At 53.1% G+C, this 230686-nt stretch carries 221 protein-coding genes, 3 tRNA genes, 1 other RNA gene, 1 pseudogene and 1 riboswitch (2 of these 227 running past the window's edge); of the genes and pseudogenes, 129 read left to right on the top strand and 97 right to left on the bottom strand.

Annotation, left to right across the window (positions count from 1 at the left end):
• The 4 genes from G9Q38_RS08300 to radC all read right to left on the bottom strand — a co-directional run.
• A protein-coding gene (locus G9Q38_RS08300) for an MATE family efflux transporter (protein WP_166129789.1) crosses the window boundary here: on the bottom strand, nt 1-1018 show its 5' portion. 389 nt of this gene lie to the left of the window's left edge; 1018 of the gene's 1407 nt are visible here — the first part of the coding sequence; the start codon lies at nt 1016-1018; its stop codon lies beyond the left edge, outside the window.
• Entirely contained in the window at nt 1015-2772 is a 1758-nt protein-coding gene (locus tag G9Q38_RS08305; protein WP_166129792.1) for an ArnT family glycosyltransferase, read from the bottom strand. The genes G9Q38_RS08300 and G9Q38_RS08305 overlap by 4 nt, the downstream gene beginning before the upstream one ends.
• Before the next feature lie 125 nt (nt 2773-2897).
• On the bottom strand, nt 2898-3164 hold the full coding sequence (locus tag G9Q38_RS08310; RefSeq protein WP_114419726.1) for a type B 50S ribosomal protein L31: 267 nt from the start codon (nt 3162-3164) through the stop codon (nt 2898-2900).
• A gap of 160 nt (nt 3165-3324) precedes the next feature.
• Nucleotides 3325-4026: a RadC family protein gene (gene radC, locus G9Q38_RS08315; RefSeq protein WP_119440880.1), complete on the bottom strand. Its 702-nt coding sequence runs from the start codon at nt 4024-4026 to the stop codon at nt 3325-3327.
• Between the two features lie 51 nt (nt 4027-4077).
• Here radC and G9Q38_RS08320 point away from each other — a divergent pair, with 51 nt between their 5' ends.
• The 14 genes from G9Q38_RS08320 to G9Q38_RS08385 all read left to right on the top strand — a co-directional run bounded on the left by G9Q38_RS08320 (nt 4078) and on the right by G9Q38_RS08385 (nt 23320).
• Entirely contained in the window at nt 4078-4554 is a 477-nt protein-coding gene (locus tag G9Q38_RS08320; protein WP_205962270.1) for an FKBP-type peptidyl-prolyl cis-trans isomerase, read from the top strand.
• Nucleotides 4554-5522 carry a 4-hydroxy-3-methylbut-2-enyl diphosphate reductase gene (ispH, locus tag G9Q38_RS08325; protein WP_166129795.1) on the top strand — a complete coding sequence of 323 codons (969 nt, stop codon included), beginning with the start codon at nt 4554-4556 and terminating at the stop codon, nt 5520-5522. Before G9Q38_RS08320 ends, ispH begins: the two co-directional genes overlap by 1 nt.
• Nucleotides 5522-6958, top strand: coding sequence for a YdgA family protein (locus G9Q38_RS08330; protein ID WP_166129797.1), 1437 nt, complete (start codon nt 5522-5524; stop codon nt 6956-6958). The genes ispH and G9Q38_RS08330 overlap by 1 nt, the downstream gene beginning before the upstream one ends.
• Nucleotides 6959-7039: 81 nt before the next feature.
• Nucleotides 7040-7207, top strand: a complete 168-nt coding sequence (locus G9Q38_RS08335; protein ID WP_166129799.1) for a hypothetical protein — start codon at nt 7040-7042, stop codon at nt 7205-7207.
• A gap of 9 nt (nt 7208-7216) precedes the next feature.
• Entirely contained in the window at nt 7217-7960 is a 744-nt protein-coding gene (gene phbB, locus G9Q38_RS08340) for an acetoacetyl-CoA reductase (protein WP_166129802.1), read from the top strand.
• 34 nt (nt 7961-7994) lie between these two features.
• Nucleotides 7995-8936, top strand: coding sequence for a phosphate acetyltransferase (locus tag G9Q38_RS08345; RefSeq protein WP_166129805.1), 942 nt, complete (start codon nt 7995-7997; stop codon nt 8934-8936).
• Nucleotides 8937-8951: 15 nt separating this feature from the next.
• Nucleotides 8952-10133 carry an acetate/propionate family kinase gene (locus tag G9Q38_RS08350; protein ID WP_166129807.1) on the top strand — a complete coding sequence of 394 codons (1182 nt, stop codon included), beginning with the start codon at nt 8952-8954 and terminating at the stop codon, nt 10131-10133.
• Nucleotides 10134-10172: 39 nt separating this feature from the next.
• Nucleotides 10173-12872: a cation-transporting P-type ATPase gene (locus G9Q38_RS08355; protein ID WP_228276084.1), complete on the top strand. Its 2700-nt coding sequence runs from the start codon at nt 10173-10175 to the stop codon at nt 12870-12872.
• 22 nt (nt 12873-12894) lie between these two features.
• Complete coding sequence (locus G9Q38_RS08360) at nt 12895-15909, top strand: hybrid sensor histidine kinase/response regulator (protein WP_166129813.1); 3015 nt, start codon at nt 12895-12897, stop codon at nt 15907-15909.
• Nucleotide 15910: 1 nt separating this feature from the next.
• Nucleotides 15911-17107 carry an EAL domain-containing response regulator gene (locus G9Q38_RS08365; protein WP_166129816.1) on the top strand — a complete coding sequence of 399 codons (1197 nt, stop codon included), beginning with the start codon at nt 15911-15913 and terminating at the stop codon, nt 17105-17107.
• 94 nt (nt 17108-17201) lie between these two features.
• Nucleotides 17202-19238 carry a BCCT family transporter gene (locus G9Q38_RS08370; RefSeq protein ID WP_166129818.1) on the top strand — a complete coding sequence of 679 codons (2037 nt, stop codon included), beginning with the start codon at nt 17202-17204 and terminating at the stop codon, nt 19236-19238.
• Nucleotides 19239-19444: 206 nt separating this feature from the next.
• Entirely contained in the window at nt 19445-21187 is a 1743-nt protein-coding gene (locus G9Q38_RS08375; protein WP_166129821.1) for a sensor domain-containing diguanylate cyclase, read from the top strand.
• Nucleotides 21188-21190: 3 nt separating this feature from the next.
• On the top strand, nt 21191-22030 hold the full coding sequence (locus tag G9Q38_RS08380) for a trypsin-like serine peptidase (RefSeq protein WP_166129824.1): 840 nt from the start codon (nt 21191-21193) through the stop codon (nt 22028-22030).
• A gap of 69 nt (nt 22031-22099) precedes the next feature.
• Nucleotides 22100-23320: an alpha/beta hydrolase family protein gene (locus tag G9Q38_RS08385; RefSeq protein WP_166129826.1), complete on the top strand. Its 1221-nt coding sequence runs from the start codon at nt 22100-22102 to the stop codon at nt 23318-23320.
• A 4-nt stretch (nt 23321-23324) separates the two neighbouring features.
• On the opposite strand, the gene G9Q38_RS08390 is transcribed toward G9Q38_RS08385, so the two are convergent.
• The gene (locus tag G9Q38_RS08390; protein WP_166129829.1) at nt 23325-23972 is read right to left on the bottom strand and encodes a YoaK family protein; all 648 of its coding nucleotides are present in this window, start codon (nt 23970-23972) and stop codon (nt 23325-23327) included.
• 46 nt (nt 23973-24018) lie between these two features.
• Between G9Q38_RS08390 and G9Q38_RS08395 the strand changes: the two genes are divergently transcribed.
• On the top strand, nt 24019-24162 hold the full coding sequence (locus G9Q38_RS08395; RefSeq protein WP_166129832.1) for a hypothetical protein: 144 nt from the start codon (nt 24019-24021) through the stop codon (nt 24160-24162).
• A gap of 4 nt (nt 24163-24166) precedes the next feature.
• Here G9Q38_RS08395 and G9Q38_RS08400 read toward each other — a convergent pair.
• A tRNA-Asn gene (locus G9Q38_RS08400) sits at nt 24167-24242 on the bottom strand.
• Between the two features lie 57 nt (nt 24243-24299).
• Entirely contained in the window at nt 24300-25865 is a 1566-nt protein-coding gene (locus G9Q38_RS08405; RefSeq protein WP_166129834.1) for a glycosyltransferase family 39 protein, read from the bottom strand.
• Nucleotides 25866-25980: 115 nt separating this feature from the next.
• On the opposite strand from G9Q38_RS08405, the gene G9Q38_RS08410 reads away from it, so the two are divergent.
• The 3 genes from G9Q38_RS08410 to G9Q38_RS08420 all read left to right on the top strand — a co-directional run bounded on the left by G9Q38_RS08410 (nt 25981) and on the right by G9Q38_RS08420 (nt 28025).
• Nucleotides 25981-27042, top strand: a complete 1062-nt coding sequence (locus G9Q38_RS08410) for an AI-2E family transporter (RefSeq protein WP_166129837.1) — start codon at nt 25981-25983, stop codon at nt 27040-27042.
• Between the two features lie 70 nt (nt 27043-27112).
• Nucleotides 27113-27886 carry a flagellar brake protein gene (locus G9Q38_RS08415; RefSeq protein WP_166129840.1) on the top strand — a complete coding sequence of 258 codons (774 nt, stop codon included), beginning with the start codon at nt 27113-27115 and terminating at the stop codon, nt 27884-27886.
• Nucleotides 27887-27949: 63 nt separating this feature from the next.
• A tRNA-Thr gene (locus tag G9Q38_RS08420) sits at nt 27950-28025 on the top strand.
• Between the two features lies 1 nt (nt 28026).
• Here the strand turns inward: G9Q38_RS08420 and G9Q38_RS08425 are convergent.
• A complete protein-coding gene (locus tag G9Q38_RS08425; protein ID WP_166129843.1) occupies nt 28027-29277 on the bottom strand; it encodes an ArsB/NhaD family transporter in 1251 nt (416 codons plus the stop codon).
• A 149-nt stretch (nt 29278-29426) separates the two neighbouring features.
• On the opposite strand from G9Q38_RS08425, the gene G9Q38_RS08430 reads away from it, so the two are divergent.
• Entirely contained in the window at nt 29427-29843 is a 417-nt protein-coding gene (locus G9Q38_RS08430) for an HIT family protein (protein ID WP_166129846.1), read from the top strand.
• Between the two features lie 16 nt (nt 29844-29859).
• Here the strand turns inward: G9Q38_RS08430 and G9Q38_RS08435 are convergent, their stop codons facing one another.
• Genes G9Q38_RS08435 through G9Q38_RS08445 form a run of 3 tightly spaced genes read right to left on the bottom strand, consistent with a single transcriptional unit; the run spans nt 29860 to nt 32926 of the window.
• The gene (locus G9Q38_RS08435; RefSeq protein ID WP_166129849.1) at nt 29860-31128 is read right to left on the bottom strand and encodes a cytosine deaminase; all 1269 of its coding nucleotides are present in this window, start codon (nt 31126-31128) and stop codon (nt 29860-29862) included.
• Nucleotides 31129-31137: 9 nt separating this feature from the next.
• Entirely contained in the window at nt 31138-31506 is a 369-nt protein-coding gene (locus G9Q38_RS08440) for an MAPEG family protein (RefSeq protein ID WP_166129851.1), read from the bottom strand.
• Nucleotides 31507-31537: 31 nt separating this feature from the next.
• Nucleotides 31538-32926 (bottom strand): sugar porter family MFS transporter, encoded by a 1389-nt coding sequence (locus G9Q38_RS08445; protein ID WP_205962271.1) that lies wholly within the window; start codon nt 32924-32926, stop codon nt 31538-31540.
• A gap of 106 nt (nt 32927-33032) precedes the next feature.
• Between G9Q38_RS08445 and G9Q38_RS08450 the strand changes: the two genes are divergently transcribed.
• The 6 genes from G9Q38_RS08450 (at nt 33033) to G9Q38_RS08475 (ending at nt 41345) form a co-directional block, all read left to right on the top strand.
• Entirely contained in the window at nt 33033-34352 is a 1320-nt protein-coding gene (locus G9Q38_RS08450) for a DegT/DnrJ/EryC1/StrS family aminotransferase (RefSeq protein ID WP_166129854.1), read from the top strand.
• 23 nt (nt 34353-34375) lie between these two features.
• Entirely contained in the window at nt 34376-36091 is a 1716-nt protein-coding gene (locus tag G9Q38_RS08455) for a sugar porter family MFS transporter (RefSeq protein ID WP_166132352.1), read from the top strand.
• Nucleotides 36081-37724 (top strand): GMC oxidoreductase, encoded by a 1644-nt coding sequence (locus G9Q38_RS08460; protein WP_205962273.1) that lies wholly within the window; start codon nt 36081-36083, stop codon nt 37722-37724. The genes G9Q38_RS08455 and G9Q38_RS08460 overlap by 11 nt, the downstream gene beginning before the upstream one ends.
• A 10-nt stretch (nt 37725-37734) precedes the next feature.
• Nucleotides 37735-39276 carry a polyphosphate:AMP phosphotransferase gene (pap, locus tag G9Q38_RS08465; RefSeq protein ID WP_228276087.1) on the top strand — a complete coding sequence of 514 codons (1542 nt, stop codon included), beginning with the start codon at nt 37735-37737 and terminating at the stop codon, nt 39274-39276.
• A 90-nt stretch (nt 39277-39366) separates the two neighbouring features.
• Nucleotides 39367-40431 carry a ligand-gated ion channel gene (locus G9Q38_RS08470; RefSeq protein ID WP_166129857.1) on the top strand — a complete coding sequence of 355 codons (1065 nt, stop codon included), beginning with the start codon at nt 39367-39369 and terminating at the stop codon, nt 40429-40431.
• The gene (locus tag G9Q38_RS08475; RefSeq protein ID WP_114419701.1) at nt 40428-41345 is read left to right on the top strand and encodes a DMT family transporter; all 918 of its coding nucleotides are present in this window, start codon (nt 40428-40430) and stop codon (nt 41343-41345) included. Before G9Q38_RS08470 ends, G9Q38_RS08475 begins: the two co-directional genes overlap by 4 nt.
• Before the next feature lie 12 nt (nt 41346-41357).
• On the opposite strand, the gene G9Q38_RS08480 is transcribed toward G9Q38_RS08475, so the two are convergent.
• On the bottom strand, nt 41358-41735 hold the full coding sequence (locus G9Q38_RS08480) for a SirB2 family protein (RefSeq protein WP_166129860.1): 378 nt from the start codon (nt 41733-41735) through the stop codon (nt 41358-41360).
• Nucleotides 41736-41742: 7 nt separating this feature from the next.
• Complete coding sequence (locus G9Q38_RS08485) at nt 41743-43659, bottom strand: ABC transporter ATP-binding protein/permease (RefSeq protein WP_166129862.1); 1917 nt, start codon at nt 43657-43659, stop codon at nt 41743-41745.
• A gap of 110 nt (nt 43660-43769) precedes the next feature.
• On the opposite strand from G9Q38_RS08485, the gene G9Q38_RS08490 reads away from it, so the two are divergent.
• On the top strand, nt 43770-44144 hold the full coding sequence (locus tag G9Q38_RS08490; protein ID WP_114419698.1) for a tautomerase family protein: 375 nt from the start codon (nt 43770-43772) through the stop codon (nt 44142-44144).
• Between the two features lie 93 nt (nt 44145-44237).
• Here the strand turns inward: G9Q38_RS08490 and G9Q38_RS08495 are convergent, their stop codons facing one another.
• From G9Q38_RS08495 to panD, 3 genes are all read right to left on the bottom strand, one after another.
• Complete coding sequence (locus tag G9Q38_RS08495) at nt 44238-44801, bottom strand: hypothetical protein (RefSeq protein ID WP_166129865.1); 564 nt, start codon at nt 44799-44801, stop codon at nt 44238-44240.
• Between the two features lie 88 nt (nt 44802-44889).
• Nucleotides 44890-46176 (bottom strand): purine-cytosine permease family protein, encoded by a 1287-nt coding sequence (locus tag G9Q38_RS08500; protein WP_166129868.1) that lies wholly within the window; start codon nt 46174-46176, stop codon nt 44890-44892.
• 63 nt (nt 46177-46239) lie between these two features.
• A riboswitch (TPP riboswitch) is annotated at nt 46240-46344 on the bottom strand.
• A gap of 52 nt (nt 46345-46396) precedes the next feature.
• On the bottom strand, nt 46397-46816 hold the full coding sequence (panD, locus tag G9Q38_RS08505) for an aspartate 1-decarboxylase (RefSeq protein WP_228276089.1): 420 nt from the start codon (nt 46814-46816) through the stop codon (nt 46397-46399).
• A 179-nt stretch (nt 46817-46995) separates the two neighbouring features.
• Here panD and G9Q38_RS08510 point away from each other — a divergent pair.
• Nucleotides 46996-48234, top strand: a pseudogene (locus G9Q38_RS08510) (SulP family inorganic anion transporter); the annotation flags it as partial.
• A 23-nt stretch (nt 48235-48257) separates the two neighbouring features.
• Here the strand turns inward: G9Q38_RS08510 and G9Q38_RS08515 are convergent.
• The 6 genes from G9Q38_RS08515 to glpK are packed head-to-tail and all read right to left on the bottom strand — an operon-like array spanning nt 48258 to nt 52388.
• Nucleotides 48258-48455, bottom strand: a complete 198-nt coding sequence (locus G9Q38_RS08515) for a ribbon-helix-helix protein (RefSeq protein WP_114419694.1) — start codon at nt 48453-48455, stop codon at nt 48258-48260.
• Nucleotides 48456-48469: 14 nt separating this feature from the next.
• Nucleotides 48470-49033, bottom strand: a complete 564-nt coding sequence (locus G9Q38_RS08520; RefSeq protein ID WP_166129873.1) for a disulfide bond formation protein B — start codon at nt 49031-49033, stop codon at nt 48470-48472.
• A 7-nt stretch (nt 49034-49040) separates the two neighbouring features.
• Nucleotides 49041-49250: a DUF5993 family protein gene (locus G9Q38_RS15295; RefSeq protein WP_370523839.1), complete on the bottom strand. Its 210-nt coding sequence runs from the start codon at nt 49248-49250 to the stop codon at nt 49041-49043.
• A 24-nt stretch (nt 49251-49274) separates the two neighbouring features.
• Nucleotides 49275-49742, bottom strand: a complete 468-nt coding sequence (locus G9Q38_RS08525) for a TM2 domain-containing protein (protein ID WP_166129876.1) — start codon at nt 49740-49742, stop codon at nt 49275-49277.
• A gap of 33 nt (nt 49743-49775) precedes the next feature.
• Nucleotides 49776-50873 (bottom strand): methyltransferase, encoded by a 1098-nt coding sequence (locus G9Q38_RS08530; protein ID WP_166129879.1) that lies wholly within the window; start codon nt 50871-50873, stop codon nt 49776-49778.
• A gap of 9 nt (nt 50874-50882) precedes the next feature.
• Entirely contained in the window at nt 50883-52388 is a 1506-nt protein-coding gene (gene glpK / locus G9Q38_RS08535; protein ID WP_166129881.1) for a glycerol kinase GlpK, read from the bottom strand.
• A 392-nt stretch (nt 52389-52780) separates the two neighbouring features.
• Here glpK and flhD point away from each other — a divergent pair, with 392 nt between their 5' ends.
• The 13 genes from flhD to flhF all read left to right on the top strand — a co-directional run bounded on the left by flhD (nt 52781) and on the right by flhF (nt 67224).
• Nucleotides 52781-53104: a flagellar transcriptional regulator FlhD gene (gene flhD / locus G9Q38_RS08540; protein WP_114419689.1), complete on the top strand. Its 324-nt coding sequence runs from the start codon at nt 52781-52783 to the stop codon at nt 53102-53104.
• 33 nt (nt 53105-53137) lie between these two features.
• Entirely contained in the window at nt 53138-53710 is a 573-nt protein-coding gene (flhC, locus tag G9Q38_RS08545; protein ID WP_166129884.1) for a flagellar transcriptional regulator FlhC, read from the top strand.
• A gap of 121 nt (nt 53711-53831) precedes the next feature.
• A complete protein-coding gene (motA, locus tag G9Q38_RS08550; protein ID WP_166129887.1) occupies nt 53832-54701 on the top strand; it encodes a flagellar motor stator protein MotA in 870 nt (289 codons plus the stop codon).
• A 14-nt stretch (nt 54702-54715) separates the two neighbouring features.
• On the top strand, nt 54716-55663 hold the full coding sequence (gene motB, locus G9Q38_RS08555) for a flagellar motor protein MotB (protein WP_114419687.1): 948 nt from the start codon (nt 54716-54718) through the stop codon (nt 55661-55663).
• Between the two features lie 12 nt (nt 55664-55675).
• Nucleotides 55676-57775, top strand: a complete 2100-nt coding sequence (gene cheA / locus G9Q38_RS08560; protein WP_166129889.1) for a chemotaxis protein CheA — start codon at nt 55676-55678, stop codon at nt 57773-57775.
• On the top strand, nt 57768-58268 hold the full coding sequence (locus tag G9Q38_RS08565; protein ID WP_114419685.1) for a chemotaxis protein CheW: 501 nt from the start codon (nt 57768-57770) through the stop codon (nt 58266-58268). The genes cheA and G9Q38_RS08565 overlap by 8 nt, the downstream gene beginning before the upstream one ends.
• 13 nt (nt 58269-58281) lie before the next feature.
• A complete protein-coding gene (locus G9Q38_RS08570; protein ID WP_228276091.1) occupies nt 58282-59124 on the top strand; it encodes a CheR family methyltransferase in 843 nt (280 codons plus the stop codon).
• Between the two features lie 38 nt (nt 59125-59162).
• On the top strand, nt 59163-60218 hold the full coding sequence (locus G9Q38_RS08575) for a protein-glutamate methylesterase/protein-glutamine glutaminase (RefSeq protein WP_166129892.1): 1056 nt from the start codon (nt 59163-59165) through the stop codon (nt 60216-60218).
• Nucleotides 60219-60266: 48 nt separating this feature from the next.
• A complete protein-coding gene (gene cheY, locus G9Q38_RS08580; protein WP_114419683.1) occupies nt 60267-60656 on the top strand; it encodes a chemotaxis response regulator CheY in 390 nt (129 codons plus the stop codon).
• 8 nt (nt 60657-60664) lie between these two features.
• Nucleotides 60665-61321, top strand: coding sequence for a protein phosphatase CheZ (gene cheZ / locus G9Q38_RS08585; protein ID WP_166129895.1), 657 nt, complete (start codon nt 60665-60667; stop codon nt 61319-61321).
• A 159-nt stretch (nt 61322-61480) separates the two neighbouring features.
• Entirely contained in the window at nt 61481-62626 is a 1146-nt protein-coding gene (gene flhB / locus G9Q38_RS08590; protein WP_166129898.1) for a flagellar biosynthesis protein FlhB, read from the top strand.
• Nucleotides 62627-62644: 18 nt separating this feature from the next.
• The gene (flhA, locus tag G9Q38_RS08595) at nt 62645-64759 is read left to right on the top strand and encodes a flagellar biosynthesis protein FlhA (RefSeq protein WP_166129901.1); all 2115 of its coding nucleotides are present in this window, start codon (nt 62645-62647) and stop codon (nt 64757-64759) included.
• Nucleotides 64756-67224: a flagellar biosynthesis GTPase FlhF gene (gene flhF / locus G9Q38_RS08600; protein ID WP_166129947.1), complete on the top strand. Its 2469-nt coding sequence runs from the start codon at nt 64756-64758 to the stop codon at nt 67222-67224. The genes flhA and flhF overlap by 4 nt, the downstream gene beginning before the upstream one ends.
• A 31-nt stretch (nt 67225-67255) precedes the next feature.
• Here flhF and G9Q38_RS08605 read toward each other — a convergent pair whose 3' ends face one another.
• The 3 genes from G9Q38_RS08605 to flgA all read right to left on the bottom strand — a co-directional run bounded on the left by G9Q38_RS08605 (nt 67256) and on the right by flgA (nt 68864).
• Nucleotides 67256-67750, bottom strand: coding sequence for a flagella synthesis protein FlgN (locus tag G9Q38_RS08605; protein ID WP_166129950.1), 495 nt, complete (start codon nt 67748-67750; stop codon nt 67256-67258).
• A 48-nt stretch (nt 67751-67798) separates the two neighbouring features.
• On the bottom strand, nt 67799-68077 hold the full coding sequence (flgM, locus tag G9Q38_RS08610; RefSeq protein WP_114419677.1) for a flagellar biosynthesis anti-sigma factor FlgM: 279 nt from the start codon (nt 68075-68077) through the stop codon (nt 67799-67801).
• A gap of 112 nt (nt 68078-68189) precedes the next feature.
• Nucleotides 68190-68864, bottom strand: a complete 675-nt coding sequence (gene flgA / locus G9Q38_RS08615) for a flagellar basal body P-ring formation chaperone FlgA (RefSeq protein WP_166129953.1) — start codon at nt 68862-68864, stop codon at nt 68190-68192.
• Between the two features lie 174 nt (nt 68865-69038).
• Here flgA and flgB point away from each other — a divergent pair, with 174 nt between their 5' ends.
• The 12 genes from flgB (at nt 69039) to G9Q38_RS08675 (ending at nt 80561) form a co-directional block, all read left to right on the top strand.
• Nucleotides 69039-69449 carry a flagellar basal body rod protein FlgB gene (gene flgB / locus G9Q38_RS08620; protein WP_119440815.1) on the top strand — a complete coding sequence of 137 codons (411 nt, stop codon included), beginning with the start codon at nt 69039-69041 and terminating at the stop codon, nt 69447-69449.
• 41 nt (nt 69450-69490) lie between these two features.
• Nucleotides 69491-69907 carry a flagellar basal body rod protein FlgC gene (gene flgC / locus G9Q38_RS08625; protein WP_114419674.1) on the top strand — a complete coding sequence of 139 codons (417 nt, stop codon included), beginning with the start codon at nt 69491-69493 and terminating at the stop codon, nt 69905-69907.
• 41 nt (nt 69908-69948) lie between these two features.
• A complete protein-coding gene (locus G9Q38_RS08630) occupies nt 69949-70650 on the top strand; it encodes a flagellar hook capping FlgD N-terminal domain-containing protein (RefSeq protein WP_166129956.1) in 702 nt (233 codons plus the stop codon).
• A gap of 89 nt (nt 70651-70739) precedes the next feature.
• On the top strand, nt 70740-72233 hold the full coding sequence (locus G9Q38_RS08635; protein WP_166129959.1) for a flagellar hook protein FlgE: 1494 nt from the start codon (nt 70740-70742) through the stop codon (nt 72231-72233).
• Nucleotides 72234-72248: 15 nt separating this feature from the next.
• Nucleotides 72249-73010: a flagellar basal-body rod protein FlgF gene (flgF, locus tag G9Q38_RS08640; protein ID WP_166129962.1), complete on the top strand. Its 762-nt coding sequence runs from the start codon at nt 72249-72251 to the stop codon at nt 73008-73010.
• A gap of 61 nt (nt 73011-73071) precedes the next feature.
• Nucleotides 73072-73857, top strand: coding sequence for a flagellar basal-body rod protein FlgG (gene flgG / locus G9Q38_RS08645; RefSeq protein WP_166129965.1), 786 nt, complete (start codon nt 73072-73074; stop codon nt 73855-73857).
• A 27-nt stretch (nt 73858-73884) separates the two neighbouring features.
• Nucleotides 73885-74571: a flagellar basal body L-ring protein FlgH gene (locus G9Q38_RS08650; protein WP_166129968.1), complete on the top strand. Its 687-nt coding sequence runs from the start codon at nt 73885-73887 to the stop codon at nt 74569-74571.
• A 5-nt stretch (nt 74572-74576) separates the two neighbouring features.
• Entirely contained in the window at nt 74577-75734 is a 1158-nt protein-coding gene (locus tag G9Q38_RS08655) for a flagellar basal body P-ring protein FlgI (protein ID WP_166129971.1), read from the top strand.
• A gap of 12 nt (nt 75735-75746) precedes the next feature.
• A complete protein-coding gene (gene flgJ, locus G9Q38_RS08660) occupies nt 75747-76769 on the top strand; it encodes a flagellar assembly peptidoglycan hydrolase FlgJ (protein ID WP_166129974.1) in 1023 nt (340 codons plus the stop codon).
• A 72-nt stretch (nt 76770-76841) separates the two neighbouring features.
• Nucleotides 76842-78485 (top strand): flagellar hook-associated protein FlgK, encoded by a 1644-nt coding sequence (gene flgK, locus G9Q38_RS08665; protein WP_119516688.1) that lies wholly within the window; start codon nt 76842-76844, stop codon nt 78483-78485.
• A gap of 36 nt (nt 78486-78521) precedes the next feature.
• Complete coding sequence (flgL, locus tag G9Q38_RS08670) at nt 78522-80072, top strand: flagellar hook-associated protein FlgL (RefSeq protein ID WP_166129977.1); 1551 nt, start codon at nt 78522-78524, stop codon at nt 80070-80072.
• Nucleotides 80073-80078: 6 nt separating this feature from the next.
• Nucleotides 80079-80561 carry a protein kinase family protein gene (locus G9Q38_RS08675; protein ID WP_166129979.1) on the top strand — a complete coding sequence of 161 codons (483 nt, stop codon included), beginning with the start codon at nt 80079-80081 and terminating at the stop codon, nt 80559-80561.
• Between the two features lie 2 nt (nt 80562-80563).
• On the opposite strand, the gene fliR is transcribed toward G9Q38_RS08675, so the two are convergent.
• Genes fliR through fliF form a run of 13 tightly spaced genes read right to left on the bottom strand, consistent with a single transcriptional unit; the run spans nt 80564 to nt 91703 of the window.
• Nucleotides 80564-81343, bottom strand: a complete 780-nt coding sequence (gene fliR / locus G9Q38_RS08680) for a flagellar biosynthetic protein FliR (protein WP_166129982.1) — start codon at nt 81341-81343, stop codon at nt 80564-80566.
• A gap of 6 nt (nt 81344-81349) precedes the next feature.
• Nucleotides 81350-81619, bottom strand: a complete 270-nt coding sequence (fliQ, locus tag G9Q38_RS08685; RefSeq protein ID WP_114419662.1) for a flagellar biosynthesis protein FliQ — start codon at nt 81617-81619, stop codon at nt 81350-81352.
• An 18-nt stretch (nt 81620-81637) separates the two neighbouring features.
• The gene (gene fliP, locus G9Q38_RS08690; RefSeq protein WP_370523845.1) at nt 81638-82411 is read right to left on the bottom strand and encodes a flagellar type III secretion system pore protein FliP; all 774 of its coding nucleotides are present in this window, start codon (nt 82409-82411) and stop codon (nt 81638-81640) included.
• A gap of 12 nt (nt 82412-82423) precedes the next feature.
• Nucleotides 82424-82708 carry a flagellar biosynthetic protein FliO gene (gene fliO / locus G9Q38_RS08695; protein ID WP_166129985.1) on the bottom strand — a complete coding sequence of 95 codons (285 nt, stop codon included), beginning with the start codon at nt 82706-82708 and terminating at the stop codon, nt 82424-82426.
• Nucleotides 82709-82710: 2 nt separating this feature from the next.
• Complete coding sequence (fliN, locus tag G9Q38_RS08700) at nt 82711-83337, bottom strand: flagellar motor switch protein FliN (RefSeq protein WP_166129988.1); 627 nt, start codon at nt 83335-83337, stop codon at nt 82711-82713.
• Nucleotides 83330-84343 carry a flagellar motor switch protein FliM gene (gene fliM, locus G9Q38_RS08705; RefSeq protein ID WP_114419658.1) on the bottom strand — a complete coding sequence of 338 codons (1014 nt, stop codon included), beginning with the start codon at nt 84341-84343 and terminating at the stop codon, nt 83330-83332. The genes fliN and fliM overlap by 8 nt, the downstream gene beginning before the upstream one ends.
• A complete protein-coding gene (locus G9Q38_RS08710) occupies nt 84344-84805 on the bottom strand; it encodes a flagellar basal body-associated FliL family protein (protein ID WP_166129990.1) in 462 nt (153 codons plus the stop codon).
• A 23-nt stretch (nt 84806-84828) separates the two neighbouring features.
• On the bottom strand, nt 84829-86274 hold the full coding sequence (locus tag G9Q38_RS08715; protein WP_166129993.1) for a flagellar hook-length control protein FliK: 1446 nt from the start codon (nt 86272-86274) through the stop codon (nt 84829-84831).
• A 15-nt stretch (nt 86275-86289) separates the two neighbouring features.
• The gene (fliJ, locus tag G9Q38_RS08720) at nt 86290-86739 is read right to left on the bottom strand and encodes a flagellar export protein FliJ (protein WP_166129996.1); all 450 of its coding nucleotides are present in this window, start codon (nt 86737-86739) and stop codon (nt 86290-86292) included.
• The gene (gene fliI / locus G9Q38_RS08725) at nt 86732-88210 is read right to left on the bottom strand and encodes a flagellar protein export ATPase FliI (RefSeq protein ID WP_114419654.1); all 1479 of its coding nucleotides are present in this window, start codon (nt 88208-88210) and stop codon (nt 86732-86734) included. The genes fliJ and fliI overlap by 8 nt, the downstream gene beginning before the upstream one ends.
• Nucleotides 88192-89040: a flagellar assembly protein FliH gene (fliH, locus tag G9Q38_RS08730; RefSeq protein WP_166129998.1), complete on the bottom strand. Its 849-nt coding sequence runs from the start codon at nt 89038-89040 to the stop codon at nt 88192-88194. Before fliH ends, fliI begins: the two co-directional genes overlap by 19 nt.
• Entirely contained in the window at nt 89033-90034 is a 1002-nt protein-coding gene (gene fliG / locus G9Q38_RS08735; protein WP_166130001.1) for a flagellar motor switch protein FliG, read from the bottom strand. Before fliG ends, fliH begins: the two co-directional genes overlap by 8 nt.
• The gene (gene fliF, locus G9Q38_RS08740; protein WP_166130004.1) at nt 90021-91703 is read right to left on the bottom strand and encodes a flagellar basal-body MS-ring/collar protein FliF; all 1683 of its coding nucleotides are present in this window, start codon (nt 91701-91703) and stop codon (nt 90021-90023) included. Before fliF ends, fliG begins: the two co-directional genes overlap by 14 nt.
• Before the next feature lie 336 nt (nt 91704-92039).
• On the opposite strand from fliF, the gene fliE reads away from it, so the two are divergent.
• Nucleotides 92040-92372 (top strand): flagellar hook-basal body complex protein FliE, encoded by a 333-nt coding sequence (gene fliE / locus G9Q38_RS08745; RefSeq protein WP_114419650.1) that lies wholly within the window; start codon nt 92040-92042, stop codon nt 92370-92372.
• Nucleotides 92373-92391: 19 nt separating this feature from the next.
• Here fliE and G9Q38_RS08750 read toward each other — a convergent pair whose 3' ends face one another.
• The 6 genes from G9Q38_RS08750 to G9Q38_RS08775 all read right to left on the bottom strand — a co-directional run bounded on the left by G9Q38_RS08750 (nt 92392) and on the right by G9Q38_RS08775 (nt 96807).
• Nucleotides 92392-92694 (bottom strand): EscU/YscU/HrcU family type III secretion system export apparatus switch protein, encoded by a 303-nt coding sequence (locus tag G9Q38_RS08750; RefSeq protein ID WP_205962274.1) that lies wholly within the window; start codon nt 92692-92694, stop codon nt 92392-92394.
• Nucleotides 92663-94039: a flagellar hook-length control protein FliK gene (gene fliK, locus G9Q38_RS08755; RefSeq protein ID WP_166130006.1), complete on the bottom strand. Its 1377-nt coding sequence runs from the start codon at nt 94037-94039 to the stop codon at nt 92663-92665. Before fliK ends, G9Q38_RS08750 begins: the two co-directional genes overlap by 32 nt.
• On the bottom strand, nt 94036-94371 hold the full coding sequence (locus G9Q38_RS08760) for a flagellar protein FliT (RefSeq protein WP_166130009.1): 336 nt from the start codon (nt 94369-94371) through the stop codon (nt 94036-94038). Before G9Q38_RS08760 ends, fliK begins: the two co-directional genes overlap by 4 nt.
• A gap of 91 nt (nt 94372-94462) precedes the next feature.
• Nucleotides 94463-94897 (bottom strand): flagellar export chaperone FliS, encoded by a 435-nt coding sequence (fliS, locus tag G9Q38_RS08765; RefSeq protein ID WP_166130012.1) that lies wholly within the window; start codon nt 94895-94897, stop codon nt 94463-94465.
• Nucleotides 94894-96291 carry a flagellar filament capping protein FliD gene (gene fliD, locus G9Q38_RS08770; protein ID WP_166130015.1) on the bottom strand — a complete coding sequence of 466 codons (1398 nt, stop codon included), beginning with the start codon at nt 96289-96291 and terminating at the stop codon, nt 94894-94896. The genes fliS and fliD overlap by 4 nt, the downstream gene beginning before the upstream one ends.
• 129 nt (nt 96292-96420) lie before the next feature.
• The gene (locus G9Q38_RS08775; protein ID WP_166130017.1) at nt 96421-96807 is read right to left on the bottom strand and encodes a flagellar protein FlaG; all 387 of its coding nucleotides are present in this window, start codon (nt 96805-96807) and stop codon (nt 96421-96423) included.
• 211 nt (nt 96808-97018) lie between these two features.
• Between G9Q38_RS08775 and G9Q38_RS08780 the strand changes: the two genes are divergently transcribed.
• Together G9Q38_RS08780 and ribA are read left to right on the top strand one after the other, a co-directional pair.
• Nucleotides 97019-97780: an RNA polymerase sigma factor FliA gene (locus G9Q38_RS08780; protein WP_166130020.1), complete on the top strand. Its 762-nt coding sequence runs from the start codon at nt 97019-97021 to the stop codon at nt 97778-97780.
• A 75-nt stretch (nt 97781-97855) separates the two neighbouring features.
• Nucleotides 97856-98461 (top strand): GTP cyclohydrolase II, encoded by a 606-nt coding sequence (ribA, locus tag G9Q38_RS08785; protein ID WP_119441340.1) that lies wholly within the window; start codon nt 97856-97858, stop codon nt 98459-98461.
• Here the strand turns inward: ribA and G9Q38_RS08790 are convergent.
• Nucleotides 98430-99311 carry a pirin family protein gene (locus tag G9Q38_RS08790; RefSeq protein WP_166130023.1) on the bottom strand — a complete coding sequence of 294 codons (882 nt, stop codon included), beginning with the start codon at nt 99309-99311 and terminating at the stop codon, nt 98430-98432. The genes ribA and G9Q38_RS08790 overlap by 32 nt on opposite strands.
• Nucleotides 99312-99338: 27 nt before the next feature.
• Nucleotides 99339-99908, bottom strand: coding sequence for an NADPH-dependent FMN reductase (locus tag G9Q38_RS08795; protein WP_166130025.1), 570 nt, complete (start codon nt 99906-99908; stop codon nt 99339-99341).
• A gap of 116 nt (nt 99909-100024) precedes the next feature.
• Between G9Q38_RS08795 and nadE the strand changes: the two genes are divergently transcribed.
• From nadE to G9Q38_RS08810, 3 genes are read left to right on the top strand one after another with little or no spacing between them, the layout of a single operon-like run.
• Nucleotides 100025-100858, top strand: a complete 834-nt coding sequence (nadE, locus tag G9Q38_RS08800) for an NAD(+) synthase (protein WP_166130029.1) — start codon at nt 100025-100027, stop codon at nt 100856-100858.
• 15 nt (nt 100859-100873) lie between these two features.
• Nucleotides 100874-102160 (top strand): DUF2254 domain-containing protein, encoded by a 1287-nt coding sequence (locus G9Q38_RS08805; protein WP_166130032.1) that lies wholly within the window; start codon nt 100874-100876, stop codon nt 102158-102160.
• 21 nt (nt 102161-102181) lie between these two features.
• Nucleotides 102182-103570 carry a chloride channel protein gene (locus tag G9Q38_RS08810; protein WP_166130035.1) on the top strand — a complete coding sequence of 463 codons (1389 nt, stop codon included), beginning with the start codon at nt 102182-102184 and terminating at the stop codon, nt 103568-103570.
• Here the strand turns inward: G9Q38_RS08810 and G9Q38_RS08815 are convergent.
• The 7 genes from G9Q38_RS08815 to G9Q38_RS08845 form a co-directional block, all read right to left on the bottom strand.
• Nucleotides 103567-104349, bottom strand: coding sequence for an ABC transporter permease (locus G9Q38_RS08815; RefSeq protein WP_166130038.1), 783 nt, complete (start codon nt 104347-104349; stop codon nt 103567-103569). The genes G9Q38_RS08810 and G9Q38_RS08815 overlap by 4 nt on opposite strands.
• Nucleotides 104350-104361: 12 nt before the next feature.
• Nucleotides 104362-105576 (bottom strand): ABC transporter substrate-binding protein, encoded by a 1215-nt coding sequence (locus G9Q38_RS08820; RefSeq protein WP_166130041.1) that lies wholly within the window; start codon nt 105574-105576, stop codon nt 104362-104364.
• A 12-nt stretch (nt 105577-105588) separates the two neighbouring features.
• On the bottom strand, nt 105589-106404 hold the full coding sequence (locus G9Q38_RS08825; RefSeq protein ID WP_166130044.1) for an ABC transporter ATP-binding protein: 816 nt from the start codon (nt 106402-106404) through the stop codon (nt 105589-105591).
• Nucleotides 106405-106430: 26 nt separating this feature from the next.
• Entirely contained in the window at nt 106431-107546 is a 1116-nt protein-coding gene (locus tag G9Q38_RS08830) for an acyl-CoA dehydrogenase family protein (RefSeq protein ID WP_166130048.1), read from the bottom strand.
• 38 nt (nt 107547-107584) lie between these two features.
• Nucleotides 107585-108127: a carboxymuconolactone decarboxylase family protein gene (locus tag G9Q38_RS08835; RefSeq protein ID WP_166130051.1), complete on the bottom strand. Its 543-nt coding sequence runs from the start codon at nt 108125-108127 to the stop codon at nt 107585-107587.
• 182 nt (nt 108128-108309) lie between these two features.
• Nucleotides 108310-109464 carry an aminotransferase class V-fold PLP-dependent enzyme gene (locus tag G9Q38_RS08840; RefSeq protein WP_166130054.1) on the bottom strand — a complete coding sequence of 385 codons (1155 nt, stop codon included), beginning with the start codon at nt 109462-109464 and terminating at the stop codon, nt 108310-108312.
• 72 nt (nt 109465-109536) lie between these two features.
• Nucleotides 109537-110142 (bottom strand): histidine phosphatase family protein, encoded by a 606-nt coding sequence (locus tag G9Q38_RS08845; protein ID WP_205962276.1) that lies wholly within the window; start codon nt 110140-110142, stop codon nt 109537-109539.
• A gap of 116 nt (nt 110143-110258) precedes the next feature.
• On the opposite strand from G9Q38_RS08845, the gene G9Q38_RS08850 reads away from it, so the two are divergent.
• On the top strand, nt 110259-110858 hold the full coding sequence (locus G9Q38_RS08850; protein ID WP_166130056.1) for a DNA-3-methyladenine glycosylase: 600 nt from the start codon (nt 110259-110261) through the stop codon (nt 110856-110858).
• A gap of 6 nt (nt 110859-110864) precedes the next feature.
• On the opposite strand, the gene G9Q38_RS08855 is transcribed toward G9Q38_RS08850, so the two are convergent.
• From G9Q38_RS08855 to G9Q38_RS08865, 3 genes are all read right to left on the bottom strand, one after another.
• Nucleotides 110865-112916, bottom strand: a complete 2052-nt coding sequence (locus tag G9Q38_RS08855; protein ID WP_205962277.1) for a hypothetical protein — start codon at nt 112914-112916, stop codon at nt 110865-110867.
• A gap of 17 nt (nt 112917-112933) precedes the next feature.
• The gene (locus tag G9Q38_RS08860) at nt 112934-114157 is read right to left on the bottom strand and encodes an ATP-grasp domain-containing protein (protein WP_166130059.1); all 1224 of its coding nucleotides are present in this window, start codon (nt 114155-114157) and stop codon (nt 112934-112936) included.
• A 109-nt stretch (nt 114158-114266) separates the two neighbouring features.
• The gene (locus G9Q38_RS08865) at nt 114267-114905 is read right to left on the bottom strand and encodes a DJ-1/PfpI family protein (RefSeq protein ID WP_166130062.1); all 639 of its coding nucleotides are present in this window, start codon (nt 114903-114905) and stop codon (nt 114267-114269) included.
• Between the two features lie 81 nt (nt 114906-114986).
• Between G9Q38_RS08865 and G9Q38_RS08870 the strand changes: the two genes are divergently transcribed.
• Nucleotides 114987-115316 (top strand): 4Fe-4S dicluster domain-containing protein, encoded by a 330-nt coding sequence (locus G9Q38_RS08870; RefSeq protein ID WP_166130065.1) that lies wholly within the window; start codon nt 114987-114989, stop codon nt 115314-115316.
• Nucleotides 115317-115334: 18 nt separating this feature from the next.
• Here the strand turns inward: G9Q38_RS08870 and G9Q38_RS08875 are convergent, their stop codons facing one another.
• Both G9Q38_RS08875 and G9Q38_RS08880 read right to left on the bottom strand, forming a co-directional pair.
• Nucleotides 115335-116051 carry a helix-turn-helix domain-containing protein gene (locus G9Q38_RS08875; RefSeq protein ID WP_166130067.1) on the bottom strand — a complete coding sequence of 239 codons (717 nt, stop codon included), beginning with the start codon at nt 116049-116051 and terminating at the stop codon, nt 115335-115337.
• A gap of 138 nt (nt 116052-116189) precedes the next feature.
• Complete coding sequence (locus tag G9Q38_RS08880; RefSeq protein ID WP_166130070.1) at nt 116190-116594, bottom strand: cupin domain-containing protein; 405 nt, start codon at nt 116592-116594, stop codon at nt 116190-116192.
• Nucleotides 116595-116832: 238 nt separating this feature from the next.
• On the opposite strand from G9Q38_RS08880, the gene G9Q38_RS08885 reads away from it, so the two are divergent.
• The 4 genes from G9Q38_RS08885 to clcA all read left to right on the top strand — a co-directional run bounded on the left by G9Q38_RS08885 (nt 116833) and on the right by clcA (nt 121358).
• Nucleotides 116833-117900, top strand: coding sequence for a TRAP transporter substrate-binding protein (locus tag G9Q38_RS08885; protein ID WP_228276096.1), 1068 nt, complete (start codon nt 116833-116835; stop codon nt 117898-117900).
• 102 nt (nt 117901-118002) lie between these two features.
• Nucleotides 118003-118581, top strand: coding sequence for a TRAP transporter small permease subunit (locus tag G9Q38_RS08890; RefSeq protein WP_228276097.1), 579 nt, complete (start codon nt 118003-118005; stop codon nt 118579-118581).
• Between the two features lie 3 nt (nt 118582-118584).
• A complete protein-coding gene (locus G9Q38_RS08895) occupies nt 118585-119949 on the top strand; it encodes a TRAP transporter large permease (protein WP_166130076.1) in 1365 nt (454 codons plus the stop codon).
• Nucleotides 119950-120035: 86 nt separating this feature from the next.
• Nucleotides 120036-121358 (top strand): H(+)/Cl(-) exchange transporter ClcA, encoded by a 1323-nt coding sequence (clcA, locus tag G9Q38_RS08900; protein ID WP_166130078.1) that lies wholly within the window; start codon nt 120036-120038, stop codon nt 121356-121358.
• Between the two features lie 7 nt (nt 121359-121365).
• On the opposite strand, the gene G9Q38_RS08905 is transcribed toward clcA, so the two are convergent.
• From G9Q38_RS08905 to G9Q38_RS08915, 3 genes are read right to left on the bottom strand one after another with little or no spacing between them, the layout of a single operon-like run.
• A complete protein-coding gene (locus G9Q38_RS08905) occupies nt 121366-121803 on the bottom strand; it encodes a DUF1850 domain-containing protein (RefSeq protein ID WP_166130081.1) in 438 nt (145 codons plus the stop codon).
• Nucleotides 121803-123827, bottom strand: coding sequence for a TRAP transporter permease (locus G9Q38_RS08910; RefSeq protein ID WP_166130084.1), 2025 nt, complete (start codon nt 123825-123827; stop codon nt 121803-121805). The genes G9Q38_RS08905 and G9Q38_RS08910 overlap by 1 nt, the downstream gene beginning before the upstream one ends.
• 20 nt (nt 123828-123847) lie before the next feature.
• Nucleotides 123848-124807: a TAXI family TRAP transporter solute-binding subunit gene (locus G9Q38_RS08915; RefSeq protein WP_166130086.1), complete on the bottom strand. Its 960-nt coding sequence runs from the start codon at nt 124805-124807 to the stop codon at nt 123848-123850.
• A 104-nt stretch (nt 124808-124911) separates the two neighbouring features.
• Between G9Q38_RS08915 and G9Q38_RS08920 the strand changes: the two genes are divergently transcribed.
• From G9Q38_RS08920 to G9Q38_RS08940, 5 genes are all read left to right on the top strand, one after another.
• Nucleotides 124912-125178, top strand: coding sequence for a hypothetical protein (locus G9Q38_RS08920; RefSeq protein ID WP_166130089.1), 267 nt, complete (start codon nt 124912-124914; stop codon nt 125176-125178).
• A 398-nt stretch (nt 125179-125576) separates the two neighbouring features.
• Complete coding sequence (locus G9Q38_RS08925; protein ID WP_205962278.1) at nt 125577-125837, top strand: RidA family protein; 261 nt, start codon at nt 125577-125579, stop codon at nt 125835-125837.
• A 154-nt stretch (nt 125838-125991) separates the two neighbouring features.
• Nucleotides 125992-126978 carry a TRAP transporter substrate-binding protein gene (locus G9Q38_RS08930; RefSeq protein WP_166130092.1) on the top strand — a complete coding sequence of 329 codons (987 nt, stop codon included), beginning with the start codon at nt 125992-125994 and terminating at the stop codon, nt 126976-126978.
• A gap of 27 nt (nt 126979-127005) precedes the next feature.
• Nucleotides 127006-127530, top strand: coding sequence for a TRAP transporter small permease (locus G9Q38_RS08935; protein ID WP_166130094.1), 525 nt, complete (start codon nt 127006-127008; stop codon nt 127528-127530).
• Between the two features lie 19 nt (nt 127531-127549).
• Nucleotides 127550-128806, top strand: a complete 1257-nt coding sequence (locus G9Q38_RS08940; RefSeq protein WP_166130097.1) for a TRAP transporter large permease — start codon at nt 127550-127552, stop codon at nt 128804-128806.
• 628 nt (nt 128807-129434) lie between these two features.
• On the opposite strand, the gene G9Q38_RS08945 is transcribed toward G9Q38_RS08940, so the two are convergent.
• On the bottom strand, nt 129435-130490 hold the full coding sequence (locus G9Q38_RS08945) for a hypothetical protein (protein WP_166130099.1): 1056 nt from the start codon (nt 130488-130490) through the stop codon (nt 129435-129437).
• A 261-nt stretch (nt 130491-130751) separates the two neighbouring features.
• On the bottom strand, nt 130752-131135 hold the full coding sequence (locus tag G9Q38_RS08950) for a type 2 periplasmic-binding domain-containing protein (RefSeq protein WP_166130102.1): 384 nt from the start codon (nt 131133-131135) through the stop codon (nt 130752-130754).
• 310 nt (nt 131136-131445) lie between these two features.
• Here G9Q38_RS08950 and G9Q38_RS08955 point away from each other — a divergent pair, with 310 nt between their 5' ends.
• Nucleotides 131446-131745: a hypothetical protein gene (locus G9Q38_RS08955; RefSeq protein WP_166130105.1), complete on the top strand. Its 300-nt coding sequence runs from the start codon at nt 131446-131448 to the stop codon at nt 131743-131745.
• Here the strand turns inward: G9Q38_RS08955 and G9Q38_RS15385 are convergent.
• The 5 genes from G9Q38_RS15385 to ompA form a co-directional block, all read right to left on the bottom strand.
• Nucleotides 131704-131877 (bottom strand): antitoxin Xre/MbcA/ParS toxin-binding domain-containing protein, encoded by a 174-nt coding sequence (locus tag G9Q38_RS15385; protein WP_166132360.1) that lies wholly within the window; start codon nt 131875-131877, stop codon nt 131704-131706. The genes G9Q38_RS08955 and G9Q38_RS15385 overlap by 42 nt on opposite strands.
• Nucleotides 131878-132187: 310 nt before the next feature.
• Nucleotides 132188-132552, bottom strand: a transfer-messenger RNA (tmRNA) gene (gene ssrA / locus G9Q38_RS08965).
• A 77-nt stretch (nt 132553-132629) separates the two neighbouring features.
• On the bottom strand, nt 132630-133298 hold the full coding sequence (gene gph, locus G9Q38_RS08970) for a phosphoglycolate phosphatase (protein ID WP_166130108.1): 669 nt from the start codon (nt 133296-133298) through the stop codon (nt 132630-132632).
• The gene (gene ubiG, locus G9Q38_RS08975; RefSeq protein WP_119516919.1) at nt 133298-134047 is read right to left on the bottom strand and encodes a bifunctional 2-polyprenyl-6-hydroxyphenol methylase/3-demethylubiquinol 3-O-methyltransferase UbiG; all 750 of its coding nucleotides are present in this window, start codon (nt 134045-134047) and stop codon (nt 133298-133300) included. The genes gph and ubiG overlap by 1 nt, the downstream gene beginning before the upstream one ends.
• 67 nt (nt 134048-134114) lie before the next feature.
• Entirely contained in the window at nt 134115-134696 is a 582-nt protein-coding gene (gene ompA, locus G9Q38_RS08980) for an outer membrane protein OmpA (RefSeq protein WP_119440768.1), read from the bottom strand.
• A gap of 328 nt (nt 134697-135024) precedes the next feature.
• On the opposite strand from ompA, the gene gyrA reads away from it, so the two are divergent.
• The 14 genes from gyrA to cysM all read left to right on the top strand — a co-directional run bounded on the left by gyrA (nt 135025) and on the right by cysM (nt 150194).
• A complete protein-coding gene (gyrA, locus tag G9Q38_RS08985; RefSeq protein ID WP_166130111.1) occupies nt 135025-137745 on the top strand; it encodes a DNA gyrase subunit A in 2721 nt (906 codons plus the stop codon).
• Nucleotides 137745-138872, top strand: a complete 1128-nt coding sequence (gene serC, locus G9Q38_RS08990; protein WP_166130113.1) for a 3-phosphoserine/phosphohydroxythreonine transaminase — start codon at nt 137745-137747, stop codon at nt 138870-138872. Before gyrA ends, serC begins: the two co-directional genes overlap by 1 nt.
• Before the next feature lie 12 nt (nt 138873-138884).
• Complete coding sequence (pheA, locus tag G9Q38_RS08995; RefSeq protein ID WP_166130116.1) at nt 138885-139970, top strand: prephenate dehydratase; 1086 nt, start codon at nt 138885-138887, stop codon at nt 139968-139970.
• Nucleotides 139971-139983: 13 nt separating this feature from the next.
• Entirely contained in the window at nt 139984-140877 is an 894-nt protein-coding gene (locus G9Q38_RS09000) for a prephenate dehydrogenase (RefSeq protein WP_166130119.1), read from the top strand.
• The gene (gene aroA, locus G9Q38_RS09005; RefSeq protein WP_166130122.1) at nt 140874-142214 is read left to right on the top strand and encodes a 3-phosphoshikimate 1-carboxyvinyltransferase; all 1341 of its coding nucleotides are present in this window, start codon (nt 140874-140876) and stop codon (nt 142212-142214) included. Before G9Q38_RS09000 ends, aroA begins: the two co-directional genes overlap by 4 nt.
• Nucleotides 142211-142885: a (d)CMP kinase gene (cmk, locus tag G9Q38_RS09010; RefSeq protein ID WP_166130125.1), complete on the top strand. Its 675-nt coding sequence runs from the start codon at nt 142211-142213 to the stop codon at nt 142883-142885. Before aroA ends, cmk begins: the two co-directional genes overlap by 4 nt.
• Before the next feature lie 121 nt (nt 142886-143006).
• Nucleotides 143007-144725 carry a 30S ribosomal protein S1 gene (gene rpsA / locus G9Q38_RS09015; protein ID WP_114421908.1) on the top strand — a complete coding sequence of 573 codons (1719 nt, stop codon included), beginning with the start codon at nt 143007-143009 and terminating at the stop codon, nt 144723-144725.
• Between the two features lie 5 nt (nt 144726-144730).
• A complete protein-coding gene (locus tag G9Q38_RS09020; RefSeq protein WP_114421909.1) occupies nt 144731-145093 on the top strand; it encodes an integration host factor subunit beta in 363 nt (120 codons plus the stop codon).
• Nucleotides 145094-145241: 148 nt separating this feature from the next.
• On the top strand, nt 145242-145562 hold the full coding sequence (locus tag G9Q38_RS09025; protein WP_166130127.1) for a LapA family protein: 321 nt from the start codon (nt 145242-145244) through the stop codon (nt 145560-145562).
• Between the two features lie 41 nt (nt 145563-145603).
• Nucleotides 145604-146833, top strand: coding sequence for a lipopolysaccharide assembly protein LapB (gene lapB, locus G9Q38_RS09030; RefSeq protein ID WP_166130130.1), 1230 nt, complete (start codon nt 145604-145606; stop codon nt 146831-146833).
• On the top strand, nt 146830-147759 hold the full coding sequence (rfaE1, locus tag G9Q38_RS09035) for a D-glycero-beta-D-manno-heptose-7-phosphate kinase (RefSeq protein ID WP_166130133.1): 930 nt from the start codon (nt 146830-146832) through the stop codon (nt 147757-147759). The genes lapB and rfaE1 overlap by 4 nt, the downstream gene beginning before the upstream one ends.
• Nucleotides 147756-148751, top strand: a complete 996-nt coding sequence (rfaD, locus tag G9Q38_RS09040; RefSeq protein ID WP_166130136.1) for an ADP-glyceromanno-heptose 6-epimerase — start codon at nt 147756-147758, stop codon at nt 148749-148751. Before rfaE1 ends, rfaD begins: the two co-directional genes overlap by 4 nt.
• 140 nt (nt 148752-148891) lie before the next feature.
• Nucleotides 148892-149302, top strand: coding sequence for a ComEA family DNA-binding protein (locus G9Q38_RS09045; RefSeq protein WP_228276107.1), 411 nt, complete (start codon nt 148892-148894; stop codon nt 149300-149302).
• Nucleotides 149280-150194 carry a cysteine synthase CysM gene (cysM, locus tag G9Q38_RS09050; protein ID WP_166130141.1) on the top strand — a complete coding sequence of 305 codons (915 nt, stop codon included), beginning with the start codon at nt 149280-149282 and terminating at the stop codon, nt 150192-150194. The genes G9Q38_RS09045 and cysM overlap by 23 nt, the downstream gene beginning before the upstream one ends.
• A 1-nt stretch (nt 150195) precedes the next feature.
• On the opposite strand, the gene mltB is transcribed toward cysM, so the two are convergent.
• Nucleotides 150196-151404, bottom strand: a complete 1209-nt coding sequence (gene mltB / locus G9Q38_RS09055; RefSeq protein WP_166130143.1) for a lytic murein transglycosylase B — start codon at nt 151402-151404, stop codon at nt 150196-150198.
• Between the two features lie 10 nt (nt 151405-151414).
• Here mltB and G9Q38_RS09060 point away from each other — a divergent pair, with 10 nt between their 5' ends.
• From G9Q38_RS09060 to G9Q38_RS09085, 6 genes are all read left to right on the top strand, one after another.
• Nucleotides 151415-152338: a histone deacetylase family protein gene (locus G9Q38_RS09060; protein ID WP_166130146.1), complete on the top strand. Its 924-nt coding sequence runs from the start codon at nt 151415-151417 to the stop codon at nt 152336-152338.
• Between the two features lie 36 nt (nt 152339-152374).
• Nucleotides 152375-153124, top strand: coding sequence for an electron transfer flavoprotein subunit beta/FixA family protein (locus G9Q38_RS09065; RefSeq protein WP_114421918.1), 750 nt, complete (start codon nt 152375-152377; stop codon nt 153122-153124).
• Nucleotides 153125-153126: 2 nt separating this feature from the next.
• Complete coding sequence (locus G9Q38_RS09070; protein WP_166130149.1) at nt 153127-154056, top strand: electron transfer flavoprotein subunit alpha/FixB family protein; 930 nt, start codon at nt 153127-153129, stop codon at nt 154054-154056.
• Between the two features lie 182 nt (nt 154057-154238).
• Nucleotides 154239-154532 carry a hypothetical protein gene (locus G9Q38_RS09075; protein WP_166130151.1) on the top strand — a complete coding sequence of 98 codons (294 nt, stop codon included), beginning with the start codon at nt 154239-154241 and terminating at the stop codon, nt 154530-154532.
• Nucleotides 154533-154708: 176 nt separating this feature from the next.
• Nucleotides 154709-155095: a 50S ribosomal protein L19 gene (rplS, locus tag G9Q38_RS09080; RefSeq protein ID WP_114421945.1), complete on the top strand. Its 387-nt coding sequence runs from the start codon at nt 154709-154711 to the stop codon at nt 155093-155095.
• A gap of 63 nt (nt 155096-155158) precedes the next feature.
• Nucleotides 155159-155920 carry a CoA pyrophosphatase gene (locus G9Q38_RS09085; RefSeq protein WP_166130154.1) on the top strand — a complete coding sequence of 254 codons (762 nt, stop codon included), beginning with the start codon at nt 155159-155161 and terminating at the stop codon, nt 155918-155920.
• A gap of 19 nt (nt 155921-155939) precedes the next feature.
• Here the strand turns inward: G9Q38_RS09085 and rsgA are convergent, their stop codons facing one another.
• Both rsgA and G9Q38_RS09095 read right to left on the bottom strand, forming a co-directional pair.
• Entirely contained in the window at nt 155940-156842 is a 903-nt protein-coding gene (gene rsgA, locus G9Q38_RS09090; protein WP_166132361.1) for a ribosome small subunit-dependent GTPase A, read from the bottom strand.
• Between the two features lie 18 nt (nt 156843-156860).
• Nucleotides 156861-158108: a M48 family metallopeptidase gene (locus G9Q38_RS09095; RefSeq protein ID WP_166130157.1), complete on the bottom strand. Its 1248-nt coding sequence runs from the start codon at nt 158106-158108 to the stop codon at nt 156861-156863.
• Nucleotides 158109-158155: 47 nt separating this feature from the next.
• Here G9Q38_RS09095 and orn point away from each other — a divergent pair, with 47 nt between their 5' ends.
• From orn to G9Q38_RS09130, 7 genes are read left to right on the top strand one after another with little or no spacing between them, the layout of a single operon-like run.
• Nucleotides 158156-158722 carry an oligoribonuclease gene (gene orn / locus G9Q38_RS09100; protein ID WP_166130160.1) on the top strand — a complete coding sequence of 189 codons (567 nt, stop codon included), beginning with the start codon at nt 158156-158158 and terminating at the stop codon, nt 158720-158722.
• Nucleotides 158719-159528 (top strand): 2-(1,2-epoxy-1,2-dihydrophenyl)acetyl-CoA isomerase PaaG, encoded by an 810-nt coding sequence (paaG, locus tag G9Q38_RS09105; protein ID WP_166130163.1) that lies wholly within the window; start codon nt 158719-158721, stop codon nt 159526-159528. Before orn ends, paaG begins: the two co-directional genes overlap by 4 nt.
• Before the next feature lies 1 nt (nt 159529).
• Entirely contained in the window at nt 159530-159949 is a 420-nt protein-coding gene (gene acpS, locus G9Q38_RS09110) for a holo-ACP synthase (RefSeq protein WP_119440746.1), read from the top strand.
• Between the two features lie 17 nt (nt 159950-159966).
• A complete protein-coding gene (gene nagZ / locus G9Q38_RS09115; protein WP_166130165.1) occupies nt 159967-161013 on the top strand; it encodes a beta-N-acetylhexosaminidase in 1047 nt (348 codons plus the stop codon).
• The gene (uvrC, locus tag G9Q38_RS09120; protein WP_166130168.1) at nt 160976-162799 is read left to right on the top strand and encodes an excinuclease ABC subunit UvrC; all 1824 of its coding nucleotides are present in this window, start codon (nt 160976-160978) and stop codon (nt 162797-162799) included. Before nagZ ends, uvrC begins: the two co-directional genes overlap by 38 nt.
• A gap of 15 nt (nt 162800-162814) precedes the next feature.
• On the top strand, nt 162815-163390 hold the full coding sequence (pgsA, locus tag G9Q38_RS09125) for a CDP-diacylglycerol--glycerol-3-phosphate 3-phosphatidyltransferase (protein ID WP_119440743.1): 576 nt from the start codon (nt 162815-162817) through the stop codon (nt 163388-163390).
• Nucleotides 163391-163438: 48 nt separating this feature from the next.
• Nucleotides 163439-164731 (top strand): MFS transporter, encoded by a 1293-nt coding sequence (locus tag G9Q38_RS09130; protein WP_166130171.1) that lies wholly within the window; start codon nt 163439-163441, stop codon nt 164729-164731.
• A 25-nt stretch (nt 164732-164756) separates the two neighbouring features.
• Here G9Q38_RS09130 and queF read toward each other — a convergent pair whose 3' ends face one another.
• A complete protein-coding gene (gene queF, locus G9Q38_RS09135; protein WP_166130174.1) occupies nt 164757-165581 on the bottom strand; it encodes an NADPH-dependent 7-cyano-7-deazaguanine reductase QueF in 825 nt (274 codons plus the stop codon).
• Nucleotides 165582-165685: 104 nt separating this feature from the next.
• On the opposite strand from queF, the gene G9Q38_RS09140 reads away from it, so the two are divergent.
• The 9 genes from G9Q38_RS09140 to G9Q38_RS09180 all read left to right on the top strand — a co-directional run bounded on the left by G9Q38_RS09140 (nt 165686) and on the right by G9Q38_RS09180 (nt 172263).
• Nucleotides 165686-166651 carry a P-type ATPase actuator domain-containing protein gene (locus G9Q38_RS09140; protein ID WP_166130177.1) on the top strand — a complete coding sequence of 322 codons (966 nt, stop codon included), beginning with the start codon at nt 165686-165688 and terminating at the stop codon, nt 166649-166651.
• A 4-nt stretch (nt 166652-166655) separates the two neighbouring features.
• Entirely contained in the window at nt 166656-166859 is a 204-nt protein-coding gene (gene ccoS / locus G9Q38_RS09145) for a cbb3-type cytochrome oxidase assembly protein CcoS (protein WP_166130180.1), read from the top strand.
• Nucleotides 166860-166920: 61 nt separating this feature from the next.
• Nucleotides 166921-168426, top strand: a complete 1506-nt coding sequence (ccoN, locus tag G9Q38_RS09150; RefSeq protein WP_166130183.1) for a cytochrome-c oxidase, cbb3-type subunit I — start codon at nt 166921-166923, stop codon at nt 168424-168426.
• 11 nt (nt 168427-168437) lie between these two features.
• Nucleotides 168438-169097: a cytochrome-c oxidase, cbb3-type subunit II gene (gene ccoO / locus G9Q38_RS09155; protein WP_166130186.1), complete on the top strand. Its 660-nt coding sequence runs from the start codon at nt 168438-168440 to the stop codon at nt 169095-169097.
• A 2-nt stretch (nt 169098-169099) separates the two neighbouring features.
• Nucleotides 169100-169300, top strand: a complete 201-nt coding sequence (locus tag G9Q38_RS09160) for a cbb3-type cytochrome oxidase subunit 3 (RefSeq protein ID WP_166130188.1) — start codon at nt 169100-169102, stop codon at nt 169298-169300.
• Complete coding sequence (gene ccoP / locus G9Q38_RS09165; RefSeq protein WP_166130191.1) at nt 169293-170201, top strand: cytochrome-c oxidase, cbb3-type subunit III; 909 nt, start codon at nt 169293-169295, stop codon at nt 170199-170201. The genes G9Q38_RS09160 and ccoP overlap by 8 nt, the downstream gene beginning before the upstream one ends.
• Before the next feature lie 39 nt (nt 170202-170240).
• Nucleotides 170241-171758, top strand: coding sequence for a cytochrome c oxidase accessory protein CcoG (ccoG, locus tag G9Q38_RS09170; RefSeq protein ID WP_166130194.1), 1518 nt, complete (start codon nt 170241-170243; stop codon nt 171756-171758).
• Complete coding sequence (locus G9Q38_RS09175; RefSeq protein ID WP_166130196.1) at nt 171755-172024, top strand: hypothetical protein; 270 nt, start codon at nt 171755-171757, stop codon at nt 172022-172024. Before ccoG ends, G9Q38_RS09175 begins: the two co-directional genes overlap by 4 nt.
• Nucleotides 172021-172263: a hypothetical protein gene (locus tag G9Q38_RS09180; protein ID WP_114421940.1), complete on the top strand. Its 243-nt coding sequence runs from the start codon at nt 172021-172023 to the stop codon at nt 172261-172263. The genes G9Q38_RS09175 and G9Q38_RS09180 overlap by 4 nt, the downstream gene beginning before the upstream one ends.
• A 13-nt stretch (nt 172264-172276) precedes the next feature.
• On the opposite strand, the gene G9Q38_RS09185 is transcribed toward G9Q38_RS09180, so the two are convergent.
• Together G9Q38_RS09185 and G9Q38_RS09190 are read right to left on the bottom strand one after the other, a co-directional pair.
• Nucleotides 172277-173005: a helix-turn-helix domain-containing protein gene (locus G9Q38_RS09185; protein ID WP_166132362.1), complete on the bottom strand. Its 729-nt coding sequence runs from the start codon at nt 173003-173005 to the stop codon at nt 172277-172279.
• A gap of 157 nt (nt 173006-173162) precedes the next feature.
• Complete coding sequence (locus G9Q38_RS09190) at nt 173163-174071, bottom strand: LysR family transcriptional regulator (protein WP_166130199.1); 909 nt, start codon at nt 174069-174071, stop codon at nt 173163-173165.
• 83 nt (nt 174072-174154) lie between these two features.
• Between G9Q38_RS09190 and clpB the strand changes: the two genes are divergently transcribed.
• Nucleotides 174155-176752 (top strand): ATP-dependent chaperone ClpB, encoded by a 2598-nt coding sequence (clpB, locus tag G9Q38_RS09195; RefSeq protein ID WP_166130202.1) that lies wholly within the window; start codon nt 174155-174157, stop codon nt 176750-176752.
• A gap of 36 nt (nt 176753-176788) precedes the next feature.
• Here the strand turns inward: clpB and G9Q38_RS09200 are convergent, their stop codons facing one another.
• Both G9Q38_RS09200 and glnE read right to left on the bottom strand, forming a co-directional pair.
• Nucleotides 176789-177448 (bottom strand): epoxyqueuosine reductase QueH, encoded by a 660-nt coding sequence (locus G9Q38_RS09200; RefSeq protein WP_114420524.1) that lies wholly within the window; start codon nt 177446-177448, stop codon nt 176789-176791.
• 10 nt (nt 177449-177458) lie between these two features.
• Entirely contained in the window at nt 177459-180236 is a 2778-nt protein-coding gene (gene glnE, locus G9Q38_RS09205; RefSeq protein WP_166130204.1) for a bifunctional [glutamate--ammonia ligase]-adenylyl-L-tyrosine phosphorylase/[glutamate--ammonia-ligase] adenylyltransferase, read from the bottom strand.
• A gap of 97 nt (nt 180237-180333) precedes the next feature.
• On the opposite strand from glnE, the gene G9Q38_RS09210 reads away from it, so the two are divergent.
• The gene (locus G9Q38_RS09210) at nt 180334-183885 is read left to right on the top strand and encodes a YhdP family protein (RefSeq protein ID WP_166130207.1); all 3552 of its coding nucleotides are present in this window, start codon (nt 180334-180336) and stop codon (nt 183883-183885) included.
• Nucleotides 183886-183960: 75 nt separating this feature from the next.
• Here the strand turns inward: G9Q38_RS09210 and gdhA are convergent, their stop codons facing one another.
• The 3 genes from gdhA to trxA all read right to left on the bottom strand — a co-directional run bounded on the left by gdhA (nt 183961) and on the right by trxA (nt 187105).
• Nucleotides 183961-185301, bottom strand: coding sequence for an NADP-specific glutamate dehydrogenase (gene gdhA, locus G9Q38_RS09215; RefSeq protein WP_166130210.1), 1341 nt, complete (start codon nt 185299-185301; stop codon nt 183961-183963).
• Nucleotides 185302-185442: 141 nt separating this feature from the next.
• On the bottom strand, nt 185443-186699 hold the full coding sequence (rho, locus tag G9Q38_RS09220) for a transcription termination factor Rho (protein ID WP_166130213.1): 1257 nt from the start codon (nt 186697-186699) through the stop codon (nt 185443-185445).
• Nucleotides 186700-186778: 79 nt separating this feature from the next.
• Nucleotides 186779-187105 carry a thioredoxin TrxA gene (gene trxA / locus G9Q38_RS09225; RefSeq protein ID WP_114420529.1) on the bottom strand — a complete coding sequence of 109 codons (327 nt, stop codon included), beginning with the start codon at nt 187103-187105 and terminating at the stop codon, nt 186779-186781.
• A gap of 131 nt (nt 187106-187236) precedes the next feature.
• On the opposite strand from trxA, the gene G9Q38_RS09230 reads away from it, so the two are divergent.
• The 9 genes from G9Q38_RS09230 to G9Q38_RS09270 all read left to right on the top strand — a co-directional run bounded on the left by G9Q38_RS09230 (nt 187237) and on the right by G9Q38_RS09270 (nt 197396).
• Nucleotides 187237-189201 (top strand): DNA topoisomerase IV subunit B, encoded by a 1965-nt coding sequence (locus G9Q38_RS09230; RefSeq protein WP_166130216.1) that lies wholly within the window; start codon nt 187237-187239, stop codon nt 189199-189201.
• Between the two features lie 40 nt (nt 189202-189241).
• Nucleotides 189242-191548 (top strand): DNA topoisomerase IV subunit A, encoded by a 2307-nt coding sequence (parC, locus tag G9Q38_RS09235; protein ID WP_166132363.1) that lies wholly within the window; start codon nt 189242-189244, stop codon nt 191546-191548.
• A gap of 27 nt (nt 191549-191575) precedes the next feature.
• Nucleotides 191576-192613 (top strand): CDP-6-deoxy-delta-3,4-glucoseen reductase, encoded by a 1038-nt coding sequence (locus G9Q38_RS09240; RefSeq protein ID WP_166130219.1) that lies wholly within the window; start codon nt 191576-191578, stop codon nt 192611-192613.
• A 67-nt stretch (nt 192614-192680) separates the two neighbouring features.
• Nucleotides 192681-193934, top strand: coding sequence for a D-amino acid dehydrogenase (locus G9Q38_RS09245; RefSeq protein ID WP_166130221.1), 1254 nt, complete (start codon nt 192681-192683; stop codon nt 193932-193934).
• 8 nt (nt 193935-193942) lie between these two features.
• On the top strand, nt 193943-195268 hold the full coding sequence (locus G9Q38_RS09250; protein WP_166130224.1) for an extracellular solute-binding protein: 1326 nt from the start codon (nt 193943-193945) through the stop codon (nt 195266-195268).
• 64 nt (nt 195269-195332) lie between these two features.
• Nucleotides 195333-195641, top strand: coding sequence for a PepSY domain-containing protein (locus tag G9Q38_RS09255; RefSeq protein ID WP_147407159.1), 309 nt, complete (start codon nt 195333-195335; stop codon nt 195639-195641).
• Complete coding sequence (locus tag G9Q38_RS09260) at nt 195641-196255, top strand: trimeric intracellular cation channel family protein (RefSeq protein ID WP_119517093.1); 615 nt, start codon at nt 195641-195643, stop codon at nt 196253-196255. Before G9Q38_RS09255 ends, G9Q38_RS09260 begins: the two co-directional genes overlap by 1 nt.
• A gap of 93 nt (nt 196256-196348) precedes the next feature.
• On the top strand, nt 196349-196549 hold the full coding sequence (locus tag G9Q38_RS09265; protein WP_114420537.1) for a YjfB family protein: 201 nt from the start codon (nt 196349-196351) through the stop codon (nt 196547-196549).
• 142 nt (nt 196550-196691) lie between these two features.
• Entirely contained in the window at nt 196692-197396 is a 705-nt protein-coding gene (locus G9Q38_RS09270) for an ion channel (protein ID WP_205962279.1), read from the top strand.
• A gap of 25 nt (nt 197397-197421) precedes the next feature.
• Here G9Q38_RS09270 and G9Q38_RS09275 read toward each other — a convergent pair.
• Together G9Q38_RS09275 and G9Q38_RS09280 are read right to left on the bottom strand one after the other, a co-directional pair.
• Nucleotides 197422-197498, bottom strand: a tRNA-Met gene (locus G9Q38_RS09275).
• Between the two features lie 291 nt (nt 197499-197789).
• Complete coding sequence (locus G9Q38_RS09280) at nt 197790-199439, bottom strand: FMN-binding glutamate synthase family protein (RefSeq protein WP_166130227.1); 1650 nt, start codon at nt 199437-199439, stop codon at nt 197790-197792.
• Between the two features lie 144 nt (nt 199440-199583).
• On the opposite strand from G9Q38_RS09280, the gene G9Q38_RS09285 reads away from it, so the two are divergent.
• The 3 genes from G9Q38_RS09285 (at nt 199584) to G9Q38_RS09295 (ending at nt 202767) form a co-directional block, all read left to right on the top strand.
• Nucleotides 199584-199781: a hypothetical protein gene (locus G9Q38_RS09285; protein WP_166130230.1), complete on the top strand. Its 198-nt coding sequence runs from the start codon at nt 199584-199586 to the stop codon at nt 199779-199781.
• A 120-nt stretch (nt 199782-199901) separates the two neighbouring features.
• Nucleotides 199902-202346, top strand: a complete 2445-nt coding sequence (locus G9Q38_RS09290; protein ID WP_119516874.1) for a mechanosensitive ion channel family protein — start codon at nt 199902-199904, stop codon at nt 202344-202346.
• On the top strand, nt 202324-202767 hold the full coding sequence (locus G9Q38_RS09295) for a GNAT family N-acetyltransferase (RefSeq protein ID WP_119516873.1): 444 nt from the start codon (nt 202324-202326) through the stop codon (nt 202765-202767). Before G9Q38_RS09290 ends, G9Q38_RS09295 begins: the two co-directional genes overlap by 23 nt.
• Nucleotides 202768-202793: 26 nt before the next feature.
• On the opposite strand, the gene modC is transcribed toward G9Q38_RS09295, so the two are convergent.
• Genes modC through modA form a run of 3 tightly spaced genes read right to left on the bottom strand, consistent with a single transcriptional unit; the run spans nt 202794 to nt 205359 of the window.
• A complete protein-coding gene (modC, locus tag G9Q38_RS09300; protein ID WP_166130233.1) occupies nt 202794-203876 on the bottom strand; it encodes a molybdenum ABC transporter ATP-binding protein in 1083 nt (360 codons plus the stop codon).
• The gene (gene modB / locus G9Q38_RS09305; protein WP_166130237.1) at nt 203873-204556 is read right to left on the bottom strand and encodes a molybdate ABC transporter permease subunit; all 684 of its coding nucleotides are present in this window, start codon (nt 204554-204556) and stop codon (nt 203873-203875) included. Before modB ends, modC begins: the two co-directional genes overlap by 4 nt.
• A 32-nt stretch (nt 204557-204588) precedes the next feature.
• Nucleotides 204589-205359: a molybdate ABC transporter substrate-binding protein gene (gene modA / locus G9Q38_RS09310; RefSeq protein WP_166130240.1), complete on the bottom strand. Its 771-nt coding sequence runs from the start codon at nt 205357-205359 to the stop codon at nt 204589-204591.
• Nucleotides 205360-205436: 77 nt separating this feature from the next.
• Here modA and G9Q38_RS09315 point away from each other — a divergent pair, with 77 nt between their 5' ends.
• The 5 genes from G9Q38_RS09315 to G9Q38_RS09335 all read left to right on the top strand — a co-directional run bounded on the left by G9Q38_RS09315 (nt 205437) and on the right by G9Q38_RS09335 (nt 211395).
• A complete protein-coding gene (locus tag G9Q38_RS09315; RefSeq protein ID WP_166130243.1) occupies nt 205437-206183 on the top strand; it encodes a TOBE domain-containing protein in 747 nt (248 codons plus the stop codon).
• Nucleotides 206184-206317: 134 nt separating this feature from the next.
• The gene (locus G9Q38_RS09320; RefSeq protein WP_166130245.1) at nt 206318-207139 is read left to right on the top strand and encodes an HpcH/HpaI aldolase/citrate lyase family protein; all 822 of its coding nucleotides are present in this window, start codon (nt 206318-206320) and stop codon (nt 207137-207139) included.
• Between the two features lie 20 nt (nt 207140-207159).
• Nucleotides 207160-208221 carry a MaoC/PaaZ C-terminal domain-containing protein gene (locus G9Q38_RS09325; RefSeq protein ID WP_119516868.1) on the top strand — a complete coding sequence of 354 codons (1062 nt, stop codon included), beginning with the start codon at nt 207160-207162 and terminating at the stop codon, nt 208219-208221.
• A 2-nt stretch (nt 208222-208223) separates the two neighbouring features.
• Nucleotides 208224-209540 (top strand): acetyl-CoA hydrolase/transferase family protein, encoded by a 1317-nt coding sequence (locus G9Q38_RS09330; protein WP_119516867.1) that lies wholly within the window; start codon nt 208224-208226, stop codon nt 209538-209540.
• Between the two features lie 373 nt (nt 209541-209913).
• Nucleotides 209914-211395 carry a SulP family inorganic anion transporter gene (locus G9Q38_RS09335; RefSeq protein ID WP_166130248.1) on the top strand — a complete coding sequence of 494 codons (1482 nt, stop codon included), beginning with the start codon at nt 209914-209916 and terminating at the stop codon, nt 211393-211395.
• 66 nt (nt 211396-211461) lie between these two features.
• On the opposite strand, the gene G9Q38_RS09340 is transcribed toward G9Q38_RS09335, so the two are convergent.
• From G9Q38_RS09340 to G9Q38_RS09380, 9 genes are all read right to left on the bottom strand, one after another.
• Nucleotides 211462-212121 (bottom strand): NADPH-dependent FMN reductase, encoded by a 660-nt coding sequence (locus G9Q38_RS09340; protein ID WP_166130250.1) that lies wholly within the window; start codon nt 212119-212121, stop codon nt 211462-211464.
• 43 nt (nt 212122-212164) lie between these two features.
• Nucleotides 212165-213454 (bottom strand): sensor histidine kinase, encoded by a 1290-nt coding sequence (locus tag G9Q38_RS09345; RefSeq protein WP_166130253.1) that lies wholly within the window; start codon nt 213452-213454, stop codon nt 212165-212167.
• A complete protein-coding gene (locus G9Q38_RS09350) occupies nt 213454-214158 on the bottom strand; it encodes a response regulator transcription factor (RefSeq protein WP_119516863.1) in 705 nt (234 codons plus the stop codon). Before G9Q38_RS09350 ends, G9Q38_RS09345 begins: the two co-directional genes overlap by 1 nt.
• Nucleotides 214155-215669, bottom strand: coding sequence for an ArnT family glycosyltransferase (locus G9Q38_RS09355; RefSeq protein ID WP_166130256.1), 1515 nt, complete (start codon nt 215667-215669; stop codon nt 214155-214157). Before G9Q38_RS09355 ends, G9Q38_RS09350 begins: the two co-directional genes overlap by 4 nt.
• Nucleotides 215659-216687 carry a glycosyltransferase family 2 protein gene (locus G9Q38_RS09360; protein WP_119516861.1) on the bottom strand — a complete coding sequence of 343 codons (1029 nt, stop codon included), beginning with the start codon at nt 216685-216687 and terminating at the stop codon, nt 215659-215661. Before G9Q38_RS09360 ends, G9Q38_RS09355 begins: the two co-directional genes overlap by 11 nt.
• 106 nt (nt 216688-216793) lie before the next feature.
• On the bottom strand, nt 216794-218119 hold the full coding sequence (locus G9Q38_RS09365) for a ferredoxin reductase family protein (RefSeq protein ID WP_119516860.1): 1326 nt from the start codon (nt 218117-218119) through the stop codon (nt 216794-216796).
• A gap of 225 nt (nt 218120-218344) precedes the next feature.
• Complete coding sequence (istB, locus tag G9Q38_RS09370) at nt 218345-219115, bottom strand: IS21-like element helper ATPase IstB (protein ID WP_166127908.1); 771 nt, start codon at nt 219113-219115, stop codon at nt 218345-218347.
• A complete protein-coding gene (gene istA / locus G9Q38_RS09375) occupies nt 219112-220125 on the bottom strand; it encodes an IS21 family transposase (RefSeq protein WP_166127911.1) in 1014 nt (337 codons plus the stop codon). Before istA ends, istB begins: the two co-directional genes overlap by 4 nt.
• Before the next feature lie 69 nt (nt 220126-220194).
• Nucleotides 220195-220479, bottom strand: a complete 285-nt coding sequence (locus G9Q38_RS09380; protein ID WP_166130259.1) for a PepSY domain-containing protein — start codon at nt 220477-220479, stop codon at nt 220195-220197.
• A 152-nt stretch (nt 220480-220631) separates the two neighbouring features.
• On the opposite strand from G9Q38_RS09380, the gene G9Q38_RS09385 reads away from it, so the two are divergent.
• The 3 genes from G9Q38_RS09385 to G9Q38_RS09395 are packed head-to-tail and all read left to right on the top strand — an operon-like array spanning nt 220632 to nt 223047.
• Nucleotides 220632-220973, top strand: coding sequence for a PepSY domain-containing protein (locus tag G9Q38_RS09385; RefSeq protein ID WP_119516858.1), 342 nt, complete (start codon nt 220632-220634; stop codon nt 220971-220973).
• A gap of 2 nt (nt 220974-220975) precedes the next feature.
• On the top strand, nt 220976-221641 hold the full coding sequence (locus tag G9Q38_RS09390) for a response regulator transcription factor (RefSeq protein ID WP_119516857.1): 666 nt from the start codon (nt 220976-220978) through the stop codon (nt 221639-221641).
• Nucleotides 221638-223047 carry a sensor histidine kinase gene (locus tag G9Q38_RS09395; protein WP_119516856.1) on the top strand — a complete coding sequence of 470 codons (1410 nt, stop codon included), beginning with the start codon at nt 221638-221640 and terminating at the stop codon, nt 223045-223047. The genes G9Q38_RS09390 and G9Q38_RS09395 overlap by 4 nt, the downstream gene beginning before the upstream one ends.
• On the opposite strand, the gene selD is transcribed toward G9Q38_RS09395, so the two are convergent.
• Nucleotides 223036-225312, bottom strand: a complete 2277-nt coding sequence (gene selD, locus G9Q38_RS09400; RefSeq protein WP_166130262.1) for a selenide, water dikinase SelD — start codon at nt 225310-225312, stop codon at nt 223036-223038. The two genes, G9Q38_RS09395 and selD, sit on opposite strands and share 12 nt — an antisense overlap.
• Nucleotides 225313-226317 (bottom strand): selenoneine biosynthesis selenosugar synthase SenB, encoded by a 1005-nt coding sequence (gene senB, locus G9Q38_RS09405; RefSeq protein ID WP_166130265.1) that lies wholly within the window; start codon nt 226315-226317, stop codon nt 225313-225315.
• On the opposite strand from senB, the gene senA reads away from it, so the two are divergent.
• A complete protein-coding gene (gene senA, locus G9Q38_RS09410) occupies nt 226316-227530 on the top strand; it encodes a selenoneine synthase SenA (RefSeq protein ID WP_166130269.1) in 1215 nt (404 codons plus the stop codon). The two genes, senB and senA, sit on opposite strands and share 2 nt — an antisense overlap.
• Nucleotides 227531-227565: 35 nt before the next feature.
• On the opposite strand, the gene egtD is transcribed toward senA, so the two are convergent.
• Both egtD and G9Q38_RS09420 read right to left on the bottom strand, forming a co-directional pair.
• Nucleotides 227566-228492 carry an L-histidine N(alpha)-methyltransferase gene (gene egtD / locus G9Q38_RS09415; protein WP_166130272.1) on the bottom strand — a complete coding sequence of 309 codons (927 nt, stop codon included), beginning with the start codon at nt 228490-228492 and terminating at the stop codon, nt 227566-227568.
• 84 nt (nt 228493-228576) lie between these two features.
• A protein-coding gene (locus tag G9Q38_RS09420) for a TonB-dependent receptor (RefSeq protein WP_166130275.1) crosses the window boundary here: on the bottom strand, nt 228577-230686 show its 3' portion. It continues 137 nt past the right edge of the window; the window shows 2110 of its 2247 coding nt (coding positions 138-2247); its start codon lies beyond the right edge, outside the window; it ends in the stop codon at nt 228577-228579.

Below are 230686 nucleotides of genomic sequence, written 5' to 3' on the forward strand. Positions count from 1 at the left end.
GGAAAACCAGAATGAGTACAACAGTCAGGCTGGCGCCCATGACGACGACGGCCAACCCGGCCCGCCCGGTTAACAGGGCCCGATGCGGTGCTTGTGCTCCGATCGCTTGAGCGGTCAGTGACGCTGATGCAATACCGATCGCCATGGGCAGCATGTAACATAGCGCGGCCAGGTTCGCCATAATCTGATGCCCCCCCGTTACGAACATGCCTTCCCGGGCAACCAGCAAAGCCATGAATGTGAAGGCACAGACTTCAACCAGGTATGAGCCACCCATCGGCAAGCCCAGGCGCAACAGCGATTTAAGTTCCGCCCAGTCGGGGCGTCCCAGCCTTAATTGAAAGGGCTTGAAGAATGGGTCATGTGTGATGACCCATAATCCAATGACTAAAGTCATCCAGGCGACAATGGCTGAAGACAGACCTGCGCCGACGGCACCCAACGCAGGCATTCCGAATTTGCCGAAAATGAAAATCCAGTTGAACAATGCTTTGAAACCGACACTGACCAGGTTGATTGTCATGACAATTTTGGGTCGTGATACGGCGGTGCCCAGGCAATAGATAGTACGAAAAAGCAGGCTCGCGGGAAGCGCAATAATTAACATGCGCAAGTACCATGTTACGCCGTTTCGCACTTCAGGTTCGATCGTGCCCGAGAACATCAGCCACAGGTTGGGGGAAAACAGCGCGATGCTGCCGACACCGGCCAGACCGAAGGAAAGCCAAACGCCTTGCCCCCATGCATGCCCTACCCGGGCAGGCTGGCGGGCACCGAAATATTGGCCGATGATAGGGATAAGTGCATGAACCACGCCCATCAACCCAATGAAAACTGTTAAATAAATGGAGACGGATAATGCCATCGCCTGAAGGTCGGCGGCGCTTGCGTGTCCGACCATGGTGGTGTCCAGTACACCGAATGCAATGCCCGCCCAGGCACTGATGAGAACCGGCCAGGCTTGTTTAAGTGTTTCCTTGATATAGAAAAACAAAGAATGCGTGCCGGGGTTGTTCATTGTGCATGAATACGAACTAGCTGAAAAAGTTCACGGCGTTCGGGCCGGCGTTTGCCTTCCCATAGCAATGTGACGTTCATGTTGCCTAGCGGATGCATCCCGGCGTCCAGCGCTTGAGGGCTTGTTTGAATAATTGCAAGAGCACAGTTGCGGTTGCTGGTTGGGTCCAGGCCATTAAAAACATAAAATGCAGCGCGTTGTCCCACGCCCAGATCTATGGCTTGTACACATTCGTTATCACGCTGGTGCGTTTCGATTGCCTGGCTCAGTGAGTTTGATACATCGCGGTAGCTACGGACGTAGTCAAGTGCCGGCATCCAGAGGGTAACGAGTAACAGCCAGGTGGTGACGATACCTCCGGCGGACAGCACCGTACCGCGCCACAGTGCCGCAGGGCGGTGCAATACGCGCCAGCGAACAAGAACCAGCCAGGCGACGGTACCGGCCAACGCAATGGTTACGGCGGGCCAGGAGACATACGCATCATAACCCTCGGTTTGCCGGGCAATGTTGTCGGAAATTTGCTCGGGCCATCCTGCCTGCAAGGCAACCCAGCCTAACCACACGGTTGCGATGGTGAGGGAGAAACACATGACTGCAAACCAATCGAGTGAATTCACCATGCCGCGTCGCAAGGTCGGCAGCGCGAAGGCCGCCATCACGGCGAAAGGTACCGCCATTAAGCTGTATTCCGGTTCAAAGGAATCGGCCAGGAACAGCATTGTGATGAAGGGCCAGAGCGCAAACATCAGGGGCAACCATACATGGGGTGCGCGCAGCCATGATCGCCATTGCCACAATGCCATCAGTGCGAAAGGCCAGGTGGGCCAAAGAAACCAGGGCAGATCGCGGAAAATACTGAATACTTCGCGCCAACTGGGGAATGTGAACGATTCAATATTCCATAACCACCAATATTGAGCCCAATATGGGTTCAGGCTTTGCGCGGGAATCCACCACGCGAGGCAAAGCAGGGTGCCGATCAACACCGACAAGCCGACCCATTTCAATCTGGCTCGTAAAGCGGCAGTCGGTAAAAATGCAGTGGCAATGGCAAGGTAAATTGGCAGGGCGCCAATCCAGCCGCGCGCTAAAAGCGCGGCTCCGATAGCCAGACCGAGTGTGATTGCGCCCGACAATGGACGGTCGAGCATACGAACAATCGAGTAAAAGGCTACGGCTTGTACGGCAATAATGACCGGCACTTCCGAGGTTTCGTGCATGCGCCACATAATGCCGGCAGTTGCCAGAATCAGCAGCAGTGAGGCGTCGGCTATCATGCGGCCATAGTCGCGCTCGGTGGGCTCGCCACCGAACGGTAAACGCAGAGGTTGTGGTTCGGGTCGTCGCCCTAAAAGGTAGGTGGCGTACCACACGGCGCCTACCATTAGGCCGAACCAAAGTAAATTGGGTAAGCGTGAGGCAATAATCTGCGCGTCGAGTGTTTGGGTGAATAGCGTAAAAATGGGGGTAAAGACGCTAATAAACGCAGCGCCAACCCACATTGCCAGGGGGCCGTCCTGAGCATGCGCAAAACTGCCTATTTGGGGAAGCCAGGCAGCTTGGTCGGGGCCGTTCAGTGCGGTAAGCATTGTGGCCAGGCCAACGATATCGTCGGTTTTCCACGGTTCGCGAAAGAACAGGCCGGCAAAAATGTAAATAATGCCCAACAATAGCAAATAGAGCCTCGGCAGTTTTGCGGTTGCCGGGGCGGTGAGTCGTGCCGGAGTGGATCGAGGATGATGAGGCGCCACGTTCTGACAATAAGACGATGCTTAAAAGGGGAATCTTAAATTAAAAAGGCAGCCGTTTGGCTGCCTTTTCCAACTGCCGCGCTATTGGGCGCGGCAGAGAGGGTAGCTTTGCGTTGCCGCTGATATCAGGCGCCTTTTTTCAGGGTGCCGGTAGTGCGGGCAAAGCGGGCGCGGAATTTCTCGACACGGCCGGTTTCCACAATACGTGTTTGTGCGCCAGTGTAGAAAGGGTGGGATTCCGAAGTGACTTCGCACTTGAACAGCGGATAGGTTTTGCCGTCGATCTCGGTTGTTTCACGAGAGTTCAAAGTTGAGCGCGAAATAAATTTGTTGCCCGTTTGTTGGTCTAGAAACACAACTTCGCGGTATTCGGGATGAATGCCTTCTTTCATGATGAAATTCCTGATAATTAAAATTTCGGGTCGCCAGATGGATCTTGCTCCTATTTTCAGGGGCAGCCAACTACGTATCCAGGGTAACCATTAATTTTAGCATGGCCGTTATTTTAGGTCGAGCGCTTTTATGATGTGTCTATCATGTAAGGGGTACGGTTTATACCTGTCCTTGTTCAGCCAGCGAAATTGCTTGTGTCGGCGTCACAATCAAGTGATCAAGCAAGCGGATGTCGACCAACGCAAGTGCGTTTTTCAAATGTCGTGTCAGGGCGAGGTCGGCTTGACTTGCTTCGGTTACACCTGATGGGTGGTTGTGTGCGAGGATCAAGGCGGCGGCGTGATGATGCAGTGCCGATTTAACTATCTCGCGCGGGTAAACCGAGGCTTGCGTTAACGTCCCTCGGGAGACTTCTTCGCTTTCAATCAGGCGGAATTGGCTGTCAAGGTACAGTGCCATGCAATGTTCTATTTTGCGATGGCCGATGGAAGCCGTGCAATAGAGTTTTACGCGTTCCGGCTGATCCAGTGCCCGCCCATGCTGCAACTCTTCCTGGAGTGCGCGTCGGTTGAGTTCGTTGATTGCAAGTAGCTCACAGGTTTTGGCCTGACCCAGTCCGGTCATTTCAAGCAGGGATTTTGAGTCGGCGCTTAATAAGCAGCGTAATCCGCGAAAGTGTTCGATCAGTTGTTGACCCAGCGTAACGGCATCACAGCCGCGAATACCTGTACGCAAAATAATGGCGAGCAGTTCGGCGTTGGTCAGGCTATGGGCGCCGTGGGTAAGCAAACGTTCACGTGGTCGCTCCCGGCTTGGGGCGCTGTTTGGCACCGGCCGGGGCCGGGTTAGGCGATGTGTCATGGGAGGCTCTAAAATAGTCAAATTAATGAAGACCTTTAACGGTGACAGATTTTGACCTCCTCCTCTGACTCAGTGAATGTTTTTGTCCAACCGGACTCTTACCTGACCTTGCATTATCGAATCACAATTATTTCCGGCCCGGGCAAGGGGTCGGTGTTTGCCGATACGTTCAGCGGCAATCCCGCCACCTTGCAATTAGGCATGGGGCAATGGTCGCCCAGCCTGGAGCAGGTTTTGGTTGGGCGAGCCGAAGGTGCTGAGTTCTCTGCAGAGATACCAGCGGCACAAGCCTATGGCGATCGTAACCCCGAGTTGATTCAATGGGTGGGGCGCAAATTGCTCGACCAGCACTCCGAGCCGGGCATGCAGTACGAGCCGGGAGATATTGTTACTTTTACCTCTCCTGAGGGGTTGAAGTATTCAGGCGTTTGTAAAGAGAGTCGGGATGACGCTGCTTTATTTGATTTCAACCATCCGCTGGCGGGTGCCGACCTGCGGCTGGATGTTTCGCTGTTGGGGGTAATGTGATGATTGAACAACCGGATTTGTCGACAACTGAAATTGTTTTGGCGCAACCACGTGGCTTTTGCGCTGGTGTTGATCGTGCAATTGAAATTGTCGAGCGTGCGCTCAAGCTTCACGGTGCGCCTATCTATGTCCGCCATGAAATAGTGCATAACCGGTTCGTTGTGAATGACTTGCGTGAAAAAGGCGCTATTTTTATCGATGAGCTGGATCAGGCGCCCCAGGGCGCTATTGTGGTGTTTTCCGCACACGGGGTGTCGCGGCAGGTTCGCCAACAAGCTCAGGATCTGGGTTTGCAAATTTTTGATGCAACATGCCCATTAGTCACCAAGGTTCACGTGGAAGTGGCCCGTATGCGCCAGGCTGGGCGTGAAATTATCATGATCGGCCACCGGGGCCATCCTGAGGTTGAAGGGACATTGGGTCAGGCCGAGGGTGGTATGTATCTGGTGGAAACGCCCGAGGACGTCTGGGCGCTGGAAGTTTTGAATCCTGAAAATCTGGCTTTTGTCACGCAAACGACTTTGTCGGTTGATGATGCTGCAAAAGTGGCGCAAGCTTTGCGCTCGCGTTTTCCCGGTATTGTAGAACCCAAGAAGAGTGATATTTGTTATGCCACTCAAAACCGTCAGGACGCCGTCAAAATCATGGCGCCGGAGTGCGATCTTGTGCTGGTGGTGGGGAGTGTGAATAGCTCAAACTCGAACCGATTGCGCGAAGTGGCCGAAAGAGGCGGCGCGCAGGCTTACCTTATTGATGACCCCGATATGATCCAGTCTGAATGGCTCAAGAATGCCAGGCGGGTGGGTCTGACAGCCGGGGCATCTGCGCCGGAAGTCTTGGTGGAAAGTGTGGTGGCCAGATTAAAAACGCTGGGGGCGGTTTCCGTCCGCACGCTGCCCGGCGTAGAGGAAAACGTGGCATTTCCTCTACCCAAGGGGCTGTCGTTGAAAACCACACAAGGATCCTGATGAAAGTCTTCAAATTTCTCCTGGCTTTTTTGGTTGTTGTCGTTGCGCTGTATGGTGCGTCGTCCTGGTATACGGGGCGCGAGGCACAATCGTTAATTGAACACGAATTGGCGCAGGCAAATGAGCAGGTGTTAAAGGCAATGGGGCCGGAGACCGGTGCACAAGATGTTCAGATCCGTATCCGAAGCTATGACCGCGGCGTTTTCACGTCGCAGGCCGAATATGAGATGCAATGGCGTGAAGAAGATGGGCGCGTTGTCAGTTATGTATTCACTGATAATTTGCAACATGGCCCTTTCCCTTTAGCAGCCTTGCAGCAAGGGCACTGGGCGCCCGGTTTGGCGTTTAGCGAAGCGCGTTTGCAAAAAACCGAATCGACCGAGAGTTGGGTAAACAGCCTTGACGGCGCCTCCCCCGTGGTCGTTCGCACTTTTGTCGGTTTTGGTGGAACAGGCGTTTCAAACTGGATTTTTCGTGAAGCGAATTTTAGCGAGGCGGATGGCAGTAAAGTCGTTTTCAGCGGCGGGCAAGTCGATATCCGTTTTAGCGATCATTTTCAGTCGCATGTCGCCTCCGGCGGTTTCGACAAGCTTGAAATGACCGATGTGTATGGCAGTGTCATGGCGCTGGATGCGATCTCGCTTGAAAGTGAAAATGCTCTTTCGCAAAGTGGTGAGCGCACTTTAGATAGTGTGGTGAAGGTGGAACGCATTGGTCTGATTGAGCCTGAAATGCAGGACATTGTGCTGAGTGGGACTCAGGTGGCCTTGCAGGCAACCCAAGCCGACGAATTGCTAACCGGTCAAATTAGCTACGGCGTCGACGCGGTCGAGTTTGGCGGCGCTCCGTTGGGGTCTATCGTTGCTCAGGTTTCGGCCGACCAGTTGAACATGACTGCACTCACAAAGCTGGTACAGGAATATGATGCCATGCGGTTGGAAGACGCCGGCACAGAGGAGGGGTTACCGCAGCTGGATGACGACCAGGCACGTCGTCTTAGGGCCGGTTTGTTTGAGTTCCTGGGCAATCAGCCGGCATTGACTCTGGGGCCTGTTGTATGGACCAATTCTCAAGGGCAGGCACGGATTCAACTGGATGCCGATTTCGTTGAACCCGATCAGGCCTTGCTTGATGCACCTGCCGATCAATTGCTGTTGGCTGTATTAGGGCGGTTGCATCTGGACGCCGAGATTGAAAAGCCGTTCTTTGAGGAGCTTTTCATACAGCTAAGCGACGAAGAGCGGCAACGCGCGTCGGCGATGGCAAGAATGGTGTTCGATCTTTATGCCGGGCGCCTGAGCCGTGCAGGCTTGGCGGTGTATGAAAACAACACATTGAAAATGAATGCCTCCTACGAGGAGGACACCATTCGGTTGAACGGCGAAATGGTTGGGCTGACGGAATTTTTGCAGCGTCTCTTCCAGGGCGTGCTCTGATTTGTTTTGCTTGCTTGCCACAATGTCACAATTTGACGTTACCATCATGCCTGATCAATGGCGGGCGACGGGAGGGGCGTGATGTTTTTTCATAACAATACCGTACTGATTGTTTTTGTTATCGGTGTGATTTTGCTGATTATCGGTTTTGGTCTGCGTGACCGGAATCCCGGTATGGTGCTGCTGGGCATCGGCCTTTTGGCAACACTGTATGCGGTGGTACAGAAAGCAATTGAACTCTTTTCTTGAGGATCAGGTATGACGAAAAGAACGGCTCTGGTAACGGGGGGGATGGGGTGTTTGGGCGAAGCAATTGCCAAAACGCTTCATGATGCCGGGCATACGGTGTGGGTCACGTATTTTCCCGAGCATGAGGATCCCGAGCCATGGCTTGGCCGCTTACGCGAGCAGGGCTACGAATTTCGGGCGGTGGGTGTTGATGTGTCTGATTATGAGTCTTGCCGGCAAGGCGCTGACCAGCTTGCCGCCGACGGTGCGAAAATTGATATTCTGATCAATAATGCGGGGATAACGCGCGATTCTTCGTTGGGCAAAATGAGCAAGAGCAATTGGGATGCCGTGTTGCGGACCAACCTTGATTCGGTTTTCAACATGACCGGCTTGTTCTATGGCGCCATGGTTGAGCGGGGTTGGGGTCGTATTGTAAGTATTTCGTCGGTTAACGGCAGCAAAGGCGCGTATGGCCAAACCAATTACTCGGCCGCCAAAGCAGGTATTGTTGGGTTCACCAAAGCTCTGGCCCTCGAAGTGGCGCGTAAAGGTGTCACGGTAAATGCCGTGTCGCCGGGATACCTCGACACGCCTATGGTGGCTCAAGTGCCCGAAGATGTGCTTGAGTCGCAGGTGTTGCCTCAAATTCCAATGGGCCGTCTGGGCAAGCCGTCGGAAATTGCTGCATTGGTTGCGTTTATATGCAGCGAGCCCGCAGCCTTCATGACTGGGGCGAACGTTGCCATGAATGGTGGTCAACACATGTATTGATCATTACGTCACATTATTTTGTGAAAGGTCGCAGATGCACCGAGGCAATTCCCGTTACCAGGTTTTTATAGATCGCGCCGTCTCGGAAGGGAGCAAGCTGGTTTGTGCCGTGGCGCATCCTTGCGATGATGTGTCTTTAGCGTCAGCAGCCGCAGCAAAAGAGCAGGGCATTTTTGAACCCATTTTGGTGGGGCCTCGCATCCGTCTGGCCAAAGCAGCGAAGGGGCTTGGTCTCGATCTGGACCAGTTTCAGGTGCGCGACACCCCCCATAGCCATGCGTCGGCTGATTTAGCGGTCGATTTGGTCAAGTCAGGCCAAGCGGCGCTGCTCATGAAAGGCAGTTTGCATACCGACGAGTTGATGCATGCGGTGTTGGGCGCGCAAAGCGGGTTGCGTACAAACCGAAAGCTTAGCCATGTGTTCATGATGGATGTACCTGGCCACGCGGAATTACTGTTCATTACCGATGCTGCCATCAACATTTTTCCCGATCTTGAGACCAAAGCTGATATTGTGCGCAATGCCATTGAGCTGCATCATGCGCTGGGGTTGGGCAAGCCCAAGGTTGCGATCCTGGCGGCGGTTGAGCAAATTAATCCCAGGATGCCCAGCACAATTGATGCCGCCGCGCTGTGCAAGATGGCTGATCGGGGGCAAATTGAAGGGGGGGTAATCGATGGGCCTTTGGCGCTCGATAATGCCATTAGCCCTGATGCTGCGCGTATCAAAGGCATTCACTCCAAAGTTGCAGGGTATGCCCAGATTTTGGTTGTACCCGATCTTGAGGCCGGTAACATGCTGGCCAAAAATCTGACTTTCTTATCCGGCGCATTGGCCGCGGGTGTGGTGGTGGGCGCACGGGTGCCCATTATTCTTACAAGCCGGGCGGATTCCGAACAAACACGGTTGGCCTCGTGCGCGGTTGCGGTGTGTTATGCACGCTGGTTGTCGGGCAGGAAATTGCCTGCCACTTAACAGGTTTATGACGCCATGAATCCGCTATTACTTGTTGTTAATGCCGGTAGCTCCAGTTTGAAATTTGGCGTGTATGAGAGCGACGGCGACAAGGTGTTGGATTTGACATACTCGGGGCGGGTTACCGGTATTGGTTCGACCTCGCCCCGTTTTCGCGTTGGCAGTTCAGATCGTCCCGGACTGGTAGACCGGGAGCTTGCGGCGCACGAGGTGTCTTCGCTCGACCAGGCGCAGGCTTTGGTATCCGACTGGTTGGCACAGAACCTGAAGCGCGACCCCGATGCAGTTGGCCATCGCATTGTGCACGGCGGCCCGAACTATCACGACAGCGTTCTGGTTACCCCTGCGGTGCTTCAGGAGTTGGAGGGGCTCGCGTCGTTGGCACCTTTGCATCAACGCAACAATTTGCATCCGGTGCATGTTATTGGCCAACGCCACCCGTTATTGCCGCAAGTGGCTTGTTTCGATACTGCGTTTCATCGCGGGCATCGCGACGTAGTCGAGCGTTTCGCCATTCCCGAGCGTTTTTTCCAGCAAGGCGTGCGTCGGTATGGGTTTCATGGTCTTTCCTATGAATACATTGCCGGCCATTTGAAGCGGCATTATCAGCAAAAGGCTGACGGGCGGGTGATTGTGGCGCATTTGGGGTCGGGCGCCTCGGCTTGCGCAATGAAGGCGGGCCTGAGCGTTGAGACAACCATGGGTTTTACCGCGCTCGACGGCTTGCCCATGTGTACACGGCCCGGGCGTCTGGATGCCGGGGTTGTGCTTTGGATGATGGAACAGGGGATGTCCCATGAGGACATACAGCATGTTCTTTATTATGAGTCGGGCCTGAAGGGCTTATCGGGGTTAACTGATATGCGGGAGTTGTTGGCGAGCGATCAGCCGCAGGCGGAGTTGGCTCTGGCTTACTTTGCTTATCGGACAGCAGAAAGCATTGCCGGGTTGTGCGTTGCGCTGGGTGGATTGGATACGCTTGTATTCACCGCCGGTATTGGTGAAAACTGCCCGGAAATAAGAGCGCGGGTTTGCCGGCATCTTGAGTGGTTGGGGCTGACGCTCGATGGGCAGGCAAATCAACGCAACGCTTCAAGCATTGCGACCGGCGAGTCCGCCGTTTCTGTTTTGGTTGTGCCGACGAACGAGGAGTGGGTCATCGCCAACAAGACACTGCGGGTTCTGACGGGGGCCTAAATCATGACGGACGGTACTGAACCAAATCGGAATCGTTCTATGAGCAGTTGGCATACCTTGACGGTTGATGCGACTCGTTCAGCGTTGGCCACGTCAGATCAAGGCATTACGCAAGAGGTGGCGGCACAGCGACTCCAAGAGGTGGGTCCCAACCGTTTGGCGCCGCCACGCAAACGGGGTCCGGTGCGGCGATTCTTTGCGCAGTTTCAGAATATTTTGCTTTACATCATGCTGGTTGCAGCAGTTGTCACTGCCATATTTGGGTATTGGGTTGATACGGCTGTTCTATCGGCGGCGATTGTCGTCAACGCGATCATCGGTTTTATTCAAGAAGGCAAGGCTGAGTCGGCGCTTGATGCCATCCGCAACATGCTCGCCCCCCGTGCCACGGTGGTTCGCGGTGGGCGCCGTATTGAGGTCGACGCAGCGGTTCTGGTTCCCGGCGACTTGGTTATCTTGAACCCCGGCGATAGAGTGCCTGCCGATATGCGTTTGGTGGGTGTGAAAACCTTGAAGGTTGAGGAAGCCGCGCTGACGGGCGAATCGGTTCCGGTTGAAAAAGGCACTGAAGCGGCACAAGCAAACGCCCCGCTTGGCGATCGATACTGCATGGCTTATGCAGGTACTGTGGTTGTAAACGGCCAGGCGACAGGGTGGGTTGTTGCTACGGCAACCCATACCGAACTCGGGCATATCAACCAAATGCTTGCCTCAATAGGCGACGTGGGCACGCCCATGATGCGCCAAATCAACCATTTTTCTTACCTGTTGGCGTTGGTGATTGTTGTGGTCGCAGCGCTGGTTTTCGTATTCGGCACGGTGGTTCGGGGTGAACCGCTCATTACTATGTTTATGCTTGTGGTGGCATTGGTTGCTGCCGCCATACCCGAAGGCCTGCCGGCGATCATGACAGTTACGCTTGCGCTGGGAGTTCAGCGCATGGCGCGTCAGCACGCCATTATTCGACGTTTGCCCGCCGTTGAAACCTTAGGATCGGTCACGGTCATTTGCAGTGACAAAACAGGTACGTTAACGCGCAACGAAATGACGGCTCAACGCATTGCGCTTGCTGAGTATGTCGTTGATGTTGAAGGGGTAGGCTACGAACCCAAAGGCAGATTTTTACGGGATGGCCGGGTTGTCGAGGCGGCGCAACATGCACTTCTTAACCGACTCCTGACGGTTGGCGCCTTATGCAACGATGCAGCACTGCATAACAAGGATCATCAGTGGTGGGTGGAGGGCGATCCCACTGAAGGTGCGCTGTTGGTGCTTGGCCGCAAAGCGGGCATGAGCGAAGTGGATCGTTTCACACAATGGCCCCGGGTTGATTCGATTCCCTTTGAGTCGGAAAACCGCTATATGGCGACCCATCATCGTGATGTGAACGAGCGGTCTTGGATTTTCGTGAAGGGGGCGCCGGAACGGGTGTTGGAAATGTGCGGTTATCAGGCTCACGACGACACATTGCAACCGATTAATCCGGATTACTGGCGTCGTATGGCCAATGATATTGCCGCACGGGGTTTGCGTTTGCTTGCGCTGGCCCACAAGCAAGCCGACCCGCAAGGTCCTTGTCTTTCATTTGATGACATGCATAAAGGCTTTGTTTTATTAGGGTTGGTCGGCATGATCGATTCACCGCGAGAAGAGGCTATTGCGGCGGTTGCTGATTGTCATCATGTCGGTATCCGCGTGAAGATGATTACAGGGGATCATGCTGATACCGCTAAAGCAGTGGGGGCGTTACTTAATATCGGTCGTGGCAAACCGGTGTTAACGGGCGCCGAAATAGCGCTTATGGATGATGCAAGCCTGGAGCAGGCTGTGTCCGAGGTCGACGTCTTTGCTCGAGCGAGTCCTGAACACAAATTACGGTTGGTGGGGGCATTGCAACATCATGGGCACGTCGTGGCCATGACGGGAGACGGCGTGAATGATGCCCCTGCGCTAAAACGTGCCGATGTGGGTGTGGCGATGGGGCAAAAAGGGACCGAGGCGGCGAAAGAGGCCGCTGATATGGTGCTGGCAAACGATAACTTTGCCACCATTGCCGTCGCCGTGCGTGAAGGAAGGGCGGTTTACGACAATGTGAAAAAGTTTATTTTGTTCATGTTGCCGACCAATGGTGGCGAGGTATTAATTGTTATCGCTGCTCTGGTTTTGGGTTTGGCACTGCCGCTTACGCCTGCCCAGGTGCTTTGGATCAATATGGTGACGGTTAGTACCCTGGGCTTGGCGCTCGCGTTCGAGCCGCCTGAGCGGGGCATTATGCGCCGACCGCCGCGTTTGCCCTCTGAAAAGCTATTATCCGGCTTTTTCGCATGGCGCGTGCTGTTTGTTTCAATACTCATGGCTACCGGTGCTTTGACTTTATTCTTTTGGGAGTTGTCGTTGGGGCGCGACACTGCAACGGCCCGCACGCTGGCGGTGAATGCCGTGGTATTTAGCGAAATGTTCTATCTCATTAATAGCCGCCGCATCGACTCTTCAGTATTGAGTCGCGATGGACTACTGGGAAGTCCTCATTGCTTGGTCGCTATTTTGTTTTGTATTTTGTTGCAAATGGTGTTTACCTATGTACCATTGATGCATACTTTATTTTCTTCGGTGGCCTTAACCTGGGTAGACTGGGTCAAGGTGTTATGCGTAGGAGCGATGGTGTTTTTTATTGCGGAACTCGAAAAATGGATTTCCCGTCGGTTTTTCAGACGGACACACGTGGAAAAATCGCACTAGGCCTGTTTGAAAAAGAATATCGATGATAATAAAAAATACTTCAGCGGTTGTGATTGCCGTGCTGATGGCAGCCATTTTATGGCTGGATTCCGTAACGCATTTGGGCCTGACAGTGGGCGTTTTGTATGCGCCGGTCGTGTTATTCACGATACAGGTCAGGCGGGTGGGCTTTACCCTCGCAGTCACGTTGGTGGCTGTCTTACTGGTTCTGCTGGGGGCGTGGCTTTCGCCTCCTGTGATTGCGGGTTACCCGCAAGAGTTCGCCTGGCTGAATCGAATCATGTCGATTGCCGCCATTTTGGTTACCGGCTGGCTGGTTGTTGTGCGTGTTCGGGCCACACAAGCGTTAATAGACTCACACAGGGCATTGGTCGATGCCCGGCAAACCCTTTCCGACCAACGTCATTTGCTTGAAGTGGCGGCGTCAGCCGGCGGGTTGGGGGGGTGGTCTGTCGATTTGCAAACGGGGGTGGTGAGTTGGTCTGACCACGTGGCGCGTATACACGGTAAGGCCGCCGGTTATAACCCCGCCTCACTGGACGAAGCGTTTTCGTATTATGCGGAAAATGAGCAGGCGTATTTACGCAGCACAGTTCAAAGAACCCTCAGCACAAAAGAGCCTTTCAACGTTGAATCGCGCATTGTTTTGCCAGACGGCCAAATCGTATGGGTTCATGCTTCAGGCCGGGCGGTTGTGAACGCAGACGGCGACGTTATCAAAATCGAAGGCGCGCTACAGGACATCACGGCGAGAAAAATCGCAGAGCAGGCCTCAAGAGTCAGTTTGCAACGCTTCCAGCAATTGGCGGAATCCATGCCTATTACTGTCTGGACGGCCGCTGAAAATGGCGATATCGAGTATGTCACTCCCCTGTTCTTTGAATATGCGAACGTGGCCCATCGACGTCTCGAGAAAGATCAATGGCAGCACTATGTGCACCCCGACGATATGCCGTTTGTGCTCGAAGTGTGGCAACGTGCCTTGCAAACTGGGCAGCCGTATGAGGTTGAAATGCGTTTGCGTCGCGCCGATGGCGAATACCGCTGGCATTTGGCGCGCGCCGTCCGGGTTCGCGATCAAGTCGACGGCACACTCAAATGGTTCGGTTCCCTAACCGACGTTCACGAGCAGCGCAGGGTCGCCCAGGAAGCCCGCGATTTGGCTACCCGGCTGTTCAACACATTGGAAAGTATTACGGATGCGTTTTTTACGTTGGATACCGAATGGAATTTTACTTATCTGAACGGGCAAGCCGAGAAACTGCTCAAGCGTGACCGTAAGGAATTGATTGGCCGTAATGTCTGGGTTGAGTTTGCTCCGGCCCGGGGAACTACGTTCGAAGTGGAATATCGTCGCGCGATGAAAACCGGGCAGCCGGTTGTATTCGAACAGTTTTATCCGCCGCTTGAAACCTGGTTCCAGGTTCATGCGTACCCTTCAAAAGAGGGGTTGGCTGTTTATTTTCAGGACATGACCCGTAGTCATAATGCGCTGGCCCATTTACGTTTGCTTGAAACGGCCGTGTCGCGCCTGAATGACGTGGTTATTATTACCGAAGCCGAGCCGATTAATGACCCTGGGCCGCGCATTGTCTATGTTAACGACGCATTTGTTCGTCGCACGGGGTACAGCCGGGAGGAAGTCATTGGCAAGTCGCCCCGCATATTGCAGGGCTCGGGTACATCGAGGGCCGAGCTTGATCGCATTCGCCAGGCGATACAAAATTGGCGCCCTGTGCGAGCCGAACTGCTGAACTACACCAAGGCAGGCGACGAGTATTGGATTGAAATCGACATCGTGCCCATGGCCGACGATACCGGTTGGTATACCCATTGGGTCGCGGTTGAGCGAGATATCAGTGAAAGAAAGTTGCTGGAGGATCGTGTGCGTCATTTGCAACGCATGGATGCGATCGGACAGTTAACCGGCGGGGTTGCCCACGACTTTAATAATTTGCTGACAGTCATGGTCGGTAATGCCGAATTGCTGGTGGAAAGTCTGGATGACCGGCCGGAACTGTCAACATCGGCCAAAATGATTGCACAGGCGGGGTCGAAAGGCGCTGAGCTCACCAAGCGTTTGCTGGCATTTGCACGTCGCCAGCCGCTTGAGCCCCGGGCACTGAATGTAAGCCGCGTGGTCACAGATATGCAAAGTCTGTTGATACGCACCCTGGGCGAACATATTGAGTTGGAGTTTGTTATGGGGGCCGGTTTGTGGTCTGCTATGGCCGACCCCTCCCAGTTGGAGGACGCACTGTTGAATCTGGCCATTAACGCGCGCGATGCCATGATGAGTGGGGGGCGCCTTACCATTGAGACCGGGAACGTTTGGTTTAGCAGCGATTATGCCCGTGAACACCCCGACCTCAGCCCCGGCCAGTATGTAATGATTGCGGTCTCCGATACCGGTTGCGGGATTCCCCCTGAAAACATGAAACGCCTTTTCGAGCCTTTTTTCACGACTAAGCCTCGCGGCCAAGGCACGGGTCTGGGTTTGCCCATGGTATTTGGCTTTCTCAAACAGTCGGGTGGCCACATGACGGTTTATTCCGAACCTGGTCAGGGAACCACCGTGAAAATGTATCTTCCCAGAACCACCGAGCAATGGGTTGAACCAGCCACTGCCGAGGTTGAAAGCACTCGAGGCGGCGGGCAAACCATTTTGCTGGTCGAGGATGATCATTTGGTGCGTGAATATGCCCGCTCGCAATTACTTGGCTTGGGTTATAACGTGGTGTGCGCCGAAGATGGCAAACGGGCGTTGGATATTCTTCGTTCCGATGTCCGCTGCGATTTGCTGTTCACCGATGTGGTCATGCCGGGGGGGCTAAGCGGCCGGCAATTGGCGGATCAGGCCAGGCTGTTGCGGCCTGGTTTAAAAGTACTCTATACCTCCGGCTACACTGAGAACGCGATTGTGCATCATGGCCGGTTGGATCCTGGGGTGCTACTACTGAATAAACCTTATCGTCGGGTGGAGCTTGCTGAGAAAGTTTGGCAGGCCTTAAGTGAACCAACGGGTCAGGAGCCCTGATATGTCCAATAATACGCGTCGCTTATTGATTCTCGATGATGATCCGGGGGTGGGTCAAACCATCGAGCTGATCGCCCGCGCCAGCGGGTTTGAAACCCGGTTCACCTTAAGCCCGGAAGCTTTTTTTCAAGGCGTCGACGAGTGGCGGCCTGATCACATAGCCATTGATTTGATCATGCCCGAAATGGACGGCGTGGAAGTGCTTGCCAGGTTGGCTCAGCGTCAGTGCGAGGCGCGGATTATCGTGACCAGCGGCGTGGATCACCGGGTACTGGATGCCGCCGGAAGATCGGCCACGGAGCGTGGCTTGAATATTGTGGGGGTGTTGCCCAAGCCGTTCATGCCCTCTGCATTGCGTAAGCTGTTCGACTTAAGTGAACCGTTAGTGATAACTGCTACGGGCGGACGCAAGGGTGGAGCGGGTACACAGGTTTATTCGCCCGACGCCGCTGATTTGCAGTCGGCTTTGGATCAAGACCACTTTTTTGCCATGTATCAACCGAAAATTTCCTGTTTTAGCGGCGACTTGGTTGGGTTCGAGGCACTGATGCGGTGGAATCATCCTCAGCATGGTTTTATTCCTCCCGACCGGTTTATAGCGTCAGCTGAAAATACCGGCATGATCGATGCGCTGACCGAGCGCATGCTGGATATTAGCCTCAGTTGGTTTGCACCTCGCTATGCCCGTTCGTCGGTGCGTTTGTCTATTAATTTATCGGCGCGTTCACGGCTCGATGATGCATTCGTTGACAAATTACTGGCACGCTGCACTGAAGCGGGGGTGCCGGCCGACCAGCTCATTTTTGAGTTAACCGAAACCAGTGCCATGGAGGATCCAGTTGCATCGCTTGACCTCTTAACCCGGATGCGCATGAAAGGCTTTCATCTTTCGATTGATGATTTGGGAACGGGCTTCTCCTCTTTGCTGCAACTGGTTCGTTTACCATTTTCGGAGCTTAAGGTGGATAAATCGTTCGTGATTACAGCGGCCTCGTCGTCTGAGTCGCGTCAGGTGATTCAGGCCATTGTGAGCCTGGGGCAAAGCCTGGGGATCCAGTCGACGGCGGAAGGGGTTGAAGACGCGCAAACTTTGCAGTTCCTGCGTGAAATCGGCTGTAATTTCGCCCAGGGCTTTCATATCGCGCGGCCCATGGAGCAAGATGCCGCAGCCAATTGGACGCACTTCACGTTACAGTGAACGCGTAAGGGTTGCAACCGGGGGCAATACCGGGTTGCACTACCTGCGTAGCATGATGTTACCCTAATTGCTCCATAGCCAAAGGTAACCATTTATGCAGAACAACAATCAAATTCTGCGCGGATCAACGGTGTTGATCCCCGTGTTTATACCCGCAGTTATTGTGATTGGTTTGATGGTCATCGGTACCATCAGCAACCCAACTTTAGCCGGCGAGTTATTTTCCGTCACGCTAACGTATATTACGCAGAATTTTGGCTGGTTTTACATGCTGGCCGTTGCCATTTTTTTGGTATTTATTGTTTCCATTTGCTTTACGCAATGGGGCCAAATCAAGCTCGGGCCGGATCACGCCGAACCGGAATATAGTTTTCCATCGTGGTTTGCCATGTTGTTTTCGGCGGGGTACGGTATTGCGCTTCTGTTTTTTGGTGTGGCCGAGCCGGTGTTGCATTATGCTTTGCCGCCGGAAGGCCCGGCACTTACGGTGGATGCGGCCAAGCAGGCCATGCAAATTGCTTTTTTCCACTGGGGTTTTCATATTTGGGCCATTTACGGTCTGGTCGGGCTTGTACTGGCGTATTTTGCGTTTCGCCACGGCCTGCCGCTCTCCATGCGTTCAACGCTTTACCCTCTTATCGGCGACAAAATTTACGGCCCCGCAGGGCATGCTGTTGATACCTTTGCCATTTTAGGTACTACGTTCGGCCTGGCCACTACACTGGGTTTGTCAGTGGCGCAAATTAATGCAGGTTTGAATTACCTTTGGCCGACTATTCCTGTTGCAACCTGGGTGCAGGTAACGTGCATTATTGTTATTACGGCGTTGGCTACCATTTCGGTGGTGGCGGGGATGGACAAAGGCATTAAACGTTTGTCGCTGCTGAACATGATTCTGGCGGTGTCATTAATGCTGTTCGTTTTTGTCACCGGCCCCACGGTTTTCATCTTGAATACGTTCATGCAGAACACAGGCAGTTACCTCAGCAATATTGTCGAGCGTACTTTTAACCTGCAAGCGTATACGTCCAGCGGCTGGATTGGCAACTGGACTCTGTTTATTTTTGCCTGGACAATCGCCTGGGCGCCGTTTGTTGGGTTGTTTATTGCGAAAATCAGCCGCGGCCGCACGATTCGCCAGTTCGTCGTGGGCGTCATGTTCGTGCCAACCATCTTTACCTTCTTGTGGTTTTCGATTTTCGGCGACACCGCTCTGCATATGATCATGGTGGAAGGCTACACAAGTCTTATCGACCAGGTACAAGCCGATCATGCCGTGGCGCTGTTCCAACTACTTGAAAGGCTGCCCTTGTCGGGTATTATTTCTTTTTTGGCGGTGGTGTTGATTTCCACCTTCTTTGTGACTTCGGCTGATTCGGGCGCACTGGTGGTTGACTCGCTGGCGTCGGGTGGTGCAGCGAAAAGCCCGGTGTGGCAGCGGGTATTTTGGGCTTCACTGTCGGGTCTTGTTGCGATTACGCTACTCGTTGCAGGTGGGCTTAGTGCCTTGCAAACCGCTTCAATTGTTAGTGCTTTGCCGTTTGCCATTATTATGCTGATTGCTGCGGTGGGTATGTGGCGCGCCCTCGTTATTGAAAGTCATCATGAAGTAAGCCTGCAACAGTCCATGCAAGGCCGCCATCATAAGGAAGGCCCGGGTTTCTGGAAAAAGCGTTTGGCCAACCTGGTGGATTTTCCGGCAAAGGCCGACGTGTCACGGTTTATTGCAAATACGGTTTACCCCAGCATGCAACGGGTAGAGCAAGAGCTGGAGCAACAAGGCTGGGAGGCAACGGTTGCTTTCGATCAGGAACAATATCGCGCCCGCTTCGAGGTATTCAAGAAAGGTCAACTTGAGTTCGTTTACGAAGTGCGTTTGCGTGCTTATGCGATGCCTGATTTTGCCTACCCGGAAATGTCGCGCGATGTCGACGGTGATAAACATTACTACCGTGCGGAAGTGTTTTTGCGCAGGGGTGGGCAGGCTTACGATGTATACGGATGCGACAGTCAGGACATCATCAGCGATATTCTCGATCAGTTCGAAAAGTATATGCATTTCCTGCATGTATCGCCGGGTATTCTGCCGTGGAAGATGGAAGAGCCTGAAGAAGAAAAACCACAATCCTGATTGAGCATGCGCTAAAATAAGTCGGCCTGCCTAAATGGCGGGCCGACTTTTCTTCCTGCGTAGCATTGCACTCAAAGACCGGATCAGGTCTGTTTCAGGTATTTATATTTATTGTGGTAAAGACGGTTCCGACCTCTGTGCAAGAGCTCGAGGCGCGGCTTGCGCACTCGACGGCCCTTGTTCGTCGATTGTATTTGCAATACGACGTGTCCGCGATTCTTGCCGAATCCGAGTCCGAGGAAGAAGCTCTACCCCAGGTGCTACAGGCCATTGCACGCAACAAAAGTTGGGATCTCGCGCTTGCGTGGGTTTTCGATGATGAGCAGATTAACTTGTATGAATGGTCGGAAATTGATGAGGACGTGTCTGATTACATTGATGCTTCGCGTGAACTGGCGCTGGAGCAGGTAGACGATTTGCCGGCTCAGGTGTTGGGCGCGAAAGATATTGTCTGGGTGCCAGACCTCAGCACTGAAGCGAGCCATAGCCGCCATGCAATTTCAACGCAGACCGGATGGTGCAACGCAGTGGCGTTTCCTTTGCAACATGGTCAGAAGTTGCTGGGCGTGATTGAGCTGGTTCGTCGTGATTGCGAACCCCTTGAGGAAGATCTGAAAGGGCTGTTGCGTATTCTGGGGCGCGACATTGCCCGGTTCATCGAGTCGGTGCGATACGAGGAAGAACTTGAGAAAAAGAATGCGCGGCTGGCGCAAGCACAGCTGATTGCCCGGATGGGGGTGTGGGAATGGCGGCCTTCCGACGATCGTCTCAGGACAAATGATGGAACGCTTATGGCGCTTGGTTTGCCCACCTCACAAACGCCCAGGAACTGCCAGGCCTATCTTGCTTTCGTACCTGAGCCTGATCGTACGCGTTTGCAAGAAGCGTTGTCGTCAGTTCAGAATCTGGACGTGGATGAAATCGAACTTGAGCACACTTTTGCAAGCCAGGATGGTGTTCGTTTATTGGTTTTAAGAGCGAAAGCGCGTACCGACCGCCATGGTCGCTTGAAGAAAATTATTGGCATGGTGCAGGATATTACCGAACGTGCCGCCTTAGAGCAGGAGTTAAGGCTTACCGCAGCGGCGGTTGAGCAGGCGGCCGAGGCAATGGTCATTTTGGACCAGCAAGGCAATATTGTGTCGGTGAATCCTGCCTTCACCCGAATTACCGGTTATAACAAAGAAGAAGTGAGGGGCAAAAGCATGTCGGCCTTGCTGCACTGGCCCACCGGTAAGCACGATGGTTCTTTCTTTCGTGCATTAACCGGCCGTCTATTAATGAGTGGCCACTGGGAAGGCGAAGTTTGGGCCCAGCGCAAGAATGGTGAGCAATTCCCCGAATTGTTGAGTATTAGCGTCATTCGCAACGCCGCCAACCAAATCACGCATTATGTCGGCGTGTTCAACGACATTTCAGATCAGAAAGATCAAGAAGAAAGGTTGCGACGGCGTGCGTTGTACGACCCGCTAACGGCGTTGCCGAATCGTTTTTTATTGCTTGATCATTTGGAAAAAGCAATCGAGCGCGCCAGCCGGCGTCAGTTGAAGTTGGCCGTGTGTTTTATGGATCTGGACCACTTCAAGCCGGTAAATGATACGTATGGGCACGAAACAGGCGATCAGTTATTGAAGCAGATTGCGGTTCGCCTGGTGCGAACGCTGCGTAAGAGCGATTTTGTGGCCCGTTTGGGGGGGGATGAATTTGTGTTGGTGCTGGAAGATATCGACGGCCTCGCCCAGGTTGAGGGTGTCGCCCAAAAAGTGGTCGATGCCCTGCGCGAACCTTTTGCCTTAAATGACGCCACCGTTGAAATAGGCTGCAGCATTGGAATTGCACTTTATCCGGATCATGCTGAACGGGCTAAAACGTTGTTGCGTTACGCAGATGAGGCTTTGTATGAAACCAAAGAGGCCGGCCGCGACGGGTATCGTATAACACGGCGTTGAACTATGCTCTATCAAGCTTTGAAACCCATAGTAGCGCTTGTATTTTTGTTGGTTTTTTCAATCGTCTTGGCGCGTCCGCCTATCGCAGACGCTCGTACCGATAATCGGCGAGCGCTGACTTCAGGAGCGGTCAAAGATTATGAAAAAGCCGTCGGGCAAATCCGGGCAACGGGGGTCGACCGCACCCGGCATTGCACCGGAACGGCAGTGGCACCTCAATTTGTGCTAACCGTGGTGCATTGCCTGTTCAACGATTTGGGTGAGCCCTATGGGAAAATTGATTTTTTCCCCGGCGCGCGAGCTAATAACGGTGAGCCTTTTGGCTCTTTTCCTGTCTTACGCTACTATCGCCCGGTTCAATACCAGCTTGACCGCAAAACAGCCGGTAATTTGCGCTATGACCTTGCCTTGGTTGAAGTGGGTTTGAATCGAAAGGGTCAGCGTATAAGCGAGGCGGCCGGCGTTGTTCCGTTTCGCGCCGCCGATGGAACCACACCCGGTGTGATGACGACTCTGGGTTATCCGAACGATAAAGAGCTATACGGCGCCTATATTCAGTCTGACTGCCGCATTCGGCTTTTTGCCCGTATTTTGTACCGTACGGAATGTTTTGCCACCAAAGGCCAAAGTGGGTCGCCGGTACTGGTTTACGATGATAATCAGCAGCGCTACTATGTTCAGGGCGTGCTTAGCGGTGTGACTAAATCGGCCAGTTTTGCAACACGTATCACGCCTGAAAGAGAAGCTATTTTGCAGGCGATTGTTCAGGGGGATTACCCTCAGGAAGTGCCGAACAACACGCGTGAAAAGTGGCAACAATATTATGTGGGTTCAGTGCCATAAGGTTGGGCGGGTTTAACCTGTGTTGCGGGGCCTTTTGATGCTGCAAGGGTCTTTCTTAAGAGGAAAAGCATGGCTGGAGTAGAGCGAACGGCAACACGCATTGCCGGTTTCAAATCAGCGGAAATGGACTTCCAACTGATGCGCTTGCTGGGCGCGGCCGGCGCCGGCGGCAGTACGGCAGGAGAAGTGTTTGCCGCCAGGGCACACATGGTTAACAACGATCCGCGTGAATGGCCCGGTGCATTTTCCCCCTTGGCCGATCGCTTGGTCAAAACGGCCGATCAGAACGTTAAACAAGGGCATCTGCCGGCGGCGGCATCCGCTTTGCTGCGGGCCGCCAATTATTATCGTTCGTCGGAATACTATTCCGATCCCTACGGCGATGGGGCGTTGCGTTTCGGGCAGGAATCCCGTAATGCCTTTATTCGGGCTGCGGGCATGTTGGCGCACCATATTGCGGCTGTCGATATTCCATTCGAAGGGCATGACTTGCCGGGTTACTTTATGCAGCCGGTATCAGGTTCCGCCGACGGCAGAACTGTCATCATCATGACGGGGTTCGACGGAACCGGGGAAGAGCTGTATTTTCAATCGGCCGCCGATGCGTTGAGTCGTGGCTATAACGTATTGATTGCAGAAGGGCCCGGGCAAGTGGGTTGTCTGCGCCGCTATCCTCATCTTTTGTTTCGGCCCGACTACGAAAAACCCATCTCGGCCGTTATTGATTACGCCGTTCGACATCAAAAGGTGGCGCCCGAGCGTTTGGCGCTGTACGGAATCAGCTATGGCGGATACTTCGCCTCACGGGCGGCGGCGCATGATCAACGGATTCGGGCATTAATTGTTAACTCTCCCATTATTGACCTGGGCGCCTATATGCGTGGGTTCGCGCATCTTGAAAGTGATGAAGTGCCGCCGGACGAGGACGTTTCTTTGGCCGAGGTGGACGAGGTCCCCGAGCAATACATGACTCAGGAGATAAAGCTGGCCTTCAAGTCGGCTTGTCGTCGTTTCGGCGTTGAGCGTTTTTCCGAATGGATTGATGTATTGAGAGATTATCGGGTTGAGAATTTGGCGGCAATCCAGTGTCCCTCGTTGGCGCTGGTGGGTGCCGGCGAAGGCGACGAGGCGTTTCGCCAACACGAACGGTTTCGGCAAGCGGTATCCGGGCCGGTAACCAGCCGCATTTTTGAGCCGGAAGAGGGCGCCGACATGCACTGCCAATTGGGTAATTTGCCGCTTTCCAACGCAGTCATTTACAACTGGCTCGACAACGTTTTCGGAAAATAGAAGATTAGTGCTTAGGGGCCGGAGCCTCGTCGTGTCGACGGCCAAAAAGAAGGGGATACAAAGCCAGGGTAAAAATGGTGGTCGCCAGAATCAGGGGCACCGCCACGCCGAAGTGCAGCAGCAAGGCTCCAATAACCGCACTGGTAAAAAACAGCAGTACGGAGCCTACCCGTCTTTGCCAGCGCGGGTTATTTCCTTTAACGAAATGGGAGTCGGCAAAGATTGCCGTATAGGTCATGGTCATGACATTCGTGGCCAAATCCTGAATGCCGTAAGAGCGGACAATTGCATTCTGGATACCCATGGAAAAGGCGAGCATGCTAACCAACGCAATTCCGCTCCAGCTATCGGGCCGCGGGGCTGTTGTTAGTGCCAGCACGCATGCACAAACAAGCACGAACCACTCTACAACGTACCCAACGCGCTGGTATCGCCCGCTTTGCCTGGCCGCATTAACGATGTAACCGCCAAGTAGTGCGCCGAAGGTAAACGCGACAATGGCGGTGATGTAATGATCCATATTGGAAAAGTGGGTTCCTGTTCCCACAGTTAGGGCCAGCAAAAGCAGGTTGCCCGTCATCATTTCCGCAAAGGCACCGCCCAGCGCCAGAAAACACACCGCGTCAATAAGGCCGCATATCGACGTGATCATGTAGAGCCCGGTGTGATATTCCCCAACATGTCGGCGTGCCCATCGCGTGGCGCTGTATGTTGGGTTGGAAATGCGCATCCTTGGCCTTTGTAAGGTTATTGATCTTGAATTGAACGGCAATGTTTTTGCTGAAAGGATTATGTCTTTAAAAAACAAAAACGCCAACCCCGAAGGATTGGCGTTTTTTTGAATTTTGGCTCCCCGAACTGGGTTCGAACCAGTGACCTGCGGATTAACAGTCCGTCGCTCTACCGACTGAGCTATCGGGGAATTGAAAGAACAATACTATAGCACACAAAAACTTTTATAGGCAAACTGGCCTGCCGTTTAGTTCTTCACCCGACCGCATTGCGGCCCGGGCGGGATAATACCCCATTTAACCATGAACGACGGGCTACGCTTGGAGCGCGACCAGTGTTGTTCGAACTCCCCCTTTATGCCGGCCGACTCATACAGCGCAATCAGTTGGGGGGACCAATATCCTTTTGCTTGGGGTGCGTAAACTACGAGGGCGCCGCAATTCAATGCCGTTGCCGGATCAAGCCAAGGTGACTGGAAGTAGTTGGCACCAATGAAAACCTGGGTGTTGCGATTCAGGTTCAGGGCGATATTACCGCCAAACCATCGGTCCGACGCCACCAGGGGCACGGGTGTATTGGGAACGTGTTGTTCCCATATGGCATTAAGTTTGCTTGCCAGCTCCGGCCCGGCAAAAACCGACCGGGCGTCGCGCCCCGCATATTCCGCAATGGGGCCGCGCGCCAGCCCGTAAGCGAGTGCCATGATCAGTTGCATTGCAACCGCCAGAACCAGGGTGCGTTGCAGCCAGATACGGTCGTTGCCTTTCAGTTTCCAGAAGGCGTAGAAGCCGAACAGAACAAAAAAAGTCGTGCCCCACGATGCGGTCAGGCTGGTTCCCAAGGCTGCCGAAATGGCAACCGTTAAAATAAAGGGGCTCAGCCCCACCCATAGCAGGAACTGTCGCGCGCCCGCATTCAGCATGCCCGCATAGGTTTGGTCGGTGACCAGGTGAAGCGTTTCAATGGGCTTGCGTCGTTGCCAGTACCACAGCGCACCCCAAAGCAGAACCATGGGGCTCAGGCGTGCCAGTTGGTCGAGCACGAACGCGATAATACTTTGCCATGCTTGCGAATAGCTGTTGCTTTGCATGGAGGCGTCGGCGTACTGCAGGGGAGCGAAATGGTGGCTGATTAGCCACAGCAAGTGCGGTAGCAACGTAACAAGGAATATGCAGGCGCCTACCAGCAAGCCTTTTTGAACTGACTTGCGACGCAAATCCCCATGCACAAGCATGAAAAGAAAAAATGCAGCGAACTGAACCAGAGCACTGTATTTGGTGAGCATGGCCAAGGCGGCGACGAAACCCAGCGCGGCCCAATTAACCAGGGAGTCGAATTTCAATGCGCGATAAAACAGCCAAACGCAGGCGGCAATTGACCAAAGCTGCGCCGTATTATGGTTGTAGATGGTTGACCGAAGCGAAAAGTACATGGTGACCGACACCATGACAGTGGCCAGGAGGGCGCGTCGCGCGGAAGTAATCTCACAGCCAAAAAGGTATACAAAAACCAATGCCGCCGCCGACATAAGCTGCCCGGCAAAAAAAGAAACCCATACTTCCCGGCCGAATAGTTCAACAAGCACATACAGAATCCAGGTGGGGAGAGGGGGGTGTTTGGCGTATCCCCATTCCAGGCTGGACGCCCAAATAAGCCCTTCCATGCCATCCAGGTAGGGGGCCCGATGGCTCGCAGCGGTGGATATCGTCCAGAGCGCGATCATCCCTAAAAGATAAATGATCAGCACCAGTAGTGGGGCGACCGATGAACTGTTTGATGATGAAGCGGAAATGCGGGAAGGGATGAGGCTCATTTTTCGGGTGCGTTCGGGGTTAAGTAAACGGTTTGCAGAAGTTTAGCGGTATGATGGCTGCTTGTCCGCTTTTGGAAGCGGATCGGCTCAAATTATTGGAACATACGGAGCATACATGGGCGAAAATGGTACGTATTACCGCAGCTTTGTGACCCTGTTAATTGTAGTGTCACTGGCATTCGGTTGGCTGTTGCTGCCTTATTACAGCGCGATATTTTGGGGAGCTGTTCTGGCGGTAAGTTTTTCGCCCTTGCACCGGCGCATTACCGAGCGCTTTCCCCGTTATCCGAATTTGTCTGCACTCGCGACATTATTCATTTGTCTTGTCATTGTGATTTTGCCGCTGCTCGTGCTCATTAGTGCTTTACTGCGGGAAGGGGCATTGATTTACCAGCGCCTTGAGAGTGGTGAGTTGAATCTCGGCTTGTACTACGAGCGCATTGTCGATGCGTTGCCGGCTTCCGTGCACCAATTATTGCAAGAGCTTGGGCTGGGGGATATGTTCAGTCTTCAGGAAAAGCTATCGGCGGGCGCCCTTGAGGGGAGCAAGTTTATTGCGGGTCAGGCCGTGAGTATTGGCCAGAACACGGCGGGTGTCGTGATTAGCCTGGGCATTATGTTGTATTTGCTTTTTTTCCTGTTGCGTGATGGTGCCCACCTGGCTCGTACGGTTAAGTTGCTTATGCCTTTGGACGATGAACATAAACTTATGCTCATTCAAAAGTTCATCACGGTGGTGCGTGCCACGATCAAGGGCAATATTGTGGTTGCCGCCACTCAGGGCGCGCTAGGCGGCTTCATTTTCTGGGTGCTGGGAATCGAAGGGGCCTTGTTGTGGGGCGTCATTATGGCGTTCCTGTCGTTATTACCGGCTGTGGGCGCCGCAATTATCTGGTTCCCGGTTGCCGTGTATTTTCTGGTTACGGGGGCCTACGTTGATGCAACTATTCTTATTGCGTTCGGCGTGTTTGTTATCGGCCTTGTCGATAATATTTTGCGCCCGCTGTTGGTCGGTAAGGATACGAAAATGCCCGATTACGTTGTGCTGGTATCCACCTTGGGCGGCTTGGCGACGTTTGGGTTGAACGGTTTTGTTATTGGCCCGTTGCTGGCGGCGTTGTTCATGTCGGTATGGTCATTGTTTCCTGCGGCAATCAAAGCGCACCATGGGCGCTAGCTAAAGATTTCAACTGAGTGGTCGTTAAACGTTTCAGTGCAAATAAAATTATTGCGAATGAGTCATAGCCATGAGTGAAAACCAGAGCCCGATGGAGCCTGTTGATGATATTGATCCGGATGATCCGTATACGTTAACGGCACCGCTGGAAATTCAGTCGGTGTTGCGTAATATTAAACTCAGTAAATCACTGGTTCACGTATACGTGCTTGGTCAGGAAGCGTCTGCCATTACCACGGTGCTCGATATCGATTCAAAAGAAAACCGCTTGGTCGTCGATTCCTTCAACGACCCCGCAGTGACGCAGCAGGTGCTGCGTGCCCGCAAGCTCATTGGCCAAGCCACGCTGGATCGCATTCATGTCAAGTTTGTGTGCCCGCCTCTGACGTCCTGTGAATTCGAAGGTAAACCTGCGCTTGAGGCGGCAATGCCAACGGCTTTATCGTATTTGCAGCGTCGGGATGCTTATCGAATCGAAACTCCGGTCGTGAACCCGGTTATGTGTACCATTACGCTCAGTGAAGAGAGCAAAACCCGCAAAGTTCGTTTGCCGCTTGCCGATATCAGCATTGGTGGAATAGGGCTTTACGATGAGCAGCAATTGCCCGAGCACTCCATTGGTACGATTTATGAAGATTGCCAGATCGCGCTGCCCGACGTGGGGAATCTAACAGCTGCGTTGCGTATTCAACACGTAACCGACCAAACCCTTACCAACGGCAAAACACGCCTGCGTTTGGGCTGTGCGTTCGTGAACCCGTCGAATTCAGCCATTAATATGGTGCAGCGCTATGTTGGACGCCTTGAGCGCGAACTGTTGGCGAAAAAGCGCGGCTTTGTCTGAAAACGCATGCAGTTTTAGAAGGCGCTTTCAAAAAACGCTATAATCGCAACCCTGAATCTTTCAGCCGATGTAGCTCAGTTGGTAGAGCAGCGCATTCGTAATGCGAAGGTCGGGGGTTCGACTCCTCTCATCGGCACCATTTAAGCACCCAAATATAAAATCCAGCCAATTGCCAGTAACGTGCTTGCCAGCGTTACCGGCACGCCGCCGCGTAAAAATTCTCCGAAACTAATGATTACGCCCTGAGCGCGTGCCTGTTCTACAACAATAATTCCCGCCAGGCTACCGAACACAATGGCGTTTGATGAAAAGCCGGTGCCCAGGGCAATGGCAGCGCCCAGTGTTTCACTTTGACCCGCGCCCGACAAAAATGGTGCAAGCAGCATGACTGCAGGGCTGTTGCCTACGATATTGCTTAACACGCCGGAGATCAGCAGCATCGGAATAGGCGAATACAGGCCTATGCCTGCATTTTTAATATCACCTAATAGTGTTTGTGGAAGGCCTGTGGCCGCCATGGCCGCATTCACCACGAACAGCCCCATAAGCAATAACAGCAGGTTACCGTCAACGTGCATCAGCATGTCGCCCGAGGCTATTTTGCGATTCAGCAGCAGTATGCTGGCGCCCGCCAGGGCAATCAGCATATGGGGCCAATCGGTAAATATGAACGCTGCGATCAGGGCCAGCGTGACAATGCCGGCTTTCAATGTTTCCACCGGGTTCAGCGCAATGGTGGGCGTTACGGGCTGTGGCGTTTGTGCAGTGGCGGTTGTGACTGATGCGTCAAGCACCCAGCGCTCGCGATAGCACAACATGAGTACGAGCCAGATGAGCAGGAGACCAATGACCGATGGTACAAGCGTAATACTTGAAAAGCTGGTGAACGAGATGTTCAATGTTTGCGCAATAATCATGTTTTGCGGGCTGCCGATTAATGTGGCGGTTGACCCCACGTTGGTGGCAAAACAAAACCCTAATAGAAAAGGTACCGGGTTCAGCTTGCGTGCCAGCGTAATCGCGCATAGAACCGGTGTCATGGCAACGACAACGACATCGTTGGTCAGTAAGGCCGATAACACGCCGCCCACCACAATCAACAGGCCCAGCAGCGTGCTTGGGCCGACTTTTAGTTCGCCCACTTTCCGGGCCGTCCAGTCGTAAAACCCACCCACGACAAACGCCGCCGACACCACCATCAGGCCGAACAGCAAACCAATGGTATTGACGTCGATCGACGTCCAGGCTTGCGTTGGTGTGATGCGTCCAAAAACAATCAACAGCATGGCGCCCAATAGCGCGGCACCGGTACGATCGACCGTGAAGCCGGGTAAATGCCCCACTCCCATGGCAATATAAACAAGAATGAACAGGGCGAGGGTCAGGTCCATGGGTAGTCCGGTGGGTGTTGAGTACGTAGCAACCTGGTAAAAAGCGTTGCTGACGAATATTACTGCTTTGTTCCGGCGTAAGCATATTGTGCCGATACAATACCCCCATACAATTTCTATTTGGTCAATAACAACATCGGAGAGCTTGGATGGCTTACGACAGCAATAATATTTTTGCCAAAATTCTGCGTGGCGAGGCGCCTTGTGTAAGGGTGTATGAAGATGAGCGCACGTTGGTGTTCATGGACTTAATGCCACAGGCTGATGGGCATTTGCTTGTTATTCCCAAAGAGCCGGCTGAAACCTTGCTGGATGTGTCGGAAGAGGGGGCCCAGGCGTGTATTCGCGTGACGCGCCGCATGGCGATTGCCGTGAAAAAGGCGTTAGGCGTTGAGGGCATTCATATTGCCCAGTTGAATGGGGTGGCCGCGGGGCAAACGGTACCACATTGCCATTTTCATGTGATTCCGCATGAAAAAGGGGTGGTGTTGCGTATGCATGCAGCCGAACCCGTGGCGCGCGAGGAACTGGAAGCGATGGCAGAGCGTATTCGGGCCTATTTGTAGCGTGTGACCTTTTGTTCTACCGAAACGATACAGTTTCGTCCTGGTTTAAATAAATGGTTGTGGTGCTGGGTGGCGTGTGTGCAATAACACGCCCTGCACGCACAGAGTAATGCGCACGAACCTGACGTCGCAGGGCGTCGAAGCCGCTGGTTGCGGGCAGGATAACCAGGTTGGCGGCTTTGCCTTCCTGAATACCATAATTGGCCAGGCCCAGGGTGGTGGCGCTACGTGTGGTGATCAGGTCGAGCCCCTCGTCCAGTTCCTGATAGCCCATCATTTGGGTAATATGCATGCCCATGTGCAGTACTTGCAGCATATTGGCTGTGCCGAGCGGGTACCAGGGGTCGAACACGTCGTCGTGGCCGAAGCACACATTCAGGCCTTCGGCCAGCAACTCTTTAACCCGGGTAATGCCTCGGCGTTTGGGGTAGGTGTCGAAACGCCCTTGCAGGTGAATGTTCACCAAAGGGTTGGCGACGAAGTTAATGCCCGACATTCTCAGCAAACGCATCAGGCGCGAGGTATAGGCGCCGTTGTAGCTGTGCATGGCAGTGGTATGGCTGGCGGTTACCTTTGCGCCCAGGCCCTCCCGGTAAGCCAACATCGCCAGTGTTTCCAGAAATCGGGATTGTTCGTCGTCAATTTCGTCGCAATGCACATCTATGGGGCGGTCGTACTTCATGGCTAATGCAACGGCTTTGTGCAGCGATTCAACGCCCAGTTCGCGTGTGAACTCAAAATGGGGAATCGCGCCCACGACGTCGGCGCCCATGCGCAGGGCCTCATCAAGCAATTCTTCGCCATTGGGATACGACAAAATACCTTCTTGAGGGAAGGCCACGATTTGCAGATCAACCCAGGGCGACACTTCACTGCGCACTTCCAGCATGGCTTTCAAGGCCATTAAGGAGGCATCGGAAACGTCAACATGAGTGCGTACGTGTTGTACTCCGTTGGCAATATGCCATTTCAGAGTGGTCCACGCACGGCTTTTAACATCTTCCATGTTCAGCATGGATTTGCGTTCGGCCCAGCGTTCAATGCCCTCAAACAGCGTTCCCGATTGGTTCCAGTTGGGTTGCCCGGCCGTTTGGGTGGTGTCTAGATGAATGTGCGGCTCCACAAATGGGGCGATCACCAACCCTTCTTGTGCATCAAGGCTGCCTGATTGCTCGTTTGCGGGCAGGTTCTCGCCGGCGGGGGCGATACGCTCAATACGGTCGTTTGAGAGTTGAAGTTGCCACAAACCTTCCTGTTGGGGCAAACGTGCGTTGGTAATGTGCATACTGATTCTTCAGGCAAACAGAATGGCAATATTTAGCGCCAGGGCCAGTGTCCAGACCAGGCTGCGAAGCGTGCCGTATCCCCCGATATAGCAGGCCAGGTAGCCCAGGCGCACGATAATCCAGGCGCCCATCAGGCCGGCCAGCCAGCCTGGGTTGGCGTTCTGGTGCAGGGCGTACAGGCAGGCGGCAAAGAAAAACGGCAAGGCTTCAAAGGTATTGGTTTGTGCTGCATTCGCCCGCGCACGCCAACCTTGCAAAGCAGCCAGCCAAGGGCGGGGTTGTTCATTATCGAAGCCTTTGGCGCCGGCTTTTGCGCACCCGGCCGCAATAATCGGGAGTAGGGCGGCAATAAGAAACAACCAGGTGATGGTATGCATGATGACTCCTTGGAAGCAAAAAACAAGCAGGCTAAGTATTCGGCCCGGTACCGCGTGGCAACCCAAGATTGCGCAGCTTTTCGCCCTGCATGACCTTGGTTTCAATGTCCTCTAGGCGAACGCGCCGGGTTTCCGGCAAATAAATGATGCTGATGATCAGTGACATTAGGCAAACCACCATGAAAATGCCAATTGTGGCGCTTAACCCGATGGCATTGATGACCGACAGGAAAGTAAATGCAATGGTGGCGTTGAAAAGCCAACTGATTGAAGAGGCGACGGCAATGCCGTTTTCACGGATTGCACTGGGGAAAAGCTCAGACATCATGACATAGGGTAAGGGCCCCAGGCTGATGGCAAACGCAATGATAAAGAGGCACAAGCCAATTAGCCCAATATAGGGCATGGCATAGAGTGACGCCAAAATGACCAGCGCCAGGCCGACCGTCATGAGAGCGGAGCCGAAAATCAGCAATGGACGTCGCCCGGCGTTGTCGACCAGTTTCAGCGCAACAATGGTAGCCAGAAAATTGGCCAGCCCGAGCCCGAACGTGGCGGCCAGTGAGGCAGTGCCGGGCGCAAACCCCAGTGTCTGGAAGAGGTGGGGGGCATAATAGAGGATGGCGTCGATGCCGCTGAAATTTTGCAGAATGAAAAGCGTACTGCACAGCACCAGCACGGCAACAATGCTGGTGCGGGATTTTTTTGTGGGGGTGGCCGGGTGTGCTGCGGGGGGCACATGTGTGTTTGCATCGAGGTTTTCTTCCTGGCGTGCGGCTTCATGCCACTCTTGCTGCAGGGATAACGCCTGCGCAGCCTTCCCGGCCTCTTCCAACCGTGACTTTGCGCTTAGCCAGCGTGGGCTTTCCGGAAGATTAAATAAAACCAAAACACCCAAAACGCCGGGAATGATGCCAACGCCCATAATGTGGAACCACGACCAAGACGACACGAACAGCAGTGCCACGGTGTACGACAGTAAGATGCCCGCCGTGATGGCCAGCTGAAAAAGAGCCACGACGGCGCCGCGTTTTCGGGCCGGGGTAGTTTCAGCGGCGTACATAGGTACGACCATGGACGACAGCCCGATCGATAAGCCTAAAGCCAGGCGCGCACCGATCAGAACGCCGTACGCAGGTTCGGAAAGAATCACGGCATACCCGGCCAAGGTTAAAGCGAATGCCAGATACATAACAGGGCGTCTTCCCCAGCGTGAAGACAAGGGGGCGGCCAGCATGGCACCCGCAAAGCAGGCAATGACCAACGTTGAAACCAGTGTTTCCTGAGCGCTGGTATTGAGCTGGAATATCACGGCTAAGCGTTCCAGTACGCCGGCAATAGAGGTGATGCCAAAACCAAACAAAATGCCGAAACAGCAAACCAGGGCGGCAACGCGATAACTGGGGTCCAAACCTCTCAAAGCACTGTCCTTTTTTATTGGTTATTCCGCATAGACTTCAACGGTTCCTGACTTTACACTGTGCGACGCTGTCCGACCACCCCTTGTCATTCTGGAGTTACCCGTTATGTCGTCGAATTCTGCTTCTACGTCCGCCGAGCAACTGGCCATTGATGGCGGCCAACCTGTTAGAACCGAACCATTGCCCTGGGAATTTCCAGGCGCAGGATGGATGAATGAAGAAGAACGCGAATTGGTTATGCGGGTGGTCGATGCACACAGCCCGTTCCGCTTCTACGGGCCGCAGGCCCAGCATATGGTCGACGTTTTCGAGAAAGAATGGTGCGAGAAATATGGGCACAAGCATGCTTTAGGCGTGTCCTCCGGCACGGCAGGCTTAAGCATTGCCATGTCGGCGTTGGGGCTGGGGCCCGGCGACGAGGTACTGGTGCCCGGATATTTATGGGTCAGTTGCGTATCTGCCGTTGTGCGCTCGGGTGCCATCCCCCGCCTGGTGGATGTCGACAACACATTTTGCCTGGACCCGAACGATTTGCGAGACAAGATCGGGCCGCAAACGCGGGCGGTGTTATGCGTTCACATGAGCGGAGCCCCGGGGCGGATCGACGAAATTGCGGCCATCTGCCGGGAAAATCGTCTGGCCCTTATTGAAGATTGTGCACAGGCTTCGGGAGCCAGCTTTAAAGGGCAGGCCGTTGGCACGTTCGGTGATATCGGTGTGTTCAGTTTTCAGTTGAACAAAAACATGACATCCGGCGAGGGAGGCATGGTTGTTACGCAGAGCGATGCGTTGTTCAAACGGATCGTTGCGTTGCACGACTTGGGATATCCGCGTACCCCGGCAGGGCGGCTTGACACCTCCGACCCGAATACCCAGCTTTGGGGCGTTGGCGCACGCATGCCGGAATTAACCGGGGCCATGGCGCTGGCACAAATGCGCAAGCTGGAGAAAATTACTGGCGCGATGCGAGGGGCGAAATGGCGTATCCGCGAAGCGCTCGAGGGCACACCAGGCCTTGAGTTTCGTCATGTGCCCGATCCTGCCGGAGACTCCGGGCCTTTCATGCTGATGCTATTACCCACGGAAGATCATGCGCAACGCTTTGTCGATGCCCTGAAAGCCGAGGGGATTCGGGGGCCGGACGGCAGCCTGGCTTGCCTGACCATGCGTGATTGGGGCCTGCACTGGTATTCCAATATTCCAAGCCTGGTGAATAAACGTTCGAACAGCGCCGATGGCTTTCCATGGTCGCATCCGCTGAATTCATTTGCAGAGCAGTACAGCTATGAGCATGGCGCGTTGCCGGAATGCGACGCGATGCATGCACGCGGCGCATTGCTCACCATTGCCTCTGTTTTGAAAGATAACGATATCGACGACATTATTACAGCCATTAAGAAAGTATCTCGCGCGGTCTTACGCTGAATCGATCGCCTGTAAAACAACCAATCAAAAAACTCAGGGAGAGTCAGGTGATTTATTTTGTTGCGTTGGTGGCGGGTCTTGCCGGCATTCTGTTTGGTTTCGATGAAGGGGTGATTGCCGGCGCGCTGTCGTCTTTGCGCGCCGAGTTTCAGATAACCTCGCTGGAAGAGGGCATGATGACAGCCGCCGTGCCGTTTGGCGCGCTGTTCGGTGCTTTATTGGCCGGGTCGTTGGCCGAGCGTTTCGGTCGTCGTCAAACCCTATTGTTTGCGTCTGTTTTGTTCGTGATCGGTGCGTTGTGCGCCGGCTTGGCGCCGGGGGTGTGGGTGCTGACAGGATGCCGGTTAGTGCTGGGCCTGGCGGTGGGGGTGGCCGCGATGGTGGCGCCTTTATATATCTCTGAAAGCGCGCCCAGTAAGCAGCGCGGTATGCTGGTTTCGGTTTATCAGCTTGCCATTACCATTGGTATTCTTTCGGCCTATCTGGTGAATTTCGCCTTCGACGATAAGTGGCGCACTATGTTTATGCTGGGCGCTTTGCCGGGTATTGCCCTGTTCCTTGGCATGGCGGTTTTGAAAGATACGCCGCGCTGGTACATTTTGAAAGGGCGTACCGAAGACGCTCGACGTGCCCTGCAACGGGTCCGTGGTACGTCTGTAAGTCAGCATGAAATTGAATCAGAGCTTGGGCATATTAAAGCGGCGATGGACACGAACGGTTCCGGTCGTTGGGCCGATTTGCTGGCACCTGTCGTCCGGCCGGCGTTCATTGTGGGTATCGGGCTCTTTTTCCTGCAACAGCTAAGTGGCATTAACGCCGTTATTTACTATGCGCCTACGGTTTTTCAAGAGGCCGGTTTTGATTCCGGCTCCACCCAGCTCATGGCCACGATTGGCGTCGGGGTGGTTAATGTACTCATGACGTTGGTTGGTATGTATCTTATCGACCGCATCGGGCGTCGTCGCCTCTTGTTCTTGGGGTTCGTGGGCACCGCGTTGGGTTTGGGCATGATTGCCGTGGGTGCGGCAACCGGTATACAGTCGCTCGATATTCTTGCCGTCATCGGTATGGCGCTTTATATCGCGGCCTTTGCCGCCAGTATCGGTCCTTTGCCCTGGGTCATGATGGCTGAAATTTTTCCATCTCATGTGCGTGGCATGGCGATGGGCGTTACCTCGCTTACTAATTGGGGTTTTAATTTTCTGGTCGTGTTTTCGTTTCCGGTTCTGGTGTCGTCGCTTGGGCTGGGCGGGGTGTTCGGCATTTACGCGCTGGTCTGTGTTGCAGGCGTGATCTTTACCTATTTGCGTATTCCTGAAACCAGCGGTGTTTCGCTCGAAGACATCGAAAAACATTTGTTGTCGGGCCGTCCGTTTCATATGTTGGGTCAGTTTGCACCACCGTCTATGCACACCGACGCACCGGACATTACCCAGGATCAGGCGCATGAAATGCTGACTCAACTTGTCGAGTTCAGTCCGTATCGTACCTATTTGCGCCCTTTAATTAACCGAATTAGCGAAGTGGGTTACGACAATCGTCAGGTTCGCACGGCGCTGCGCATTGTTTATGCGCGGGTCGGCGGCCGGCCGGGGCAAACGCTAACGCAGCACGATATGGGGCCCGAACGCGAGACTTTCGTGGCGTTTTTTGAACATATCCGGTTTGCCTCGCCGTCGTTTTTGCAATGGGTTGGAGAGCCGCAAGTGGACAACAAAGGAGATTCGCGTGGAGCGTGACTATGATTGCGATGTGTGTATTGTAGGAACAGGCGCAGGGGGCGGTATTCTTGCTCATCAGTTGGCCAAGGCCGGTGTGAGTGTCTGGTCACTTGAACAAGGTCCGCGTCTTCAAGACGATTTCTTTAAAACGGTTATGCCACCGGGTCCGGGCTCCACTTTCGGTATAGGTCGGAACACTGTTTGGCCCAGCGATCCGCACGACAGCCTGTTTGTTCACCCCTTGTTTGCCGACGGTCAACACGGCTCAACAGCGCGTCCCCAAGGGGGCTTTCAGCATTTTCAGGTTTTGGCGGTTAATGGGCTGCAAAATTTATGGAATGGGGTTAGCGTGCGATTCGCCCGCGAAGATTTCAAGTATTGGCCAATTGAAGGCCAATCGCTGGATTCACATTACAGTGCGGTCGAAAAACTCATTACAGTCTGTGGAACACGTGAAGGTCTTGATGCGCTTCCGGATGGTGAGTTCATTGAGCCCAAACCTTTGCGTCCGGCCGATCACATGATTGTTGATGCCGTGCAAAAGCTGAAAGATGGCTATTCTTATGCGATTCCCAATCGTAAAGCCATTAATACGCGTCAGGGGATGGCCACGTCCTGCGTGTCCACCGGCATTTGTACCTCTGGCTGCCCGGTAGGTTCGGTTTACAAGTTTACGGCACGCTTGTTGCCTGAAATTGCTACGCTGGCAAACTACCGTTTGGTCTCTAATGCAAAGGTGTTGCGTGTGTTGCGCAGTGCGCAACACAATAATCAAGTTGATGAAGTAGAGTACCTCGACACGCAAACGCAGGAAAAGCGCCGGGTTCGGGCACGCGTGGTGGTGTTGGCAACGGGGGCCGTCGAAACGCCCCGTATTTTGTTCAATTCCGCAGATGCAACCGATCCCCAGGGTTTGGGTAACGCAGGCGATATGCTGGGTCGCGGCTTGCAGGATAATCCTAAGGTGGTGTTGTCCACTTCATTGCGTCGGCTGTGGGGCAAGCAGCGCGATTACGACATTGGTTACGGCGATTTGCTGATCTTAATGTCGCGCGGCAAGTTGGCCGATGGCGCCGAATTTCCGTTTATTGGTCACGCCATTCACGGTATTCCCGATGTCCCTCACTACCTGGGTCAAATGAAATGGATGCCGCCACGCATCAAGGAACGGATGGCAAAGTACCTGTTTTACAGTTACGTCACGCTTGGGCTCTTTTGTGCCGGCGAGCGCAAACTCGATAATAAAGTCCGGCTCGCCGACACCACGGATCGTTACGGGGTGAGGCAGGTGGCGGTTGATTTCACCATGCCGGAATCGGTTCATGAGCAAATGGACGTCATGATGGCATGGGGCCGGAAAATTTTGAAGTCGGCCTCTTCCACAATGATTTATGAAACCCGCGACAACAGTGGCACCGGTATTCATTATGCGGGTACCACCGCCATGTCGGCCGATGCGTCCGAAGGCGTGGTCGACGGCCATCTGCGCGTGCACGGTTTCGATAACCTGTACGTGTGTGATGGCGGCGTCGTTCCGCACCTGCCGGATAAGCACCTGACGCTGACCATTATGGCACTTTCACACCGTCTGGCTCAGCGCTTGTCGGTTCAGTTTCAGCCGCTTGAAGTGCAAACGGGGCAAACTGCCTGAGGGGCGTTTAATGAAAAACAGCCCTGATTCGTTTCCGATTTCGCCGCATATTGCGGCTTTGCTTGAGCGTGCCGAAGCAGACCCGATTATTGATGAAGCGACAGGTCTGCAACAGGCACAACTCCTTCGACTTCAGTTGCTGAAAGCACAGTATGCGCATTTGCGGCGAGCGAATCAGGCGTTGTTAATTGTGATTGCCGGTATTGACGGTGTCGGTAAAGGCCGCTGCATTAATCTGTTGAATGAGTGGATGGATGCGCGTTATGTTCACACACTTGCTTTTGGTGAACCTGAAGTGCCCGCATCATTTATGCCACCGTTATGGCGCTATTGGCAACATATGCCTCCAAAAGGCACTACCGGAATTGTGTTCGGCTCGTGGTATCGGCCGTTATTTGAATTATTGAAGAAAAAGCGACCTGATTGGAAACAGGTGGAGGCGGTGACGCACGCCATTCGTGATTTCGAAACGACCTTAAGTCGTAACGGGGTACAGGTTGTTAAGCTTTGGTTTCACATGTCGAAGCAGGCCCAGCAGGCGCGCATAGATGGGTTGCTGGCTAACCCGGAGACTGCCTGGCAGGTAGAGTCGCTTGATTTCAAAGTACGTAAAAAATTCGATCGTGCGCGCCGTGCCGGGGCCGTGGCAATGAGCTTAACGCACGAACCGCGCATACCATGGCAAATTGTTCCTTCAGCGCATGATTTGTATCGGGTCATCAGCACAGCGCAAGCGGTACTCAAAGGCTTACGTAAACGGCCGTCGCCGAGTTGGCGTCCGGTTTATCCGTTCTGTTCAGAGCCGCCCGAGTCATTGTCTTGTATATCGCCCGTCTCGCTCGACGGAATTGATTTCTCAGCCAAGCTCAAGAAAGCCGACTATCAAAATCAATTGCCTGCTTTGCAAGGTCGGTTGGCACGTATGTTGCGCGACACGAAATTCAAAAATCGCTCACTGGTGCTGGTGTTTGAAGGCCAGGATGCTGCCGGTAAAGGGGGCGCGATTCGTCGTATTACGGCGGCATTGGATGCGCGCCAGTACCGGGCCATTCCCATTTCAGCGCCCACCGACGAAGAGCGGGCGCGCCCTTATTTATGGCGTTTTTGGCGGCGGTTGCCCAAGCCTGGGCGAATCGCTATTTTCGATCGTTCGTGGTACGGGCGTGTCTTGGTTGAACGGGTGGAGTCGTTTATAGAGCCGTTGCAGTGGGAGCATGCATACGACGAAATCAATCAGTTCGAACAGCAAATGATTGACAACGGTGCCATTGTGATCAAGTTCTGGCTGGCCATTACCAAAGAGGAACAACTGGAACGATTTCATGCGCGCCGGAAATCACCTTTTAAGTCTTTCAAAATAACGCCTGAGGATTGGCGTAATCGGCGCAAATGGGATGCATACTGGGTAGCAACGAATGACATGCTGGGCCGTACCCATACATCTCTTAGCCCTTGGCATCTCGTGTCGGCCAACGATAAACACCACGCGCGGATTACGGTGCTTGAAACCGTGGCGGCCCGCCTGGAGTCCGAATTGCAGGGTGCAGGTTAATATGTCGTCCTTTGGTTATATGAAGCTTGGGCAAAGTATGATTGCCAAGACTTGGCCTGATGGGGTTTTAAGCTGGGTAAAGGTTTTAGAATGAGTGTTGCAAAATTCGGTCGGCATATTTTTTTTGCGTTGTTGTTCTGTATTGTGCTGCAGCCGGCGTGGGCTGATATTCCTCCGCCCAGTCCCGACAAGCCAACGTTGGTGAATGTTGACCTGAAGCTTGAGGATATCAACGATATTAAGTTGGGCTCCGGCACCTTCGACTTAACTGCGCAGTTCGGTATGCGCTGGCATGATCCCCGTTTGGAGTTTGAACCGGAGCCCGGCAGACCGGGGCCGCGCATCTGGATGGGCGCGCGCGCGGAACAGCAGTTACAACAAATCTGGCATCCGATTATCGACGTTAATGGCGAAAAGGGGTTGTCAGTTGCACGGGTGTACTCGCTTAGTATCTGGCCCGATGGTCATGTGGAGTTGCGTGAGAAGTTCTCGGCAACGCCGCGTTTCGATGGTGAGCTAACATGGTTTCCATTTGGTCATTTAACGTTAAGCCTTACCTTAACCAGCGCGGCAATGGACCGCGGGCAAATCGAGTTTGAATTGGGTGAGCTGACACCGAAAGAGGATCTTGCAGCGGTTGATCGGGTTATTCACGGTAACTGGGTTCCCGAGGATGTGGGTTGGAGCGTTAGCGAACGTACTCGCATGGTGCATTCCAGCAACTTGTATCCACAAATCGACATTGATATTCGGGTGGAACATGATTTTCTTGACGGCGTTCACAAGGTTTTACTCCCTTTAATTGTTATCGCGTTGGCATCGTGGGGCCTGTTATGGCTCAACCCCACCGTGCAGCCTGCTTTTTCTTCACCAAGAATCGGGGGGACAACAACGCTGATACTCACTACCATTGCCTTGAAGTTTGTCTTGGGGCGCGAGTTGCCGGTGGTGCATTACTTAACGCTGGCCGACGTGTTGTTTAACGTCACCATCATTATGCTAACGATCAGTCTGTTAACTTCATGCCTGGTTGCCGCCGTGTTTACCGAAAGGGGGGCCGATGCGGCCCGCTCCCTGAATCGCATAATAGGGCGGTTGTATCCCTTTATTTATGTCGTGTTGCTTGTTGTGTCGATCCCTTTATTTATTGAATGATGCCGGTTAATTCTGCAAAGCGGTTTTGGGCAGGTTATTGTCTGGCGATTCTTGGCGCGATCTTCTTTTCGGCCAAGGGTGTTGTTGTCAAAATGACCTATCTTTACGAAGGGGTCGATGCCGTTACGATTATCGGCTTCAGAATGCTTCTTTCTGGGCCTATCTTTCTTGCGGTTGCTGCATACCAGGCGAACAAGGCGCGTAAAGGATTAATCCCGCGTCTGACCGTGCGTCAGCGCTGGCAAATTGTGCTGCTTGGCTTCATCGGTTATTACTTATCCAGTTTTCTCGCATTCCTGGGCCTGCAGACGATTTCGGCCGGTTTGGAGCGCGTGGTGTTGTACCTTTCGCCAACTTTCGTCCTGCTTATCACTGCATTGTATTTCAAGCGCCCGATTGCGCCGCGCCAGTGGTTGGCGCTGGCCTTATCATACGCAGGCGTTGTTTTTGTGTTCTTGCACGACTTATCGTTTGCCGGTCCGGCCGTGATTGTCGGCGCCGGGTTTGTGCTGGCGTCGGCCTTGTGTTACTCGGTATATTTGATTGGCTCGGCCGAAATTATCAAAGTGGTTGGGGCGACACGCCTGGTTGCCTATGCAATGTCAGTATCGGCTGCCTTTACAATTGCGCAGTTTTTCTGGGTCCATTCGTGGGCGGGCCTGCAACAGCCCTGGCCGGTTTATCAGTTATCTTTGATTCATGCCACGTTGAACACGGTTGCGCCCACATTCATGATTATGTGGGCCGTGGCTCGAATCGGAGCACCTTTAACGTCACAGCTTGGCCTTATCGGCCCCGTTTCGGTATTGTTTTTGGCGGCCTGGTTGCTGGGTGAGCCCATTACTGTGCTGCAACTTATTGGTACTGCCTTTGTGTTAACCGGTGTGATCGTACTGGGCCGGGGAAGGCGCTAGTTTGGCGCCTTGCTACGACCACCACGACAATGGGTTATGCGTTAAAGCGACACCAACAATATAGAAAAAGATCAGTACGGCAACGACTGCGGCAAGCGCGCGGGTTGTTGCGGTTTTGCCTTTCTTGATGGCGACCATGCCAACCGCAATGTAGAAAATAACACCAATGATCTTGGCCAGGATCCAGGTTTGGTGAAAGCCGATCATGAAGGCCAGGGCAAGGCCGCACACTAAAAGAATCGTGTCAACTACATGCGGTGCAATGCGCACAAACCGGCCCTGCAGTCTGGGCGAGCGCATGACCGACCAGTATGCGCGCACAATAAAGAACACCAGGCTGATAACGGCTGCGGTAACGTGCAGATGCTTCAGGATCGTATAAGAGAGCATGGCGGTGTCAGGCCGGCAGGTCGTTCGATATCGACCACTGACCGTTTCCTTTTAAGTTAAGTTGTTTGGCATGATGTCGAACCAGTGTACTGCGATGTCCGACGCTAATTAAGACGGTATCCGGTAAATGCCGGCGAATCAAGCGGTACATGGCGTCTTCCAGGCCTTCGTCCATTGCGGAAGTGGCTTCATCCAGGAAAGCAACTTTTGGGCGCGCCACCATCAGCCGACCGAACCCCAGCCGTTGTTGTTCACCCAACGACAAAATCCGGCTCCAGTCATTCACCTCATCGAGCCGGTCAGTTAAATGGCCCAGTTGAATTTGTTCCAGTATTTCGCGTGCCTGGGGGTCTTGATGCGTCGCCAAAGGGGTGACTGTGGAGGGAGTTTCGACCTGCTCATCCAGATTCTGGGGTGCTGAGCCGGAACTTGCCACTGCCGCCTCTTTCTGTTCTTCGCGGTCGATAAACAGGCCTTCCCGCGTGCTGACTATGTGCGGATAATACAAAGCCTGGCGCAGTGAGCCCAGTGGCAAGTACGGTTTTTGTGCCAGGAATAGCAGGTGGTCTTGAGGCCGTTCGATATCACCCTCACAGAAAGGCCACAGGCCGGCAATGGCACGTAATAGCGTTGTTTTGCCCGAGCCGGATGGCCCGCGAGTAAGCAGGGCATCGCCCGGCTTAAGGGAGAGGTCGAGTTTGTCTATCAGCAACCGGTTGTTGGGAGTGTGTACCGTTAAATTTCGGATGGTAAGGTGGTCTGCATGGTCATTAAGGTTGGGGCGGGGTAATTGCTGCGCCTCATCAATCGCCCGGTTGAATCCGGTTAGACGGTCGAGTGTTGCACGGTACGATGCGAACTCATCGTAGGCATTGCGGAAAAATGAAAGATTGTCTTGCAGGCGCCCGAATGCCTGTGCTGTCTGCATCAGATCGCCCAGCGTGATTTGCTCGGAGAAGAAGCGTTTGGCCTGAATAATGAATGGAAAAACAACGGCCGCCTGCGTAACCGAAAAGTTAAAACCCAAAAACTTCAATGATCGATACACAATCGCCCAGGCATTGCTGATCACTTGCGCAAATCGGCCGCGTAGGAGCGTGCTTTCCACTTTTTCCCCGGCGTAGAAAGCAATACTTTCTGAATATTCGCGTAACCTGACCAGTGCGTAACGATAGTCGGCATTGAAACGTTCATTCAAAAAGTTCAGCATGATCAACGGTCGGCCGATTCGAATTGCCAATAGGGTGGCCACCAAAACATAAATAAAAACCAGAAATACCATGGCACGGGGAATTTCAACGCCAAACAAGCCCAGCGGCCCCGACAAGCCCCATAAAATAAGGGTAAAGGCAACCGTTGATACCAGTGCGTCGACCACGCCCATGGACAGCGTCAGTGACGACTGCACGAATACCGTGACGTCGTATTGAATACGTTGGTCGGGGTTATCGACGCCTTTTTCCAGGTGCTGGGTGCGATAGTAGGATTGGCGGTCGAGCCAACGGCCAAGCAATTGGTTGTTCAGCCAGGTTCGCCAATGAATTGAAAATGCCTGCTGGACATAGTAGTCGAGTAGCGATCGCAAAACATGGACGGTGGCCAGGGCTGCAAACAACCACATTGCCAGCCAGAATGCCGCTTCATTCAAATCCTGAAGGGCGCTGTACATGGTGTTATACCAGTTTGAAAACAACACCTGTAAACGCACGCCGGCCAGGGTCAGGAGCAGAATAAAAGCAATGGTAAGAATGGGTTTCCAACTGCGTCGGGGGGAAAAATAGCCACCCGAAAGTTGCCAGAATTGACGCCCCCACACTGTGCGACGTGCCAGAAACCAAACCGTTAAACCGAAGCATATCAGCGTAACGACATATACTTGTGAAAGCCATATTGCACTGTCGATCAGTTCCTGCGTCCAGTTCATTCAGTTCACTCCGGCTTGCTACCGTGTTAGCGTTCGATTTTTGACTTGTAAAAAAAGCGGCCATAAAGCGATAATGGCCATCCAGTTTCAATAACTTTTAAAGGGTAGTCATGCCATACGTCACCATTACCACCACTTCAGGTTTGAACAATGTTCAGAAAAAGCAGCTGATTGAAAAATCCAGCGATGCCATTGTTCAGGTTTTGGGTTCCGCTTTGCCTTCAGTCCGCGTGATGTTACATGAATTGCCGGAAGGCCACTACCTGGATGGTGGGCAATGGGATGCGCCGGGCATTATTTTCCACGTCGACATGATTGAAGGGCGTACGGAAGAACAGAAAGCCGAGTTACTGGCGGCGTTTGGCAAGCTGGCCAACGAAGTAACAGGTTATTCTCAAGACCAGATTCACGGCATTTTGCATGACATTCTGAAAACGAATATTCGTGTAAAAGGCGGGCTTACCGCCAAGCAAGCCGGCCGCTAAGTGGCATTTTTGCGCTGTAACAGCTTACGGTGCTTAATGTTGCGAATAGGGTACACCCCGAACCAATTTGGTGCCGGGGTGTTTTTGAATGATTTAATAGCGGCCCAGGTTTTCAATGGCATCAACTACCAGGTTGGTGCCCACTGCCAACAGCAAGATGTCAGACGCAACACGCACGTAACGGTGTCCGTCGGGGGGCGGGCCCAAACGAATACGCAAGTGTCGATCCAGATCGTAATACGTAATGTCGGGGCCAAGCGGGTACCCCCTTCGCCATTTTTTTGCTTGCCCAGGGGGCATGCAGCCATTGCGTTTCATTGCCAGCCCGGGCGGGCAATGGCCGTAATAGTGTTCTTGGTAATAATCGCGCGCAAGCCTGCGATGTCGGTCACCGAAGAAAGATACATAAATATCGATTCCTGAGTAGCGGCGGTCATGGTAGTTTCGTCCACGGTCATAATGGCGATCGTGATGCCGCTTGTATCGTTCTGCTTGTCGATGTGCGCGTTTCTGGTGCTTGCCGCCATCCCAATGTTTGGCGGAATGGCCTTTGCCGTGATGCGGCCCTCGATGGTCTGGCCCTTTAGCCAGCGCCATCGAGGAAGCGATTGCCAGCGTTAACGCACTGATTACGGAGGTGGTTTTTGCAAATCGCATTGTTGAACCTCTTGTTATTAAGATGGTTCAAGTGTAGGAATTTTACGTATTACCTTGCGTTCCGATAATTATAAAAATGTTACTGCTGTTACGAGGTAATGCGTGTTGCAGCGCTGCGCGTGCCAAAGGCGAGTAAAAAGGTAAACGCCAAGGTTGGCAGTGCTGAGCCCAGGCCCGGCACCCAATGTCCTACACTGTGGTAGCACACAATGCCCAATATCCAGATTGTTGCAGCCGACCAGTCGGCCCGTTTATTGTTGTCTGCAATCGCACCCGTTCCAATACCGTGGCGCCCCAGAATCACGCCGTAAAGGGGTACGAAAATGGAACTTAACATCAGTAGAAACGGTTCAAGCGTGTGAATGGGTAAAACCGTGGCGAACACCATGCTGATAACCGCCAGCGTCATGCCCCAGCGCCTGATACTCCATTTTGGCAACAAACTATGGGTGGAGACCGACCCCGAATACAGGTCGCCGTAGGCGTTGTCCAGCTCATCGATCATGATCAGACCCAGTGCAACCAAGCCGCCTTGCGCCAGCAAAAGCGCGTTAACCAGACCTGCATCGGGCTCTGCAACACTGACGATGATGACCCCCAGGCTGTAGCACCAGATATTGGCAATGGCGTACCCCAACCAGGTGCCGCCCAGGGCACCTTTCGTGCTGCGGCCGTGGCGTGCGTAGTCGGCTACTAGCGGCAGCCAGGAAATAGGCATTGCAATGACCAGATCCATGGCCGAGAACAGCCCCATTTGGCCGTTACCCGGCCGATCCCAAACAGCGCTCAAGCCTTGTTCATTTAGCAACACCAGGAATTGCCAGCTAAGCCACAGTAAGGACAAAATGACCAGAGGCAGGGCAAATCGCGCAATGAGTTTGCGTACCAGCTTAATCATGGATCCTGCCAGCAATGCCAGCAGAATAGCCCCCCAAAACAGGGTGATTACAATGACGCCCAAGGTGCCGCTCAACTCCAGCCCGAAAGCCTGATTTGCAATGGCGGTGGTACCTTCTCGCATAATCACCATTTCGAAGGTGGTCCAGCCCAGAAGCTGCACAATATTCAGAATGACAGGTAGACGAGCGAAATGACTGCCGTACGTGCGGTGTATCAACCCCGCACTCGACAATCCACTGCGGCAACCGGTTCGGGCAACCCAGGCGAGCAGGCCGGCGCCAATAATCGAGCCGCAGATAATTGCGATAGCGGCGTCGCGCGTGCCCACTGATGGGACAAGGTAGGCCCCCACTTGCATGACCAACAGTCCAACGCCCAGGCTGAACCATAGTGAAGCATGTTCGTGCCAGCCGAAAACGCGGTCGGATTCGGGAACAGGGGTAAGGGCCTGGTTGGTTGAAGAAGAGGTGTTCATAGCGGGCAACTTTCCAAAAATGCAGGGGCGACAGCCCCGCCAGGAAAGTTGCACGAATGCCATTCAAGACGAAGGTCGCTTTCCTGCGCGAGGATGATCTCAACAGGTTCCAAGGGACTCTCTCAGACGCCTACGGTAAATGACCGGGCGACACCCCTAGCGATAACGTGGCAAATTGTACCGATTTCAGAGAAAAAAGAAAGTGTTTCTGAAAAAGGAGTTAGACGTGTTTGATGATATTGAAGCTGAGGCGGTTCTGGCTATCGCGCGAAACGTCGTAGCTAAGCCTTTCATCAATGGAGTTGTCGGGGTGGAAGGTCAGGATGACAGGGTTGATTTGTTCGATTTCCGATTCGGTAACGTAAACCGAATTGCAAATGATAATTTCGTCGCCTTTCTGGCAGGTGCGAGCCGCTGCACCATTCAGAATGCAACACTGCGAACCGCGCTCGCCATATATCACATAGGTACTGATACGCGCACCGGAATTTTTATTCCAGATGTCGACAAACTCCATTGGCAGAATCCCTGCTGCCTCACAGTGATCCGGGTCCAGAGTGATGGATCCGTGGTAATCGAGATCGGCTCCGGTGACGCGAATGCCGTGCAACTTACCGGCGACAACTTTTCTCACTTTCATTCTCGGAAAAGGTTAATTGGGGGGATATTGTAGTGCTTTTGTGCGTGTTTGCAGCAGGAAAGCAACATCCGTGAACGTTGACGCGTTGAAAATGGATTTCTCCTACTTTAATATTATTTGATTATTTTTTAATGTTAATTTAATTAACATAACTCTTCTTTTTGCTTGAAGGTACTTGAATGTTTGCTTTGGTCGAAGCCTGGCATGCCGGTTTATTCAGGCGTCGTTACTGGCTTCCCAATATCGTGGCAGGCCTGATCGTCGGCGTGGTGGCACTTCCGTTAGGTATGGCGTTTGCCATTGCTTCCGGGGTAAAGCCGGAGCAAGGCTTGTATACGGCAATTGTCGCGGGCTTGTGCGTGTCAGTGTTCGGCGGCAGCCGGGTGCAAATTGCGGGGCCCACCGGTGCATTTATTGTTATCTTGGCCGATATTGTTGCGCGCCATGGTATCGATGGTTTGCAAATCGCGACGCTCATGGCGGGCGCTATTCTGGTATTGCTTGCACTTTTTCGTTTGGGCGGCGTGATCCCGTATATTCCCCCTCCTGTGATCATTGGCTTTACCGCCGGTATTGGTGTAATTATCTGGGTTGGACAATGGAAAGACTTTTTCGGTTTGCCGGTTGCACCTGAAGGGCATTTTCACCAAAAGTTATGGGCGTTAGTTCAGGCGTTTCCTGATCTAAGCTGGGCTGTCACCGCCGTAGCGTTGGTGTCATTGGTGTTGGTGGTTGTGCCAAGATGGTTGCCTTACCGGTTGGGTCGTATTCCCGGGCCATTGTTAGCCTTGGTTGTCCTGACGCTCATGCAGGCGTTGTTTGGATTTGAATGGTTGCCGACGATCGGTTCCGTGTATGGCGATATTCCCAGGGCGTTGCCAACGTTTCAAAGCCTCGATTGGGACTATGCGCGCTGGCTTCAATTGTTGGGCCCGGCATTGGCCATTGCCATGTTGGGCGCAATTGAGTCACTTCTTTCCGCTTCAGTCGCTGATCGCATGGCGGGAACACGCCACCATTCGAATCGAGAGCTGTTTGGGCAAGGGTTGGCTAATATTTTTTCCCCTTTGTTCGGCGGGTTCGCGGCAACCGGCGCCATCGCACGCACGGCAACCAATATCCGCAGCGGCGGGTCAAGCCCCATCGCCGGTATCGTCCATGCCGTGACGTTAATCCTGATTATTCTTGTTTTGGCGCCTTACGCCGGCCATGTTCCACTTGCAACATTGGCTGCAATATTGTTCGTCGTGGCATGGAATATGAGTGAAATACCGCATGCATTGACACTTTTTCGTCGTGCGTCGTGGCTCGATACGTTGACGTTGCTGGTTACCTTCGCTCTAACCGTATTTTTCGATTTGGTCGTGGCGGTGTGTGTAGGGGTGGTGTTGTCGTGGCTGCAGTTTATTCCCCGGCTGAAACCACACAAAAATACAACGGGTTAATTATTGGTTTTTACCGTGTTAGGCGGTTCAGTTGGTTCCGAGGTGTAATTGACGCCGTGATCAGCCAGATAACCACGAATCAGTTGCCTGACAACCTGCGACGGGGTGATGTCTTGGGCGGCGCACAGTTGTTCGAACGCTTCTTTTTTGCGCGGGTCGATCAGCACTGTGAGCCGGGCCGTTTTGTTTTCCATAATAGTACGCCTGGCTATTTAAGCATGAGATATTCGGTGGGATTGTCGGGGCACGCACCCAAGCCGCATTCTAAAAAAGTGGAAGCGAGATTGCCCACGATCATGAGCACGAACAACCACATTATTAAGCGAACCATCCCGTTGGGTGGTGTGGTAACAACGGTGCCGTTCAGGGTGCGGTCAAGCATTAGCATAACTGCGCAGTAAGCAATAATGATTACGAACAGAATGAGAGCCCAGGTATAGAAGTGCATGCCAAGAAAAGGGCTGCCGAATCCTGGATCGCCCGGTGCGATGTGCAGCAAAGTTTGGCGACCGGAGGCGATTGCACCACCAATGGCCGATAAAATTGTAATGCCGTAATGCATGGGCGACGAACCGAAACGGGCGTTCAGCAAAAAGCCGATCCCCACCAGCATGAAAGCCACGCGCTGAAGCAGGCAAAGGGGGCAGGGTAGTTCGTTATACGCAAACTGCCAGACAAAAGCGAAGGCCAGTACGAAAGTAATTCCGATCAGCCCCAACGTATTCAGAAAACGGGGAAAAGTGAATGCAGCACTAACGTGATAATTGCTCATGGTAGCCTTAGAGTGAAATCGGCAAAGAGTCAGTCATGTGGTATTGGCACCATGCAATAAATATAACGAATGTTATAAACCACGCCCACAGGCAGGCGCGCCGTTTGCCCATAACGCCGAGCCAGGCGGCGATGGCGCCGGTGAGAAATGGCAAAACCATGATCATTTTGTGTCCCCTATTTTCAATGCCACATAATGTAACGGCATTTTCCCGCATAAATGTATCAGGGTTTGCCGCAGGTTACGATTGCACTGCAGGAAATTCATCGTCGCTCATGAAAGCATACCGAATTGCATCAATCAAGCTGATTATGACGACCAGAGGCGCGAACACCCACAAAATAATCAAATAAATAATTCCCCAGCCGATCTGGCCCAGATAAAAACGGTGGGCGCCCAGCCAGCCCAGGAAAATTGCCAGGATAATCGCCATTTTGCGGGTGCTGACGCCACGGGCCAGTTTTTCACCCTGATGCCGAATGAGCCAAACGCTGATTGGAACGGTTAAAACCAATGCAATGATAATTTTGGTGAAATGCGTGCGAACAAATATTTCAACCGCGTACCAGACATCCGCGAAATTATGGATAACCAGGCCGGTTAAGTGGTTGAGCCAACGCAGCATTTGGGTACCCACTGTTTCGCCAAAGGTGAGTGCGACCAAAACAATGATGAAGACTGCAATAGGGATCAGGGCTTTACGCAGCATAAATATCTCGATGTTTCCGTGTTCGAAGAGTGCTCATAGTTTAGCGGTTGCGCCGGCGGAAGGAGTGAGTTTCCATAGGCTGGTTACTTCGCGGGCGCGCGCTTCATATAAAGGGTCGTTTGTATTTTTGGATTTCGCGTGTCCGGGCTTGGTGTCAAGGCGCTCAATGACGCGTAAGCCAAGCTTTTCAGCCAAATAGGGTATGAAGTCTGGTGGGCGAAGTTGAATAAGTTCGGCCAGGTTCGACATCACCAGCCATACTTGGCCGTTTGGATTCAGGTGTTGTGTTACTTGCGATAAAAACCTTTCCAGCATTTCGTTGCCGGGATCATATACCGCGGCTTCTATTGGCGATGTTGGGCGTGCGGGTATCCAAGGTGGATTGCAGACGATCAAATCGGCGAGTGCGGGTTGCGGCGGGAATAAGTCGGCCTGAACCAGCCGAATGGCATGTTGAAGCTTTAGACGCGCGAAATTCTCAGCGGCACAAATAATGGCATCTTCACTGGTATCGGTAGCGATAACTTCCGGGACGCCGCGTTGCGCGAGAATGGCCGCGATGACTCCGCTACCCGTTCCGATGTCGAATGCGCACTGAGTGTTCGCCGGCAGTTTCGCGGTCTGGATCAGGTTCAGATATTCTCCCCGCACCGGTGAAAAAACGCCGTAGCGAACATGAATAGGCTCGGGCAGTGCGGGAATATGGACCCCTTTGTTTTGCCAGGCGTAGGCGCTGAGCGCACCTTGAACCATACGAAGCGGGATCAGGGTTTCGTTTGAGAGTTCGCCGAAGGCCGCCTCACATGCGCCTCGAAGATCGGGCGCTCGTTTCAAGTCGAGTGCGTATTCAGGGCCCACTTTAATAAGTAGTCGGTTTAAAAGGCTGGCCTTTTGAGACTGAAACATGCGATAGCGGTGAAACGCCTCTGCGTTAATGGGCCCTGACTGCTGTTTGCGTTTTTTATCGGTGCGCCGCTTTAAGGCTGACAGCAATTGAATGCCATTGTGGTAATCGCCCGACCAAAGCAGATGCGCGCCTTGGTTGATCCATTGATAGGCGTTGTCGGCAGTGCAATCGTCGGCGATTGGGTATAAATGCTTTGGGGTGATGGTTGGCAGGGGCGTGGGCATAACACTAAATTATTGAGGAACACAGGCTTGGCGAACAGCAAACTCCCATTGGGCCATTTTCCCGGCAGCCTCGTCGCGTGTCATTGAAGGCGTGAAACAAGTGTCAGTCTGCCACAATTCGGCCAGTTCGTCGGTGTGGCTGTATATTCCCGCGTTCAAGCCCGCCAACCATGCGGCGCCCAAGGCGGTTGTTTCGGTTACCGCCGGACGAATAACCGGGATACCCAATAAGTCGGCCTGAAATTGCATTAATAAATTATTGCTGCTGGCGCCACCGTCTACCCGCAGTTCTGAAAGCTCCGCCCGCGCGGTTGCTTGGGCATCGCGATTCATTGCTTGTAATAGCGCGGTACTTTGGAACGCAATACTCTCAAGTGCTGCGCGGGCAATATGTGCGAGTGTCGTGCCGCGTGTTAGCCCGGTAATGGTGCCTCGGGCATCGGGTTGCCAATAGGGAGCGCCCAATCCCGAGAAAGCCGGAACGACGGTAACCCCGCCGTTATCGGGCACACTGCGGGCTAGCTTTTCGATATCGGCGCTACGTTCGAAAGCGTGCAAGCCGTCGCGCAGCCACTGAACGACGGCACCGCCTACAAAAACACTGCCCTCGGCGGCATAACTGGGTGAGCTCAACGTTGATTGTGCATTAAGTGTGGTGATCAACCCATTAGCTGATAGCTGAAATGTGCCGCCTGAGTTCATCAGGGCAAAGCAGCCGGTGCCGTAGGTATTTTTAGCCATGCCCGGTTTAAAACATGCCTGGCCGAAAAGGGCGCTTTGTTGATCGCCTGCCATTCCATTTATGGGAATTGGGTGGCCAAGCCATTGCGGGTCGGCAAAACCAAATTGATGCGCGGACGGGTGAACTTCCGGAAAATATGAGGATTTCAGTTCGAACAAATCAAGCAGCAATGTGTCCCAATGGTTTTCGCGAATATTGAAAAGCAAAGTGCGCGATGCATTGGTTAAATCGGTAGCGAAATTGGCGCCTTTGGTTAGGTTCCAGAGTAGCCAGGAATCAACGGTTCCCAGTGCCAGGTGGCCGGCGTCGGCGCAGGCCTTTGCGGCAGGTATGTGGTCGAGTATCCACTTGGCTTTGCCCGCCGAGAAATAGGCGTCGATACGCAAACCGCTGCGCGATTGGACCAGAGCCTCGTGCCCGGATTCTATAAGTTGTTCACACAAGGCTTGTGTGCGCCGGTCTTGCCAGACCAGTGCCGGGCACAATGGCTCGCCGGTTAGCCGGTTCCAGGCAACCAGTGTTTCTCGTTGGTTTGTTATTCCAATGGTCAGAATATCCCGGGCGGAAATGCCGGCGCGTGCAATGACATTTTGCGCCGTTTCGAGCTGGGTACGCCAAAGTGCATGGGGGTCGTGTTCCACCAAGCCGGGAGCGGGAAAACCAGGCAACACTTCTTTTTGATCAATGGCAATTAATTGCCCGTGCGTGTCGAACAACACGCTGCGCGAGCTTGAAGTGCCTTGATCAAGTGCCAGTAAATATTTTCTACTCATACATTAAAATTAAATTTAAGTAAATGGGCTTTAAGGCCTAGTCCATTAGTCATCGGTTGTGTTGTACATTTTGTTCGTCATAAAACAAAACTTAACAATTTAAGTTGGCTTAAAAAGAGCGAAAAAGCCTAAGTATTTGTTTTTATTTAATAATTTTTGGTTTGCCTTCGTCTCTTCTAGTTGCAACTTACTTTGGGCTAAGTGTTTTTCGATATTTTGAGCAATTGGGTGAATCTAGGCCTTTTGGTCTAAGTTTCTGATTTATATGAAAAATGGCCTATTTGTTTTAAATGATTTTTCATTTGTTACCAGCTGTTTGTCATAATCTTGTCGAGATGTTTCACTAGAATTTGAGCCAATCCAATTGTCTCTATCTTTAAAGGAATACTACCGTGTCAGTTCAAACAAATAACATTACGCAGGATATTCAGGAAGTCAACCTGTCGTATCTTATGCTGGCCCAACGTTTGTTACGCGATAACCTGGCAAGCGGTATGTTCCGCCTGGGTATTGGTAAAGATGCCGCCGATATTCTTTTGCAACTTTCTCCGGCACAGTTGGTTCGCCTGGCAAGTTCAAGTTCATTGGTTTGCGGTTTCCGCCTTGATGATGCGGCATTGCTTACTTCTTTAACACGCGGTGTGCTCGACGGCGTTTTGCAGCAAGCTCACTCCACTATATTGCTGTCGCGTCGCGAAGAAGTTGCGGCTTCGTGATAAAGCCGTCTGATTCGTTCTAAGGATATCGTCATGGCCATTAAAAGCGTCGCTAAAGAAGCCGAAGAAATAATGCTGGCTTCACAAATGGTTTCGTTGGGGGCCCGTCTCCAAGTGCTTCAGGCGGAAACTTCGCTTAGTTACGACCGGCTCGCGAAACTTTATCGCGAAGTTAAAGGTTGCTCGCCTCCCAAGGGAATGTTGCCATTCTCGGTTGATTGGTTCATGACGTGGCTTCCTAATATTCATTCAAGCCTTTTTTACAATATTTATTCGTATATTCACGAGCATACGCCTTCAAAGAACGCTTACGCGCTTATTGAGGCCTACAAGGTTTACCTGGAGCAGGCCGGGGCCGGTCGCGGTGGCGTTGATACTTCGGAGCCCTTGCTGAGTTTTACCCGTGCCTGGATGTTGGTTAGGTTTTTTGAAAGTGGTCTGTTGCAATTATCTCAGTGTGAGCGTTGTACAGGGCATTTTGTTGCGCATGCCCACGACCCTCAGAAAGGCTTTGTTTGCGCGATATGCCGGCCCCCACCGAGAGCGGGTAAAACACGCGCCAATCGCGCGCGTCGCAAGGCCGAGGAGCCGGTTGTAACCGTTTGAATGCCCTGTTTGGTTTTTTAGCCGCCGGATTTAGGTGTAAAAATGCCCGTTGACGGGCATTTTTATTTTGGGTGAATCAGGCGATGATAGTGCGCTCATAGGATTAATCAGAGGTTTACCCGTGCTGATATTGTTAGGTTTTGTCATCGTCTTTGTGTCGGTTTTCGGCAGCTATGTGGGGTTGGGAGGCTATCTTGGCGCCTTGTATCAGCCGTTCGAATTCGTTTTAATTGGGGGCGCGGCGCTGGGTGCCTACCTGGCGGCGAACAACATGCGCTCCATCAAGCTGTTGCTCAAGGCCATCCCGGGAATATTTCGCCGCACGCCTTACGACAAAGCCCTGTATATGGAACTTATGGCGCTGCTTTTTGTATTGTTGAACAAAGCGCGTCGCGACGGCCTGATGACGATTGAGGCCGACATCGAAGAGCCGGATAAAAGTCCGGTTTTTGCGGAGTATCCCCGAATTTTGAAAGATCATCATTTGGTCGAGTTCATAACCGACTATATGCGTTTGATGATTAGCGGCAATATGAGTCCCTTTGAAATCGAAACCTTAATGGACCAGGAGCTGGATGCCCACCATCAGGAAGTCAGCGTTCCATCGCGTGCTTTATCGGTTGTTGCCGATGCGCTTCCCGCCTTCGGGATCGTAGCAGCGGTGCTGGGCGTCATTAAAGCGCTGGCCTCGGTTGATCAGCCTCCTGCCGTTTTGGCCGATCTTATTTCCAAAGCCATGGTCGGGACGTTTTTGGGTATTTTGCTGGCCTACGGGTTTGTGGCACCGGCCGCTTCAGCCATGGAGCGGCGCAACGAAGCTTCGTTGAAGGTGCTTGAGTGCATTAAAGTTACATTACTTGCCTATATGAACGGTTACCCGCCGCAGTTGGCGGTTGAGTTCGGGCGCAAGGTGTTGTTCTCTGATGAGCGTCCGTCGTTCCAGGAACTGGAAGAGCATGTGCGTCAGGCGCGCTCGGCAGGTCGTAAGTAAACAGGGGGAACCTCATGAGTGATGCGCCCCGGATCGTTATACGCCGCAAGCGCCGTGAACACGCCGCCCATCATGGGGGCGCGTGGAAGATTGCCTATGCCGATTACGTGACGGCGATGATGGCTTTTTTTCTTGTGATGTGGCTGGTTGCGCTTATCCCGCGGGAGAGTCTAGGGGAAATGGCCGAGTATTTCCGCATGCCGTTAATGGATGCCATTCGTGGCGGTGAGCGAACCAATGACAGTAAATCGATTATTCCTGGGCAGTCGCCCAGCGTGATTCCGAATAAGAACCCCTTGCCGGTGCGCCCCGCGAATCAGGAGAACGACCAGCGCGATACGCAACGACTGCAGGATTTGAAAACCCAGCTCGAAGCGCTCATCGATACTGATCCGGTCTTGCGCCAGTTTCGCCCACAATTGCTGCTCGATATGACACCGGAAGGCTTACGCATTCAAATCGTCGATCAACAAAATCGGCCCATGTTTCAAATCGGTAGTGCGGTGGTGCAACCTTATATGCGTACCATCTTGCGTGAGCTTGGCCCTTTGTTTAACCAAATTTCAAATTCGGTGACCATTTCAGGGCATACCGATGCACAACAGTATGCGCGCGGCGAACGTGCCTACAGTAATTGGGAGTTGTCAGCCGACCGGGCCAACGCGGCACGTCAGGAATTAGTGGCCGGCGGCATGCAAGAAGGTAAGGTCAAACGCATCCTTGGTTTGGCCTCAACCGTTAATCTAATTAAAGATGATCCCAATGCCGCCGTTAACCGTCGTATTAGCTTGGTAGTACTCAATCAGCGCACCGAGCGTCGAATCGATCAAGAAAATGCCACAGGTAATTTGTCGGTCGATGCGCAAGGCAATGTCGCTGAAGCTGTTGAAAATTCCATGGGGGCGTCGGGCTCCGAAGCGGTAACAGGGGCCCGATCGCCGGAAAGCAACCAAACGCGGTAAAGAAGGATACTTATGAGCGAAGGTGTCGACCTTAGCCAGTTCTACGACATGTTTTTCGATGAAGCGGATGAACTGCTCGCCGAAATGGAGCAAACACTGCTTCAATTGAATATAGAACAGCCCGACATAGATCAATTAAATGCCATTTTCCGGGCTGCGCATTCAATTAAAGGTGGGGCGGGTACTTTTGGCTGTTTTGGTGAACTGGCCAATACCACTCATTTGCTCGAGAACCTGCTCGACGCCTTGCGCATGGGCGAGATGGCTCTGCGTAAAGACATGATTGACCTTTTCCTGGAAACGAAAGACGTGTTATCTGATCAAGTGTCTGCATATCGCAACGGTGAGCGACCCGATGAACAGGCTTATGAGCGCATTTGCCGGCAATTGCAGCAGTTGGCTGTTGAGGAAAAAGGGGGGCAGGTTATGGATTTGCCTGATCCGAACGCAGGGCAGACGCAGTCTGAACCTGCGGTTGAGACAAGTTCCGCGCAAGTGTCCTTGGAACCTGATGCCGCCTCGCCGGCGCAAACGGGACCACTACATATTACGTTGTTGCGATTAAACGACAAAGATGCCGCATCGCTAGAGGCCGAAATGGCTCTGATGGGTTCCATTTTGCATCGTGAACGTCATGGCGACACCCTGCAGCTATGGCTTGAAACGACCGAGACCGCCGCTGACATTGAGGCGGTCTGTTGTTTTGTCATCGATGCCGGCCAAGTAACAGTCGTTCATGCTGCGTTGCCGTCAGACTCGGCAAGTGAAGATGAAAAGCCGATAGCCGATGCCGCTGTTGAACCGGCACACGTCGATACTAACGTGGCCGACAACGTAACCGATGTGCTGGTGGCCGACTCCCCGGGTGCTCAGCGTGATGCGGCCCGTGCAGTCTCTAAAGAGTCAACATTACGGGTGGGGGTTGAAAAGGTTGATCAAATCATCAACTTGGTTGGTGAGTTGGTTATCACCCAGGCGATGCTGGTTCAAACGGCGTCTTCGCTTGATCCCGTTATACATGATCGTTTGCTGAATGGTATCGAGCATCTCGAGCGCAACGCAAGGGACTTGCAGGAAGCGGTGATGTCGATTCGCATGATGCCAATGGATTACGTGTTCAGCCGCTTTCCCCGTGTCGTGCGGGAATCGGCAGCCAAGCTGGGCAAGCAAATTCGCCTGACGACCAAAGGTCAGGCCACGGAGCTGGATAAAAGCCTGATTGAACGCATTATCGATCCCTTAACGCATTTAGTGCGCAATAGTATCGACCACGGCATTGAGGCGCCCGAAGTGCGTGCTGCAAACGATAAACCAGTCGAAGGTAATTTAACGTTGTCCGCTCAGCACTTGGGTGGGCAGATTGTAATTGAGGTTGCCGATGACGGCGGTGGCCTGAGCCGCGAGCGCATCTTGCGAAAGGCTGCCGAGCGCGGCATGCCGGTTAGTGACAGCACGCCGGATGAAGAAGTCTGGCAATTGATCTTTGCACCTGGGTTCTCCACCGCCGAAAAAGTAACCGAGATATCGGGTCGGGGTGTGGGTATGGATGTGGTACGCCGCAATATTCAAGACATGGGTGGGCATATCCAGCTTAGCTCACGGCCTGGGCAGGGCACGACAACACGAATCTTTCTGCCGCTAACGCTCGCCATTCTTGACGGTATGTCAGTTCAGGTGGGACAGGAGATTTTTGTGTTGCCGCTTAGCCACGTTACCGAATCATTGCAGCCAAGCGCTGAGCAAATACACCATATTTCGCAAACCGAACAAGTACTGCATGTTCGGGGAGAATACCTCCCGCTCGTAGCGCTGCATGACATTTTCAATGTTGAGGGAGCCCAAACAGATATCAACCAGTCGATTGCGGTTATTTTACAGGCCGAGGAAAGCCGGTTTGCCCTGCTGGTCGACCATTTGGTGGGTCAGCAACAAGTGGTGGTCAAGAACCTGGAAGCCAATTACCGGAAAATCCCCGGCATATCAGCTGCCACCATTCTGGGTGACGGTAGTGTTGCGCTGATTGTTGATGTGTTTGCCTTAATGCGCATGACGCGTAACAAGGGCGTTACCCCCAGCCCCAATATGACTGTTATCGGAGAACATTATGCTTAATGACGCGCAGAACAAAGCCGGCTCCACTGAGGGTGATGGCAAGGAATATCTTATTTTTACCCTTGCCAACCAGGAGTATGGTATCGATATCCTGAAAGTTCAGGAAATTCGTGGATACGACGATCAAAGCGTCACCCGTATTGCCAACGTCCCTTCTTTTATCAAGGGCGTAACCAATTTGCGTGGCGTTATCGTGCCCATTGTCGACATGCGTATCAAATTCAACCTGGATAACGTGGAATATAACCAGCAAACTGTTGTGGTTATTCTGAATATTGCCTCGCGGGTTGTGGGCGTGGTTGTTGACGGCGTATCCGACGTTTTAATGTTGAATCCATCGCAAACCAGTGCCGCGCCGCAGTTCGGCACGGCTTTTTCCACGGAGTATTTAACGGGCATCGGCACCGTCGGCGAACGTATGATTATTCTGGTCGATATTGAAAAACTCATGACCAGCAATGAAATGGCGCTGGTAGAGCAGGCTGTTACCTGATAAGCGGCATAAATTGACTACGACATCATTGTTTGCTCAACTGGCGCCTAGCGTGCTGGCCGTTGAGCCGGAAGAGTTTGAGCGTGCCGCGCGTATGTTGAAGGCACGCACCGGTATTTTGCTGGGTGAACATAAACGTGAAATGGCGATTCGCACGCTGGGTATGCGGGCGCGTCGAATGGGCGCTGAAAGCGTAGGTGCTTATTTGTCTGTTTTGGCGCAAAGCCCCGATTCGGCTGAATGGCATGATTTCGTGAACGCTTTCACCATCAACCATACCGCTTTTTTTCGCGAACAGCATCATTTTGAAATATTGAAAAAGTTCGTTCGAACCCGAAGCAAGCCCATATCAATTTGGTGTGCAGCGGCCTCGACCGGTGAGGAGCCATATTCGCTAGCGATGACTTTGCGTGAGGCGCTACCGGCCGCGCAGGGGCAGTGCCGCGTTTGGGCTACCGATATCGATACTCAGGCCATCGCCCGGGCACGTAAAGGTGTTTATACCCTGGAGCGCGTCAAGGATATTCCCGAGGAATTACTCAAAAAGTATTTTCTTAGAGGTACGGCGGCTAAAGCGGGGTTGGTCAGGGTCAAGCCAATACTGCGCGACATGATCGATTTTGAACCGTTGAATCTGCTCGACTCCCGTTGGCCCGTTGACGGTAAGTTCGATGCGATATTTTGTCGTAACACCATGATCTACTTCGATCGCGACACGCAAAGCGTGCTGCTCGACCGCTTTGCCCCCTTATTGAAAAAAGATGGCTTATTGTTTGCCGGACATTCGGAAAACTTCACCTATCTGACAAAACGCTTCAAGCTGCAAGGGCAAACAGTGTATACGGCGGTGGGTTAAGGTACGGTTTTGGGTGTTTGAATGAAAAAGGTAGTTGAATGAGCAAGATTCGGGTTTTGTGTGTCGATGATTCTGCGTTGGTGCGTGGTTTGATGAAGGAAATCATCAACGGGCAGCCCGATATGGAAGTCGTGGCGGTTGCGCCGGACCCTTTGGTTGCGCGGGAGTTGATCAAACAGCGTAATCCTGACGTCCTGACGCTTGATGTTGAAATGCCGCGGATGGACGGGCTTGATTTTCTCGAGCGTTTAATGCGGTTGCGGCCTATGCCTGTAGTGATGGTGTCGTCGCTGACTGAACGTAACTCAGAGGTGACGATTCGTGCACTCGAGTTGGGTGCAGTCGATTTTGTTACAAAGCCCAAGCTGGGCTTGCGCGATGGTTTGGTTGAATATAGTGACCTGATCGCCGAGAAGATTCGGGTGGCCGCCAAGTCGCGTCCGAAACCACGTCCGGCTACAGATAAAGGCGACACCCCGCGCCGTTTAAGTCCAGTTTTTTCGACTACGGAAAAGTTGATCGCGATTGGCGCTTCAACAGGGGGAACTGAGGCGATTCGCCAAGTGCTCATGCCGATGCCGGCGAATAGCCCTGCAGTTCTCATCACGCAGCATATGCCGGCTGGGTTTACGCGCTCTTTCGTACAGCGCCTTGATAATATTTGCGCAGTGAGCGTTCATGAGGCGCAAGACGGAGAGCGAATACTGCCGGGGCATGTGTATCTTGCGCCAGGCGGCGTAGCGCACATGAAGTTGGCGCGTTCGGGCGCCAATTATGTTATCCATTTGGAAGAAACCGAGCCGGTGAATCGGCATCGACCATCGGTCGATGTACTGTTTCACTCGGTGGCGGAAGTGGCGGGAAAAAATGCCGTGGGCGCACTTTTAACCGGGATGGGTAAAGATGGTGCCCAAGGCATGCTGGCCATGAAGCAGGCGGGCGCGACCACCTTCGCGCAAGATGAAGCCAGTTGTGTTGTATTCGGGATGCCTCGCGAAGCGCTGCTAATAGGTGCGACGGATCAGGCCGTGCCCTTGTCGCAAATGAGCGAGACCTTGCTTGGTAGTGCCGGCGCGTACGGACATCGGGTTTAATTTTTATTGCGTTTGCATTTAGCGTATTCAATTTTTTGGGAGTGCAAAGTGGTACAGAAAAACATCAAGATTCTGGTGGTGGATGATTTTCCAACCATGCGCCGAATTATTCGTAACTTATTGAAAGACCTGGGTTTTGAGAATGTCGACGAGGCCGAGGACGGGCAGATGGGGTTGGATAAGGTTCGCGATAACAATTTTGACCTTGTCGTATCCGATTGGAACATGCCCAATATGGACGGCCTATCGATGTTGCAGGCAATTCGCGCGGATGAAAAGCTCGGTAAGACGCCTGTGCTCATGGTGACCGCCGAAGCCAAGAAGGAAAATATTGTTGCAGCAGCCAAGGCAGGTGCAAACGGTTACGTGGTTAAACCCTTCACTGCGGCAGTGCTAGAGGAGAAAATCAACAAGATCTTTGACAAGCAGGGTGGGTAGGGGGCCGTATGTCGACAGAGAGCAATCACATAAAACCAGGCGCAGACGCCAATGCGCCTGAACTTATTCAACAGGTCGCCAATGTTACGCGTATGTTGCGCGAAAGTATGCGTGAACTGGGACTCGATCGCGCGATTACCGAGGCCGCCGACGCCATTCCCGATGCGCGTGAGCGTCTGGACTATGTGGCGCATAAAACCGAACAGGCGGCCACGCGGGTGTTGAATGTCGCCGAAGAAATGCAGCCCGCTCAGGAAGAGATGCAAAAAAGGGCTGAAGCGTTGGATCAGCGCTGGCAGGCATGGTTCGATCAACCCGCCGAGCTGGCGCAAGCGCGTGAGCTGGTAGACGACACGCGTTCATTACTGCAGGATATTCCCGACAGAACGAAAGTGGCGCAGCAGCAAATTCTGGAAATCATCATGGCGCAAGATTTTCAGGATCTGACGGGCCAGGTCATTTCCCGTATGCTGGGCGTCATTAATTCCATAGAAACTGAACTCATCCAGGTGCTGATCAGCCACTTACCGGAAGAAGAGCGAGAAGCCAAACGCAAGGAAATTGGCCAACTGTTGAACGGCCCGCAGATTAAACCTGCTGAGAAGCCGGATGTGGTCTCAAACCAGGATCAGGTCGACGATTTGTTGTCCAGCCTGGGGTTCTAGTTCCCCCTTTGATTCCGGGCGGGTTGCCGTGGAATCATCCGAGGTCGGTGGAATTAAGCGGTTTTATAGGCGTTACTTCGCCGATAGGTAAAACAAGGCCGCCCATACAATGGGCCGTCATTTGTTCTATCTGTTGTTTGCCGCAAGCAGTTTTCACCCATGGCCGAGGAAAGCGATCTCGAAAAAACCGAAGCCGCAACGCCCAGGCGCCTTGAAAAGGCGCGAGAAGAAGGGCAGGTTGCGCGCTCTCGTGAGCTTAATACCCTGATGCTTCTGGCGGGCGGGGTGGCGGCGCTATGGTTTCTGGGCGCTGAGTTTTATCGCGTTTTACGGGGTGTGATCCGGTCTGGCATGGCTTTCGATGTGCGTGTGGGAACCGATGTGGGTGTCATGACAAGCCAGGCGGTGAATGCGGCCTGGGAAGCCCTGGTGCTTTTATTTCCTGTTTTCGGTGCGCTGGTGGTTCTGGCCGTTATTTCCTCTGTGTCATTGGGCGGGTTACTGTTCTCTGGTAAGGCCCTGCAACCGAAGTTTGAACGGTTGAACCCTTTGAAAGGCGTGATGCGTCTGTTTTCCGCGCAAACGCTCGTCGAGTTACTGAAAACCATTGCAAAAGCCATTGTGATCGGAGGTATCGCGGCGGTGGTGATTTGGTCGTATCAGGATCAAATGATCGCACTAATGTATGCGCCTACAACGCAGGCGCTCGCAGCCGGGATGCGCCTGGTCGCGCTTTGTTGTGCACTGATCGTGGCGGCGCTGTTACTTATTGTGCTAATTGACGTGCCATGGCAGTTGTACAGCCACCATAAAAAACTGCGTATGAGCCGGCAGGACGTCAAGCAGGAACACAAAGAGAGCGACGGGGATCCTCACGTAAAGGCCAGGATACGTCAGCAGCAGCGAGCCATGGCGCGCCGTCGCATGATGGCGGAAGTACCGAAGGCCGATGTGGTCGTCACTAATCCGACGCATTACGCCGTTGCATTGAAATATGAAGCCGGCGGGTTTGGTGCGCCGTGTGTGGTTGCCAAAGGGTCAGGTCTGATTGCCGCACGCATTCGAATGTTGGCTCAAGAGCACGATGTTCCGCAGCTGAGCGCGCCGCCGCTTGCGCGCGCGCTGCATGAGCACGTTGAGTTAGGCCAGGAAATTCCTGCCGAGCTGTATAAAGCGGTGGCTGAAGTATTGGCCTGGGTATTCCAGTTGCGCAGCTGGAAGGAAGGGTTGGCCGCAGAGCCGCAGCACCCCGCCGATTTACCTGTTCCCGACGCGCTGGACCCGCAGGCTAATGGTGCCACCTGAAGCAATTAACAAATATCTATGAATAACTTCATCGCCTTATTCAAGCTTAACGGTTCACAGCACGCCCGATTCCTGGCGGGGCCGGTGTTGATTCTCATGGTTTTGTCCATGATGGTTTTGCCGTTGCCGCCGGTTATTCTGGATTTGCTTTTCACCTTCAATATCTCAATGGCCATTATGGTGTTGCTGGTGGCTATGTTTACCAAAAAACCGTTGGATTTCGCTGCGTTTCCGGCCGTCCTTTTGTTTACGACCTTGCTTCGGCTGGCGCTGAATGTGGCTTCCACCCGGGTGGTCTTGTTGAATGGTCACCAGGGGCCCGACGCGGCCGGGCAGGTAATCGAGGCGTTTGGGCACTTCCTGATTGGCGGCAACTTTGCCGTTGGCATTATCGTTTTCATTATTTTGGTCATCATTAATTTCATGGTGATCACAAAAGGGGCGGGCCGTATCGCCGAGGTGGGCGCACGTTTCACGTTGGATGCGATGCCGGGTAAACAAATGGCAATCGACGCCGATTTGAACGCCGGGCTAATTGGCGAGGAAGACGCGCGCTCCCGCCGAGCTGAAGTTGCTCAGGAGGCCGAGTTCTACGGTTCCATGGACGGGGCGAGCAAGTTTGTACGTGGTGATGCCGTAGCCGGCTTGCTGATTATGGTGATCAATATTGTAGGGGGGTTGATCGTGGGTGTGGCGCAGCATGGTCTTTCGTTTGGCGAGGCCGGCGAAGTCTATACCATTCTTGCGATTGGTGATGGTTTGGTGGCACAAATTCCCGCACTCGTGATTTCCACTGCTGCCGGCGTTGTGGTGTCACGGGTGGCAACAGATGAAGACATTGGCCAGCAGATGATTGGCCAGTTACTGAATAATCCAACGGTGATGTTCATTACAGCGGGCATTCTGGGTGCGATGGGCTTGATTCCCAATATGCCGCATTTTGCGTTTTTGCTGTTGTCTGCTGTCCTGGCCGGCAGTGGCTGGCTCCTTTATAAGCGTCAACAGAAAACGAAGGAGGCCGAGGCACCCGACCCGCAGGTTCAACAGGCGGCCGCGGAGGCCGCAGCAGCCGAAGCCAGTTGGGACGATGTGGCGCTGGTCGACCCCTTGGGTCTAGAGGTAGGTTATCGGCTTATTTCCCTTGTGGATCACTCGCAAGGGGGTGAGCTGCTGCATCGGATACGCAGTTTACGCAAGAAGTATGCGCAGGACGTCGGCTTCCTGCCCCCGGTTGTGCATATTCGCGACAATCTTGAACTGAAGCCGAACGAATATCGTATTTTGCTGTCGGGTGTGGAAGTGGGGCGTGGTGTTGCCATGACGGACCAATGGATGGCGATTGACCCGGGCGAGGTTGCCATGAAGCTTGAAGGGACGCCCACCACTGATCCGGCATTTGGCTTGCCTGCGGTCTGGATTGACGTTGCAATGCGCGAGCAAGCACAAATTGCGGGGTACACGGTGGTTGATGCCAGTACCGTGATCGCCACGCATTTAAATCATTTAATGCATCGTCACGGTTCGCAATTGTTGGGCAGGCAAGAAGTTCAGCAGTTGTTGGATCACATCGGTCGGGACGCGCCCAAATTGGTTGAAGATCTTGTTCCCAAAACCATTAGTCTGACCTTGTTGCAAAAGATACTGCGCGGGTTGCTTGAGGAAGAGGTGCCGATACGGGACGCTCGCACGATTGTTGAAAGTATTGCCGAAAATGCGCCCCGGTTGGCGGCTGCCAACACCGCCGGAACGGGGCCTGATCCGTCAGAGTTGTTACAACAGATTCGAATCGCCTTGGGACGCGCTATTACACAGCAGTGGTTCCCAAGTGGTGATGAGGTTCGTGTCATTGGGTTGGACCCCAAGCTGGAACGCGTCTTAAACCAAGCGGTGACAAGCAGTGGCGCATTGGAGCCAGGGCTGGCGGATACCTTGTTGCAGGAGGCCCAGCGTACGGTACAGCAGCAAGAAGCGAACGGTGATCCGGCGGTATTGGTCGTGTCGCCTGTGTTACGTTCTGCTTTGTCGCGCTTCTTGCGCCATCATTTTCCCCATATGGGTGTATTGTCGAACTTTGAAATTCCCGAAGAGCGTATCCTGCGCGTAACTGCAGTGATCGGTGGAGGTAATGCATGAATGTCAGCCGATTCTTCGGAATAACCAATCGTGAAGCGATGCGTCAGGTACGTCTGGCTTTGGGGCCGGACGCCTTAATCATTTCCAACCGTCGGGTCAATGGGGGGGTGGAGATTCTTGCCACCGATGAAACTTCACTGTCGCCGGAGATTGTGCGTCGGATCGCTGATGAGGAAGTAGCCAAAAGCAGTACGGCCGGTCCGGTTACCATGCGTAGCGCAATATCACGCCCGCCTGTTCAACCTGCGCCGCAACAGTCAAAGCCGGCTCAACCTAAGCCGCACGTGCCTGCGCAGGCGGGTTCCGCTGCCGCGGTGATGCCCGCCGCGACACCCGCATTGCCGCCTGGCGCCGACGTAATGGGAGCCATTGGTGCTTTGCAAGGGGCACTTGAGTCTCGTATTGATGAATTGATGTGGGGAAATCAGTTGCGGCGTGTCCCTCAGGCAGTCAGTTTGTTTCAGACGTTGCTGGGGTTCGGTTTCAGCACGGCGCTTCTGCGGGCCATGTTGAAGGGGCTGCCGGAAGGGTTGGGTTCGCGTGCGGCTTTACAATGGGCGCGCACTGAATTGGTTAAAAGTCTTCCGGTGCTCGAACGCGAAGAGGCATTGTGGCGTCCGGGAGCGGCCATTGCCCTGGTTGGGCCTACGGGGGTGGGAAAAACCACGACGGTAGCCAAGCTTGCCGCACGGTGTGTCAAAAAATACGGGGCCGAGAATGTGGTGCTGCTTACCACTGATACCTATCGTATTGGTGCGCATGAGCAATTGAAGATTTACGGCAAAATGATGCATGTGCCGGTGCATGTCGTTCAGGATACAGAAGAATTACGGCGTATTATTGCCTCGGTCGCCGCACATCAAATAATCATTATCGACAATGTCGGTATCAGTCAGCGTGATCGCTTTGTTTCAGAGCAAGCGGCCATGTTATCGGCGGCGGGGCGCGAAGTAAGCCGATTATTGGTTCTGAATGCGTCAAGTCATGGCGACACGCTTGATGAAGTGGCGCGTCGTTATACGCATGACGGCGGTAGCCCGTTGCGCGGAAGCATTATTACCAAGATCGACGAAGCAACACGCCTGGGAGCGGTTCTGGACACTGTTATACGGTATCAACTGCCGGTTTGTTATGTTTCCGATGGTCAGAAAGTTCCGCAGAACTTGGCACATATGACGGCTAACGAACTGGTCGACAAAGCACTGGTAAAACATCAGCAGGCGTCGGCTTTGTACGCACCGTCCGAGGCCGACTTTGCAGCTTTAATGTCAATGTCCGAACAGTCACGCCCGCGCGACGACAAGGCGGGTCAAACCACTCAGCGTCGGGCTTTATTGCCGAATTTGTTAACGGTTGCACGGTCAAGCAAGGCGCCGCTTGAAGTGGACGAAATTGAGCAGGCCGGCCGCTATATCGACGAAAACGTCCTGGCCAGTGAGACCTACGCACTTTGGCGCGCTTACTTCAAGGGCGAGGCCGCCGACAGCATGGGGTCGCTCACGCAACATTTTCTGGGTGTGGCGCGAAACGAATTTGCCGAAGACGCCAACCAATACGTGTTGGCTCTGCACGATCATGTGGGTTTGCGTGATGAGTCGGCCGGGGGAGCGGGGCGGTTGCGTGCCACCGTGCTGCTTAATCATGCGGGGGAGCCCTGGTGCTCACCGTATCAGCAGTTAACGTTGCCCGATGGATGGCGTGCCTCCGATGGAGAAACGGCGCTGCGGGCGCCAACGGGCTATGAGTCCCTGCAAAAGCAAATGCAATGGGCCGCGGGGAATATCCGCGACTTGCCCTTGCTACATCTTTTTGACGGCGCGACGATATCTGTCTGGCAGTCGGCAACCGCCCAGGGGTTAGCCTGGCTGTCTGCCTGTACGCGTACAACCCGAATTGTCGATGACGGTAGTGCCACGACCGTTGGCGCAGTTGTAAAAACACTGGATTTTCATCCCGTCGGCGCCCTGGGTGCGCGTTACGAGCGCGCAATGGTTCAAGGCGTAGAACGCGGGCAATTGGTTGTTTGGGTGGCGAGCCGGGAGGTGAGTCTTTTTTCGCGCCAGAATGGTTATACACCGGTTCAGTTGGTTGCTGTGCGTGTGGTCGACCGTCGTGATGGTACGGTTTTGCGTGAGGCCACAGGCCTTGCCGATGCGACATCCGTGGCTGCTCAGGTTGACGCCTTGGCGTTGGCTTTGCTGGTACATGCCGAGCACAAGACGGCACTGAAGTTTGCTGCTCGCTGGTGGCCCATGCTGGCACAGCGCCAGTGGGCCGATGCAGTGTCGCGACGCGCATTAACAGCAATGCAAGTTGGTTTGACAACCTGGGATGCTTTCCAGTCGCCCGACGGCCATACGTTGCTCAGCGCTATTCAGGGCTTAAGCGGTAAGGTACAACCAAATCAGGCGGAAGCCGTTTCCGCCATGATGAAGTTATTTACCTTGAAGGAAATGACCGCCTGATACGCTGAACGTATGTCGGGCTGGAGGCGGGCTAGCCTGCTTTAAGGGGTTTCAAGCGGGGTATGTCGGCCGCAACCGTGGCAGCTTTCTTTTTGCCCGACGCATCATAAACCGTGTTGTTACCGGTAAGTGTTTGTAATGCCGCCATCATTCGTTGCGTGTTGGTTAGCAACGCATTAATAATATTGCCGTTTTGTTCGTTCAGGCGTTGTGCCCGGTCTGACAGGGTGCCTAATTCCTCGACAAGTGCAGAAAGTTCGGGCTGTTGGGCGGCAGCGGCACGCAGGCCCTGAAGGTTATTGGGTAAATTTAATGCTTCGAGCAGTGATCCGCGACGCTGCGTTGCAGCATGCAGATCTTCTGCGATTTTCTCTTTCAACGAAGTTGTCCGGTTGAGGTCGTCGGGTTGGCCGGTTTCCAATACCTGGGATTCTTCGTTGAGTAGATTGAAAAACTGCTGCGTAAGATGCAGTTCCTGTTGCAATTGAGCTTGCAGGGGCTGAAGCCGGGCCTGGGAGTCTGTCATGGTCAAGCCTTGTTAATAAAACCGGTACCTAGCATGCGCACCGCTTGTTTATTTCAGTAGTTCCCTTGCGCTTGCCAGCAAACCGTCGGCAATGCGTTCGGGGTTGATTTTTAATTGGCCCGATGCCAGGGCATCTTTGATTTGTTGTACGCGCGCCATGTCGATGTCGTTTTCGCCATTTTGCAAATTGGCCAATTGGCGCGCGGCTGGGCTGAGGTCGACCGCCGTTTTGCCACCCGTATTGTTTTGGGCGGCTTGTGCAGGCCCTTGGCGCGATGGTGTCGCGGGGGTGACTGCGGTATTCTTGATGGATGGTGTGATTTTCACGACAGACTCCGGTAATTCTGGGTGCCCGGCACATTGCCAAGCTTAGTATAGGGAATAACGGCTGCGCCGTGCAAAACTTTAGGGTTACCCATACTATGTTTGATACGGAACGTTACATGGGAACAAGTACGGTGTGGGCATCCAGTATCGTGGCTGTAACAATTTGCCCGGACGCGGTGCGCACCTGGATATGATCCCCAGGTTCACCGTCTTCCATGGCTTTGCCTTCGCTGCGTGCCACAAAGCCCACTCCGCGTACTTCCATGTAAACCATTTGGCCGCGTTCAATTGATAGTGGGCTGCGTATGGCCGAGGCCTTAATAGGCTTTCTTGCATTGAGCCGATAGCGTGTGATGTAACCCACCAGTTGTTCGGGGTCGATCAGTGTTCCCCTGGGCAGGCGAAGAAGATCCCCCTTGCGTCGCTCCAGGTCTTGCATGCTCAGGGTGGTGCCTGCCCTGATGGGGCGGGCCGTAATGTAGTAGTTGCCGTCGATGCGAATGTTCGCTTGTGTGTAACTAACCCAGGGTTTGGGCCCCAAACAGCGAATGCCTAATGTGACGGTTGGCCGCAACGTGGCCCCGCGCCCCGGTATGAAAATCTCGACATTTTCGCACTTGGGTTGATTTTTAATATTGGGTGGCTCAATTTGGGCCTGTAGCGTGCCGTCCCAGCTCGCCGCCTTGCTCTCCAGGAAAGCAAGCATTTTCTTTTGGAGATTCAGCTCTTCTGGAGTTTGAGTGGCGGCTTGGGCGACACTGTGAGCTACTGGTTGTAGCACCAACATAATGAGCCCGAGCGAAACGATTATTTTACGCATAACCGTATTGTAGTAAGGGCCGTTTACATTCAATCCCGGAATTGGAGCATAAATGGCGCGTTATTTCCGGGTTTGTCTTGCCTTGTCGGCCACTACCATACAACCTGATGAATGTTGTGAACATGTCTGCAGGTAATCAAGATGGTAGATCGTATCAGTAATGACTTAAGCTTTTTTCAGGAAGCCGTTCGCTTGCGTGAACAGCGCCAGGAAGTGCTCAGTGCGAATATTGCCAATGCCGATACGCCTAATTATAAGGCGCGCGATTTTGATTTCACCCAAGCCCTGAAAGAGGCGATGGGGGGCGGTTCACTGAGTTTGCCGGATACCTCGTTGGCGCTGACTTCGGAACGACATATTCCAGGAAAGGCGCAGTCGCCCGCCCGTGCGGAATTGTTGTATCGGCAGCCGGTTCAACCCAGTTTGGACGGCAATACCGTTGATATGGATCTTGAGCGCGTTGCGTTCGCCGACAACACCATGCGTTATCAAACTGATCTCACCATTATTTCACAAAGAATCAAGGGCTTGATCGCCGCGTTGCAGCAATAAATTGCACGTGGCCGCCTCGGTCGTATTTAAGGAGTGACTCCATGTCCACTTTCAGTATTTTCCAGATAGCCGGTTCCGCCATGACAGCGCAGTCGCAGCGCATGAATGTGGCTGCCAGCAATTTGGCCAATGCAGATAGCGTAGCGGGGCCTAACGGTCAGGCATACAAGGCACGACAGGTTGTTTTCGAAATGGCGCCCGTACCAGGGCAGGCGTACGCAGGTGCGGTGGGGGGTGTTCAGGTATCGAGTGTGGTCGAAAGCAATGCGCCCGCCCGCATGGAGTATCAACCCGATCACCCTTTGGCCAACGCTGAAGGGTATGTCGAAATGCCGAACGTCGATGTCGTGGCGGAAACCGTCAATATGATTTCCGCTTCCCGTTCATATCAGGCCAATGTAGAAGTGGTAAATACGGCCAAGGCGCTGATGAGCCGCACGCTTTCCATCGGGCAATAAGCCGTTATTGAAATATTTTTAAATTTTCTGGAGGTGCGACTGTGACCACTGTCGATCCGAACACAATAGCACAGGCAACATCCGCAGGCTCACTGGCGGCGTCCACTGCCGAGGCGGCCAAGCGCGCAGAGGACATGAAAAACCAGTTCATGACTCTGCTTATTACTCAGATACGTAATCAGGATCCGTTGAATCCGATGGAGAATGCCGAGTTTACATCGCAGTTGGCGCAGATGGAAACTGTGAACGGTATTACGCAACTGAATAAAACGTTGCAGGCGCTGTCGGGCCAAATGGATATGACGCAATCCATGCAGGCGGCAACACTGATTGGTAAAGAAGTTCTAGTGACCGGTAACAAAATTTCCACCGGTAGCTCCCCGGATGATCCCAATACCAAGGTTGCAACGCCCTTTGGTATTGACCTTATCTCACCGGCGGAAAAAGTGAAAGTAGCCATTTTGGACGGTAGTGGGAAGGCTGTGCGCAACGTCGAGTTAGGCCCGGTGAATGCAGGTGTGGTGTCGCTTGAGTGGGACGGTTTGAATGATTCCGGCGAGCCAGTACCCGACGGTGCCTACACGCTCGATGTGTCGGGTGTGGGGGCGGATGGCTCTGCGGTTGGCATCGAGGCGCTCACGTATGGACACGTATCCAGCATTGCGTACTCCTCTTCAGGGGTGCAACTGGATTTAGGGCTTATGGGTGCGCGTTCTTTGTTCGACGTACGCAAGATTATGTAACGGCGTGGGTTTTATTCGTTGAATTTGGCCGACCCGGCTCGAAAGTTTGGGCCGGCAACGTTGAAAGTTAAATTTGAAAGGAAAACATTATGGGTTTCGGTCAGGGTTTAAGTGGTCTGAATGCCGCAGCGCAAGAGCTGGATGTTATTGGCAATAACATTGCCAATGCGGGAACGGTGGGTTTTAAGTCGTCGTCGGTCACATTCTCCGACGTCTTTGCTAATTCGCAGGTGGGTTTGGGTGTGAAGGTGGCATCCGTAAACCAGCGCTTCACGGTAGGTTCGATCAGCAATACCGGTAATTCGCTTGACTTGGCCATTGACGGTACCAAAGGCTTGTTCCGCACCGAAGACCCGAACGGCAATGTTTTATATACCCGAAACGGGCAATTCTTTGCCGATAAAGATAATTTCATCGTCAATGCTCAGGGTCAGCGCTTAACAGGCTTCGGTTTGATCGGGGATGATCTGCAGGCGTTGACGGTCCCGGTAGGTAATCTGCCCCCGCGTGCCTCAGCGGATGTTACGACGCGCGCCAATATGGATGCGAATGCAAACCCGGTGTATGAAACGGGTGTAACGGAAGTGTTAGGTAACGTGTTTATGAGCGACGACGGCGGTGCAACCTATACGGAATATCAGTATCGCATTGGGTCGACAGGGCAGATTTCCTGGTTTGATACCGCAGCTACACCTAACCCGGTTAGTTTGCCTGATGGTAACTACACCGCCGCAAATGATGCGATCGGAACGAATGCTACTGCCGTTACCCTGGCTACAACGACAGGGCAAGCAGCCAGCCCCGCCGGTGCGTTGGGAGAGAGTGCGACCGTTGGTACAGCTTATACCGCTCCTATTATTGCTCATCCTTTCAGCCTTACCGATCCGGAAAGTTATACGCACACATTACCTTTAACCGTATACGACTCGGTGGGTAATTCGCATCAAATGATTCAGTATTTTGTGAAACGTCCCGGTGGTGGCGGCGATTCACAGTGGGATGTCTATTACGCCCTTGATGGAAATGTTGTCAATGCCGCAACACCTCACGAAATCACCTACGATACAGCGGGCCGCCTGAAGACGGGAACCAACGCAAATTTGGTTATTCCTAATCCCGGCGGCGCCGACGCGCCGGCCGATGCGCTGGAGCTAACCTTTGATTACACCGGTTCCACACAGTTCAGTGGCGATTTTTCCTACAACTTTACGCAAGACGGTTTTCCCACGGGTGAATATGCCGGTTTGTCGGTTGATACCGACGGCTCGGTGATTGCCAGTTACACCAACGGCGAGTTGCGCACGATTGGTTATGTGGCGCTGGCCAATTTCAATAATTTAAATGGGTTGAAGGCGTTCGGTGATAACTCGTGGATTGAAACCGGTGCGTCGGGCCAACCTATTGTGGGTCGTCCGGGCACAAATGGTCTGGCCACAATTAAAGGTCAGGCGATTGAAGAGTCGAACGTCGATATGAGTCAAGAGTTGGTGAATATGATTATTGCCCAACGCTTCTACCAGGCCAATGCCCAAACCATTAAAACGCAGGATCAGATCGTTCAGAATCTGATCTCCATGCGTTAATAACAGGGTAGCGTAATGGATCGAGTTGCCTATATTGCGGCCGGTGGTGCCGCCCGGGTACTGGAGCAGCAGTCGGTGCTGAGCAACAATATGGCCAACGTTAATACGTCTGGTTTCCGGGCGCAGTTGGCTAATTTCCGGGCGGTGCCGTTTCAAGCACACCAGGGTGAACTATCGACCCGTGTGGGAACGGTTGCTTCCACCCCGGGTAGTCGTCTTACGCAAGGCACCATGACGGAAACAGGCCACGCGCTTGATCTGGCCATTACTGGCGAAGGCTGGTTTGCCGTACAAACACCGGGTGGCCAGGAAGCGTACACACGGGCAGGCGATTTTGCCGTGAACGCGCAGGGCTTGCTGGTGGGGCAGTCGGGTTTGCCGGTGCTAAGCAATGATGGGCAACCGGTTCAGGTTCCAGACCGCGGTAGTGTCACGTTTTCCAGCGATGGATTTATTACCGCTTTGGGCGCGGGTGACAACCCAGCCGATATTCAGGTTATTGGTCAATTGAAATTGGTCAATCCGCCTGCTGAGAATCTGGAACGCGGCGACGACGGCCTGTTTCGGTTTAATCCCGGTGAAGGGGTGGTGGCGGCGCCTGCCGATCCCAATGTACGCATGATTTCCGGGTTCATCGAAAAAAGCAATGTGAGTGCCGCTGAAACCATGGTCGGCATGATTAAAAACGGTCGTATGTTCGAAATGCAAATGAAAGCCATACAAGATGCCGACCGCAATGCGGAGCGCGCCAATTCAATTTTGTCGGCCAACGGTTAAGAACACGGAATAACGTAACTGTGAACGCAGCCGTTGGGCTGCTTCACCAAGGAATAGAAAAATGATTCGATCTCTCTGGATTGCCAAAACAGGTTTGGAGTCGCAGCAAACCAATATGGATGTCATTTCCAATAACCTGGCCAACGTGAATACGTCGGGCTTCAAGCGCAGCCGTGCTGTATTTGAAGACCTAATGTATCAAACCATTCGGCAACCGGGCGCCCAGGTAGGCGCTGCCAACCAACTTCCTTCGGGCCTGCAAGTTGGTACGGGTGTACGCACTGTGGCAACCGAGCGGATTCACACGCAGGGAAATTTGCGTGAAACCGGCAACCCGTTGGATATTGCGATTCAGGGGCGCGGATTTATCCAGGTTGAAATGCCTGACGGCACTTTTGCCTACACGCGTGATGGCAGTCTTCAGGTTGATCAAAACGGGCAAATGGTGACAGCCGGAGGCTATCCTGTTCAGCCTCCGATCAATATCCCGGATAACGCTTTAAGTGTCACGATTGAGCGCGACGGTACCGTGTCGGTAACCCAGCCCGGCGCAGTGGGTATTAATGTGGAAGTCGGGCAGTTGCAGTTAAGCACCTTCATCAACCCCACCGGGTTGCAAAGTATGGGCGAGAATCTGTATGCCGAAACAGACGCTTCAGGGCCGGCCAATTTCGCGCAGCCGGGTCTGGATGGTGCCGGGCTGGTTTTGCAGAATTATGTGGAAACGTCGAATGTGAATGTGGCCGAAGAGTTGGTGAACATGATTACGACGCAACGTAGTTATGAAATGAACAGCAAGGCAATCCAGACATCCGATCAAATGTTGTCGCGGTTAACGCAATTGTAATTTTTTGATAAACGGGTTGTGTTGGAAATGATGAAGTATGTGCGTTTCGTGACGGTTGGTGTGGTTGCACTCGTATTACATGGGTGCGCCATGATTCCGCCTGAACCGATCGTGACAGGGCCGTTAACGGCGCCCCCGCCTCCTATGGTGACGACGGCGCCTCAAGCCAATGGGGCGATTTATCAACCAACGGCTTATGGAAACTATCCACTGTTCGAAGATCGCCGACCCCGTAATGTGGGCGATATCGTCACGATCCTGATTCAGGAACGCACCAATGCGGCAAAACGTGTTTCAACCGAAAGCAGCCGTTCCGGTAGCGCCGGCTTTGGCATGGATGCCGTACCCGACTTTTTCCCGCCTGGCCTGGGTCCGCAGCAAAGTTTCGATATGAATGGTAATAACGTAGCGGAAGGCAGCGGAGCCAGCGAGGCGAATAATACTTTCACCGGGACTTTAACGACAACAGTGATCGGCGTTTTGCCCAACGGCAATTTGCAGGTGGCCGGCGACAAACAGATCGCGATCAATCGCGGTTCGGAGCATATCCGGTTTTCCGGCGTAGTTGACCCCCGGTCGATTGCAGGCGACGGCACTGTCCCGTCGACACGCGTTGCCGACGCACGTATTGAGTTTCGCAGCAAAGGTCGCATGGACGAAGTACAGACCATGGGTTGGTTGCAACGGTTTTTCCTGAATATTTCGCCGTTCTGACAAGGATGAAAATAGTGTTGAACAAACATGGCCGTGCAAAGTGGGGCATTAGCTTAAAGGGCGGGTTAGCCTGGTTATTGCTTGCGCTTTTGTTTTTTGCCGTGACGCCATCGGCGCATGCCGAGCGTATCAAGGACTTGGCATCGATTCAGGGGGTGCGGGAGAACCAATTGATTGGCTATGGTTTGGTGGTCGGGCTCGACGGCAGTGGCGATCAGGTGCGCCAATCGCCTTTTACGCAGCAAAGTCTTACCAATATGTTGTCGCAATTGGGCGTAACGTTGCCGCAAGGGACCAATATGCAGCTGCGCAATGTGGCGGCGGTGATGGTAACGGGGCGGCTGCCTGCGTTCACCAGGCCGGGGCAAACGATTGATGTTGTCGTGTCATCGATGGGTAATGCCAAGAGTCTGCGCGGTGGTACCTTGCTGATGACGCCTTTGAAAGGGGCGAACGGGCAGGTGTATGCACTTGCTCAGGGCAACTTGCTGGTCGGTGGGGCCGGTGCCCAGGCCGGCGGCTCCAGTGTGCAGGTTAATCAGTTGAATGGCGGCATTATTCCCGACGGTGCAATTGTCGAGCAATCCGTTCCCACTACTTACATTCGCGATGGTTTTATTAACCTGGAAATGAATACAACCGATTTCGGGATTGCGCAGAATGTTGCTGCGGCGCTGAACAGAAAGTTTGGCCCGAGTACGGCCTCGGTGCTCGACGGGCGTCTGGTTCAGTTGCGGGGTCCACTTGACCCGTCGCGACAGGCGGCGTTTTTGTCGGAAGTTGAAAATCTGCAGGTTAAATTACCTCCGGTTCGGGCCAAAGTCATTATTAATGCGCGTACCGGCTCGGTCGTGATGAATCGTACTGTCACCATTGATGAAGCGGCCGTCGCTTATGGCAATTTGTCGGTCTCGATCAGCCGCCAGGAACAGGTGAATCAACCGGATACGCCGTTTGCCGGCGGGGAAACGGTTGTCACCGAGAACACCGAAATTGCATTAAGAACGGATACCGGCAGTATCAAGCGTGTGCAAACCAGCGCAAACCTGGCCGATGTTGTCCAAGCGTTAAATGCGTTGGGTGCAACACCGCAGGATTTGTTGTCGATCCTGCAAACCCTGAAAAGTGCGGGCGCTTTGCGCGCCGATCTGGAAATTATTTAATAGGCGGCACTCATGACGGCAATGCCCTATTTTTTACCCCGCCCCGATGCCGGCGCCAGCGCAATGGACTTCAGCCATTTAAACCGGCTGGGTTATACGGCCCGCCATTCCAATGGTCAGGATCCCGCGGCACAAAAAGAGATTGCCAAGCAATTCGAGGCGCTTTTTTTGCAGCAAATCATGAAGCAGGCCAGGGCCGGTGATGTTGGGTTGGAAGGGTTGCTTGAAAGCAATCAGACACGCCTGGCCCAAAGTATGGCCGATGAGCAAATGGCTTCCAATCTGGCCGAAACAGGTACGGGCCTTGCGCAAGCGCTGCTTGATCAAATGCGGGGGATAAGCGATGTTAAGACCGATCCCCGGCTGGCCGCCGATCGCGGCTTGCAGTCGTTTTCCATTCAGGGGCCTGCCGAAGCACGAAAAGAAATTGCTGATTCTATTTCCGAATTACTTGATATGTTGGCAAGCTCTCCGGTTGTTGAGTCCGGGCGCCGCACCGGGGAGGCATTGTTAAGCGCGATTCGCGGTGCGCCGGGCCATATCGAGCAGTTTGTTACCAAAATGGGCGACGCCGCCCGTCATGCAGCTCAGGAATCCGGCATTCCCGCCAAGCTGATTTTGAGTCAGGCTGCGCTGGAGTCGGGGTGGGGGCGTCGTGAAATCAAAATGGAAGACGGCTCAAACAGTTATAACCTGTTTGGCATTAAAGCCACCGGGAGTTGGGAAGGCAAAGTTGCCAATATCGTGACGACGGAATTTATTGATGGCAAGCCACAGAAAATGGTGCAGGCATTTCGCGCTTATGATTCCTACGCCGAATCATTTGCCGATTACGCCCGGCTTATCAGCCAGAATGATCGTTATCAGGCCGTACTGACGGCACCTAACGCGGAAACGGCGGCAGTTAAGGTGCATGAGGCGGGCTACGCAACCGATCCCAAGTATGCCGAGAAGTTGATTTCAATCATGGGGTATCTGGATGATCGCCTGGATTCCTTTATGGTGCGGGGGCCGTCTGCGGGCAGCCGGGGATAGGGGTAAATATTCCGGGATTCCTGCCGTAAACCGGTTATGTTCCGTTCTTGCTGTTAATTGTTTGGAAACACTATGAACTTATCGAATTTGGGCCTTTCCGGCATTCAGGCTGCACAAAACCGGTTACAAACCACCGGCCATAATATTAACAATGCCGCAACGGAAGGGTATAACCGCCAATCGGTCAAGGTTTCCACCGCCGGGGCACAGGCAACCGGCGCCGGTTACGTGGGTTTGGGTGTCCAGGTTGATACGATCGATCGCGCCTACAACAATTTTCTTTATCGGCAATTGGTCGACTCCCAGAGCAAAGGGGCGGAACTGGGTGCGTATGGTACGGAAATTACGCAAGTCAATAATATTATGGCCGACCGTACGGTGGGCATTTCGCCGGCGCTGCAAAAATTCTTCGACGGCATGCAGGCCGTAGCCTCCTCCCCCGCCGATCCGGCAGCCCGTCAGGAACTGTTGGGCCGCGCGTCCAGCCTGGTGGGTCAGTTGAATGACACCAATGCGTTTCTGAATGATCAACGTAGCAATATTAATACACAGGTTAATACGGTTGTGCGCCAAATTAACAGTTACGTCGAGCGAGTCCACGATTTGAATAATCAAATCGTTACCGCCAAAGCAGCCGGATCGGGACATGCACCGAACGATTTGCTCGATAAGCGCGATCAGGCCGTGGCCGAATTGAACGAGTTGGTAGGGGTAAACGTTATTGAGCAGGGCGACCGTTTCGGGTTGTCTTTTGGTCGCGGACAAGTACTGCTGAGTTCCGACACGGTTTATCCTTTACAGGCCGGTCCATCCATCGACGATCCCAGCCGCACCGTGGTGAGTTATGCGATGCCGGCAGGCAACGGAAAGACCACCATGACCGAAATTGGTGATCAATATATTCGGGGTGGCAAATTGGGCGGCTTATTGCAGTATCGCTCGCAAACACTGGATGCCGTTCAAAACGATTTGGGCCGTCTTGCCACCGGTTTGGCCATGGCGGTTAACGCGCAGCATGAGCAGGGGTTTGATCAGGTTGGCCGCCCGGGGGAGGCGTTTTTCTCTCTGCCCGATCCGTCTGTCAGTGCGTCGGAACGAAATCAGGGAAATGGTGAATTTTCCGCGTCTTTTGTCAACGCAAATGACCTTACCGCAAGTGATTATCAAATCAGCTATAACGGCGCCAATTATTCTATTGTTCGTCAGCCCGATGGCAACCTCATGTACGAGGGAACGACCTTCCCCGTGACCATCGACGGAATCGAAATGGATTTTTCCGGTACCGCGTTGGCGGGTGATCGCTGGACAATGACACCCACGCGTGGTTCTGCTTCAGATATCAAACTGAATATTTCCAACCCGGCCTCAATTGCCGCAGCAGGAAGTGATGCGGGTGATGCCGATAATGGAAACGCGTTGAAGTTGGCGCAATTGCAAACTGACAAGGTGCTGGGGAACGGCACCATGAGCTTAAACGAGTCGTTTTCGCAAATTGTGAATACGATAGGGGTGCAGACGCAGCAAAATCAAACTGCTCAGAAGGCACAGGACACGCTGGTCCAGCAGAATTTTGCAGCGCAACAGGCAATTTCGGGTGTCAACCTGAACGAAGAATATGTCAACCTTGAGCGCTATCAAGAGCACTTTCGTGCAGCCTCAAGGCTCATTGATGTCAGTTCAACGTTGTTTGATACGTTGCTGAGCTTACGTCAATAATTTATTTCGAATTTTCCGGTGTGAAGGGGTGGCGTGATGCGTATTAGTTCTAACTTGTTCTTTGAGACCGGTCTGCGAACCATTAATTTGCAGCAGTCCGACCTCATGCATCGTTACCAGCAGGTAGGAACCGGGCGTCGCATGATTACGCCGGCCGACGATCCGCTTGCCGCTGCACAAACAATCAATATTGCGCAATCTCAGTCGCTCAACGTGCGTTATGCCGAAAACCGCCAAATTGCCAAAACCCAACTGGGTATTCAGGAAAATACGCTCGATTCGGTTTCAACTTTGCTTTCGGGCCTTAAAACCCGCTTGGTCGAAGCCGGCAACGGTACCTTGTCAGACGCCGATCGCGGGGTTCTGGCCAACGTGCTGGAGAACGCCAAAGATAATCTTATGGGGCTGGCCAACGCAACCGACGGCAATGGGCAGTATCTTTTCTCAGGTCATTCCGGCAGCCGGCCGCCGTTTATCGCCGATTCGTTCGGTGCGGTAAGTTACCAGGGTGATGAAGGGCGCCGCCTGATTCAGGTCGATCAAACACGACAACTCGATTCGGCCGATACGGGGTTGGATATCTTCACCAAAGCGGCGCCTGGTGCCCGCGATTACATCACGCATGTGGCAGCGGGAAATCAAGGTACCGGCATTATCGGTAAACCCGTTATTGCCGATCCGAAAGGGCAATATGTGGGCGCGAAGTTCGAGCTGTCGTTCACGGAAGCGGGTGATGGTTCCATGCAGTACAGCGTTACCGTGCGCGATGCGGCCGATTACATTCTTTCCGGCCCGAGCGTGCCTGTTGCCTACGATGACTCAACCGAAACATTGGCCTTGCCGGGTGGCGTACAGGTGGCATTCTCAGGCATGCCTGCTGATGGTGATGCCTTTAGTGTCGAGCCGGTTTTCGTGACAGACCCCTTTATTTCCGCGCAGCAGTCGGCCCTAGGCACGGAAGGCACGGCCGTTTTAGGCAAGCCGGGTGTCACCGACCCCGCCGGTGAGTATATGGGCAAACAGGTTGACGTTGCGTTCCAGGATAATGCAGGTACGCTTCAATATCAGCTAACCGTCGACGGCGCGACCGGCCCCTGGGTCAATTACACGGATCCAGGCCCTGGAGGGGTTCTGGATTTGGGCGGCGGCCTTGAAGTGGCTTTTGAAGGGGTGCCGAACGATGGTTACGCTTTTTCCGTTGAGCCTGTGGAGCCGTCCACTAACCTGAACGTGTTTGACGCGCTTGATGACATTATTGCAGCGCTGAAAACACCTGTTCAGGGTGATCCCGCAGCACATGCGAATTATCAGAACGTTCTTGCCTCGGCCATGCAGCGCCTTGATGTGAACTTCGACCAGGTACAAACTGTGGTGTCGTCTGTTGGTACCCGGTTGAGTGAAATTGACGCCATCGATGCCAATAGCAATGTACGTGACCTAAGTTATGCGCAAGACCTTTCCCGGCTTGAAGACGTTGATTACTACGAAGCCATTGCGCAGCTGCAATTGCGCACCGCCGCGCTTGATGCCGCTTCCATGGCGTTCAAAAAGATCCAGGCAACCAGTATGTTCAATATGAAAGGCTGACATTAATTGACGAAATTCGGCTTGTGTCGGCGTGAGCGCCTTTTTTGTGTGTTTAAAGCAGCAGTAGCGGGGAGCGCTTTAGCGTTTCTGTCGGGCTGTGCCACCAGTGGGCGTTCTTTTAATGAAATGGCGCTGGCGGAGTTTGTGCCGGGTCAAACAACTTATACACAAGCTGTGCGCCTTTTGGGTGCGGAACCGGTTAATACTTATTCCCAGTTAAATGGCGCGATGTTGGCCCAGTGGGAACATAAAATAACGGTATTGACCGACGCAGCTTATTACCGACGTAATTTGATTCTAAGGTTTAGCCCGGATGGGCGCTTTGAGGCGGTGGTGGACAGTAATAATGTGTTGCCGTCACCAAAGCAACCTGCTGATTCGGCTAGCGGCTATACCCAGATGCCGCCACCGCCGAGTCCTGTGCGTCAGCCGAATCCCGAACTGGAGCAAACGGTGTCGTCGCAGGCCGTCGCGTATCCCTTGAAATAGTTTTAGAGAGCACTCATCAGGCGCCCCATTGCGCTGAATCCGGCATCGAAAAGACGGCGCAAGAAGGGAGATGTCTGGGGAAGTACAACCCATAGCAGAATGATTCCCACCATCAGGCTGATGGGAAAGCCTACCGCGAAGACAGATAGTTGCTGTGCTGTTCTGTTCAAAATGCCCAGCGCCAGGCTGATAGTGAGCAAAACAATAATTAATGGCAAAGCAAGCAACATGCCGGCAATCATTACCTGCGCACTCCATTCAAATAAAACGGGGAGCCCGTTTAGGTTAATCCCGCTATTTTGAATGGGCAGAATATCGAAGCTTCGTATAAAGCCTGCCAGCATAAGCAGATGGCCGTTGAGCGCAATGAAAAGCAACATGGCGATCATATTCATCAGCCGCGACAACACGGCAGTATTCGCACCCGTTGCCGGGTCGAAGAACGATGCAAAAGACAACCCCATTTGGAGGCCGATGAATTCACCGGCGGTTTGCACTGCGGCAAACACCACGCGCATGACAAGACCCAGCAAAATGCCAATTAATATTTGCTGTAGCAGAATGAATAAACCTTCATAAGAAGCTGGAGAAATGGCCGGCATGGGGGGCAGGGTGGGGGCGATAAGCATTGCGGTGAAGGCGGCCAAGCCTACCTTTGCGCGATTGGGAATAGAAGACTCGCCCAGCAAAGGTACTGCCCCAATAAATGCAAGTAACCGGGCAAAGGGCCAGAGAAAGGTGTTGATCCAGCCGTAGAGTTGGGTCAGGTCAACGGAGATCATGGCGCGTTAGCCGGCCAAAGTGGGTAAGGAGAGCAGCAACTGCCTGATGTAATCCACCATAGTGCCGATCAGCCAGGGGCCCATGAGTGCGAGCGTGACGCCGATTGCCAGCAGCTTCGGAATAAACGATAGCGTCATCTCGTTAATTTGCGTGGCAGCTTGGAAAATACTGATTAACAAACCCACCGCCAGCGTAATGAGCAAGACAGGGCCTGCCAGGAAGAAGGCTACTTTCAGCGCGGTGTAGGTCATCGACATGACGGTTTCAGGGGTCATCGGGTCGAGTCCTCCGTATCAATAAAAACTGCGGGCAAGTGAACCCAGCAGCAGGTGCCAGCCATCGGCCAATACAAAGAGCATGAGCTTGAAAGGTAATGAAATGGTGACCGGCGGTACCATCATCATCCCTAGTGCCATCAGTACACTGGCCACGACAAGGTCAATTATCAAGAACGGGATGAAAATCGTAAAGCCGATTTGAAATGCTGTTTTAAGTTCGCTGGTCACAAAAGCGGGCACCAATACGCGCAACGGCACATCTTGCGGGGTTTGGAATTCGCCGGCGTTAGACATGTTGGCAAAAAGGGCCAAATCGGTTTCGCGCGTATGGCTGAGCATAAACGCGTGAAACGGGCGTGATCCTTCGGCCAGCGCCGCCTCGAACGAAAGTTCCCCCTGGCTGAGAGGCAGATAAGCTGTTGTATAGACTTCGTCGAGCACCGGTGACATGGCGAAGATGGTCAGGAACAGGGCCAGGCCGATGAGCACGGAATTGGGTGGCGAAGCGCCGGTACCCATGGCGTTTCGAAGCAGGCTCAGAACGATAATAATGCGCGTAAAGCCGGTCATCATAAGCAACATGGCCGGCAGAAACGATAGCATCGTCAGCAGTAGCAAGGTCTGCAGACTGAGTGAGTAGGTCTGTTCGCCGTTTGGCCCGGGCGTGGTGGTGAAGGCCGGTAGGGTGGCTTGGGCCATTGCGTCTTGGCATAACAAGGCCAATATCAGCAACAGGCTGATAAGAGCAAAGCTTTTCATGCAGGGAAAGGCGCCGGACAGACGGTTCATGACAGCGTGTATTTATGCGTCGGAGGGGGTTGAGTTGGTTGTTGCTTTGTTTTCCAGCGTATGCAACAAGGAAATATTTTGCGGCGTTACACCAATGACCAAACGCGCGTTCTCGACTTCGACAATCGAGATGAAACTGCGCCCACCCAGGCTTTGAGACCCTACAACCCGGATGGCCGTTGCTTTACCGCGTGTTTTCAACAAGCCCGTACGGCGTGCAACCCATGCCCCGCCTAGAATAAGCGCAAGAATAAAAAGCAGGGCAAGAATAGGTTGAAGGACTTCAGGTGCTTCCATAATTATCGACGGCTATTCAGTCGGTGTAGCCGGTCTGACGGCGTAATAATATCGGTGAGACGAATCCCGTATTTGTCATCAACCACCACCACTTCGCCTTGGGCAATTAAATACCCGTTCACGAAAATATCCATCGGCTCACCCGCCAGCCCGTCGAGCTCAACAATGGAACCTTGGCCTAATTGCAGGATGTTTTTGATGGTGAGCTTGGTGCGACCCAGTTCAACAGTGAGTTGAACGGGGATATCCATAATCATGTCGATATCGCTGCCAACACCGGTGGTTGCGCTTGAAAGCGGCTGGAAAACCTGTTCTGCTGCAGGGCGTGCGAGGTTTGGGTCAAGGCCTTGTTCGGTGGCGCTTGTTTCTGCTTGCTCTGTTGCAGGGCTGTCTTGTGTGGAAGCGTCTTCCACGGTGTCGTCGGTTTGCGGTTGCGTTGCAGCGGTTTGCTCGGCAAGCGCTGCAGCCCAATCATCCATATCGCTTTTCAAACCATCCGCCTGGGTGCCTTGGGTGCCCGCAGCTTGTTCTGACAGGGCGGCAGCCCAATCCGTATCCAACTCCTCAGGCGTTTCCTGGGCGTTTTTTTGGTTCGGGTCTTTATCGGGATCGTGAGTCGGATCAGTCATGGTGAGAAGCTCGAGTAAATTCAGTTTTCGCTGGGGACAAGGTTTTTTCTACCCGCAAGGCGTAGTGATGGTTATGGGTGCCGTAACCGCATTCCAATATCGGTACACCTCCAACGTGGGCAACAATATTTGGAAGCAAATCAAGCGGCAAAATGTCGTTTACTTTCATTCGGACCAATCCACCGACGGTGGTGTCGATGTGTCCGAATTCGGCAACCAGTTCAACTTCCGCACTGCGTACTTCGCCGGAAAGTTGCTGCATCCAGCGTTGGTCGGTGGATTCGAGTGTGGTGTCTTGAAGCGGTCGCGACAGCACGTCGCGAATCGGTTCGATCATGGAGTAGGGAATGCAGATGTTCAAGTGCCCGCCGGCTGCGCCAATTTCAATTTGGAACGAACAGACCACAACGATTTCATTGCCGCTCGTGATACTGGCGAACTTGGTGTACATTTCGGATCGAATGTATTCCAGTTCAAGCGGGTAAATACTTTCCCAGCACCCCTTGTAACAGTCAAGTGTCACGTTCACCAGGCGGCTGATAATGCGTTGTTCGGTGGTTGTGAAATCCCGTCCTTCCACCCGAGTGTTGTAGCGGCCGTGACCGCCAAACATACTGTCGATGATGAGGAACACGAGATTGGGATCGAATGTGAATAGTGCGGTGCCTCTTAGCGGCTTCATGGCAATCATGTTCAGATTGCTTGGAACAGGCAAGTTGCGTTCGAAGTCGGAGTATTTTTGTATGCGAATTGCCGACACCGTGATGTCGGCGTTACGTCGCATGAAATTCAATAGCACGGCGCGCATGCGCCGGCCAAAGCGCTCGTGAATCAGCTCCAGCGTGTGCATGCGATGCCGCACCACCCGGTCGGGCGAGCTTAAGTCGTACGGACGAACGCCGGAATCGGCTGTACCCGATTTTTTGGACGCATTGGCGTCCTCGCCGGTCATGTTGGCGATAATGGCATCGACTTCGTCTTGCGAGAGAAAGTTGGAGTACGACATTTACTGGATCACAAAAGCGGTAAACAACACGCTGGAGAGTTTGGCTTTAGTGGGGTCGGGTTCGTAAGGTTCTTGTAAAGATGCCTGTATTTCCCGGGCCAGGGTTGCACGGCCGTCGTTTGTTTGCAGAAATGAAGGCGAGTAGCTTGAAAGTGCCGTGATGATGCGGTTACGTACTTCAGGCATATATTGTTCCAGATGCAGCTTCGATGCTTCATCGCCCGTTCGCAAGGTAATTTCCACGTATAGAATGCGATTCAGGCTATCGTTGTCACGCAACGTAACGGTAAAGGGCTCCAGCGGCAGGAAAATAGGTTTGATGGGCGGAGCTGTTTCCAGCGTGTTTTGAGCTTGCGCTTCGGAAGCACCCAACACACCCGTTGCCGACAAGTAATAAAACGTGCTGCCCAAGGTAACGGCAATAATGGCAACGACAAGTAAGCTAAGTTTCAGTAATTTCATTAATTTTCTACAACTCAAACAGATTAGGCAAAGGTATCAACTTGCCCATTGTGAGAACGCTGGGCGGCAGTCTGGGGTTGGGCTGTTTCGTCAGTGGCATGAGCGTCACCGGATGACGAGGAATTTGTTGTGGTGTTCGACATTGCCGTGTGTTGGGGTCCTTGCCCTGGCTGATGTTGTTCGCCGACCGATGTTTGCCCTAACGAGATCCCGGCTTGCGCTAACTGCTCTTGCAATTGTGGAAGCGCCTGTTCCACAGCGTGACGCACTGCGGCATGAGGGGAAATGAACGAAGCCTGGGCGACGTTGTCCGACATGCTCAAGGAGATGCGAATCGGCCCCAAATCGGGTGGGTCCAGGCGTAATTCGATGGTTTGTAGCCCGTTCTTGAGGTGCTGCCCAAACGAACCGACCTGCTGGCTGAAGTCACGGCCCCATTGAGGGTGCCCCACGGGTGTTGACACCGTCGCCGACCCGAGCGAAAAAGCGCTGGTGTTCGGGCTTCCCATGAGGATGCCTGAAACGGCTTCAGAGCCGCCTGCTGTGCGGTCGGCGGTTATGGCAGCGATATCGTTGTGGAGCCGACTTTGCAGTAATTGTTGCCCGCTCATGCGTCGCGCTTCGACAACACGGTCAAGGAATGCGGAGGTGTTTTCGGACCGGTTAAAGGCAGCCTCGATTTGTTGGGGGTGGGTGCCGTCGAGCTTATGAGCGCTGACTCGGCCGCTCAGCAATTCAGTTTGAGCTGTATTGGCGCGCCCATTGGTTTTTACAATCGCTGCGCCGGCCTGATGTCCGACCGTTTGCGCGCTGAGCAGGCTCGCTTCCCGGTTGCTTGTGCCGTTAACCGCCGTGTTGCTAGTGGCTTCCTGCGTTTCGCCTAAGGCTGCGGGCCGATTTTTTACGGAATTCGTTGCCGATTTGTCGACAAGAATTTCATTGGCGGAAATATTTCTTTTTTCCGTTTTTTCCGTTACTGCAGGATTTGTTTCCGGCGCATGCTTCGGATCAGACGCAGCGGGTTGCCCTATCGCTTTTTCAACGGTGGGAGGGGGCAGTCCGTGGATCAATGACTCAAGCGAGGCCTTCGTTTGGGCGGAGGCGGCAAGTTGCTTTTCCTCGTTGCCGTGCAGTCTGTCATCCTCAGCCTGTTTGTCGCTGTTTGTTGTGTTGGATACGGTTTTCTCTGCCGATGCTTCGCTTTGCGCCGATCGATCGGCCTCTTGCTCTGTGTTCTTGTTTGCGTGCGAATGGCGCTCGCTAACGGCTTGATCGTTAGCAGTTTCGGGTTTCGATTCCGTTGGGCGGGCGGTATTAGACGGCTTTTCGTTCTGCGCAACCGCCTTTTTCTGTTGTTCCAGAGCGCTTGAGAAAGAAGGGCCACTGTCGTTCGTTGAAGCTTGAGGCGATGCGCTTCTTTCAGGACGGGCCAGTACGTTCAGCGCGGAAACCGGTGTAGGTGCGTTCATGCTGTGAGTGCTCCGTTAATGACTGTGGTGCGCGCGGCGAAAAAGGTTCATTGACAATTCATCGTTCGTGCGTTGCTCAATTCGATTCTCGCGTTGGGCGGCCTGCCGTTCCTGGCGATTTAACAAGGTTTCATAGGACGACAGTTGTCGCTTTTGGTCGACCCACTCTTTCTTGCGTAGCTCGACGTTAGCGTCAATTTGCGCCACGACTTTATTTTGCTGCGAAATAGCGTCGTCCAAAGTGGCGATAAACTGCCTAAAATTGTGATAATTCGCCGCTGACAAGCCGGTGGTCATCGCTTGTTGAAGACGCTGGGCGTAATCTTGTCGGTAGGTATGCAATGTTTCAAGCTGCTCATGCGCGCTCTGACGGCTGGATGTCAGGCTTTGTAGCTGTTTTGCAACGTCATTGGTTTTATCTTTGGTGAGGTCGATCAGGGTTGTTAATGCGGAACTCTTAGCCATTTAGTCCTCCTGAGTTTTTTTGCCCCATCAACGCCGCGAGATCATGGCAGGCGGCGTCATAGTCGACACGCTCTTGTATCCCCTGTTGAAGAAAAGCTTCAAGCCAGGGATATTTGTGAATCGCTTCATCAATTTTCGGATCGCTTCCCGCTTTGTAGGCACCCACCGCCAGCAAGTCGCGGTTGCGTTGGTAGCGGGAAAGCATTTGCTTGAACTGGTGCACCATGGTGATGCGCTCTCCGGGTACGATGCCCGCCATGACCCTTGAAATCGACGCTTCAATGTCAATGGCGGGGTAGTGGCCGGCTTCGGCAAGTTGGCGTGAAAGCACGACGTGACCGTCGAGGATGGCCCTTGCCGAATCGGCGATTGGGTCCTGCTGGTCGTCGGCTTCGGTAAGCACTGTGTAGAACGCGGTAATGGAACCGGCGGGTTTGCCATTCACCGGGGCGCCGTTTCCCGCACGTTCCACCAACGCAGGTAATTTGGCAAAAACGGAAGGGGGGTAGCCTTTTGTGGCGGGCGGCTCACCAATCGCCAGTGCAATTTCCCGTTGCGCCATGGCGTAACGTGTCAGGGAGTCCATAATCAACAGAACGTTTTTCCCGTCATCGCGAAAATGTTCCGCGAGTCGAGTGGCGTAAACGGCGCCCTGAATGCGTAGAAGGGGTGAGACGTCGGCTGGTGCGGCAACGACTACAGACCGCTGCAAACCGTCAGGTCCAAGGTTGTGTTCAATGAATTCCTGTACTTCACGACCCCTTTCGCCGATTAACCCCACGACAATGACATCGGCTTTTGTGTAGCGTGCCATCATGCCAAGCAATACGCTTTTACCCACGCCGGATCCGGCAAACAAGCCCATGCGTTGGCCGCGACCCACGGTGAGCAGACCATTGATCGCCCGCACACCGACGTCGAGGACGGATCGGATGGGCGCGCGTTCTAGCGGATTGAGCGCGACGGCGCTGAGCGGGGCTTGCGCAACATTTTTTAACGGCCCCAGATTATCGAGTGGCCGACCGGCGCCATCAAGGACACGCCCCAGTAAAGCGTCCCCAACCGGCAAATGACGCGCTTGAGTCGTAATGGCTGAAGGGCGTTGGTTTCCCCGTTTTTGAGTGTTGGGGGTGTTTAAAACAGCCGTTTCGGCGGGCATGACGCGTGCGCCCGGAGGCAGGCCCGATATATCGCTTTGCGGCATGAGAAACAGCGTGTTGCCATGAAAACCCACCACTTCCGCTTCCGCCCATTGATTGTGGCGGGCGGAAATTTCTACGCGGCATGCGGCGCCCACGGCCAGACGCAATCCGGTGGCTTCTAGAATTAAGCCGGTGGCACGGGTGACGCGACCATAGGCATTCCAGGACTCAGTGGTACTGACCAGGTTCGAGGCCGTTTCAAGCCGGTCGAACCAGTGTTGGGCGGTGGAGGGTAGTGCAGGCTCGCCCATCAGCTTTCCTCCAGCCATTGTGTGTTTTCCCGCAATAGCCCAGCCACGCGGCTCCAGCGTGTTTGCAAGGTGGCATCGATGCTGCCTAAAGACGTTTCGGCCATACAACCGCCGGGCTCAATGGTTGCGTCACTTAATAGTTGCCATTTTTGAAGTCTAGGGTCGTCTTTAAGGTGACGGCGCACAATAGCGATATCGTCGGGATGCATGCGGATGCATAAAAAGCCTTGCTCCGATGTTTCTGTAAGAAGAATGTCTTGTACAGTTTCAATAATGTATTCGGGTCGAGCCGCAAGTGCGGTACGAATAACCTGACGCGCAATGTCCAAAGCCAGTGTTACCAAAGCATCGCTGACTTGTTGATCAATCCGGCTGAGTGATTCGCCCAGATTGTCGGCAAGCATCTTCATTTTCAGGGCCTCTTCGCCCGACAAGGTTTGACCCTCGCGCAGACCGTTTTCGTAACCCTCTTTATGGCCATCCTGATATCCCTCATCGTGACCCGCTTTAAAGCCTTCCGCGTGGCCCGCTGCGCGACCTTCTTTCAAGCCTTGTTGTTTGCCCTGTTCAAAACCTTTTCGAGTGGCCTCTTCGCGCGCGTTCAGGCTGATACGTTCAAGCTCCTGAAGTACGTCTTGGGGTATGTCCGATTCGGCGGGCGCGTTCGCACGCAGCGCGGCGCGGTTGAGCTTCTCAGGAGAAAACTGGCGCGCCCGCCCAGGTTCTTTCAGATCGTTCTCGTTAACCGGTTGAGCAACGCGACTGCTTGCCTGACTGCTTAGTTCATGCAGTTCCAGGCGCCGCCAGGCCATAGGTGAGTTCGAGTTGGACGCGTTTGGGTTAGACATATTCGTCATTTCCAAGTCGGGTCAGGCTAATTTGGCCTGACTCTGCCAGTCGCCGTGCAACACCCAGAATATTTTTCTGTTCTTCTTCGACCTTGGACATTCGCACAGGGCCTTGGGCCTCCAGGTCGTCACGCAACATCTCTGCGGCGCGGTTCGACATATTGCCGAGGAATTTGGCGCGCAGTTCTTCAGGCGCGCCTTTGAGTGCGATTGTGAGGCCGTCGGTGTTGATTTCCTTGAGAATGAGTTGAATGGCTGAGTTTTCGATATCGACAAGGTTGTCGAATACAAACATTTCCTCTGAAATGCGCTGGGCAAGATCTGCGTCGAGCTGTTGCAGATTGCTCATCACCAATTCCTCTTCCGAGGAGCTCATGAAATTCAGAATTTCGGCGGCTGTGCGAACACCGCCCAGTTTGCTGCGTTTGGCGCCCTGACCGGACAGCAGGTTATTCAGCACGTCGGTTAGCTCAGACAGAGCAGTAGGTTGTACCCCGCCAAAGGTGGCAATACGCAGCATGACATCGTTGCGCAAACGCTCAGGCAAGAGCTCAAGTACCGCAGAAGCGCGGTCTCGCTCCAGGTGTACCAAAATGGTGGCGATAATTTGGGGGTGTTCGTCGGCAATGAGCTCTGCAACACTGTTTGCATCAAGCCAATTCAGTGCATCAATACCTCCTGCACCGGCTTCGGCATCAAGAATGTCTTCGATGAGCCCGGCGGCACGGTCATTGCCCAATGCCTTGGTCAATACCGAGCGGATGTAGTCTTCCGAGCCGATCGAAACCGCCATGAACTGGTCAGCCTCTTGGCGAAACTCCGAAATAACCTGATCTACATCTTTGCGGGTGAATTGCTTAAGGTTCGCCATGGCACCGCTGATCCGTTGGATCTCGGGCGCTGAAAGATGTTTGAAGACCTCGGCTGCTACGTCCTCGCCCAGGGACATCAACAAAACGGCGCAGCGCTCCATGTCATTTTCAAGGTTTGCCATTTTTATCCATCCATGCTCTTAGTACCATTGCAACCGCACGAGGGTCTTTCTCGGCCAGTTCGCGGGCGGATTTCAAGTTTTCTTCGTAACGGGAAATATCCGAAGCGCGCCGCATTTCGTCGGCCTCAGTGCTGCGTCGTAGCGCACTGGCTGCTGAAGAGTCCGGCTCGGCCGGTTCGGTTGCGACACGAGATTGACCCAGGCTCTGAATCAGCGGTCGCAACACTTTGCGCCACACAATAAATACGGCCAGAGCAATCAACAGGTACTCAAGTGCCTCGAGTGCAAGGTCGTGGTAGTGCGGGTTTTTCCAAACCGGAATTTCCGGCTGTTGATTTTCCGAAAACGGACTGTTGATGACGGTGACAGTGTCTCCGCGTTCTTGCGAATAGCCCATCGCATCGCGCACAATTTGCTCGATGTTTGCCAACGTGGCCTCGGGTAGGGGCTCGTATTCTCCTTCCTGGTTAAGCCGATGGTTCAGCACGACCGCGACAGACAGGCGACGAAGTGAGCCTGCAGGGCCCTTGACGTGGCTGATCGTACGGTCAACTTCGTAGTTGACGGTAGAGTCGCGCTGAATCGACGCCGGCCCTTCAGGTGCGTTGTTGTTCGCGTTGCCGTTTTGGTTGTTGTTGGCGTTGTCGGCTTCGTTGTTTTGCGCGGCTGCGTCGTCCGGGGCCGCAGGCGGTTCAACGATCGGCGCTTGCGCGTTGACTGGTGGCTGGTTGGTTAACGCGCCCGGTACACCGGCCGGCGGCAGAACATCGTATTGGTCCGACGAACTGATTTGTTTGCTGCGAACCGCCGCTTCACCGGGTGTTTGGTTCGGGCGATAGACTTCGGAAGTTTGTTCGCGTACTGAAAAGTCGAAGTCGGCGCTGGCCTGGGCCCGTACATTGCCCGCCCCGACGAGCGGAGTGAGTAGATTCATAATGCGCTCTACTGTGCGCTGTTCGACGTCATTAATAAGGGATCGGCGACTATTCTGCAGACCCGCTTCTCCGGACGGTTGAGTTAACAAGCGGCCGGTTTGATCGACTACCGATACTTTTTCAGGCGATAGCTTTGGGATGCTTGCGGAAACCAGCCAGGTTATTGCTGAAACCTGGGCTTCGCTAAGCGTTCGCCCTGGATATAGCGTAATCAGAACGGACGCCGTGGGGTCTTGCCGTTGACGCACAAACAGCGATTCACGCGGTATGGCAAGGTGAACGCGGGCGTTTTTTACACTGTGTACTGCTTCGACCGAGCTGGCAAGTTCGCCCTCAAGAGCACGTTGATAGGTGACTTGCTCGGTAAACTGGCTGGCCCCGAACTGGGTATTATCGAGGAGCTCGAAGCCCACCTCACCACTTTGGGGTAAACCTTGTTCCGCAAGTTGCAGACGCGTGGCGTGAACTTGATCGGCGGGGACAAGAATAGCAGTTCCGTTGTTGGAAATACGGTACGGCACATTCATTTGGCTTAAGGCGGCAACAATCGCCCCACCATCGCGGTCTTCCAGGTTTGAAAACAAAACCTTGTAGTCGGCCGGTCGAGCCCAGAGTGCAATAACAACAATTAAGGCCAGGATGCCCGACGCAATACCAATAAGAACCGGCTTGGGAAGCTGGCCCAATTTTGCAGCGGCGGGGAAACGAGCCAGCAAAGCGGACGCCTGGCTCATCGATCACCTCGGGCTTGCAGAGCGACTGAGCTGGGCAAACGGATTGGCTGGGTGAAAGACAAAGTACGCATTCGATACAACGTTAATAATCGGAGACTGGATTATTGCGTGTATCGATCTTCGACCAAGCTTAGAAAAGCACCACTTTTGGGTGCTTTTTCCGGTTAACGGCTTCGTGACGGGAGAGTTTAGTGTGGTATTAGAAGCGCGGTGTGGAATGACTGTGATGGTTTTATTGATGAAAAACGGCCATTTTTGCCGTTTGTTAACTGCCTTTGAAAGCTTATGGCGGCGTTATAGTAAACGCGTCATCTTGACGTTTATATGGAAAGCTTCATGAGTGTTTCACAGCTGTCTGCCATTGAGGATGTGCTTGCCCAGATGCGATCGGTTGCCGACGCAGCGTCGGGGTTCGAGCGAAAAGCGGCCGGGCCGGTTGCCGAGCCCGGGGGATTTGCCGCAGAGTTGCAGCGATCTTTGCATAAAGTATCCGATATGCAAACGCAAGCTACTTCACAAGCCAAAGCTTTTCAGCTTGGGGCGCCCGACATTTCGCTGAACGACGTGATGATCGACATGCAAAAGGCCAGTGTTGCATTTCAGGCAACCGTACAGGTTCGAAACCGCTTGGTAGCGGCCTACCAGGAAATTGCGAGCATGCCGGTTTAAATACGCACGCAGCGTGTTGTTATGCTTCGCCGGTAAACTCGCCGTCTCGTGATTCAAGCGCGTAAAGCCAGGCAAGCAGTTCTGCAACGGCCTGATAGAGTTCAGGCGGAATATGTTGATCGAGATCCACTTGCATTAGCAGGCCAACCAGTTCGGGTGATTCATGTACATACAGCCCGTGTTCTTGTGCTGTTTTGATGATGTTTTCCGCCAAAGAGCCGTACCCCTTGGCGACTACTTTTGGGGCACTGTCTTTTTTATCGTAGGTAATGGCAACAGCTGAACTGCGCTTACCTTGAATGGGTAGAGTCGGCCTGTTCACTATTATCTTCCGCCATTGCTTGGTGCTGGGCTACAGTAATTTGCGCCAGTTGAAGCCCGGCCAGATCAAGGCGCTGGTGCAGCGCGGGTGTGTTTTCTTTCAAAAAAGGTGCAGATTCCGGGGCCACAATGGCCATTTGCAGCGAAGCGCCGTTCAGGTTTAAGCGAACGTCGACCTCGCCAAGGTTGGGAAGCGTTAACTTTAAACGCGTTGCCCAGTGGGCGAAATCGGTGTCTTGTTCGTTAGAGTCCGGCTCACGCCGCTGTATGTGCATTTCCAGATCGGTGCCGGCCCATGCTTCACCCTTCCATATGAAGCCTTGATTGGCCAAAACTTCAAGTTGTTGGCGAACAAGCGTGTGCGTTTCAGGGTGTAGGGCGGCTAATGCGATGCCTGAGCCGGGAGTACCCGTGCTTGCGTTTGCAGCCGCCCCCGTTGAAGCGCTTGTATTTGCGCTTGAAGAAGCATGGGTTTGGCTCGTTTGTTGTAAAGGGCTGGTGGTTGACTCTGCCCGGGGAAGGGGGGCGGTTGAACTGCCGGCGCCCCCTTGTGATGATGGCGTTTGGGCAGGTTGGGCGTTTGATGTGCCGGGCTGCAACGTGCCTTGTGAATGGGCGGCCGATTGTGACGTTGACGCCGGAGCCTGCCCGCCGGCCTGCGCATTCGATCCACCGGTAAGCAGGGCCTGAGGTTCGCCGCGCAGTGCCGATGCGGCGTATTTGCCGAACGATAAAGCGCTTAAATGGGATTCGTAAAACAAACCGCTGGACTGCACAGTTTGGCTTAAGGTTTGGGCCAATGCCTGAGAGGATACGTGCGTGTGTGGCAATGATGATGCGCCACGTGCTTGTGCTGCACCCTGACCTGGGGCACTACTTTGCGCATTTGTCGGCGCGTTGCCGGGATTCTGGGTTGCTTTTCCTTGTGGTTGAATGAGTGGCTGTTGACCGCGCACAACGGCAGCTTGTTCAGGAAAGTTTTGCAATAACGCCAAAATCGTGCGTGCGGCGGCCCCCAGAGTGGTTGGCGCCGAGGCGGTGGCTCGGGTGTTGGGTTGGTCGCCTCCGCCTTCAAGCAATGACTTGTGTGCGTCGATCTTGGCGCGCTCCACCGCCTGGCGGGTCGCTCGTTCGCCGTGGCGTTGAACTTGATCGATGGCCTCCCGGGTGTCACGGGTCACTCTGTTTTGGGCGGCGTCGTTGCGTAGTGTTTCAGGTGTTTGAGTAATGGCGTCGGGCCTTGCGCCATTCACTAAATTGGTTTGTTGAGATAGTGAAGTGCCAAGAACAGCATCCAGACGCTGAACCAGCAGGGTACCCAGACCGGACGGACCGTTTACGCTCATGGCCTGGATTTAGGCGGTGCCAAATAGGTTTGCAAAACATTCTGATGACGCTTCATGCTGCCCAGCAGTGAGCCCAGTCGGGCCAGCTCCGGCGCCGCAAGGTCTCTGATTTCGGCATCGTCACGCAGAATTTTTTGTAGCAAGGGTTTACGCGCAAGGCGATCGTGGTCGTCCAGAGGTTCGTATTGGCGCAACTCTTGTACCGCCTCGGAGTATTCTCGACTGGTGGCCACCACTTCATCCCATTGGTTGTCGCGCGCCAGCTGAACCATTTTTCCCGACAGGTTGGCGATGATTTTGTATTGATTCAATATAGACTTCGAGCGGCTCATGGCGATATTGTCGGCGAACATAGGTCGAAAGTAAGTATAGGTGGGATTAACAGCGCAGGTGTGTCCGCTTGTGTATTTCGTAACGTAACGTTCACGAGGCCACAGCTGCGGGCTTTTTTACATCGACCGCAGATCGCCAGGCATCGGCAATTTCAGAAAGGGCTTTTTCGGCCGCCTCAAGTCGTTCAATGTCGGCGTTCAGATTGGCCAGCAGCAAATTACGTGTGATGAGCTCGTAAGTGGCGATCAGGCTTTGCGCTACCTCGCCACCGGCTTCTGTATTGATACTGGCCTTCAACCCACAGTCAACGATTTCAATGGCTTTGGAGATCGCTGTGCCGCGACCCGCCGGGTTGTTGTTTTGCATATACAGTTTAGCTTTCGCCATGGCGGCAAGAGCGCCGTCGTATAGCAGGGTAATCAGGCGTTCAGGGCTGGCACTCATGACCTTGGTTTCAAGGTCTATGCTGGCGTAGGCATTGGCGGAACGGGTTGCCCGGGGACCGCGTGCAAATGAATAGGTCATTCTTTATTTCCGCTGCTGAGATTTTCCAACATACCCATTTGTTGGGTTAGATAACTGCTTAAAGAGTTCATTTCGGCAATCATGCCGTCTAACGCTGAGAATTGTTGCTTGTAATTTGCCATGCGGGCATCGATACGCGCAGAGGTTGTTTCGTACTGCTCTTGCAGGCGTTCGGAAATGCTCTTGGCGCCGTTGGTTGCCGCCGCTATAAGCCCATTTGCATCCAGGATATTCTCGGCGCTTTGCTCAAGGCGGGTGGCGATTCCATTGCCGCCGGTCAAAAGATTCTGAACATCATCCAGGTTGTTCTCCAGTGCAGCCGTTAGTTTTTCCTGATCAATGGTGAGCTCGCCTGAGGTCAAGTTCGTTGTAATACCCATTTGCGACAGCGTTCTGACGTCGCCTGAAGAGGTGAACGAATTGACAATTTCACGGGCCTCGTTCTGAATACGCCGGGCCATTGAGTCGCCGGTGAGCGTGTTGGCCGTTTGTGTTTCGGTGTTGTAAGACGTAAGTGACTTAATTGTGCCTTGAAGCGCGTTATACGCTTTGACGAACGTTTCAATGGCCGATTTTGCCGTGCTGTCGTCGCGAGTGATGGACAATGTCTCGATTTTGCCCGGGTTCGCTTCCGTTAAGTCGAGCTTTACACCTTCAATTGCATCTTCAATAGAATTTGTTTGGCTGGTAATCGTGATGCCGTTGACAGTAATTTCGGCATTGGATGCCGCTTGTTCCTGCAAAGTGGAGCCCGCCGTACCAAAATTCAGCAAATCTTCCAAAGGGCTGCCTGCGCCGTCGGTGTTGCCGGTGATGTCAATTTGTGTAATTGCGGCGTCTGTACCTGTTTCCGTGCTCGACAGCATAAGACGATAGGGGTTGGCCGAGCCGTCGTTCAATACAGTGGCTTGCACACCAAGGCTGTCGTCGGCGTTAATGGCTTCGATAATGCCGTCGATTGACGTGTCTTTTCCGGTGAGGTCGAGTGTTTTGGTTGATCCGTCGCCGAAAGTGAATGTGATCACACCGTCGGTGCCATTGGCGTCGGTGCGGCTTGCCAAACCTTGGGCAACTAATGTTTGCGTGGTGGCCAACGACTCTACGGTGATGTTGTATTGGCCCGAGACGGCACTTGTTTCCGCCGTGGCACTGAATGACTCCGCGCTAGTGTTGGCTTTGTAAGCGCCGAACGTACCTTCTTTCGAAAGCGTTTGTCCTGCTTTCTGAAAAGCTTCAAACGCGCTTTTTATTTTTCCGTAGGCTGAAATGCGGTTTTGAACATCGGCTTGCCGCGTTTTGATTTGCTGCAATGCGATGTTTTCACTTGCTCTTAGGTCGGAAAGGAGTTCGTCGAGCGGAAGCCCGGATCCAACGCCGATTGCGGAAATAGCCATTTTCTTGAATCTCCTGTTACGCTATTTTGACTCGACTAAGCGTATTTCAAAGCTAGTGTCTGCTGCCAAATGCGTCGTTACTTTTCCAGATTGCCTTTTAACCAAGCAGTCAATAAATTAATTGATTGCTTATACTTTGGTATCCACGCCCTGGCCTTGCATTTGTACAATCATTTTTGCGACCTGCAATACGGCCTCGGAGGGGACAGTGCGTAATACCTCCCCGCTATGATTATCGACAATAGACACGACAATTCGCTGCGCTTCTTCGTCGAACTTGAACTGCATTCCCGTTGACCAGGCCTGTAAATGTCCGTTCACTTCGTCGAGCGCTTTGTTTGTAGCGTCGACAGTGAGATTCGGCTGATCGGCGTCCGGGCTTAACCGGCCGTCCAGCGCGCGTTCGGTGGCGGTCACTTTTTGAGCGGGCTCCGGTCGATTCAGCACCGGCGCAGTATCAGTTGTTACCGGCGTACCGGTGGAAACGGCAAAGTTGGTTGAAACTGAGTTAATCATTGGGCTGACTCCCGGAGTATGAGCGCATTCAGGTTAAGATGCATGCTTGAACCGTTTAACGGCATTGTGTGAATAATCTTTAGGGTTATTTCCCGGTTAAGCAGGCCAAAGAACGGAATTACACTGCTAATGGGGTGTAAATCACCCAGTTTGCCGACGCTTATTCAGGCGAAAATGCTATTTCAGGTTTTTTTCATTGTCTTTCCAGCGAATGCCCGTTTCTGAAGAACAGCTCGTAACTGAACACGCACCTATGGTGCGGCGGCTTGCGCTGCAGCTTATCTCGCGGCTACCGTCCAGCGTCGAACTCGACGACCTCTTACAGGCGGGCATGATGGGCTTGCTCGACGCAGTTCGGCGTTACCAGCAGGTGCCTGAGGCGCAGTTTGAAACTTATGCCGTAACGCGTATTCGCGGTGCCATGCTCGACGAACTAAGAACGCAAGACTGGCTGCCGCGCAGTGTGCGGGCGAAAGGCCGAGTCATTGAACAGGCGATTCATGCTTCGGAGCAACGTCTTATGCGCCCCGCGACCGAGACGGAGTTGGCCGAAGAGCTCGGCGTGTCGCTGGCGGAGTACCAAGAAATGCTTGAGGGCGCTCAGGGTGTACAGGTTGTGCATTACGAGGACTTGTCTCGTTTTCATGGTGAAGGTACTCGCATTGCGGAAGAGGCCCTGCCCTCGGATGAGTCCGCTCAACATTGGACGAATCCTTTGCAGCAGATTATGTCGCAAGGGCTTAGAAGCGCGTTGGTCGACGCCATCAGTCGGTTGCCGGAACGGGAGCAGCTCCTGCTGTCGTTACAATTTGAACAAGACTTGAACCAGAAGGAAGCGGCCGCCGTATTGGGTGTGACGGAAGGGCGCATTTCCCAGTTGCGGGCTCAGGCGATCGGCCGCATAAGGGCGGCCCTGGCGCAAGGGCAATGGGATACCGATCCGGGATCGATTGATTTTCAGAATCTGCTCTGACCGTCAAAGAATGTTAATCTTTAGCTTTTGCCGAACCCAGCAAGCGGCGCATTTGCCGTTTCTCAGAGTACCAAATTGGACTACGTAGCCACCTGTAAGCTGCCCACCCCCTGGGCTGTTTTTTCTTTGCACGCTTTTGTCTCACCCGAAAGCGGTAAAGAACATGTCGCCATGACGCTTGGCGACTTAAGCACCACCGAGCCCGTATTGGCGCGAGTGCATTCCGAGTGTCTGACAGGAGACGCGCTTTTTAGCCAGCGCTGTGATTGCGGCGCCCAGCTTGAGGCAGCTTTGCAGGCAATTGCGGCCGAAGGCCGGGGTGTGCTGCTTTATTTGCGTCAGGAAGGGCGGGGTATTGGGCTGGTTAATAAAATTCGGGCCTATAGCCTGCAAGATGAAGGCGCTGATACGGTCGAGGCGAATGTGCGCTTGGGGTTTCCGGCAGATATGCGTCGCTACGACGTTTGCCGCCCCATGCTCGAGCATTTTGGGGTGACGCAATTACGTTTAATGACCAATAACCCCCGTAAGGTTGATGCCTTGCGTGAAAATGGTATTGAAGTGGTGGCACGTGTTCCATTGCAGGTTAACCGCAATCGTTATAACGAGGGCTATCTGCAAACCAAAGCCGCCAAAATGGGGCATTGGTTTAACTTAGCCGACCTTCCTGAAAATCCGTAACTGCCTGAATAATTTCCTGTTGCGTATTCATGACGAACGGGCCGTATTGCGCGATGGGCTCTTTAAGCGGCCGACCGGCGATTAGAATGAGTTTTGCAGTATCGTCGGTCTCAATAACGACGCCGTCGGCCTGTGGGTCGTTTTCGAGTATTGCCATATGTTTCAGGGGGATAGCTTTACCGTTTACGGTAACCGCTCCCCGATAGACAAAAATAAAGGCATTGTGATCTGGTTTAAGTGATTGCCTGAAATGGCTTGGGCCGGAAAAATGGACATCAAGATAGAGGGGTTGGGTAACCGGATGCTGAATCGCGCCGCTTACACCATGGCTGGTTCCTGCAATAACGCGTGCTTTTACGTTGGCACTGGGTTGTATCTCTGCAATGTCGTCGTTTTGGATGTCTTTATAGGCCGGTTCGCCCATTTTTTCATTGGCGGGTAAGTTCAGCCACAGTTGAAATCCTTCCATGACACCGGCTTCCTGCTCAGGGAGCTCAGAATGAATAATGCCGCGTCCGGCGGTCATCCATTGCACACCGCCATTTTGCAGAATCCCTTCGTTGCCGCGACTATCGTTATGACGCATGCGGCCGGCAATCATATACGTAATGGTTTCAAACCCGCGATGTGGATGGTTGGGAAAGCCTGCGATATAGTCATCCGGGTTATCGCTGCCGAAAGCATCAAGCATAAGATAAGGGTCGAGCCGTCGTTGCAGATGCTGGGTGATGACACGCGTCAGGCGCACACCTGCGCCGTCTGATGTGGGCTGGCCCGCCACCAGGCGCTCTACATTTCGTGAGTGCGTGACAGTTTCAGTGTTTTGGTCAACAGGCGTGGGTTGAGACATGGCATCACCCCTATGAAAAATGATGGATTAACCGCGAATGGGTTTGATTGCGGCCGCCCATTTCTTCAGCTCGGTGAGCATGGCATCGGCCGATTTCTCTATTAATTCGTTCGACTTGAAGTTTTTGTCATCGTCGATCATGGTGGCAACCATAGGGACCATGACGCACTCGGTCATGGGCATCATTTTCAAGGTGGTAACCAGTGTTTTGGCTGATTGAATCGCCCGTACACCGCCGGAAGCCCCACCGTAGCCCACAAACCCGCAGGTTTTATAGTTCCACTCTTTGCTGAGGTAAGTAAGCGCATTGTAGAAAGACGGGGGAGGGTTGTAGTTGTATTCCGGCGTAACAAAAACAAATGCATCGCCCGATTCTACAATTTCGCTCCAGCGCTTGGTGTAATCGAACTGATAGTTGCGTTGTACCGGATGGTTTGGTTCGTTAAACAGTGGCAGGTCAACTTCGGCCAGATCCACCAGATTGACATCAAAACCCGTGCCGTGGTTTTTGGCATATTCGGCAAACCATTTCGCCACCGACGGGCCCACGCGGGTGGGCCGTGTGCTGCAGATAATAACGTGCAACTTCAAAGACATATGTTGTTTCCCTAATGGTTGAGTTGTACAACAGTGCGACGGTCATCGCATAATCGGATAAGTCATCAGCTATCATACCTCTTTTGAAATGCCGCTTTCAGCGTGTAAGGATGCCCATGTTGTCTGCTGAACAAATTTCCCTCCAGAGTCAAATCAGAACCGAGTTGTGCGTTGATGAGCACTTCGATGTTGATGCACAGATTTCCCGGCGCGCCGGCTTTCTGGCCGATTACCTGAAACGTCATCGTATTGATTCTCTCGTATTGGGTATCAGTGGCGGGGTTGATTCTTTGGTGGCCGGCTGTTTGTGCCAACAGGCGGTTGAAACCATACGCGCGCAAGGTGGTTCTGCACGGTTCTATGCCATGCGCTTGCCTTACGGTGAGCAAAAAGATGAAAGTGAGGCCCAGGCGAGCCTGGGCGTGATCAAGCCCGATGAGGTTGTCACGGTTAATATCAAGGCCGCTTCCGACTCAATGTTGCAAGCGGTTAAAGCTGGCGGTACCGGCTTTCGGGATGCTTTTCACGAGGATTTCGTTTTGGGGAATATTAAGGCGCGCCAACGCATGATTGCGCAGTATGCTGTTGCGGGTGCTTATGGCGGGGTCGTGGTGGGAACTGACCACGCGGCAGAGGCCTTGATGGGATTTTTTACCAAATTTGGTGACGGTGCCGCCGATCTTACGCCGCTTACGGGTTTGTCGAAAAGGCGGGTCAGAGCCTTGGCACATGCATTGGGCGCCCCTGATGACCTTGTATATAAAGTACCGACTGCTGACCTTGAGTCACTGGCTCCTCAGAGACCGGATGAGCATGCGTTTGGGCTCACCTATGACCAGCTTGATGACTTCCTTGAAGGGAAAGTGGTTGCGCCGGATGTCTTTGAACGGATTGTGGATATTTTTCGCCGCACCGCCCACAAACGTGCGTTGCCTTATTCCCCATCCTAAACAAGGCTTATTGCGATGATTTCCAAATGGGACTGGTTGTTGAAGCAGTTTTCCCGCACCTTGTGGGTTCGGGCTTTGCTGTATTCCTTATTAGCCATTGTGACAGCGTTGGTGGCCATTTGGATTGATCCCTATATCCCGGCTGATTTCGGCGGGCGTATTGGTGCCGATGCCGTAGACCAAATTCTCGATATTATGGCCAGCAGCATGCTGGCTGTTACAACTTTTTCGCTCACCGTTATGGTGTCGGCCTACAGTGCGGCGACGTCCAGTGTGACACCCCGGGCAACGCGCTTGCTTATGCAGGACACGACCACCCAGAACGTTCTATCGACATTTCTGGGGGCGTTTCTTTTTAGCCTGGTGGGTATTGTGGGCTTGAATGCCGGTGCTTACGGTGATGGCGGGCGGGTATTGTTGTTTGTTGTGTCTCTGGCCATGATTTTGATTGTGGCGTTAACCTTATTACGCTGGATTTCCCACCTAACGCATTTCGGCCGGGTGGGGAATACAACTGAAAGAGTGGAAAAGGCGGCCCACGCGGCGCTTGAATACTGGGTTGAGCATCCTTGTTTGGGGGCGAATCCTTTAACCGATCTTTCGGTGATCCCGGATACGGCGCAGACGCTGCCGGCCTGGAAAGTGGCCTATGTTGAGCATATCGATACTCAAAAGCTATCGGAGTGCGCTTGTGAATGGGGCGTGAAAGTTTATGTTTTGGCCGCCCCAGGGTCTTTTGTCAACCCCAGCACCTCGCTGGCGAAAATCGACGGTTCCCTGACTGACGAGCAACGTGGCATATTGCAAGGCGCTTTTTCGCTGGATGCCGAGAGGTCTTTTGATCAGGATCCACGCTACGGGATGTGTGTATTAGCTGAAATTGCGTCGCGTGCTCTCTCTCCCGCCATGAATGATCCGGGAACGGCCATTGATGTTCTGAGCCGTTCAGTGCGAATACTGTCTTGTTGGGAGCACCGTGCTGCTGGCCGTAGCGACGTCCGACGGGCAGGCAAAGGAGGCAAACCCTTGTGTGAAAATGTTTGGATGTCGCCGCTCGACCCACAAGATGTGTTTAACGATTTTTTTACTCCTATTGCCCGGGACGGTGCCGGGATGATCGAGGTTCAGGTACGGCTGCAGAAAGTGCTCAGCCACTTGGCTGAACTTCAACCTGATACTTTGGGTGAGGCCGCTCGTGATCACGCCGGTCTGGCGCTGGAACGTGCGATGCAGGTTTTAAATCTTGAAACAGATCGCCGGAATCTGACCGACCTTTCGAATCGTTTGTTTCCACCGCGTTAAGTTGTTTTCCGAAACTTTTGCATGTCGATAAAAAATCCTGATTCTTCGCTTAAACGGATACGCTCTTCTCTGCGCCGACGAGTCCGTCACTTAAATAGATTCTCACGCCGTTCTTTACAGTTTTCACTGGTGCTGGTTGGGGCAGGGCTGGTTTCCCTGGTATCTATCGGATTCGCGCATCTGGTGGATTGGGGCATTAAGTTGAATCAGCAATGGGTGGCGCTGGCGCCATGGGCTGTGTGGATTGTTATTCCATGTAGTTTGGCTTTGCTCTGCTGGATGACACGTCGCTTTGCCCCTTTTGCCGCCGGAAGCGGGATCCCGCAGGTGATTGCCGCCATGTCCTTGCCGGATGATTCGGGGCGTGGTCGTTTGGTGTCGTTGGCACAGGCTTTATGGAAAATTCCGCTCACTTTTCTGGCGCTTATCGCGGGGGCTTCGGTTGGGCGCGAAGGGCCGTCGGTTCAGGTTGGGGCGGCTTTAATGCTGGCGTGGGGAAAGTGTTGCAGAGTGCTGGGTGTTCCGCTCATTCATGTGCAAACTTCGGAATTGATCGCCACCGGAGCGGCGGGCGGTTTGGCTGCGGCATTTAATGCACCTTTGGCCGGCGTCATTTTTGCCATTGAAGAGCTCGGGCGAGGGGTGTCGTTTAAATGGCAAAGAATGGTTCTGTTGGGTGTATTGGCAAGTGGCTTTATTGTCGTTGCACTGATGGGGAACAATCCTTACTTTGGTATGTTTGATACGCAGGCCCCTTATCGGCAGTTAATCTGGGGTGTGGTTTTGGCCGGCGGCATTTGCGGTGTAGCCGCCGGAGTTTTTTCAAGGTTATTGGCCAAAGGTGCCGCGGCGTTTGCGCCTTCTCGTATGCGGGGCTGGATACGGCGCCACCCGATTCAAATGGCCTTTCTGCTAGGGTTAATCTTGGCGGCGCTCGGCACGTTAACGCATCACACGGTTTATGGAACCGGGTACGGCATTGCCGCCCAGGCTTTATCGGGCGGTGCCGAGGTTGAGGCCGGCTTCGGCATCAGCAAGTTGTTGGCAACAGTTGTGACGTATTGGTCGGGTATTCCGGGGGGGATTTTTACGCCCGCTTTAACCACAGGCGCAGGGATTGGCGCTGAGTTGGCGCATGTTTTTAATGAGTTGTCCGACCCCGAAGTGCTTGCGTTGTTAGGTATGGCTGCATTTTTAGCCGGCGCAACGCAGGCACCACTGACCGCCAGTGTGATTACAATGGAAATGACCGGTAGCCAGCCCATGCTGTTTTGGTTATTGTTGGCATCGTTGTTGGCTTCTGTAGTTTCCCGCCAGATTACGCCCCAGCCGTTCTACCATTATGCAGCGGGCCGGTTCCGGCAAGCCATTCGTGAGCAAGACCGGAAACGGGTTGAGCAACAAGCTTAAGGTTGCGGCGTATGAGTCCAGCGCTGGTACAGTTTCTGGGCAATGGTGTCCAGCATAAAGCCCAAAGCGCCAATGAGCACAATAACGGCCATGAGTTCGGAGTAAGCCAGGCGGTCTCGTGTATCCAGAATAAAGTAACCTAGGCCTGAGCTGACCCCCAGCATTTCGCAGGGCACCAGAACAATCCAGATAATCCCTATTGCCAAACGCGCACCGGTAAGGATGTGGCCCAGGATTCCCGGCATGATAATACGGGAAAGCAGTTCCCAGCGGGTGGCACTTAAACTTTTGGCCAACATCAGCCATTTCTTATCCAGCTGTTTTACCCCGGCGGCCGTATTCAGAACAATCGGCCATACTGCGGCAAAGGTAAGCAGGAAGTAAATGGGGGCATCACCAATGCCGAAAATCATGACGGCAATCGGCATCCAAGACAACGGTGAGATCATGCGCAAAAACTGAAATGCGCTGCTGGTGCTGTTTTCAAGTGTGCGCGAACTCCCAATGGCCAAGCCGACGGGAATGCCGATTAACAAAGCCAGAAACAACCCGATCAGAACCCGTTTCATACTGGTTAAGGTGTGAATGGTAAGCTGATTATCTGCCAGCAAGCTGAACAGGTTTTGAAATGTTTCTTCAGGTCCCAGCAAACCTGCCAGGCCAATGTCTTGTTGCAGCCAACGGGTTCCCAGCGACCACAGCCCGATCAGCACCAGCAGGCCCGTCAGGCTCAACAGTGTGCGTTTTCCTGGAACAGAAAATGAAAGGGCTTTTAGCATGGCGACTCCTGATTAAACCGTAATGATTTCTTGGCGTTCGTAGTCGGGCTGAAGGCCGAACACCGGCAAACCACCGATTGACTCGATCGCTTTGCGGGCAAAGCGGTCGTCGACCAAGTCTTTTGCAACATAGGCTGGATCCAGTTCAGCCAGGAAGTCATTGCGCCCCGAGACCAAGGTATCTTTTAGTCGGCGCACCAACTCTTCTGTATAGCTGGGGAAGGGGTAGGGCTGGAAGTCAATGCGCTTTTCTTCCCATTCTTTGTTGACGATGGCGCCGTCTTTTTCATACATGGCGCGATCCAGTTTTGCCGGTACGAGTACTTGGGCCAAAGTTTCATAGGCATGCGGTGTATAGCGCTGATCGTGCTCTTTCGACAGGATTCGAGCCGTTTCCTCACGGTTGTCCTGAATCCATGCCTGTGCCTGAACAATCCCGTTCACTACGGCCTGAGACCATTCGGGGCGGTTCACAGTGTCTTCCTCGTGCATTAGAACAACACAGCACGCATGGTCTTTCCATACGTCGCCGGTGAAACGCAGGATTTTGCCTACTTTCAGTTGTTCGGCCGCTGCGTTGAATGGTTCCGCCACGATATAGCCCGAAATGCGGCGGTTGGCCAATGCAGGCAGCATATCGGATGGCGCCATGACAACAAGCTTGACTTGCTTGGGGCCCGGCTCGCCGTCGGCGATCGATTCCAGGCCTTTACTTTTAAGCAGGTGTTGCAGTACGACGTTATGGATTGAATACCAGAAGGGAATGGCCACAGTTGTGCCGCCCAGGTCAGACAAGTCGTTGATGTTTGGTTGAACGGTCAGGCCCGATCCGGACATATGATTCCACGCCACGACCTTGGCCTTCGATTGGCTTCCGTAGCGGGCCCAGATAGTCATGGGTGAGAGCAGGTGTACCGCGTTGACCTGTCCGGCCAGAAAGGCCTCAACCAATTGCGCCCAGCTTCTGAATAAACGCGGCTTCTCAACTTTAATGCCTTGTTGTTCGAAAATGCCATTGTTATGGGCCACCAGCAATGGTGTGGCGTCTGTAATGGGAAGGTAGCCAATTCTTAGAGGGGCATCCGCTTCCGCTGCACGCGCTTGCTTGTGCAAATTAAGCAAGGGAAGCGCGCCTGCTGCGGTAAACAGCGACGACAATTTTAGAAACTGACGACGTGCTTCTTGTGTGGCGACAGGTTCGTTTTGGGAAAGGTCGGTTTTTTTCATGGTGATCGGAGCTCAGTGGGCAACCGTGGTTGCGGATTTGGGACGTGCTTTGCGCAAGGCATGCACGATTTCAAGACGAATAGGCTCAAGTGCATCGATTGCTTCATCACGCGGATGGGGTAGCGGAATACGCCATTCTCCAACCAGGCGACCGGGTTGATGCCCAATGAGTATGATGCGGTCGGCCAAGGTAAGTGCTTCGTCGATATCGTGCGTAACCAAAACGGCTGCGGCGTGGTGTGTTTGTGTAATGCTGCGCAGTAACTGCTGCATTTCTTCCCGGGTAATTTCGTCTAGGGCGCTAAACGGTTCGTCGAGCAAGAGAATTTCAGGTTGACGCGCCAGGCAGCGTGCCAGTGCAGTACGTTGGGCCATGCCGCCTGAAAGCTCGGTAGGATAGCGGCTGCGGGCAGTACTTAAACCGACTTCATTAATGGCGGTGTTGATTCGTTGGCGTTTTTCCTGGTCGCTTAAATGAGGCTGATGCTTGAAATCGAGCCCGAAACCAACGTTTTCTTCCAAGTTGAGCCACGGTAAAAGGCTGGGGTCCTGGAAGACAAAGCCCAACCTGGGATGGGGGCCTTTTACCAATTGTCCGTGTAAATGTACGGTGCCGGCCTGCGCAGTTTGCAAACCGGCAAGAACGCGCAGCAGCGACGACTTTCCGACTCCGCTGGGGCCTAAAATGGCGACGGTTTCGCCTTGCGCCACGGTCAGTGAAAAGTCGGTTAGGACGGTATGCCGTGGTTGACTTTCACGTACATAGCCCAGTTCAATGTTATGGGCTTGCAAGACGATGTCGGTGGCGGAGGCGGGGCGAGTTTGCATGATGCTGCTAATGTTATTGGACGAAATCAAGCGGCCTGAGCTTGTTCGTCGGGGTGTTCGATAGCGTGAATCTCTTTGCGTAAATGTTTGAGCGCCGGGGTAACGATGGCGACGAATACGGCCTCACGCTGGCGGCGCTGGGCGGGATGATTCATGAGATAGCCTTTGGCGCCGGTATGAAGTACGGCCGAATGCGTGGCACGCAAGCAGAGCTCAGAGGTTGCCAGCCGCGCCTTTAACACATCCAGCACTTCCGGGTTGCCATTTTTGGTGGCTCTTGCCAGTTCTTTAATACGCGATTTCAACGGTTGTAGTTCCGCGCTTAAATCGTCGGCTTGATCGTCTAGAAAGACGTTTACGTGCGCATGTGTAGCATTTGTATCTTCCATCGTTTCCACACTGGCTTCGATAATGCCCAAGCCCATGCCGGTTTGTCCGAGCACGAATCCTGGTTTAATGCGTTTAATGTAATCACCGAACTGCTCCGGGTGAGCAATGATGTCGGTTTGGTTAAGCGCAACTTTGTCGAAGCGAATGCATAGAGTCTGTGTACCTTCCATGCCCGAAAACTCCAGGCAAGGCCGCAGGGACACGCCAGGGGTATCGCAACGTACGGCGAACATAATGTAGCCCTCGTCTTGCACGTAGGCGGCCACCACGGCCAGATGGTCGGCGCTGATGTTGGAAACCCATGGCAAAGACCCACTTACCTGATAGCCGTTTTCGGTTCGCACTGCGCGTAGATTGATTTTTTCTATGCCGGCCAAATGCTTGACGGTATTCGACATGCCTGTTCCGGCCAGAATACGCGCACGCGCAACATCTTTCAGGTAACGTTCACGAACCTCTTGATTGGGGGAGTGCAATAAATACCAGGCACAAGTCGACTGACACCACACCATGAATCCAGTTGAACCACATTCACGGGAAATTGAGGTGGTGATCTCAACTTGGGTGGACAGGTCTAGCCCCAGGCCATCATATTCCTCTGGGATAGCAGCGGCAAAGCCTCCCAGTTTGCCCAGCTCGCGTAAATACGTTTCCGGGTAGAAGCCTTCGCGGTCGATGGCATCGGCCAGAGGGCGCAATTCGGTGCGGGCCTGCTGGGAAATGGCATTGATGATTGCTTCTGATTGATTCATGGGGTTGACGTCCTAGTATTACCTGTGGGTCGTTAATTTCAGGCGTGGGGTTGCAGTTCAGGGTTGATGGGGGTGCGAGCCAAGTTGTTGGCGTAGTTGCAAAGCGTTGCCAAACTGACGCCTAAAACAGCCTCAAGTGCATTGGCTTCGGTATAGCCCGCTTCGAAAAACGCTTGTAATGTGTCATCTGATACATCGCCTTTGTTTTCCATCACAGCAATCGTGAATTGGGCGAGAGCGTTTAATTTGGCGTCGTTCAATGCTTCGGTTTTGCGTAACGCTTGAATGACCTCTTCGGGCATACCCAGTTTCTTACGTGAAAGAGCTGTGTGACCTGCTACGCAGAAACCGCAGCCATTCAGCGTAGCGGCTGTAATTTGTACGACTTCACGTTCTTCAGGAGTCAGGCCGGATTTGGCGTTAATGCCACCAACAACCTGGTATGTTTCCAGGGCGGTGGGGGCGTTAGCCAAAACGCCAATCAGGTTTGGGAGAAAACCGTTGTTCTTTTTCGCAGTTTCCAGGCGCTCTTTAGCGGCTTCAGGGGCGGAGTCGAGGGTGTGAATAGTAAGACGGCTCATATAGAAAAACACTTTTTAAAGGAGAGTTTAAAAATCTGGTTTTCATTGTAGAGATGAGCCGATAGAATTAGAAATAATATAAAAAAATATCTTTATTTCTCTTGGAAATAAAGATATGGGGAAAGAGACATTACGGGCACCGGCTTTGGCGCCCGTAATGTCAACGCGAATGCAACCGGTGCTTAAGCCTGTTGCTCCGTCCGATAGGTCGCGGCTATCTGCCCCAGCGCATCGGCGAACAGGGCAACCGTGCGGTCAACATTCTGTAATTTGTCCAGGCCGAACAAGCCCAGGCGGAAGGTCATGAAATCGGCGGGCTCATCGCATTGCAAGGGCACACCGGCAGCAGTTTGCAGGCCAATTTGGGTGAATGCGCGGGATGAGTGGATATCCGGATTGGTTGTGTAACTTACAACGACGCCTGGCGCTTCGAAGCCGGGCGCCGCCACGCTTTTGTAACCGCACCCGCCGAGCAGCTTGCGTACTGCTTGCCCCAATTCGCGCTGACGCGCTTTAGTTTGCTCGAGGCCTTCCGCCTCGGTTTGGGCAATGGCATCGCGCAATACCACTAACGCATCCGTTGGCATCGTTGCGTGGTAGGCATGACCGCCTTTTTCGTAGGCCTGCATAATTTGCAGCCATTTGCGTAGATCACAGGCAAAGCTTGAACTGGTGGTTTCCTCAATACGACCCAGTGCGCGGTCGCTTAACATCACCAAGCCGCAACAGGCCGATGCCGACCAACCTTTTTGAGGGGCGCTGATTAGGATATCCACATTCGAGCTTTTCATGTCGACCCACATGGCGCCTGATGCTATGCAGTCCAGAACGAACAGCCCGCCATTGGCCCGCACCGCGTCACCGACCTGTTTCAGGTAGTTGTCCGGCAACATAATGCCTGAGGCCGTCTCTACGTGTGGCGCGAATAAAAGATCGGGTTTGTATTCGTGAATGGCCTGAACAACTTCTTCAATAGGCGCCGGAGCAAAAGCCGCCTGGCTCCCCGTTTGCATCGGGCGTGCTTTCAGCACATGCGTGTCGGCTGGAATGTTTCCCATGTCGAAGATTTGCGACCAACGATAGCTAAACCAACCGTTGCGCAAAACCATACACCTTTTTCCGTGGGCAAACTGGCGGGCAACGGCTTCCATACCGAAGGTTCCGCTGCCGGGTACGATGATGGTCGCGTCGGCGTTGTATACTCGTTTCATCGCGCTGGAAACATCCTTCATTACGCCTTGAAAAAGCGCCGACATGTGGTTTAGAGCTCGATCGGTGTAGACAACCGAATATTCGAGCAAGCCATCGGGATCCACGGCGGGCAACAATTTCGACATAACGCACTCCTGGAAATCGGTGTAGTAAACAAATCGATTGTAGTCGACATGCGTAAATGCTACCGATTGGTGTTAGTGAAAGCCAAAATCAAGCCTTTCAACGACTTGAACTGCTCCATTTTTATATTCCACTACGATACCTTCACCCGATTTGGGCACAATCCCCGTCAGTGCTGTGATGTTTACTTGGTGTGTTACCACCACCATCAGCCCGGGGCCGTCCCACCGTGCAAATCGAACCAGCGCGCGTTGGGTTTGCATCGCTTCGGTTTGTCGATTGCTGAAAAAAGAATTGAATTCCGGTGCATCGGTGACTTGGTTGGGAAAGGCTAATGTGGCTGTCTCCATGCAACGACACCATTGCGAGCTTAAGACTTGGGCCACTGCAACCGACTGGTTACGAAACCATTGACCAATATGTCGTGCCTGTTCGCGGCCGGTTTCGTTCAAGTTGCGTTGGGTGGCGCATTGACCCAATGTGAAATTGTCGGGGTCGCCTCCGCCGGGCGCATAGGCATGTCGAATCAGCACAATTTGGCCGTCTTTAAGTGCGGGATGGGGTGTGTCGGCGTTTTGTGCAATGGCCGGAAACACGGAGAAGACTGAGAGCAACAGTGTGAGGCAAAACGCATTAAACAGATGCATAGGGACACGATAACGAGCGCATGAGACGTTCATATAAAGTCCTTTTGGGCAAACCGGAAGTGCTACGTTATGAACAAGGGCATTGCATAATATAGGCGCAAAACAAAGAAGCAGGGGGTGGCTTTGGAACGTGACACGAGGTTGAGGAAATGACGTTGCAGTTGAAATCGTGTGACTTTAATGACGACGCATCGCGCGTGGCTCGCCGTCTTATCGGGGCGATACTGCTTGTGGATGGCGTGGGAGGTCGAATTGTGGAAACCGAGGCTTACGATCGGGATGACCCGGCGTCACACTGCTTTGGCGGACCAACAAGCCGTAATCAAGCCATGTTTGGGCCTCCTGGATGCGCCTATGTTTACCGGTCGTATGGTATTCATTGGTGCTTGAATTTTGTTTGTCGAGAGCAAGGGCATGGCGCGGGCGTATTAATCAGGGCATTGGAGCCACTATATGGTTTGGACGTCATACGAGAGCGTCGAGACGGCCGACCGTTGCGCGACTTATGTTCAGGGCCCGGCCGGGTGGGGCAGGCGCTGGCGATTCACCGTGATTACAACGGCCATCCGCTTGACAGGCCGCCTTTTGAGGTGTGGGCGGCTGATGCACCCCTACCGGTGAGCGTGGGGCCGCGTATTGGTATCAGCAAGGCTGTGGAAACCCCCTGGCGATTTGGTCTGACGGGCTCAGGGTTTCTTAGCAAACCGTTTCACGCGGGGGCTAAGGCAGGGCCGAGCCCACAGCCGTAATCCGGGTCATACGTTTTTTGTGGCTTGTAGGGGGCTTTCCGCCAGACGACCGGCCGCCCAACTTGCTTTGGCTTTTTCGTATACATCTTCGACGACGCTCACTTCAACGGGCGGCTTTTCAGCCCCTTTCAAGCCGTCGTCGTGGAAAATATATAGACGCGAGGCAAAGTCGGCAAAAGGCAACGACCCTTCGCCCGGCAATTCGCCACTGCCTTGTGTTGAAACCACAGTGCCATTGCCCCAGTCTTGACCGCTGTCGTTGTTAGGGTTGAAAAAATACACCCGCATTTCGTTGTTCTGGTCAAATGCGACGCGAATAATGGTAATTGCATGCCAACCTACAAACCCGCCTGAACTGTCGGTGACTGCGATTCCCGCCGGTTGGGGGTGAATAATGGGTTCGTTGCCGTTATATAGCGGATGGTAGGTTTGGTAGAACGATGTAATGAATTGATGGTAGTGCTTTAACTGCCCGGTTGCGATGTCGACTGCAATATAAAAGTCGCGCCCTACCCACCAACCGTGGAGTTCCGGATTAATCCACTTGTGCGGATCTTCGCCACGACCTGCCACGCGCCGGCCCATTTCTGCATAAAGACGATCAAGGTGGGGTACCAGCAGAATTGACACTGCGTCGGCATCCAGCGGAATGTTCGATGCCAAGCCAAGCTGTAGTTGGCTTGAATCGAGCGGTTGCCCTTCGATATGCATAATAATGCGGTCGTTATGGGTGACCTGGGCCAATAACCACAGCAGGTAGTCGGGATCATTCAACGCCCACATTGATAAGGCGCGTGCTGATTGACAAGTGGGGTTGTTGCCCTGGCCCACCCCCAGCGGTTGCCCCAACATCTGCATAACCCCGGCAATCATGCGTTGTCGGGCAGGAATAGTGGAGCCAAAAGCAATTTCTAAAGAATGGGTACAGGTAGCACTGGGCTCTGTCGCTAAAAGCCGCCACAACGACGGGGCGATAGGCGGCGAATACAAAATGCCGCGTTCAAGCATGAGCGCAATACCTAAAATGGCTTCTCCGGTCCCGATATGAACCGATTCTTTAATAAGCTGATTAACCAATGGTTGATAGCAGCGCAGGCAATCCAGGCCGGTACTGGATAGGCCCAGTACTTGAGGTAGAAGATCTTGGTGATCGGAGGCCATAATAAATTGCACAAAGCCCACCTGGTAGTCGGATACCAGACCGGTGTCGTGCATGGCGCGGGCCATACCCATGGCTTCCGCTTGCAGTGCACCGCGGTCGGCCGCGTTCAGGCGTTGCGTGTAAACCTCAAGACCAGGGTCGTCGCGGCATAAGTGCGTGGGGCCGAACAGCGCGCTAATAAGGCGGTCAGCCCCCACAGCGCGGGTATCGCTCATGCCGTTCTGGTCGGCGTGCAAGGCGACGGCGATTTGTACAATCATTGACTTCACTGGCCCAACCTGCAAGGGTCGCTGGGTTAGGATACGCCACACCTCATCCACCAGGCGGCTCAGGATACTTTCCGCGCCGATCTGCTCCAGAACGTGTTTTAACAGCTGGTCAATTGTCGGGCCCATCGGGCCTTCGCGAACACGCGATACTTCAGAAGCGGTGCCCAGAATCCGGTCGAGATTCAAGGCCAGTACCTGCGTTAAAAAATGGCGAGCTTGCGCTGCGGGCAACCCGTTTACGCGGTAGGTATATTGCGCGACTGCCAAAAACCGCAGCAAGCTTAAACATTCAAGTGCAACAGTTTGGGGTTCCGCTTTTTCAAGCGTGTTCTTTACCAGCCCCGGCAAGAGTTGGGCAGGGGTGCTCCAGTCGGTACCGGCAAAAATGCCTGCTTGGTCAAGGCGTTGAATTCGCCCTTGAAGCGCGGCAATGCTGTCGGGCTGTTTCAAGAGCCGGCAAGTGGCCTCCAGTATTCGGCTTTGATATGTTGCCTTACCAACAGTTGAAGCCTTTTCAAGTTGAGACAACATGTGGTCGAACTTGGAAAGCATCGAGTCAAGAGATGCCGGATTAACTGTTGGGGAATGGCTTTGCGCCGATTCCGTTGTGTAAAGCGGGTTACCCATTTGGCAAAACACTATCCTTAAACATAAAAATCAAGATCTTCTTGTGCCTTAAGCAGGTCGCGCAGGCGGTGCGGATCTTCACCGTGGAAATAGATCAGCCCCCAATGTGTACCAAATGCCGAGCGTTTTGTAACCTTTTGTTCGAGCGGCGGCACCAGTTCGTGAAACTCGAAATACGGATCGTTAACGGTTTCGTCTGGTAAAGAAAGCTCGCTCACGACACGGCGACGTGGGTAAACGCCAAAGCATCCTGCGTGGCCGTTGGCATCCTCAACCGGTGTGGGGAAAAACGCGTCGAGCTCTTCTTGCGTTGTTTTTGGGTCAAACGCCATGACAAGTGCCTGATAGCCATTGAATTCGTAAACCCGCTCAAGCAGCTCAAATACGTTGAAGCCGGGCGGACGGTAGGCCACTTCGCCAAAATACATGGTGCCGTCGCTCGTCACAAAGTATTCGGGGTGAATAAAACCGAAATCGATATCAAACACTTCAATAAGCTTTTCTATTTCCTGTGTAATGCGCCCACGCCATTTTTCCAGTTCAGGGGTGGCCGGCACGAATACAGAGTAGCCTAGCGAGACATACTCGGAAATATTAAGAAACTGGATTTTTCGGTCTTTAATCCAGGCTTCCACTGCGAATTCCCAGCCGCTTAGATGACTTTCCATTAAAGCGGGGAACTCGTCGTCGGAAATTGTGGCGACATCGTCGGCCGTGCGAATAACCCGATGGCCCAAACAACCGGCCTTATCGAATGCCTTGAAGTGAATAGGGTCGTTTGGGTCGCCGTCAAGCTTGAGCAAGGTCTGGTTCACCCGTTTCAGAAACCGGATCACGTCGTTTCGATCCATGGCTTCTTCGAAAATGCCTACGCGGATACCGCCTAATTGTGCGCGGCGCTTCATGAGTGACTTGTCGCGGAACAACATCGACTGGCCAAGCAGGCGGGGGTTGTCGAGCAGTACCGAGTTAACAGCGCCGGCCCATTCCACTGTTTCTTCGAACAGGGGGACAGCGACATCAACGCCCATTTCCTGCAAGGTGATAGCCAATTCATAAGAGCGATCGTTAAGACGCTCGAAATCCCAGGATATAAACGGAATATTATGTTCTTTGGCGTAATCTTCAGCCCAGGGCGGGGCGACAACAATATAGCGCCGGTCGAAATTTTCGAGCGCATCAATACAGCGCAGGCTCCAGCCCAGCACCGCAACAAATCCCTTATTTGGGTCTTTTTCCATATGAGACCTCCTTAAATGTTCGCCGGCTGGCAACAGGTGGCCCGGAACCGGGCGCAGGCGAGCCGGTTCCTATTTAGCATACAGGGTTAGGGCGGGGATGTCTTGTTTCCTAGGAGGAACTCGATGATGCGATGTGGGTTGCCAGGCGCTTTCGATTCGCACTTCGCGCTGCACCATACTCCATAATGCGGGCTGTTTCGTCGGCAACGGTTTCACCCAGAAATCGCTCCAGCAGGTACAGCGTCAAATCAACGCAAAGGCTTACACCGCCCCCGGTAACCACCTCACCTTCGTCGACCACAAGCGCATGCATTGTGTGTACGGAAGGGTGGTTCTCTTCCAAAGTCTGGAGCGGGCAGACCTCGGGCTCTATTACCGGTACCTTGGTCGTGGCGCGTTTGCCGTCAAGCAAGCCTGCTGCCGCCAAGATCATTGCGCCGGTGCAAACGCTGGCGATACAGGGGGTGTGCTGACGGCGGCTTTGAAGGAAGGAAAGGATACGTTCGTTCTTGACCTGGTTCTTCCAGCCCGGCCCTCCGGTGACCATGACAACGTCGGACGGTGGTGCATTGTTGAAGGAATAGTCCGTTTCCACTCTTAAGCCATTCTGCAACTCAACCATCCCCCCGTTTTCGGATACCGTGAAGTAGGTGAGTGTGGGGTCGACACGCTTGGCCATTGAGAGGGTGCCCAAAATACCGATTTCAATAGGCTCGACAAAATCATAGAGTACGACGGCAATCCGCATTGAGGCTCCTGGTTGACTTGCTTTAATTGTTTCCTATAATAAGACAGTGTTTCATTTTAGGCAACAAAAAAAGGGGGCGTGATGACCTGTGTGGTAACTGAGGCCTGTATTGCTTGCCGTTATGGGGATTGTGTTGATGCTTGCCCCGTTGATGCGTTCAGGGTCGGCGAAAATTTTGTCGTCATTGATCCTGAGGTTTGTGTTAATTGCACGGTGTGTGTGCCGGCTTGTCCTGTGTCCGCAATCGTGGCCGACTACGAGCTTGATGTCTCGGAGCGTCAGCGCTACGTGGACTTGAATGCGACATTGTCAAAGGAGTTTGATCACGCGCAGGTGCAGGTTGAGGCATTGGCCGATGCGGAAAAGTGGGCCGATGTAAAAGATAAGCTACACCTGCTTATTCGCACTTAGCGTCAACCGGTATCGCCGCTAAGAGTTTGCTTCGCTCTCTTCGGAGTCCGGATTATTTTCCATTACGACAACCAAGGCCTGGGCGTCTCCGCTGGGGCTGCGCCCCCGGTGTGGCAGGCTGGACTCAAAGTAAATGCTGTCGCCCGGCTCAAGCGTCCAGCGTCTTAGGTGCCCGTCGATTTTTATTTCAAATTCAACCTCGCCGGCAAGAATATAAATAAATTCTTCTCCGGGATGCTCGAAATAGGTGTCGATATCGACTTCCGATGGGAAGGTGAAAATAAAAGGCTCCATGTGTTTATGGGCCTTTTTGTGCGCGAGGCTAACGTAATCATAGCCAAAGCCCGTGCCGCCGCGCACAACCGGCTTGCGTTCCCATCGATGCACCACGGATACCTTGGCATCTGCACCGGCCTCAATTGCATCGTCGGGTTGAGTAGGATCAACAAAGAAATAGCTTAAATCCTGGTTCATTGAACGGGCAATGCGCGCCAGTGAGGCAATGGGGGGCGCACTCTTTCCGTTCTCTATTTTCGACAGATACCCTTTGGTAAAGCCTGACCGTTCAGCGAGCGCGTCGAGCGTCAGCCCACTGCTGATGCGTAGCGCTTTCAGGCGTTCGCATACAGCGATTTCGTCACTGCTGATTTGGGCGGGTTGCGGGGGGGCAGATTTGCGCCCGGCGGAAATGCGTTTTGAGCGGGTTGGGGCAATGGTGTTTTTCTGTGCCTTCATGGGTGTGTGTATCCGCTATGCCATTAGTGCTCTTGTGGAGGGGTGGCGAGTTAGCTGTTTGTGCTGTTTCTTATTCTAACTCGCCAAGCTGCATTAAGCGCGGATTTTGGCCGGCAACGCTGTTCCGGCCAGATGGATTTAACTCTTTTTTTCGAACCCGGCTGTGTTGAAAAATACATTTGGTTTGCGATAAATAGCCAGAAGCAGGCAGCCTTCGTCGGAGTGCGTTTCATGTAATGACCCGGGTTTGCGCCAAACATACTGGCCCGCCCGACATATGCCGTCGTGATCATAGAACGACCCTTCAAGGACGAAACTTTGTTCAATTTCCGGGTGGCGATGAAATGGCAGGACGGCACCGGGTTCCCATTTGAGTAGAACCGTCATTTCGCCTTCATCGTCGTTCCGGTACAAAACCTTCATCCAGATTTTATCGAACTGTGATTTTTGCCATTCCAGCTTTTCCGGGTCAACGTAAGTTGATCCGCCGATGGTGGGTTCCAGTTTGCCTTTAAGGCGTTCTTTGAAGTGTGTTTCGGACATGTGTTGATCTCCAGGTGTGTTCGGGGTTGAGTGCGATGACTGAACTCGAAGATATCGTACGACTATGTTTCATAAAATGCAACTTATATAGGCAATAATTTCATTTAAGTAAATATAAATGAAAACCCTATGGTTTTGTTAGGAAATATTTGTTGTACTTTAGGAAACTATGGGTTAAGTTGGATGCGTGGCAGTTGTAAGACAAAAAGAAGTCGTTTCACCATTGAGGAGGTGTATTGTGAGAAAGCCTGTAAGTTGGTATCTAAGAACGGCGACACTGGCCGTTGTAACGGGGTTGGCGCTGGGTAGCGGTGCAGCAATGGCCGATGACAAACCGGTCAGGTGGAAGGTGCAAAGTTGGTTCCCAACCAAGTTACCCCATGTTGGTACGCAAATTACCGACATTTCAAAGAAGGTTAAAGCTGTTTCCGGCAACAATATTCAGTTCCAGGTGTTTGAACCAGGAGCTCTTATTCCGCCGGCCGAGTGTTTCGATGCTGTGTCCAACGGGGCAGTGAATGCTTGTTGGGGGATTTCCGGGTATTACTATGGCAAGCACCCTGCCTTGGCAATATACTCGGCTGTGCCGTTTGGCCCGGAGTGGCCTGAGATGCTGGCATTCTTCTATTACGGTGGCGGCAAAGAACGATACGAAGAAATTTATGCCAAGAACAATATCAAAGGCATTATGTGTGGCGGTACGGTATCTGAGGCGTCAGGATGGTTCAGAAAGGAAATCAATTCCGTCGAGGATCTAAACGGATTGAAAATGCGCATTTTCGGCTTGGGTGCCAAAGTCGTAGAGAAACTGGGTGTGTCTGCTCAGTTGATTCCAGCCGGTGATATTTACCCTGCACTTGAGCTGGGTACGATCGACGCAGCCGAATTTGCCATGCCTGCGGTTGATTTGCAGCTCGGTTTCCATCAGGTGGCCAAGCATTATTATTTCCCTGGCTGGCACCAACCTGCCACGCTGTACGAACTCATCATCAACATGGATAAATGGAACGAGCTGTCCAAAACCCAGCAGGCCCAAATTGAGATGATGTGTGGTGATAACGTTCGGCAGGCTATTGCCGAAGGGGAAGCCAAGCAGGCGGCGGCATTGAAAGCCATTGAAGAAAAAGGTGTGACGGCGCATGAGTGGTCGCCCGAAATTATCCAGGCATTTCGCAATGCGTGGGAAGAAGTGGTCGTTGAAGAGTCTGCCAATTACCCTGAGTTCAAAGAAGCGTATGAACATTACGCCAAGTTCCGCGAAGAATATAAACCGTGGCGTCAGGTTAGTACTGTTAAAGATCAATAACAGGGCATGAAGAAGGGGTTTCGCTGCAACGTTAGGGCGAAGCCCCCTTTTTCATTGAGGCATTGGACAACATAGAATAAGGTGGGGCAGGAGATGCAGGGCATGTTGAGGTTGTCGAACGCGCTGGGTCGGTTCGTCGAAAGGGTGGGGGTCATTGCTGCTTGGTCGGCTTTGGTGCTGGTTGCGGTCATTATTATCGACGTCGTAGGGCGTCATTTTTTTTCAACCGGTTCATCCAAACTGCAAGAGCTTGAGTGGCACTTGCACACCATTTTGTTCATGTTTTGTCTGGGTTTGGGCTATGTTCACAACACCCACGTACGTATTGAAATTGTGAGTGAAAGGCTGGGGCGGTGCGCGCTCTGCATTATTGAGATCCTGGGTTGCCTGTTGATGTTGCTGCCGTTTTGTTTTGTTGTCATTTATTACGGTATAGAGCTAACCCAGCGCTCGTGGGAAGTCAGCGAAATTTCGTCGTCCGCCACTGGGCTGCCCTATCGCTGGCTGATCAAATCAGCCATTCCTTTAGGCACGTTGGTGCTTGCAATTAGCGGTATCAGTATTTTGTTGCGCAATATTGTCCGATTGTTCAGGCCGGACCTTGTCTCAACGACCACCATGGAAGTGGAGTCGGTCGAAGACGAGAATCCTGTAAACATAACCTTGCAATCCGGGCGATAAAAAATGGACATTATTAGCAATCTTCCCCTGTTTATGTTTGTCATGCTGGCCGTGTTGATGTTTACCGGCTACCCCGTTGCGTTTGTGCTTGGCGGAACGGCGCTTACTTTTGGCCTTATTGGTTTTTATGTTGATTATTTTGCGTTAATCGAGTTTTACAACATCACCGCTCGCATCTGGGGTAGCGTGGCTGAAAAGCCCATTCTTGTCGCTATACCCATGTTTATTTTCATGGGAACCATGCTCGAGCGAAGCGGCATTGCCATCGACCTTTTGCATTGCCTGCAAGTGTTGTTAAGGCGGGTGCCCGGTGGGCTGGCGATTTCCGTCACCATGATGGGAACTATTTTGGCGGCGACGACCGGTATTGTGGGTGCCTCGGTCATCATGATGACGCTGCTTGCTTTGCCTGTGATGTTGCAACGCGGGTATCAGGTGCAGCTTTCAACCGGTACGATCGCTGCTTCCGGCACTTTGGGTATTTTGATTCCGCCCAGCATCATGCTGGTCATTCTGGCTGATCTTTTGGCCGTGTCGGTGGGTTCCTTGTTCATGGGTGCCTTGTTTCCAGGGCTGGTGCTCGCGGCCTTGTACATGGTTTACATTTTTGTTGTTTGCATGGTCAAGCCTAAGCTGGCGCCGCGCATGCATGCCGATGAGGCGCCAGCCGACAGCGCCGAACTATGGTCTTTGATTTTCCGCAGCTTTATCCCGCCGGTTTTCCTGATTGTGTTGGTGCTGGGTTCCATATTTTTTGGTTGGGCAACTCCCACTGAGGCCGGTGGTGTAGGAGCTTTCGGTGCAATACTGCTTGCGGCGGCGAAACGGAATTTGAAATTTTCAGTGATGAAAGATGTACTGGTGCGGTCCGCCAAAACCAACGCTATGCTCTTTATGATTTTTTTGGGCGCGACGGCATTTTCTTACGTTTTCCGCTCTTTGGGGGGCGATGACATTATTGCCGAGTTCTTTGATAACTTGGGCGTTGGCCCTGTAGGTGTGCTGGTATTAATGTTGCTTGTTGTTTTCGTGATGGGTTTCTTTTTCGACTGGATTGAAATTATTCTGATTATTTTGCCCGTTTTTACCCCCATTCTGGAAACAATGGATTTGGGAAGTCATGTTGCACAAAGCGACTTTTTGGTGTGGTTTGCCATTTTGCTGGCGGTTAATCTGCAAACCTCTTATCTGACACCGCCGTTTGGGTACGCCTTGTTCTACATGAAGGGGGCGAAGATACCCGGTGTGACCATGCAACATATTTATGCGGGGATTATTCCTTTTGTCATTCTGCAGTTGATTGGCCTTGCATTGGTGGCATTGTTCCCGGAAATCGTTTTGTGGTTGCCCAGAAAGCTCGGTTTGTGAGCATAACCTGGTATTTGGCTTGCCGTCTGGATACGACTCAGTCAGAATAAGCCCGTTTTCTTTCGAAGCTTGTGGGCTCTTTCAAAATGTCTAATCCAGACGGCCGATATGCCGATGCAGTTTATTTCTTTATTGCTCTTGTTATCGGTATTGCCGTTGGTGTGGTGGGGGGCTACTTCCATCTACTGATTGATTGGCTTTCTCAGTGGCCGCAATGGTTGGGCAGCCAGTTGCAAGGGGCGGCGCGTATTGCCGTAGGTGCGCTGGTCACCATGAGTGTCGCCGTTTTCTGTGTTTTCATTGTTAAGCGATTCGCACCCGAAGCAGGCGGAAGTGGCGTTCAGGAAATTGAGGGCGCCATGGAGGGTAAACGGGTTGTGCGTTGGCAGCGCGTTCTGCCCATTAAGTTTTTCTGCGGCGTTTTGTCTATTTCATCCGGTCTTGTGTTGGGGCGTGAAGGCCCGACAATTCATATTGGCGCGGCTATTGCTGCCGGATTGTCCGATAAATTGCGTGTTTTGGTACAGGAACGCAAGGGGCTTCTGGCAGCCGGTGCAGGTGCCGGCTTGGCATGTGCATTCAACGCCCCGGTTGCTTCCATGGTGTTCGTGGCAGAAGAAATGCGTCGACAGTTTCCGTTCTCTTTTCGGAATTATGTCGCGGTTGGGATCGCTTGCGTTGTGGCTACTGTAATGACCGAGTGGGTGGGCGGTGTAGCGCCGGACTTAAGTATGACCTTGCATGGCGAAGGTGTGTCATTACCCCTGCTTTTGGCTTTCGTTCCATTAGGCGTTTTATTGGGCGCCTTTGGCGTTTTGTTGAATCGTGGTTTGTTGGGTGCGGCTCAGCTCGCCACACTTTGCCATGCTCGCCTGCCCTATGCTTTCCCTGCTGGTGTGGGCCTGGTTGTGGGTGCTTTGCTCATGGTATTTCCCATGGCGGTAACGGGGGGAGAGCACATGATTCAGCGTTTCAACTTCGATTCACCGGGTTTATTGATGTTGCTTCTGCTGGTGGTTGTCCGGTTTTTTACTTCGACTGCCAGTTATGCTTCCGGGGTGCCGGGTGGTATTTTTGCGCCTATTCTGGCATTGGCAATGTGCGTTGGCCTGGCTTGCGGCACCATGGTTGAAATACTGTTTCCTCATGCGGGAGTCGATCCGGTTGCGTTCGGCATTGCCGCCATGGGAGGTTTGTTTACTGCGTCGGTACACGCGCCCACGGTTGGCATTATTCTGGTGGCTGAGCTCACCGGAACGTACCAATTATTGTTGCCTTTGGCGATAACCTGCCTGTGTGCCCATATTTGCGCAAAATGGTTGGGTGGGCGGCCGATTTACGAAGCGCTGCTGGAGCGTACGCTGGAGCAGGAACGATTGAAAGTTGCCGGGGCACAAGCAGAGCAATGAGTCGGGCTTATTCACCTTGAGCGGTGTTATGTTCTGTACACGCATAAATCAGGGTCACGTCGCCGTCCGAGGGCATGACCGCCGAAAGCGGCAGGCATTGTTCTTTTTGGCACCAACGATAGTCGGGCACGTATTTTGAACGCATCAGGCGTAGGGTGGAAGGGTACGTTTTCGTTGGTTTGTATTCATACCAGCCATGATGCAATACCGCTTCTTCGGGCGGTTCCATTCCCGCCGCGGATCCTTTTATACGCGCCTGGGTGGCCACCAGTCGGGCACCTAGCTTGTTATTGAATGATTCGACGGCATAATCCTCTTCCCATCTTACTTTTTCAATGGAGTGGGTCCAGGCAAGTGTGAACTCCGTAGCGGGCACAAATAAGGGTGGTAACGAAGGGAGACCTGCCAGGGCAAAGCAGACACCAAGTACAGCAACACCCGACATTACTCCGACTCCGGGTGCATGCGTTTTTCTGGGTGACGCCACGCATGCCAGATAATAAAACCAACGCAAAGCGTAATGCCGATCTCATCGGTAATGGGGGCGGCCACAACCAGTAAAGCGGCCGCCGAAATAGCGATAACGCGGCTAAGCCACCCCAGCGGGCCAAATAAATAGCCGATGGCACCCGCTCCCCATAGCCCAATGGCCAGTAACGCTTTGACTACGATATACATGACTGCCGTGGCGCCGCCGTCTCCTTGTAACATAAGCGCCGGCGCATATACGGCCATATAAGGCATGATGAAACCAGCCACGGCAACACGAAGTGCCTGAACACTGATTTGCAGCCCAGGTGCTTTGGCGATCGGCGAAGCGGCAAAGCAAGCCAACGCCACGGGCGGCGTTAGGTCGGCCATAATGCCGAAATAAAAGACGAACATGTGCGAGACAATGAGCGGCACCCCCAACTCAAGCAAAATGGGCGCGGCCAGTGAGCTGGTGAGAATGTAATTGGGAATTGTGGGTATGCCCATCCCTAGAATCAGGCAAGTCAGCATGGTGAGTAGCAAAGCTAAAAACAAGTTGCCTTGGCCGATGCTGATAATGTATCCGCCTAAAGTGGTGGCCACCCCAGTTAAATTAATAATGCCGATAATGACACCGACCAGAGCGCAGGCAATGGCAACCGGTAATGCATGACGAGCGCCCATTACCAGGGCTTCAACGGCAAGGCGCAAGGCATTCGTCTCTTTTCTGCCGATTAACAACAACGCTACCAGCATTGCCGTTACGACGAAGAATGTGATGACACCAAACTCCAGGAAGCCCCCGCACGCAAAGGCCAGCAGTACCCAGAAAAGATAACGCGCACTTTGTCGGCTGATGCCTTGTACTATGGCCGCGCCGAAAATGAGGACAACGGTAAGCGCAAGGCCAATGGTGCCGGAAAACATTGGGGTATAGCCTGAAAATAACAGTGCGATCAAACCCAGCAGGGGGAGCAGCAAATACCAACGTTCTTTAAGCGCGGCCCAAGGATCGGGGCAGTCTTTTTTGTCTAACCCATGCAGGCCTTTGCGCCCGGCCTCAAGGTGGACTGTCCAGAAAATAGTGACAAAATACAGAAGTGCGGGAATAAGCGCCGCCTTGCAAATGTCGATATAGGGTACGTTCAGCGTTTCAGCCATAATGAACGCCACAGCCCCCATGACCGGCGGCATAATTTGCCCCCCCATGCTGGAGGTGGCCTCGACCCCGCCCGCAAAAGCAGGGGCATAGCCAAAGCGCTTCATTAAGGGAATAGTGAACTGCCCGGTTGTGACAACATTCGCCACCCCGGAGCCATTAATGGTGCCCATGAAGCCTGAGCTGATGACGGAGACTTTTGCCGGGCCGCCGCGCGTATGCCCAACCATGCCCATGGCAAAGTTGGTAAATAGCGTAATCATGCCCGCTTGCTCAAGAAACGCACCAAACAGAATGAACAGGAAAATGTAGGTGGACGACACGTATGTGGGCGTGCCGTAAATGCCTTCCGTACCAAAACTTAATGTTCCGATGATTTGGTCGAACCCGTAGCCCCGGTGTTGCAGCATGCCGGGCAAGTATTCACCGAATAGGCCATACAGAAGAAACAGGCCGCAAATAAAAGGCAGTGCCCACCCCATCATGCGCCGGGCCGCTTCAAAAACCAATATCAGTAGCACAACGCCCACTAAGGTATCCGTGGGCGTAAGCATGCCGGCACGCGCCGTTAAGTCGCTTTCAAAGACCCAGTGATACAGACTGAAAACGAATGCAATGCCACCCAAAGCCCAACTGAAGAAACGGCCGCCCCGTGAGGTGGCGACCGGCTCCAGCATGAAAATAAGCAGTACAACAAACCCAACGTGTATTGCCCGTATGACCAGGCTGGATAACGGGTGGAAGGCCGCCATGTAGATTTGGAACGCCGAAAACGCCAGCGCAACCCAGAACACGCTGCGCGGGATATCAGCAATAGCGGACCGGGGAGAGGAACTCATGCTGTACGAAGGCGCCGGCGCTACTTCACAATGCCCACTTCACGGTAGTAGCGTTCTGCACCCGGATGAATTGGCACCGGCATTCCCTTCACCGCATTTTCAGGTTTAATGGCCTTGGCTGCGTTGTGGGCGGCGGCGAGCTTGTTTAGGTTCTCGTACATTGCTTTTGTCATCGCGTAGGCTAGGTCGTCGGAAACTTCGGACTGCGTTACCAGAAAATTGGGAATCGCTGCCGTTTGCACATCGTCAGTTTGGCCTTCGTAGGTATTGGCCGGTATGACCGAAGGTTGATAAGCCGCATTCCCGATTTTTTCCACGGTTTCAGCGGGGACCGGTACGACCACAATATCAACCGCGGTGGCCAAATCGCGAATGGATGCCACCCCTAAACCTGCGGATTGCAGTGTGGCATCCAGCTGACGGTTTTTCATAAGCTCAACCGACTCGCCGAAAGGCAGGTATTCAACCTTGCCCAGGTCATCGTAAGAAAGCCCGGCCGCTTTAAAGACGGCTCGGGCATTCAATTCGGTGCCCGAACGTGCCGCGCCGACTGAAACGCGTTTGCCTTTCAGATCGGCCAAGGAACGAATGCCCGAATCGGCGTTAGCGACGATTTGGACGTAGTTGTTGTAAGTGGCCGATAAGCCGCGCAGCTTATCCAACTTGTTGGGAAACCCGGCTTCTTTAGAGCCATTCCATGCATCTGAGACCGTATCAGCCAATGCAAAAGCCAGTTCCCCACGCCCCGCTTGTAGCAGGTTCATGTTCTCGGCCGATGCTTTGGTTACCTGAGCTGTGGCTTTGGCGTTGGTGATTTCCTGTGCATAAATTTGCGATAGGGCAACGCCTAGTGGGTAATACACACCGCTTTGTCCACCCGTTAATACGTTAATGAATTGCGGCTTCTGTGCCATGGCGGGGCCACATAAGACCGTGCTTAACGCAAGGGCGGTGGCGGCAAGCCATTTTATTCTTCTCATGATTGTCTCCTTTTTGAAGTGTGGGTTTTTTGTTTAATTATTTCACGTTTGGAAAGCCGCGGGCGCATTTACAATGACCTTGGCATCGTTAAAAGGCAAATCAAATGGTTCTTAATAAGTTAGGCGGGTATGGCGCGGCAATCTGTATTCTGGCTGTGGCGGCAGGGTGTTCATCGGGTGGGCCAGCTTTCTCGGGCGAGCGCGCGATGGGGCCGGGCTCGGTTGTGGGAAGCCCGGAATGCCAGAGGAATCCGCGAAGTTGCATTTACGAAGGGCGTTACGAGTCTGATGAGCGGGCTTATGCCGAATATGAGGCGGCGCGTTTGAACCAGATGGAACTGGAGCGGCTGCGCCGTGGGGGGCGGTGGTAGTAATCCACGCCCAGCGCGCTCATATGCGGCCTGGACTCAGCCAGCTGACACAAAGATCTTGAGCCGATCATCGGCAAGAGCAACCGAGTCTACGAAGTCCTGAGCCGCAAGCGCCCGCTGACGCTGGCCATGATCCGCAGACTGCACAAGAGGGCTTTTTATCATAAAAGAAGGATAACGACATTCATTAGACTTGTTTTTGCGAAGAAACACGTTCAATGGGGGTAATGCCGATGTCCCCAGTCGATTCTATCTTAGGGATTGAGGGTTTAATAGCTCAGCAGGTCAATCGGGCACAGGACATTCATGTGTGGGCCCGACCCAAACGCCGGCCTGGGTGCCTGTATTGCCGGCCAGGTTGCACTGGCGCCTGATTTTTCGTTGTGGGTGGGGAAGATTTGGGCGCTCAAACCCAGGCGGTAATGCGCAATATAGAAGTGGCGTTGAAGGCAGTGAGCGCCGGTTGGGGCGATGTGGTGCGACGGACTATTTATACGCTTCACCCCACAGAGTTTGAAGTGATCACTGCGGCCATTGAATCGGTGTGGGGTAGTCAGGAACACCCCGCTCAAACGATTATTGGTGTAACTGGACTGGCGGTGTCGGGGTTACTGATTGAGATAGATGTGACGGCCGCGGTTACCCGGCTAGTAATGTGACTAAGGGGTAGTACCTATTGTCCTATAAATAGAATGTTATGAAAATGGATCAAGTTATTGCGCTATAACGATCTCATTTTTTGTGTTTGCTTCCCTGCATATTGGACATCGCGTTTATAGGGCAGGGAGCAGGGCCTTCTGTTTATAAGGAACAATGATGAAAGCTTTACGATATTTCGTTGCAGCATTGGGTAGCTTACTTGTCTCTGGCGCAATGGCAAGCGAAGTAGTTGCGCTCAAGTTTCCGCATGATCTTCCAGAAAACACGATTAAAGCCCGAACAATTAAATTGTTTGCGGAGAAGGTTGACGAGTATAGCAACGGTACGTTGCGTATTGATGTTTATCCGGGCGCGCAGTTGGTTTCTTCTAAAGATGAAATTCGTGCCGCAATTCGTGGTCAGGTTGATATTGTTGCTCCTTTAACTTCCTATTACGTGCCTTTGGATGATCGTTGGGAGATTTTCAATCAGCCCGGTTTGTTCAATTCTTTTGAGCACAGCATCAAGGTGTTCGAGGGTGATATCGGTCAAACACTGCTGAAAGATCTTGATCAATTCAAAGTTCGCGGTATTGGCTTGTGGAATGATGGTCCGGGTTATATCTATACCAGTGGCGAACCGGTGGTTAAGCCCGAAGATATGGAGGGTCGCAAGATTCGTGTAACGCCTTCGGCACCTCTTGAAGAGGGTGTGAGAGTTGTAGGCGCATCACCTGTATCCATTCAAGCTCCCGATGTTTATTTGGCCCTGCAGCAAGGGTTGGTGAACGGCGCCATTACCACTGTCACGCTGGCCGCATCCGCACGTTGGTACGAAGTTTTAACCGGCATGACCCGTGTATTGCAGCAACATGGCGGTTATGCCGTTGTTATTAACCAGGCACGCTGGGACAAATTGAGTGAAGATCATCGCAATGCGTTGATGAAAGCCATGGCCGACGCACAAAAATGGAATCACGACGTCTCGGTCTCGAACTCGGCTGCTGCCGAGAAAACCCTGGTGGATAATGGCGTTGTGATCCAAGAAGTTGATGGCGAAGTACTGGCGCAATGGCGGGATAAATACAAAAACGTTTATGAAAGTCAAAGTGAGCCGGTACGCAAGCTCATTGCCGAGATTCAAAGCGCTGCGGGTCAGTAAGACGACAAGACAGGAGGCAAGCCCACCATGCGTAATATGCTAAGCACGGTCGGTCGTGCGTGGGATCGTCTTGAAATATTCATTGGCGGGCTGTTCCTGACGCTGTCGGTATTTATTATTGTTCTGCAAATATTCCTGCGGTCAGTCTTTGGGTTTTCAATCATAGGCGGTGATGAAATTGCCGCCTATGCCATTATCTGGAGCATTCTTTTTACCGCTGCGCTGGCAGTCAAGTCCAACCAGCATGTGCGAATCGATGTGATTTTCACCGTGCTCCCTAAAACGGCCGGTCGGATTCTGGACATGATCGGCACACTCTTGTCCCTTTTCTTTGCCTTGTATCTGACCTACTCGGGTTGGGAGCTGGTCATGGAAAGCCATATGCTGGGTGAAGTGTCCATGACGATGCTGCGCATGCCAATGTGGATACCTCAGGTCATTTTGCCTTTGGGTGGCGCGCTTTTGTCGCTGCGGTTGATTCAGCGATTTGTTTCTCTCTTGACAGGTGCCGCTGATCCGCAATCAGAGCAGGCCGAATCTTCAGCAACATGACTGTGGTAGGAACTGACCCATGTTTTCATTTTTGACGACATTTGCTGTTGGCCTGGCAAGTGGAATGCCGATTGCGTTCGCATTAGGCTTGTGTGGTCTTGTGTATTTGCTTGTGCAAGACGCCATGCCTGCGACACTGGCCTCGCAACTGTTTAGCGCGTTGAGCACACCCAGCTTGCTGGCTATTCCCTTTTTTATTCTGGCAGCCGAGGTGATGAGCCGCACGGGTGCCACCAACCGATTGATTCATTTCATTGACGTCCTGATACGCCATACACGCGGTGGCTTGCCCGTGGTGGCGGTTTTTGCGACCGTCATGTTTTCGTCGATCAGTGGCAGTTCGGTTGCCACTGCTGCCGCGGTAGGCACGATTCTGATTCCGGAAATGGTCAAACGTGGATACGACCGGACGTTCTCGGTTGGCCTTATTGCCAGTGCGGGTGGACTGGGCATCTTGTTGCCCCCGTCGGTGCCGCTGGTGATTTATGGCATCGTGACTGAAACGTCAATTGCCAGGTTGTTTACCGCGGGCGCGATCGTGGGCATTATTCTGACCGCGCTTTTAACGGTTGTTGCGTATGGATATAGCCGGGCTTCCGGCGTGCCGCCTCAGCCAAAGGCAAGTTCGCGCGAACGGCTCGCGGCTTTTAAATCGGCATTTGGTGTGCTGATGTCTCCCGTGATTGTTCTGGGCGGGATTTATTCCGGTTACTTTACGCCCATGGAGGCTGCTGCAATTAGCTCTGTATATGCCATATTTCTGGCATTGTGTTACGGCGTTTCCGTTAAAGGGCTGCTTCCGATCCTCACCAGTTCCGCCAAAATGTCCAGCATCATCATGATGATTCTGGCGGGGGCCCAGTTATTTGGCTATGCCATTACAAGCGAGCGCATACCCCATGTTTTATTTGACGGCATCATGGCGATGAACTTAAGCAGTACCGAGTTCCTCGTTGGGGTCATGTTGCTGTTCTTCCTGATTGGCATGGCGCTGGAAGTCATTTCCGTTATTTTGATTACGATGCCTATTCTCATGCCGATGATTATGGGGTTTGATATTGACCCTGTTTTTTTTGGCATGCTGCTGATTCTGAATATGGAAATTGCGGTGATTACACCTCCGATCGGGCTGAATCTGTTTGCGATCAGCGCCATCAGCAAAGTGCCTGTCATGCGCGTTTTCAAGGGATGCCTACCCTTTGTCCTGCTGCTGTTCCTAATGCTGGTCTTCATGACGTTTGTGCCGCAAGTAGAGGACATGTTCAGATTGTTGTGAATGAAGTCTCTGGTTTGGTTCGAATCGCTTAATGATAGGTGGCTGCTTGTGTTTCAGACAGCAAAAAGCCCCTGAAACGTTTGTGTCGTTAAATATAACCTCGCCGCAAGTTAAAATATGTGACTTCCGATATTCTTTTTCCCCCTAGGGGAGCAAATCCTCGCATGCGTTGGGATTAAAGCATCTCTTTGTTAGTCGTCAGCCTCGTGCAGCGGCCCTAACCTTGCTCGCTGTTAGCGCCCTTGACACCCTTCGAGTCATCACGACAATCAATATAGGATGAGTTTCAGCAAGAAAAAAGAAGGCTCGGCTTGATAAGATTAAGCAGCATGCCCTGTATGTTGCAGTAGAAGAGAATGGTGCACCGACTTCAATACCTGATAGAAATATCCGCGAGAAGGGATCCGAGGAGTGTATCGACTTGGCGTTGCAGTTGAAGGTTACGGTGATGAGGATTAAGGAAGCAACCGCTCAACATTGGGAAAATCAAGGCGGTTTTTGACTTTTCATTGCGATTTTAGGAAAACATGCAGTATTCATGTCCTGTTTATACGTGAAGCCAGAGAAATCTGGGCCCAAAAATAGGACGATTTATTTTTTGTCTTCATGTTGGACAGCCTGCCCGTTGTCAAGTTGGCATAAGGGGACCGTTTAGTACCCAGTTATATGTGTGTACACGGTGCCCACCACAGATGCATACATAGTCGAAGTCAGCGCGTTTCCCCTGGCTCACGGAGGCGCGCGCAGTCAGGTCCCTTATATAGTCTTTTAGGCCCAAGATAATCTGTCGAAGGCTGCTGTTATGGTAGGTCAAGTGACTCATGCTTCCATGAATTCCGGGTATGCCAACAACCTCAACGGTTGGGTAGTCTCTACCAAATAGCTTTCTTCCGATACTTGCGGTCACGGAGTGTTTGTAGCAATTATTCATGCTTTGAACGGTACTTAGGAAACGCGTATTGTTTCCGAAAACGGTCGAGCGTAAGCTCTTGAAAATTTGTTCGATATCCTCCAGGGTTCCTGAAGGCGCAGCAAGCGTTTTCTTGATCTTTCTTATTGCCTTGTCTTCATCAAATAGGGTAGAAAAGCCGTCTACCATGATGGGAAATCTCCATGGCTTATATGCTTCAAAGGCGGATAAGAAGAGCACGGTGGCTAAGTCATCAAGAAAACACCTAATTGTTCCAATTAGACCTTCTACCAACATATGATAGTGGTTGGCCTTAGGTCCCACGATCATGGTCATCTTACCGCTGTGAAGGTCCGAGAACGATTTTTCTAATTGTTCGATTGTTGCATCAATATGGTCGATCGTTTGGAGCGTAGAAATGAAATTTGGCAGGCGCCCAACTCTCGGGAGGTTGACTCCAGGCAGGCTATTTGCGATGTGCATTAATTGTGATTGGTAAGATGTGCGGCCCCGATCACCAACCAAATAGACAGGATCATCTGAGTCTCGTCCGGAATAAAAGCACTTCTCTGTTACGGAGACTTCCCAGAAATCGTTTTTTCTGAACGCCCAGCGCTTATTATCCTTGTCGTATACGGGCACTTCATCTATTGGCCACTCGTTAACCTCCGGGGGTGGGATGTCGGTGGCTGCGTGAGGAATGGATGCATCGTCGCTGATTTCCTCGTAGCCTGTAAGGAAATAATCGGTGTCATCGTAATGGAATATTCTCATCTCTGTGAACTCTTATGCTTGTCGGGTATAAGCATAAGATTTTATTAGTGGTTTCGGGCAGGAATTCGAATTGATGAGTTTGCTGGAAAATATACTTATATTCAAACGGTTAATTTATATACTTGACCGCTTTATTGATCTGTTCAATCGTTGATACTGCCCCGTTGGTCTTCACTTCTGAAATACCTAGCAATAAGCTGGAGATATGTTCTACAACCCGATTCGGCGGTATGGTTATGCCGCCAACCTTTCACCGGTAAACTACGAACAATAATATTTTTCTGAGTCAAAAAACAATCTATAAAAGTCTGGCCGGTTCCGTTCGCCCTCCTGAACCAAGCTCTGGAAGGAGATCGGACCATAGTGCTGTTCGAGTTCCTTATACCGCGTAGGGTCAAGTCGAATGTGCTTTAGCGCATTGTTGACGGCATCGATTAATTCAATTTTTCTGTTGCCTATCCGCGCTCCAGGCACACTAAACACTTGATCAAACTTCTTCACCAAATTGACTCTGGTTTCCTTGATTCCGTCTGCACGTCGGATCGCCTGGATGTAGTCGACCACATGCGCGATAAATAGGTTGGCTCCAAAGATCTGATGCAACTCAACCTTCTCCGCATTAATACCGCGTTGCAACTGACGCATTGCCGGTTGAAGGATTGCCTGGATGTACTGATCGTAGTCTTCACAGGATTGCTTTAGCTCAGGACTGATTGAGTAGTTTATTGGAGTCATCGTCTTTGAATTGCGTTGTAGCGAAATTGACCGAAACCGGTCCACCAGCTTAATACTGGTTAACAAGTATAGGTCGGCTCTGCAGATACCCAAGAGCATCCTTGCTGATACAAAAAATATTTCCCTTGACTGTAAGTGTGCCAGGTGACACCAGGTCCATTGAGCGCGGCGCGATCTCTCCCTATGCTTTCCATATAGCTTATATGGAAGGAGGATAGCTATGGTCAATGCAACGAAAAGCATCAGTGCGAGGTTTGGGCACATCAAACGCCGGCTCAAGAGAGAAGAGGCGCTCACAGGAAAGCATTTGGAGCTGGCGCTCGATATCGTTGGTGACGGGAGCACGGGCGATGAGCTAATAGACGGAATTTCCAACAAACTCCAAGCAGGCCAAAAACTGGACGACTACGAACTTCATCTTATGCTGGATGTGTTCTTGCTACATGCGAGGCTGGGATTCACTAGCCGAGCTCATTACTCAAACAAGTACGCCATGTTCCAACCCACCGATAAGGTCTAGAACAGCATTGGTTTGGTCCGACGAGGCGATCATATTGATAGGTAACTCGCCACCTAGGCCCTTGACCGGCTGGGTGAGGCAGCGTTGAGCAGCTTTACTGTCGCCGGCGCGCTTCAGAAAGTCGTGGTCTATTCTGTAGTCCGGCGTCTAGGTCGTGGTGCTGCGGTTTATACCGTCGGGCTTTGAGCACGCCGCGAAACCAGGGTGTGCGGGGAGGCAAGGAGGCGGGTGTTCGAGCGGAGCGTTTTCGACCTGCCGGGGGCAGGTCGATTCCGCGAGTTCCGCCTCCGCCCCGCGCGGCCTGAGTGCAGCGGGCAGCCCGAAGAGCCGTGCGATGCCCGCCGGTATAAACCGCAGCACCACGGCCGCGTTAAGAACCCAAACCCAATCCCCAGAACAAAAAAAGGGCGTGAATGAAAAATCACTCACGCCCTTTTGCGTCTGGTGGAGTCGGGGGGAATTGAACCCCCGTCCGCGGGACCTCTGCAGGCAGTTCTACATGCTTAGTCAACCCATTTTAAAATTTTAACCTCGGATCATGCCGGCTGACGGGCCCTTCCTTGGCGAGTCACTAAGATTTAAGCATTAACTTCGTAACCCAGCTAATGCCGATTCCTTGTATATGACGCTGCTGTAGGTTTCCCTACCTAGCCCAAAGACAAACTAGTGCAGCGGCTCACCGCTTAAGCGGCCAGAGCGAAACGCTCGTCGTTGGCGTTTATATTTTTTCCAGTGGATTTACGAGCGAACTGGTGCTCGGCATGCCCTACGCTGTTTCGCGACCCACGTCGAAGCCAGATCGACCCCTTAGTGGAACAACGATTGTAACGTATAACAAAGGGTTAGAGGGGCATCTTCGCAAATAGTTCCTACTGCCGCCACAATTACGCCACTCGTTGCAACAACGCCTGTACGGCAGGCCAAATGTCGTGCGCTGAATCCACTACCGCATCGGCGTTCCAGCGCGGAATATCATTTACCTGGCAATAGCCATAAGCCGCCGCAATAGTGGGCATGCCTGCAGCCTTGCCCGCGACAATATCGCGTTCATCGTCGCCCACATAAATGCAGTCTTCCGGCTGGAATCCGGTTTTTTCCGCTGCGTACAACAAGGGAGCAGGGTGGGGCTTGGCGTGCCCAGCCGTATCGCCGCCCACCGTTACCGCGCACTCGGCCTCAAGTTGCAGATGCCGCACAATGGGAACCGCCAGGTATTCAACTTTGTTGGTGACGATGCCCCACTGAAACCCTTCCGCTTTCAACGTTGCCAGAAGCTCACCGACACCAGGGAAAAGTCGTGTGAGCGAGGTCATTTGTTTTTCGTATTCGCTTAGAAAACGTATACGATGTTCTTCATACTCGGGGTGATCCGGGGTTAAATCTAAGCCGGCTTTCAATAAACCGCGCGCGCCTTGCGACGCCATCGGGCGCAAGACTTCGTAGGGTAGCGGTTCAAGCCCTTTTTGCACACGCATGGTGTTGGCCGCGGCGGCCAGGTCGGGTGCTGTGTCGGCCAGTGTGCCGTCGAAATCGAACAGAATCAGTTTTTGCATTACAGGACTTTACGTGTTGCCATGAGGTAGTTCACCGAGGTGTCGCGCGATAACTTGTAAATATCGGTTATTGGGTTGTATTCCATGCCCGCCATTTTTTCTACTTCCAGGCCGCCCAGGCGCGCTGCCTGGGCCAGCTCGCTAGGTTTGACGAAGTTTTCGTAGCTGTGCGTGCCGCGAGGCAACAAACGTAAAACGTATTCGGCACCCACAATGGCGAACAGAAATGATTTGGGATTGCGGTTCAAGGTGGAAAAAAACGCCCAACCACCCGGTTTCAGCATTTGCCCGCATGCCTGCACAATAGCAGCCGGATCGGGGACGTGTTCCAGCATTTCCATACATGTGACGACATCGAACTGGCCGGCATGTTGGTTAGCGAAGTCTTCGGCGCTGATCTCTTCGTAATTCACTTTTACGCCCGATTCCAAACTATGCAGCTTGGCAACCGTTAACGATTTCTTTGCCAGGTCGATGCCCGTAACGTTTCCCCCGCTGGTGGCCATACTTTCCGCCAGAATACCGCCACCGCAGCCTACGTCGACAATGTTTTTGCCGTCGAGTGAACCTACCGTTTCGCGTATCCAGTTCAGGCGCAGGGGGTTAATGGCATGAAGCGGCTTGAATTCACTTTCGGGATCCCACCAGCGCGATGCCAGTGCGCTGAATTTTTCCAGCTCGGCCGGGTCGACATTATTTGTTGTGGCGCTGGATGAGGACGCATTATTGGAAGCAGAGGTTTGTGTCATGTTACGGCCCAAAAAACGAAAAGGGGTGCCCGAGGGCACCCCTTAATTGTAGCGTTATACGCGCAAATTACTTGCGGGTACCTACAATTTCGATCTCTACACGGCGGTTTTGTGCACGACCTTCGCGAGTAGCGTTGCTGGCGATAGGATCGGACTCACCTTTGCCTTCAGCGTAGATACGGTTGGCAGGAATACCTTTGCTAACCAGGTACTCTTTAACCGTGTTGGCACGACGCTGGGACAAGCCCATGTTGTACTGTTCGGTACCGATGGAGTCGGTGTGACCAACAGCGATAACGGTTTCAAGATTCAAGCCTTGTGCCTGAGCAGCAACTTGATCCAGAACTTGACGACCAGCAGGCTTCAACGTGGATTTGTCGAAGTCGAAGAAGGTGTCGGCGTTCAGAACAACTTTCGTTGCTTGAGGTGCTTGAACAGGTTCTTGCTGAGCAACGGGTACACCGTCACAGCCGGGCAGGCCTGTAGCGGGTGTCCAGAAGCTATCGCGCCAGCACAATTCGTTGGTGCCGTTCATAACGGGGCCACCAGAAGAATTCTGCCAGTTGTCGATGGTTTGCGCAGAAACTGCACCGGAAGCCGAAAAGGCGGCAATAGCAAGGGCTAGTGCGAATTTGGAGGGTTTATTCATGTTTCTCCTCGTTTGAGCTTAATGCTGGTAAGTGACCGCAGCGAACCTCCGCCGCATATAAAAAACGTAACCAGTATAGCAATGCAATGGTTTGGTTCAAAGAATTGCACTGGATTTTCATGCTTTGTTAGGCCGAATCTTACGGCATTTTCGTGTTGTTCGTTACCCCTATATGGGCATGACGTGTCCAGTTGTGCGTAATTCTACCTTAAGTTTCCCGATATTGTTGGTTTTAGGCAACGGCAAAGGTAAGATTGGAAGGTGCTAGAATTTGCCATTCGCCCAAAGTGGGTCAGCCAACCTAATTTTCTTCAAGAACTGAAACTATATGGATTCCTTCGCCAAGGAGACGCTTCCTATTTCGCTGGAAGAGGAGATGCGCCGCAGCTATCTTGATTACGCGATGAGCGTAATTGTGGGGCGTGCGCTGCCGGATGTTCGCGACGGCTTGAAGCCGGTTCATCGTCGTGTGCTGTTCGCCATGCATGAGCTTAACAACGACTGGAACCGCGCGTACAAGAAGTCTGCGCGTATTGTGGGTGACGTCATCGGTAAATATCACCCTCATGGTGATTCCGCCGTGTACGACACCATTGTTCGCATGGCACAGAACTTCTCGCTGCGTTATCCGCTTGTCGACGGCCAGGGCAATTTTGGCTCGGTCGATGGTGACAGCGCCGCCGCCATGCGTTACACGGAAATCCGCTTGGCCAAGATCGCGCATGAATTATTGGCTGATATAGATCAGGAAACGGTGGATTTCGGCCCCAACTACGACGGCAGTGAGCAGGAGCCGTTGCTGTTGCCTTCGCGTTTGCCCAATCTGCTGGTGAACGGCAGTGCCGGTATCGCAGTCGGTATGGCCACCAATATTCCGCCACACAATTTGTCGGAAGTGGTCGACGGCTGTCTGTATTGCTTGCGTAATCCCGAGTGTACGGTTGATGAGCTTATCGAGCTTATTCCTGCACCCGACTTTCCTACTGGCGGCATTATCTACGGTGTTTCCGGTGTACGGGAAGGTTATCGCACGGGGCGCGGCCGCGTCATTATGCGTGCCAAAACGCATTTTGAAGACCTTGAAAAGGGAAATCGGCAGGCGATTATTGTTGATGCCATTCCGTATCAGGTGAACAAGAAAACGTTGCAGGAACGCATTGCGGAACTGGTCAACGAAAAGAAAATCGAAGGCATTTCCGATATTCGCGACGAGTCCGACAAAGACGGGATGCGTCTTGTTATCGAGCTTAAGCGCGGCGAAGTGCCGGAAGTGGTGCTGAATAATCTGTACAAGCACACGCAGTTGCAAGACACCTTCGGTATGAACTTTGTGGCGCTGGTCGACGGCCAGCCGCGCTTGTTGAACCTGAAGCAAATTGTTGAGTACTTCCTGTCGCATCGTCGGGAAGTCGTTACGCGTCGCACTGTTTATCAGCTGCGCAAGGCGCGCGAGCGCGGCCATGTGCTGGAAGGTTTGGCGGTGGCGCTAGCCAATATCGACGACTTCATCGCCATTATCAAGGCTGCGCCAACGCCGCCGGTGGCGCGTCAGGAACTCATGTCGCGTTCGTGGGACTCCTCGCTGGTGCGCGAAATGCTTCAGCGCGCCGATGCGGGTGAGACACCAGGCGGTCGGGTAGCGTACCGGCCTGAATCGTTGCCCGAAGGCTTCGGTTTGCAAGACGACGGCATGTATCGTTTAAGCGATACACAGGCGCAGGAAATCCTGAATATGCGCCTGCAGCGCCTTACCGGCCTCGAGCAAGACAAGATCGTTAATGAGTATAAAGACATCATGGATACGATCACTGATTTGCTCGATATCCTTGCGCGTCCTGAGCGTATTACCAACATTATTGCCGACGAACTCGCTGCCATTAAGAATGAGTTCTCCACCGGCACAAAAGACATTCGTCTTTCGGAAATTGAGCACAACGCAACCGAACTCGATACTGAAGACCTGATCACTCCCATGGATATGGTGGTGACGTTATCGCAATCGGGTTATATCAAGAGCCAGCCGTTGTCTGAATACCGGGCGCAGAAACGGGGCGGTCGTGGCAAGCAGGCCACCACCATGAAAGAGAACGATTTTGTCGATCAACTCTTCATCGCCAACACGCATGATTATCTCTTGTGCTTCTCCGATCACGGCCGCGTGTATTGGCTGAAGGTGTGGGAGGTGCCGCAAGGGTCGCGCAACTCGCGTGGTCGACCGATTGTGAATATGTTCCCGCTCATGGACGGCGAGAAAATTACCGTAGTGCTGTCTGTAAAAGAGTTCAGCGAAGATCACTTTGTCTTCATGGCAACGTCACGCGGTACGGTTAAGAAAACACCGTTGTCTGATTTCTCCAACCCGCGCAAAGCCGGCATTATTGCGGTTGGGCTCGACGAGGGCGATTACCTTATCGGTGCCGAGCTTACCGATGGCAAGCACGATATTATGTTGTTCTCCGATGCGGGCAAGGCAGTGCGCTTCGATGAAAACGACGTCCGTCCCATGGGCCGCACCGCGCGTGGTGTACGAGGCATGATGCTGGAAGACGGGCAAACCGTTATTTCCATGCTGGTGTCGAACGACGAATCGCTCAGCGTGCTTACCGCCACCGAAAACGGCTATGGCAAACGTACGCCTATTACAGAATATACCCGCCATGGTCGTGGCACGAAGGGCATGATTGCTATTCAGGCCAGCGCGCGTAACGGCAAAATGGTCAGCGCCGTGTTGGTGCACGCCAGTGACGAAATCATGCTCATTACAAATTCGGGCGTGTTAATTCGCACACGTGTATCTGAAATTCGTGAAATGGGTCGCGCCACGCAGGGTGTCACGTTAATCAACGTCGATGAAAACAGCTATTTGTCGGGCGTGCGTCGTATTGTGGAAAGTGATGTCGACGATGTCGAGCTTTTAGACGACGTTGAAAATGATGATCTCGAAGGCGCAAGCGCTGCGGATAGCAACGATGCGACAGATACCGGCGATCAAAGCGGGAACGATTCGCCCGCCGATGATTCAAACGACTCGGATTCGGAGGATCGCTAATGCGCCCCTGGAATTTTTCCGCCGGCCCTTCAGCGCTGCCATTGCCGGTGCTGGAGCAGGCCGCGCAGGAAATGACCGACTGGCATGGCAGTGGCTTGTCGGTTATGGAGATGAGTCACCGCGGCAAACATTTTCTTCAAATCATCAATGAGGCCCACGACGATCTGCGTGAGCTGTTGTCTGTTCCTGATGATTTTGAAATTTTGTTTATGCAGGGCGGTGCCACCGCTGAAAATGCCATTATTCCATTGAACCTGATAGGTCGTCAGGGTTTGGGCAAGGCCGATTACGTGTTATCGGGAATCTGGTCGGAAAAGTCCTGCAAAGAGGCCCGGCGCTACGGCGATATTGCCGTGGCAGGCAGTAGCGGATGCGCTTCCGTGATCAATGGTCTTTCCCAGGCAGCTTTCACCTGGTTTCCCGAGCCGGCGCAATGGCAGTTGCGCGACGATGCCGCCTATGTGCACCTGTGCAGCAATGAAACGATTGGCGGCGTGGAGTTCGTTAATTGGCCAGATCTGAATGCTTTGGGTGCGAAAGGGGTGCCGTTGGTAGTGGATGCGTCATCACACATACTGTCGCGACCCATTGATTTTTCCAATGTTGGTTTGGTGTATGCCGGTGCCCAAAAGAACGCTGGCCCGGCCGGAGTCACGCTGGTTATGATTCGCAAAGACTTAATCGGTCACGCTTTACCGCACTGCCCCTCGGCTTTCGACTACGCGAATGTGGCGGCCTCGGACTCCATGTTCAATACGCCGCCCACTTACGCAATTTACGTCATGGGCCTGGTATTCAAGTGGCTCAAGCAACACGGTGGGGTCGCCGCCATCGAGCAGGCCAATATTCAAAAGGCCAAGGCGCTGTACAGCTATATCGACGCCTCCGGCTTTTATGAAAATCGGGTTCATCCCAGCGTGCGTTCTCGCATGAATGTACCGTTTTTTCTGGCCAACGAAGCATTGAACACAACGTTTCTGGCTGAATCAGAGCAGGCGGGTTTGTTTCAGTTGAAAGGGCACAAAAGTGTAGGCGGGATGCGCGCATCCATCTACAATGCCATGCCGCTTGAGGGCGTGCAGGCGCTGGTGAATTTCATGCAAGAGTTTGAACGTCGCCACGGATAAGAAAAGTTTGCCATGGATAAAGATTTGCAGGCCAGTTTGACGCCGTTGCGTGAAGCAATTGACGCGATTGATAAGGAAATTTTGTCTTTGTTGAATCGGCGTGCCCGCACGGCACAGCAAGTTGGTGAAGTAAAAGAGGCTTTTGATGCCGCCGGTCCGGTACTGAAACCCGAGCGTGAGGCCAGCTTGATTCGCCATTTGCAATCACTGAACCAAGGCCCGTTCACGGAAGAAGGCATTGAGTCGGTATGGCGTGAAATTATTTCTGTCTGCCGTGGTCTGGAGCGCACGTTGATTGTGGCCTATCTGGGTCCGCAGGGCTCGTTTTCAGAGCAGGCCGCCTTAGAACAGTTTGGTCATTCCGTTCAAAAAATGCCGTGCGCGAATTTCGATGAAGTGTTTCGCGCGGTTGAGTCGGGTCAGGCGGATATTGGCATGGTACCTGTGGAGAACTCCACAGAGGGCGCTGTCAGCCGGACATTGGATTTGTTATTAAATTCGTCTCTGAAGGTCATGGGTGAGCGCTCACTCAGCATTCAGCATTGCCTGATGACGCAATCGGGGACGATGGACGGCATTACCACGGTAATGGCGCATCCGCAGGCATTGGCGCAATGTCAGGCTTGGCTGGGCCGACACTATCCGCAACTGAGTCGCGATGCGGCGTCCAGTAATGCCGAAGCGGCGCGGGTGGCGGCTGAGGACGCCGGCGTGGCTGCGATTGCAGGGGTGGCTGCGGCCGATGCCTGGAATTTGAAAGTTGTGGCGCCGGGTATTCAAGATGACCCGCATAATCGCACCCGTTTTCTGGTGGTGGGTGCCGACGACGTCGCCCCGTCCGGTCACGACAAAACAAGCCTTATTTTGGCAGTACCGAACCGCGCCGGTGCAGTTTATGACATGTTGGAGCCCATTGCCCGCAACGGCGTGTCGATGTCGCGGCTGGAGTCGCGACCGGCCCGCACCGGTCAGTGGGAATATTATTTCTATGTCGATGTTTTGGGGCATCAAAGCGACCCTGCCGTTAAGGCAACGCTGGTTGATTTGAAGAAACGCGCCGCTTTTTTCAAGGTGCTGGGTTCTTACCCCGTGCAATAACGGGGCGAATTGCATGGACAACTCTCCGCCTTTCCCGTCGATTGATGTTTTGGCCATTGTGGGCGTGGGCCTGATTGGTGGTTCATTTGCGGCGGCGTTACGCAAAGCAGGGCGGGTTAAGCGCGTGCTGGGTGTAGGGCGGCGGCCAGGGCCGTTGGCGCAGGCCAAGCGCCTGGGACTTATCGACGAGGCGGTATCGCTTGAAGAGGCGGCCGGCCAGGCCGACGTTATTTTGCTGGCTTCGCCGGTGGGCTCCATGCCGGCCTTGTTTCGCGGGTTGGCGCCTCATTTGAAAGAAACCACGCTGTTAACCGACGCAGGCAGTACTAAGGCCGACGTTGTGAAAGCGGCATACGAAGCCTTGGGAGCGCGCGTTGGGCAGTTCGTGCCGGGTCACCCCATTGCGGGCGCTGAAAAGACCGGCCCCGAGTCTGCCGAAGCAGGCCTATATGAAGGTAGGCATGTTGTACTTACGCCTTTGCCTGAAAACTCAGCGGTGATGCGTCAGCAGCTAACTCAGTTATGGGAGGCCGTGGGGGCACGGGTTGTACTAATGGATCCGGAAAGTCACGATCGCGCTTTGGCGTCGGTGAGCCACTTGCCCCACTTTCTGGCTTCTGTTTTTATGGAGCAGGTCGCGGCTTGCGCCGACGCTGATTTGCGTCTTGGTTTGGCCGGAACCGGTTTCCGGGATTTTACTCGTGTGGCGGCTGGGTCGGCCGAAATGTGGCGCGATATTTTTATGGCCAATCGTGAAGCGGTGTTGCGTGAACTCAACGATTTTCGTGTCACGCTTGATGCGGCCGAATCGGCCTTGCGCGAAGAAGATGCGCAAAAGCTTTACGACATGCTTGAACGCGCCGCTTTGGCGCGGCGTTTTTGGGGTAGCAGGAGCGGTTTGTCATGAGTTCTTCCGGTGTCAGAGAGACGTTGGGTCGTCTGGTGTTGCCGCCCTCCACTGAAGCGTCCGGACAAATGACGCTGCCGGGATCCAAAAGCATTTCCAATCGCGTGTTGTTACTGGCCGCACTGGCGCAGGGGCAAACGCGGATTCGGGGGTTATTGGATTCGGACGACACTCGGGTCATGCTGGCGGCGTTGGAAGCGTTGGGCCTGACGCTTCAGCGGGAGTCTGATACCGAAGTGTGGGTAACAGGCCAGGCGGTTTTTAAAAACCAGCAAGCGGATTTGTTTCTTGGAAATGCCGGTACGGCGTTTCGGCCGCTTACTGCGGCACTGGCCCTGATGGGTGGGAACTTCCGGTTGTCGGGTGTGCCGCGCATGCATGAACGACCGATTGGCGACCTTGTCGATGCTTTGCAACAACTGGGAGCCGGCATTCAATATGAGGCCCAGACGGGCTATCCGCCATTGAAAATTTCACCCGCGCAAACAACCGTGAATCCGTTCACGCGCGTTAAGGGGTCGGTTTCCAGCCAGTTTCTTACGGCTTTGCTCATGGCGGCGCCGCTGGCTACAGCCCGAATGGGGCAACCCCTTGTTATTGAGGTCGAGGGTGACCTGATTTCGAAACCCTATATTTTGATCACGCTTAATTTAATGGCACATTTCGGCGTGCAGGTTAAACGTGAAGGTTGGTCCCGCTTTACGGTGCCGGCTGATGCTCACTATGTTTCGCCGGGCGAGATCATGGTCGAAGGCGACGCCTCTTCAGCTTCGTACTTTATGGCGTTGGGTGCCATTGGGGGCGGCCCGGTTACCGTGCATGGCGTGGGTGCAGACAGTATTCAGGGAGACATTGCCTTTGCGCAAACGTTGGAGGAAATGGGCGCGCAGGTGAGTTGGGGAGCGCATTCGGTTTCTGTTTCAGGGCCGTGCGTGGCCAAGGGGGGGCGGTTACGTGCCTTCGATAAAGATTTCAACCTTATTCCCGACGCGGCGATGACGGCTGCTGCTTTGGCTCTGTACGCTGACGGCCCTTGCCGGTTGCGCAATATCGGAAGCTGGCGCGTAAAAGAGACCGATCGAATCCACGCGATGCATACTGAATTGGCGAAACTGGGCGCGCAAGTTGAGTCGGGGTCTGATTGGTTAAGGGTCACCCCTCCGGCAACGCCCGGCAGTTGGCGGGCGGCCGAGATTGAAACCTACGACGACCATCGGATGGCTATGTGTTTTTCGTTGGCGGCGTTTGGACCGGTACCGGTAACCATTCTTGAGCCCGCATGCGTTAGCAAAACCTTTCCTGATTATTTCAACATCTATAGCAAACTGGTGAAATGACGATTAATACGCAAGATGTTCCGGTCATTGCGATTGATGGGCCCACCGCATCCGGCAAGGGCACAGTGGCACAGCGTGTGGCACAGCACTTGGGTTGGGCGGTGCTTGATAGTGGTGCGTTGTATCGTCTGACTGCGCTGGCCTGCATGCAAAATGGGGTGGTCGATAGCAATGAAGCCGAGGCGGCACGAATTGCCGCCGGTCTGGATGTGCAGTTTCATCATGGCGCGATCTGGCTGGACGGCCGGGATGTAACGGCGGCGATTCGTGAGGAACCTGTTGGTGTATTTGCTTCGCGCATTGCCGCTTTCGGTATGGTCCGACAGGCACTATTGGAGCGCCAGCGCGCATTCAGGCGGCTGCCTGGGCTGGTGGCCGATGGCCGGGATATGGGTACGGTTGTGTTCCCAGATGCCCCTTTAAAAATATTTTTAGTGGCCGATGTTGCGGCGCGCGCTGAAAGACGCTGTAAGCAGTTGAAGGAAAAGGGTTTTTCTGCTAACCTTTCGAGTTTGATGGAGGATCTGCAGGCGCGCGATGAGCGTGACCGTACCCGCAGCAATGCGCCGCTGGTACCTGCACCCGATGCCATCACCATTGATTCTTCAAATTTAACCATTGAAGAAACCGTGAATGCAGTACTCGACCACTGGTCGAAAATTGGGGCCTGAATTTAGCTGGAAGCCGCGTTATTCCAACGTATTCAGTTTTTCAGGCAATGTTTAACTCCACTGGGGCAATGGTTGCCTTGGTGTGTTTTTACCGGCCATCTTGGCCTATGGATTGAATTTAATGTCCTCAACTTTAACCCCTGAAGCCGCTATTGGCGGCGAAAGCTTTGCCGATCTTTTTGCTGAAAGTCTGAAAACCCAAGACATGAAGTCTGGCGAAGTTATTTCGGCAGAAGTCCTTCGTGTTGATCACAATTTCGTCGTTGTTAACGCCGGCCTTAAATCGGAAGCTTTGATTCCGCTGGAAGAGTTCCTGAATGATCAGGGCGAGCTGGAAGTCAAGGAAGGTGATTTTGTTTCGGTTGCGATTGATTCGCTCGAAAATGGCTACGGCGACACCATTCTGTCGCGTGATCGCGCCAAGCGCCTGTCGGCCTGGCTGTCGCTCGAACAGGCGCTGGAATCCGGCGAACTGGTTAACGGCACCATCACCGGCAAAGTGAAGGGTGGTCTTACTGTCATGACGAACGGTATCCGTGCATTCCTGCCCGGCTCACTGGTCGACATGCGTCCTGTTAAAGACACCACGCCCTACGAGGGCAAAACGCTTGATTTCAAAGTTATCAAACTCGATCGCAAGCGCAATAACGTTGTGCTGTCGCGCCGTGCGGTGCTTGAGGCCAGCATGGGCGAAGAGCGCGAAAAGCTGCTCGAAACATTGCACGAAGGTGCAGTTGTCAAAGGTATCGTCAAGAACATCACCGACTACGGCGCGTTTATCGACCTGGGTGGTATCGACGGTCTCTTGCACATTACCGACATGGCATGGCGCCGTGTGCGTCATCCTTCCGAAGTTCTGTCCGTTGGCCAGGAAGTGGAAGCCAAAGTACTCAAGTTCGATCAAGAGAAGAGCCGTGTTTCACTGGGTGTGAAGCAATTGGGCGAAGATCCCTGGATCGGTCTGGCGCGTCGTTACCCACAAGGTACGCGTTTGTTCGGTAAAGTCACGAACCTTACCGACTACGGTTCATTTGTCGAGGTTGAAGACGGTATTGAAGGCCTGGTTCACGTTTCCGAAATGGATTGGACCAACAAGAACGTTGACCCGCGCAAAGTTGTCACCCTGGGTGAAGAAGTTGAAGTCATGGTTCTGGAAATCGATGAAGATCGTCGTCGTATTTCGCTGGGCATGAAGCAGTGCCGCCAGAATCCGTGGGAAGAGTTCGCCATGAACTTCAAGCGCGGTGATAAGGTTAGCGGTGCAATCAAATCCATCACTGATTTTGGCGTATTCGTGGGCTTGCCTGGTGGTATCGACGGTCTGGTGCATTTGTCCGACCTGTCCTGGTCCGATACAGGTGAAGAAGCAGTTCGCAACTTCAAGAAGGGCGATGAAATCGAAGCCGTTGTCTTGGGTATCGACACTGATAAAGAGCGTATTTCCCTGGGCATCAAGCAACTTGAGGGCGACCCCTTCAACAACTTCGTTGCTACTTACGACAAGGGTGCAGTTGTTCCCGGCGTGATCAAATCAGTTGAAGCGAAAGGTGCCGTCATCAATCTGTCGCTCGACGTCGATGGCTATCTGCGTGCCTCTGAAATTTCCAGTGGTCGTGTTGAAGACGCCACAACGGTGTTGAAAGAAGGCGAAAGCGTTGAAGCCATGATCATCAACGTGGATCGCAAGGCGCGTTCCATTCAATTGTCCATCAAGGCTCGTGATAACGCTGAAACTGCTGAAACACTGCAGCGTATGACTGAAGCAAGTGCGTCGTCCGGTACAACCAATCTGGGTGCATTGCTGAAAGCCAAGCTCGACCAGCAACGCGACGACGGTTAATTGGTGTGACTAAGTCAGAACTGATCGCCTTATTGGCCACCCGGTATCCGCAACTTGCGTTGCGTGATACCGACCTGGCTGTGAAAACGGTGCTTGAAGCCATGACTCAGGCGTTGGCCGATGGTCAGCGCATTGAAATCCGTGGCTTTGGCAGTTTCTCTTTATCGAAGCGGGCGCCTCGTGTAGGGCGCAATCCCAAATCGGGAGAAAAAGTCATGGTGCCGGGTAAACAGGTTCCCCATTTCAAGGCCGGTAAAGAGCTGCGTGAGCGGGTTGACGCGGCATTTGAGCAGGAACAGGCCGGTAACAAGGCAGAGAAAGCTGAACTTTTTCCAACGTCGTACGACACGAAAATTGCGCATGGCTAGCTAACGCACGCCAGAGCAAATTTGCTGTACCGAAGAAGCCGGAACCCGCAATGGTTCCGGTTTTTTCATTTCAGATGTGTCCGAGCGGCTGTCGTCGATAAATTCCCTTTACAATTGTCGTCACTGAAATATTTGCGGAGCCATTGTCATGCGCTATATCGTATGGGCATTGCGACTGATTATCTTTGTCGTTGTTTTATTGTTTGCCTTGAAAAACACGAATCCGGTTGAGGTCGGCTTCTATGGTGACCATGTTGTGTCGGGTGTGCCACTTATTGTTGTCATGCTGGTGGCGTTTGTTGTTGGTATTGCGTTTGCGCTGCTCGCTGTTGTGCCGGCCACGCTGCGTCGCAGGCGGGAATTGAAAAAAACGCAACGTGAGGTTCAACGTTTGCAGGACAGCCTTGCAACGCGCGAAGTTCAGGGGCATTCGGATCCTGAGCCGGTCGTACCGTTGGCACCGCTGTAGTACTTTTTTATTGCCTGATTCCAATATACAAGGCTTGATACATGGATTTCGAACCGTGGTGGCTCATTGCCGTTCCCGTTCTGTTTGGCTTGGGCTGGATTGCTGCACGCGTGGATATTCGGCAAATGTTGTCTGAAACCCGCAGCTTGCCCGACTCTTACTTCAAGGGTCTGAACTTTATTCTGAATGAAGAGCCCGATCGTGCAATTGATGCATTTGTCGAGGTGGCCAAGCTCGATCCCGAGACGACGGAGCTGCATTTTGCATTGGGTAGTTTGTTCCGGCGCCGGGGAGAAATGGAACGGGCGATTCGGGTGCACCAAAGTTTGTTGTCGCGTGCCGATTTGCCCCAGGCGGAGCGTGAACATGCATTGCATGAAATAGCGCACGATTATTTGAAGGCGGGCATGCTTGATCGTGCCGAAGAGGCTTTCTTGCAGGTGGAGCATACGCGTTTTGCCGTTTCAGCAGTGCGAGCCCTGATTAGAATTTATGAGTCTGAGCACGATTGGCCTCGGGCAATAGAGGCGGTAAAGCGTTTAACTGCGTTGGTTGATGAGCCTGTTCCGCAGTTGGTTCATTATCAGTGTGAACAGGCGCTGAGTGCGTTGTCGCAAAAGCCGGCCAAGCTCGACGTTGCACAAACTGCCCTTGACGCCGCGGAGAATGCGGCCAGAATCCTTAAAGTGCAGCGAAAAGGGGCGGCATATCAAGCTCGTATTGCCATATTACGGGCAGCTTTGTGTCGTGCCAAAGGTGAGTCGGGTCCAGAGCGGGTTTATTTGGAATCAATTTTGTCCGACGCGCCTGATTACGCCGGCCTGGTGGCGGCGGATCTCCTTGAAAATTATCGCCAGTCCGGCCAGGTGGACCAAGGCTTGGCTATTTTAAAGTCGCACTACGCCCTGTATCCATCGCTTGACTTGTTCAATCTGGTCTTTCGTGAACTACGCAGCCAGGAGGGTTATGGCCCGGCATGGGCTTTTGCACGGGAAGCGCTGCGGTCGAAACCATCTTTACTAGGGCTCGACCGTCTTCTTGAGGCCGAACTGGCGGTTGATCACCGGGCTCAAGCTGATTCCCCCGCGGCAACGGCTGTGGCTCAGGCCGACCTCAGCCTGCTGCGTAGTCTTATTCATAAGCACAGTCAGCGTTTAGATCGTTATGCCTGCACCCAATGCGGCTTTGAGGCGCGCAATTATTACTGGCAATGCCCGGGTTGCAATGCGTGGGAAACCTATCCACCCCGGCGTCTGGAGGAAATAAGATGACGGTCTTCCCGCAAGATAAAGTGGCGCGGGCGCGAGTGTTGGTGGTGGGCGATATTATGCTTGACCGCTATTGGTTCGGAGAGGTGGAGCGTATTTCGCCCGAAGCACCGGTTCCGGTTGTGCATGTTGCGCGCCGCGAGAACCGTTTGGGAGGCGCGGCTAACGTGGCACGCAATATTGCTGCGTTGGGCGGGCAAACTACCCTGATTGGGGTGGTGGGCGACGATGAGGCCGGGGTTGAAATTGAAAATCTCGCCGCGCAGGATAATATTGCAACTTGTCTGGTTACCGATCCTGTATTGCATACCACGCTGAAAATGCGAGTGCTTGGGCGGCAACAGCAAATGTTGCGTATTGATTTCGAAGAGCACCCCGGCGAGGCCAGCCTGGCTCAGGTAAAAGCATTATTTGACGCGCAGTTGCAGCATCATGATGTGGTTGTGCTCTCTGACTATGCCAAGGGTGCGCTTGCCCATGTCGAGGTCTTAATCGACATGGCGCGGGCGGCGAATCGCCCGGTATTGGTCGATCCTAAAGGGCATGATTACCAGCGTTATAAAGGGGCAACCATTATTACGCCGAACCGGCAGGAAATGCGTGAGGCGGTGGGTTATTGGTCTTCTGAGGCCGATCTTGAGATGCGGGCGCAGGCTTTGCGCCATAAACTGGCACTTGAAGCGTTATTGGTAACGCGCTCCGAACAAGGAATGACGCTGTTTCTTGATGGGTCGCGTTTTCATGTCGATGCAGCCGCTCAAGAGGTGTTCGATGTTTCCGGCGCAGGTGATACGGTATTGGCAACGCTTGCGCTGATGCGCGCCGCGGGGTTGTCGTGGGAGGATGCCGTGGCATGGGCTAATCGAGCCGGCGGCGTTGCCGTGGGTAAATTGGGCACGTCGGTGGTAACAGTAGGAGAGTTAAGATGATTGTGGTTACCGGAGGTGCCGGTTTTATTGGCAGCAATATTGTAAAAGGGTTGAATGTACGGGGCATCAACGATATTTTGGTTGTCGATGACCTCACAGACGGCGATAAATTCATTAATTTGGTTAACCTGAACATTGCCGATTATTTGCATAAAGACGTGTTTCGAGAGCGCCTTTTGAAGGGTCAGTTGTCAGGCATAGAAGCGGTCTTTCATCAGGGGGCCTGCTCCGACACAACAGAACGTAACGGCCAGTACATGATGGATAATAATTATCGTGTCACCCTGGAGCTGTTCGAATGGTGCCAGCAAGCCAAGGTACCTTTTATTTACGCTTCATCGGCGGCGGTTTATGGTGCGGGTCCCAGTTACATTGAAGATATTTTGTATGAATCACCGCTGAATGTTTACGGCTATTCAAAATTTTTGTTTGATCAGGTTTTGCGCCGCCGTTTAAGTGCATTGACGGCGCCGGCGGTGGGTTTACGTTACTTCAACGTGTATGGACCTCATGAACAGCACAAAGGGCGCATGTCTTCGGTTGCCTTTCATAATGCCAACCAATATCGCGAAGAGAGCCATGTACGCCTGTTTGGTGGCTGGGATGGCTACCCCGACGGAGGGCAACAGCGCGACTTTATTTATGTAGACGATGCCGTAGAGGTTAATTTGTATTTCCTTGAGCATCCCGAAATTTCCGGTATCTTTAATTGTGGAACGGGTCGGGCTCAGCCTTTCAACGACGTTGCGTGCGCTGTTGTCAACGCCTTGCGTATGGCTGAAGGCGAGTCGGAGCTGTCATTGCAGGAATTGGTGGATCAACAGCTTATTCACTACATTGACTTTCCGGAAGACCTGAAAGGGCGCTATCAAAGTCACACCCAGGCCGATTTAACCCAGTTGCGGGAGGCCGGGTACGACAAACCTTTCCACGACGTGCATACTGGGGTGACCAAATATATGCAATATCTGCTGGGGCAAGGGCGCTTATAAGCGCGTCAGTCGGCCCCTGTGGGTGCGTAGCTTTACGCATGGATAAACCGCAGACGGGTCCGTATCGGTTTTGAGCGCTTTCACGCAAGATCAAACATCGGGGATATCCCCCGATGTTTTTTCTTATCAGGAGCGCTTTCATGAATCCCTTTACTGAGTCAACGGTAGCCAAACCTTCGGATACAACCTGGCGTGAGTCCGCCACGGCGCCGGGATGGGTCAAGCAGTTGTCCCGAACTTGCCTGTGCCTTGCATTACTTGGAACGACTTATGCCAACACCGCGCATGCGGTCGACGTCAATGCCGCCACGCTGGCGCAACTCGAGACGGTGAAAGGCATCGGCCCCAAAACCGCCGGTATTATTATTCAGGAGCGGGCGCGTGGCGGCAGTTATGAGTCGTTTGAAGACTTATCTGATCGTGTGCGGGGTATTGGCCCGGCCAAGGTCGCAGCCTTACGAACGGCCGGCCTTACTTTGGGGTCGGGTACTATGCCAAACAGCCCGAACAAGGTGTATGATTTGCGCCATGAAAACATACATGACGATTGAAGATACCATCGGAAATACCCCTTTGGTTCGCTTGCAACGGATTCCGGGCAGCCTCGCGCAAAAGCGGGGGAATGTCATTTTGGCCAAGCTCGAGGGAAACAACCCGGCCGGGTCGGTAAAAGACCGTCCGGCGGCCTCAATGATTCGTCGTGCCGAGGCCCGAGGTGAAATCAAGCCCGGCGATACTCTCATTGAAGCAACCAGCGGCAATACGGGTATTGCACTTGCCATGGCCGCCGCCATTCGTGGATACCGCATGATTCTGATCATGCCCGACAATCTCTCGCTTGAGCGTCGGGCATCAATGGCGGCTTATGGTGCGGAACTGATTCTTACCAAAGCGAGCGATGGTGGCATGGAGTATGCGCGTGACTTGGCGATGAAAATGCAGGCCGAAGGCAAAGGCAAAGTGCTCGATCAATTTGCCAATCCCGACAACTTCCAGGCCCACATCGACACCACCGGCCCCGAGCTTTGGGAGCAAACCGAAGGTGAAATTACCCATTTCGTGAGCGCAATGGGTACAACGGGCACCATTATGGGGGTTGGCATGTATTTGCGCGGCAAAAATCCCAATATTCAAATTATTGGTGCACAGCCGGCCGAGGGGTCGCAAATTCCGGGTATTCGTAAATGGTCCACCGCCTACCAGCCGAAGATTTACGATCCCTCGAAGGTTGACGTGTTCGAACTGATTGAACAATCGGAAGCAGAAAACATGGCGCGACGCTTGGCTGCCGAAGAGGGGATTTTTGGCGGCATATCGTCTGCCGGGGCACTGATAGCCGCGTTGCGCGTCTCAGAGCGGGTGGAAAACGCGACTATTGTGTTTATTGTGTGTGATCGCGGCGACCGTTACTTGTCGACGGGTGTATTTAACCCCGCCGACTAACTCAAAATGCGTGCCCGTAGCCCATGCGATCAGCCAGGATGTTAGCGAGTTCAGCCACGGAAGTGGCATAGAAATAGCTGCGGTTGTATTCGGTTAATGCAAAAAAATTAGGTGTGGCAACCCGGTATTCGGCCAGGTTGCGTGGTTCATCCAATAGGTCGATTACGCCGACGGGGTGGCGTGTCCAGGCATCGTTTTCGTGCCCGGCGCGCGCCTGGAAACCGGTTTTTTGTAGTTCAGGCCAGGTTAGATTGGGTGTTAGACCGCCATCGACCCATTTGGCTGCGTCGGCGGGCACAATAACCGGTGCGAAAACCGGTAGGCCGGGCTCCCAGCCGTGCAGCCGCAGGAATCGGGCAACCGATGCAACAGCATCGGCAACACTGTGGTGCAGATTAATTCTACTGTCCTGGTCGCCGTCGGCGGCAAAACGGCGCAAACTGCCCGGCATGAATTGTGGCAGGCCCATGGCGCCGGCAAATGAACCCGTCACGTTCATTGCATCGAGTTCTTTTTTCCAGTCCAGTTCAATCAGGTCTGCCAATTGGTCGCGAAATAATTGGCTGCGTTCAGGACGGTTCGGATCGGGATTGCGGAAGCCCAGGGTGGCCAGTGCGTCGAGAACGGCAAAACTTCCGGTATATCGCCCATAAAGCGTTTCAACGCCGATAATGGCAACAATAACCGATACCGGTACGCCGTAACGCTTTGCGGTATTGTCGAGTAATGCCTGGTGCTCCTGCCAGAAACTTACACCCTGGTTAATTCGCACCGGTTCAACATAACGTTTTCTATAAGTGACCCAACTACGTTTTATGCGCCCTGAGGACGGCGTCATCAGGCGAGCGACCTTTGGGTTATAGTGTGCGGCTTGCAAGAGTTGCGTAACATGGTTCAGCGGAACGTTTCTGGTTTGTGATACTTCGTTGGCGTAGGCCTGAATGTCGGGTAGTAACCTTCCGTTGGCGTCGGTAAAACCTTTGGCCTGGTTAATCGATCCGCCGGCCTGAATGGCCGGCGCCTCTGCTGCGCGCGGTGCGACGTATGCCAAAGTGGTGGTTGTTTCAGACGCTGGGCCGGCCGATACCGGATTGTCATGGATAGCGGTGCCTGGGCTTTGTGCTTGGCTGGTTGCGACGTTTGGGGCCGAGGCGCATCCCGCCAGAACCATAACGATTGAAGCTTGCAATACTTTTACGGCTTTGAACATAATCTTCCTTATGCAGACCCTATATATTACTCATCCTGCCTGTCATCTGCACGAAATGGGTAGCTGGCATCCCGAGTGTCCCGAACGCCTCGACGCGATTAATGACCAGTTTCTGGCGAATGGGATTGCGGGGTTGTTGCGATCATGCGAGGCGCGCGAGGCGAGTGATGCTGATTTACTGCGGGTTCATACCCAGGCACACCTGAGCTTCTTGAAAAAACATGTACCGTCGAGCGGGTATTTTGAGGTTGATCCAGATACTTATATGAATCCCCATACGTTGGCCGCAGCACTGGCAGCTGCCGGCGCTGGATTAACGGCGGTGGATGAAATTATGACCAGACAGGCTCAAAACGCATTTTGTGCGGTTCGTCCCCCGGGGCATCACGCCCGGCCCGATCAGGCGATGGGGTTCTGTTTTTTGAATAATATCGGTGTAACTGTAGCGTATGCACTTGAAAAATATAATCTGGAAAAAGTTGCTATTATCGATTTCGATGTGCACCATGGCAATGGAACCGCAGAAATGTTTGCAGGCGACGCAAGGGTTTTGATGTGCAGCTTTTATCAGAATTTGATATTTCCTAATGTACACACTGAAAAAAAATCAGAAAATATGTTAAACATACCAGTTGAGGCCTATGCAACCGGTGACGTGGTTAGAAAATTGATTTCAGATCATTGGCTGCCGCGTTTGCAGGCTTTTGAACCCGAGTTTATTTTTGTATCGGCTGGGTTCGATGCCCACAGGGAAGACGAATTGGCTCAGCTGGGTTTGGTGGAAAACGATTACGCCTGGATCACTGAACAAATTGTGGCCCAGGCTGAGGCGTCGGCGCAGGGTCGCGTCGTAAGCTTTCTTGAAGGTGGTTACAACTTGTCTGCGCTTGGGCGCAGTGCGGTTGCCCATGTCAAGGCATTGGCTAAGCTGTAAAATGGAAAAATTTTAATCCCCCGGAGGAACTGCTCGATGAAGGTTTTGGTGCCCGTCAAGCGTGTGGTTGATTACAACGTCAAGGTACGCGTGAAATCCGATGAAAGCGGCGTTGATATCGCCAACGTCAAAATGTCTATGAACCCCTTCGACGAAATTGCTGTTGAAGAAGCAACGCGCCTGAAGGAGCAAGGGGCGGCAACGGAAGTGGTTGCAGTATCGTGCGGGGTTCAGCAATGTCAGGAAACCTTGCGCACGGCAATGGCCATTGGTGCCGACCGCTCTGTTTTAGTGCAAACCGACGCAGAGTTGCAGCCTTTGGCGGTTGCGAAACTGCTGAAAGCCGTTGTTGAAAAAGAAGCGCCGCAGCTCGTGATTCTGGGTAAGCAGGCTATCGACGACGATGCCAACCAAACGGGTCAAATGTTGGCTGCGTTGTTGAATTGGCCCCAGGCTACGTTTGCCAGCAAAGTTGAGGTTTCGGGCGACACGGCAAAGGTCACACGTGAAATTGACGGCGGTCTTGAAACGATTTCCTTGAAGTTGCCCGCCATTGTTACAACCGATTTACGCCTGAATGAGCCGCGTTACGTCACGCTGCCCAACATTATGAAGGCGAAGAAAAAAACCATCGACACGCTTACCCCCGATGAGTTGGGTGTCGATGTCGCGCCCCGTCTTAAGACCTTGAAAGTGGCTGAACCGCCCGTGCGCTCGGCTGGTGTGGTGGTTGCTGATGTGCCGGCGTTGGTCGATAAACTGAAGAACGAAGCGAAGGTGGTGTAATTATGTCGATTCTGGTAATTGCTGAACACGATAATGCCCAGTTGAAAGGGGCAACCTATAACGTCCTGGCGGCGGCTGCGAAGTTGGGTGGCGACGTCCATGTTCTGGTAATGGGTCAAGGTGCCCAGGCAGCGGCTGATCAGGCTGCCAAGGCGCAAGGGGTGGCCAAAGTTTTGTTGGCCGATGGCGCATCGCTGGCCGAGGGGTTGGCTGAAAATGCCTCCGCCCAAGTGCTGGCCCTGGCCTCCGATTATTCTCATATTTTGTTTGCGGCGACTGCTTCGGGCAAGAACGTGGCGCCGCGTGTTGCCGCCAAGCTTGATGTTGCTCAAATTTCCGATATTGTTTCGGTCGATGCTCCTGATACGTTCCAACGTCCTATTTATGCAGGTAATGCTATTGCAACGGTTCAGTCGGGCGATGCGGTGAAAGTAATCACGGTTCGCACGACAGCCTTTGACGGCGTTGCGCCCGAGGGTGGGCAGGCGTCGGTTGAGTCGGTCAGTCCAGTCGACGATTCCGGCTTGTCGTCTTTTGTGGGACGCGAACTGGCGAAAAGTGATCGGCCGGAACTGGCGGGTGCCAGTGCAGTGGTTTCCGGTGGTCGTGGCATGGGTAGCGCAGAAAACTTCAAAATTCTTGAGCCATTGGCCGACAAGCTGGGTGCCGCGTTGGGCGCTTCACGTGCCGCAGTTGATTCAGGATATGCTCCGAACGATTGGCAGGTGGGTCAAACCGGCAAAATCGTTGCGCCGCAGTTGTATGTGGCGGTGGGGATTTCCGGCGCTATTCAGCATTTGGCCGGCATGAAAGATTCCAAGGTTATTGTGGCAATCAATAAAGACGCCGAGGCGCCGATTTTCGGTGTGGCCGATTACGGCTTGGTGGCGGATTTATTCAAAGCCGTGCCTGAGCTTACCGACGCGTTGTAAATCGTGCCGGCGGCCGGGTTCAGCCCGGCCAAACGATTTATTGCACGAAAAAGTGCTTGCCAAATTCACTGTTGTTTTATACAGTATAAAAATACTGTATTTAACAACAGTGAATTTTTTATTCAGTTTCTGTTTGTATGTGGTTCAAACAGGCTTAATAAAGGCTTAATAGCGAGGCAAGCATGAATTCCTTCACACACAATGGCCACCGCGCCGAAACAGTGAAAAACGGTCGTCAAACACGCGGCGCGAATCAATCCGGGGTCTCAAAATGGCCCTTTACACCCGCTGCATCTTTTCCACGATCGAAATCCTCACCGTCCGGCCAGTATGCGGGCAGTGGTACTGATGCAGGCGGCACCGAAAGCAAAGGCCGGCTTACCCGTGCCGCAATGGTTTCAGATGTTTTATTGGTAGTGGTTTGGGGGGCAACCATTCCGGGTCTTATGTGGCTGGGCACTTTAGGCGGTTTTTAACTGTCAACGCGAAATAGAAATGTTCGCTTTTCATACTCTTCTTTCTCTTATATAATTGTGGGCTTTGCAACCTCATCCTCTGCTGGGCTTTTTACAAACAAAGCATGTGGTTTAAACATGCCGTAAAAATGTGTTATTCAAACATGCCCTGAACATGATGATTTATGGAGTCTATCGTGGATCTTATCCAACAGTTGGAGCAAGAAGAAATTGCTCGTCTTACCAATGGTGAACCCCGCCCCGAGTTTGGGCCTGGCGATACCGTTGTTGTTAACGTAAACGTGGTTGAAGGTAACCGCAAGCGTGTGCAGGCGTATGAAGGTGTTGTAATTGCACGTCGCAACCGTGGTTTGAACTCTTCGTTCATCGTTCGTAAAATTTCTTCGGGTGAAGCGGTAGAGCGTACATTCCAGCTTTACTCTCCTCAAATTGCTTCCATCGAAGTCAAGCGCCGCGGCGACGTTCGTCGTGCTAAACTTTACTACCTGCGTAACCGTTCGGGTAAATCGGCGCGTATTAAAGAAAAACTGGTTCGCAAGGCAGACAAAAAAGCAGCTGAATAAGCACTTTTTCTGCTCCAGTTAAGCAAAGGCACCCCGGGCGGTGCCTTTGTTTTTTTGTGGTTTATGTCGCAAAATCCTTCCATTCCTCCCTGTCGAGTACGTCCTGTTGTCAAACTTTCGTTTGACCCGCAAGCTCAACCCGTGATTGCACCCAATGCTGTTTTGAGTCCTTTGCCAGACTCTGCACTGCAGGCAGACTTCATTGCACAGGCATTCAATCGGAATATTGAGTGGCAGGTGGAACCGGTTTTTGCAAAAGATTTTTTGGTTCATCGCGACCCCAAAACCGGTTTATTGTTGCCGGATCATTCCGGCATGATTCCGGCCGCTGTTTTTTTCCCCCTCATTCAACGTGAAAAAGGTTTGCATGTTTTGTTTACACGCAGAACGGACCACCTTACATCGCACGCCGGCCAGATCTGCTTTCCCGGGGGGCGAATTGAGTTGCATGATGCCGACGTCATTGCCGCGGCGCTCAGGGAAACCCACGAAGAGGTGGGTATTGGGCCCGATCACATACAACTGATTGGAACGCAACCCGGTTTTATTACCTCTACCGGCTATACTATGCAGCCGGTTATCGGGTTGGTGAAGCCTGGCTTTGTGGTGCAGCCCGATCAATCGGAAGTTGCCGAGGTGTTTGAAGTGCCTTTGTCGTACTTAATGGATCCACGGCAACATCAGCTTCACCAGGCAACATTACCCGACGGCCGTCAGCGTTTGTATTTTTCCATGCCCTGGAACAACTATTTTATTTGGGGCGCGACGGCGGCATTGGTGCGAAATTTCTATCATTATTTGGCCGCTGCACATAAACAGCTGTAAAGGCCGTTATCTTTGGCTGCTAATACCGGCCTTGCGCCTCATTCTCGGCAAGCAGTCTTACGTACAGTGCGTGCCTTGAGGGTGGAATGGCACCGCTTTTTACCGCCTCCAGAATGGCACAGCCCGGCTCGTGGCGGTGGGAACAGTTGTAGAACCGACATTGCCCTGTGTAGGGGGCGAACTCGGCGAACCCGGCTTCTATTTCGGTATTGCTCAGGTGATACAAGCCGAAGTTTTGAAAGCCGGGTGAATCAATTAAATGTCCGCCTTGGGGTAAATCGTATAAGCGTGTGCTGGTGGTGGTGTGTTTGCCCGCATCAAGGGCAATAGAATGGGCCTGGGTTTGCGCTTTTGCATTGGGAATAAGCGTGTTCAACAAAGTTGACTTACCCATACCGCTTTGCCCCAGTAGCAAACAGGTTTTATCGCGCAAATGCGGCAGCAAGGTTGCGTTGACCTGATCGGCGTTTAGCGCACTGAGCTCAATAACGGGTATGTCGAACGCTGAGAACGGTTTAAGGCGTTCACGTGCAGTCTTTAAATTTTCTTGTATATCAGCCTTATTCAGAATAATAAGGCAATGAATGCCGGCGGCTCGCGCGGCCACCAGGGCGCGACCCACCAGGTCGTCGGAGAAGGCAGGGGTGGTTGCTACGACGATAAGTAGCAGGTCGACGTTCGCTGCGAACTGTTTTGTGCGCATGTCGTCTGAGCGATACAGCAAATTACGGCGCTCGAGACGTTTGACGATCACCCCCTCTTCCTCGCCCTCCAGTTGAACGAGCACGTTGTCGCCAACGGCGGCATCGGTTTTCTTGCCTTTAGGGAAACAGGTGCGTTGGGTACCATCAGTTAGCTCAATGGTGTAATGCCGCCCGTGCGCGCTGACGACCCGGCCACACACTTCTTTTTCATTCCCCATGACGTTCGGTTTGCGCACTTAAAGACCGTACTTCAGTTTTTGGATACGAATGGCCGCCGGCGGGTGGCTATCGTAGAAAGCGGAGTGGAGGGGGTCGGGGGTGAGCGTAGCCGCGTTATCGTCGTACAGTTTGACCAACGCCGATACCAATGCATCGGGGCTGGCTTGTTGGGCGGCGAAATGGTCGGCCTGGAATTCGTCGCGCCGCGACAGCAAACTGAGTAATGGCGTAACCCAGAATGTGAAAACGGGAACAACCAGGAAGAACAGTATCAATGCCAGCGCGTCGTTTGGTCGACCCAGTTGCGGAATAACACCCAGATCGGTGTAAAACCAAACTTGTTGCGAGAGCCATCCCAATACCTGAAAGAAGATGAGGGCCAGGAGGAAACTTAGGGCCATGCGTTTAATAATATGCTTGAACTTGAAGTGTCCCAGCTCATGCGCCAGTACGGCTTCGATTTCCTCGCCCGATAATTTTGAAAGCAATGTATCGAAAAACACAATGCGACGCGACTTGCCGAAGCCGGTGAAATACGCGTTGCCGTGTGCCGAACGCTTTGATCCGTCCATGACGAACAAGCCGTTGATCGCGAAGCCACAACGTTTCGCCAGATTATGAATACGTTCAGCCAGTTCGGGGTTGTCCAGCGGGGTGAATTTGTTGAACAGCGGTGCGATAACGGTGGGGAATAGCCACATAATCGCCATGTTAAAAGCCACCCAAATACCCCAGGCCCACCAATGCCAATTGGCGCCGGCATTGCCCATAACCCAAAGGACCAAGGCCGCCAGCGGCAGGCCCAGAATCAGGGTTACCAGTAATCCCTTCGCCAGGTCGCTGAAAAACAGGGCAGGTGTCATTCGGTTGAAGCCAAAACGTGCCTCAAGGCGAAATTTGCGCCATAAGGAAAAGGGCAGGTTGACCACCCCCATAATTAACACTACAGAGCCGATAAGTGCTAATTGACGCAGCATTTCATTCTCGATAAGGCGGGCCAGTTCAACATCCAGGAATTGCAAGCCGCCCAATAAGGTGAGCCCTATGAGAACGGCGGCGTCCACCAGGGTTTCCATCATGCTGACTTGGATCTTGCCGTGGGTGTAGTCGGCCGCTCGTTGGTGACTGCGCAGGCTGATACGGTCGGCAAATGCAGCCGGCACCTCGTTGCGATGTTGGTGAACATGGCGAATTTGACGCCAGCCCAACCAAAGGCGCGTCACGATATCGGCAAACAGAAAGGCAACAAACAGAATGGTGAACATAGGCACTGGACAGTTATGCGAAAATTGGTGTTTTAAGGGATGATTATATGGCGGTTAATAAAGAACAACGTTTAATCTGGCTCGACCTGGAAATGACGGGTCTCGATCCGGAAAAAGAGCGCATCATTGAAGCTGCGGTGGTGATTACGGAGCCCGATCTTACCTTGGTGGCGGAAGGGCCGGTCATGGTGATCCACCAGAGCAATGAAATTCTGGATGCGATGGACAAATGGAACACATCGACCCACGGCCGTACCGGCTTGACCGACAAAGTCAAGGCCTCGACCATCACGGAACAAGAAGCCGAAGAGACCTTGTTGAAATTTTTGGCGCAACATGTGCCGGCCGGAAAATCACCACTGTGCGGCAACACTGTTGGCCAGGACCGCCGTTTTTTAGTGAAGTACATGCCGCGGCTGGAGGCTTTCTTCCATTATCGCAACCTCGACGTGAGTACTTTGAAAGAGCTGGCCTTACGTTGGAGGCCTGAAGTGTACAAAAGTTTCGTTAAACAAAGCCGTCACGAGGCGTTGGCCGATATTTACGAATCAATCGATGAACTTAAACACTATCGTGAACATTTTCTTAAACTGGATACCTCTGCTGCCTCATGAGTGACACAACTATTTCTCTTTCCGACAGCAGCGTGCTGTTGTCGATTCAGAACGGCATCGCGCGCATTACGCTGAATCGCCCCGACAAGCTCAACAGCTTCACGGCACAAATGCATGAGGCGATGCGTGAAGCCATGACACACGTTGAAAACCAAACTCCGCGGGTCTTGGTTATTACCGGCGCGGGGCGAGGTTTTTGCGCTGGGCAGGATCTATCTGCGCGTGTCGCCAAACCGGGTCAGGCACGGGTGGACTTGGGTGAAAGTATCGAGAAGAACTACGGCCCGCTGGTTAAACGCTTGCGCGCATTACCCATGCCGGTCGTGGTGGGTGTCAACGGGGTTGCCGCCGGTGCCGGAGCGAATCTTGCCTTGGCGGGCGATATTGTTATTGCGCGCGAATCGGCTGTCTTCATCGAGCCGTTTTGTCGGCTGGGCTTGTTGCCCGACACGGGCGGCACTTATGCCTTACCGCGTTTGGTGGGGTCGGCCCGGGCTATGGGCATGGCGTTGTTGGGCGAGAAAATAAGCGCCCGCAAAGCCGAGCAATGGGGGCTTATTTGGGAGTGCGTTGCCGACGACGCGTTCGAAGGTCGCCTGAATGAATTGGCACAACACTTTTCAACTGCACCCACGAAGGGGTTGGCGGCGGCTAAACACGCGCTGAACCAAAGCCTGGGTCATACTCTGGCTGAACAATTGGATCTGGAGCGTGATTTAATGCGTGATTTGGGTTACAGCGACGATTACGCCGAAGGTGTTGCAGCGTTTATGGAAAAACGCACGCCGGTGTTCAAGGGGCGTTAATATGCTGCCGAGCATGCCGGGTGCGGTGGCCGGTATAGGTACCGATATTGCCGTTGTCAGCCGTTTCGAGGCGGCTTTTAAGCGGTTTGGTTTACGTTTCGCCCAGCGCATTTTGGGCCCGGGCGAATTGCAGGTTTTCGAACGCCGGCGCGCGCGTGATCCGGCGCGGGGAACCCGTTATCTGGCCACGCGGTTTGCCGCCAAAGAAGCCTTCTCCAAAGCGATCGGGCTGGGTTTGCATAGCCCCATGAGCTGGACGCGTATGGAAACCCTGAACGCACCAGGCGGCAAGCCGCAAGTGAAGCTGAACGGTATATTGGCCGATTGGTACGCCGAGCGCTTTGGTGCCGCACATGTTTCCGTGAGCGATGAGAAAGATATGGTGATTGCATTTGTTTTGGTAGAGTCAAAGTCGGCCTGAGCGGCCAAGGGAGCATTATGGTTGCGGTGTTGCCGCCTGGCCAGGTCATGGTCGATGTAGAAGGATTGAGTCTTGAGCCTCACGAAGTAGCGCGTTTGCGTCATCCGCATGTAGGCGGCGTTATCCTTTTTGCGCGTAACTTTGAAAGTCGAACGCAACTCACGCAGTTGTGCGCCGAGATTCACGCGGTACGCGACGAACCCTTGCTTATTGCGGTTGACCACGAAGGTGGGCGTGTTCAGCGTTTCAAGTCCGATGGCTTTACGCCTCTGCCGTGTATGCGCCGCTTTGGTGAAATCTGGGAGGATGACTCTTTGGCAGCCATGCGCCTGGCGACCGAAACGGGTTATGTATTGGGTGCTGAACTGCGTGCGTGCGGTGTTGATTTAAGTTTCACGCCGGTACTCGATCTGGATTACGGCCAGAGCTCCGTGATTGGCGATCGTGCTTTTCATCGTGAGCCCCAGGTTGTGGCTATGTTGGCACGCGCTTTGATTCAGGGGCTGATGCTGGCCGGCATGGCGGCATGCGGCAAGCATTTTCCCGGCCATGGCTATGTGGCGGCTGACTCGCACCACGAGATTCCGGTTGACGACCGCTCGCTTGAGGAAATCATGCGTGAAGATGCCGCCCCTTATGGATGGCTGGGCGACATGGTGTTGCCTTCGGTGATGCCCGCCCATGTTATTTATCCGAAGGTTGATGCGCATCCGGCCGGATTTTCCCGTTACTGGATTCAGCATATTTTACGTGAGCAGCTCGGCTACGAAGGGGTGGTGTTTTCCGACGATTTAACGATGGAAGGCGCTTCGGTTGCGGGTGATATTCTGGCGCGTGCGCAAGCGGCGTTGGGGGCAGGATGCGATATGGTGCTGGTGTGCAATCGTCCCGATTTGGCCGACACGCTTTTACAGCAGCTTGAGCAGCCTGAAAATCATGCCGAGGCGGTTGCCCGCATTCGTCAACTAGCGCCGCGCTTTGCGTGTGCCAATTGGGATGCCTTACAAAATCAGTCACGATATCAGTATGCCCGAGACCTTCAATCTGAAATCATTTCTGGCTGATCTCCCCCATTTGCCGGGCGTGTATCGTCATTTGGATGAAAATGACGAGGTCTTGTATGTAGGCAAGGCGCGCGATCTTAAAAAGCGGGTTTCGTCTTATTTCCAGAAGAATCTGTCGAGCCCGCGTATCGCCCACATGGTGGCGCGGGTTAAACGGGTTGAAGTCACGGTTACGCGCACGGAAGCCGAAGCGTTGTTGTTGGAAAACAATTTAATCAAACGTTTGCGGCCCCGCTATAACATTCTTTTTCGCGATGACAAATCGTATCCCTATTTGCAAATTACCGGGCATGAAGCGCCCCGCATTGCTTACTACAGGGGCACCACAAGCGGCAAGGGGCGGTATTTCGGGCCTTATCCGAACTCGTGGGCTGTGCGCGAGACTATCCAGATTTTGCAGCGGGTGTTCCGTTTACGCACTTGTGAAGACAGCGTGTATGCGCATCGGTCGCGCCCTTGTTTGTTGCATCAAATTGGTCGGTGTTCGGCACCGTGCGTGGGCGTGATTTCCATTAAAGACTATCAGCATGATGTTGATCGTGCGGTACGATTTCTTGATGGGCAAGCCGGTGAGGTGATGCGCGACATGGAAGGGCGCATGCAAGAGGCGTCCGAGCGCCTGGCGTTTGAAGAGGCCGCCGTTTTGCGAGACCAAATGGCGGCATTGGCCAGTGTTCTGCAGCAACAAACTATGGAGAAAATCGGCGATGAGGATGCCGATATTATTGCCGTGGCCATTGCCGGAGGGCGAGTTTGCGTGAATCTGGCTATGGTGCGTGGCGGACGTCACTTAGGCGATAAAGCTTTTTTCCCAACGCACACGCAGGACGATGAGCCGGGTGAAATTTTGTCGGCATTTGTGGCGCAACATTATCTTGATAGTCCTTTACCCCCCTTGTTGATTTGTTCCCATGCGTTATCTGATAGCGATTTGGTTGCATTGCTGCAGGAGCAGTTGGGCGTGCGTACCCGAGTGCTGACACGGCCGCAAGCCATGCGTCGATCATGGTTGGAACAGGCCCAGAAGAATGCGCAAATGGCACTGGCCCGTATGCTCACGGAGTCGGGCGCTCGTGTAACACGAACCCGTGCCCTGGCTGAAGCCCTGGGGCTGGAAACCGACGAAACCGCATTGGACGCTTTGTATATTGAGTGTTTTGATATTAGTCATACTGCCGGTGAGGCCACGCAAGCGTCTTGTGTGGTGTTCAAACATCACGAAATGCAAACCTCTTTATATCGTCGCTATAACATTGCCGGAGTCGCGCCGGGCGACGACTACGCGGCAATGCGGCAGGTTTTAACGCGCCGGTTTTCACGTGTTGCCGATGGGCAGGCGCCCATGCCGTCTTTGGTACTGGTCGACGGCGGTAAAGGCCAAGTCAGCATTGCGCGACAAGTATTTGCCGAACTCGGTCTGGATATTTCCACTTTGGTGGGCGTGGCGAAAGGTGAGGGTCGTCGTGTGGGTTTGGAAACGTTGGTTTTTGCCGACGATCGGGAACCGGTTGCATTGGGGAAAGAGTCGGCGGCGTTAATGCTTATTGCGCAGATTCGCGATGAGGCTCATCGTTTTGCGATTACCGGAATGCGGGCCCAGCGGGCCAAGGCCCGCAATGTTTCACGGTTGGAGCAAATTGAAGGTGTCGGCGCTAAACGCCGCCAGAAGTTGTTGGCGCGTTTTGGCGGGCTGTCGGGCGTGGCGGCAGCCAGCATCGACGACTTATGCCAGGTGGATGGTATTTCAGCCGAATTGGCCGAGCGCATCTATTATGCGCTGCGATAAGTTAGTATTACGACTATGCCATTGAACACACCGATGATTCTGACCTGGCTGCGGATTGCGTTGATCCCGCTGGTCGTTGCGCTGTTTTACCTTCCTGCCGGATGGTTGGGGGGAGAGGCATTGCGTGACACGCTGGCCGCCTCGGCATTTATTGTGGCGGCGTTAACCGATTGGTTCGATGGCTGGCTGGCCCGGCGGTGGAACCAAACTTCGGCGTTCGGCGCATTTCTCGACCCGGTCGCCGATAAGCTCATGGTGTGCGCGGCTTTGCTCGTGCTGCTCGATTTGCAACGGGTTGATATTTTCATTGCGCTTATTATTATCGGCCGTGAAATCACTATTTCGGCCCTGCGTGAATGGATGGCACAAATTGGCGCCAGCGGCAGTGTGGCGGTACACTGGCTGGGTAAGTTTAAAACAGCTGCGCAAATGGTGGCGATTCCCTGTTTGTTGTATGGTCAGTCTTTGTTCGGGGTGTCATCCATGCAGGTAGGCAGTATACTGATCATAGTTGCGGCCATTCTCACCGTATGGTCCATGTTTTATTACCTGCGCCGCGCCTGGCCGCAAATCCGGGAGCGCGCTTCCTGAGCCTGCCACGCATCGTTGCAGCAGGCGTTTAGCCGAATGTAGAAGATTATGGTTGCCACTACCGTCGAAGATATTCCCGATAGCCCCCAGGTTCAAAAAAACGATTGGAAAATCATTAGCTTGATTGGCGCCGCACACGCCGGTTCGCACTTTTTTCAATTGGTTCTCCCAACCTTGTTTTTGTCTCTGGCCAATGAGTTCGGTTTCAGCTACAGCCAGTTGGGCTTGCTGGTGTCCGTCTTCTTCATCACGTCGGGTGTGGGCCAGGCGTCGTCCGGTTTTATTGTCGACCGTATCGGGCCCGCACCGGTCTTGCATTTTGGCTTGGCTTGTTTCGTGTTGTCCGGCGTACTTATCGGGTTTTCGAACGGTTACGCCTTATTGCTTTTGGCGGCCTTTATTGGCGGGGTCGGCAATTCTGTTTTCCATCCGGTCGATTATTCCATTATTAACCACCGCGTAAGCCGCTATCGTTTGGGCCACGCATACAGTACGCACGGGTTCACGGGGAACTTGGGTTGGGCGCTTACCCCGGTGTTTATGTCGGCGTTAATTTATGTGGCCGATTGGCGTGTTGCTACTTTTGGTGCGGCGGCTTTGCTGGGTGTCATTTTGGTTGTTGTCTGGTTGGGGCGTGACCTGCTTTCGGGGCGAAATATTGTCGGGCGTAAAATCAGCGCGCCTGTCGATCATAAAGGCGACCCGGCATCCTTGGCGTCGAAATCGGTCGCCGAAACCTTTGTGACTTTAATTAAGCAGCCTGTTTTATGGGGTGCGTTCTTTTTCTTCACGTGCTCAACCATGTCGCTTTCAGCAGTGCAAAGCTTTACCATTCCCATGCTTGGGCAGGTATACGGTATTGATAAAGTCTTGGCCGGCACGGCTTTGTCGGGCTATATGCTGGCGTCTGCGGCCGGCATGATTGCCGGGGGTTTTCTGGTTGGCGCAAGCCGCCGCAATGAAATGACGGTGGCCGGGTCTTTGATTCTTGCCGGCCTCATTCTGGTGTTGCTGGCGTCGGGTATGTTGCATCCCTGGCTGGCCATTGTCATGGTCGGGTTAGGTGGTTTTTGCGCCGGTATTGCTGCGCCGTCGCGCGACATGCTGGTGCGCAGCGTGACGCCCAAAGGGGCAACCGGCACGGTATACGGGTTGGTGTATTCAGGCATGGATGTTGGTGCATCCATTGGCCCGGTTGTATTCGGTATTCTACTCGACGCCGGGTTCCGTCAGGGCCCGTGGGTGGGTGCTGCTATTACGTTCGCGCTTGCTGCGGTGGTTGCCTTGGTTATCGGCCATACGGTTGCACAGCGCAAAGCCACCGGGGCGGCGCCCGCATAACCACCGCCTGGTTCTGTCTTAAAACTTATTGGCGTGGCGTGCGGGCCGGTTCAAATACCAGGGGCCCACTGCTGCGCCATGGGTTAATGTCCAAACCTCCGCGGCGTGTATAGCAGGCATACACAAATAAAAATTCAGGTTGGCATGCCTGCCAAATATCGCAATAAATCTTTTCCACGCAGTGCTCGTGGAATTCTGTGTGTTGGCGTAGCGACACAATGTATTTCAACAATGATTCACGATCAATTTGGAGGCCTTTGTATTGGATTTGCAGGCTGCCCCAATCTGGTTGCCCGGTGACCGGGCAGTTTGATTTCAATAAGTCGGACGTAAGTGTTTCGTTAACCATTTGCGGGTTTGTTGTGCACTTTAGTAGGCCCGCATTGGGTTGGTAATGCTCAATGTCGACGTCGGCGCCGTCAATATTCAGGCCCTCCAGCGGGGCACATTGTATGGTTTGAATCTCGTGCAACTCGGTTAATACCACTTCAACCTGCCCACCTGCTACTGACGATAAATCTTTTTCCAAATGTTGTTGCACACTGCTTATTGAGTTGAATCGGCTTTCGTTAAAGCTGTTCAGATAGAGTTTGAAGGACTTTGATTCAATAATGTGGGGGGTGTTATGCGGCACGATAAAACGGGCCATGGCCACTATTGGTTTGCCGCGTGTGTTAAGCCAAGACACTTCGTAGGCATGCCAGATATCGGCGCCGACCCAGTTCGGAATGAAGGGTAGCTGCGCCCGGTTGGTTTCCCGGTTAACCGGGAAAAGCACACTGGGGTCGTAATGTGTGGGGTAGGCGACATCGCGACCAAGGGGGGCCTGATCTAAAGGGGGAGACGACATTTTGTTTTGGAAAAGGGTAGGCAAATTGAGACAGTCATGTGAATATTTTACTGTGCTTGATTTAAATCAATGAACTAAAGCTTACTATCAGGTACAGTTTTGTCATGTCCGTAATGTCCTTATTCGCCCCTCCGGTCGCCATGGCACCGGCCGACCGAAATGCACGACGCCACATGGTGGCACGATTGGGTTTGGCGTGGTTGGGCATGATGCAGGTCATGATGTTTGCGTTCCCAGGCTATTTACGCAATCAACCTATGTCAGTCGAAAATCAATTATTCCTCGATGACGCCATTGTGTTGCTGAATTGGTTAAGTCTGGTTCTTACGGTACCCGTCATTTTGTATTGCGCATGGCCGGTTTGGAAAGGAGCACTGGGCCGCTCCCGTTCACGTGTTATTACCATGGATGTCCCCGTTGCACTGGGTATTTCGGCGGCGTTTATTCCCAGCGTTTACGCTACCTGGGTTAACCACGGTGAAGTGTATTTTGAGTCGGTCACTATGTTTGTAGCTTTCCTGCTCACGGCACGCTACTTGGAGTTTTGCGCGCAACAAACCATGGCGCACGGCGCTTTTCATGAAAATATTCAGTCATTACGCCATGCTTTGTCGGCGGGGGCCGACCGTATCGCGCTTTGGTTTACCGTTGCGCAACTTACTTTGGCCGCGCTGGCGGGGGCATATTGGTTTGTTTTCGCACCGGAACATGCCGTAGCGGTGACGGTTGCTTTGCTGGTAATCAGTTGCCCGTGTGCCTTGGCAATGTCGGTGCCCACGGCTATTGCCGCTGCGCATGCCAGTTTGTATAAGCGTCAGCAAGTGTCTTCCCGTCGCCTTGAGCAATTATCCAAAGACACAACGCGGGTAGCGCATCAGAATTTGTATGGTTCCATGATATGGCACTTATTGCTTACACCTTTAGCGGCATTGGGTTATGTGCAACCCTGGTTGGCGGCGATCACCATGCTGGTGTCGTCGCTTGCCGTAGCGGCAAATGCTTTGCGTTTGTATCGCCGACAATCCCGTGAACTGGCCGGCGTGTGGGTGGGCCGGGCCGTTCAGGGTTAGGCCAATGGGGGCGCTGTATTTATTGTTACCTATTTCGCTCATATTGGTCGTGTTAATCGGTGCCGCTTTTTGGTGGGCCATTTTTTCAGGGCAGTTTGAAGATACCGACGAGGCGGCGCGATCAATTCTGGAGGATAACGATACGCCGGAACCCAAGATGCAAGAGCGGGACGCAGAGAAAGAAGCACGACGTGATAGCAGCGAATAAACAAGTCAAGCCGACAAAAAGTTAGAAATTAATCATGTGTTTTTTGTTTTAGGGGATTTTTATGGGCAATTCCGGCACGCGGGATAAGCAGCCAGAAACCTTCAACTATGGGGTGGTCAGGCAATTTACCGTCATGACCATTGTGTGGGGGGTTGTGGGCATGGCAGTAGGCGTTCTTATCGCGGCACAGTTGATCTGGCCCGATTTGAATTTCAATACGCCGTGGCTTAGTTACGGGCGTTTGCGCCCGGTTCATACCAATACCGTGATTTTTGCCTTCGGCGGTACGGCTTTGTTTGCAACCTCGTACTACGTGGTGCAGCGAACCTGTCAGGTGCGTTTGTTTTCCGATAAGCTGGCGGCCTTTACGTTTTGGGGTTGGCAAGTTTGTTTGCTGGCCGGTTTTTTAACCTTGCCTCTGGGTTATACCAGCACCAAAGAGTATGCCGAATACGAATGGCCGATTGATATTCTGATCACACTGGTTTGGGTGGCTTACGCCGTCGTGTTCTTCGGCACCATCTTTAAACGCCGGGTAAAGCACATTTACGTGGCCAATTGGTTTTTTGGTTCGTATATCCTAACCATCGCCATCCTGCATATTTTCAACAACATTGAAATTCCGGTTTCCATGTGGAAATCGTATTCCGTCTATTCAGGCGTGCAAGATGCCATGGTGCAGTGGTGGTATGGGCATAATGCGGTGGGGTTTTTCCTTACCACCAGCTTCCTGGGCATGATGTATTACTTCGTGCCCAAGCAGGCGAACCGGCCAATCTATTCTTATCGCCTGTCTATTGTGCATTTCTGGGCGCTGGCCTTTACCTATATGTGGGCCGGCCCGCACCATTTGCATTACACCTCTTTGCCCGACTGGACCCAGGCACTGGGCATGATCTTTTCCTTGATTTTGCTGGCACCGTCATGGGGCGGCATGATTAACGGCATCATGACCGTATCAGGTGCATGGCACCGCTTGCGTACCGATACCATTTTGAAGTTCCTGGTCACAGGCTTGTCTTTCTACGGCATGGCGACTTTTGAGGGCTCAATGCTGTCGATCCGTACGGTGAATGCCTTGTCACATTACACCGACTGGACAGTGGGGCACGTGCACGTGGGTGCGCTCGGTTGGGTTGCGATGACTATTTTTGGTTCCTTCTACTACATGATTCCACGTTTGTATGGCCGCTCGGAAATGGCCAGTCCCAAACAGGTTGAGCTGCATTTTTGGCTGGCCACGATCGGGGTGGTGCTGTATATCGCCTCAATGTGGGTTGCCGGTGTCATGCAGGGGTTAATGTGGCGCGCCACGGCTGAAGACGGCACCCTGGTTTACAGCTTTGTTGAAGCACTGCAGGCAACGTACCCGTTGTACGCCATTCGTTTGCTCGGTGGATTCTTCTTTCTGGCCGGCATGCTGGTTATGGCCTGGAACACCTGGAAGACGTTGCAGGGGCAGGACAAGCCCAACCCGGTGGTTTATTTGTATAACCCCGACAGCACCCAGCCGGAGCTTGTGGGGCCACCCTCCGATAAACCTGTGCCAGGCCCGGTGTCGGCTTAAGGAGTAGATGAATGGCCAACCAAAAGAAAAAATTTTTCAGTCACGAAACACTGGAAACCAATATCGGCTTGCTCATTATTGCCAGTATTCTGGTGGTGAGCTTTGCCGGCCTGGTGCAGATTGTGCCGCTTTACTTTCAGCATTCCACAACGGAACCGACGGAAGGGGTCGAGCCCTACGAAGCGCTTCAACTGGTTGGGCGCGATATCTATATTCGTGAAGGGTGTGTGGGGTGTCATTCGCAACAGATTCGTATGCTGCAATCGGAAGTGCAACGATACGGCCCTTACTCGTTAGCCGGTGAGTTTGTGTACGACCATCCGTTTTTATGGGGCTCTAAACGCACCGGGCCCGATCTGGCCCGTGTCGGCGGCCGTTACTCCGACGAATGGCACCGTATTCACTTGCGCAATCCGCGCGACCTGGTACCCGAATCAAACATGCCGGCTTATCCCTGGCTTCAACATAACTCGGTCGACGGTGTGGATGTGCAGGCTCGCATGCGTGCTCTAAGGGCGATTGGTGTGCCTTATACCGACGAGCAAATTGCACAAGCCCCGGAGCAATTGCAAGGTCGAACCGAGGAAGATGCCCTGGTGATGTATTTGCAAAGTCTGGGTGTGGCCGGGCGTGAAGCTGCGGCCCGCGCTGTTGCAGAAGGGAGTCGATAGCTATGGGTATTGTTAACGGTATTGTCACGCTCGTTGCGTTGATCACTTTTCTTGCCATTGTGGTGTGGGCGTTCTCAAAAGGCCGCAAGAAAGCCAACAAAGACGCTTCCATGCTGCCGTTTATGCAGCCGGATGAAGACAATCTGAGCAACGACAAGAAAAAGGCACCTGGCACGCAAGAAAAAGGGGATTCTCATGACTGATTTCGTGAGCAGTTTTTGGGCTTATTTCATTGCCATCATGACGGCGGCGGGAATTATTTTCTGTGTCTGGTTGCTGTTTACCCAGCGTCGTTGGCTGGGTAAGGAAGTGAAAGAGGCCAAGAACACCGGGCATGTGTGGGATGGCAATCTCATGGAGTTGAACAATCCCGTGCCGCGCTGGTGGACCGTTTTTTATCTGGCCTTATGTGTTTTTAGCGTGGGTTATTTGGTTTTGTATCCCGGCCTGGGAATTTTTAACGGGATTTTGAATTACTCCACAGCTCAGGAGGTTAAGCAGTCGCAGGAAGCATTGTCTGAACGTATTCGTCCGTTCTACGCGCGTTACGAGGCCATGCCTATTGAGCAGGTCGCGGCCGACCCGCAGGCCCGGCAGATTGGTGAGCGTTTATTCCTGAATAACTGTGCGCAATGTCATGGGTCGGATGCGCGCGGATCGGTCAGTTTTCCGAACTTAACTGATAAAGATTGGCTTTATGGTGGTTCGCCCGACCAAATCATGACGTCCATTACCAAAGGGCGTCATGGAGTGATGCCGCCCATGAGCGCACAAGTCAGTGCGAATCAGGCAGCGGATATCGCGCAATATGTTCGTTCACTCTCGGGCCTGGCCAGTGATCCTTTGCAGGTCGTAAGGGGAAAGCAAGGTTTCGAGAATAATTGCGTGGCTTGCCACGGTGTTGACGGCAAGGGTAACCAGGCGCTGGGCGCGCCAAATCTTACCGACGACGTCTGGCTTTATGGTAGTTCGGCCGATGTGATTGTGAAAACCATTTTGAATGGTCGCGATAACCAGATGCCGGCTCAAGAGGGCGTGCTGACGCCTGAACAGATTCGTATGTTGGCGGCCTGGGTATGGGGGCGATCAAACTCTCCTCGTTAACCAGGCTGTATATCGTCGCGTTTTCAAGCAGGAGCGCACATGGATAAGAAACCTATTGCTCAGTCGGAGGACCTGATCCAGACGGGTCAGGGCGCTGCGCCCGCGTGGCAGCCTCCCAAGGTGGCGCCCGCGCCGCGTCGGGGTGGGGTTTCACCACAGGTCGAGAAAGCGCTTACCGATGTTCGCAGCAAGGTTTATCCGCGCGCGGTGACGGGGCTTTATGCCCGCTGGCGCGTCATTATGGTGCTGTTCACACAGGCCATTTTTTATGGGCTGCCCTGGTTAACCTGGGGCGACCGCCAGGCGGTGCTGTTCGATTTGGGCGCCCGTAAATTTTATATCTTCGGCATGGTGCTGTGGCCGCAAGACGTCGTGTATTTGGCCGTCTTGCTTGTTTTGTCGGCATTTGCCCTATTTTTGTTTACCGCCATTGCCGGGCGATTGTTTTGTGGCTATGCGTGTCCGCAAACGGTTTATACCGAAATTTTCATGTGGGTTGAGCGCAAAATTGAAGGTGATCGTCTGGCGCGTATTCGACTCGACGGTCAACCCTGGTCGTGGCGTAAATTTCGGTTGAAAGCGGCCAAACATGTCGTTTGGATTGTTATTGCCTTTTGGACAGGTTTTACTTTTATTGGCTATTTCGCGCCTATCCGTGCGTTAGGCGCCGATTTGGTCGCTTTCTCGCTTGGTCCATGGCAGTGGTTCTGGATGCTGTTCTATGCTTTTGCCACATGGGGTAACGCAGGATTCATGCGCGAGGCGGTTTGCAAATACATGTGCCCGTATGCGCGCTTTCAAAGTGTAATGGTCGATGACGACACCTTTGTCGTGACTTATGACTACAAGCGGGGTGAACCCAGAGGGGGGCGTTCACGACAAATTGATCATAAAGAAGCGGGCATGGGTGATTGCGTTGATTGCACCTTGTGTGTTCAGGTTTGCCCAACGGGTATTGATATTCGCGATGGCTTGCAGTACATGTGCATCGGTTGCGGCGCCTGTGTCGACGCTTGTGATCAGGTGATGGACAAGGTGGGTTACCCGAAAGGCCTGATTCGCTATACCTCGGGCGCCGCCATAACAGAAGACCTTACCCAGTCGCAAGCACGCAAGCGGGTTTTGCGGCCGCGTGTGCTGTTTTATATGGGGCTGATGGCGGTTATTGCAGCAGGATTCGCTTTCTCGTTGCTCACCCGCGAAACTCTGAAAATGGATATCATTCGCGACCGCGGCAGTCTGGGTCGTGAAATTCCAGGCAATTTAATCGAGAATGTTTATCGCTTGCAGATTATGAACACGGATGATGAGGCGCTTGCCGTTACATTGCGTGCCGACGGCTTACCGGGGCTTGAATTGCTGGCTGCCACAGGTGAACCCACCGGCACAATTGAAATAGAGGGTGGCAGCCATCGGTTGGTGCCTGTGTTGGTGCGCTTGCCTGCAGACCAGGCCGGCCCCGGCGTGCACAGTATTTCGTTTGTCGTCAGTGCCGAGTCGGTCTCTGGATCAGGCGCGCAGCTTGTTGAGCAAACCAGTTTTTATGTCCCACAATGAAACAAGATTCCAACCATACTGACACGCGCCCCTGGTGGAAAGAGCCCTGGCCCTGGATTTTGATGGCCGGCCCGTTTATTACCTTGGTGGGCTGCGCGGTAACGATTGTACTGGCAGTGCATTATTACAGTGATCAAGCGATTCACGATGGTGGGCAGCGTAAAGGTTTGGTCGTGCAAAAAATACAAGATGCGCCGTTGCCGGAGATGGACGCTAAAAACACGTCTGCCGAGACGGCAGCCCATAACAGGAGACAATCACCATGAGCCGTTATTCGCTAATGTGGATACTGTGGCCCTCGTTTTTATTTGCGGGGGCGGGCAGTGCCACGGTATTTGCATTAATTGATCCGCTGGATATTGCCGTGTTCGGCTCGATGCATTTTAGCCGCGAGGTTGTGTACACAGCAGGCTTCTTTCTATTCTGGATTATGACTGCGTTGTCGAGTGCGCTGACGTTGTACATGGCCCCGGCGGAAGGGGTCGATCAGTTGCCTGATCGTTGAGTGACAGGGTGGGCTACCCGCAGTCGGTGCCGGCTAAATCGCGCAGCGCGGGCAGGTCGAGCAATTTGACTTCGCGTTGGTGAATGCGGATGAGGTTTTCACGTGCGAAACGGGAGAACAGTCGGCTGACTGTTTCCAGTGTCAGACCTAAATAATTGCCGATTTCTTCCCGGCTCATGCGCAGAATGAATTCAGACGAGGAATAACCCAGGATGGATAGCCGTTGTGACATATTCACCAGAAAGGCGGCAAGGCGTTGTTCGGAGCGTAAAACGCCCAGTGATACGACCAACTGGTGCGAGCGCTTCATTTCCGTGCTGGTCAGACGCCGTAACTGTTGCTGCAGTGACGGGATGTGCGCCGCGACGCGGTCGATTTCATCCACGCGTGCAACGCACACTTCGGTATCTTCCAGTGCAACCGCATGGGATAACTGCCGGCCTTCCAAAAAGCCGTCGAGCCCGGCAATTTCCCCTGGTAACAGAAAGCCCGTTACCTGCACATGGCCCGAAGCGTCTTCCAGTTGTGTTTTGAGTGACCCCACCCGAATGCCGAAAATGGCGTCGGCGCGATCGCCCGCTTCGAACAGGCTTTCGCCTTTTGGAATGCGTAAACGTTCCTGTACTACTTCTTCGAAACGGCTGATATCAATGGTTGACATGCCCACGGGCAGGCATAGGTTGTTCAACATACAGGTTGAGCAACGGCTTGAGTCTGGTGTCAGAGGAATTCGTTTCTGCATAGACATCGTGGCGCCTGGGCGGGCCGTGTAAAGAGGGGGGCTTATATGACGGTGCAAAAAGCTTATGGAACGACCTGACGGCAATTGTACATGTTTGTGTAACGATTGACACCTTATGCAAATTATCTTCGCATCAAATGTGATTGGTATGAACGGCCTAGTGCCCATCCCAATAGCTGGGCTGGGCGTAGGTATTTTTCAGCATTTCCACGAAGACCCGCAGGCGTCGGGGTTGATGTTTGCGTTCTGTAAGAATGGCAAAAATACCATTTGGGGGAGCGGCGTACTCATCGAGCACACTTACAAGACGGCCTGCTTCAATTTCTTGCCGTACCTCCCACAGCGATCGCCATGCCAACCCACAACCGGCCAGCGCCCATTCCAGCAAAACCGACCCGTCGGTACTGGTAAGAGTACCTTTGACCCTGTACGCCCTCACTTTACCGTTGTGTTGAAGCAACCACCCTTTCGACTGATTTCCCTGGCTGCCGAACGACAGACAATTGTGCTGGATCAGGTCGTCGGGGGTACGGGGGCGGCCAAAGTGTTTGAGGTAATGGGGCGAGGCCACAATGATGCGGCGGTTATCTGCCAGGCGCATCCCGATGAACTGCGAGTCATCCAGGTCGCCGATTCGAATGGCGCAATCGTAACGTTCTTCAATCAGGTCGACCAGTCGGTCGGTCAGGTCGAGCGTAATGTTGATTTCGGGATAGCGTTGCAAAAAAGCCGGTACCAGCGGGGCGATGTGGCGCCGACCAAACCCCGCAGGCGCGCTAATGCGCAGTTCGCCACTGGGGCGGGCGCTGCCTTGCGCCACCTGGCTCTCGGCTTCGGTCAGTTCTTTCAGAATGGATTGGGCCTTGTCCAGGAAGGCAGTGCCTTCCGTGGTCAGCGACAAACGCCGAGTCGAACGCACCAGCAATTTCACTCCCAGCCGTTTTTCCAGCGCATCCATGCGGCGCCCCATCATTGTGGGGGCAACCCCCTCGGCCCGGGCTGCGGCCGAAAGGCTTCCCAGTGTCGCGACCGACACAAAACTTTCCAGTTGTTTGAATTTATCCATTTTTCACATCTTGAAATGCTGCGCTGCGGCCTTATTTAATCACTATTCGAGCAAATGCTCAGCCTTAATTTTGAAAGAAGACTATGCGATTCGACAAACTAACAACCAAATTTCAGCAAGCCCTTGCCGATGCGCAAAGTCTTGCAATTCAGAACGATAATCAGTATATCGACCCGTTGCACTTGCTGTCGGCTTTGCTGGCGGACACAGACAGCGGGGCGGGGAGTTTGCTGGCGCGAGCGGGCGTGGCGGTGAATCGACTGGCGCCGGCGGTTAGCTCTGCCATCAAGTCCTTGGCGCAAGTGCCCGGTTCGGCAGGGAATGTGCAAATTGGGCGGGAGCTGCAATCGGTTCTCGCACGCACTGATAAAGAAGCCTCGAACCGCGGCGACGCCTATATTGCCAGCGAGCTTTTTTTGCTGGTGTTGGTCGACGACAAATGTGAAGCCGGCCGCTTGCTGCGTGAAGCGGGCGCGCAACGCAAACCTTTGGAAACCGCCATTGAGGCGGTGCGCGGTGGTGCCACGGTGGGCGATCCGGAAGGGGAGTCGAACCGTGAGGCTTTGTCGAAATATACGACCGATTTAACCGAGCGCGCGCGTGAGGGGAAGCTGGATCCGGTGATCGGCCGCGATGACGAAATCCGTCGCACTATCCAGATTCTGCAGCGTCGCACGAAGAACAACCCTGTGTTGATTGGTGAGCCGGGGGTGGGTAAAACGGCGATTGTGGAAGGCCTTGCCCAGCGGATTATCAATAATGAAGTGCCTGAAACACTGAAGGGCAAGCGGGTGCTATCACTGGATCTGGCTGCATTGCTGGCCGGCGCCAAGTATCGTGGTGAATTCGAGGAACGCCTGAAAGCGGTGTTGAAAGAGCTGTCGCAAGATCAGGGCGGCATTATTGTCTTTATCGATGAGTTGCACACTATGGTGGGAGCCGGTAAGGCCGAAGGCGCCATGGATGCCGGCAATATGCTGAAGCCGGCGCTGTCGCGCGGCGAGTTGCATTGCATTGGTGCTACCACGTTGGACGAATACCGCAAATATATTGAGAAAGATGCCGCCCTTGAGCGTCGTTTCCAGAAAGTGCTGGTAGACGAGCCTGATGTCGAGTCCACCATTGCTATTTTGCGCGGTTTGCAAGAACGCTATGAGCTTCACCACGGCGTGGCGATCACCGATCCGGCCATTGTGGCGGCGGCCGAGTTGTCACATCGCTACATTACCGACCGTTTCCTGCCGGACAAGGCTATCGACCTGATTGATGAGGCGGCCGCGCGTATCCGTATGGAGATCGACTCCAAACCGGAAGTGATGGATAAGCTGGATCGTCGCATTATTCAGCTGAAAATCGAGCGCGAGGCGGTGAAGAAGGAAACTGATGAAGGCTCCATGCGTCGTTTGAAAGTCATTGAAGATGAACTGGAGAAATTGCAGCGCGAATATAACGACTACGAGGAAATCTGGAAGTCGGAGAAAGCCGCTGTTCAGGGTTCACAATCGGTGAAGGAAGAAATTGAGCGCACCCGTGCCGAGATGGCCGAGCTGCAACGCAAAGGTCAGTTTGATAAGCTGGCTGAACTTCAGTACGGGAAATTGCCCGAGCTTGAAGCGCGCCTGAAGGCGGCGGAAGCAGGAAGTGGCGAAGAGCAGGAGAAGTCCGACAAGCCGCGTTTGCTGCGCACGGAAGTGGGTGCTGAAGAAATTGCTGAAGTGGTGTCGCGCGCAACCGGTATTCCGGTGTCAAAAATGATGCAGGGCGAACGGGAGAAGTTGCTTGGTATGGAAAGCCATCTGCATCGCCGCGTCGTAGGGCAGGACGAAGCGGTGAGCCTCGTGGCCGACGCTATCCGCCGCTCCCGCGCCGGGCTGGCCGACCCTGCACGGCCCTATGGCTCATTCCTGTTCCTTGGCCCCACCGGCGTCGGCAAAACCGAGTTGACCAAAGCACTGGCTGATTTCTTGTTCGACTCCGAAGACCATATGATTCGGATCGATATGAGCGAATTTATGGAAAAGCACTCGGTGGCACGGTTGATTGGTGCGCCGCCGGGGTATGTGGGTTACGAAGAGGGTGGTTATTTAACCGAGGCTGTACGTCGTAAGCCATATAGCGTGATTTTGCTGGATGAAGTGGAAAAGGCGCATCCGGATGTCTTCAATGTGCTTTTGCAGGTGCTTGACGACGGTCGCCTGACCGACGGCCAGGGTCGTACTGTGGATTTTCGCAATACGGTGATTGTGATGACATCGAACCTTGGTTCGCATCATATCCAAAGTATGGCGGGGCAACCCTACGAGGTGGTGAAGGAAGTCGTGTGGGAAGAATTGAAGACCTCGTTCCGTCCCGAGTTCCTGAACCGTATTGATGAAGTGGTCGTGTTCCACGGATTAGAGGCCAAGCATATTGAGTCTATTGCCCGCATTCAGATCCAGCGTTTGCAGGCGCGTTTGGCACAGCACGAAATGCGGCTCGAAGTGTCTGATGCTGCACTGGCGCAACTGGCGCATGCGGGATTCGACCCTGTATTTGGCGCCCGTCCGTTGAAGCGGGCTATTCAGCAGCATATTGAAAACCCGGTCGCCAAGTTGATTCTGGAAGGCCGTTTCGGCCCCAAAGATGTCATTCCCGTGGATTGGCGCGACGACAAGTTCGTGTTTGAACGGACATTGCAGTAAAGGAAACAAGGCCCGCTTAAAGAAGCGGGCCTTTTTCTATAGCGTTTCTTCTCGCCCGTAGAACTTCACACCGATTTCAATGGCTTCGCGCCCTTGTGCTCGACGATGACGATTGGTGTCGCGCAGTGAGTAAATGCAGCCGCAGTATTCTTGCTGATAAAAGTTTTCCCGCTTGCTGATTTCGATCATGCGGGCCGACCCGCCGCCTTTGCGCCAGTTGTAAGTCCAGTAGGCCAGGTCAGGGTAGCGGGCGGCGGCACGCTCGCCACAACCATTAATTTGATTCATGTCTTTCCAGCGTGAAATGCCCAACGAACTGGTAATGGTATCGAACCCGTTCTCGTGTGCATAAAGCGCGGTGCGTTCGAAACGCATATCGAAACAGACCGTGCAGCGTTCGCCGCGTTCGGGTTCATTTTCCAGCCCTTTCACGCGCTCGAACCAATTGTCGCGGTCGTAATCGGCGTCGATGAACTCGATGTTGTGTTCTTCAGCAAAGCGGATATTCTCGTTTTTGCGAATCTCGTATTCACGGTCGGGGTGAATATTCGGGTTGTAGAAGAAAATACTGTATTCGATACCCGAGGCAGTCATGGCTTCCATGACTTCGCCCGAACAGGGCGCGCAGCACGAATGCAACAGCACTTTCCTGCGGTTGTCGGGTAGCTGAAGTTGGGGGCGTTTGTAATCACTCATAAAGCGTATTTTAATCCGGTAAGACCGTATTCCAAAGTGCAATGACCGCATCGCGTTCAACCACGAACTCATCCTGGGAAACCCGGGCGGCTTCGGCACCCTGCAAACGCAAGCTATGTTGCGCTTTGCGAAAGACCCGGTATGCATCAGAGACTTCCCGGGCAAGTGCGGCCGGAATAAGCTTTGCCTCGGAAGCCAGTTTCAGCAGGGTGATGTTGCCCAGGTTTTCCAGTAATACAGGGTGTTCGCGGGCGTGGCTGAGCACCAGGTATTGCGTAATAAACTCAATATCCACCATGCCGCCCCGGTCATGTTTCAGGTCGAACAGTTCACTGCGGTTTGGATGGCCGGCCGCGATTTTGCTGCGCATTTCCTTCACATTTTTATAAAGCGTGGCAGGGTCGCGCTCCAGCAGCAATACTTTACGACGCGTGGCCTCGAAGCGTTCCCCAACGCCGGGGTCACCGGCGGCAAAGCGGGCCCGGGTGATGGCCTGATGCTCCCAGGGCCAGGCGTGGGTAAGCTGATATTGTTCGAATGCATCAACGGAAACCGCCAATACACCGGCATCGCCGTCGGGTCGCAAGCGCAGGTCAATTTCGTACAGACGGCCGGATGATGTCATGGTGGAAAGCCACGAGGCCATTCGTCGCCCCAGCTTCGCGTAGGTTTCGGCGGCGTCTTCGCGCTCGTCGTCGTATAGGAACACCAGATCGAGGTCGGATGCATAACCAAGTTCTTTGCCACCCAGGCGGCCGTAGGCAATGACGGCGAAGTGATGGGGAGGGACGGGCTGGTGGCGCTGTTCTTTGGGTTGCACCATGGGCCATACACGCTCGATGGTTTCGTTCAACAACATATCGGCCAGCGCCGATAGTTGGTCGGCCAGCTTTTCAACGCTTAATACACCGCCCAGGTCTTGTGCCAGTAATTGAAAACTGATCTGACGCTGCAAATCGCGCATTAAATTCATTTGCTGTTCAACGTCGGGTTGGCCCGACGGCAGCAGGCAGGCGTCGAGCTCGCTGCGTAACTGTTGTGCCAGTTCGTTGAAATTGGGCGGATCCATGAGCGAATGCCATTCGATCAGGCTGTCGAGCAGAAGTGGGTATTGACGCAGGTATTGCGCCGCCCAGGGGCTGGCGCCAATAATTCGGGCAACCCGTGCAAGCGTTTCGGGGTACTCGGCAAGCAAGGCCAGATACGGGCTGCGCTGCGCGATTTGTTCCACTAAGTCGCATAGACGAATGGCGGTTTGTTCGGGGTTGCTGGTTCGATGCGCCGTTTCCAGCATGGCAGGCAGCAGGGTTTTAACGCGTTTGCGGCTGCTGGTGGGCAGGCTGCGGATACGATGGCTTTTCATCAAAGCCTGAATGCGTTGCGCAACGGATTCACTGGCCTCACCAAAATAGGCTTTGACCTCGTCTTCCAGCTCGTCGGGGCTGGTATCCATGGTGGGGTTGTCGTTTTCCTCTTCCTGCGACTCTCCCATCCCCGCGAGGCGAAAGGCGTTGCGGAAAGTGCCATTGACGAACGCCCGGTGTGCATTCAGCGTTTCCTCGAACTCGGAACTGGCCATGCCCATGGCAAAGGCAAGTTCTTCACGTAATTCGGGATTGTGTGGCAACAAGTGCGTTTGTTCGTCTTCACGGTATTGAAGAAGGTGCTCTGTTCGACGCAAAAACAAGTATGCTTCTTCGAGGCGACGCGACAACGTTTCTTCAATGATCCCGGCTGAGAATTGTTGCTTCAAGGCTTTCAGCAGATTGCGTTTTTGCAGCGAAGGCGTGCGGCCGCCTCGGATAAGCTGATTCAGTTGCACCACAAACTCAATTTCCCGGATTCCGCCATCGCCCAGTTTGATATTGTGTTTGGCGTCGATACCGTTGCGCCGGGTGGCGCGGCGGTTCCAGTCTTCCCGAATGCGTTCGCGCAATGCGCGCAGCGACGACAACGCATCGAAATCAAAATATTTGCGGTAGACAAATGGGCGACGCAGTGCTTCCAATTGCGCGCGCTGGGGTTTCGGATCACTGTCGTCAAACGCTTTGGCAGGCACAACGCGGGCTTTAAGCCAGGCATAGCGCTCCCATTCCCGTCCCTGGGTGACCAAATAATTTTCCAGTGCGTCCAGGCTCCAGGCCAAAGGACCCGAGTCGCCGTCGGGGCGCAAGCGCAGGTCGGTGCGAAAAACGACGCCATACTGATCGGGTTCCGAAAGAATGGGCATCATCCGTTGTGTTACGCGCCCATAGAATTCGTGATGGCTGATTTTGCGCCGCCCGCCCGTTTCGCCTTCCTCACCGTACAGCATAATGAGGTCGATATCAGACGAGACATTGAGTTCACGTCCGCCCAGTTTCCCCATCGCCAGGATGAGCATTTCCTGGGGTTTCCCGGTGCTAGGGTCAATCGGTGTGCCATGAATTTCAGCCAGTTCCGTTGCGACCGTGCGATAGGCTTGCGCAATCGCCAGGTCGGCCAAATACGACATGGCTTTAACGACTTCTTTGAGATCGGCCAGTTTTGCCAGGTCGCGCACAAGGATGGTGTAAAACACCTGGCTACGGATTTCGCGCAGCGCTTTGCGCAGCGTATCAAGCGGTACAATGGCCTCGGCTGAATCGGCCTGTATGGCATCCAGAAACCATTGGTCGATGCGGGTGGGCGTAACCGGTTCTTGGGCGGCTTGTTCAAGCCAGGTTTCAAACTCGGGGCTGCCTGCGAGCTTTCGTCGCAGTGCCCCCGACCAACGGGAAGCAGTTTGTATCGGCGTAGTGTGGTTCATGCTAAAACGTGTAAGACGCAACCAGAAAATTCGGGTATAAGTCGAACAAGATACCGCAAAACGCGCTTGTCATGTTGTTAGGTTAATCAGGGATTTCGTGCGTTCGTTTCCTAAAATACTACGCCGGCTGGGTTGGCTGGCCCTGTTCATTTATCTCGCTTTGGCGTCGGCCATTCTCGTTTTGCGCTACGGGATATTGCCTAACATTGATACCTGGCGTTCCGCAATTGAGCAGCAACTATCGCAGACGATGGGGGGAGAGGTTTCCCTGGAGCGGTTGCGGGCCGATTGGAAAGGCCTGAATCCCAGCTTCGACATAACCGGTTTGCGTATTCACGATAATAGCAATGACCCGGTGCTTAGCCTGCCCCGCGTGCGTGCCCAACTGAGTTGGCTCGCGTTGTTGCGTGGGCAGGTTCAGTTTTCCACCTTGCAGGCCCAAGGCCTGGAACTGGACGTGCGCCGCGATCCGCAAAATAATTTTTGGGTGCTTGGGCACGAGATTGATATATTTGATGGCGATAATAACGATAAAACGTCGCCCCCGGCGCTGCAATGGTTACTGGGCCAGAAGTCGCTCGTCCTGACGCAGGCAACGGTGCATTGGAAAGACGAGTTGCGCAATGCCCCGGTTTTGTCATTGGAAAACGTTTATATTCAGTTCGAGGGGGATGGCCGCACCTATCAGGCGCGTATGCGAGCCGGCGCACAGGCTTTGATGCATTCAGCAGAATTATTGGTTGAGCTGCAGTTCGAACAAGACTTAACGACTGCCGCAATGTCGGCGCAGGCGGGCTCATTGCCCGCCTGGAAGGCTCGGGCTTATGCAGACATGCAAAACATGAATTCTGTGGCCTGGGCGCCGTGGGCTGACGTGCCAATAGCGCTGCAAAGTGCCATGGTGTCGACGCAGGCCTGGGTGGAGGCGCAGCGTAATCAGGCACCGCGGGTGACGCTTGACGCAAAAGTCATGAACGCCCAGTGGAGCGGTGCTGAAAACGCCGAAATCAAAGTAGACGATATGCGTGTTTTTGCACAGGGCGAGCTTCCTCTCCATAGCGGCGCAGCGCAGAGCACGGAGGCAACGCAGTTGGCTTTTGGCGTTCGTTTGCAAGCCATGGATGTTGACATGCCGTCGATCTTCAGCAACCCACTGGCTTTCGATGATATCCGGTTGGGTGGAAAGCTAAGCCACGAACAGGGCGCGCTAAAGCAGCTTGATTTACATGTCGCCCGCATCGTCAATGCCGATATGGATGTCTCCTTTGAGGGGCATTGGCATGACGATCCGGCCCTGTCATTGGGGGCGGTGGAAACGCAGGGTCGCTTTGCCCGGGCAAGCTTGAGCGCCATTCATCGTTATCTGCCGCTGGAAGTGGATGCCGATGCACGCGACTGGATGTCTACCGGCTTGGTGCAGGGCCAGTTGTTGGGGGCCGGGTTTGTATTGCGTGGTGATCTGGCTGCTTTTCCATTCGGCGATGCGCCTGAAAAAGGGTACTTTTATGTGGGAGGCCCGCTCAAGGACGCCATTATCGATTATGTGCCGTCAACACCCGATAGTCAGGGGTGGCCGCGCCTGGAGGGTTTGAACGGCTTGGCATCGTTAACCGGGGTTGATCTCCGTGTTCAGGCAAATGCGGGTAGCGTAATACCGGGCGACGGCCCTGCTATCACTCTTAATCGGGTGTTGGCACGTATCCCCAATATTGAAGACAACGCCATATTGTCGATTGAGGGGCAGTCATCGGCGCCGGCCACCGCTTATCTGGCGTTAAACCGACATTCGCCGCTGGGTGGACTGCTGGACAATGCTTTGGACGAGGCACGCGCCGACGGTGTCTGGAATGTGCCTTTATGGTTGAATGTGCCACTTTACGATACCGATAAAACAACCGTGTCGGGGTCCGTCGTGTTCAATGGCGGAACCTTCCAACTAGATTCCGTTATGCCGGTTATGTCGGGAGTGAACGGCCAGCTTGATTTTTCCGATACCGGCATTCGTTCGCAGGGTGTCAAAGCAACTGCTTTGGGAGGCGTACTAGCCATTTCGGGGGGGCTGGGCGGTGATAATAAGAACCTTGTGATTGCAGGCGAAGCAAGCTCTCAAGCCATTGCCCGTTTCGCCGGGTTAAGTAATGACGTGGGCCTGGAGGGGCGGGCTGCCTATCGGGTTGCGGTCGAGCGTACGCCGGCCGGGCGTTACGATATCGCCTTAACGTCGAACCTGAAGGGCATGCGTATTGACTTGCCTAGTCCTTTAGGCAAATTTGCCGATGAAAGCAAGGAGCTTGAGGCTAGGTGGGCGCCGCTGGGGCAAGGGCGGGCTCAGTTGCAGGTGCGTATCGGTAGCGACATTCGCATGGACATGCGCCGTGATCCAGCCGTGAAAGGAGCATATTTCAACCGTGCAGTGATAGCGTTGAATCAACCACTGGCGCTTCCTGATGTCGGAATGAGTATTGACGTTCGGTATCCGGCGTTGGATCTGGACGCCTGGCTGGCCTTGATGGGTTCCCCGTCTCAGGAAGCCTCAGCGTCCCCAGGCTTGTTGCCGGCACTCAATCAAGTTCGTATTCAGTCTGATCGCTTGCGTGTACAGGATGTTGACTTGACCAAGGCAACGTTAACGTTGTCGCCGCTTAGGCAACCCGATGGATGGCGAGTGGATATCAGTTCCAGCCAGACTGCCGGTACGTTATGGTGGCGGGAACCTATCTTGGGCAAACCGGCTTCACTTGAGGGTAAGTTTGCCCGGCTGGCGTTAGGGAACCCGGATGCCCCGGAACCAACGACTGAAATCAAGCCGCCGTCTGAATCACGATTCGAAGACTTCAAAATACCGTCACTTAATCTGGTGGTGGACGATCTGGTGGTGTACGGCGAAAGTGTGGGCGCCGTGACACTCAATGGTTCCGCCTCGGGCGCCGGCCGCGTTCTGAATATTGATCAATTGGAAATTAAAAATACCGGTGCAACGCTAAACGGGAAAGGCGCCTGGCGGCTGGACGGCGGCAACCGGGGCTTGTCGCTGAATGCCTCTTTGGCGGTCCAGGACCTGGGGCGGTTTCTTGATCATGTGGGATTGAAGCGGGCGGTAACCGGCGGCCATGGTTATGTCGAAGGCACACTCACCTGGAATAATCTGCCGTGGCGTTTTCAGAAGTCTGACTTGCAGGGGCAGTTGAACGTTAAGTTGGAGAAAGGGCGTTTAAGCTCCGTGAACTCAAGGTCGGCACGTGTTTTGGAGTTACTGTCATTGCAGTCTTTGCAGCGGATTCTTTCATTCGACGCGAATCCCGAAGGGGCGTTTGCGCAAGGGTTTCCGTTTGATTTACTGGAAGGCTCCATACAAATTCAAAGTGGCGTGATGAGTACCAATAACTTTCGCGTAAATAGCGCAGTAGGCACAATCAGCCTGGGTGGCGACGTCAATGTGGTGAATGAAACGCTTGATTTACAGGCGATGGTGGTGCCTAACCTGGATATGAGCGGGGCCTCGGTGGCCGCAGGTATTATTAATCCGATTGTGGGTGTCGGGGCGTTCCTAACGCAATGGCTTTTGAAAGCACCGCTTAGCAAGGCGATGACGGTTCATTATGATGTTTCCGGAACCTGGGCCGATCCACAGTTGCGTGAGCTGAAATAAGAAGGGGTTGGCCTTCTGGTGGTGTTATGAACCACCGGCCAACCCAATCTGTTTAGTCACGTGCATTCCTTGGTGTCAGTAAACGCCTTGTTGCAGCATCGCATCGGCCACTTTTACGAAGCCTGCGATGTTGGCCCCGTCGACATAGTTCACTTTGTCACCCTGCTGGCCATAACGCACGCAATTCTGATGAATGTCACGCATAATGGCATGCAACTTGGCGTCAACGTCTTCACGTGTCCACGACAACCGTGCCGAATTCTGGCTCATTTCAAGGCCTGAAACGGCCACACCGCCTGCGTTACTGGCTTTGCCAGGCGCATACAGCACGCCTGCTTTAATAAAGCATTCGGCGGCATCAATGGTGGTGGGCATGTTTGCGCCTTCAGAAATGCAGCGTACCCCATTATTGATCAGTGTCTTGGCATCGTCGATTTCCAGTTCATTCTGGGTGGCGCAGGGCATGGCGACTTCGACTGGAACATGCCAGGGGCGTTTACCTTGCTCGTATGTCAGGTTCAGCTCTTTGGCATAGGTAACCAACCGTTCACGACGGTTGTTTTTAATATCCATCAACAGTGCCAGTTTTTCCGGGGTGAAGCCGGCAGGGTCGACAACACAGCCGTCGGAGTCGGAAACGGTAATGACTTTGGCGCCGATTTGCATGCATTTTTCAATGGCATATTGCGCCACATTGCCCGAACCGGAAACCGAAACGGTCATGCCGTCGAGCGAGCGCCCGGCATGCTTGAGCATTTCTTCTGCAAAGTACACCGTGCCGTATCCCGTGGCTTCTGGGCGGATCAAGCTGCCGCCGAACGACAGCCCCTTACCGGTAAAGACGCTGGCAGCTGAGTTCGACAGTTTCTTCATCATGCCGGTCATGTAGCCTACTTCGCGAGCGCCCACACCGATATCACCTGCCGGTACGTCGGTATCTGGCCCCAGGTGGCGGTACAGTTCAAAAATAAGTGCCTGACAAAAACGCATGACCTCGCCGTCTGACTTGCCTTTCGGGTTGAAGTCGGACCCACCTTTACCGGCCCCCATGGGCAATGTGGTAAGGGCGTTTTTGAAGGTCTGCTCGAACGCCAGGAACTTCAGAATGGATAGGTTCACCGAAGGGTGAAAACGCATACCGCCTTTGTAAGGGCCAATAGCCGAGCTATGCTGAACACGGAAAGCGCGGTTGGTTTGTACTTCGCCCTTGTCGTTCACCCAGGAAACACGAAACTGAATAACGCGTTCTGGTTCCACAATGCGATTCAATAGGCCTTGTTCCGCATACTGCGGGTTTTGTTCGATGAATGGCCACAGTGACGCCATGACTTCTTTAACGGCTTGCATGAATTCAGGCTGGTGGGGGTCGCGTACCTGGAGCTGCTCCAGGTACTGATTAAGACTGGGTAGTTTCATTCGTTTTTGCTCTGTAGTTTTGTGCCGGCCACGAGAATACCGGCACAGTGGCTAAAGAAAATTGTTTTATCTGGCCCGTTATGGCCGGGCCATGATGCACCAAGCCTCTCATTTGAGAGGCTTGTGTGGGTTGAGATGATCTTACTTTTTCATCATCTCGAAGAAGTCCGCGTTGTTTTTGGTTGCGCGGATTTTGTCCAGGATGAATTCCATGGCTGCCACTTCGTCCATATCGTGAATGAACTTGCGCAACACCCACACTTTTTGTAAAAGATCGGGCTTGATCAGCAATTCTTCTCGACGGGTACCCGATTTATTCAGGTTGATGGCCGGGTACACCCGTTTTTCAGCCAGGCGACGTTCCAGATGCACTTCAGAGTTGCCTGTGCCTTTGAATTCTTCGTAAATGACTTCGTCCATGCGGCTGCCGGTTTCAATAAGGGCCGTGCCAATAATGGTTAATGAGCCACCTTCTTCCAGGTTACGTGCCGCACCGAAAAAGCGTTTGGGCCGTTGCAGGGCGTTGGCATCGACACCACCGGTAAGTACTTTGCCTGATGACGGCACAACGGTGTTGTAGGCACGGGCCAGACGGGTGATGGAGTCGAGCAGAATGACCACGTCTTTTTTGAGTTCAACCAGCCGCTTGGCTTTTTCGATGACCATTTCGGCTACTTGAACGTGGCGGGTTGCAGGTTCGTCGAAGGTGGAAGCCACAACCTCACCGCGAACGGTGCGTTGCATTTCGGTCACTTCTTCCGGGCGCTCGTCGACCAGCAGCACAATAACGTAGGCTTCCGGGTAGTTCGTGGTGATGGCATGGGCAATGTGCTGCATCATGACCGTTTTACCTGATTTGGGGCTGGCCACAATCAGCGCGCGCTGGCCTTTCCCCATAGGTGCGAAGATATCCAGAATACGCCCTGTAATGTTCTCTTCGCTTTTAATGTCGCGTTCCAGCGTCATGACCTGGTTCGGGTGCAGCGGCGTGAGGTTCTCAAACATAATGCGGTGTTTGATGGCCTCGGGCTGCATTCCGTTAACCTTGTCGACCTTTACCAAGGCAAAATAGCGTTCGCCGTCTTTTGGTGTGCGCACCTCACCTTCAATGGAATCGCCCGTATGCAGGTTGAAACGCCGTATCTGGGAGGGGGAGATATAGATGTCGTCGGTGCTGGCCAGGTACGAAGTTTCAGGCGAGCGCAAGAAGCCAAAGCCGTCGGGCAACACTTCAAGAACGCCATCGCCGAAAATCTGTTCGCCTTGCTTGGCGCGCCGTTTCATGATGGCAAACATGATTTCCTGTTTGCGTAAACGGCTGGCATTGTCGATATCCAGACTGGCGGCCATTTCGAGCAACTGCGAAATATGCAGTGCTTTAAGTTCGGTGAGATGCATGGAGAGAAAAGGGAAGGGAAGTTATGCGTTGATGGCAGGCCTAGACAGGCCTGCGCGCAAGACAAAATTAAAAGGTGGTTTACAGAGCTTCTTCAAGAAAGCTGTTCAGTTGCGACTTTGACATGGCCCCTACCTTGGTAACCGCTGCTTCGCCGTTTTTGAACAGCATGAGCGTTGGGATGCCGCGTACGCCATATTTGGCGGGGACGTCGGGGTTTTCGTCGACATTCAGTTTCGCGATAGTAACACGACCCTGAAAGGTTTGTGCAGCTTCGTCGAGCAGCGGTGCAATCATTTTGCACGGGCCGCACCAGGCAGCCCAATAATCGACCAGGACGGGTACATCGGATTGAAGCACTTCGGCTTCAAAATTGGCATCGGTTACGGTTTTGATGAGGTCACTCATGATGTGAGAAAAAGTTCAGGTTACTGAAAAAACTATACTAAGCATAACATTAGCCCGCTTTACCTGACTACTGAGTCGCGCGAAGTCAGGCAAAATACGGTTTTTTCATTTGTTCGATCTCAGGGGGTCATTTGGCGAACGCACCACAGTACGACGAAGGGTCCATCAAGGTTCTGAAAGGCCTGGAGCCGGTACGGCAGCGGCCGGGCATGTATACGCGCACCGAAAATCCACTACATATCATTCAGGAAGTGATTGATAACGCGGCCGATGAGGCGCTGGCAGGGTTCGGCGGCAAAATCAGTGTCACGTTGCATACCGACGGCAGTATTTCGGTTGAAGACGACGGCCGGGGTATTCCGGTTGGTCTGCATCCAGAAGAGCAGGTGCCGGTGGTGGAAATTGTTTTCACGCGCTTGCACGCCGGTGGCAAGTTCGACAAGAAAGCGGGCGGTGCCTATGCCTTTTCAGGCGGGTTGCACGGAGTCGGCGTATCGGTCACGAATGCGTTATCGACTCGTCTTGAGGTGGACGTTTGGCGTGATGCTCAGGCGCATCGGCTGGCGTTCCAGAATGGTGATGTGGTTGAACCCCTGACGCTGCAAGGTTCGGTAGGCAAGCGCCGTTCGGGCACTCGCGTGCGCGTATGGCCCAATCCCAAGTATTTCGATTCCGCCGTCATTCCCGCTGCCGACCTGGTGCATTCGTTACGCAGCAAGGCAGTATTGCTTAGTGGTGTCAAAGTTTCGCTGACTATTGAAAAAACCGGGGAAACGCGCGAATGGCAATATGACGACGGATTGAAAGGCTATTTGAATGAGGCGTTGGGCGAAGCCGAACGGATTGTGCCTCTGTTTGAAGGCAAGCGGTACGCCGAGGCGGGCGACGATGCATTTTCCGAGGGAGAGGGGGCGCACTGGGCCGTTGTCTGGTCGACTGAAGGCCCTGTGGTGCGTGAATCCTATGTAAATTTGATCCCAACACCGGCGGGCGGCACGCATGAGGCAGGGCTGCGCGATGGTTTATTCAATGCGGTGAAGTCATTTGCTGAACTGCATAGCTTGATTCCGAAAGGGGTGAAGCTGTTGCCGGAAGATGTTTTTGCGCGAGCCAGCTTCGTACTGTCGGCAAAAGTTCTCGACCCTCAGTTTCAGGGGCAGATCAAGGAACGCCTGAATAGTCGTGATGCCGTGCGGCTGGTAAGCGCCTATGTAAAAAACGCACTGGAGTTAACGCTGCATGCCGATGTAGAGGCCGGCAAGAAATTGGCCGAAAGTGCCATTCGTCAGGCCCAGGCCCGTGCGCGTTCGGCCCAGAAAGTCGAGAAGCGTAAAAGTTCGGGCGTTGCCGTTCTACCAGGTAAGCTAACCGATTGTGAATCCAACGATCCTGAACGCACTGAGTTGTTCCTGGTCGAGGGCGACTCGGCCGGCGGGTCTGCAAAAATGGGGCGCGACAAAACCTTCCAGGCTATTTTGCCTTTGCGAGGCAAGGTTTTGAACTCGTGGGAAGTTGACCGCGACCGGTTATTTGCCAATAACGAAATCCACGATATTTCCGTGGCAATCGGGGTCGACCCCCACGGCCCTGGCGATCAGGTGGATTTGTCGGGTTTGCGTTATGGGCGGGTCTGTATTTTGTCGGATGCCGACGTCGACGGCTCGCATATTCAAGTGTTGCTGCTTACCTTGTTCTTCCGCCATTTCCCCCGCCTGGTCGAGGCGGGGAATGTTTACGTGGCGAGGCCACCGCTATTTCGTGTCGATGTACCCGCTCAAGGCAAGCGTACCGCTCGTAAACTGTATTGTCTTGATCATGGCGAGCTGGAAGCGGTGCAAGACAAATTGCGCGCAGAAGGCATACGTGAGGGGGTTTGGAGTATCAGCCGCTTCAAGGGTCTGGGCGAGATGAGCGCCGAACAGTTATGGGAAACCACCATGAATCCCGACACGCGTCGTTTGGTGGCGGTGAGTTATGGTGATCTGGGTATGGAAGCGACAGTCGACATGTTTGATATGTTGATGGGCAAGGGTGAGTCGGCGCAGCGCCGGGCCTGGCTGGAGGAAAAAGGCAACCTGGCCGATGTAGATGTGTAACGGCCCCACGACTCCCTTTGTACGACAGCCTTAGCAGGAAATTATGGACAGCACACAAGTAGGTTTATTTGATAGTGATGAAGGCGGCGAACAGCTCACGCTGGGTCTTTACGCCGAACAGGCGTACCTTGATTATGCGGTTTCAGTGGTGCGGGGGCGGGCGCTGCCCGATGTGGCCGATGGCCAGAAGCCCGTGCAGCGTCGTATTTTGTATGCCATGCACGCCATGGGCCTGGGGCCGGGCGCCAAACCTGTGAAATCGGCCCGCGTGGTGGGTGACGTTCTGGGTAAGTATCATCCCCATGGCGATCAGGCGGCTTACGATGCCATGGTACGGATGGCGCAGAACTTTTCACTGCGCTATCCCTTGGTCGACGGGCACGGAAACTTTGGCTCGCGCGACGGTGATAACGCTGCTGCCATGCGCTATACGGAAGCCCGCTTAACACCATTTTCCCGTATTTTGCTCGACGAACTGGGCGAAGGGACGGTTGAGTTTATTGCCAATTACGATGGCAGTCAGAAGGAGCCGCAGTTATTGCCAGCGCGCTTGCCCGTTATGTTGCTGAATGGCGCTTCGGGGATTGCAGTTGGGATGGCCACCGAGGTGCCTTCGCATAATTTGCGTGAAGTGGCGCAGGCTTGCGTGGCCTTGCTGCGTAACCCCAAATTACCTGATGATGAATTGTTTGAAATGATTCCAGGCCCTGATTTTGCAGGGGGTGGGCAAATTATTTCGCCGCCGGAGGACATCGCCGCCGTGTATCGCAGCGGTCGAGGGTCTATTAAAGCGCGAGCGCGCTGGCAATTTGAAGAGTTGGCGCGGGGCCAGTGGCAATTGGTCGTCACTGAATTGCCGCCCGGTACGTCGTCGCAAAAGATCCTGGAAGAGATTGAGGATCGTACGAATCCCAAGGTGAAAACAGGTAAAAAGTCGCTGACGGCCGATCAGCAGCAAACGAAGGCGTTAATGCTTAGCTTGTTGGACGCGGTGCGCGACGAGTCGGGCAAGCAGGCCGCGGTGCGTTTGGTTTTTGAGCCCAAGAGCAGCCGTATTGATCGTGACGAATTTGTGAACACCTTATTGGCACAAACAAGCCTTGAGGGCAATGTGTCGATTAACCTGGTATGTATCGGTACCGATGGCCGTCCCGGTCAGCGTGCGTTGCGCGACATCTTGACTGAGTGGCTGGGTTTTCGTAGCGAAACGGTTACCCGGCGCACTCAATATCGTCTCGACAAGGTAACTGATCGTATCCATGTGCTGGAAGGGCGCATGGTGGTTTATTTGAATGTTGATGAGGTGATTCAGACTATTCGCGAGTCGGATGAGCCGCGTCCTGCACTCATGGAGCGGTTCGACCTTTCCGAACGCCAAGCCGAAGACATTCTGGAAATGCGCTTGCGCCAGTTGGCCAAGTTGGAAGGTTTCAAAATTGAAAAAGAACTGGCTGCTCAGAAAGAAGAGCAAAGTCGCCTGGAGGCGCTGCTTGCAAGCCCGTCGGCCTTGAAGCGCCAAATTATCAAAGAGATTGAAGCCGATACCAAACAGTATGGCGATGATCGGCGTACCCTCATTGAAGTGGCTGAAAAAGCGGTGCTGGAAACGAAAGTGGTCGACGAGCCGGTTACGGTGATTGTGTCTCAAAAAGGGTGGCTACGCGCGCGCCAGGGGCATGGCCACGATGCTGCGCAGTTCAACTTCAAAATGGGTGACAGCCTGTACGACGCTATCGAGTGTCGAACCACCGATAATTTGGTGGCATTATCGTCGACCGGGCGGGTATATACCGTGCCGGTTGCCAGTTTGCCGTCGGCCCGTGGCGATGGCCAGCCGGTAACGTCGCTTATTGACCTGGAGCAGGGCGCCCAAGTGGTGCATATGGTGGCCGGCGATGCCGAGCAAGCCTGGTTCCTGGGCACACAGTCGGGTTATGGTTTCATGTCAAAACTGAAAGACATGACGACGCGTCAGAAAGCGGGCAAGCAATTTGTTACGCTGGAAAAAGGCGATGCCATGCTTAAGCCCATTGGTTTGCAGGAATCCGACAAAGCCTTGGCGATGTTAACGCGTAAAGGACGCTTTTTGATTGTCGATTTATCTGAATTCAAGACGCTTTCAGGGGGCGGTCGTGGCACGATCCTGATGGGGCTCGATTCGGGTGACCGTCTTGAGCAGTGGAGTGCCGTTGGCCCGGCCGGCGTGTGTTTGAGCGGTGTTTACCGTAATAAGCAAACGGATGTTGTACTGGATGAGGCGGAAATGGAAGTGTACACAGGCAAGCGGGCGCGTAAAGGCCGCTCATTGGCCGTGAAGGTTAAACAGCCCCAGCTGCGGCGTGCCTAATTTATTAAATTGCAGGTAATCACAACAATGAGTTTTACGGTAACGGTTCAACCTACAGGTCATACATTCCCGGTCGCGCCCGGCGAAACGGTGCTGGATGCTGCTTTGGCAGCCGATATTATTCTCCCTTACAGTTGTCGCACAGGCGCGTGCTCAACGTGCAAAGGCAAGGTTGTGTCGGGTCGGTTTGAGGCCGGTTCCGCGCCCGCCCAGATTTTATCGCCCGAAGAGTTGAAAGAGGGCTATACCTTGTTTTGTCAGGCCAAGCCTGATTCGGATATGGTGATTGAGGCGCAGGAAATCCGCATGGCAGGCGATATCCAGATTCGCAAAATGCCGTCACGTGTGATGGGTTTGGAGCGTGTTCGCGATGACGTTATGGTGGTGAAGTTGCAATTGCCGCCGGCCGAACCTTTTCGCTATTACGCCGGTCAGTATCTGGAGTTCATTTTGAAATCCGGCGAGCGGCGCAGTTATTCCATGGCCAACCCGCCCTCTGACGATAATATGGTGGAGTTGCACATTCGGCATATGCCGGGTGGTGTTTTTACCGACCACGTTTTTGGGGTCGGTGAAACGGCCATGAAAGTGCGGGAAATCTTGCGTGTGGAAGGTCCGTTGGGTTCGTTCTTCTTGCGTGAAGACAGCGATAAACCGGTTGTGTTGCTTGCCAGCGGAACCGGTTTTGCCCCTATTAAGGCGCTGGTAGAGCGCATGCAACAAACGGGTCATGTTCGCCCGGTCGTATTGTATTGGGGCGGGCGCCGCCCGGGTGATCTGTACATGAACGATTTGGCACAGCAATGGGCTGAAACGTTACCTGATTTTAATTATGTCCCGGTTGTTTCCGATGCTTTGCCGGAAGATAACTGGGCAGGGCGCAGCGGGTTTGTGCATCAGGCAGTACTCGAAGACATTCCCGACTTGTCCGGCCACCAGGTATATGCCTGCGGTGCCCCGGCTATGGTGGAAGCGGCGCGTAAAGACTTTACCCGGCAGGCGGGTTTGCCTGACAATGAGTTCTATGCGGACGCATTCACCTCGCAGGCGGACACGCACAAATAACGCTTTAATGTGGTGCCCGCTGCGGGAAACAGGGTCCGCCGTTTGAATTGACTAAAGGTGAGCGTTCATGAAAGTCGTGGTATTGGGTAGTGGAATAATCGGCGTTGCTTCCGCCTGGTGGCTGAAGCAGGCCGGTCATGACGTGGTTGTGATCGACCGCCAGCCCGGCCCGGCGCAGGAAACCAGCCGTGCCAACGGATGCCAGATTTCGGTTTCTTATGCTGAACCTTGGGCGAACCCCCAAACGCCCATGAAGTTATTGAAATGGTTGCTCAAAGACAGCGCGCCCATGGTATTCAGGCCGCAGGCCGACTGGCGCCAATGGGCATGGGGGCTGCAGTTTTTGCTTGAATGCCGCGCGGCGCGGGTGCCCAAGAATATTCGCTCTATGGTGGCGTTGGCCGAATATAGCTTGCAAACGCTGAAAAGCATGCGCGAAGAGCTGGGTATTGAGTACAACCACCTGAGTCGCGGTATTTTGAATTTTTACCGTAATAACGAACAGTTCGACGCTTCCCAGCAGGCAGCAGGGTATATGCGTGACTACGGTCTCGATCGGCGCATTGTGAGCAAAGAAGAAGTATTGCAAATTGAACCGGCCCTATCACCGGTGGCCGACTCAATTGTCGGGGGCGATTACACCGAGCTGGATGAAAGCGGCGATGTGTATTTATTTACCAGCGCGTTGGCGAAGAAAGCTGAAGAGGCCGGTGTGGAGTTTCGTTTCTCAACCCAAATCAATCGGCTTACGGCTGATGGCGGCAAGGTGACCGGGGTTGAGGTGGTAGACCCCGATGGGACTTTTCACACGATCACGGGCGATGCTTATGTCGCGGCTTTAGGCAGTTTTACACCGCACTTGGTTAGCCCGCTAGGGGTGTCTTGCCCGGTGTATCCGGCCAAGGGTTATTCGGCAACTTTCAAAGTGGTGAATCCTGATGCAGCCCCGGTCGTCAGCCTGACCGACAGTGAGCATAAGGTTGTTTTCAGTCGGCTGGGTGACAGCTTGCGTATGGCGGGTACAGCCGAACTGGCTGGGTATAGTCGTTCCTTGAATACAAACCGTTGCAGAAACCTTGTTGTGTTGGCGCACGAGCTATTTCCAAGTGCCCTTGATTTTGATAATGTTGCTTTTTGGTCGGGTTTGCGTCCCTCCACACCCTCGAATGTGCCTTTAATCGGTCGTACCCGTGTGTCCAACCTGTATTTGAACACCGGGCATGGCACGTTGGGCTGGACGATGGGCGTGGGGTCGGGGCGTGTACTGGCCGACCTTGTTTCGGGCCAAACGCCCGAGCCCGATTTCCCTTTTCTAGGTTGATTCACGGTATGAGATTACATGCGTTTGAACGTACGCCCAGGTTGTTGCGTACGCGGCTGGCTGCAATGCTGGTGTCGGTTCTGGGGTTTGGTGCGGCGCAAGCGGCAACGGATGTTCAGGTCTGGGTTTCGCTTATCCCCCATAATCAGGCGGTTTTCGACGATCTGGTCGATGACTTCAATAGCGAACAAAGCGAGGTTCGTGTTGAGATCAAAACGTTTAATACATCGCGTGAAATCGAGCCGGCTTTGCTGGAACGGGTGAGAGATAAACAGAAAACACCGCATCTAGTGCAAATTGACGACAATCGCGATCCGGAAGCCTTGGCCGCCCAGAAATACATTGCGCCTTTGCATACTTTACTGGCGAAGTATCCCATTAAACATGCCCAGTGGTTTGTGGCACCGCAGAATTTGAGCATGCGTGACGCACGTGGCCGGTTGCTGGCGTTTCCCTACATGATCGATGTGCCGGTTATGTTCTATAACATCCGCGCTTTCGAGAAAGCAGGCATGTCTCCGGCGGTTCCACAGCGCTCGTGGTATGGCTTGCAGGAACAGCTGGTCGACTTGGCAAATAAAGCCACGCGTAATTGTCCTGCCATTACCGACCAATCCGTTTCCGTGAACCTGGAAAATCTGGCCGCAGTCAATAATCAGTTTTTCACTTCGGCCGACAACGGTACCAAAGCCCAATCGGCGGCATTCACATTCGACACTACGTTCGTGCGACATTTGTCATTAATGATCGCCTGGGTTCGTTCCGAGCTGCTTGTTGACCCGGAACCCAACGTGTTTGCTCCAGACCTTTTTGCTGCAGATGAATGTTCCGTATTGTGGTCTGAGTCGAGCAATATCGGTCGTTTCATTGAGTTGGATACATTGAAATTCGGCTTAACAGGTCTGCCGTATTATCCGCAGGTTACCAAAGCGCCGGGTAGTCCATTCCTGGATGGCACAGGCCTTTGGGCAACGTCTGGACATACCGATGAAGAGCACAAGGCAACGGTTAAGTTCCTGGCCTGGTTGGCAGAACCCGACAACGCTGCCCGCTGGTATCAGGAAACGGGTTTTCTGCCATTAACCAAGCAAGCATTCGAGCAAACGGGTGAAGGTTATTACAAAGATCACGGTATTGAGCCTTGGCGTGAATTGGTTGCCGTGTACGCCAAGCCGCCCTCTGAGACAGGGCGTGGGTTCAAAATAAAGAATTACCCGCAAATTCGCGAAATGTTCCATAAAAAGCTGGATGAAGCGCTTGGCGGGCAGTATCCTGCAGTGACGGCGCTTACCACGGCCAAATCGGAGGCCTCGCGCATTATGCAAGGCAAATAAACAGTGTCAGCGAAGGCCGCCGTTAGGGCGGCCTTTTACTTTTCAATACCAAGGAGACCTGTTCGTGAAAACAATAACAATGAAGCTGGTGGTTGGTACGATATTCACTTTGGCCAGTAGTTTGGGTCACGCCGATGACGTACGTGTAGATGAAGCTTATCGTTTGGCCAGCGACGGTATCATCAAACCTTTCGAGGGTTTGAATCAAACAGCGCTGGAAGCGCGGCGCGGGCGCATCATGGATACCGAGCTGGAAAACAATCGCGGCAATTACGTTTATAAAGTCACGATTCTTGATTCGAAAGGCCAAGAGTGGGAGGTGAAAGTTGACGCGGTTACCGGTAAGCTCATAGAAGAAGAAAAAGACAGTTAATGTTGTTGGTCATTTACTTGATTGCAATAACGGCCGAAGCCATGTCGGGTGCGCTGGCGGCCGGGCGTCGCAATATGGATGTGTTTGGGGTGTCGGTTATTGCTTTTGTCACGGCCCTGGGCGGCGGCACTTTACGTGATGTGGTGCTGGGCCATTATCCCGTACATTGGACACAACATCCTGAATACGTTTATATCGTTGTATCGGCCGGCTTAATTACCACGTTAATTGCCCGGTATCTGCATCATATAAAGCGGTTGTTTCTGCTATTGGATGCCATGGGGCTGATTGCGTTTTCGCTAATTGGTTGCAATGTGGCGCTGGAGCATAATTACCCAATTGTGGTGGTGATTATTGCCGGCATGATGACGGGCATTAGCGGTGGGGTAATACGCGATGTATTGTGCAACCAGGTGCCTGTGGTGTTTCGCAAAGAACTGTATGCCAGTGTCTCGTTGGCGGTTTGCGTGCTGTTCTTAAGTTTGCGCGCTTTCGATGTCGCTTTTGAGTTGAATGCGCTGGTGTGTTTTGCTTTCGGTTTGGTACTGCGGTTGCTGGCCATTCGGTTTCAGTGGCATTTGCCTATTTTTTCGTACCATCAACGCTGGGATTAGGTTTTGGGTAGGTTGATACTAAAGATTATGGGTAGCCTGGCCGTTACCTCATAAGGGTGCCATTTCTGGCCACCCGTATCAAGGGAGTTTTTTATGGAACTTTCGTCAGTTGAGTCTGCTGTAAGCGCGTATATGGGGTTGAAAAACGCTAGCGCCCAGCAGGATCAGCAAATTGCGTTGTTGCGCAAAACGCTGGATAACCAGAAACAAATGGTTGAACAGATTATGTCGCCGCTTGAACCTAAGTTGGCGAATAGTGGTTCGGTTGGAACGCGTTTGCACGTAACAGCGTAAGTTGCTGTACAAGAAGTAGGGAAGGCCGAAAACCGCTTTTGGGGTTTTCGGCCTTTTTTGCGTTTAATATCTGATTTGTCTTGAATCGGTATGTAGCAACGAACTTGGTTTTTAATCATTCTTAACAACGCCCACTTATTGCATGACAACGCACGCTGGCACTCCTTGGAAACACAAAACAATTCAATTGCTGAATATTTTTGGTGTGTTGGCCTCGGTTTTATTGATTGTAAGCATCTCCGTAGAGGCGTTTAGCAATGCCGCATTCGTAGGCGATTCCATTTATGATCAAATCCAGTTTGGTGTGTGTATCTACTTTTTGCTGGACTTCCTGTTGCAATTCATTATTGCGCACAACCGTTTGCGTTTCTTTGGCAGGAATTTCGTACTGATTGTTTTGTCGATACCCTATGCCTTTCTGTTGAACTACTTTTCGGTCGACCTTTCCAGTGAAGCGTTCTACGTCATTCATTTTCTGCCCATTATCCGGGGCGGTTTTGCGCTGGCCATATTAGTGAAAATGGCGGTGAACAGTTTCATTTCCGGTTTGTTGATTATCTATTTGGCCATTTTCATTGCCATAGCTTACTTTCAAACCCTCATTTTCTTCGCATTCGAATCGGGCGTGAACCCATTGGTGAAATCTTATCCAGACGTACTGTGGTGGGCCTCCATGACGGTCACCACCGTGGGGTCGAACATTATTCCGGTGACGGCTGTGGGGAAAATTTGCACTGCTGTGTTGGCCGTGGTGGGAATGACGACTTTCCCTATTTTTACCGCATATATTACGGCGCTGGTGCATGGGATCAACGAGCGTCAGAAAGCAAAAACGCCACCCGGTTAAAGGTGGCGTAAGTGCTTGATATTCTTGGTGGCGCATCCCTGATTCGAACAGGGGACCTGCGGATTATGATTCCGTCGCTCTAACCAGCTGAGCTAATGCGCCGCTCGGAAGACCGCTACTATACCATAAGTTTTTTCGTTGGTACGTGAGTCGCAGCAAAAAATTTTATTGGCGCGAATTGGGCGCTTTACCTGACGCAGACACTTTGACAGCCACTCAATGAAAAGGCCCCACCTTCTGGTGAGGCCTTACTGCCCTTGCGGCAGTTGACACACGGCTTTACGGGCCGGTGTGGTGGCACCGCTTCGGAGAGCGGTGGAACTGCCCCTATGGGGCAGTAAGTTCAATTTAACGCTGCCGCTGCCTGTCTTCAACCTAGTGTTTCTACTAGGTTTATGCTGCTCGTGCATCAATTTCCGACATGGCTTCGCTTAGGCTATATAAGGGTTCAAATGATTCTGCCTGTGCCATGGGCCAGCCAACACGAAAGATCGTTTGGCGGAATTTTCCTTCAAGGATTTCACCTTCATGCATATCGGGGAAAATGGCCGACAGCATACGAACCTCCAGATTCGAAATACGCCGCGCAATATGGTGTGGACGCAGGTCGCCAGGGTGGGTCAGGCCGGCCGCACCCAGCAGCTCCCCAAGCGCGCTCAGTGTGTTGTCGTGAAAATGGGCTACCCGTTCCGATTTGTCTCCCACCACGATAGCAGCCTGCCGTTTCGGGTCTTGGGTTGTGACGCCGGTTGGGCACTGGCCTGTATGGCAAACCTGGGCTTGTATACAGCCTACTGCGAACATAAAGCCGCGCGCACTGTTACACCAATCGGCACCCAATGCCATAATACGGGCCATGTCGAAGGCGCTGATAATCTTGCCTGATGCCCCCAGTTTGATTTTCCTGCGCAGGCCAACCCCAACCAGGGTGTTATGTACCAGCCGCAGCCCTTCACGCAGCGGGGTACCTACGTGGTCAACAAATTCAATAGGCGCAGCTCCGGTGCCGCCTTCTGCGCCGTCGACCACAATAAAGTCAGGTGTAATCCCTGTTTTCAACATGGCTTTGGCAATCGCAAACCATTCCCAGGGGTGACCAATACACATTTTGAAGCCAACGGGTTTGCCGCCGGAAAGTTCGCGCAGGCGGGCGATGAATTCCATCATTTCAATGGGCGTTGAAAAGGCGCTGTGATGGGCGGGAGAAATACAGTCTTCGCCAACGGGGATACCTCTTGCACGCGCGATTTCCGGTGTGACCTTTGCCGCCGGCAGCATGCCGCCATGGCCTGGTTTGGCTCCTTGCGACAGTTTGAGCTCAATCATTTTTACACTGGGCTGCGTGGCGCGCTTCGTAAACTCCTCTTCCGAGAAATTACCCTGGGCATCGCGGCAGCCGAAATAGCCGGAACCAATATTCCAGATAAGATCACCGCCGTGTTCCAGGTGGTAAAGGCTAATGCCGCCTTCGCCGGTGTCATGTGCGAACCCTCCAAGTTGAGCACCTTTATTCAATGCCCGTACGGCATTGGCCGAGAGCGCCCCGAAACTCATTGCTGAGATGTTTAATACCGACATGGCGTAGGGCTGAGTGCAGTTTTCGCCGCCCACTTGTATTCTGAAATCCGTATCGGCAAGGTGTGTGGGCACCATGGAATGGTTGATCCATTCGTAATCGTTGCCGTAAACGTCGTTTTGGGTGCCAAATGGTCGTTTGTCCATATCGTGCTTGGCGCGTTGGTACACCAACGAGCGTTCGGCCCGGGAAAACGGTAGTTCGTCTTTATCGCTTTCTATAAAATACTGGCGGATTTCGGGGCGAATGAATTCGAATAAATAGCGCAGATTGCCGATGACGGGGTAATTCCGACGAATTGCATGGCGTGTTTGATTCAGGTCGTAAATGCCCAGAACTGTGAGCCCGATGAATGCAAGCGCAACCGGCCACCAGGCAAAATGTACTACCAGCGCAAGCCAGGAAAAGAACAGGGCCAGCACAATAACAATATAAAACGCGGTATGGCGGGTAAGCAATTTGTTCATGCGGTACTCCGAAGCAGGCAGTATGAATCGCGACAGGTATTAACCATAGCAGAAAGTGTTGTCATCTTCATGTGTAATAGCGTAGGCTAACAAACTGTTTTGCGTGCACTCGGGGCGCTTGACTTATCTATTCAGGAGACCGATGTGAACCGTTTCCAGCTTCTTAATTTACGTATGTATCATCAGCGCCGTCGCACGGCGCACTGGTTGCTGGATGCAACCGACGATGTCTTTGACCAGGGCACGTCTGAAGGGGGGCGAAGGGTGTTGCGTTATCAGGGTGACCACCATGCTGATTTGTTGAAAGCCGATGAGGACGATGACGCACCAGATAGTGATTAGCTATCAGGTTAATTATTTCGCGTGTGGCAATTGGCGGTGCTTAAATTTTGTGTTGCTGTCGTCACCACGATTGCGATTAAAGTATAGTTGTTGCCGATGTGATAACTATAACGGCAATCAATGACAGCATTTTGCAACCGCCATTTTTGGCAGTGTCTTTTCTTTTTCTCCCTGTTTTTCTTGTGGTCTGCTCAGGCCGTTGCGGCGAGTTGGTCGGGCGAGTGGGATAGTACCTGGCGGCATCGAGCAGCTCGTATTACGTTGGAACAAACAGGAGATCAGGTCAGCGGGGAATATCCGCTGTTCGGTGGCACCATAAAAGGAAGTGCGCTAGGTCAAGAGCTGCGCGGTACCTGGAGTGAGGGCGGCCGTGAGGGCACCTTTGTGGCCATTATGGCCGGCGATGGTCGAACCTTTACTGCCCGATTTGGAACCGGAGAATGGCTTACCGCCGTACGGGTATCTGACGATAACCAGTTTATGGGTTACTCCATAGACCAGTCGTCGCCCGCAATGACGCTCTATCATTTTCTTGCGGTAATGAATGCTGTCGGACCAGGTCGTATGGAGTTGCAAAGTGAGGCTTCGCATTTTATTGATTTTTCAACGCTTCCTGGGCAAACGATAAGCGAGCTGGATTACACCAGTTTGTTGTTTAACGTTGTAAATAGCATGACTTTCAGAGTGTGGGAGATTCAGTCCGATGACAATGCAGACACGTTTACGGCCACTCTTAATCAAGCCGGGACATCGGTCTCGCTGGACTTGAAGTTTTTACGCAGAAATGGCGACTGGTTCATTCAGGCTTTGCCAATTGAATTGTTGGAAGATGTATTAACGCGTGCCCAGGCTGCACATGCAAGCTTACTCGGCGAGCGCAGTGGTGATTTGCTTTCGCCCCGCGATACTCTCAAAACTTTGGTACGTTCCTTCAGCTATGGCGGTGTTGATGGTGCAGAGCGTGCTATGGAAACCCTGAATATGGCTGATTTATCGGCCCTGGCACGTGAGTATGAAGGGCCGCGTTTAGCCCGGTATGTTTACAGGTCTTTGCGTCGGTTGGGAGCCATTACCTGGCAGGAGGTGCCCGACAATCCAATACGTTCCGAGCCGTATATTTTTTTCGAACATCCGTTAGGCCGCATTGCTATTGGCCCAGTTTTAACGAAAGAGGGCGTCATATGGCAGTTTACGCCTGATACGCTTCGCACGATCCGTAGTTTGTATGCGGCGCTGGATAATCTGCCCGCCAACAATATTATTGAGCTTCAAGCGCAGCCTGAAAGCCTTTATTTCAGAACGCGTGATGCAATCCGTGAAATGAGTCCTACCTTTGTGCGGCCTGTTGGTGTCATGGAGTTGTGGCAGTGGCTGGGGTTGCTGCTTACGTTAGTGGTTGCTTACGCAGTTGGCAAATTGGTGAATTTGTTTTTTTACGGCGTTCTGAAGCGAAGTGGTGGCGATGCGCATGGCCCGGTCGTTCGCGGGTTTTTTTTGTGGTCGTTCCGGGTGTTCAGCCTGGGGGTGGCATTGCGTCTGGCTGATCGTGTGCTCAGCTTTCCTGATCTGGTTCAAGTTGCGTTGGTAACGATTAGCTGGTCATGTATTGTATTGTCGCTCATGGTCTTGACATTGCTGACTATCAAGCTAGTTGCCGCCAGAATTCGTAATGTTGAAACGCTGAAAGGAAACAATATTACGTTGGTGTCCTTTATTGCTGGGATTCTGCGTATTATTGTCATTGTGTTTGCTATTTTGATGCTGGCCGATGTGTTGCAAGTGCCTTATCAAAGTGTTTTGGCGGGTTTGGGGATCGGTGGTTTGGCCGTTGCGCTGGCTGCGCAGTCAACCTTGCAGAACTTTATATCCGGCATTACCTTGTATTTCGATAAGCCGATTGCGGTGGGCGATTATTGCCGGTTCGGAGACAAGACCGGCACAGTAGAGTTTATTGGGATGCGCTCGACTCGAATTAGGACACTTGATCGCACTTTGCTTACGGTTCCGAACAGCGAGTTTTCAAATATGCAGATTGAAAACTATGCAAAGCGCGACAGCATGTTTTTGAACCCGATCATTAGTTTGCGTTATGAAACCACGCCGGATCAATTGCGCTATGTTTTGGCCGAATTGCGCAAGATGCTGTTAAGTCATCCCAAGGTTGCAGCTGACCCTTTACGGGTTCGGTTTGGTGGGTTCGGCTCCCATTCTCTTGATATTTCTGTCTTTGCTTATGTGATGTCGGTTGATTATTCCGAATACCTGGGGATTCGTGAAGATATCTATTTGCGCATGATGCAGATTGTGAGTGAAGCGGGCACCAAGCTCGCGGTGCCCTCAATGGTGCACTACAACGCTACTGACAGCCTGCCGGACGCCGATCGAGTGCAGGCCAGTGAGGCGCAGGTGCATCAATGGAGAGAAGAGGGCAAGTTGCCATTTCCCGATTTCGCCTGGCAAGATAAGGCCGAGATGCGCGAAACGCTGGATTACCCTCCACGGGGTTCAGCGGTAAAAGAAGAATTGTCTGATGGGCCCGTACATGAAAGAAAATCTGGTGCCTGAGTCCATTCGTGTTGTGGTTGGTGTATGGCAGCAGTGCCGGCACGATGCCATGCCGGTTCGGCACGACGTATTTATTGTTGAACAACACGTGCCGCCAGAATTAGAGCTTGATGAGTTCGATGCGGTTTCAACTCATGTTGTTGCTTATTTGGAGGACGGTCAGCCAGTGGGTACCGGGCGCTTATTGCCCGACGGCCATATTGGCCGGGTAGCGGTGTTAAAGCCTTGGCGGGGGCGAGGTATTGGCCGCATGATCATGCAGGCACTCATGCAACAGGCCCGGCGGCAGGGTTTGCCGGGGGTTGAGCTTTCAGCTCAGTACCACGCCCGTTCCTTTTATGAAGACATGGGTTTTCAGGCGGAAGGCGACATTTATATGGAAGCGGGCATTGAACACGTTGCCATGCGGCTGGCATTCTGAGCGTGAGTGGGTGTATATAAAGCCTGTCAAGTACCCACACCGCCGGCCTTTACGTGAGCCCATACTTTGCTGCCCGGTATCAGCGCAAGGTCGTTAGCGGCCTTGCTGGTAATGCGCGCCAGCAAGGCCTGTCCGGCGCAGTTCAGGCGCACCAGTTTTTGGGCCGGGTGAGTGTCGTTAATAATATGTTCAATGGTGGCCTGCAGGTGGTTCTGAATACTGGTATGGGCCGCGCGACTGGTCGATAAGCTGACATCGCGCGCCATGATGCGCAGGCGAATGGTTTGCCCAATGCTAAAGCCATCGTCGCGCACCCATATTACGCCACCATGAACCGCAACCTTAGCCAAATGCCATTGGGCTTCTTTTTCTTCCACCACACCACTTAAAACTGCACTGGCTTCATCGCCCGTTAATGCCGGGTATTGGGTTGATGTCAGGATGTCCTCTACTGAACCCGTTGCAATAGCCTGGCCTTTATCCATTACAACCACGTGGTCGGCCAAGCGGCTCAGCTCATCGGCTGAGTGCGTGACATACAGCATGGGAATCGCCAGTTGATCGCGCAGGCGCTCCAGCCACGGCAAAATTTCGTGGCGGCGCGCTAAATCGAGCGATGCCATGGGTTCGTCGAGGAGCAGGAGTTGTGGGTGGGCGGCCAGCGCGCGGGCAATGGCCACACGTTGGCGCTCCCCGCCCGAGAGCGCCTGAGGGCGGCGTTGCAGAAAATGCCCGATGCCCAGTAGCTCGATTGCTTCATCCAAAGGGCGCCGGTCATGCTTTTTACCCGAACGGCGCAAGCCATATTCAAGGTTGTCTTGTACGTTCAGGTGTTCGAACAGGCTGGCTTCCTGGAAAACGTAGCCTATAGGGCGTTTCCACGTAGGCCGAAACAGCTTGCGGCCGCTGTCTTGCCATATGTCGCTACCGATTTGTACCACGCCATTACCGCGTTCCAGGCCGGCAACACAGCGTAGGATACTGGTTTTACCCGAGCCCGAAACACCAAATAAAACTGTAATGCCGGTTGCCGGCAAAGTTAGGTCGACGTTGAGCACAAAGTCGGCACGAGGCAGCTTCAGGCAAATGTGGTTGCTTATTGGGTTCATCGAAGCACGCCCGATCCTTTGCGTTTGAAAAGCGACAGGCACATGAGCACCGCAAATGAAAAGATCACCATGCCGGCTGCCAGCCAGTGCGCCTGGCTGTATTCCATTGCTTCAACGTGGCTGTATATTTGGGTGGACACCACGCTTGTTTGGCCGGGAATATTACCGCCTATCATCAGGACAACGCCGAATTCTCCCACCGTATGTGCAAAGGTCAAAATGGCGGCGGTGATAAGACCCGGGCGTGCAAGAGGCAGGGCCACGGTTATAAAAGCGTTCACGGGGCTGGCGCGTAGCGTAGCTGCAGCTTCCAGCGGGCGTGGGCCAATGGATTCGAACGCATGCTGAATGGGTTGAACCGCAAACGGCAGCGAAAAAATCAGTGAACCAATAAGCAGCCCGGTAAATGTAAAAGACAGTACGCCCCAACCCAGATACTGGGTGATTTGGCCCAGAGGGCCTGCCGGCCCCATTGCCACCAGTAAATAAAAACCCAGCACCGTGGGAGGCAACACCAGCGGCAAAGTTACCAATGCGCTAATGGGAGCTCGCCAGCGCGAATGCGTTTGTGATAACCACCAGGCCAGGGGGGTGCTTAGAATCAACAACACAACGGTTGTTAGCCCTGCCAGTTTCATGGTGAGGTAAATAGCGGACCAGGTTTGCGGATCGAGTGGCATGGTTGAAAAAGCTGTGTTCAAAGCGGTGTTGGTTAGCGTTCCGGCAAACCGTACCCAAAAGACTCAATAATTGCGAGCGCGGTGGGGCTTTTAAGAAACGCGATAAACGCGGTGGCGGCGGCGTTATTATGGCCATGCTTAAGAAGTTGAGCATCTTGTGCCAATGGCGTGTAAATGTTTTCGGGAACAATCCAGGCTGAGCCCGATTGAATCTTGCCCCGGCTGAATACTTGCGATAACGCCACAAACCCCAAAGGTACATTGCCGCTGGCAATGAACTGATAGGTCTGGCCGATACTTTGCCCGAACACCCATTTTCCGCTCAAGGTGTCGACCAGATCCAGTTTCTTGATGACCTGTTCGGTGGCCAGGCCATACGGTGCAACTTTTGGATTGGCCATGGCAATACGCTCGAATCGGTCAGTTTCTAGTACGGATGCTTCATCTTCTGCCAAGCCGCCATCCGGGCTCCATAACACCAGTTTTCCTATTGCGTAGGTAAAACGTGTCTCGGGCACCGACAACCCGGCTTCCTCTGCTTTTCCGGGTGTTTCTGTGTCAGCTGCCAGAAAAACATCGAACGGGGCGCCGTTCTGAATTTGCGAGAACAGCTTGCCGGTTGACCCCACAGAGATGGTTAACTGGTGTCCGCTTTCGCTCTCAAAGGTTTGAGCAATTTCTTTCACGGGTGCAGCAAAATTGGCCGCCACCGCGATGTTGGCTGTTGCTGCGTGTGCAATACCATTCACAAACAGGCTCGCCAACACTAAAGAAGCGCGTATTATTTTCAGTGGGACACCCATTTTTATTTCCGGTTTCGCTATTCAGTAATGGAATAGCGAGTATGCTACCGGTAACGTTTTTGTTTGGCAAGTTACGTATGAAGAGTTCATCAACATTCAGGCTGGATGCCGCGTTAGGGCATGACATCACCGATAAGCGCATTGACGTTTTGCGCCGTATCGACGCCGTGGGTTCCATTTCAGAGGCAGCTCGGGACGCCGGCATCAGTTACAAGGCAGCCTGGCAGGCCATTGAAACGCTGGGTAACCTGGCTGGCACGCCGCTGGTGGAAAAGGCAGTGGGTGGCAGTGGCGGGGGTGGGGCGCAACTGACAGCAGCCGGGCGCAAGGTGTTGGAGGCTTTTGACTATTTCGCGAGGGTGCGGCAGGTTGCAATGCAGCAGGCTTCGGATACAGGCCACCATGTAACGTTTGGTCTTAGAACCAGCATGCGTAATCAATGGCTGTGCACAGTGCGTGAACTCGTGCCGGGTGAGCAGGGCCAAAGCGTTACGCTGGCGCTGTCTGACGGTACTTTAATGCGGTCCGTGGTTACGCATGAAAGTGCGCAGTTACTTGGTCTGGCGCCGGGTTTAAAGGTGTTGGCACTGTGTAAAGCAACCGCAGTGCCAGTTCAAACGGCCTATCCTGCTGATGAAACGCAGAATGCACTGAGCGGACAGGTCGAGGCAGTAGCTGCTACGACCAGGAAAGCGGAAGTTTCAATGCGTTTGGGCTGCGGGGCGATTTTGGTCGGGTTTCAGAATGGGGGGCCGGCATTGCAGGTTGGGCAAACTGCTTGGGCCAGGGTTGACCCGGCAGCAGTTGTTGTGGCCTTGCCTTGAAAGTGTTTTGCGGGCGTTGAACCGTAGAGGGTCAAATAAAACGAGCCGTACCAAAAAAACGTTGCGTTTCGTTACGCTCCACAATAATAATACGCCAGCATAGACACACCTATTCTCGGGTGAAGGAGAAAACTATGTTCTTGGCGCGCTGTTTACTATTTACCCCGGCCAATCGCCCCGAGCGGTTTGAAAAAGCAAAGGAATTACACGCCGACGGGCTGATTATTGACCTGGAAGATGCAATTTCTTTAGATGAAAAAGACAGCGCCAGAGAGCAGGCGATTGCATATTTACAAGGGCGCACCCCTTCCGGGCGTTTTATCGAGTGTTTGCGTATTAACTCGATTCGTACCCGCGCCGGCCTGAAAGATTTATCGGCATTATGTGATGCGAACGTACGCCCCGATATGCTTGTGTTGCCAAAATCAGAAAGCGCGCATGAAATTGAAATTATCAATGAAATATTGTCCCCCAGTACCGTACCCGTACTTCCGTTAATTGAAACCGCTAAAGGATTAGCGCAAGCCCATCAAATTGCACAGGCCGACAACGTAGTCGGCCTTATTTTTGGCGGCGCCGATTTTGCCGCGGATATTGGCGCCACAATGGATTGGGAGCCTTTATATTCTGCGCGGGCGCAAATCGTACAAGCTGCGGCGTACGGTGGTGTTGCAGCCATTGATGTCCCTTATCTGCACCTGCAGGATCCGGACGACAGCAACCTTATCGCTGAAACACAAAAAATAAAAGCAATGGGTTTTACCTGCAAATTATCGATTCACCCCAAACATATCGTGCCGATTATGAACACGTTTTCCCCCTCGAAAGAGGAAACTGAAAAAGCAAAGGCGATTGTTGCTGCATATGAAGGTGCGCACGGGAATGCGTGTGAGTTAAACGGCAAGATGATTGATGTGCCCGTCTATCGCTCTGCCAAACGTATCTTGTCCTTATAAAAACATACAGGAGCAGAGCAATGATGCCATTTAAAGCCTATGTAAAGATTGATGAAAACCGATATCGGGAGCATTTCGGTTTGGATTTTGAACAATTCGAAGCCGGGCAGGTTTTTCATCATCGACCGGGTATGACGGTTAGCCAGCAAGACAACGCTGAAGAAGCCTTGGATACGATTAATAGTGCACAACTGCATTATGACGCGCACTATGCGTCACAAACAGAATGGAAAAACTGCCTGGGCGTGAGCACAATGACGCTACAGAAAATCATGGGCATGACCTCCAAAACGTTTCATCGAAAGCTGGGCATTATTGAGTTTGTCGACATTGCGATGACACACCCCGTATTTGGTGGCGATACCCTATATGCGGAATCGACGATAAAAACAAAAGAAGATTATCCGGGAAACAAGGATGTGGGTCTGCTTACCGTTGTTACCAGGGGCCTTAACCAAAACGGCGATGAAGTTGCAAAAATTGAATACAAGATACTTGTTTTTAAGGCCGGAAAACACCCGTTGGATAATGGTGATACGGTGCGCAGCAGCGGTGTTGAGGATGATAAATTCGCATCCCATCGGTTATTGAAAGACGGCAGCTTTATAGAGCAGGTGGGTATTTATTACGAAGACCTGATGCCGGGTGAAATTTATGAGCACCGCCCGGGAAAAACGTTTACGGAAGAAGAAAATCGCTTGCACGCGCTGCGCTCGCTTGAGCTTTCTCCGCAGTATTCCGACAGCCACTATATTGCGCAGTTTTCTAAAAATGGCATGTTGATTGCCGAGCCTTTTTTAGTGGGTGTGTTAACGGCGTTAACGACAAGAACGTTCGACCGCGTGGTGGCCAATTTGGGCTGGAATAACATTAAGTTAATCAAACCAGTTTACGCCGGCGACACGATTTATGCGGTTTCCGAGATTCTTGATAAACGAGAATCCAAGTCGCGACCTGCGCAAGGCATTATGCATGTTAAATCAAGCGCGTATAACCAGAAGGGTGAATTGGTGTGCATATATGAACGCCATTTTTTGATCTATAAAAAAGGCATGGGCCCATATGAAAGTGCAGGGTACTAATTATGTTTAATACACAATACAAACAAAAATTAACCAGCGCAGAACAGGCGGTTCAATTAATAAAAAGAAACGCCAATATCGCGTTTGGCATGGCTGTGTCACAGCCACCCGCTTTATTAGCCGCGATTGCCAACCGTGCAAAGGCCCGCGGTTTCGATGAGTTGCGCGTGTATTACCTGCATGCAGAAGAGCCTGCAAATAACACAATACTGCAATATGAACTCATGGACGTCATTAAGCCGCACCCTGGGTTTCTGGGATCTAAAGAACGCCAGCTTATAAAGCAAGGCGATGCGGATAACGGACGCAAGGTTATTTTCTATGTGCCTAATTCCTTCAGCCATATGCCGCGGTACTTTCGCGAGGCCATTGATTTGGATACCTGTGTTGTTACTGTCAGCCCGATGGATAAGTCGGGGTATTTCACATTTGGCACGAATAATGACTACACGTCCACAGCGGCCCGATGCGCAAAAAAACTGATTGTTGAAGTGAATGAAAATATGCCGCGCGTCTTTGGTGACTCACTGGTTCACATATCAGAGGTTGACGCGATTGTTGAAAATACGGTTCCTCTTGTTGCGCTGAACCCCAGAGCGCCACTGCCGGAAGACAAGATAATTGGCGAAGCAATTGCAAAGCTTATTCCCGATGGCGCAACCATTCAAATGGGTGTGGGCGGCGTACCTGATGCCGTCTGCCAATATTTGTTAAACCATAACGATTTAGGCATTCATTCTGAATTGCTGTCGCCGGGGATGGTAGACCTTGTTAGAAAGGGAATAGTGACCGGAAAAAAGAAAAACATTAATCGAAGCAAGCACGTATTTACATTGGCTTTCGGAGACGAAGCAATGTATGAATACATAAATGATAATCCTTCCATGGAAACGTACCCGGTCGATTATGTGAATAACCCTTCCATTATTTCCCAAAATGATAATGTCATTTCAGTGAACGCATTGATTGAAATTGATTTATATGGGCAGGTTAATGCTGAAAATATTCATGGCCGGCAATTTGGCGGGCCGGGCGGCCAGAACGATTTTGTGCGGGGTGCGTATTTATCTAAAGGTGGCAAATCTATTCTGGCTTTTGAGTCAACGGCAAAACAAGCCCAAATTAGCAAAATCGTGCCTAAGTTATCTGGCGTTGTGACTGATTTGAGAATTGACACGCAATATGTCGCAACTGAATATGGTGTTATTAATTTAAAAGGGCTTTCGTCAACGGAGCGCGCCAAACAACTTATTTCTATCGCGCATCCCAATTTCAGAGACGAATTATCTGACCAGGCTAAAGCGCTTCATTTGCTTTAATGCCCAGTAAGAGCCGGTGTTTTCCATGGCCACATGTTAAAATCCCGGGCTTCGGTGCCGATAGCCGCACCGACGTTTAATCCGTTCTGCGCTGTGTTGGTCTTTGCCACTGGCGTTTTAACTTACCGACCCATGTAAATTTCCTTTCTTCTCTGATTGGTTTCATTGAACCGATCCAGCCTGATTTTTGCGCCGTGTTCAAGCCCAGCCGTCAAGGTTTCCGGGCTTGCAGCGTACTTCCATAAACTTTGCAAAAACTAGCCGTTCCCGTGCGGGCGTGTCTTGCAGCTGCCCAAAAAAGAGATTGTTGCCGGCTGCGATTTGTTATCTGCTCGTGGGTTCGCTTTAATTTGCAAATTGTTGAGCTTCCCCCATGCAATTCAAAAAAATTCAAGAAGAGTGGTTTTCCAACATTCGCGACGATATTCTGGCGGGTATCGTAGTTGCGTTAGCCCTTATTCCCGAAGCCATCGCGTTCTCCATTATTGCCGGGGTCGACCCCAAAATTGGTTTATATGCCTCGTTCAGTATTGCGGTCGTTATCTCTTTTACCGGTGGGCGTCCGGGCATGATTTCAGCAGCTACCGCGGCCATGGCGTTGGTGATGATTACGCTGGTCAAAGAGCATGGGCTGGAGTATTTGCTGGCTGCCACTATTCTTACCGGTGTGCTTCAAATTCTGGCTGGGTTGCTGCGGCTGGGCGTATTAATGCGATTTGTCTCTCGTTCGGTGATTACGGGTTTCGTTAATGCCTTGGCCATCCTTATTTTTATGGCGCAATTGCCTGAGTTGATTAATGTTCCATGGGCGGTTTACGTTATGGTGGCCGGCGGCCTGGGAATTATTTATTTGTTTCCGTACGTCACCCGGTCGGTTCCGTCGCCTTTAGTCTGCATCGTGGTGTTAACGGTCGTTTCACTAACACTGGGGCTGGATATCCGCACCGTTGGCGATATGGGTGAGTTGCCGGATACTTTGCCGGTGTTCTTGTTGCCTGATATTCCGCTGAATTTCGAAGCCCTGCAGATTATTTTTCCTTATGCAGCGACGTTAGCCGTGGTGGGTTTGCTTGAGTCTTTGCTAACGGCACAAATTGTTGACGACCTGACAGATACACGCAGCGACAAGAATCGCGAGTGTGCCGGGCAGGGGGTTGCCAATATCGCAACGGGTTTCCTGGGCGGCATGGCGGGGTGCGCCATGATCGGGCAATCGGTTATTAACGTGAAATCGGGTGGGCGGGGCCGCTTGTCGACCTTCGTGGCTGGCTTGTTTTTGTTGATTTTGGTGGTGTTTTTGGGCCCATGGGTCGAGAAAATCCCAATGGCGGCATTGGTGGCCGTCATGATTATGGTGTCAATCGGTACATTTAGCTGGGGTTCGCTACGTGACCTAGTGCGTCACCCGAAAACGTCAAGCATTGTGATGGTCTCTACAGTGATTGTGGTTGTCGCAACGCATGATTTGGCAAAAGGTGTCCTGGTCGGTGTCTTGTTAAGTGGTATTTTCTTCGCACATAAAGTGGGGCGGGTGTTGCGTATTACATCTGAAATACGCAACGAGGGGCGTGAACGGGTGTACACCATTATGGGCCAGGTTTTCTTTGCTTCGTCCGAGAAATTCACCGCTTCGTTTGACTTCAAGGAGGTAATTGAAAAAGTAGTGATCGATCTGAATCGCGCACGTTTTTGGGATATCACTGCGATTAGTTCGCTGGATTCAGTCATTCTGAAGTTTCGTCGCGAGGGAACCGAAGTTGAGGTTGTGGGTTTGGATGAAGCCAGCTCAACATTGGTTGACCGTTTTGCCGTGCATGATAAACCCGGTGCCATGGATAAACTCATGGGCCACTAGAAGGTTTAACTGTTGTGCTGTTCAACGAAGACGCTTTGCGTTCTCCGTTTTTAGAACGAGCCGTTTTCAAGGCGCATTGCGCTGGGAAGGATCACGCTGAAAGTGTTTGATCAGGTCGTGGGGGTCGATCTGTTCAGCGTGGGTTGCTGCTGCCTGTGCCCACCATACTAACTGGTTGAAGCCTCTGTCAAAATAAGAAGCCCATTGTGCGTCTGAGTCCGCGTCAAGGCAGCATCCTTCGTTATCAAAAACTTCAGCGGCTTTGGGAACATGCACCATGGTGGAAACGGGCAGGCAACCCAGTTCCGACAAGAAGCTTCGCATCCCTACCGCGGCACGTACGCCTCCCCATTGGCCGGCAGAGTAGGTAACAATAAGGCTGGGCTTGAACGCAAAGTTGGAGCTGCCAAAATGGTTTAACAAGTGTGCTAGTGCGGGGCTCATACTGTGATTGTATTCCGGGCTCACCATAAGGTAACCGTTTGCGCGTTGAACCTTGTTTGCCAGTGTGTCCAGTGTTTCTGGAACGGTCCGTTGGCCGTAAGCAAAATGGGGTTTGAAAACGGAACCCGTGTCGATCAAGAGCGGGTCAATGATTTCAATTTCGTGTTGCGGATAGGCTTGCTGAAAATAGCGCTTGCAGGCTTGGGTAACGTGTTCACCCAAACGGGGTGGATTCGGGGGCGAGCTTTTCCTCGAGGAGCCTAGGAAGATCAAATATCTCATATTGGGTGTCGGAACCTCAACGGTAAGCGCACTGCGCGGGCGTTTAATGGTGATTGATATGTAGACGTATTGTCGTGCCTTTGCCCTCTGGTTGCGCAAGTTCCAGTGGCCAAGCCAGGCGCTCTGCGATTAATGTAACCAAATAAAGACCTAAACCCGAGCTTACCGCGCTGGGGGAGCGAGCAGGGCCCGTCGAAGTGAGTAAAGTGTGGGCCGCCTTAGTCAGTCCTGGCCCTTCATCGCGAATTTCCAAGATGTTTTCGTCTACCTCAACATAGACCTTGCCACTGGTGTGTTGCAGTGCGTTTTGCAGAAGATTGCGCAGCAGCATTTGCACCAGGGCAGGGTCTGCGTGCACCTCCACAGGTTGATGGGCTATGAAATTCAAGCGTGAATCCACTGCAAAATTAAGCGATAAGTCTTCAATTGTTTGATGAATAACCGATGGGAGAGATACCGTTTGGGTGGCAGTTGTGTTTACTGTTTCTTTGCGGGCAAGGGTGAGCAGCGCGTTCACATTGATCTGCATCTCGCTGGTGGCGCGCCGGATACGGGCAACGGTTGCCCGGTCTTGCGTGTTCAGCGTACCGCGCGTTTCAAGAATGTCGATGGCACCCGAGATCACAGCCAAAGGTGTCCGGAACTCATGGCTGGCCATATTCAGCAATGACTTTTCCCTTTGAACGTAGGCTTCAAGTTGTGTAACAAATAGGTTGAAAGAACTGGCAATACTATGTAGTTCTGCATCTTGCCAGTTACTTGGCAACCGGGACATATTGGCACCGACGGGCAGCTTTTCAATTTCGTTTGAAAGCAATTTTAATGGTTTAACAATGCGCTTTGCTTCGATAATTGAAAAGAGGGCGGTAACGGCGGCAACCAGCACGATAACAATCAATAAAGCTAATCTAAACAGCCATTCGCGCTTTTCGAAATGGGTAATGTTCCTGGCCAGATAAAGCACGCCATGTTGCAGTTCTTGTACGGAAATAAGGTAGGTTTCGTCGTTTTTGTAAACTTCTCCGGAAAATCCAGGGTCAAGTCCCTCAAAGATGCGAGGTACAGAAGACGACGGGGATAGGTCGTTAGGTTTATTGCGTGTTTTGGCGTTTGGTATATAAGCCAGAATTAGGCCGGAAGTTTCACGCAAAATGGATTGTTCCGGATCAAAATTTTCGCCCAGAAAAAACTCGCGTTCTTGCGTTAACTCCACTCGAAGCATGGTTGATTCCAGGTCCTCGCTTACCCAGGTAACACCCAGAAACACAACGATAAGTGAAATTAGGCTGATCAGTGCCGAGGTTCGATAAATTCGATGGGAAATGGATCGCATTAGTTAGACTCGCCGGGCGCAATTAAATGGTAACCAAGACCATGCCGGGTTTTTATCAGTGGTGTTCCAAACTGCTGTTGAAGCAGTTTTCGAAGTGCATAAGCATGTGTGCGAATGGTGTGTCGGTCAACCTCGTGGTCGCCCCAAACTGCGTCCGCAATTTGCTCGTAAGACACCAAGTCGGGGTAAGCGTTGATGAGTTGTTCGAAAATTCGGGCCGACGTGCCGGTTAACTCAAGCGGCGGGTGCCCGGCGACAACAACCGCGCGCGTGGTGGCGTTGTAAGAGAGCCCCGGAATGCTGCTTAATGTGGCATTGCGTTTGTCGTGACGCCGCGCCAAGGCTTCAACACGAAGTTGCAGTTCCCGTAAATTAAACGGTTTGACCAAGTAATCGTCTGCACCGACACCAAAGCCGGTTTCCTTATCTTCTAATAAGTCTTTGGCTGTCATCAGAATAATGGGCGTACTTTGTTTGAGATCAAGCCGTATACGCTTGCAAATTTCAAAGCCTGATACGCCCGGCAGCATCACATCAAGAATAATAACGTCGTAGTGGTGACCGGCAATCAGGTGCAAAGCGGTTAACCCGTCGGGCGCGAAGTCGAGGATATAGCGGGGGTTTTGCCCAAAAAACTCATACAAGTTTTCCGCTAACGCCTTGTGATCTTCCACAATTAAAATTTTGAGTTGGGTGTCGCTCATTGGGTGATGGGATCATTCAAATGGGTTTGTTTTGCCCGTGCCGTCAGCTCGTACTGTCCTGGGCTGTTAATTAAATATAAATTGTGCTGTTTGGTGGCGAAAACAGGTTGATTGAATCGAGTTTCCGTCGACTCCAGACGGTTCTTCGGCACAGCCAGCCAAAAATTTTGCCCCGAATTCATTTTATTGATGATTTCATGCTCTTTAAGGGGTTTTGCCGACTCAAAAGAATAGAATCGCGCAGAGAATGGGACTTCGTCAAGGTAATAAAGAGGAATATCTGAAGGGCTGGTTGTGCGGGTATGTTGCACGAGCAGTTTTTCGGTTTTAAGCAGTTGTGGGGTGTAAGACACCACCACGATAAGTGCCACGATAGCGCTGGGTGCAATCATGGCTAGGAATGTGGGCCCGGCCGCTCGCGTGGCGAAACTTGTCTTTTCGCTCGCCGAATATTGTTTTGTACTGGATTTTGGCCAGGCGTAGGCCAGGTAGATGCTAAAGCCCCCTAGTGACGGCAGAATGTACGTCCAAAGGATATTGCCCGACACGGTGAAGAAAAGGGGCGTAAAAAGGCTCCAAGCCAGAAAATAGCCCAGGCGTGGGTCTGACAAATATTGACGCATCTTGGTTCGTTGCGTTGTTTGAAGCAAACCTTTCATCAGAATAACCAACCCTGCGAAACCCCATGGGAAGGACGCCTGGAGCCAGTAGTACCAGATGGTTCCAAATGGCGCTTTGTGAGCGGTGCCATATAGGTCGCCTTCCCAGCCCGGGTCGATAAAACGCAGAAAGTGCTCTCCCACGAAGAAGTAGTTCAGGAACCCAGGGGTTTTGATTTCTGCGGCAAGATACCAGGGCGCACTTAACAGGATCGTGAGGGCAATGCCTTTGGCCCATGGCAACGAGAGGGTCGTTCTGCGGGCTTGCGGGTAAAAGAGCATCCACAGGACAATTGCGCCGCCTGACAGAACAAGAATCAGAGGGCCTTTAGCCAGCAAGCCAACAACCAGTCCAATAAAAAAGCTATAGCGCCAGAAGACTTTCGACGAGTTTGCCGCCATAATCCATCCGGTCATGCAAAGGGTAGTCCCCAACGCGAGAAAAGGGTCAGTTAGAACGGCGCCCGAAGATATAAATGACAGCGCACATGTAGCGTAAATCAGAACAGCAAGGCGTGCGGTTGTGGCGTTGAATAGGGTTGCGCAGCAACGATAAAGCAAACCAAGCGTAATGACGGTGGCAAGCCAGGAGGGTAACCTTGCTGCAAATTCAGTGGGGCCAAAAAGATGCATTGAGGCGGCTTGCAGCCAGAACGAAAGGGGGGGCTTACCCCAAAATGGATTGCCAGGCGCAAACCAGGGGGTAATCCAGTCGCCCGACTCATACATGAGTCGGGCAATTTCGGCATAACGGGGCTCCGAGGTATCGGCCAACGGAATAAGCGTCATGGCAATTAAGGGAACCAACAAAGAAATACCTAATAAAACAAAAAAGCCAGTGTTACGCCGCATCACGTTGTTGTCCTTGTGTACGGGTTTGGGGTAGGTGGGCAGCCTTTGTTTGTAAGACGTCACGCACCACATAAACTGGGCGTTGTTTCGCTTCGAAATAGGTTTTGCCCATGTATTCGCCAAGCAGGCCGATGGAAATTAATTGCACGCCACCTAGGAACGTAATTAATGCAATCAGAGAGGGGTACCCGGGCGTGGGTTCGCCCAGCACCAGGGTTTTAATCACAATCCATCCGGCGAAGAGAATGCCCAGTAACGCGGTTGTGACGCCGGCCAGGGTGGCAAGGCGCAATGGGGCAATTGAAAAAGAGGTAATTCCCTCAAAAGCCAAACGAAACAAACTCAGGTAATTCCACTGGCTCTGGCCAGCTGCGCGCGGTGCGCGGTCATACTCAATCACGGTTGTCGGTAGTCCGATCCATGCGAATAACCCTTTCATGTAACGGTTGCGCTCGGGTAAGGCTGCCAGTGCGTTGACTGCTTTTCGGCTCATTAACCGAAAATCTCCGGTGTCTTCCGGAATATCGGTGTCACTAATGCGATTCAGTAGTCGATAAAAAAAATGCGCACTGGCTTTCTTGGCGAAGCTTTCCCCGGCTCTGGATCGTCGCTTCATGGCGACAACGTCGGCGCCCTCATGCCATGCCGCCAGCATTTTTGGAATGAGCTCAGGTGGATCTTGAAGGTCGGCATCCAGAATAATGACCGCGTCCCCATTGGCATGATCAATGCCCGCCGTAAGCGCCGCCTCCTTGCCGAAGTTTCGGCTCAAGCGAACGGCCCGGACATTGGGCACACGTAATGCAAGGTCTGCAATCCAGTCGTCACTGCCGTCCTTGCTGCCGTCGTCGACGAGAATCAACTCGTTTTCCATTGGCACGGATTGCAAAACGGCCTGAACTCGCTGGTATAAAACGGGCAGAGCCTGCCTTTCGTTGTATACAGGCACGATAACGGACAACAGCAATTTTCTGTTGTCCGAATTTTTCGATTTAGGGGCGCGCGATTCTTTAAACACCGGCGTACTCCAGTCAATAATGTGATGAAAAGTCCGGTAAAGATAGCGCGCGAAGCAACAAAAATTCGTCAAATGAATATCAAAAAAGCATCAATTCGGTACGAAACTATCTGAAATTGAATAATTCCTGATGTATGTCAACGTTTGACAGGCCTCGTGTTTTCAGCGCCTTGTGGATATGGTGTGCCAGTTTTGATGGGCCGCAAAACCAGAGGTCTATCGCTTTACCTTGTGATAGCGCAGATAGAAAAGTGTCGGCGTTAAAACGGCCTTTTGTCTTTGTTTCGTGCACATGGAATTCCAAATTAGTAATTTCGCGGCACTTTTGTTCTAGTAACGATACAAAGTGGTTTCCGTCCCGCTGCGTTACCACGTAATGCAAGCTGGTTGGCCGGTTAAGTGTTTTGTTTTGTAGTGCCTCGATCCACGCCAGGAATGGGGTGATACCAACTCCTGCGGCCAGCCATACCTGCGAGGCATTTTTTCTGCCTTGATTACACTGAAATTTTCCGTACGGACCCTCAATAGCAACAGGTTGATCGATTCTTAGAGTTTGGGCCAGCTTTGCTGTGTAGTCGCCGAGATTTTTAATATGGAAGGTAAGTTGCGTAGTGCTTGACTCTTTTGGTGCAGACGCAATGGTAAAAGGGTGTGCACCTTCGTCTTGATCAAACGTTAGGAAAACAAATTGTCCGGGCTTGTGTCCGCTCCAGTTGGGTCCGGGGTCGCAAATGACTTCCAGTATTTGATTTGCATGGGGGCGAATCATAACGACACGGCCAACATGAGTGCGTTTACGACCGATACGTTTGGTCAATGTAGTAAAGGTGGCAATGATCCCAAAAAATAGTAGCGCTGCGATAACTATGCCGTTCACGCTGCCCCAGTAACTTGCAGGCATTAAGGCAATGGAATGGACGACAAGTACTACATATAAAGCTGGGATGAATTTATGGATTCGGCGCCAGAGGTGGTAGGGGATGAATTTCCACATGCTTAACGCGACCATGATAAGTAGAACGTAAAAGCCCCATTCTCCTAGGTCTTTTGCGATCGAGTGCAACCCCTGCATGACAGGTAAAACCTCCAGTTTGGGTCTGCCTGTCTTACCTATCAGGTCTGAAATAGGTCCTCCCGCTTCTTTGAAGAGCCAGTGCGCGATAGCAAAGCCCGCCCCGGTAATCCCCAGCCATTTATGCAAACCATAGAGTTTGTCCATGCCATTGAACAGGGATTCAAGCCACACAGGCCGCGTTGCCAGAATCATGGAAATAGACATCAAGGCAATGGATAGTTGTCCTGTTAGATACATTCCAAGTTGACGAAGAACCCATAAGCCGTCTCCTGATAATTGAGACAAGTACAGAGCATTCCATGACCACGCCAGGGTTAATGTCGCGATTAAGAGAAAAATGGCATTTTTGGCTTTCATGTTTTGCTTCAAGCCCCCGACTCAGCAGGGGCTTTTTGATTTGGCAAAGTGAGGTTTTCAGAGCTTTAACGGCGTCTTAGTCGTGATCTTCATCACGTCGCTTTTCGTTGATAATGTTTCCACTAATGGGTTCAACGTATAGCTTGATGTCAATGCCGGTTGAAATCTGACCCATTTTCGTCGGAAGCGTCGGAGTAAAATTGACCCACCCCGGCATTCCGAAACTTAATTTTTTACCTTGATATTTCCCGCCTTTCGTTTGTCTTTGAGCCGATAGCTTTCGCCAGCAATCTGCACGATATGGGCGTGGTGCAGCAACCGGTCAAGCAAGGCGGCGGTCAGGGTTTGATCTTCAGCAAAGCATGAAGACCATTGGCTAAAGGGCAGATTGCTGGTGACGATGATACTGGTTCGCTCATAGCGCTGGGCCACCACGTTAAAGAAGAGATTTGCTTGTTCGCGCCCGAAGGGCAAATAGCCGATCTCGTCGATAATCAACAATCGCGGCCCTATGATGGCGCGGTTAAAGTACTGCTTAAGTCGATCTTGTTTATGAGCCGTGGCCAACTGCATCATCAGATCAGCGGCAGTCAGGAAGCGGGTTTTAATGCCAGCCATCACAGCCCGGTACGCCAAGGCTTGCGCCAAGTGGCTCTTGCCCACGCCGCTTGGGCCGAGGAACACAATATTCTCGGCACGCTCGATAAAGGTCAAGGCTGCCAGTTCTTGAATCTGAGCACGAGGGGCGCCGCTTGCAAAGGCGAAGTCATAATCCTCAATGGTCTTGACCGACGGTAATGTGGCAATCTTCATCAGTGCGGTACGCTGGCGTTCAATCCGGGCGTCGTTCTCCATACCCAGCAAACGCTCCAGAAAATCGCTATGGCTGGCGTCCTCGCGGGCGCACTGCTGAGCAATGGCGGGCCACTCACTGGCGATGCGCTCCAGCTTCAGTACATCACATAACTGCTCGATCCGGTTGTGTTGCAGATTCATGCACGCACCTCCAGCAACTCGTTATAGACAGAGAGCGGGTGCTGGAAACTCTCCAACGGAACCGGCCGCTGAGACGCTGCCGGCACAAGGATGCTCTGGTGTTGCTGGGGTAACGGCAGCAAGGTCAATCTCTCTTCTTGCAGCCTCTTGGCGGGCCGCTCCCCGGTCGTACCGTGTAACCGTTGGTCCGCTACTTCTGTCAGCCATCGGCCAATGTGAGCGTTTGCTGCTGTTGCGTCGAACCGCAGGCCAGCCTGCTTGAGCGTAGCAGCCAGCGGTACGCAGAAACTGCCCTTCAGGTAGCCGTTGAAGCGTTCAACCTTACCCTTGGTCTTGGCCCGATAAGGCTGGCAAACACGTGGGATAAAGCCAAACTCCTGGGCCACTGCCAGCAGTCCGCCATGCCAACGATGGTGACCATCGCCATAGGCATCGCGCTCAATGATAATGGCACCTGCGTTATCAAACAGCACATGCTCGGGCACGCCACCAAAATAGATGAAAGCCTGGCGCAGACACCCGAACCACGTATCAGCGCGTTCATCAGTGGTAAACCGTACCCAACTCGAACGGCTGTAGCCCAGCGTAGCGACGAAAGCCAACAAAGGATCACGGCCCCGCCGGATATGCGTGAAATCGGCTTGCATCTGTTTGCCAGGCGGCGTCTCAAAACGTACAACCGGTTCGGACTCCTGACGTTTGTAGCCGTTCAGGAACTCCTTGAGTTGAGTAACGCCACCGGGATAACCGAGCTCGCGAATCTCTCGCAACAGCACGGCTGCCGGAATCCAATGTGGCCGAGCAGCTTCAATTCGCCCGTGCAAATAGTCTTTATATGGATCCAGCTTAGTTGGCCTCGCATTACGGGGTCTGTACTGCTGGGCGTCTGCCTCACGCAGGTATCGCCTTATCGTGTTGCGCGAACAGCCCAACTGCCGGGCCATCTCCCTAATACTGACGCCTCGACGCGCCATTACCTTGATCTCCACTGCTTGCTCCTGAGTCAACATTATCGATGGCCAAAAAGCCACCATCATTGCCCAGATGGGTCAGATTTACTCCGACGGGGTGGATCAGTATTACACCGGCGCTAACAGCTTGACGCGCTCTCCGCGTTGATTCCGGGCTTTCACTTCGTAACCACTTCTTTCTTTTTCAACTTCGCGAATATCGGTGTATCCGACCGACTCCACGCGGGACAAAATATCGCGCATATCAAGCCATTTTTTTGGCGCCTGTTCCGAAACGCTTGATGTTTGTGACGCGTTTACATTATTTTGCGCATAGGCGGGAAGGCCCAGAGCAATTAGGCCGGCACTGCCAAGGGTGGTAACAATAACGAGTTTACGTAAACCTTTGAACATAACTTTCTCCTGATAAAGAATTCGGCCAATCCGAAAACAGTTGCTATTGTGGTCAGGGTGCTGTGAACAACACATGAAGCCGGCGTTCATGTTTTGTTCATGTTGTATGTAATAAAACCGTTCTTATAGTTATTACTCAAAGGGCATGAATAATGCGATCTTTTAGAACAGCGTTCCTTGTCGTGGTTTTTGCTTCAGTTGCATCCATCTTTCCATTGCTAAGTTTTGCGGATGGCGATAATGATGATCATGACCGCGCCCGGCAAGCCTTGCTCGACGGAAAAGTGCTTTCTTTACGCGATGTACTGGATAAGGTTAGTCGTGATTTTCCGGGCGAACCGGTTGAAATAGAATTTGAAGAAGACGACGGGCTTTATTTGTATGAGATAAAGTTGCTTCAGCCGGCAGGCTCCATTTTGAAACTCGAAGTTAACGCGGTAAATGGTGAGGTGCTGAAGGCGAAAGGTCGCAATATTCGGTATGGGAAAGACTAACTATGCGTTTGTTGGTTGTTGAAGATGATCCTGCGCTGGCTCGCCAGTTGGAGCAGGCGCTATGTGGTGCAGGTTATGCTGTGGATGTTGCCCACGATGGCGAAGACGCCCATTTCAAAGGGGATACCGAGTCTTATGATGCAGTCGTTCTCGATTTGGGTTTGCCGGTTCTGGACGGCCTGACGGTTCTGCGGAAATGGCGCGCTAACGGGAAGAATATGCCGGTTTTGTTATTAACGGCACGCGATGGTTGGGACGAGAAGGTAAATGGTATCGATGCAGGGGCCGATGACTATTTGACCAAGCCGTTTCATATGGAGGAGTTGCTTGCCCGCCTACGTGCCCTGATTCGCCGAAATGGTAAACATGCCAGCGCCCAATGGCAGTGCGGTTCGATTATGCTGGATACGCGTTCGGCAAGGGTGTCTGTGAACGGCGTGCCCGTGAATCTTACCTCTCATGAGTATCGGGTCTTGGCAAGCTTAATGCAGCATGCGGGCGAGATTGTTTCGCGGTCAAGTTTAATTGAGCATATTTACGCGCAAGATTTCGATCGCGACTCCAACACAATCGATGTTTTTATCGGACGACTACGCAGAAAATTGCCGCCAAATACCATTGAAACAGTTCGTGGGCTGGGATATCGCATAAACGAGGCATCTGAATGAGGCGTAGCTTGCGCGCTGTCAGTCATTCGCTGCGCGGACGCTTGTTCGTGGGAACGCTTGTGTGGATTCTTGTGACTGCCGGTGTGGCCGGTTGGGGGTTAAATGGCTTGTTTCGTCAGCACCTAGAACGCCAGTTGGCTTCGGAATTGCGTGTGTACATGAATCAATTGGTGGCGGGCTTGTCGGTAGATGAAAACGAAAACATAACGTTTGCTATTGAGCCGAGTGACCCCAGATTTGAGCAACCGCTTTCAGGCTTGTACTGGCAGGCGAATAAGTTTTCAGGCAGCGTGGTTGAGCGTCCGGTTGTGGCGCATTCGCGTTCTTTGTGGGATCAGACGCTTAGAGTGTCTGATTTACAGACGCAGGGCAGCCGCTCGCACCTGACGCTTTTTGATGCCGGTGCAGGGGCCCAGTTTTATGGACTGTCGCGCGTGGTTACGCCGGCGGAAGGTCAGGCGCGTTATCAGTTAACCGTTGCCGCAAACGAACAATTACTTATTGCACCGTTGAAGCAATTCACGCGGTTACTGATGGGGGCGTTGGCGGTACTGGTTTTGGGTATGATCGCCGCAACAATCATGCAGTTGTGGCTGGGGTTAAAACCTCTCATCAGCTTACGACGCGAACTGACAAAAGTACGTACCGGCTCAGAGCGTCAAATTCTTGGTCGTTACCCATCGGAAATTCAACCGTTGGTAGATGAGTTCAATCAGGTGTTGCGCAGTAACGACGAGATTGTGCAGCGCGCGCGTACTCAAGCCGGAAATTTGGCCCATGCCCTTAAAACACCGTTGTCGGTATTGGCGAATGCGGCGCAGCAGAACAATGACGAACTGGCATTGCTGGTTGACGAGCAGGTTTCTCAGGCACGGCGCCATGTCGATTACCATTTGGCGTGGGCCCGGGCTGCCTCAGTAGCACGCACGCCGGGTATGTTCACGCCGGTTGAGCCGGTTATGGATGGGCTGGTTCGCACCCTTAAGCAGTTATATCGCGATAAAGGGGTTGAGCTTCATTTGGCATTCGACGCGCCGAAAATTGCCTTTCAAGGTGGTGCGCATGATTTGCAGGAAATACTGGGCAATGTATTGGATAACGCTTGCAAATGGGCGACACAGCAGGTGTGGGTTCGCCTCTTTGAGCGGGAAGCTGCTGAAAAGCGCTGGGTGGTTGTTTGTATAGAAGACGATGGTCCCGGCCTGGCCCAATCAGATCACGCGCGTGTATTTCAACGGGGCACTCGATTAGACGAGCAAATCCCTGGGTCAGGGCTGGGTCTGTCGATTGTTCATGATTTGGTGCAAAGTTATGGAGGGCAGGTTAGCGCCTATACATCAGGGCATGGTGGCTTAGGTGTTGAATTGACGCTGCCTGCTGCCTTATCAAAATCTCTAAAGAATTAATTTGATCGGCGCCATTGCATCTCCTTGCGCAAGAACGCGTCCAATTTTTACGGCAGGATATCCCAGTGCCTGCAGTGCCGCTATAGCGGCATCCGCGTGCTCGGCCGGCACACTGGCCAATAATCCACCCGCAGTTTGCGGGTCGAAAATGAGTGGGTAGTGCGGGTGCGACACGGCTGCTTCCTGGTTCTGCAGCGCCCGGCGCAGGCGTACGTTGGCCGGTTGTAGTGAACTCAGAATCCCCAGGGCGGCTGTCTCCGTTGCGCCTTCTAGTACAGGCAGAGCATCCAGATCGATTTCGGCATCCACACCGGATGGACGCGTCATTTCCACCAGGTGGCCCAACAGGCCAAATCCGGTTAAGTCTGTGCATGCGGTGGCACCGTGTTCGATTAAGCAAGGCATGGCCAGGCGGTTCGACATCTGCATATAGGCTAGGGCATTGTCGATCCAGCGGCCTTTTGCTTTTAATTGGGCGTGGGCGGCAAACAAGGTGCCGGTGCCGATGGGCTTGGTTAGAATAAGTACATCACCCGGGCGCATGGCACCTTTGGTCAAAACCCCTTCAAGCGATTCGTTCACGACACCGTTAACCGCAAACCCCAAGGCCAATTCTTGCCCTTCACCGGTATGGCCGCCCACCAGCGCACAGCCGGCTTCATTCAATACTTCCACCGCACCTTTCATCATTTGGAAAACGGTGTCTTCCACTTTGGACTCAAGACCCGGAGGAACGGTGGCCACTGCGGTGGCCGACATTGGGTCGCCGCCCATGGCAAAAACATCTCCCAGGGCATGGTTGGCCGCGATACGGCCGAACAAATAAGGGTCGTTGATGAAAGCACGAAAAAAATCGACGGTGTGCACCATGGCTTTGCCGGGGGGTACCTTCACCACCGCCGCGTCGTCGGGCGCATGCAGGCCTATAAGAACCTCCGGCCGGTTAAGGGGTTCAATATTGGCCAGTGCGTTGGACAGAACGCCGGCGCCCACTTTGGCGCCGCAGCCGCCACAACGCATGGCAATCGCAGAAATGGCCTGGGTTTGTTCTTCCTGCTTTAAAGGAATGGGGCTTTGCGCTGCTTCCGTCTGGTGCGACATAGCCGGCTCAAGTTCGTTGAACTTGCGCATAAAACGGCGATCGATTTGATCTTTCCATCGCCAGACCCAATTGCCTTTGGCATAGAGCGCACCGCGCGAGGCAATCGCATGTTGGTCGCCCGTGCTGATGAGTGCCAGCCATTTTTGTTGCGGCCGGTAAGGTATCAAAGGCTTTTGCTCTAGGGTATGACGTAAATTATCGTTCAACGGCTTGCCCATCCGCACAGCGAAGACACCGGCTTTTTCCAATCGGCGGCGGGTAAAGGTCACGCAATCGCCGGCTGCAAAAATTAGTGGGTCGGTTTCTGTTTGCAGCGTTTCACGTACCTTTATGAAGTTATTCTCATCAAGCGCCAGCCCGGTCTCTTTTAACCATGCGGGGCCGGTGGCTTGTGTTACCCAGAACGTTTCATGCGTGGTGAATGTGTTGCCGTTCTCTGTATGCAAGCAATCTTCTTCCAGGCGGGTAACTTTGGCAGAAAGGTGAACGTTGACGCCACGCGATTCCAGCGTGCGCATGAACGCTGCACGTACGCGCGCGTTGTGGGTGGGCAAAATAACGGGGTCGGCTGAAAACAGATGGAACTTTACGGTATCGGCTGTGCGGCCCCATTTCGCCATTTCATGTTTTAAACGGTGCTGTATGGCTAAGGTGAGCTCGACACCGCCGGCGCCGGCACCCACTACGGCAATGGTTGTGGGTTGCGTTCTTTCCCGCATTCGGCCCAGCAAAGCCAGCCAGCGCTCATTGAAATGCCGAATGGGTTTAACGGGGATGCTGTGTTCAAGCGCCCCAGGTACGGCATGAATGGCGGGTGTTGCACCCACATTAATCGACAATACATCGTACGGCACCGGCGGCCGGTTGCGACACAACACGCGTTGCATGTTGCGATCAATGCCGGTGACTTCATCTTTGAAATAGCGCGCGCCGGCAAACTCGGCCAGTTTTCGTATGTCGATGTGCACGTCGTCGTAACTGTAATGGCCGGCTACATAGCCTGGCAACATACCGGAATAAGGGGTGTCGGTATCGGTGCAAATGACCGTAAGGCGCACGCCTGGCATGGGCCTCATGGCGAACATACGCAGCACCATCACGTGGCTGTGGCCACCGCCCACCAAAACAATATCGCGTACCACTGGGGAAGACGCTTGCTGCATTCAGGACACTCCGAGTAAGTCTTTAACCAGTGTTTGGATCGCGTGTTGTTCAACTTTCGGGTCGAATAGTTTGGCCCGGTCACGACATTGCTCGCTTAATACATTCAACAAGCCATTTTCATCGCTTTGCGTTGCGCGGCATTCTTGAATGCGTTCAGCCAGTACATTTGCGTTATTGAACGGGAAATAGCCTTCATAGTTGTTGCCCAGCATGCCGATATTGCCGTCAACATCCGAGGCCAAAACGGGTGTCCCGCTGTTAACGGCCTCCATAACAACATGTGCACCGCCTTCCATTGCACTTGTGTGTACGAGTACATGCGCGCGTTGAATACGGCGTCGCACAATGCCATGGGGTAACTCGGCTAACCAACGGTAATTTGGCGCTTCAAGCATGGTTTGCTGCGCCGCTTTGCCCAGCGCCGGTTCCAATACCCTGCCGATGTGATCGATATAAATATCGCGGTGATCTTTCAAAAGATGCGCCACTTGAAATAGGGTTTGCGGCGCCTTTTCCGGGCGCAAATGTCCGACCATCAGAACATTTAAGTGTCGTAACGTTTTGCTTAATGGTTTGCGTTGCGATGTGGATTGGAAAATGACACGCGCTTTTTTCTGTTCGGCCGGCGCTAATGCCTCGGGCGCTTTTTCTTGCAATAACACCAGGCTGTGCGCTTGTTTCATTGACCGTTGAGCGTCCAGGTCGTATTGAATATCGCGATATAAATCGGTACCGGCCAATATAACGGCCAAGCCGCGCGAACCATGGCAAGCATACCAATTGGATATGGAAGGCGCTGAGCGCCGCGCATGCAGCGCGATTAGAACATCGCTTTTCTCGGCTGAGGTGTCGTCACCAGGCCATTGCTGCACAATGCTCACCTGTGCAATAGGGGCAATGGCGCTGGCCCAGCGGCGCACAGTTTGCCAGTTCCCGTTATTGGCGGCGGCCAAAGAAGGGGTGACAATGGTAACCTTCGGTTTTTGGTTGGAGTTGAGTGCCATGGCAGTGGATTTCTCAGTTGCGCAAACGGCGCGTTGCAATAATGCGGAAGAGCTTTCAACAGCATTACAGGCTGCGCGCGAGAAGACATTAACCTTGCTGCAAGCCTACGTTGACGCGCTAGGGCCTGAATTGCCGGTTCCCTATAGTACCGAATTGAACCCGCCCCGGTGGGAGTTTGGCCATGTTGCCTGGTTTCAGGCATTCTGGACAGCGCGCAACTTACAGCGGCAAGCCGGAATTCACTGCAATCCCGATCACATCCGCCCAGCGGGGCATATGCGTGACGAGGATAAATTTTACGACTCCAGCAATGTGCCGCATAAAACCCGTTGGGATTTGCCGCTGCCCGATCTTGAGTCGACACGCGCCTACATGCAGTCTACCTTTGAAGAGACCCTGCATTTGCTTGAACACGACGCCCAGCGCGGTGAAGATTTGTATTTTTATCGTTTGGCCTTGTTTCATGAGGACATGCATGCCGAGGCGTGCATATATATGGCGCAGGCGCTGGAGATTCCGTTGCCGGCCTCCCTTATTAAAAATACGTCGGAAAAGGAAGGCTTAAAACCGGGGGAATTAAAAGCTCTTTCAATTCCGACAACCACATGGCAGTTGGGTTGGTCGGATCCTGCACCAGGCGATGACGCTGAGCTGACTCAAGATACCCATCGTTTCTTTGCTTTCGATAACGAACTACCGGCTCATCCTGTTCGGTTGCCTGCGTTCAGTATCGATAACCGGCCTGTCAGTTGGCGTCGTTTCCTGCCTGCGGTTGACGCAGGCGCCGTGACGATGCCGCGTTATGTTCGTAAGCAGGGTGGTGTTTGGCAGGCCTGCCATTTCGGGCAGCGGGTTGAGTTGAATCTTGATGCGCCCGCTGTTCATATTTCCAAAGATCAGGCCGATGCCTGGTGTCGTTGGGCGGGTCGACGCTTACCGACCGAGGCGGAGTGGGAGTATGCGGCTTACCACGCGTCCGATTTCCAATGGGGGCAGGTATGGGAGTGGACCTCCAGCCGCTTTGTGCCATTCGATGGTTTTGTTGCGCACCCTTATCGTGACTATTCCCGCTTTGGGTTTGAAGAGCACCGCTACGTATTGAAAGGAGCCAGTTGGGCAACTGATGCCCGGATGGCGCATCCGCGTTACCGGAATTTCTTTCCGCCCGAACGGTGCGATATTCATGCGGGGTTCCGTTCATGTGCGTTGTGAGTTTTAAAAATCAACGCTGCGAATAAGAATACGCGTTAAGCTTCGGCGACAAACACCGCAAACCAGTTTTTATCGTCTGTCCAATAGTGACAGTCTTTGAACCCCGCCTGTTTCAGTAGAGCGGCGAAGGCATCTGTTTTCCACTTGTAAGAGCTTTCGGTGTGAATTCGTTCACCGGCAACGAATTGACGCTGTCCATTGGGCCAGGTAACGATTGTCCCCTGGGTGGCCTCCAGATGCATTTCAATGCGTGACTCATCGGTATTGAACAGGGCAATGTGCCGCCATTCATGGATATTGAAATTGGTTTGCGCCAATTGATTGATGTGGCGCAAAATATTCCGATTGAAAGCGGCAGTCACTTGCAGCGCGTCGTCGTAGGCATGTTCAAGTATGTCGGCGGGCTTGACCAGATCCACACCTATTAATAGCCGGCCATTCGGGCAAGCCGCATGAACACGTTGCAAAAAAGCCAGTGCATCGGCTGGGCTGAAATTACCAATGCTCGAACCCGGGTAAAAGAATAAACGCGGATCGGTACCGGTTTCGGCGGGTAAGTGTAGCGAATGCGAAAAGTCTTGTGCCACCGCAACCATTTCTATATGTGGGTAGCGGCTTTGCAGGCGTGCCAGCGCGGTTTTCAGAAAAGCCGCTGAAATATCCACTGCAACATAGCGCTTGATTTGAAAGGGCTCGAACAGTGCCGTCGCTTTTTCACCATCGCCTGCGCCCAAGTCGATCAACGTTGAGGTTGCACCAACAGCATGCTTAATTTCAAGGCTATGTCGTTTTAGTATTTCCGCTTCCGTGCGGGTCGGATAGTACTCCGGAAGTTCAGTGATCGCGGTAAACAAGCGCGAACCCAGTTCATCGTAAAGGTATTTTGGGGAAATATGTGCTGGGTTTGCAGTAAGCCCAGAAATGATCTCCTGGTGGGTTTTTTCGCTATGCTGAACTGACACGACTTTCCTTCGTGGTTTGTTTTGTTGAAAAAACAAGGCCGGTGATGAGCCAGCCTTGTCAATTTAGCATGAACGTTGCGCGGGTTAATAGCGTAAGTTGGCACTTAAAATAAACTGCCGACCCGGTCCAAAATCGGCATGATGAACCCCGTTGGTACGTTTGTAATAGACCTTGTCGGTCAGGTTCAAGGCATTCAAACGCACGCTGAATCGGTCGTTGAACCGATACGATGCCATCGCGTCGAAACGCCAATACGACGGCATATAAACTTCCCATTGCCCGCCGCCGGCTGTGCCCTGGTTACCCCCAAATGTTTTCCCGACATAGTAGGCGCCACCCCCAACGGTTAAACGTGGCGTTACCGCATATGTGCTCCAAAGGCTGAAACTGTGCTTGGGCGTGTTTGCCAGTGGGTCACCTTCGTTAACGCCATCATAGGCGCCCTTCAGCAGTTCGCTGTCCATATAGGTATAGCCGCCAAATACATTCCATTTTGGTGTAATTTGCCCCGATACGCCTAGTTCAAGGCCGCGAACGCGCGTTTTGCCTGCTTGTTCGTAAATATTAGGGGCAACTTCAATTTGCGCGTCTTTGCGTTCGTTCTGGAACAAGGCTGCAGTAAGACTCAGTTTTTCGTCCAATACATCCCACTTCGTTCCCAGTTCAATGGTGCTACTACGCTCAGGTTTTAGCTCATTCAGCCCAGCGCTCAGACTTTCCTGGTCACCGCCTGAAATGGTCGGGGGCGTTGAGGCTGTGGCATACGATAAGTAAATGCTACCGTTATGCGCCGGTTTATAAACCAGCCCGAGCTGGTAGTTGAACATGGTCCATTCGCCGTCGGCTGACTTAGGGTTAGTCGCCCCGCGCGCTAAATAGTCACCTGAAATACGGTAATTATCCAATCGTACACCCGCACTAATCTGGAAGCGTTCGTTCAGGTCGATGGTATCGAAGGCATAAACGGATCGTGTGGTCGAGGTCGCGTCTTGATTGAGCGCAGACCGGTTGATTGAGCCTGTCCATGGGTCATGCGGGTTAGGGTTAAGGTAAGGCGTGCAATCAAGGTCGGTTGCACTGAAACCTGCACCGGCCGGGCAGGCGCTGCCGTTGCGGGTGTTCACCGCATAGCTGGCATTTTTGTTGGTTTCCCGTGTCAGCTCAACGCCCAGATTAAAGCTGTGTTTAAGGCTGCCGGTTTCAAATTTGCCGTACAACTCACTCACGTTCGATAGCAAGGTGGATTTTTGCCAGCGCGATTTTGTGCCACGTTTTAACCAGTAGGTGTTGGTTGTGGGGTCGAAGCCGACTGTGCCGTCGCCTGGGTTGGTCACAACGTAATCGTTCAGCGTTTCGCCATAACGTGTGGCATTACGAAATGTCAGACGTTCAGTAAAATCATGCTCGATTTCCAGTGTGCCGATATCGGCTCGCGTTTTTTGGTAATCGCGATCCAGTACGCCATAGAACGTGCTGCGGTCCACATCCAGAATGCCTGCGGCATTTCCCAATTGCGGGGCTTTGCGCGCGGTGGGCACGCCGTAATCCGGCATGCCGTCTGTTTGCAGGTGGTAGTAGCTCAGTGTTACGCGTGTGGGCGTTCCCAGGCCGAACGACAGTGACGGCGCAATACCGAATTTCTTATAGTCAACCACTTCGCGGCCCGGTGTATTACCTTTTGCCCCCAACACATTCAGCCGGAAGGCGGCGTGTTCAGCGAATTGCCAGTTGCCGTCAGCCGTGCCGCGCCAATAATGGTCGGTACCCAACCCAACATCGCCTTCCACAAAGTTACCTAGGCGAGCTCGTTTGCTCGATAAATTGATACTGCCGCCGCCCGAACCTCGGCCGCTGTAAGCCGAGTCTGCGCCTTTAATGACTTCGACCGATTCAAGGTTGAACACCTCGCGCGTTTGGCCGCCTGGATCGCGCACGCCGTCAACATATACATTGTTGCCAGAGGCCATGCCGCGAATAAAAGGGCGATCGGCAAGGGGTTGCCCACCTTCACCGGCGCCGAAGGTAATACCTGGGACATTGCGCAGGACATCCTCCAATGATGTCGCCGCGCTGTCTTGAATGATCGCCTGCGGAATGATTTGAACCGTTTTCGGGGTATCCAGCAGCGGAGCGGTAAACTTGGTTTGTGAAGCCTCCCGAACTGTGTAAGATTGGCCGCGTTGACCTTCGACA

Origin of the sequence: Pusillimonas sp. DMV24BSW_D (assembly GCF_011388195.1) — a bacterium.
Classification (GTDB): Bacteria; Pseudomonadota; Gammaproteobacteria; order Burkholderiales; family Burkholderiaceae_B; genus Neopusillimonas; species Neopusillimonas aestuarii.

Bases quoted from the DNA above. Each gene is read 5' to 3' on its own strand.
- G9Q38_RS08310 (WP_114419726.1), bottom strand. From the start codon at position 3,164: ATGAAAGAAGGCATTCATCCCGAATACCGCGAAGTTGTGTTTCTAGAC.
- radC (WP_119440880.1), bottom strand. From the start codon at position 4,026: ATGACACATCGCCTAACCCGGCCCCGGCCGGTGCCAAACAGCGCCCCA.
- ispH (WP_166129795.1), top strand. From the start codon at position 4,554: ATGATTGAACAACCGGATTTGTCGACAACTGAAATTGTTTTGGCGCAA.
- G9Q38_RS08330 (WP_166129797.1), top strand. From the start codon at position 5,522: ATGAAAGTCTTCAAATTTCTCCTGGCTTTTTTGGTTGTTGTCGTTGCG.
- G9Q38_RS08335 (WP_166129799.1), top strand. From the start codon at position 7,040: ATGTTTTTTCATAACAATACCGTACTGATTGTTTTTGTTATCGGTGTG.
- phbB (WP_166129802.1), top strand. From the start codon at position 7,217: ATGACGAAAAGAACGGCTCTGGTAACGGGGGGGATGGGGTGTTTGGGC.
- G9Q38_RS08345 (WP_166129805.1), top strand. From the start codon at position 7,995: ATGCACCGAGGCAATTCCCGTTACCAGGTTTTTATAGATCGCGCCGTC.
- G9Q38_RS08350 (WP_166129807.1), top strand. From the start codon at position 8,952: ATGAATCCGCTATTACTTGTTGTTAATGCCGGTAGCTCCAGTTTGAAA.
- G9Q38_RS08355 (WP_228276084.1), top strand. From the start codon at position 10,173: ATGAGCAGTTGGCATACCTTGACGGTTGATGCGACTCGTTCAGCGTTG.
- G9Q38_RS08360 (WP_166129813.1), top strand. From the start codon at position 12,895: ATGATAATAAAAAATACTTCAGCGGTTGTGATTGCCGTGCTGATGGCA.
- G9Q38_RS08365 (WP_166129816.1), top strand. From the start codon at position 15,911: ATGTCCAATAATACGCGTCGCTTATTGATTCTCGATGATGATCCGGGG.
- G9Q38_RS08370 (WP_166129818.1), top strand. From the start codon at position 17,202: ATGCAGAACAACAATCAAATTCTGCGCGGATCAACGGTGTTGATCCCC.
- G9Q38_RS08380 (WP_166129824.1), top strand. From the start codon at position 21,191: ATGCTCTATCAAGCTTTGAAACCCATAGTAGCGCTTGTATTTTTGTTG.
- G9Q38_RS08385 (WP_166129826.1), top strand. From the start codon at position 22,100: ATGGCTGGAGTAGAGCGAACGGCAACACGCATTGCCGGTTTCAAATCA.
- G9Q38_RS08390 (WP_166129829.1), bottom strand. From the start codon at position 23,972: ATGATCACGTCGATATGCGGCCTTATTGACGCGGTGTGTTTTCTGGCG.
- G9Q38_RS08405 (WP_166129834.1), bottom strand. From the start codon at position 25,865: ATGAGCCTCATCCCTTCCCGCATTTCCGCTTCATCATCAAACAGTTCA.
- G9Q38_RS08410 (WP_166129837.1), top strand. From the start codon at position 25,981: ATGGGCGAAAATGGTACGTATTACCGCAGCTTTGTGACCCTGTTAATT.
- G9Q38_RS08415 (WP_166129840.1), top strand. From the start codon at position 27,113: ATGAGTGAAAACCAGAGCCCGATGGAGCCTGTTGATGATATTGATCCG.
- G9Q38_RS08425 (WP_166129843.1), bottom strand. From the start codon at position 29,277: ATGGACCTGACCCTCGCCCTGTTCATTCTTGTTTATATTGCCATGGGA.
- G9Q38_RS08430 (WP_166129846.1), top strand. From the start codon at position 29,427: ATGGCTTACGACAGCAATAATATTTTTGCCAAAATTCTGCGTGGCGAG.
- G9Q38_RS08435 (WP_166129849.1), bottom strand. From the start codon at position 31,128: ATGCACATTACCAACGCACGTTTGCCCCAACAGGAAGGTTTGTGGCAA.
- G9Q38_RS08440 (WP_166129851.1), bottom strand. From the start codon at position 31,506: ATGCATACCATCACCTGGTTGTTTCTTATTGCCGCCCTACTCCCGATT.
- G9Q38_RS08450 (WP_166129854.1), top strand. From the start codon at position 33,033: ATGTCGTCGAATTCTGCTTCTACGTCCGCCGAGCAACTGGCCATTGAT.
- pap (WP_228276087.1), top strand. From the start codon at position 37,735: ATGAAAAACAGCCCTGATTCGTTTCCGATTTCGCCGCATATTGCGGCT.
- G9Q38_RS08470 (WP_166129857.1), top strand. From the start codon at position 39,367: ATGAGTGTTGCAAAATTCGGTCGGCATATTTTTTTTGCGTTGTTGTTC.
- G9Q38_RS08475 (WP_114419701.1), top strand. From the start codon at position 40,428: ATGATGCCGGTTAATTCTGCAAAGCGGTTTTGGGCAGGTTATTGTCTG.
- G9Q38_RS08480 (WP_166129860.1), bottom strand. From the start codon at position 41,735: ATGCTCTCTTATACGATCCTGAAGCATCTGCACGTTACCGCAGCCGTT.
- G9Q38_RS08485 (WP_166129862.1), bottom strand. From the start codon at position 43,659: ATGAACTGGACGCAGGAACTGATCGACAGTGCAATATGGCTTTCACAA.
- G9Q38_RS08490 (WP_114419698.1), top strand. From the start codon at position 43,770: ATGCCATACGTCACCATTACCACCACTTCAGGTTTGAACAATGTTCAG.
- G9Q38_RS08495 (WP_166129865.1), bottom strand. From the start codon at position 44,801: ATGCGATTTGCAAAAACCACCTCCGTAATCAGTGCGTTAACGCTGGCA.
- G9Q38_RS08500 (WP_166129868.1), bottom strand. From the start codon at position 46,176: ATGAACACCTCTTCTTCAACCAACCAGGCCCTTACCCCTGTTCCCGAA.
- panD (WP_228276089.1), bottom strand. From the start codon at position 46,816: ATGAAAGTGAGAAAAGTTGTCGCCGGTAAGTTGCACGGCATTCGCGTC.
- G9Q38_RS08515 (WP_114419694.1), bottom strand. From the start codon at position 48,455: ATGGAAAACAAAACGGCCCGGCTCACAGTGCTGATCGACCCGCGCAAA.
- G9Q38_RS08520 (WP_166129873.1), bottom strand. From the start codon at position 49,033: ATGAGCAATTATCACGTTAGTGCTGCATTCACTTTTCCCCGTTTTCTG.
- G9Q38_RS15295 (WP_370523839.1), bottom strand. From the start codon at position 49,250: ATGCGGGAAAATGCCGTTACATTATGTGGCATTGAAAATAGGGGACAC.
- G9Q38_RS08525 (WP_166129876.1), bottom strand. From the start codon at position 49,742: ATGCTGCGTAAAGCCCTGATCCCTATTGCAGTCTTCATCATTGTTTTG.
- G9Q38_RS08530 (WP_166129879.1), bottom strand. From the start codon at position 50,873: ATGCCCACGCCCCTGCCAACCATCACCCCAAAGCATTTATACCCAATC.
- glpK (WP_166129881.1), bottom strand. From the start codon at position 52,388: ATGAGTAGAAAATATTTACTGGCACTTGATCAAGGCACTTCAAGCTCG.
- flhC (WP_166129884.1), top strand. From the start codon at position 53,138: ATGGCCATTAAAAGCGTCGCTAAAGAAGCCGAAGAAATAATGCTGGCT.
- motB (WP_114419687.1), top strand. From the start codon at position 54,716: ATGAGTGATGCGCCCCGGATCGTTATACGCCGCAAGCGCCGTGAACAC.
- cheA (WP_166129889.1), top strand. From the start codon at position 55,676: ATGAGCGAAGGTGTCGACCTTAGCCAGTTCTACGACATGTTTTTCGAT.
- G9Q38_RS08565 (WP_114419685.1), top strand. From the start codon at position 57,768: ATGCTTAATGACGCGCAGAACAAAGCCGGCTCCACTGAGGGTGATGGC.
- G9Q38_RS08575 (WP_166129892.1), top strand. From the start codon at position 59,163: ATGAGCAAGATTCGGGTTTTGTGTGTCGATGATTCTGCGTTGGTGCGT.
- cheZ (WP_166129895.1), top strand. From the start codon at position 60,665: ATGTCGACAGAGAGCAATCACATAAAACCAGGCGCAGACGCCAATGCG.
- flhB (WP_166129898.1), top strand. From the start codon at position 61,481: ATGGCCGAGGAAAGCGATCTCGAAAAAACCGAAGCCGCAACGCCCAGG.
- flhA (WP_166129901.1), top strand. From the start codon at position 62,645: ATGAATAACTTCATCGCCTTATTCAAGCTTAACGGTTCACAGCACGCC.
- flhF (WP_166129947.1), top strand. From the start codon at position 64,756: ATGAATGTCAGCCGATTCTTCGGAATAACCAATCGTGAAGCGATGCGT.
- G9Q38_RS08605 (WP_166129950.1), bottom strand. From the start codon at position 67,750: ATGACAGACTCCCAGGCCCGGCTTCAGCCCCTGCAAGCTCAATTGCAA.
- flgA (WP_166129953.1), bottom strand. From the start codon at position 68,864: ATGTTGGTGCTACAACCAGTAGCTCACAGTGTCGCCCAAGCCGCCACT.
- flgB (WP_119440815.1), top strand. From the start codon at position 69,039: ATGGTAGATCGTATCAGTAATGACTTAAGCTTTTTTCAGGAAGCCGTT.
- flgC (WP_114419674.1), top strand. From the start codon at position 69,491: ATGTCCACTTTCAGTATTTTCCAGATAGCCGGTTCCGCCATGACAGCG.
- G9Q38_RS08635 (WP_166129959.1), top strand. From the start codon at position 70,740: ATGGGTTTCGGTCAGGGTTTAAGTGGTCTGAATGCCGCAGCGCAAGAG.
- flgF (WP_166129962.1), top strand. From the start codon at position 72,249: ATGGATCGAGTTGCCTATATTGCGGCCGGTGGTGCCGCCCGGGTACTG.
- flgG (WP_166129965.1), top strand. From the start codon at position 73,072: ATGATTCGATCTCTCTGGATTGCCAAAACAGGTTTGGAGTCGCAGCAA.
- G9Q38_RS08650 (WP_166129968.1), top strand. From the start codon at position 73,885: ATGATGAAGTATGTGCGTTTCGTGACGGTTGGTGTGGTTGCACTCGTA.
- G9Q38_RS08655 (WP_166129971.1), top strand. From the start codon at position 74,577: ATGAAAATAGTGTTGAACAAACATGGCCGTGCAAAGTGGGGCATTAGC.
- flgJ (WP_166129974.1), top strand. From the start codon at position 75,747: ATGACGGCAATGCCCTATTTTTTACCCCGCCCCGATGCCGGCGCCAGC.
- flgK (WP_119516688.1), top strand. From the start codon at position 76,842: ATGAACTTATCGAATTTGGGCCTTTCCGGCATTCAGGCTGCACAAAAC.
- flgL (WP_166129977.1), top strand. From the start codon at position 78,522: ATGCGTATTAGTTCTAACTTGTTCTTTGAGACCGGTCTGCGAACCATT.
- fliR (WP_166129982.1), bottom strand. From the start codon at position 81,343: ATGATCTCCGTTGACCTGACCCAACTCTACGGCTGGATCAACACCTTT.
- fliQ (WP_114419662.1), bottom strand. From the start codon at position 81,619: ATGACCCCTGAAACCGTCATGTCGATGACCTACACCGCGCTGAAAGTA.
- fliP (WP_370523845.1), bottom strand. From the start codon at position 82,411: ATGAACCGTCTGTCCGGCGCCTTTCCCTGCATGAAAAGCTTTGCTCTT.
- fliO (WP_166129985.1), bottom strand. From the start codon at position 82,708: ATGGAAGCACCTGAAGTCCTTCAACCTATTCTTGCCCTGCTTTTTATT.
- fliN (WP_166129988.1), bottom strand. From the start codon at position 83,337: ATGACTGATCCGACTCACGATCCCGATAAAGACCCGAACCAAAAAAAC.
- fliM (WP_114419658.1), bottom strand. From the start codon at position 84,343: ATGTCGTACTCCAACTTTCTCTCGCAAGACGAAGTCGATGCCATTATC.
- G9Q38_RS08710 (WP_166129990.1), bottom strand. From the start codon at position 84,805: ATGAAATTACTGAAACTTAGCTTACTTGTCGTTGCCATTATTGCCGTT.
- G9Q38_RS08715 (WP_166129993.1), bottom strand. From the start codon at position 86,274: ATGAACGCACCTACACCGGTTTCCGCGCTGAACGTACTGGCCCGTCCT.
- fliJ (WP_166129996.1), bottom strand. From the start codon at position 86,739: ATGGCTAAGAGTTCCGCATTAACAACCCTGATCGACCTCACCAAAGAT.
- fliI (WP_114419654.1), bottom strand. From the start codon at position 88,210: ATGGCTGGAGGAAAGCTGATGGGCGAGCCTGCACTACCCTCCACCGCC.
- fliH (WP_166129998.1), bottom strand. From the start codon at position 89,040: ATGTCTAACCCAAACGCGTCCAACTCGAACTCACCTATGGCCTGGCGG.
- fliG (WP_166130001.1), bottom strand. From the start codon at position 90,034: ATGGCAAACCTTGAAAATGACATGGAGCGCTGCGCCGTTTTGTTGATG.
- fliF (WP_166130004.1), bottom strand. From the start codon at position 91,703: ATGAGCCAGGCGTCCGCTTTGCTGGCTCGTTTCCCCGCCGCTGCAAAA.
- fliE (WP_114419650.1), top strand. From the start codon at position 92,040: ATGAGTGTTTCACAGCTGTCTGCCATTGAGGATGTGCTTGCCCAGATG.
- fliK (WP_166130006.1), bottom strand. From the start codon at position 94,039: ATGAGCGTAAACGGTCCGTCCGGTCTGGGTACCCTGCTGGTTCAGCGT.
- G9Q38_RS08760 (WP_166130009.1), bottom strand. From the start codon at position 94,371: ATGAGCCGCTCGAAGTCTATATTGAATCAATACAAAATCATCGCCAAC.
- fliS (WP_166130012.1), bottom strand. From the start codon at position 94,897: ATGACCTATTCATTTGCACGCGGTCCCCGGGCAACCCGTTCCGCCAAT.
- fliD (WP_166130015.1), bottom strand. From the start codon at position 96,291: ATGGCTATTTCCGCAATCGGCGTTGGATCCGGGCTTCCGCTCGACGAA.
- G9Q38_RS08775 (WP_166130017.1), bottom strand. From the start codon at position 96,807: ATGATTAACTCAGTTTCAACCAACTTTGCCGTTTCCACCGGTACGCCG.
- G9Q38_RS08780 (WP_166130020.1), top strand. From the start codon at position 97,019: ATGCCCGTTTCTGAAGAACAGCTCGTAACTGAACACGCACCTATGGTG.
- G9Q38_RS08790 (WP_166130023.1), bottom strand. From the start codon at position 99,311: ATGTCTCAACCCACGCCTGTTGACCAAAACACTGAAACTGTCACGCAC.
- G9Q38_RS08795 (WP_166130025.1), bottom strand. From the start codon at position 99,908: ATGTCTTTGAAGTTGCACGTTATTATCTGCAGCACACGGCCCACCCGC.
- nadE (WP_166130029.1), top strand. From the start codon at position 100,025: ATGTTGTCTGCTGAACAAATTTCCCTCCAGAGTCAAATCAGAACCGAG.
- G9Q38_RS08805 (WP_166130032.1), top strand. From the start codon at position 100,874: ATGATTTCCAAATGGGACTGGTTGTTGAAGCAGTTTTCCCGCACCTTG.
- G9Q38_RS08810 (WP_166130035.1), top strand. From the start codon at position 102,182: ATGTCGATAAAAAATCCTGATTCTTCGCTTAAACGGATACGCTCTTCT.
- G9Q38_RS08815 (WP_166130038.1), bottom strand. From the start codon at position 104,349: ATGCTAAAAGCCCTTTCATTTTCTGTTCCAGGAAAACGCACACTGTTG.
- G9Q38_RS08820 (WP_166130041.1), bottom strand. From the start codon at position 105,576: ATGAAAAAAACCGACCTTTCCCAAAACGAACCTGTCGCCACACAAGAA.
- G9Q38_RS08825 (WP_166130044.1), bottom strand. From the start codon at position 106,404: ATGCAAACTCGCCCCGCCTCCGCCACCGACATCGTCTTGCAAGCCCAT.
- G9Q38_RS08830 (WP_166130048.1), bottom strand. From the start codon at position 107,546: ATGAATCAATCAGAAGCAATCATCAATGCCATTTCCCAGCAGGCCCGC.
- G9Q38_RS08835 (WP_166130051.1), bottom strand. From the start codon at position 108,127: ATGAGCCGTCTTACTATTCACACCCTCGACTCCGCCCCTGAAGCCGCT.
- G9Q38_RS08840 (WP_166130054.1), bottom strand. From the start codon at position 109,464: ATGTCGAAATTGTTGCCCGCCGTGGATCCCGATGGCTTGCTCGAATAT.
- G9Q38_RS08845 (WP_205962276.1), bottom strand. From the start codon at position 110,142: ATGAACGTCTCATGCGCTCGTTATCGTGTCCCTATGCATCTGTTTAAT.
- G9Q38_RS08850 (WP_166130056.1), top strand. From the start codon at position 110,259: ATGACGTTGCAGTTGAAATCGTGTGACTTTAATGACGACGCATCGCGC.
- G9Q38_RS08855 (WP_205962277.1), bottom strand. From the start codon at position 112,916: ATGGGTAACCCGCTTTACACAACGGAATCGGCGCAAAGCCATTCCCCA.
- G9Q38_RS08860 (WP_166130059.1), bottom strand. From the start codon at position 114,157: ATGGAAAAAGACCCAAATAAGGGATTTGTTGCGGTGCTGGGCTGGAGC.
- G9Q38_RS08865 (WP_166130062.1), bottom strand. From the start codon at position 114,905: ATGCGGATTGCCGTCGTACTCTATGATTTTGTCGAGCCTATTGAAATC.
- G9Q38_RS08870 (WP_166130065.1), top strand. From the start codon at position 114,987: ATGACCTGTGTGGTAACTGAGGCCTGTATTGCTTGCCGTTATGGGGAT.
- G9Q38_RS08875 (WP_166130067.1), bottom strand. From the start codon at position 116,051: ATGAAGGCACAGAAAAACACCATTGCCCCAACCCGCTCAAAACGCATT.
- G9Q38_RS08880 (WP_166130070.1), bottom strand. From the start codon at position 116,594: ATGTCCGAAACACACTTCAAAGAACGCCTTAAAGGCAAACTGGAACCC.
- G9Q38_RS08890 (WP_228276097.1), top strand. From the start codon at position 118,003: ATGTTGAGGTTGTCGAACGCGCTGGGTCGGTTCGTCGAAAGGGTGGGG.
- G9Q38_RS08895 (WP_166130076.1), top strand. From the start codon at position 118,585: ATGGACATTATTAGCAATCTTCCCCTGTTTATGTTTGTCATGCTGGCC.
- clcA (WP_166130078.1), top strand. From the start codon at position 120,036: ATGTCTAATCCAGACGGCCGATATGCCGATGCAGTTTATTTCTTTATT.
- G9Q38_RS08905 (WP_166130081.1), bottom strand. From the start codon at position 121,803: ATGTCGGGTGTTGCTGTACTTGGTGTCTGCTTTGCCCTGGCAGGTCTC.
- G9Q38_RS08910 (WP_166130084.1), bottom strand. From the start codon at position 123,827: ATGAGTTCCTCTCCCCGGTCCGCTATTGCTGATATCCCGCGCAGCGTG.
- G9Q38_RS08915 (WP_166130086.1), bottom strand. From the start codon at position 124,807: ATGAGAAGAATAAAATGGCTTGCCGCCACCGCCCTTGCGTTAAGCACG.
- G9Q38_RS08920 (WP_166130089.1), top strand. From the start codon at position 124,912: ATGGTTCTTAATAAGTTAGGCGGGTATGGCGCGGCAATCTGTATTCTG.
- G9Q38_RS08930 (WP_166130092.1), top strand. From the start codon at position 125,992: ATGATGAAAGCTTTACGATATTTCGTTGCAGCATTGGGTAGCTTACTT.
- G9Q38_RS08935 (WP_166130094.1), top strand. From the start codon at position 127,006: ATGCGTAATATGCTAAGCACGGTCGGTCGTGCGTGGGATCGTCTTGAA.
- G9Q38_RS08940 (WP_166130097.1), top strand. From the start codon at position 127,550: ATGTTTTCATTTTTGACGACATTTGCTGTTGGCCTGGCAAGTGGAATG.
- G9Q38_RS08945 (WP_166130099.1), bottom strand. From the start codon at position 130,490: ATGAGAATATTCCATTACGATGACACCGATTATTTCCTTACAGGCTAC.
- G9Q38_RS08950 (WP_166130102.1), bottom strand. From the start codon at position 131,135: ATGCGTCAGTTGCAACGCGGTATTAATGCGGAGAAGGTTGAGTTGCAT.
- G9Q38_RS08955 (WP_166130105.1), top strand. From the start codon at position 131,446: ATGGTCAATGCAACGAAAAGCATCAGTGCGAGGTTTGGGCACATCAAA.
- gph (WP_166130108.1), bottom strand. From the start codon at position 133,298: ATGCAAAAACTGATTCTGTTCGATTTCGACGGCACACTGGCCGACACA.
- ubiG (WP_119516919.1), bottom strand. From the start codon at position 134,047: ATGACACAAACCTCTGCTTCCAATAATGCGTCCTCATCCAGCGCCACA.
- ompA (WP_119440768.1), bottom strand. From the start codon at position 134,696: ATGAATAAACCCTCCAAATTCGCACTAGCCCTTGCTATTGCCGCCTTT.
- gyrA (WP_166130111.1), top strand. From the start codon at position 135,025: ATGGATTCCTTCGCCAAGGAGACGCTTCCTATTTCGCTGGAAGAGGAG.
- serC (WP_166130113.1), top strand. From the start codon at position 137,745: ATGCGCCCCTGGAATTTTTCCGCCGGCCCTTCAGCGCTGCCATTGCCG.
- pheA (WP_166130116.1), top strand. From the start codon at position 138,885: ATGGATAAAGATTTGCAGGCCAGTTTGACGCCGTTGCGTGAAGCAATT.
- G9Q38_RS09000 (WP_166130119.1), top strand. From the start codon at position 139,984: ATGGACAACTCTCCGCCTTTCCCGTCGATTGATGTTTTGGCCATTGTG.
- aroA (WP_166130122.1), top strand. From the start codon at position 140,874: ATGAGTTCTTCCGGTGTCAGAGAGACGTTGGGTCGTCTGGTGTTGCCG.
- cmk (WP_166130125.1), top strand. From the start codon at position 142,211: ATGACGATTAATACGCAAGATGTTCCGGTCATTGCGATTGATGGGCCC.
- rpsA (WP_114421908.1), top strand. From the start codon at position 143,007: ATGTCCTCAACTTTAACCCCTGAAGCCGCTATTGGCGGCGAAAGCTTT.
- G9Q38_RS09025 (WP_166130127.1), top strand. From the start codon at position 145,242: ATGCGCTATATCGTATGGGCATTGCGACTGATTATCTTTGTCGTTGTT.
- lapB (WP_166130130.1), top strand. From the start codon at position 145,604: ATGGATTTCGAACCGTGGTGGCTCATTGCCGTTCCCGTTCTGTTTGGC.
- rfaE1 (WP_166130133.1), top strand. From the start codon at position 146,830: ATGACGGTCTTCCCGCAAGATAAAGTGGCGCGGGCGCGAGTGTTGGTG.
- rfaD (WP_166130136.1), top strand. From the start codon at position 147,756: ATGATTGTGGTTACCGGAGGTGCCGGTTTTATTGGCAGCAATATTGTA.
- G9Q38_RS09045 (WP_228276107.1), top strand. From the start codon at position 148,892: ATGAATCCCTTTACTGAGTCAACGGTAGCCAAACCTTCGGATACAACC.
- cysM (WP_166130141.1), top strand. From the start codon at position 149,280: ATGAAAACATACATGACGATTGAAGATACCATCGGAAATACCCCTTTG.
- mltB (WP_166130143.1), bottom strand. From the start codon at position 151,404: ATGTTCAAAGCCGTAAAAGTATTGCAAGCTTCAATCGTTATGGTTCTG.
- G9Q38_RS09060 (WP_166130146.1), top strand. From the start codon at position 151,415: ATGCAGACCCTATATATTACTCATCCTGCCTGTCATCTGCACGAAATG.
- G9Q38_RS09065 (WP_114421918.1), top strand. From the start codon at position 152,375: ATGAAGGTTTTGGTGCCCGTCAAGCGTGTGGTTGATTACAACGTCAAG.
- G9Q38_RS09070 (WP_166130149.1), top strand. From the start codon at position 153,127: ATGTCGATTCTGGTAATTGCTGAACACGATAATGCCCAGTTGAAAGGG.
- G9Q38_RS09075 (WP_166130151.1), top strand. From the start codon at position 154,239: ATGAATTCCTTCACACACAATGGCCACCGCGCCGAAACAGTGAAAAAC.
- G9Q38_RS09085 (WP_166130154.1), top strand. From the start codon at position 155,159: ATGTCGCAAAATCCTTCCATTCCTCCCTGTCGAGTACGTCCTGTTGTC.
- rsgA (WP_166132361.1), bottom strand. From the start codon at position 156,842: ATGGGGAATGAAAAAGAAGTGTGTGGCCGGGTCGTCAGCGCGCACGGG.
- G9Q38_RS09095 (WP_166130157.1), bottom strand. From the start codon at position 158,108: ATGTTCACCATTCTGTTTGTTGCCTTTCTGTTTGCCGATATCGTGACG.
- orn (WP_166130160.1), top strand. From the start codon at position 158,156: ATGGCGGTTAATAAAGAACAACGTTTAATCTGGCTCGACCTGGAAATG.
- paaG (WP_166130163.1), top strand. From the start codon at position 158,719: ATGAGTGACACAACTATTTCTCTTTCCGACAGCAGCGTGCTGTTGTCG.
- acpS (WP_119440746.1), top strand. From the start codon at position 159,530: ATGCTGCCGAGCATGCCGGGTGCGGTGGCCGGTATAGGTACCGATATT.
- nagZ (WP_166130165.1), top strand. From the start codon at position 159,967: ATGGTTGCGGTGTTGCCGCCTGGCCAGGTCATGGTCGATGTAGAAGGA.
- uvrC (WP_166130168.1), top strand. From the start codon at position 160,976: ATGCCCGAGACCTTCAATCTGAAATCATTTCTGGCTGATCTCCCCCAT.
- pgsA (WP_119440743.1), top strand. From the start codon at position 162,815: ATGCCATTGAACACACCGATGATTCTGACCTGGCTGCGGATTGCGTTG.
- G9Q38_RS09130 (WP_166130171.1), top strand. From the start codon at position 163,439: ATGGTTGCCACTACCGTCGAAGATATTCCCGATAGCCCCCAGGTTCAA.
- queF (WP_166130174.1), bottom strand. From the start codon at position 165,581: ATGTCGTCTCCCCCTTTAGATCAGGCCCCCCTTGGTCGCGATGTCGCC.
- G9Q38_RS09140 (WP_166130177.1), top strand. From the start codon at position 165,686: ATGTCCGTAATGTCCTTATTCGCCCCTCCGGTCGCCATGGCACCGGCC.
- ccoS (WP_166130180.1), top strand. From the start codon at position 166,656: ATGGGGGCGCTGTATTTATTGTTACCTATTTCGCTCATATTGGTCGTG.
- ccoN (WP_166130183.1), top strand. From the start codon at position 166,921: ATGGGCAATTCCGGCACGCGGGATAAGCAGCCAGAAACCTTCAACTAT.
- ccoO (WP_166130186.1), top strand. From the start codon at position 168,438: ATGGCCAACCAAAAGAAAAAATTTTTCAGTCACGAAACACTGGAAACC.
- G9Q38_RS09160 (WP_166130188.1), top strand. From the start codon at position 169,100: ATGGGTATTGTTAACGGTATTGTCACGCTCGTTGCGTTGATCACTTTT.
- ccoP (WP_166130191.1), top strand. From the start codon at position 169,293: ATGACTGATTTCGTGAGCAGTTTTTGGGCTTATTTCATTGCCATCATG.
- ccoG (WP_166130194.1), top strand. From the start codon at position 170,241: ATGGATAAGAAACCTATTGCTCAGTCGGAGGACCTGATCCAGACGGGT.
- G9Q38_RS09175 (WP_166130196.1), top strand. From the start codon at position 171,755: ATGAAACAAGATTCCAACCATACTGACACGCGCCCCTGGTGGAAAGAG.
- G9Q38_RS09180 (WP_114421940.1), top strand. From the start codon at position 172,021: ATGAGCCGTTATTCGCTAATGTGGATACTGTGGCCCTCGTTTTTATTT.
- G9Q38_RS09185 (WP_166132362.1), bottom strand. From the start codon at position 173,005: ATGCAGAAACGAATTCCTCTGACACCAGACTCAAGCCGTTGCTCAACC.
- G9Q38_RS09190 (WP_166130199.1), bottom strand. From the start codon at position 174,071: ATGGATAAATTCAAACAACTGGAAAGTTTTGTGTCGGTCGCGACACTG.
- clpB (WP_166130202.1), top strand. From the start codon at position 174,155: ATGCGATTCGACAAACTAACAACCAAATTTCAGCAAGCCCTTGCCGAT.
- G9Q38_RS09200 (WP_114420524.1), bottom strand. From the start codon at position 177,448: ATGAGTGATTACAAACGCCCCCAACTTCAGCTACCCGACAACCGCAGG.
- glnE (WP_166130204.1), bottom strand. From the start codon at position 180,236: ATGAACCACACTACGCCGATACAAACTGCTTCCCGTTGGTCGGGGGCA.
- gdhA (WP_166130210.1), bottom strand. From the start codon at position 185,301: ATGAAACTACCCAGTCTTAATCAGTACCTGGAGCAGCTCCAGGTACGC.
- rho (WP_166130213.1), bottom strand. From the start codon at position 186,699: ATGCATCTCACCGAACTTAAAGCACTGCATATTTCGCAGTTGCTCGAA.
- trxA (WP_114420529.1), bottom strand. From the start codon at position 187,105: ATGAGTGACCTCATCAAAACCGTAACCGATGCCAATTTTGAAGCCGAA.
- G9Q38_RS09240 (WP_166130219.1), top strand. From the start codon at position 191,576: ATGAGTTTTACGGTAACGGTTCAACCTACAGGTCATACATTCCCGGTC.
- G9Q38_RS09245 (WP_166130221.1), top strand. From the start codon at position 192,681: ATGAAAGTCGTGGTATTGGGTAGTGGAATAATCGGCGTTGCTTCCGCC.
- G9Q38_RS09250 (WP_166130224.1), top strand. From the start codon at position 193,943: ATGAGATTACATGCGTTTGAACGTACGCCCAGGTTGTTGCGTACGCGG.
- G9Q38_RS09260 (WP_119517093.1), top strand. From the start codon at position 195,641: ATGTTGTTGGTCATTTACTTGATTGCAATAACGGCCGAAGCCATGTCG.
- G9Q38_RS09265 (WP_114420537.1), top strand. From the start codon at position 196,349: ATGGAACTTTCGTCAGTTGAGTCTGCTGTAAGCGCGTATATGGGGTTG.
- G9Q38_RS09270 (WP_205962279.1), top strand. From the start codon at position 196,692: ATGACAACGCACGCTGGCACTCCTTGGAAACACAAAACAATTCAATTG.
- G9Q38_RS09280 (WP_166130227.1), bottom strand. From the start codon at position 199,439: ATGAACAAATTGCTTACCCGCCATACCGCGTTTTATATTGTTATTGTG.
- G9Q38_RS09290 (WP_119516874.1), top strand. From the start codon at position 199,902: ATGACAGCATTTTGCAACCGCCATTTTTGGCAGTGTCTTTTCTTTTTC.
- G9Q38_RS09295 (WP_119516873.1), top strand. From the start codon at position 202,324: ATGAAAGAAAATCTGGTGCCTGAGTCCATTCGTGTTGTGGTTGGTGTA.
- modC (WP_166130233.1), bottom strand. From the start codon at position 203,876: ATGAACCCAATAAGCAACCACATTTGCCTGAAGCTGCCTCGTGCCGAC.
- modB (WP_166130237.1), bottom strand. From the start codon at position 204,556: ATGCCACTCGATCCGCAAACCTGGTCCGCTATTTACCTCACCATGAAA.
- modA (WP_166130240.1), bottom strand. From the start codon at position 205,359: ATGGGTGTCCCACTGAAAATAATACGCGCTTCTTTAGTGTTGGCGAGC.
- G9Q38_RS09315 (WP_166130243.1), top strand. From the start codon at position 205,437: ATGAAGAGTTCATCAACATTCAGGCTGGATGCCGCGTTAGGGCATGAC.
- G9Q38_RS09320 (WP_166130245.1), top strand. From the start codon at position 206,318: ATGTTCTTGGCGCGCTGTTTACTATTTACCCCGGCCAATCGCCCCGAG.
- G9Q38_RS09325 (WP_119516868.1), top strand. From the start codon at position 207,160: ATGATGCCATTTAAAGCCTATGTAAAGATTGATGAAAACCGATATCGG.
- G9Q38_RS09330 (WP_119516867.1), top strand. From the start codon at position 208,224: ATGTTTAATACACAATACAAACAAAAATTAACCAGCGCAGAACAGGCG.
- G9Q38_RS09335 (WP_166130248.1), top strand. From the start codon at position 209,914: ATGCAATTCAAAAAAATTCAAGAAGAGTGGTTTTCCAACATTCGCGAC.
- G9Q38_RS09340 (WP_166130250.1), bottom strand. From the start codon at position 212,121: ATGAGATATTTGATCTTCCTAGGCTCCTCGAGGAAAAGCTCGCCCCCG.
- G9Q38_RS09345 (WP_166130253.1), bottom strand. From the start codon at position 213,454: ATGCGATCCATTTCCCATCGAATTTATCGAACCTCGGCACTGATCAGC.
- G9Q38_RS09350 (WP_119516863.1), bottom strand. From the start codon at position 214,158: ATGAGCGACACCCAACTCAAAATTTTAATTGTGGAAGATCACAAGGCG.
- G9Q38_RS09355 (WP_166130256.1), bottom strand. From the start codon at position 215,669: ATGCGGCGTAACACTGGCTTTTTTGTTTTATTAGGTATTTCTTTGTTG.
- G9Q38_RS09365 (WP_119516860.1), bottom strand. From the start codon at position 218,119: ATGAAAGCCAAAAATGCCATTTTTCTCTTAATCGCGACATTAACCCTG.
- istB (WP_166127908.1), bottom strand. From the start codon at position 219,115: ATGAATCTGCAACACAACCGGATCGAGCAGTTATGTGATGTACTGAAG.
- istA (WP_166127911.1), bottom strand. From the start codon at position 220,125: ATGTTGACTCAGGAGCAAGCAGTGGAGATCAAGGTAATGGCGCGTCGA.
- G9Q38_RS09380 (WP_166130259.1), bottom strand. From the start codon at position 220,479: ATGTTCAAAGGTTTACGTAAACTCGTTATTGTTACCACCCTTGGCAGT.
- G9Q38_RS09385 (WP_119516858.1), top strand. From the start codon at position 220,632: ATGCGATCTTTTAGAACAGCGTTCCTTGTCGTGGTTTTTGCTTCAGTT.
- G9Q38_RS09390 (WP_119516857.1), top strand. From the start codon at position 220,976: ATGCGTTTGTTGGTTGTTGAAGATGATCCTGCGCTGGCTCGCCAGTTG.
- G9Q38_RS09395 (WP_119516856.1), top strand. From the start codon at position 221,638: ATGAGGCGTAGCTTGCGCGCTGTCAGTCATTCGCTGCGCGGACGCTTG.
- selD (WP_166130262.1), bottom strand. From the start codon at position 225,312: ATGCAGCAAGCGTCTTCCCCAGTGGTACGCGATATTGTTTTGGTGGGC.
- senA (WP_166130269.1), top strand. From the start codon at position 226,316: ATGGCAGTGGATTTCTCAGTTGCGCAAACGGCGCGTTGCAATAATGCG.
- senB (WP_166130265.1), bottom strand. From the start codon at position 226,317: ATGGCACTCAACTCCAACCAAAAACCGAAGGTTACCATTGTCACCCCT.